At 56.8% G+C, this 230,686-nt stretch carries 189 protein-coding genes, 1 tRNA gene, 2 other RNA genes, 29 pseudogenes and 3 riboswitches (2 of these 224 running past the window's edge); of the genes and pseudogenes, 137 read left to right on the top strand and 84 right to left on the bottom strand.

Annotated features, from left to right (window positions below):
• The 3 genes and pseudogenes from N8E89_RS02020 to N8E89_RS29230 form a co-directional block, all read right to left on the bottom strand.
• Window positions 1-336 carry the start of a thiamine pyrophosphate-binding protein gene (locus N8E89_RS02020; protein WP_262261003.1) on the bottom strand. The gene continues 1,314 nt to the left of window position 1, outside the view, so only the first 336 of its 1,650 coding nucleotides appear in the window; the start codon lies at window positions 334-336; its stop codon lies beyond the left edge, outside the window.
• Window positions 320-1,500: pseudogene (locus tag N8E89_RS02015) on the bottom strand (CaiB/BaiF CoA transferase family protein). The gene N8E89_RS02020 and the pseudogene N8E89_RS02015 overlap by 17 nt, the downstream one beginning before the upstream one ends.
• A gap of 12 nt (window positions 1,501-1,512) precedes the next feature.
• Window positions 1,513-2,469: pseudogene (locus N8E89_RS29230) on the bottom strand (alpha/beta fold hydrolase).
• 1,276 nt (window positions 2,470-3,745) lie between these two features.
• On the opposite strand from N8E89_RS29230, the gene ettA reads away from it, so the two are divergent.
• The 3 genes from ettA to bluB all read left to right on the top strand — a co-directional run bounded on the left by ettA (window position 3,746) and on the right by bluB (window position 7,134).
• Window positions 3,746-5,395 carry an energy-dependent translational throttle protein EttA gene (gene ettA, locus N8E89_RS02005; RefSeq protein WP_262261002.1) on the top strand — a complete coding sequence of 550 codons (1,650 nt, stop codon included), beginning with the start codon at window positions 3,746-3,748 and terminating at the stop codon, window positions 5,393-5,395.
• Window positions 5,396-5,512: 117 nt separating this feature from the next.
• Window positions 5,513-6,121: an MOSC domain-containing protein gene (locus tag N8E89_RS02000; RefSeq protein ID WP_262261001.1), complete on the top strand. Its 609-nt coding sequence runs from the start codon at window positions 5,513-5,515 to the stop codon at window positions 6,119-6,121.
• Window positions 6,122-6,147: 26 nt separating this feature from the next.
• Window positions 6,148-6,335, top strand: a riboswitch (cobalamin riboswitch).
• Between the two features lie 46 nt (window positions 6,336-6,381).
• A complete protein-coding gene (bluB, locus tag N8E89_RS01995; protein ID WP_262261000.1) occupies window positions 6,382-7,134 on the top strand; it encodes a 5,6-dimethylbenzimidazole synthase in 753 nt (250 codons plus the stop codon).
• On the opposite strand, the gene N8E89_RS01990 is transcribed toward bluB, so the two are convergent.
• Window positions 7,067-7,384 carry a DUF2293 domain-containing protein gene (locus N8E89_RS01990; protein WP_106662702.1) on the bottom strand — a complete coding sequence of 106 codons (318 nt, stop codon included), beginning with the start codon at window positions 7,382-7,384 and terminating at the stop codon, window positions 7,067-7,069. The genes bluB and N8E89_RS01990 overlap by 68 nt on opposite strands.
• Before the next feature lie 128 nt (window positions 7,385-7,512).
• Between N8E89_RS01990 and N8E89_RS01985 the strand changes: the two are divergent.
• Window positions 7,513-8,521, top strand: a pseudogene (locus N8E89_RS01985) (ArsR/SmtB family transcription factor).
• Window positions 8,521-9,447, top strand: coding sequence for a methylenetetrahydrofolate reductase [NAD(P)H] (metF, locus tag N8E89_RS01980; RefSeq protein ID WP_262260999.1), 927 nt, complete (start codon window positions 8,521-8,523; stop codon window positions 9,445-9,447). Before N8E89_RS01985 ends, metF begins: the two are co-directional and overlap by 1 nt.
• 498 nt (window positions 9,448-9,945) lie before the next feature.
• On the opposite strand, the gene N8E89_RS01975 is transcribed toward metF, so the two are convergent.
• Entirely contained in the window at window positions 9,946-10,845 is a 900-nt protein-coding gene (locus tag N8E89_RS01975; protein ID WP_262261793.1) for a DMT family transporter, read from the bottom strand.
• A 184-nt stretch (window positions 10,846-11,029) separates the two neighbouring features.
• Between N8E89_RS01975 and N8E89_RS01970 the strand changes: the two genes are divergently transcribed.
• The 3 genes from N8E89_RS01970 to N8E89_RS01960 all read left to right on the top strand — a co-directional run bounded on the left by N8E89_RS01970 (window position 11,030) and on the right by N8E89_RS01960 (window position 15,322).
• A complete protein-coding gene (locus N8E89_RS01970) occupies window positions 11,030-12,259 on the top strand; it encodes an alanine racemase (RefSeq protein WP_106663289.1) in 1,230 nt (409 codons plus the stop codon).
• Between the two features lie 98 nt (window positions 12,260-12,357).
• Window positions 12,358-13,707 carry a glycerophosphodiester phosphodiesterase family protein gene (locus tag N8E89_RS01965; protein ID WP_262260998.1) on the top strand — a complete coding sequence of 450 codons (1,350 nt, stop codon included), beginning with the start codon at window positions 12,358-12,360 and terminating at the stop codon, window positions 13,705-13,707.
• A gap of 145 nt (window positions 13,708-13,852) precedes the next feature.
• On the top strand, window positions 13,853-15,322 hold the full coding sequence (locus N8E89_RS01960) for a glycerophosphodiester phosphodiesterase family protein (protein ID WP_262260997.1): 1,470 nt from the start codon (window positions 13,853-13,855) through the stop codon (window positions 15,320-15,322).
• A 62-nt stretch (window positions 15,323-15,384) separates the two neighbouring features.
• Here the strand turns inward: N8E89_RS01960 and N8E89_RS01955 are convergent, their stop codons facing one another.
• On the bottom strand, window positions 15,385-16,599 hold the full coding sequence (locus tag N8E89_RS01955) for a lytic murein transglycosylase (RefSeq protein ID WP_262260996.1): 1,215 nt from the start codon (window positions 16,597-16,599) through the stop codon (window positions 15,385-15,387).
• Between the two features lie 116 nt (window positions 16,600-16,715).
• Window positions 16,716-17,534 (bottom strand): glycoside hydrolase family 25 protein, encoded by an 819-nt coding sequence (locus tag N8E89_RS01950; protein ID WP_113172012.1) that lies wholly within the window; start codon window positions 17,532-17,534, stop codon window positions 16,716-16,718.
• Window positions 17,535-17,577: 43 nt separating this feature from the next.
• Between N8E89_RS01950 and N8E89_RS01945 the strand changes: the two genes are divergently transcribed.
• Window positions 17,578-18,219, top strand: a complete 642-nt coding sequence (locus N8E89_RS01945; protein WP_262260995.1) for a hypothetical protein — start codon at window positions 17,578-17,580, stop codon at window positions 18,217-18,219.
• A gap of 114 nt (window positions 18,220-18,333) precedes the next feature.
• On the top strand, window positions 18,334-19,356 hold the full coding sequence (locus N8E89_RS01940) for an alpha/beta hydrolase family protein (protein ID WP_262260994.1): 1,023 nt from the start codon (window positions 18,334-18,336) through the stop codon (window positions 19,354-19,356).
• A 9-nt stretch (window positions 19,357-19,365) separates the two neighbouring features.
• On the opposite strand, the gene N8E89_RS01935 is transcribed toward N8E89_RS01940, so the two are convergent.
• The 6 genes from N8E89_RS01935 to N8E89_RS01910 form a co-directional block, all read right to left on the bottom strand.
• Window positions 19,366-20,022 (bottom strand): class I SAM-dependent methyltransferase, encoded by a 657-nt coding sequence (locus N8E89_RS01935; protein ID WP_262260993.1) that lies wholly within the window; start codon window positions 20,020-20,022, stop codon window positions 19,366-19,368.
• A gap of 4 nt (window positions 20,023-20,026) precedes the next feature.
• Complete coding sequence (locus N8E89_RS01930; protein WP_262260992.1) at window positions 20,027-21,280, bottom strand: BtaA family protein; 1,254 nt, start codon at window positions 21,278-21,280, stop codon at window positions 20,027-20,029.
• Between the two features lie 69 nt (window positions 21,281-21,349).
• Window positions 21,350-22,393: an HlyD family secretion protein gene (locus tag N8E89_RS01925; RefSeq protein WP_106662712.1), complete on the bottom strand. Its 1,044-nt coding sequence runs from the start codon at window positions 22,391-22,393 to the stop codon at window positions 21,350-21,352.
• An 8-nt stretch (window positions 22,394-22,401) separates the two neighbouring features.
• Window positions 22,402-23,970, bottom strand: coding sequence for an MFS transporter (locus N8E89_RS01920; protein ID WP_262261792.1), 1,569 nt, complete (start codon window positions 23,968-23,970; stop codon window positions 22,402-22,404).
• A gap of 97 nt (window positions 23,971-24,067) precedes the next feature.
• The gene (locus tag N8E89_RS01915; RefSeq protein ID WP_113172017.1) at window positions 24,068-24,514 is read right to left on the bottom strand and encodes a MarR family winged helix-turn-helix transcriptional regulator; all 447 of its coding nucleotides are present in this window, start codon (window positions 24,512-24,514) and stop codon (window positions 24,068-24,070) included.
• A 102-nt stretch (window positions 24,515-24,616) separates the two neighbouring features.
• Complete coding sequence (locus N8E89_RS01910; RefSeq protein WP_262260991.1) at window positions 24,617-25,123, bottom strand: GNAT family N-acetyltransferase; 507 nt, start codon at window positions 25,121-25,123, stop codon at window positions 24,617-24,619.
• 337 nt (window positions 25,124-25,460) lie between these two features.
• Here N8E89_RS01910 and N8E89_RS01905 point away from each other — a divergent pair, with 337 nt between their 5' ends.
• The 22 genes and pseudogenes from N8E89_RS01905 (at window position 25,461) to lpxC (ending at window position 49,784) form a co-directional block, all read left to right on the top strand.
• Window positions 25,461-25,850, top strand: a complete 390-nt coding sequence (locus N8E89_RS01905) for a hypothetical protein (protein ID WP_162707043.1) — start codon at window positions 25,461-25,463, stop codon at window positions 25,848-25,850.
• A gap of 142 nt (window positions 25,851-25,992) precedes the next feature.
• Window positions 25,993-26,712, top strand: coding sequence for a J domain-containing protein (locus N8E89_RS01900; RefSeq protein ID WP_106662716.1), 720 nt, complete (start codon window positions 25,993-25,995; stop codon window positions 26,710-26,712).
• Complete coding sequence (locus N8E89_RS01895) at window positions 26,699-27,463, top strand: peptidoglycan recognition protein family protein (protein WP_262260990.1); 765 nt, start codon at window positions 26,699-26,701, stop codon at window positions 27,461-27,463. Before N8E89_RS01900 ends, N8E89_RS01895 begins: the two co-directional genes overlap by 14 nt.
• 213 nt (window positions 27,464-27,676) lie before the next feature.
• Window positions 27,677-28,516: a lytic transglycosylase domain-containing protein gene (locus tag N8E89_RS01890; protein WP_262260989.1), complete on the top strand. Its 840-nt coding sequence runs from the start codon at window positions 27,677-27,679 to the stop codon at window positions 28,514-28,516.
• 97 nt (window positions 28,517-28,613) lie between these two features.
• Window positions 28,614-29,047: RNase P RNA component class A (rnpB, locus tag N8E89_RS01885), an RNA gene on the top strand.
• Window positions 29,048-29,441: 394 nt separating this feature from the next.
• Window positions 29,442-29,906 (top strand): division/cell wall cluster transcriptional repressor MraZ, encoded by a 465-nt coding sequence (gene mraZ / locus N8E89_RS01880; protein WP_262260988.1) that lies wholly within the window; start codon window positions 29,442-29,444, stop codon window positions 29,904-29,906.
• Window positions 29,906-30,928 (top strand): 16S rRNA (cytosine(1402)-N(4))-methyltransferase RsmH, encoded by a 1,023-nt coding sequence (rsmH, locus tag N8E89_RS01875; protein ID WP_113172022.1) that lies wholly within the window; start codon window positions 29,906-29,908, stop codon window positions 30,926-30,928. Before mraZ ends, rsmH begins: the two co-directional genes overlap by 1 nt.
• 3 nt (window positions 30,929-30,931) lie before the next feature.
• Complete coding sequence (locus tag N8E89_RS01870; RefSeq protein ID WP_262260987.1) at window positions 30,932-31,390, top strand: cell division protein FtsL; 459 nt, start codon at window positions 30,932-30,934, stop codon at window positions 31,388-31,390.
• A gap of 77 nt (window positions 31,391-31,467) precedes the next feature.
• A pseudogene (locus N8E89_RS01865) lies at window positions 31,468-33,127 on the top strand (peptidoglycan D,D-transpeptidase FtsI family protein); the annotation flags it as partial.
• Between the two features lie 92 nt (window positions 33,128-33,219).
• Window positions 33,220-34,701 carry a UDP-N-acetylmuramoyl-L-alanyl-D-glutamate--2,6-diaminopimelate ligase gene (locus N8E89_RS01860; RefSeq protein ID WP_106663291.1) on the top strand — a complete coding sequence of 494 codons (1,482 nt, stop codon included), beginning with the start codon at window positions 33,220-33,222 and terminating at the stop codon, window positions 34,699-34,701.
• Entirely contained in the window at window positions 34,698-36,131 is a 1,434-nt protein-coding gene (locus N8E89_RS01855; RefSeq protein ID WP_106662723.1) for a UDP-N-acetylmuramoylalanyl-D-glutamyl-2,6-diaminopimelate--D-alanyl-D-alanine ligase, read from the top strand. The genes N8E89_RS01860 and N8E89_RS01855 overlap by 4 nt, the downstream gene beginning before the upstream one ends.
• A gap of 25 nt (window positions 36,132-36,156) precedes the next feature.
• Window positions 36,157-37,239, top strand: a complete 1,083-nt coding sequence (gene mraY / locus N8E89_RS01850; protein ID WP_106662724.1) for a phospho-N-acetylmuramoyl-pentapeptide-transferase — start codon at window positions 36,157-36,159, stop codon at window positions 37,237-37,239.
• Window positions 37,240-37,249: 10 nt separating this feature from the next.
• Window positions 37,250-38,653, top strand: a complete 1,404-nt coding sequence (gene murD, locus N8E89_RS01845) for a UDP-N-acetylmuramoyl-L-alanine--D-glutamate ligase (protein ID WP_262260985.1) — start codon at window positions 37,250-37,252, stop codon at window positions 38,651-38,653.
• A pseudogene (gene ftsW / locus N8E89_RS01840) lies at window positions 38,653-39,771 on the top strand (putative lipid II flippase FtsW); the annotation flags it as partial. The gene murD and the pseudogene ftsW, both read left to right, overlap by 1 nt.
• 46 nt (window positions 39,772-39,817) lie before the next feature.
• A complete protein-coding gene (murG, locus tag N8E89_RS01835) occupies window positions 39,818-40,945 on the top strand; it encodes an undecaprenyldiphospho-muramoylpentapeptide beta-N-acetylglucosaminyltransferase (RefSeq protein WP_262260984.1) in 1,128 nt (375 codons plus the stop codon).
• Window positions 40,942-42,342: a UDP-N-acetylmuramate--L-alanine ligase gene (gene murC, locus N8E89_RS01830; RefSeq protein WP_106662728.1), complete on the top strand. Its 1,401-nt coding sequence runs from the start codon at window positions 40,942-40,944 to the stop codon at window positions 42,340-42,342. Before murG ends, murC begins: the two co-directional genes overlap by 4 nt.
• Window positions 42,343-42,397: 55 nt before the next feature.
• Entirely contained in the window at window positions 42,398-43,372 is a 975-nt protein-coding gene (gene murB, locus N8E89_RS01825; RefSeq protein ID WP_262260983.1) for a UDP-N-acetylmuramate dehydrogenase, read from the top strand.
• Between the two features lie 254 nt (window positions 43,373-43,626).
• The gene (locus N8E89_RS01820; protein WP_106662729.1) at window positions 43,627-44,553 is read left to right on the top strand and encodes a D-alanine--D-alanine ligase; all 927 of its coding nucleotides are present in this window, start codon (window positions 43,627-43,629) and stop codon (window positions 44,551-44,553) included.
• Window positions 44,541-45,482, top strand: coding sequence for a cell division protein FtsQ/DivIB (locus N8E89_RS01815; protein ID WP_262260982.1), 942 nt, complete (start codon window positions 44,541-44,543; stop codon window positions 45,480-45,482). The genes N8E89_RS01820 and N8E89_RS01815 overlap by 13 nt, the downstream gene beginning before the upstream one ends.
• Window positions 45,479-46,802: pseudogene (ftsA, locus tag N8E89_RS01810) on the top strand (cell division protein FtsA). Before N8E89_RS01815 ends, ftsA begins: the two are co-directional and overlap by 4 nt.
• Window positions 46,803-46,868: 66 nt before the next feature.
• Complete coding sequence (ftsZ, locus tag N8E89_RS01805) at window positions 46,869-48,563, top strand: cell division protein FtsZ (RefSeq protein WP_262260981.1); 1,695 nt, start codon at window positions 46,869-46,871, stop codon at window positions 48,561-48,563.
• A 279-nt stretch (window positions 48,564-48,842) separates the two neighbouring features.
• Window positions 48,843-49,784, top strand: coding sequence for a UDP-3-O-acyl-N-acetylglucosamine deacetylase (lpxC, locus tag N8E89_RS01800; protein WP_113172027.1), 942 nt, complete (start codon window positions 48,843-48,845; stop codon window positions 49,782-49,784).
• 6 nt (window positions 49,785-49,790) lie between these two features.
• On the opposite strand, the gene N8E89_RS01795 is transcribed toward lpxC, so the two are convergent.
• Window positions 49,791-50,681: a LysR substrate-binding domain-containing protein gene (locus tag N8E89_RS01795; protein WP_262260980.1), complete on the bottom strand. Its 891-nt coding sequence runs from the start codon at window positions 50,679-50,681 to the stop codon at window positions 49,791-49,793.
• A 129-nt stretch (window positions 50,682-50,810) separates the two neighbouring features.
• On the opposite strand from N8E89_RS01795, the gene N8E89_RS01790 reads away from it, so the two are divergent.
• From N8E89_RS01790 to N8E89_RS01770, 5 genes are all read left to right on the top strand, one after another.
• A complete protein-coding gene (locus N8E89_RS01790; RefSeq protein ID WP_106662735.1) occupies window positions 50,811-51,200 on the top strand; it encodes a tautomerase family protein in 390 nt (129 codons plus the stop codon).
• A 28-nt stretch (window positions 51,201-51,228) separates the two neighbouring features.
• On the top strand, window positions 51,229-51,798 hold the full coding sequence (locus tag N8E89_RS01785) for a DUF4865 family protein (RefSeq protein WP_262261790.1): 570 nt from the start codon (window positions 51,229-51,231) through the stop codon (window positions 51,796-51,798).
• Window positions 51,799-52,018: 220 nt separating this feature from the next.
• Window positions 52,019-52,885 (top strand): outer membrane protein assembly factor BamD, encoded by an 867-nt coding sequence (locus tag N8E89_RS01780; RefSeq protein ID WP_106662737.1) that lies wholly within the window; start codon window positions 52,019-52,021, stop codon window positions 52,883-52,885.
• Between the two features lie 25 nt (window positions 52,886-52,910).
• A complete protein-coding gene (gene recN / locus N8E89_RS01775) occupies window positions 52,911-54,590 on the top strand; it encodes a DNA repair protein RecN (protein WP_262260978.1) in 1,680 nt (559 codons plus the stop codon).
• Between the two features lie 118 nt (window positions 54,591-54,708).
• Window positions 54,709-55,536, top strand: coding sequence for a phage minor head protein (locus N8E89_RS01770; protein WP_262260977.1), 828 nt, complete (start codon window positions 54,709-54,711; stop codon window positions 55,534-55,536).
• 4 nt (window positions 55,537-55,540) lie between these two features.
• Here N8E89_RS01770 and N8E89_RS01765 read toward each other — a convergent pair whose 3' ends face one another.
• The gene (locus N8E89_RS01765; RefSeq protein ID WP_262260975.1) at window positions 55,541-56,044 is read right to left on the bottom strand and encodes a hypothetical protein; all 504 of its coding nucleotides are present in this window, start codon (window positions 56,042-56,044) and stop codon (window positions 55,541-55,543) included.
• 83 nt (window positions 56,045-56,127) lie between these two features.
• On the opposite strand from N8E89_RS01765, the gene ligA reads away from it, so the two are divergent.
• Together ligA and N8E89_RS01755 are read left to right on the top strand one after the other, a co-directional pair.
• The gene (ligA, locus tag N8E89_RS01760; RefSeq protein WP_262260974.1) at window positions 56,128-58,272 is read left to right on the top strand and encodes an NAD-dependent DNA ligase LigA; all 2,145 of its coding nucleotides are present in this window, start codon (window positions 56,128-56,130) and stop codon (window positions 58,270-58,272) included.
• Window positions 58,269-58,973 carry a DUF2461 domain-containing protein gene (locus N8E89_RS01755; protein WP_262260973.1) on the top strand — a complete coding sequence of 235 codons (705 nt, stop codon included), beginning with the start codon at window positions 58,269-58,271 and terminating at the stop codon, window positions 58,971-58,973. Before ligA ends, N8E89_RS01755 begins: the two co-directional genes overlap by 4 nt.
• Window positions 58,974-58,979: 6 nt before the next feature.
• Here N8E89_RS01755 and N8E89_RS01750 read toward each other — a convergent pair whose 3' ends face one another.
• On the bottom strand, window positions 58,980-59,324 hold the full coding sequence (locus tag N8E89_RS01750; protein ID WP_262260971.1) for a cupin domain-containing protein: 345 nt from the start codon (window positions 59,322-59,324) through the stop codon (window positions 58,980-58,982).
• Window positions 59,325-59,476: 152 nt separating this feature from the next.
• Here N8E89_RS01750 and N8E89_RS01745 point away from each other — a divergent pair, with 152 nt between their 5' ends.
• Together N8E89_RS01745 and N8E89_RS01740 are read left to right on the top strand one after the other, a co-directional pair.
• Window positions 59,477-60,223 (top strand): AzlC family ABC transporter permease, encoded by a 747-nt coding sequence (locus N8E89_RS01745; RefSeq protein WP_262260970.1) that lies wholly within the window; start codon window positions 59,477-59,479, stop codon window positions 60,221-60,223.
• Window positions 60,223-60,516 carry a branched-chain amino acid transport AzlD family protein gene (locus N8E89_RS01740; RefSeq protein ID WP_106662745.1) on the top strand — a complete coding sequence of 98 codons (294 nt, stop codon included), beginning with the start codon at window positions 60,223-60,225 and terminating at the stop codon, window positions 60,514-60,516. Before N8E89_RS01745 ends, N8E89_RS01740 begins: the two co-directional genes overlap by 1 nt.
• Here the strand turns inward: N8E89_RS01740 and N8E89_RS01735 are convergent.
• The 3 genes and pseudogenes from N8E89_RS01735 to N8E89_RS01725 all read right to left on the bottom strand — a co-directional run bounded on the left by N8E89_RS01735 (window position 60,517) and on the right by N8E89_RS01725 (window position 64,270).
• Window positions 60,517-62,368: pseudogene (locus tag N8E89_RS01735) on the bottom strand (aminopeptidase P family protein).
• 391 nt (window positions 62,369-62,759) lie between these two features.
• Window positions 62,760-63,653, bottom strand: coding sequence for a 50S ribosomal protein L11 methyltransferase (locus N8E89_RS01730; protein WP_106662747.1), 894 nt, complete (start codon window positions 63,651-63,653; stop codon window positions 62,760-62,762).
• A 26-nt stretch (window positions 63,654-63,679) separates the two neighbouring features.
• Window positions 63,680-64,270, bottom strand: coding sequence for an SCO family protein (locus N8E89_RS01725; protein ID WP_106662748.1), 591 nt, complete (start codon window positions 64,268-64,270; stop codon window positions 63,680-63,682).
• Window positions 64,271-64,663: 393 nt separating this feature from the next.
• Here N8E89_RS01725 and N8E89_RS01720 point away from each other — a divergent pair, with 393 nt between their 5' ends.
• The 6 genes from N8E89_RS01720 to N8E89_RS01695 all read left to right on the top strand — a co-directional run bounded on the left by N8E89_RS01720 (window position 64,664) and on the right by N8E89_RS01695 (window position 69,053).
• Window positions 64,664-65,020, top strand: a complete 357-nt coding sequence (locus N8E89_RS01720; protein WP_262260969.1) for a hypothetical protein — start codon at window positions 64,664-64,666, stop codon at window positions 65,018-65,020.
• Between the two features lie 163 nt (window positions 65,021-65,183).
• A complete protein-coding gene (locus N8E89_RS01715) occupies window positions 65,184-65,816 on the top strand; it encodes an LbetaH domain-containing protein (RefSeq protein ID WP_262260968.1) in 633 nt (210 codons plus the stop codon).
• An 83-nt stretch (window positions 65,817-65,899) separates the two neighbouring features.
• A complete protein-coding gene (locus tag N8E89_RS01710; protein ID WP_106662752.1) occupies window positions 65,900-66,382 on the top strand; it encodes a CreA family protein in 483 nt (160 codons plus the stop codon).
• A gap of 108 nt (window positions 66,383-66,490) precedes the next feature.
• Entirely contained in the window at window positions 66,491-67,336 is an 846-nt protein-coding gene (locus N8E89_RS01705) for an N-acetylmuramoyl-L-alanine amidase (RefSeq protein ID WP_262260967.1), read from the top strand.
• Between the two features lie 92 nt (window positions 67,337-67,428).
• Window positions 67,429-68,292 (top strand): three-Cys-motif partner protein TcmP, encoded by an 864-nt coding sequence (tcmP, locus tag N8E89_RS01700; RefSeq protein WP_262260966.1) that lies wholly within the window; start codon window positions 67,429-67,431, stop codon window positions 68,290-68,292.
• A complete protein-coding gene (locus N8E89_RS01695) occupies window positions 68,292-69,053 on the top strand; it encodes a DUF5131 family protein (protein ID WP_262260965.1) in 762 nt (253 codons plus the stop codon). Before tcmP ends, N8E89_RS01695 begins: the two co-directional genes overlap by 1 nt.
• Before the next feature lie 5 nt (window positions 69,054-69,058).
• Here N8E89_RS01695 and N8E89_RS01690 read toward each other — a convergent pair.
• A pseudogene (locus N8E89_RS01690) lies at window positions 69,059-71,501 on the bottom strand (ATP-dependent helicase).
• Window positions 71,502-71,749: 248 nt separating this feature from the next.
• Between N8E89_RS01690 and N8E89_RS01685 the strand changes: the two are divergent.
• Window positions 71,750-74,091: pseudogene (locus N8E89_RS01685) on the top strand (glucose/quinate/shikimate family membrane-bound PQQ-dependent dehydrogenase).
• A 240-nt stretch (window positions 74,092-74,331) separates the two neighbouring features.
• Window positions 74,332-74,865, top strand: a complete 534-nt coding sequence (locus N8E89_RS01680; RefSeq protein WP_262260963.1) for a glyoxalase superfamily protein — start codon at window positions 74,332-74,334, stop codon at window positions 74,863-74,865.
• A 24-nt stretch (window positions 74,866-74,889) separates the two neighbouring features.
• Here N8E89_RS01680 and N8E89_RS01675 read toward each other — a convergent pair whose 3' ends face one another.
• Complete coding sequence (locus N8E89_RS01675; RefSeq protein ID WP_099998376.1) at window positions 74,890-75,360, bottom strand: Lrp/AsnC family transcriptional regulator; 471 nt, start codon at window positions 75,358-75,360, stop codon at window positions 74,890-74,892.
• A 145-nt stretch (window positions 75,361-75,505) separates the two neighbouring features.
• Between N8E89_RS01675 and N8E89_RS01670 the strand changes: the two genes are divergently transcribed.
• The 6 genes from N8E89_RS01670 (at window position 75,506) to N8E89_RS01645 (ending at window position 84,213) form a co-directional block, all read left to right on the top strand.
• Window positions 75,506-76,417, top strand: a complete 912-nt coding sequence (locus N8E89_RS01670; RefSeq protein ID WP_262260961.1) for a DMT family transporter — start codon at window positions 75,506-75,508, stop codon at window positions 76,415-76,417.
• 46 nt (window positions 76,418-76,463) lie between these two features.
• Window positions 76,464-77,354 (top strand): dienelactone hydrolase family protein, encoded by an 891-nt coding sequence (locus N8E89_RS01665; protein WP_410010328.1) that lies wholly within the window; start codon window positions 76,464-76,466, stop codon window positions 77,352-77,354.
• 98 nt (window positions 77,355-77,452) lie between these two features.
• Entirely contained in the window at window positions 77,453-78,406 is a 954-nt protein-coding gene (locus N8E89_RS01660; protein ID WP_262260960.1) for a hypothetical protein, read from the top strand.
• Between the two features lie 8 nt (window positions 78,407-78,414).
• On the top strand, window positions 78,415-78,783 hold the full coding sequence (locus N8E89_RS01655; RefSeq protein WP_106662759.1) for a DUF2185 domain-containing protein: 369 nt from the start codon (window positions 78,415-78,417) through the stop codon (window positions 78,781-78,783).
• A 122-nt stretch (window positions 78,784-78,905) separates the two neighbouring features.
• Entirely contained in the window at window positions 78,906-80,315 is a 1,410-nt protein-coding gene (locus N8E89_RS01650; RefSeq protein WP_106662760.1) for an FAD-binding oxidoreductase, read from the top strand.
• 172 nt (window positions 80,316-80,487) lie between these two features.
• Window positions 80,488-84,213, top strand: a complete 3,726-nt coding sequence (locus N8E89_RS01645) for an AsmA family protein (protein WP_262260959.1) — start codon at window positions 80,488-80,490, stop codon at window positions 84,211-84,213.
• Window positions 84,214-84,239: 26 nt separating this feature from the next.
• Here the strand turns inward: N8E89_RS01645 and N8E89_RS01640 are convergent, their stop codons facing one another.
• From N8E89_RS01640 to N8E89_RS01620, 5 genes are all read right to left on the bottom strand, one after another.
• The gene (locus N8E89_RS01640; RefSeq protein ID WP_106663294.1) at window positions 84,240-84,725 is read right to left on the bottom strand and encodes a VOC family protein; all 486 of its coding nucleotides are present in this window, start codon (window positions 84,723-84,725) and stop codon (window positions 84,240-84,242) included.
• Between the two features lie 205 nt (window positions 84,726-84,930).
• A complete protein-coding gene (locus tag N8E89_RS01635) occupies window positions 84,931-85,161 on the bottom strand; it encodes a ribbon-helix-helix domain-containing protein (protein ID WP_262260958.1) in 231 nt (76 codons plus the stop codon).
• Window positions 85,158-85,376 carry a DUF4169 family protein gene (locus N8E89_RS01630; RefSeq protein ID WP_262260957.1) on the bottom strand — a complete coding sequence of 73 codons (219 nt, stop codon included), beginning with the start codon at window positions 85,374-85,376 and terminating at the stop codon, window positions 85,158-85,160. Before N8E89_RS01630 ends, N8E89_RS01635 begins: the two co-directional genes overlap by 4 nt.
• Before the next feature lie 8 nt (window positions 85,377-85,384).
• Window positions 85,385-85,969: an SspB family protein gene (locus N8E89_RS01625; RefSeq protein WP_106662764.1), complete on the bottom strand. Its 585-nt coding sequence runs from the start codon at window positions 85,967-85,969 to the stop codon at window positions 85,385-85,387.
• 204 nt (window positions 85,970-86,173) lie between these two features.
• Window positions 86,174-86,875 carry a TetR/AcrR family transcriptional regulator gene (locus tag N8E89_RS01620; RefSeq protein ID WP_113172051.1) on the bottom strand — a complete coding sequence of 234 codons (702 nt, stop codon included), beginning with the start codon at window positions 86,873-86,875 and terminating at the stop codon, window positions 86,174-86,176.
• A 217-nt stretch (window positions 86,876-87,092) separates the two neighbouring features.
• Between N8E89_RS01620 and N8E89_RS01615 the strand changes: the two genes are divergently transcribed.
• On the top strand, window positions 87,093-88,301 hold the full coding sequence (locus tag N8E89_RS01615) for a multidrug effflux MFS transporter (RefSeq protein WP_262260956.1): 1,209 nt from the start codon (window positions 87,093-87,095) through the stop codon (window positions 88,299-88,301).
• A 15-nt stretch (window positions 88,302-88,316) separates the two neighbouring features.
• Here N8E89_RS01615 and N8E89_RS01610 read toward each other — a convergent pair whose 3' ends face one another.
• The 5 genes from N8E89_RS01610 to ssrA all read right to left on the bottom strand — a co-directional run bounded on the left by N8E89_RS01610 (window position 88,317) and on the right by ssrA (window position 90,753).
• Window positions 88,317-88,547, bottom strand: a complete 231-nt coding sequence (locus N8E89_RS01610) for a hypothetical protein (RefSeq protein WP_262260955.1) — start codon at window positions 88,545-88,547, stop codon at window positions 88,317-88,319.
• A 75-nt stretch (window positions 88,548-88,622) separates the two neighbouring features.
• Entirely contained in the window at window positions 88,623-89,393 is a 771-nt protein-coding gene (locus N8E89_RS01605) for a DUF899 domain-containing protein (RefSeq protein WP_262260954.1), read from the bottom strand.
• Between the two features lie 51 nt (window positions 89,394-89,444).
• Window positions 89,445-89,924: an SRPBCC family protein gene (locus N8E89_RS01600; RefSeq protein ID WP_106662769.1), complete on the bottom strand. Its 480-nt coding sequence runs from the start codon at window positions 89,922-89,924 to the stop codon at window positions 89,445-89,447.
• On the bottom strand, window positions 89,917-90,258 hold the full coding sequence (locus N8E89_RS01595; RefSeq protein WP_106662770.1) for an ArsR/SmtB family transcription factor: 342 nt from the start codon (window positions 90,256-90,258) through the stop codon (window positions 89,917-89,919). Before N8E89_RS01595 ends, N8E89_RS01600 begins: the two co-directional genes overlap by 8 nt.
• 136 nt (window positions 90,259-90,394) lie before the next feature.
• Window positions 90,395-90,753, bottom strand: a transfer-messenger RNA (tmRNA) gene (gene ssrA, locus N8E89_RS01590).
• 145 nt (window positions 90,754-90,898) lie between these two features.
• On the opposite strand from ssrA, the gene N8E89_RS01585 reads away from it, so the two are divergent.
• From N8E89_RS01585 to N8E89_RS01555, 7 genes and pseudogenes are all read left to right on the top strand, one after another.
• Window positions 90,899-91,210, top strand: coding sequence for a DUF2853 family protein (locus N8E89_RS01585; RefSeq protein ID WP_106662771.1), 312 nt, complete (start codon window positions 90,899-90,901; stop codon window positions 91,208-91,210).
• 142 nt (window positions 91,211-91,352) lie between these two features.
• On the top strand, window positions 91,353-92,147 hold the full coding sequence (locus tag N8E89_RS01580) for a thymidylate synthase (RefSeq protein WP_106662772.1): 795 nt from the start codon (window positions 91,353-91,355) through the stop codon (window positions 92,145-92,147).
• A gap of 54 nt (window positions 92,148-92,201) precedes the next feature.
• On the top strand, window positions 92,202-92,702 hold the full coding sequence (locus N8E89_RS01575; protein ID WP_106662773.1) for a dihydrofolate reductase: 501 nt from the start codon (window positions 92,202-92,204) through the stop codon (window positions 92,700-92,702).
• 191 nt (window positions 92,703-92,893) lie between these two features.
• A complete protein-coding gene (gene hflK, locus N8E89_RS01570) occupies window positions 92,894-93,994 on the top strand; it encodes an FtsH protease activity modulator HflK (RefSeq protein ID WP_106662774.1) in 1,101 nt (366 codons plus the stop codon).
• Window positions 93,991-94,929 (top strand): protease modulator HflC, encoded by a 939-nt coding sequence (hflC, locus tag N8E89_RS01565; RefSeq protein WP_106662775.1) that lies wholly within the window; start codon window positions 93,991-93,993, stop codon window positions 94,927-94,929. Before hflK ends, hflC begins: the two co-directional genes overlap by 4 nt.
• Before the next feature lie 15 nt (window positions 94,930-94,944).
• Window positions 94,945-95,130 (top strand): DUF2065 domain-containing protein, encoded by a 186-nt coding sequence (locus tag N8E89_RS01560; RefSeq protein WP_106662776.1) that lies wholly within the window; start codon window positions 94,945-94,947, stop codon window positions 95,128-95,130.
• 262 nt (window positions 95,131-95,392) lie between these two features.
• Window positions 95,393-96,791: pseudogene (locus N8E89_RS01555) on the top strand (DegQ family serine endoprotease); the annotation flags it as partial.
• A 203-nt stretch (window positions 96,792-96,994) separates the two neighbouring features.
• Here the strand turns inward: N8E89_RS01555 and serB are convergent.
• A pseudogene (gene serB / locus N8E89_RS01550) lies at window positions 96,995-97,883 on the bottom strand (phosphoserine phosphatase SerB).
• A gap of 18 nt (window positions 97,884-97,901) precedes the next feature.
• Between serB and miaA the strand changes: the two are divergent.
• Window positions 97,902-98,795, top strand: coding sequence for a tRNA (adenosine(37)-N6)-dimethylallyltransferase MiaA (gene miaA, locus N8E89_RS01545; RefSeq protein ID WP_410010327.1), 894 nt, complete (start codon window positions 97,902-97,904; stop codon window positions 98,793-98,795).
• 4 nt (window positions 98,796-98,799) lie between these two features.
• On the opposite strand, the gene N8E89_RS01540 is transcribed toward miaA, so the two are convergent.
• Window positions 98,800-100,686: an ATP-binding protein gene (locus N8E89_RS01540; protein WP_262260949.1), complete on the bottom strand. Its 1,887-nt coding sequence runs from the start codon at window positions 100,684-100,686 to the stop codon at window positions 98,800-98,802.
• A gap of 353 nt (window positions 100,687-101,039) precedes the next feature.
• On the opposite strand from N8E89_RS01540, the gene N8E89_RS01535 reads away from it, so the two are divergent.
• The 13 genes and pseudogenes from N8E89_RS01535 to ilvC all read left to right on the top strand — a co-directional run bounded on the left by N8E89_RS01535 (window position 101,040) and on the right by ilvC (window position 113,273).
• A complete protein-coding gene (locus tag N8E89_RS01535) occupies window positions 101,040-102,845 on the top strand; it encodes an acetolactate synthase 3 large subunit (RefSeq protein ID WP_113172058.1) in 1,806 nt (601 codons plus the stop codon).
• Between the two features lie 22 nt (window positions 102,846-102,867).
• Entirely contained in the window at window positions 102,868-103,440 is a 573-nt protein-coding gene (gene ilvN / locus N8E89_RS01530; RefSeq protein ID WP_262260948.1) for an acetolactate synthase small subunit, read from the top strand.
• A gap of 116 nt (window positions 103,441-103,556) precedes the next feature.
• Window positions 103,557-104,150, top strand: a complete 594-nt coding sequence (locus N8E89_RS01525) for a LysE family translocator (RefSeq protein ID WP_262260947.1) — start codon at window positions 103,557-103,559, stop codon at window positions 104,148-104,150.
• A gap of 37 nt (window positions 104,151-104,187) precedes the next feature.
• Window positions 104,188-104,806: pseudogene (gene nthA / locus N8E89_RS01520) on the top strand (nitrile hydratase subunit alpha).
• Window positions 104,803-105,462, top strand: a complete 660-nt coding sequence (gene nthB / locus N8E89_RS01515) for a nitrile hydratase subunit beta (protein WP_262260945.1) — start codon at window positions 104,803-104,805, stop codon at window positions 105,460-105,462. The pseudogene nthA and the gene nthB overlap by 4 nt, the downstream one beginning before the upstream one ends.
• Window positions 105,463-105,544: 82 nt before the next feature.
• Complete coding sequence (locus N8E89_RS01510) at window positions 105,545-105,811, top strand: nitrile hydratase accessory protein (protein ID WP_262261789.1); 267 nt, start codon at window positions 105,545-105,547, stop codon at window positions 105,809-105,811.
• 28 nt (window positions 105,812-105,839) lie between these two features.
• A complete protein-coding gene (locus N8E89_RS01505; RefSeq protein WP_262260944.1) occupies window positions 105,840-106,259 on the top strand; it encodes a hypothetical protein in 420 nt (139 codons plus the stop codon).
• A 61-nt stretch (window positions 106,260-106,320) separates the two neighbouring features.
• A complete protein-coding gene (locus tag N8E89_RS01500) occupies window positions 106,321-107,448 on the top strand; it encodes an ATP-dependent DNA helicase (protein WP_262260943.1) in 1,128 nt (375 codons plus the stop codon).
• Between the two features lie 99 nt (window positions 107,449-107,547).
• Window positions 107,548-108,384: an alpha/beta fold hydrolase gene (locus N8E89_RS01495; protein ID WP_262260941.1), complete on the top strand. Its 837-nt coding sequence runs from the start codon at window positions 107,548-107,550 to the stop codon at window positions 108,382-108,384.
• Window positions 108,385-108,533: 149 nt separating this feature from the next.
• On the top strand, window positions 108,534-109,274 hold the full coding sequence (locus N8E89_RS01490) for a pyridoxine 5'-phosphate synthase (protein ID WP_262260940.1): 741 nt from the start codon (window positions 108,534-108,536) through the stop codon (window positions 109,272-109,274).
• A gap of 205 nt (window positions 109,275-109,479) precedes the next feature.
• Window positions 109,480-111,343: pseudogene (locus N8E89_RS01485) on the top strand (potassium transporter Kup).
• 230 nt (window positions 111,344-111,573) lie between these two features.
• Complete coding sequence (locus N8E89_RS01480) at window positions 111,574-112,227, top strand: TetR/AcrR family transcriptional regulator (RefSeq protein WP_262260939.1); 654 nt, start codon at window positions 111,574-111,576, stop codon at window positions 112,225-112,227.
• Between the two features lie 26 nt (window positions 112,228-112,253).
• Entirely contained in the window at window positions 112,254-113,273 is a 1,020-nt protein-coding gene (gene ilvC, locus N8E89_RS01475) for a ketol-acid reductoisomerase (RefSeq protein WP_106662793.1), read from the top strand.
• 121 nt (window positions 113,274-113,394) lie between these two features.
• Here the strand turns inward: ilvC and N8E89_RS01470 are convergent, their stop codons facing one another.
• Both N8E89_RS01470 and N8E89_RS01465 read right to left on the bottom strand, forming a co-directional pair.
• Entirely contained in the window at window positions 113,395-113,523 is a 129-nt protein-coding gene (locus tag N8E89_RS01470) for a hypothetical protein (RefSeq protein ID WP_262260938.1), read from the bottom strand.
• A 50-nt stretch (window positions 113,524-113,573) separates the two neighbouring features.
• Window positions 113,574-114,734, bottom strand: a complete 1,161-nt coding sequence (locus N8E89_RS01465; protein ID WP_262260936.1) for a hypothetical protein — start codon at window positions 114,732-114,734, stop codon at window positions 113,574-113,576.
• A 116-nt stretch (window positions 114,735-114,850) separates the two neighbouring features.
• On the opposite strand from N8E89_RS01465, the gene N8E89_RS01460 reads away from it, so the two are divergent.
• Complete coding sequence (locus N8E89_RS01460; protein ID WP_262260934.1) at window positions 114,851-115,069, top strand: hypothetical protein; 219 nt, start codon at window positions 114,851-114,853, stop codon at window positions 115,067-115,069.
• Between the two features lie 633 nt (window positions 115,070-115,702).
• Here N8E89_RS01460 and N8E89_RS01455 read toward each other — a convergent pair.
• Both N8E89_RS01455 and N8E89_RS01450 read right to left on the bottom strand, forming a co-directional pair.
• Entirely contained in the window at window positions 115,703-116,821 is a 1,119-nt protein-coding gene (locus N8E89_RS01455) for an IS110 family RNA-guided transposase (protein WP_262260933.1), read from the bottom strand.
• Window positions 116,822-117,131: 310 nt separating this feature from the next.
• On the bottom strand, window positions 117,132-117,470 hold the full coding sequence (locus N8E89_RS01450; RefSeq protein WP_245448602.1) for a BA14K family protein: 339 nt from the start codon (window positions 117,468-117,470) through the stop codon (window positions 117,132-117,134).
• Window positions 117,471-117,613: 143 nt separating this feature from the next.
• Between N8E89_RS01450 and N8E89_RS01445 the strand changes: the two are divergent.
• The 12 genes and pseudogenes from N8E89_RS01445 (at window position 117,614) to N8E89_RS01395 (ending at window position 126,380) form a co-directional block, all read left to right on the top strand.
• Window positions 117,614-118,730, top strand: a pseudogene (locus N8E89_RS01445) (endonuclease/exonuclease/phosphatase family protein).
• 3 nt (window positions 118,731-118,733) lie between these two features.
• Window positions 118,734-119,447 (top strand): NUDIX hydrolase, encoded by a 714-nt coding sequence (locus N8E89_RS01440; protein WP_262260931.1) that lies wholly within the window; start codon window positions 118,734-118,736, stop codon window positions 119,445-119,447.
• 79 nt (window positions 119,448-119,526) lie between these two features.
• Window positions 119,527-120,447, top strand: a complete 921-nt coding sequence (locus N8E89_RS01435; protein WP_106662798.1) for a PhzF family protein — start codon at window positions 119,527-119,529, stop codon at window positions 120,445-120,447.
• A gap of 115 nt (window positions 120,448-120,562) precedes the next feature.
• Window positions 120,563-120,638: transfer RNA gene (locus tag N8E89_RS01430), tRNA-Lys, on the top strand.
• 88 nt (window positions 120,639-120,726) lie between these two features.
• Window positions 120,727-121,071 (top strand): RidA family protein, encoded by a 345-nt coding sequence (locus tag N8E89_RS01425; protein ID WP_113172065.1) that lies wholly within the window; start codon window positions 120,727-120,729, stop codon window positions 121,069-121,071.
• A 251-nt stretch (window positions 121,072-121,322) separates the two neighbouring features.
• Window positions 121,323-121,595 carry a 30S ribosomal protein S21 gene (gene rpsU / locus N8E89_RS01420; RefSeq protein ID WP_106662800.1) on the top strand — a complete coding sequence of 91 codons (273 nt, stop codon included), beginning with the start codon at window positions 121,323-121,325 and terminating at the stop codon, window positions 121,593-121,595.
• Between the two features lie 187 nt (window positions 121,596-121,782).
• On the top strand, window positions 121,783-122,013 hold the full coding sequence (locus tag N8E89_RS28940; protein WP_315975665.1) for an NADPH-dependent FMN reductase: 231 nt from the start codon (window positions 121,783-121,785) through the stop codon (window positions 122,011-122,013).
• Window positions 121,970-122,251: an NADPH-dependent FMN reductase gene (locus tag N8E89_RS28935; RefSeq protein ID WP_315975664.1), complete on the top strand. Its 282-nt coding sequence runs from the start codon at window positions 121,970-121,972 to the stop codon at window positions 122,249-122,251. The genes N8E89_RS28940 and N8E89_RS28935 overlap by 44 nt, the downstream gene beginning before the upstream one ends.
• Window positions 122,252-122,399: 148 nt before the next feature.
• Window positions 122,400-122,516, top strand: a riboswitch (TPP riboswitch).
• 104 nt (window positions 122,517-122,620) lie between these two features.
• Window positions 122,621-124,440, top strand: a pseudogene (gene thiC, locus N8E89_RS01410) (phosphomethylpyrimidine synthase ThiC).
• Between the two features lie 4 nt (window positions 124,441-124,444).
• Window positions 124,445-125,404, top strand: coding sequence for a glycine oxidase ThiO (thiO, locus tag N8E89_RS01405; protein ID WP_262260929.1), 960 nt, complete (start codon window positions 124,445-124,447; stop codon window positions 125,402-125,404).
• On the top strand, window positions 125,401-125,598 hold the full coding sequence (gene thiS / locus N8E89_RS01400) for a sulfur carrier protein ThiS (RefSeq protein WP_113172068.1): 198 nt from the start codon (window positions 125,401-125,403) through the stop codon (window positions 125,596-125,598). The genes thiO and thiS overlap by 4 nt, the downstream gene beginning before the upstream one ends.
• Window positions 125,599-125,602: 4 nt before the next feature.
• Window positions 125,603-126,380, top strand: a pseudogene (locus N8E89_RS01395) (thiazole synthase).
• A gap of 29 nt (window positions 126,381-126,409) precedes the next feature.
• On the opposite strand, the gene N8E89_RS01390 reads toward N8E89_RS01395, so the two are convergent.
• The gene (locus N8E89_RS01390; protein WP_106662805.1) at window positions 126,410-126,859 is read right to left on the bottom strand and encodes an RrF2 family transcriptional regulator; all 450 of its coding nucleotides are present in this window, start codon (window positions 126,857-126,859) and stop codon (window positions 126,410-126,412) included.
• A gap of 208 nt (window positions 126,860-127,067) precedes the next feature.
• On the opposite strand from N8E89_RS01390, the gene N8E89_RS01385 reads away from it, so the two are divergent.
• From N8E89_RS01385 to cysW, 4 genes are all read left to right on the top strand, one after another.
• The gene (locus tag N8E89_RS01385) at window positions 127,068-127,343 is read left to right on the top strand and encodes a hypothetical protein (RefSeq protein WP_146147747.1); all 276 of its coding nucleotides are present in this window, start codon (window positions 127,068-127,070) and stop codon (window positions 127,341-127,343) included.
• A gap of 288 nt (window positions 127,344-127,631) precedes the next feature.
• Complete coding sequence (locus N8E89_RS01380) at window positions 127,632-128,639, top strand: sulfate ABC transporter substrate-binding protein (RefSeq protein ID WP_262260927.1); 1,008 nt, start codon at window positions 127,632-127,634, stop codon at window positions 128,637-128,639.
• A 103-nt stretch (window positions 128,640-128,742) separates the two neighbouring features.
• A complete protein-coding gene (gene cysT / locus N8E89_RS01375) occupies window positions 128,743-129,585 on the top strand; it encodes a sulfate ABC transporter permease subunit CysT (RefSeq protein ID WP_262260926.1) in 843 nt (280 codons plus the stop codon).
• The gene (gene cysW / locus N8E89_RS01370; protein WP_262260924.1) at window positions 129,569-130,435 is read left to right on the top strand and encodes a sulfate ABC transporter permease subunit CysW; all 867 of its coding nucleotides are present in this window, start codon (window positions 129,569-129,571) and stop codon (window positions 130,433-130,435) included. The genes cysT and cysW overlap by 17 nt, the downstream gene beginning before the upstream one ends.
• A 26-nt stretch (window positions 130,436-130,461) precedes the next feature.
• On the opposite strand, the gene N8E89_RS01365 is transcribed toward cysW, so the two are convergent.
• From N8E89_RS01365 to N8E89_RS01345, 5 genes and pseudogenes are all read right to left on the bottom strand, one after another.
• Window positions 130,462-131,022: an alpha/beta hydrolase gene (locus N8E89_RS01365; protein WP_113172098.1), complete on the bottom strand. Its 561-nt coding sequence runs from the start codon at window positions 131,020-131,022 to the stop codon at window positions 130,462-130,464.
• Between the two features lie 164 nt (window positions 131,023-131,186).
• Window positions 131,187-132,137, bottom strand: a complete 951-nt coding sequence (locus N8E89_RS01360) for a lysylphosphatidylglycerol synthase domain-containing protein (protein WP_262260922.1) — start codon at window positions 132,135-132,137, stop codon at window positions 131,187-131,189.
• A gap of 39 nt (window positions 132,138-132,176) precedes the next feature.
• Window positions 132,177-133,942: pseudogene (gene ybaL, locus N8E89_RS01355) on the bottom strand (YbaL family putative K(+) efflux transporter).
• A 188-nt stretch (window positions 133,943-134,130) separates the two neighbouring features.
• Entirely contained in the window at window positions 134,131-136,665 is a 2,535-nt protein-coding gene (secD, locus tag N8E89_RS01350; RefSeq protein ID WP_106662812.1) for a protein translocase subunit SecD, read from the bottom strand.
• Between the two features lie 109 nt (window positions 136,666-136,774).
• The gene (locus tag N8E89_RS01345) at window positions 136,775-137,203 is read right to left on the bottom strand and encodes a hypothetical protein (protein WP_262260921.1); all 429 of its coding nucleotides are present in this window, start codon (window positions 137,201-137,203) and stop codon (window positions 136,775-136,777) included.
• A 188-nt stretch (window positions 137,204-137,391) separates the two neighbouring features.
• On the opposite strand from N8E89_RS01345, the pseudogene N8E89_RS01340 reads away from it, so the two are divergent.
• The 4 genes and pseudogenes from N8E89_RS01340 to N8E89_RS01325 all read left to right on the top strand — a co-directional run bounded on the left by N8E89_RS01340 (window position 137,392) and on the right by N8E89_RS01325 (window position 142,119).
• Window positions 137,392-138,106 (top strand): annotated as a pseudogene (locus N8E89_RS01340) (2OG-Fe(II) oxygenase).
• 188 nt (window positions 138,107-138,294) lie between these two features.
• Window positions 138,295-139,524: a urate hydroxylase PuuD gene (locus tag N8E89_RS01335; protein WP_262260919.1), complete on the top strand. Its 1,230-nt coding sequence runs from the start codon at window positions 138,295-138,297 to the stop codon at window positions 139,522-139,524.
• Window positions 139,521-140,837, top strand: coding sequence for a guanine deaminase (gene guaD, locus N8E89_RS01330; protein ID WP_262260918.1), 1,317 nt, complete (start codon window positions 139,521-139,523; stop codon window positions 140,835-140,837). Before N8E89_RS01335 ends, guaD begins: the two co-directional genes overlap by 4 nt.
• A gap of 70 nt (window positions 140,838-140,907) precedes the next feature.
• Window positions 140,908-142,119 (top strand): NAD(P)/FAD-dependent oxidoreductase, encoded by a 1,212-nt coding sequence (locus tag N8E89_RS01325; RefSeq protein ID WP_106662817.1) that lies wholly within the window; start codon window positions 140,908-140,910, stop codon window positions 142,117-142,119.
• 2 nt (window positions 142,120-142,121) lie between these two features.
• Here N8E89_RS01325 and N8E89_RS01320 read toward each other — a convergent pair whose 3' ends face one another.
• From N8E89_RS01320 to N8E89_RS01310, 3 genes are read right to left on the bottom strand one after another with little or no spacing between them, the layout of a single operon-like run.
• Window positions 142,122-142,709, bottom strand: a complete 588-nt coding sequence (locus N8E89_RS01320; RefSeq protein ID WP_106662818.1) for a sarcosine oxidase subunit gamma — start codon at window positions 142,707-142,709, stop codon at window positions 142,122-142,124.
• Entirely contained in the window at window positions 142,702-145,689 is a 2,988-nt protein-coding gene (locus tag N8E89_RS01315; protein ID WP_262260917.1) for a sarcosine oxidase subunit alpha family protein, read from the bottom strand. The genes N8E89_RS01320 and N8E89_RS01315 overlap by 8 nt, the downstream gene beginning before the upstream one ends.
• Window positions 145,686-145,973, bottom strand: a complete 288-nt coding sequence (locus N8E89_RS01310; RefSeq protein ID WP_106662820.1) for a sarcosine oxidase subunit delta — start codon at window positions 145,971-145,973, stop codon at window positions 145,686-145,688. Before N8E89_RS01310 ends, N8E89_RS01315 begins: the two co-directional genes overlap by 4 nt.
• A gap of 381 nt (window positions 145,974-146,354) precedes the next feature.
• Here N8E89_RS01310 and N8E89_RS01305 point away from each other — a divergent pair, with 381 nt between their 5' ends.
• From N8E89_RS01305 to N8E89_RS01275, 7 genes are all read left to right on the top strand, one after another.
• Entirely contained in the window at window positions 146,355-148,763 is a 2,409-nt protein-coding gene (locus N8E89_RS01305; protein ID WP_262260916.1) for a mechanosensitive ion channel family protein, read from the top strand.
• 121 nt (window positions 148,764-148,884) lie between these two features.
• Window positions 148,885-149,148, top strand: a complete 264-nt coding sequence (locus N8E89_RS01300; protein WP_106662821.1) for a hypothetical protein — start codon at window positions 148,885-148,887, stop codon at window positions 149,146-149,148.
• A gap of 217 nt (window positions 149,149-149,365) precedes the next feature.
• Window positions 149,366-150,805, top strand: a complete 1,440-nt coding sequence (locus N8E89_RS01295) for a UbiA family prenyltransferase (protein ID WP_262260915.1) — start codon at window positions 149,366-149,368, stop codon at window positions 150,803-150,805.
• Window positions 150,802-152,124 (top strand): FAD-binding oxidoreductase, encoded by a 1,323-nt coding sequence (locus N8E89_RS01290; protein ID WP_262260913.1) that lies wholly within the window; start codon window positions 150,802-150,804, stop codon window positions 152,122-152,124. Before N8E89_RS01295 ends, N8E89_RS01290 begins: the two co-directional genes overlap by 4 nt.
• A 96-nt stretch (window positions 152,125-152,220) precedes the next feature.
• Window positions 152,221-152,649, top strand: a complete 429-nt coding sequence (locus N8E89_RS01285; protein WP_113172080.1) for an EamA family transporter — start codon at window positions 152,221-152,223, stop codon at window positions 152,647-152,649.
• A gap of 14 nt (window positions 152,650-152,663) precedes the next feature.
• Window positions 152,664-153,674, top strand: coding sequence for an NAD-dependent epimerase/dehydratase family protein (locus N8E89_RS01280; protein ID WP_106662825.1), 1,011 nt, complete (start codon window positions 152,664-152,666; stop codon window positions 153,672-153,674).
• 12 nt (window positions 153,675-153,686) lie between these two features.
• Window positions 153,687-155,135 (top strand): aspartate aminotransferase family protein, encoded by a 1,449-nt coding sequence (locus N8E89_RS01275; RefSeq protein ID WP_262260912.1) that lies wholly within the window; start codon window positions 153,687-153,689, stop codon window positions 155,133-155,135.
• 17 nt (window positions 155,136-155,152) lie between these two features.
• Here the strand turns inward: N8E89_RS01275 and N8E89_RS01270 are convergent.
• Window positions 155,153-156,878 (bottom strand): annotated as a pseudogene (locus N8E89_RS01270) (hypothetical protein).
• 246 nt (window positions 156,879-157,124) lie between these two features.
• Between N8E89_RS01270 and N8E89_RS01265 the strand changes: the two are divergent.
• Window positions 157,125-159,642: pseudogene (locus N8E89_RS01265) on the top strand (FAD-dependent oxidoreductase).
• Window positions 159,643-159,778: 136 nt separating this feature from the next.
• Window positions 159,779-160,597 (top strand): DUF1194 domain-containing protein, encoded by an 819-nt coding sequence (locus tag N8E89_RS01260; RefSeq protein WP_262260910.1) that lies wholly within the window; start codon window positions 159,779-159,781, stop codon window positions 160,595-160,597.
• 19 nt (window positions 160,598-160,616) lie between these two features.
• Here N8E89_RS01260 and N8E89_RS01255 read toward each other — a convergent pair whose 3' ends face one another.
• Entirely contained in the window at window positions 160,617-161,615 is a 999-nt protein-coding gene (locus N8E89_RS01255) for a GlxA family transcriptional regulator (RefSeq protein WP_106662828.1), read from the bottom strand.
• Window positions 161,616-161,833: 218 nt separating this feature from the next.
• A complete protein-coding gene (locus tag N8E89_RS01250) occupies window positions 161,834-162,079 on the bottom strand; it encodes a hypothetical protein (protein ID WP_262260909.1) in 246 nt (81 codons plus the stop codon).
• 150 nt (window positions 162,080-162,229) lie between these two features.
• Between N8E89_RS01250 and N8E89_RS01245 the strand changes: the two genes are divergently transcribed.
• Entirely contained in the window at window positions 162,230-163,132 is a 903-nt protein-coding gene (locus N8E89_RS01245; RefSeq protein ID WP_106662830.1) for a LysR family transcriptional regulator, read from the top strand.
• A gap of 2 nt (window positions 163,133-163,134) precedes the next feature.
• Here the strand turns inward: N8E89_RS01245 and N8E89_RS01240 are convergent, their stop codons facing one another.
• The 9 genes and pseudogenes from N8E89_RS01240 to N8E89_RS01200 all read right to left on the bottom strand — a co-directional run bounded on the left by N8E89_RS01240 (window position 163,135) and on the right by N8E89_RS01200 (window position 171,331).
• Window positions 163,135-163,857 (bottom strand): copper homeostasis protein CutC, encoded by a 723-nt coding sequence (locus tag N8E89_RS01240; protein WP_262260908.1) that lies wholly within the window; start codon window positions 163,855-163,857, stop codon window positions 163,135-163,137.
• Window positions 163,854-164,769, bottom strand: a pseudogene (locus N8E89_RS01235) (ROK family protein). Before N8E89_RS01235 ends, N8E89_RS01240 begins: the two are co-directional and overlap by 4 nt.
• Before the next feature lie 66 nt (window positions 164,770-164,835).
• On the bottom strand, window positions 164,836-166,863 hold the full coding sequence (locus N8E89_RS01230) for an ASKHA domain-containing protein (protein ID WP_262261787.1): 2,028 nt from the start codon (window positions 166,861-166,863) through the stop codon (window positions 164,836-164,838).
• A gap of 142 nt (window positions 166,864-167,005) precedes the next feature.
• Window positions 167,006-167,968, bottom strand: a complete 963-nt coding sequence (locus N8E89_RS01225) for a methyltetrahydrofolate cobalamin methyltransferase (RefSeq protein WP_106662834.1) — start codon at window positions 167,966-167,968, stop codon at window positions 167,006-167,008.
• Window positions 167,969-167,999: 31 nt separating this feature from the next.
• On the bottom strand, window positions 168,000-168,872 hold the full coding sequence (locus N8E89_RS01220) for a methylenetetrahydrofolate reductase (RefSeq protein WP_262260907.1): 873 nt from the start codon (window positions 168,870-168,872) through the stop codon (window positions 168,000-168,002).
• 16 nt (window positions 168,873-168,888) lie between these two features.
• Window positions 168,889-169,191, bottom strand: a complete 303-nt coding sequence (locus tag N8E89_RS01215; RefSeq protein WP_106662836.1) for a virulence factor — start codon at window positions 169,189-169,191, stop codon at window positions 168,889-168,891.
• Window positions 169,192-169,309: 118 nt separating this feature from the next.
• Window positions 169,310-169,981, bottom strand: a complete 672-nt coding sequence (locus N8E89_RS01210; RefSeq protein WP_245448613.1) for an exopolysaccharide biosynthesis protein — start codon at window positions 169,979-169,981, stop codon at window positions 169,310-169,312.
• 69 nt (window positions 169,982-170,050) lie between these two features.
• A complete protein-coding gene (locus N8E89_RS01205) occupies window positions 170,051-170,629 on the bottom strand; it encodes a DUF4893 domain-containing protein (protein WP_106662838.1) in 579 nt (192 codons plus the stop codon).
• A 78-nt stretch (window positions 170,630-170,707) separates the two neighbouring features.
• Window positions 170,708-171,331 (bottom strand): DUF1638 domain-containing protein, encoded by a 624-nt coding sequence (locus N8E89_RS01200; RefSeq protein ID WP_106662839.1) that lies wholly within the window; start codon window positions 171,329-171,331, stop codon window positions 170,708-170,710.
• Window positions 171,332-171,400: 69 nt separating this feature from the next.
• Between N8E89_RS01200 and N8E89_RS01195 the strand changes: the two genes are divergently transcribed.
• On the top strand, window positions 171,401-171,556 hold the full coding sequence (locus N8E89_RS01195) for an entericidin domain-containing protein (protein ID WP_106662840.1): 156 nt from the start codon (window positions 171,401-171,403) through the stop codon (window positions 171,554-171,556).
• 87 nt (window positions 171,557-171,643) lie between these two features.
• On the opposite strand, the gene N8E89_RS01190 is transcribed toward N8E89_RS01195, so the two are convergent.
• Entirely contained in the window at window positions 171,644-172,342 is a 699-nt protein-coding gene (locus N8E89_RS01190; protein ID WP_106662841.1) for a cobalamin B12-binding domain-containing protein, read from the bottom strand.
• Window positions 172,343-172,584: 242 nt separating this feature from the next.
• Here N8E89_RS01190 and N8E89_RS01185 point away from each other — a divergent pair, with 242 nt between their 5' ends.
• The 3 genes from N8E89_RS01185 to N8E89_RS01175 all read left to right on the top strand — a co-directional run bounded on the left by N8E89_RS01185 (window position 172,585) and on the right by N8E89_RS01175 (window position 175,712).
• Window positions 172,585-174,171 carry a trimethylamine methyltransferase family protein gene (locus N8E89_RS01185; RefSeq protein WP_262260906.1) on the top strand — a complete coding sequence of 529 codons (1,587 nt, stop codon included), beginning with the start codon at window positions 172,585-172,587 and terminating at the stop codon, window positions 174,169-174,171.
• Between the two features lie 86 nt (window positions 174,172-174,257).
• Entirely contained in the window at window positions 174,258-174,944 is a 687-nt protein-coding gene (locus N8E89_RS01180; RefSeq protein WP_113172087.1) for a 4Fe-4S dicluster domain-containing protein, read from the top strand.
• Between the two features lie 147 nt (window positions 174,945-175,091).
• Window positions 175,092-175,712 carry a PadR family transcriptional regulator gene (locus N8E89_RS01175; RefSeq protein WP_262260904.1) on the top strand — a complete coding sequence of 207 codons (621 nt, stop codon included), beginning with the start codon at window positions 175,092-175,094 and terminating at the stop codon, window positions 175,710-175,712.
• Window positions 175,713-175,747: 35 nt separating this feature from the next.
• On the opposite strand, the gene bmt is transcribed toward N8E89_RS01175, so the two are convergent.
• Window positions 175,748-176,761 carry a betaine--homocysteine S-methyltransferase gene (gene bmt / locus N8E89_RS01170; protein ID WP_262260902.1) on the bottom strand — a complete coding sequence of 338 codons (1,014 nt, stop codon included), beginning with the start codon at window positions 176,759-176,761 and terminating at the stop codon, window positions 175,748-175,750.
• Window positions 176,762-176,850: 89 nt separating this feature from the next.
• Complete coding sequence (locus tag N8E89_RS01165) at window positions 176,851-177,687, bottom strand: helix-turn-helix domain-containing protein (RefSeq protein ID WP_106662845.1); 837 nt, start codon at window positions 177,685-177,687, stop codon at window positions 176,851-176,853.
• A gap of 106 nt (window positions 177,688-177,793) precedes the next feature.
• Here N8E89_RS01165 and N8E89_RS01160 point away from each other — a divergent pair, with 106 nt between their 5' ends.
• Together N8E89_RS01160 and N8E89_RS01155 are read left to right on the top strand one after the other, a co-directional pair.
• Entirely contained in the window at window positions 177,794-178,834 is a 1,041-nt protein-coding gene (locus N8E89_RS01160; protein ID WP_162707058.1) for a fatty acid desaturase, read from the top strand.
• Window positions 178,835-178,978: 144 nt separating this feature from the next.
• Window positions 178,979-179,747, top strand: a pseudogene (locus N8E89_RS01155) (phosphate/phosphite/phosphonate ABC transporter substrate-binding protein).
• On the opposite strand, the gene N8E89_RS01150 reads toward N8E89_RS01155, so the two are convergent.
• The 5 genes and pseudogenes from N8E89_RS01150 to N8E89_RS01130 form a co-directional block, all read right to left on the bottom strand.
• Entirely contained in the window at window positions 179,724-182,300 is a 2,577-nt protein-coding gene (locus N8E89_RS01150) for a GcvT family protein (protein WP_262260901.1), read from the bottom strand. The pseudogene N8E89_RS01155 and the gene N8E89_RS01150 overlap by 24 nt on opposite strands.
• Window positions 182,301-182,359: 59 nt before the next feature.
• Window positions 182,360-183,940: a trimethylamine methyltransferase family protein gene (locus N8E89_RS01145; protein WP_262260900.1), complete on the bottom strand. Its 1,581-nt coding sequence runs from the start codon at window positions 183,938-183,940 to the stop codon at window positions 182,360-182,362.
• A gap of 297 nt (window positions 183,941-184,237) precedes the next feature.
• Window positions 184,238-185,311 carry a quaternary amine ABC transporter ATP-binding protein gene (locus tag N8E89_RS01140; protein WP_106662850.1) on the bottom strand — a complete coding sequence of 358 codons (1,074 nt, stop codon included), beginning with the start codon at window positions 185,309-185,311 and terminating at the stop codon, window positions 184,238-184,240.
• A pseudogene (locus tag N8E89_RS01135) lies at window positions 185,304-186,192 on the bottom strand (ABC transporter permease). The gene N8E89_RS01140 and the pseudogene N8E89_RS01135 overlap by 8 nt, the downstream one beginning before the upstream one ends.
• Before the next feature lie 127 nt (window positions 186,193-186,319).
• Window positions 186,320-187,321 (bottom strand): ABC transporter substrate-binding protein, encoded by a 1,002-nt coding sequence (locus N8E89_RS01130; RefSeq protein ID WP_113173946.1) that lies wholly within the window; start codon window positions 187,319-187,321, stop codon window positions 186,320-186,322.
• 510 nt (window positions 187,322-187,831) lie between these two features.
• Between N8E89_RS01130 and N8E89_RS01125 the strand changes: the two genes are divergently transcribed.
• The gene (locus N8E89_RS01125) at window positions 187,832-187,969 is read left to right on the top strand and encodes a hypothetical protein (RefSeq protein ID WP_162707059.1); all 138 of its coding nucleotides are present in this window, start codon (window positions 187,832-187,834) and stop codon (window positions 187,967-187,969) included.
• A 328-nt stretch (window positions 187,970-188,297) separates the two neighbouring features.
• Here the strand turns inward: N8E89_RS01125 and mmsB are convergent, their stop codons facing one another.
• The gene (gene mmsB, locus N8E89_RS01120) at window positions 188,298-189,188 is read right to left on the bottom strand and encodes a 3-hydroxyisobutyrate dehydrogenase (RefSeq protein ID WP_262260899.1); all 891 of its coding nucleotides are present in this window, start codon (window positions 189,186-189,188) and stop codon (window positions 188,298-188,300) included.
• A 29-nt stretch (window positions 189,189-189,217) separates the two neighbouring features.
• On the bottom strand, window positions 189,218-190,384 hold the full coding sequence (locus N8E89_RS01115; RefSeq protein WP_262260898.1) for an isobutyryl-CoA dehydrogenase: 1,167 nt from the start codon (window positions 190,382-190,384) through the stop codon (window positions 189,218-189,220).
• 110 nt (window positions 190,385-190,494) lie between these two features.
• Here N8E89_RS01115 and N8E89_RS01110 point away from each other — a divergent pair.
• The 8 genes and pseudogenes from N8E89_RS01110 to N8E89_RS01075 all read left to right on the top strand — a co-directional run bounded on the left by N8E89_RS01110 (window position 190,495) and on the right by N8E89_RS01075 (window position 199,796).
• Window positions 190,495-191,957, top strand: a pseudogene (locus tag N8E89_RS01110) (cobyric acid synthase).
• Window positions 191,958-192,014: 57 nt separating this feature from the next.
• Window positions 192,015-192,250: riboswitch (cobalamin riboswitch) on the top strand.
• A gap of 49 nt (window positions 192,251-192,299) precedes the next feature.
• Entirely contained in the window at window positions 192,300-192,479 is a 180-nt protein-coding gene (locus N8E89_RS01105) for a CbtB domain-containing protein (RefSeq protein ID WP_099998476.1), read from the top strand.
• A 123-nt stretch (window positions 192,480-192,602) separates the two neighbouring features.
• Window positions 192,603-193,334: a CbtA family protein gene (locus N8E89_RS01100; protein ID WP_262260897.1), complete on the top strand. Its 732-nt coding sequence runs from the start codon at window positions 192,603-192,605 to the stop codon at window positions 193,332-193,334.
• 31 nt (window positions 193,335-193,365) lie between these two features.
• Window positions 193,366-193,884 (top strand): bifunctional adenosylcobinamide kinase/adenosylcobinamide-phosphate guanylyltransferase, encoded by a 519-nt coding sequence (gene cobU / locus N8E89_RS01095; RefSeq protein WP_262261990.1) that lies wholly within the window; start codon window positions 193,366-193,368, stop codon window positions 193,882-193,884.
• Window positions 193,885-193,903: 19 nt separating this feature from the next.
• Window positions 193,904-194,956, top strand: a complete 1,053-nt coding sequence (gene cobW, locus N8E89_RS01090; RefSeq protein ID WP_106663301.1) for a cobalamin biosynthesis protein CobW — start codon at window positions 193,904-193,906, stop codon at window positions 194,954-194,956.
• A 14-nt stretch (window positions 194,957-194,970) separates the two neighbouring features.
• The gene (gene cobN / locus N8E89_RS01085) at window positions 194,971-198,702 is read left to right on the top strand and encodes a cobaltochelatase subunit CobN (RefSeq protein ID WP_262260896.1); all 3,732 of its coding nucleotides are present in this window, start codon (window positions 194,971-194,973) and stop codon (window positions 198,700-198,702) included.
• A 27-nt stretch (window positions 198,703-198,729) separates the two neighbouring features.
• Window positions 198,730-199,368, top strand: coding sequence for a cob(I)yrinic acid a,c-diamide adenosyltransferase (gene cobO / locus N8E89_RS01080; RefSeq protein ID WP_106662859.1), 639 nt, complete (start codon window positions 198,730-198,732; stop codon window positions 199,366-199,368).
• Entirely contained in the window at window positions 199,368-199,796 is a 429-nt protein-coding gene (locus N8E89_RS01075; protein ID WP_106662860.1) for an EamA family transporter, read from the top strand. The genes cobO and N8E89_RS01075 overlap by 1 nt, the downstream gene beginning before the upstream one ends.
• On the opposite strand, the pseudogene N8E89_RS01070 reads toward N8E89_RS01075, so the two are convergent.
• Window positions 199,771-200,581: pseudogene (locus tag N8E89_RS01070) on the bottom strand (TSUP family transporter). The gene N8E89_RS01075 and the pseudogene N8E89_RS01070 sit on opposite strands and share 26 nt — an antisense overlap.
• Window positions 200,582-200,753: 172 nt before the next feature.
• Here N8E89_RS01070 and N8E89_RS01065 point away from each other — a divergent pair.
• From N8E89_RS01065 to cobM, 3 genes are read left to right on the top strand one after another with little or no spacing between them, the layout of a single operon-like run.
• Window positions 200,754-201,182 carry a tellurite resistance TerB family protein gene (locus N8E89_RS01065; RefSeq protein WP_262260893.1) on the top strand — a complete coding sequence of 143 codons (429 nt, stop codon included), beginning with the start codon at window positions 200,754-200,756 and terminating at the stop codon, window positions 201,180-201,182.
• Entirely contained in the window at window positions 201,182-201,583 is a 402-nt protein-coding gene (locus tag N8E89_RS01060) for a cobalamin biosynthesis protein (RefSeq protein WP_262260891.1), read from the top strand. Before N8E89_RS01065 ends, N8E89_RS01060 begins: the two co-directional genes overlap by 1 nt.
• Window positions 201,580-202,341: a precorrin-4 C(11)-methyltransferase gene (gene cobM, locus N8E89_RS01055; RefSeq protein WP_262260890.1), complete on the top strand. Its 762-nt coding sequence runs from the start codon at window positions 201,580-201,582 to the stop codon at window positions 202,339-202,341. The genes N8E89_RS01060 and cobM overlap by 4 nt, the downstream gene beginning before the upstream one ends.
• Here cobM and N8E89_RS01050 read toward each other — a convergent pair.
• Both N8E89_RS01050 and N8E89_RS01045 read right to left on the bottom strand, forming a co-directional pair.
• Window positions 202,321-203,079 (bottom strand): cobalt-precorrin-6A reductase, encoded by a 759-nt coding sequence (locus tag N8E89_RS01050; protein ID WP_106662865.1) that lies wholly within the window; start codon window positions 203,077-203,079, stop codon window positions 202,321-202,323. The genes cobM and N8E89_RS01050 overlap by 21 nt on opposite strands.
• A pseudogene (locus tag N8E89_RS01045) lies at window positions 203,072-204,188 on the bottom strand (cobalt-precorrin-5B (C(1))-methyltransferase). Before N8E89_RS01045 ends, N8E89_RS01050 begins: the two are co-directional and overlap by 8 nt.
• A gap of 105 nt (window positions 204,189-204,293) precedes the next feature.
• Between N8E89_RS01045 and cobA the strand changes: the two are divergent.
• From cobA to cbiB, 4 genes and pseudogenes are all read left to right on the top strand, one after another.
• Window positions 204,294-205,134: pseudogene (cobA, locus tag N8E89_RS01040) on the top strand (uroporphyrinogen-III C-methyltransferase).
• Entirely contained in the window at window positions 205,131-206,429 is a 1,299-nt protein-coding gene (locus N8E89_RS01035) for a cobyrinic acid a,c-diamide synthase CobB (protein ID WP_262260888.1), read from the top strand. Before cobA ends, N8E89_RS01035 begins: the two are co-directional and overlap by 4 nt.
• Window positions 206,429-207,439, top strand: a complete 1,011-nt coding sequence (gene cobD / locus N8E89_RS01030) for a threonine-phosphate decarboxylase CobD (protein ID WP_262261987.1) — start codon at window positions 206,429-206,431, stop codon at window positions 207,437-207,439. The genes N8E89_RS01035 and cobD overlap by 1 nt, the downstream gene beginning before the upstream one ends.
• Window positions 207,440-207,468: 29 nt before the next feature.
• On the top strand, window positions 207,469-208,449 hold the full coding sequence (gene cbiB / locus N8E89_RS01025; protein WP_106662869.1) for an adenosylcobinamide-phosphate synthase CbiB: 981 nt from the start codon (window positions 207,469-207,471) through the stop codon (window positions 208,447-208,449).
• On the opposite strand, the gene N8E89_RS01020 is transcribed toward cbiB, so the two are convergent.
• Genes N8E89_RS01020 through N8E89_RS01000 form a run of 5 tightly spaced genes read right to left on the bottom strand, consistent with a single transcriptional unit; the run spans window position 208,446 to window position 214,707 of the window.
• Window positions 208,446-210,068 carry an ABC transporter ATP-binding protein gene (locus N8E89_RS01020; RefSeq protein ID WP_262260887.1) on the bottom strand — a complete coding sequence of 541 codons (1,623 nt, stop codon included), beginning with the start codon at window positions 210,066-210,068 and terminating at the stop codon, window positions 208,446-208,448. The genes cbiB and N8E89_RS01020 overlap by 4 nt on opposite strands.
• Entirely contained in the window at window positions 210,068-210,922 is an 855-nt protein-coding gene (locus tag N8E89_RS01015) for an ABC transporter permease (protein WP_262260886.1), read from the bottom strand. The genes N8E89_RS01020 and N8E89_RS01015 overlap by 1 nt, the downstream gene beginning before the upstream one ends.
• Window positions 210,919-211,866 (bottom strand): ABC transporter permease, encoded by a 948-nt coding sequence (locus N8E89_RS01010; RefSeq protein WP_106662872.1) that lies wholly within the window; start codon window positions 211,864-211,866, stop codon window positions 210,919-210,921. Before N8E89_RS01010 ends, N8E89_RS01015 begins: the two co-directional genes overlap by 4 nt.
• A gap of 34 nt (window positions 211,867-211,900) precedes the next feature.
• The gene (locus N8E89_RS01005; RefSeq protein ID WP_262261985.1) at window positions 211,901-213,382 is read right to left on the bottom strand and encodes an ABC transporter substrate-binding protein; all 1,482 of its coding nucleotides are present in this window, start codon (window positions 213,380-213,382) and stop codon (window positions 211,901-211,903) included.
• Window positions 213,383-213,435: 53 nt separating this feature from the next.
• Complete coding sequence (locus N8E89_RS01000) at window positions 213,436-214,707, bottom strand: acetylornithine deacetylase/succinyl-diaminopimelate desuccinylase family protein (protein WP_262260885.1); 1,272 nt, start codon at window positions 214,705-214,707, stop codon at window positions 213,436-213,438.
• A 160-nt stretch (window positions 214,708-214,867) separates the two neighbouring features.
• Here N8E89_RS01000 and N8E89_RS00995 point away from each other — a divergent pair, with 160 nt between their 5' ends.
• From N8E89_RS00995 to N8E89_RS00985, 3 genes are read left to right on the top strand one after another with little or no spacing between them, the layout of a single operon-like run.
• Window positions 214,868-217,723: a molybdopterin oxidoreductase family protein gene (locus tag N8E89_RS00995; RefSeq protein ID WP_262260883.1), complete on the top strand. Its 2,856-nt coding sequence runs from the start codon at window positions 214,868-214,870 to the stop codon at window positions 217,721-217,723.
• The gene (locus tag N8E89_RS00990; RefSeq protein WP_262260882.1) at window positions 217,720-218,487 is read left to right on the top strand and encodes a 4Fe-4S dicluster domain-containing protein; all 768 of its coding nucleotides are present in this window, start codon (window positions 217,720-217,722) and stop codon (window positions 218,485-218,487) included. The genes N8E89_RS00995 and N8E89_RS00990 overlap by 4 nt, the downstream gene beginning before the upstream one ends.
• A gap of 3 nt (window positions 218,488-218,490) precedes the next feature.
• Window positions 218,491-219,396 (top strand): dimethyl sulfoxide reductase anchor subunit family protein, encoded by a 906-nt coding sequence (locus tag N8E89_RS00985; protein WP_262260881.1) that lies wholly within the window; start codon window positions 218,491-218,493, stop codon window positions 219,394-219,396.
• Between the two features lies 1 nt (window position 219,397).
• Here the strand turns inward: N8E89_RS00985 and N8E89_RS00980 are convergent, their stop codons facing one another.
• From N8E89_RS00980 to N8E89_RS00955, 6 genes are all read right to left on the bottom strand, one after another.
• Window positions 219,398-220,327 (bottom strand): lipid A biosynthesis lauroyl acyltransferase, encoded by a 930-nt coding sequence (locus N8E89_RS00980; protein WP_113173961.1) that lies wholly within the window; start codon window positions 220,325-220,327, stop codon window positions 219,398-219,400.
• A 6-nt stretch (window positions 220,328-220,333) separates the two neighbouring features.
• The gene (locus tag N8E89_RS00975) at window positions 220,334-221,359 is read right to left on the bottom strand and encodes a zinc-binding dehydrogenase (protein ID WP_262260880.1); all 1,026 of its coding nucleotides are present in this window, start codon (window positions 221,357-221,359) and stop codon (window positions 220,334-220,336) included.
• Window positions 221,360-221,390: 31 nt separating this feature from the next.
• Complete coding sequence (locus N8E89_RS00970; RefSeq protein WP_106662879.1) at window positions 221,391-222,668, bottom strand: beta-ketoacyl-ACP synthase; 1,278 nt, start codon at window positions 222,666-222,668, stop codon at window positions 221,391-221,393.
• An 11-nt stretch (window positions 222,669-222,679) separates the two neighbouring features.
• Window positions 222,680-223,864: a beta-ketoacyl-ACP synthase gene (locus N8E89_RS00965; protein WP_262260878.1), complete on the bottom strand. Its 1,185-nt coding sequence runs from the start codon at window positions 223,862-223,864 to the stop codon at window positions 222,680-222,682.
• Between the two features lie 75 nt (window positions 223,865-223,939).
• Complete coding sequence (locus N8E89_RS00960; RefSeq protein ID WP_106662881.1) at window positions 223,940-224,221, bottom strand: acyl carrier protein; 282 nt, start codon at window positions 224,219-224,221, stop codon at window positions 223,940-223,942.
• A 105-nt stretch (window positions 224,222-224,326) separates the two neighbouring features.
• Window positions 224,327-224,647, bottom strand: coding sequence for a histidine phosphatase family protein (locus tag N8E89_RS00955; RefSeq protein ID WP_262260877.1), 321 nt, complete (start codon window positions 224,645-224,647; stop codon window positions 224,327-224,329).
• A gap of 371 nt (window positions 224,648-225,018) precedes the next feature.
• On the opposite strand from N8E89_RS00955, the gene N8E89_RS00950 reads away from it, so the two are divergent.
• The 3 genes from N8E89_RS00950 (at window position 225,019) to N8E89_RS00940 (ending at window position 228,604) form a co-directional block, all read left to right on the top strand.
• On the top strand, window positions 225,019-225,975 hold the full coding sequence (locus tag N8E89_RS00950; RefSeq protein WP_106662883.1) for an AEC family transporter: 957 nt from the start codon (window positions 225,019-225,021) through the stop codon (window positions 225,973-225,975).
• Between the two features lie 203 nt (window positions 225,976-226,178).
• Window positions 226,179-227,579: an NAD-dependent succinate-semialdehyde dehydrogenase gene (locus tag N8E89_RS00945; RefSeq protein WP_410010326.1), complete on the top strand. Its 1,401-nt coding sequence runs from the start codon at window positions 226,179-226,181 to the stop codon at window positions 227,577-227,579.
• 5 nt (window positions 227,580-227,584) lie between these two features.
• A complete protein-coding gene (locus N8E89_RS00940) occupies window positions 227,585-228,604 on the top strand; it encodes an aldose epimerase family protein (RefSeq protein WP_106662885.1) in 1,020 nt (339 codons plus the stop codon).
• Here the strand turns inward: N8E89_RS00940 and N8E89_RS00935 are convergent.
• The gene (locus N8E89_RS00935; protein WP_106662886.1) at window positions 228,601-229,518 is read right to left on the bottom strand and encodes a sugar kinase; all 918 of its coding nucleotides are present in this window, start codon (window positions 229,516-229,518) and stop codon (window positions 228,601-228,603) included. The two genes, N8E89_RS00940 and N8E89_RS00935, sit on opposite strands and share 4 nt — an antisense overlap.
• A gap of 142 nt (window positions 229,519-229,660) precedes the next feature.
• Between N8E89_RS00935 and N8E89_RS00930 the strand changes: the two are divergent.
• Window positions 229,661-230,273: pseudogene (locus N8E89_RS00930) on the top strand (pyridoxamine 5'-phosphate oxidase family protein).
• 10 nt (window positions 230,274-230,283) lie between these two features.
• Here N8E89_RS00930 and phnF read toward each other — a convergent pair.
• Window positions 230,284-230,686: pseudogene (phnF, locus tag N8E89_RS00925) on the bottom strand (phosphonate metabolism transcriptional regulator PhnF) (it continues 336 nt past the right edge of the window).

Raw genomic sequence — 230,686 nt, 5'->3', positions numbered from 1 at the left:
CTCCTGAAATGCCTCGCGTTCACGCGCCTCGCGCTGCACTTGTCCAATGAACAGGATCAGCGGCGTAGAATCCTGTTTGGCGATGTGGATGCCGGGCGACGCATTGGTCGCGCCGGGACCGCGTGTAACGAAACAAATGCCCGGTTTGCCCGTCAGCTTGCCCCAGGCTTCTGCCATCATCGTGGCGCCACCCTCTGCGCGGCAGACCGTTACGCCGATGTTTGCATCATAGAGCGCGTCCAGTACGGCCAGATAGCTTTCCCCGGGGACGCAGAACAATCGTTCCGCGCCATTGGCCGCCAAGGCTTCAACGATCAGTTCACCGCCCGTTTTCATTGTCTGCATCCTTCAATTCGTTCAATATTTCGGCGCTGTGCTCGCCAAGGCGCGGCGACGGCCTGTCATAACTAAGGGGGTCTTCGACATGACGATCGGCGTGCGCACGGAAGGTATGGTATTGCCATGGGCGTCGTCGAGATCAAGCCGCAATTGACGGGAAGCGATTTGAGGATCGTCGAACATTTCGCCGATCTGGTTGATCGGGCCGGCCGGAACGGCATTTTTGGCGCACGCTTCCAGCAGCTGGGCGCGGGTGTGCTTTCTTGTTTCGACTCTGATCAGAGCGGTCAGTTCGGAACGGTTTTCCAGCCGTGCCCGATTGGTCAGGAAACGCGGATCGCTGGCAAGACTGTCGAGGCCGGCTATGGCGCAGAACCGCGCGAACTGGCCGTCATTGCCAACGGCAAGGATCATGTGGCCGTCGAATGTGGGCACGACCTCATAAGGTGAGATATTGGGATGCGCATTGCCCATGCGGTGCGGACTCTTGCCCGTGGCCAAATAGTTCATCGCCTGGTTGGCCATCACCGCGGACTGCACGTCGAACAGCGCCATGTCGATCATCTGGCCCTCACCGGTACTGGCCACGTGCGCCAGCGCCGCCTGAATGGCAATGACGGAGTAAAGCCCCGTGAAGACGTCGGCGACGGCAAGGCCAACCTTCTGCGGTTCACGGTCGGGTTCTCCGGTCACCGACATCAGTCCCGACATGCCTTGGATGATGAAGTCATAGCCTGCCTGCGCAGCGTAGGGACCGGTCTGCCCGAAGCCGGTGATGGAGCAATAGACGAGACGGGGATTGTCAGCGCTCAACGAGGCATAGTCGAGGCCGTATTTCTTCAGGCCCCCGACCTTGAAATTCTCCAAAACCACATCCGCCGTCCGGCAAAGCGCCTTGACGGTTTCCTGGCCCTCTGGTGACGTAAAGTCGATTATGATGGAACGCTTGCCGCGATTGCACGAGTGGAAATAGGCGGCCGAGAGGTTTTCACCCTCGCTGCTGGTAATGAAGGGAGGCCCCCAGCCGCGCGTTTCATCGCCGCCCGAGGGATTTTCCACCTTGATAACATCGGCACCGAGATCGGCGAGGATTTGTCCCGCCCACGGACCAGCAAGAACGCGGGCGAGTTCGATCACACGAATACCTTTAAGGGGGGGCATTGGACATTTTGGTCAGGCACTCTTTAGACTGATTGTTCGCTGCGCAAGCGTGTGAGCAGCCCATTCGGCGAAATCCTGCATGATCACTTCCCTGTTGATTTCATTGAGGCCTTCATGCCGCGTATCCTCGTAGATCGTGGTGGTGACATGAGTGAAGCCAAGCTTGCGCATCCTGGTTTCAAGGTCCCTGACCGCCTTGCCCTTCGCCGTTGCCGGATCTTCCGCACCACCAACGAGATTAAAGGGCAGGTCGCGCGGAACCTTCGCCAGTAACGAGATCGTCGGCACCGTTAAATATGAAGTCGAAAATATCGCGCCACATGCTCACGGTGGGGTTCCAGCCCGAAAGGGGATCGGCAAGATAAGCGTCCACTTCATCAGGGTCGCGTGACAGCCAGTCGGATGCAGTACGCGCATTCTTGATACCGCGTCCCCAGTCCTGAAACGTGAGTTTCGGAAGAATCATGCTTGGAACGTCTGAGCCGAGGAACATGCGTTCCGCGCGCAGGATCCCTGTGCTAAACGACCGAGAAAGCCTGCGGAGAAATTGGCGTTCCAGATGGCCGCTGCGTCCACCTTGTCCGGGTGCCCCAAAACGGAATTCAGCGCGATAAGCCCGCCCATCGAATGGCCGAACACGATAAGCGGCAGTCCAGGATGACGGCTGCGGGCAAGATTGTTGATCGTATCCACATCGTCCAGCACATGATTGATTCCATCAGCCGGAGCAAAGCGCCCGGCTGGAGCGCCCGCGGCCCTGGTCAATCCATGACCGCGATGATCATGGGCATAAACGTGGAAACCCTGTCCATTCAGGAACTGCGCAAAACGCTTGTAGCGCAGCGAATGCTCGCTGACGCCGTGATTGATGTGGACGATTGCGCGGGCTGGCCCAGCCGCTGGTGAAAAACGCAAAGCGAGCGCTGCGCCTGCGGCTGTCTTTACCAGTTCTACGTCGTCAAATGGCATCCGGTGCCTCCCGTTGCAATTGAAAGGGTGACGCACGATTAGTCAATGCGGAAAAAATTCGGGTTGAATCCGCCTAAATTGTTCTGGCTCTGCACAATAAATAATCATGTAGTCATCAATGCAATTTTATTTTGCAAAACCTCTTGCAAACGGCAAAAACATGCCGCAGAACTTCATTCCGAAAGAGTTTGGATGCTGGTCCTCCTACCCCAATTGCCACAACTGTGTACGCGTGACGCGAGCGTGTGATGCAGAGAATGTAGCAAGGGAACTGACCGCGCGTATCCAGACCTTGCCAGTTACATGGCCGTTCAAGGGAGAAGAGGACGCTCCCCCAATGCGGCACCAGAGGGGAAACCGGGTGACGGAAATATCCGCGCCCGGTTTCGCTCGTTTTGGGGCCAAGTGCCAGAAATCGCAAGAGAGGGATCGTTTCGCGATGATCTCGCCGTGGTTGAAAAGCACCTTCCTCTTCGTCATCCTCGGGCTTGACCCGAGGACCCACGGCCGAGAAGGACTGAGATATCACGGCACGCAACGCATTCCAGCAAAGTGAAATTCCCAATGGCCGTTTGCGTTGACGGTTTCGTTCCCTGAATCGCGTCGGGATGGTGGATAAATTCTCGCCCTTTGCCTTGGGTCCTCGGGTCAAGCCGGAGAGGGAGACACCCTGCGATTATTGGAGAAGAAGGTGCCTGTCGACCCTTGCACGATCTCACCGCACGCAAAATAATGCTGCTAACTTATCCAACACCTGCAAACCTCGTTTATCCTAACCCCGTCCTTTCCATGGGGAGCTGCTTCCGGAGCCGTTCGAAAGTGGGGGAGGACGGCGTGTCGATGTGCGGGCAACGGACCCGGGCAGCGGCCGACCTGTTCGTCTTCGGAGGTCAATCTGCCTGACACACAGATATTGCCTGCGTTGTTGATGCCGACGCCAATTGTGCGGACACTGCACCGACGGCGACGATGGGCCCGGACTCCAGGCGCTCATCCACTCGCCCCGCGGAACAGGCAGAAGCCGGCCGGCAGGGGGAAACGTCAGCGGGCGGTCTTCGGATCGCATTACTACTTCTACCAAGACGCGCTTCGGCGACCGCCCGTCTTCCCTAACCACTCAATGGCCAGACTCAGAGAATGAGGGCGTGGCGGGGGGAGCGCTCACCGTGCGGAATGTCCGAAATAACCAGCTATGCATTGCCACCCGCGCCCCTTTCGCCTACATACGGCGCAAATTTATGTCCCTAAAATCCCGAACATCGGAGTGACGCGCGTTATGGCACGCCAATTCATTTATCATATGGCCGGCCTGAACAAGGCATACGGAACCAAGAAGGTTCTTGAAAATATTCACCTTTCCTTCTACCCCGACGCCAAGATCGGTATCCTCGGACCGAACGGTGCCGGTAAGTCGACGATCCTCAAGATCATGGCTGGCATGGACAAGGAATATACCGGCGAAGCCTGGCTCGCCGATGGTGCGACCGTTGGTTACCTCGCGCAGGAGCCTGTTCTCGATCCGACCAAGGACGTGATGGGCAACGTCATGGATGGAGTTGCCGACAAGAAGGCAATCCTCGACCGCTACAATGAACTGATGATGAATTATTCCGACGAAACCGCCGATGAAGGCGCCAAGTTGCAGGATATCATCGACCACAAGAACCTGTGGGATCTGGAATCCCAGGTCGAAATGGCGATGGAAGCGCTGCGCTGTCCTCCAGGTGACAGCGAAGTGACCAATCTCTCCGGTGGTGAGCGCCGCCGTGTGGCGCTGTGCCGTCTGTTGCTGTCGCAGCCCGATCTTTTGCTTCTCGATGAGCCGACCAACCACCTTGATGCGGAAACCACAGCGTGGCTGGAAAAGCACCTGCGCGAATATCCGGGCTCTGTCCTCCTGATCACGCACGATCGATACTTCCTCGACAATGTGACGGGCTGGATTCTCGAGCTCGATCGCGGCCGCGGCATTCCATATGAAGGCAACTATTCAGCCTATCTCGGCGCCAAGGCCAAGCGCATGCTGCAGGAGGGCCGCGAGGATGACTCGCGTCAGAAGGCACTCGAGCGTGAGCGCGAGTGGATTTCCGCCAGCCCCAAGGCCCGCCAGGCAAAGTCGAAGGCGCGCATCAGGGCCTATGACGCGCTGGTCGATGCCGCTAACGATCAGCGTCCGGGCGATGCTCAGATACTCATTCCGGCGGGCGAGCGCCTTGGTCAGGTCGTGATCGAGGCAGAGAACCTTACCAAATCCTTTGGCGATCGCGTTCTTATCGAAAACCTCACCTTCAAACTGCCCCCCGGCGGCATTGTCGGCATTATCGGCCCTAACGGTGCCGGTAAGACTACCCTGTTCAAGATGATCACCGGTCAGGAAAAGCCTGATTCCGGCTCCATTCGCGTCGGTGACACGGTGCATCTCGGCTATGTCGACCAGAGCCGGGATCATCTGAAGGCTGACAAGAACGTCTGGGAAGAAATTTCCGGCGGCAATGAAATCATCAAGCTCGGCAAGCACGAAATGAATTCGCGTGCCTATGTCTCGGCGTTCAACTTCAAGGGCGGCGACCAGCAGCAGAAGGTCGGCAACCTCTCGGGCGGTCAGCGCAATCGCGTACATCTCGCCAAAATGTTGCAGGCCGGCGGCAATGTTCTGCTGCTCGACGAACCGACCAACGATCTCGACACCGAAACATTGGCGGCTCTTGAAGATGCCTTGGAAAAATATGCGGGCTGCGCCGTGATCATCAGCCACGATCGCATGTTCCTCGACCGTCTGGCGACGCACATCCTCGCATTCGAAGGCGACAGTCACGTCGAGTGGTTCGAAGGCAATTTCGAAGACTACGAGAATGACAAGATCCGCCGCCTCGGACCGGACAGCGTCAATCCAAAGCGTCCGACATACAAGCCTTTGACGCGCTGATCTTCCTGGGAGGGTGGAAACGCCCTCCCATCATCATTTTTGACGGATCCATCAGTCACATTTGCTGGTTTTCGCGGTCGATTTTTTTAAAGTACGGCGAGTTTCACGGAGCGCGCAATGACCGACCTGTTTGCAACAAAGACCGGGATTCTGCCCTCCCGCAAGATCGGTGGACGGGTTAGCGGCCTGTTCGAGGCGCTTGCAGGAGATTTCGTCACGACGCCGGCAAGCTCGCTCGAACTGACTTTTGACGGGATTGTAGGCGATTACCACGCCGGTGCCACCCGTAAGTCCGGCGGGCGTGAACCCTGGTATCCGCGCGGCACGGAGATGCGTAATGAACGCCAGCTTTCCATTCTCGCATCGGATGAGTTGAGGGAAGTCGCCAACGGCATGGGGTTGGCGGAACTCAGGCCGGAATGGATCGGTGGCAATATGGTTGTCGACGGTGTTCCATCGCTGTCGATGCTGCCACCACGCACCCTGCTGTTCTTCGAAGGCGGCGTGACCCTGAGGGTTGACGGTCAAAATGCGCCTTGCAAGGTGGCTGGGCGCTCCATCGGCGAGCATGCCGCTACGGCGGACCATACCACCACGGCGCTGGACTTTGTCCGTGTGTCGCGGCGTTTGCGAGGTATCGTGGCCTGGGTGGAGAAGCCCGGCACCGTTCGCGCTGGCGAAAAGGTCGATGTGCGTGTGCCCGAGCAATGGATTTATCAGCCCTGAGGCTTGCGCCAGAGATTTTTCTGTGGCGAATGGTTTGAAGGTCCGGTGCCTGCCGATTGAACAGATCGCGGGAGAATCGGGAAGCCGGTGAAAGTCCGGCACGTGCCCAACGCTGTAAAGGGGATGGGCCGCGCAAATGCCATGGATGTGTCCGGAAGGCGCGCGGTTCAGATGAACCTCAGTCAGAAGACCGGCCGGACCTTATAGCCCAAACCGCGCGGACGGCGGGAAGGGTTTTCAAGCGTTGTTGGGAGCAAACAATGCACGACATATCCTGTGGTCCAGTCACCGCGGCCGGCTTTTCCGATGAGGAGCGCGCCGCGGTCTACAAAGCCATCTATACCCGCCGCGATGTGCGCGACCAATTTCTGTCGCGGCCGATCCATGACGAAGTGCTGACGCGGCTCTTGGATGCCGCTCACCATGCGCCGTCGGTCGGCTTCATGCAGCCGTGGAACTTCATCGTCATTCGAGACGAAGCGCGAAAAGCGGAGGTGCACCGTGCCTTCACCCGCGCCAATGAGGAAGCGAAAGCGCTGTTCGCCGATGAACGGCAGGCGCTCTACGCGTCGTTGAAGCTCGAAGGCATCCTGAAAGCGCCGATCAATCTTTGCATCACCTGCGACCGGACGCGCGGTGGCAAGGTAGTGCTTGGCCGCACGCATAACCGGCAGATGGACATTTACAGCACCGTCTGCGCCGTACAGAACCTCTGGCTTGCGGCTCGTGCTGAAGGCATCGGTATCGGCTGGGTCAGTATCTATCACGATCGGGACCTGCGTAACATTCTAGGCATTCCAGACCATGTTGAGATCGTTGCCTATCTGTGTATGGGCTACGCCGATGAGCTTTATGATGCGCCGGAACTGGAAAAACGCGGGTGGCGGCTAAGGGTGCCGCTGGAAGACCTGATTTTCGACGAAGAATGGCAGGGGGAACCCACTATCAACTCGGATCTTCTTCGTCCGGATCCAGCAAGCGGGTCGCGCGCCACTCGGTCAGCTTCCGATTGATCGCATCAAGTACGAAGTAGCGGGCAGAATCCTTGTCATAGCCCTCGTCACGCAAGGCGTCATAATCCGTGTGCTGGTGGCGGACATGGGCCACCGCCGCTAGCCATACAGCGATTGGCGGTGGCAGCGTCCTCATATGCGGCGCGCCTGCCGCAGCGCGTATCGGCTCTGAATCCGAATAGGGAACAGCCGGGAGAAGCAGCGTCAGCGCCTTGTTGATGGCGCGCTGGCGATTTGTTCCTGTGCTCATGCGTCTTCCTTTGCGGCGATTCTCGCGGCTATTTCAGACGCGGCAAATTTTGTCGTCAATGGCAAAAACTAACTTGCCAAAACCTTATTTCTCACATAAACATATCTTTATGTCTTTTGAGGTGAATGATGGACAAGCGTGATCTCAATCTTGATCTGATGGTCGATACGCTGAAAGCAGCGGCGGAGCCAAGCCGGCTGCGGATCCTGGCGCTGTTGTCGCGGGGCGATCTGACCGTTTCGGACCTCACTTCCATTCTCGGCCAATCGCAGCCGCGCGTTTCGCGCCACCTCAAGCTGCTGTTTGAAGCAAGCCTGATCAATCGGTATCAGGAAGGTTCGTGGGCCTATTTCCGTCTGGCAGATTCCCTCATCGTCGGCGATATAGCCCGTTCGCTGCTGGATCGCCTTGATTACGCTGATCCTCTGCTGGAACGCGACCTTGAGCGCCTCTCCTCGGTGAAATTGCAGCTGTCGCGAGCGGGCCGCCGCTTACTTCAGCGCCAATGCGACAAGCTGGGATGTGATCCGCTCTTTGCATGTACCAGATGGCGCCGTGGAAGATGCTCTTTTGAAGATTGTCGGCCGCAAGCCATTCCAGGCCATGCTCGATGTCGGCACGGGCACAGGACGCCTGCTCGAGCTGTTCTCGCCGCTTTATGTGCGCGGCGTCGGTATCGACATCAATCGCGACATGCTGACCATTGCCCGCTCCAATCTGGACAAGGATGGCATTACCAATGCGCAAGTGCGCCATGGCGACGTTTATTCACTGCCGGTTGATCGTGAATCCTTCGATTTAGTGACCATTCACCAGGTCCTGCATTTCCTTGATAATCCGGCCGAAGCAATTCGCGAGGCGGCACGTGCACTGCGCGCAGGAGGGCGAATGTTGATTGTCGATTTCGCCCCGCACGAACTTGAGTTTCTGCGCGACAGCCATGCGCATGTGCGTCTGGGCTTCAGCGATACGCATATGCGTGACTGGCTTACTGAGGCCGGTCTGATGCTCGAGGAAAGTCTGGAACTTGAGCCGAAAGACAAAGACAAACTGACTGTCAAATTGTGGCTGGCACGCGACCCGCGCTTGCTGATTGCCGATCCCGCTTTAACCTCCCGCGTCACGGAGAGCGTATAATGAGTTTTTTCCGCCAGTCCCGCCGTCCCGATCTCGGAACCAATATCCGGGTTTCCTTTGAATTTTTTCCGCCCAAGACCGAGGTCATGGAAGAGCGGCTTTGGGAAACAGTGACGCGCCTTGCGCCACTCACCCCGGAATTCGTCTCGGTAACTTACGGCGCGGGTGGCTCAACGCGTGAACGCACTGCTCGCACGATCAAACGCATATTGACGGAAACCGACGTCAATGCCGCAGCACACCTCACTTGTGTCGATGCGACGAAGGAAGAAGTGGATACGGTCGTGCGCGAGTTTGCCGCCATGGGCGTGAAACGTTTTGTCGCGCTGCGCGGGGATCCCGCAAGCGGTGTCGGTGCCAATTACAAGCCAACGCCCGGTGGGTATGAAAATGGTGCCGATCTGGTCGCTGGTCTGAAGGCTTTCGCCGATTTTGACATCTCCGTTTCCGCCTATCCGGAAAAGCACCCTGAGAGCCCGGACTTTGCCACTGACATCGATATGTTGAAGCGAAAAGTAGATAATGGCGCCACGCGGGCGATTACGCAGTTCTTCTTCGAGAACGATCTCTATGAGCGGTACGTCGAGAAAGTACGTCGCGCCGGCATCTATATTCCCGTTCTCCCGGGAATCCTTCCGATCCACAATTTTACGCAAGTGACGAATTTCTGCTCGCGGGCGGGCACGCATATTCCAGGCTGGCTTACGGAACGATTTGACGGGCTGGAAAACGATCCGCAGACCCACCAGCTGGTTGCTTCGGCCGTTGCCGCCGAACAGGTGCTCGACCTGGTTGAGCGGGGCGTGCAGGATTTCCATTTCTACACGATGAACCGCGCCGATCTTGCTTTCGCGATCTGCCATCTGATCGGCATACGTCCAGGGAGCGGCGCGTTAGAGGGCGCCTTGGCTGGGGCCGCCGCTTGAGGTGAGGGATAGAACGGGAAGCGGCCCGGTTGCTATAACCGGGCCGTTCCATTTTGTTTCACTTTACTAACGGTCAGAGACCATCTCCGTCGCGCTCTTGTTTGACCTTAGGGTATCAGTCCTACGACCATTGCACCAATAAATGCGAACGCTGCACAGATCATAAGGACATTCATCGATCGAGTTAGTCCCATCGTTTGTCTCCTGCAGTTAACCGATTTAACATAGCGCAAATTTGCCACAGAAAAAGCCTAATTATTGCGAACTCGTGACAATGCGTGTAGAATTTTTTTGCCTAGGAACCATAAGTTTTTGAAATAAAACAGATTTATAGTAGCAAAAAAATTCTAAATTCACGATAAAATGTTCCAGAAACGGGTATATTTTTGCACTGCACAAGAATCTGCCATGGCTGCGGAATTTACCATATTTTGCCGCAATCCTGCCAGGATTAAGCCACGCATTTTGAGCTGTGCGATAAGAGGATTATTGAAAACTTTAGGCTTTTTGCTGTTTTTGCCAAGCAGTCTGAAGCCGTCCATCGATAATCAGCAGACCTAATGCGATCAGCGCCATGCCAAGGAAATCGTGAACCGCGAGACGCTCTCCGAGAAAAATTGTTCCAAGCAATATCGCGCTGACCGGGACGATCAATGTCACGAGCGACGCATTTGTGGCACCTGCCGTCCGCACAATAGAGAAATACAGAATGTAGGCGAAGGCGGTTGAGAGAAGGCCGAGGCCGAGAATGGCCAGCCAGACGCCGGTGTCTATTCTTGCCACATCGGGAACGCCATCATACGCAAGCACGACGGGGATCATGATTAGCGTTGAAGCGGTCATTTGCCCGGTCGATGTGATTGTTGGTGGCACCCCTTTGAAGCGCTTGGCGAGAATGCCAGCAAATGCATAGGAGAGGGTTGCACCGATTACAGCTATCTCCGCCCAAAGTGGTCCGCCCAAGCCGGTCAGAACGCCGGGTCCTATCATGACAACAAGTCCGAATATGCCCAGAAGAATCCCCGCCAGTTTGTTCACCGTGACCTTTTCGTCCACCGTCAAGACCGCAGCGACGACGACCGTCCAGATTGGTGTGGTGGCATTGAGGATGGATTCGACACCGGCGCCGAGCACCGTCTGGCCAATGAAGAGCAGCGAGAAGGGGATGACGTTCATGAGCAGTCCCAACCCGGCAAATTCAAGCGCATGCTGTTTGTAGTCCCAAAATCGGACGCCGCGGCTGAGCAGGTAGAGGTGCAGCGCCAATGCCGCTACCAATACGCGAAACAGAACGAGGGTCAGCGGCGGAACGACCTGGACCGCGACACGCGCAAAGAAGAAGGATCCACCCCAGATGGCGCCAAGCAAAAGCAATTGCAGCCAGGCAAAACCGGTCATGGCGAGGGGATTTGATGTCGTCGTTTCGGCCGTAGACACAATTACAATCCTTTAGGAAAAAATGCGGCTCAACAACCTACTTACCGTCTGAAAGATATAAAGCCACCCGATTCCTGCCGAAAGAAACCGACTTTCGTCTGTCATCCGTCCTTGATAAGAGTTTTCCATGACGCAGAACAAAACGATGCAACGATTCGCCTCGGCCCGTGAAGCAGCGCTCACCCTGCGGCCGGATCAGCCCGTTTATTGCTTTCGACCGCAAGTCCTGGTTGAGGACGCGCACCAGTTCAGACAAATGTTTCCGGGCGAGACGGCCTATGCGGTCAAGACCAACGGTGAACACCTCGTACTCGATACGCTGGCGCGCAATGGCATCAACATATTCGATGTTGCATCACCAGGGGAATTCGAAGCGGTGCGCAAGGTCGCTCCGAAAGCGCAGATGCTCTATATGCATCCGATCAAGGCGCAGTCCGATATACGCCTCGCTCTAGAAACCTATGGCATTCGCGTGATGGCCGTCGACCATGAGGACGAGATCGCCAAGGTGACACGCATCGTGCGGGCGCTGGACATCGATCCTGCCAGTGTTACCCTCTATGTACGGTTGCAAACCAAGGGGCATGCAGCCTACGAATTGTCCAAGAAGTTTGGTGCAGCTCCCGCTCACGCGGTCGAGCTTCTGCAGCGGGCGCATAAGATTGGCTACAACGTTGGCCTGTGTTTTCATGTGGGCAGCCAGATCGAGGACCCCGACACCTATGAGCGTGCGCTGAGTTCGGCAGACTGGGTGCGCAATCGTGCGGGTGTACCGCTGGCCGGCCTTGATGTCGGTGGTGGTTTTCCCGCCGAGTATGGGCATGACCCCAAGCGCAAGCATGTGGAAATGCCTTCGCTGGGTCAGCTGATGTCGCGGTTGCGCGGCGACATCAAGGAGTACGGCTTTGGCGATTTGCCGCTGGTGGCGGAGCCAGGACGCGTCATCGTCGCCAGAGCCTTCTCGCTTATCGTGCGCGTCCTGTTGCGCAAGGGCAGGCGGCTTTACATCAATGACGGTATCTGGGCATCGCTCTCGGATTCATGGACCGGCAAGATAACGCTGCCTGCACGCTTCATCCCCGATCCTGCCAAGAAGCACCGCAATGGCGATCCAAAGGCGATTGTGCCGTTCAAGGTTTGCGGGGCGACGTGCGACTCCGTCGATATCCTGTCGCGCCCGTTCTGGCTGCCGGAAACGGTCGACACGGGGGACTGGATCGAGATCGGTCATATCGGTGCCTATTCGCTATCGTTGCGCACCCGCTTCAACGGTTTCTATCCCGACACTTTTGTCGAGGTAGAGACACCATTCGACGCGGGCGATCGGCCCGAGGGTTTTGCCTCGCTCGAGACGATGGCCTACACAGAGCTTTAGAGCCTTTCATCAAAACGCGCCGTCGTGAATAGTGGCGAAATATATCTGTCACAAAAGGATTGTATCGACATCAATATTCTGAATTGAGAGATATATTGATGAGAATTGTTATTAATACTTTAGTCTTACTTATCTTTGCGGCAATGATTTCCGCATGTAACGGCAGTGATCCAGCCGCGCCAAAGAATGATGGATCCGACAGTACGTTTTCCGGCAAGAGCGAATTGCCGAACGTGACAGTCCTTCCACCAGCGGTTGCACCGTCAAACGAGACAGTCGTATTGCCACCGCAGACCACCACTGCACTGAAAGACCTCGGGCCGATCGTGTGGCCCTTGCCCTTGCCCGAAGCGCAGCCCACCGCCGCGCCACAGGCCGTACAGGTCGGTACCAGGCCTTACTATCTGGTCGATAGCATGAGCGATGGGCCATTGAAGACCAAGCTCAAATCCTGCGCTAACGGGCCTTTCAAACGGACGGATTTCGCCATCGCCCACCGCGGCGCGCCTTTGGAATTTCCCGTACACACAAAGGAAGGCTATGAGGCGGCCATCCGCATGGGTGCGGGCATCCTTGAGTGCGATGTGACCCTTACCAAGGACAAGCAGCTCGTTTGCCGTCATAGTCAATGTGATCTTGCTCAAACGACAGATGTCCTGTCCAACAAGGAGCTGGCGGCAAAATGCTCTGTGCCTTTCAAGCCTGCGGATGGCGCGAAAACGGCTTCTGTTTCCTGCTGCACATATGATTTTACCTTGGCTGAGTTCGAGACACTGAAGGGAAAACTGGCAGGGTCCAACCCCGATGCGACGAAACCAGGCGAATATCTGAAGAACGTAGCTGATTGGCGCACTGGTCTCTACACACGCGGCACCGTGATGAGCCACGCCCAATCGATTGCCTTGTTCGACGCGGCTGGTGTCAAGATGACCCCCGAGCTTAAGAAAATCACCCTGCCCCCAGGTTACACCCGCGACAATTTCAGGCAGCAGCTCGTCGACGAGTACAAGGCCGCCAAGATCGACCCGTCGAAGGTGAGCATACAATCCGACAATCTTGACGATGTGCTGTATCTGATCGCGCATGAACCGGAGTTCGGCAAGGGCGCGTCTTATCTCTGGTCACCATCGTCTACAGTTTCCGACGACAGGCTGGCAACCCTATACAGTCAAGGTATCAGGACCATATCGTCAGCCGTGGGAAATCTTTACGATACCGAGAAAACCACCAATAAGCTTATCCCATCAGCGGCAGCTACCAAGGCAAAGAAAGCCGGATTTGAGCTTGTCGGCTGGACGATGGAGCATGACGACGATGTCCCCGGTGAAAATGGTGATGATGTCTACGGTTTGATGGATGTGCTTGCCAACGACGTTGGCGTGAAGGGCGTGTTTTCAGATTGGGTGGGGACCACGAGCTATTATGCGAGCTGCATGGGTTTGAAGTAGGCCAGAAATGATTGTCGGCGGGGCGGTCGAGCCGAGGGGGTTTTTCCTCGTTCAAAATCAAAGCCCCTTGGAGCATTGCCGACGAAATATATCTGTCACAAAAGGATTGTATCGACATCAATATTCTGAATTGAGAGATATATTGATGAGAATTATTATTAATACTTTAGTTTTACTTATCTTTGCGGCAGTGATTTCCGCCTGCAACGGCAGTGATCCAGCCGCGCCAAAGAATAATGGATCCGACAGTACGTTTTCCGGCAAGAACGAATTGCCGAAGGTGACAGTCCTCCCACCAGCGGTTGCACCGTCAAACGAGACAGTCGTATTGCCGTCGTCAATCGTCGTTCAACTGCCCGATCTAAAGGGTGAGCAGTTGAAGGTGACAACCCTCCCTCAAGCGGTTTCGCCGTCAAACGAGACAGTCATAGCGCCTCCGGTGGCAGTTGATGGCCTAAAAGACCTCAGAAGTGATCTGGCGAAGCTGAACAAGACTCCACCAGCGGTTGCACCGTCAAACGAGACAGTCGTATTGCCGCCGCAGGCAACTACTGCACCAAAAGACCTTGGACCGATCGTGTGGCCTCTGCCATTGCCCGAAGCTCAGTCGGCCGCTACGCCTCAGGCCGTGCAGGTGGGCGTCAGGCCCTACTTTCTGGTCGATGACATGAGCGAGGGGGAGTTGAAGACCAAGCTCAAATCCTGTGCCGATGGTCCGTTCAAACGGACGGATTTTGCCATCGCCCATCGCGGCGCGCCTTTGCAGTTTCCCGAACATACCAAGGAGGGTTACCTGGCTGCAATCCGCATGGGTGCCGGCATTCTCGAATGCGATGTTACTTTCACCAAGGACAAACAACTCGTCTGCCGCCACGCGCAATGCGATCTTACTGATACAACGAATATTCAGGCCACAGCGCTCAAAGGCAAATGCACAGGCGGTAGATGCTGCACATCGGACATTACCCTTGCCGAATTCAAGACGCTTCGGGGAATGATGGAGGCACCTACAAAGGATTGGCGCACCGATCTTTATGCCAACCGGAGCGGCACCTTGATGTCCCATGCGGAGTCGATTGCGCTGTTCGATGCGGCGGGCGTCAAAATGACGCCGGAGCTGAAGAATATGGACAGGTCAATAGCAGGCTATAGTCTCGATGATTACAGACAGCAGGTTGTCGATGAGTACAAAGCGGCCAAGATCGATCCGTCCAGCGTGAGCATACAATCCTTCAATCTTCCTGACATACTCTATTGGATCAAGAATGAGCCGGAATTCGGCAAGGGCGCGTCTTATCTTATCAAGTTTCTTCCAGATCCGACCAGTCTTGCCGGCCTTTATGCACAAGGCGTCAGGACGATATCGTCCAGCCTGGATGGTCTTGCGCCATTAGTGGGTGAAAAATATGTCCCGACGGCAGCTGCTCTTGCCGCAAAGAAAGCCGGATTTGAGCTTGTCGGCTATACCATGGAGCGCGATGGAATGCCCGGCAATACGGGTGATATGACTTATGGAAGGATGGATGTGCTTGCCAAGGACGTTGGCGTGAAAGGCGTGTTTTCCGATTGGGTGGGGACGACAAGCTATTATGCCAGCTGCATGGGTTTGAAATAATATTCGTCAATAACTTCGCGGTGACGGAGGATCGTTGATCCTCCGTCATCACAAGACCGGGATCAAAGCTTGCCAAGGAGTTCCGGCGTTGGCCATGAATCGGCAGGCAGCCCAAGCCGAATCTGCTCCTCACGGACCGCATCACGCGTGAGAATGCCGAAAACGCCATCGATCTTGGGGCCCATATCGTGGCCGCGCGCCACAAGCTTGTTCTGCAATTCCTTCATCTGTTCCGGATTGAGACCAGGTTCAGGATTGGTCGGCTCCAGCGGACCGGCACCTGCCAGCCGCGTGGCGAAATAGGCTGCGGTGGTCGCGTAAATGATGGATTTGTTCCACTCGACGAAGATGTCGAAGTTCGCGTAAGACAGGAATGCCGGCCCCTTGCGGCCCATCGGCAGCAGCAGCGATGCATCGCCATCGTCGGGACCGAGCGGTCCCTTCATGCCGGTCACGCCCCATTCGGCCCATTTGGAGTGGGGCAGGCGATTGGTGCGGATGGCGTTTTCCCAAGGCAGTTCCTGTGTGAGCTTTACTTCCTCAAGCCATGGCTGGCCTTTGCGCCAGCCAAGATCGCGCATGACGCGTGCAGCGGTCATGATCGCGTCGGGGGCGCTGTGTTTCAGGTCGACCTTTTCATCGCCATCGCCATCGATACCGCGCTCCAGATAGTCCGAGGGCAGCATCTGCATCTGGCCGATCTCGCCGGCCCAGGCACCGGTCGTCTTGGCGTCCACGACACCGCTGTCGAAAAGCTTCAAGAGAGCAATCAACTGCGGCCGGAAGAGCTCGGGCCTGCGGCAATCGAAAGACAGGGTGAGGAGAGCATTGAGCGTGTCAAAATCGCCCTGGACAGCGCCGAAATCGGTTTCCAGCCCCCAGAATGCGGCGATAACTGGGCCGGGAATGCCATATTCGGCTTCGGCCCGGGCAAAGGTGTCGGCATATTTCTTGAGGTTTGCGGCGCCCTGCTTCAAGCGGTAGTCGGATACCATGCGCGATGAGAACGTCAGGAAGGTCTGGTTGAAAACGCCTTGGGCGCGGTCTCGCTCAAGCACCTTGTCGTCCATCGACGCTTTGAACAGTTCGCTAATGCCCTTGTCGGTGACCCCAGCGGCCTTTGCCTCATTGATCAGACCGTTGAACCATGGTTCAAGTTCCCCACCGCAAGCAGGCTTTGCGACTATCGGCTGCGGAGGTGCCACCTGATCAAGCGCATTGGCGGCGCTGGATATGACGAAAAGGCTGGCGGCAAGGGCAATCGATACTTTGTTCATCAGGGAATCTCGTTAATACGAGCGTACTTCAAGGTACGCGAAACTTTCCCTGCTAATGCACGAATATGCGAGGGAGGTGAAGTCAAAGAATTGAGAGAAAGGCAGGACGCCAACCTTTATCGCACTTTGTTGCGGACCAGCCACTGTTTCCAGGCGCTTTCGTTGCCCGCAAAAACATTGATATCCGCATCGCCGCGAATTCCGGGGACTGCCCCGGTTCCGGTATATTGCCAGAACGTCCAGGGATGGGGGCCATACCTCTCGTCGGGATGACCGGCGACGGAGCGCAGCCAGAACGGATAACCGTCAAGTTGCCGCAGATCATTGTCATCGAAGAAATCGATGGTGGTATAGATGATCGGGCGTTTGCCGTAGTGGCGCTCCAGAATATCCATGAAGGTGCGCATCTCACTGCGGACAATCGCGGCATTGGGCCTGAGCTTGCATGTAGGAGATGCCGCGTTCCACTCCATGTCGAGAACCGGCGGCAGCGCCCCCGGGTCGTTCGGCACGTGACTTATAAACCAGCGGGCCTGATCCTTTGCGCTCCGGCAGAAATAGTAAAAATGATATGCACCGCGCGGTATGCCAGCGGCCCGGGCAGCTGACCAGTTTTCGGCGAAGCGGTCATCAAAGCGGTCGCCGCCCTCCGTCGCCTTGATGAAGACGAAGGAAATTCGGTTTTGGCGAAGTGTCTGCCAATCGATCGTCGATTGATACTTGGAAACGTCGGTTCCATGGATCGGATAACGCCAGGGCGTCCTGCCATTCCATTCGTGCGGGTCACGGTCGCCAAAGCGCGGCGCGCTAACGTTGCCAGATGGCGCTGCTATCTGCTGGAGGGAAGAGGGCCGTTTCGCTTCCGAAAAGTCGTAATCAACTGTCGTGCAGCCGCAAAGTAGAAGAGTGAGCAAACCTGCTGCAAGACGTTTCATGAATTGTGGTCCGTATTTTTAGTCGTGGCGGGACATTGGGTGCATGCATACTGATGCGTCATTATGCTTAATAAATTGCGTGTGCCAGCTCATGGCTACAAACTTTTGTCCCAGATTTGTATCCATATGTATGTGCTACCAACATCGGTTATTCTTCACCAGCTTTACCAGACAGGGAGGAATGACGATGAAGACGATCATCCTAGCGGCGTTGTCCCTGGCAGGCTTGCCGTTCATGACGCCGTTGCATGCGCTCGACCTGAATGCGCCGATTGATCCTGCGCGCTGCCAGCACGCATTGGACCGCTTCGAACGAGCTCGGCATAACTTTGCTGCAGCGAAGTTCGCCCTGGACAGGGCGATTCAGCTGCTCGGTTCGGCGCGCTTTGCCAGCCGAGTCGGGATGAACATCGATCTGGCAAGCAGGCAAACCGATGTCGACGCCGCGCTTTCCCCATATATCGAATCGATTGGCCCGGCATATGGCGCCATTGAGCTTCTGAACGCCAATTGCAATGCCGATGCGGTCAAGCAGATGGTGCGAGTTCCGTCCAGTGCAAAATTCAAGGACAAAGTGGACGAGAATATCTCGAACCTCTTTGGTGCCGGCGCCGACAAACTCGCCGACGATCAAATGACCGACATCAAGCGATTGTTCGACTCCATGAAGGCGGAACGGAAATGAGTAGTCTCAACGTTTGCTGACCGACGGCTCCTTGGCTCGCTGCGATTTTTTGTTAGCTGCACGAATTCGTGACCCGTGTTAAGCGTGCGGATGTGATCGATCGGGGGAAACGGAATGATCCGAAGACTTGGCCTGCTGGTTCTGTTCGTTGGCTTGATCGGTCTGGCAAATGCTTTTCTCGCTTCCTGGGTGACAATCAATCGGGACGACCTCGGCATATCAGTCAGCCAATCGGGAAATTGCGTGCGGCCGGCAATTCCGAGCTTCTGGCGGAACTATCGCGGCTTTCCGGATTATGACAATGAGCTGATTGCCGATTATTTTGGCGTTTATGCAGCTTACGCGTCGAATGCTTACCGCCCCATTCCGCGCGAGCGATTCAATCTCAAGCCGGATTATTTCGGCTGGGTGCCGCAAGGCGAACCAATCGTAAAGCCAGGCGGTTTCTATGCCGAACTCTACTACCGGAAAAACTCCGATCGCCTGTCGGTGATGATGGTCTTCAGGGGGAAGGATAAATTCACGAGCATCACCGATCTCATGAGTGAAAGCACCTATTTCACACAAATGATCAATCCCTGGGATCAATACCGGACGGCGCGCAAGGAATTTGCAAAGGTGCGAAAGGAAACTCAGGCTAACGCGGGAGGGTTACCGATCGAATATATCATGGTCGGCCATGGACTGGGCGGCGGACTTGCCCGCCACATGGCAGCGTCGTTTCCATGCACGGCCGCAATCACCTTCAACTCGACCTTTGTGTCCAATAACCGGCGTCTCGCGGAACCCTATGACGGACAGGTGGTGGATCTCTTCGCCGACAACGATCTGACTTCAAGAATTGCGATCTTGCCCAATCCGCGCGCTTTTTTCCGCATTTCGCGCCAGCATCAGTGGTATCGCGTTCGCAATGCCGGTAATTTTGCCGGTCAACAAGGCATGCTCCGGGCGGCTGTTGCTATGGCCCGTATACCTGTCATGTGCCTGCTTCGCGCCGATTGCGAATTGAATAAGAGTGTCAGCGGCGACACGGCCGAGCCCAATCCGCAACGCATGCGATCGGCGGCGGACATGTCAACGCTCTATTGCCTCGCAGGTCCAAACTCTGAGGGTTCCAAGAACGATCTGTGTAAATAGTGGTTCCGGTCAAGCCTTGCGGCGAATGACAGAAATCCATGCGAACCCACGATAAAGACGATGAGCCTCAGTTTCGGTTTTAGTCTCGACCGCAATCGCATCGGCCACGTCGAACAGATCATTGCGCGGCGCCACGTGGTACCACGCCAGCCATTTGTAGAGCGCGGTTCTCGTGAAGCCCGGCAGGTCTTTCAAGTCGCCGAAATCGACTACGTGCAGGGCTCCGCCGGGCGTGAGATGGCTCACGGCTTCACGCATCACTGCTTGCCATTGCGGGATCATCGACACTGCATAGGAGATGAAAATCCGGTCGAACTGGCGTCGTCCGAAAAGTGCTGCGGGACTAAAGTCAGCGGCATCGGCATAGGCAAGGTTCGTCCGCTGACCAAGGCCCGCCGCGCCGATCTTCTTGCGCGCGGTGGCGAGCATTTCATTCGATATGTCAATGCCGTAAAGCGAAGTCTTGGGATAAGCCTCTCCGGCTAGAACAAGATTGCGGCCGGTGCCACAGCCGATCTCCAGAATGCTGCCTCTTTCCGGCGGATTGAGGCCCGCGATCATCGGATCGCGGCCGAGGAGATAATACTTGCGGGTGGCATCGTAGAAGTGCCGTTGATGCCGGTAGACCCGATCCATCAATGGTCCGTGTTCAATCTTGGCAAACATTAGATCAGTCCTTAAGCGAATACAGATGAAACCCGCCATAGATCGACGACCGGTCGCGCGCGTGCAGTGCCAGCGATTGTTCTTCGTCGTAGGACCAGCGATCCAGTACCGCATCGTCGATGCGGCCCGGAAGTATGGTTGGTTCGGCCGCGGTACGGAATATGACACGGGCGCCTGGGGCGGCGGTACGGCTGATTTCGCTCCAGAGTTCATTGAGCTGGGTATCGTTCATCCAGTCCTGCGCATCCAGAAGAACGTAGCGGTCGACCGATGCGTCGGGCTTGGCGGCAAGAAACTCCGTCAGGGAGGCATTAACGACGCTCATTCGCCCGGCGCGTGCACGCACGGTAGCAAAATTGCTGCGTGACAGGTAAGGGGGCAAGGGGCCAGTTTCGGCATTGTCGCTGTAGCCCCGGCCGAACGCTTGCCAGGCGAAATAGTTTTCCGAGAGCGGAAACCCGCAGGCAAGCTTCTCGAGCCGGCCGCGCAGAACTTGCGCCATGTTTCCATTTCCGGCGGTTGCCAAAGCATCATATTGCTGCGGCGGGATACCAAGGCCAAACAACGAGGATTTGCGCTTCGTTGCCCAACGGATCATTCGTTTGTCGAACAGCGGGGCAAGCGCGCGATCGAAATAGGCGCGCTGCTCTTCCATGGTCGATGCTTTTAGGATGTCGCGCGGATCGATGCCATAAAGTTTTGCCACGCGGTGCCCCATGCCTATAAAAACGCCGAGCAGGCCGTGACGATAAAGGTCGCGCGAGAAAATCGTGATGCGGCGCCGACCGGACAGCATGCGCTTTTCCCAATAGGCGCGGCTGCTCGCATCCAGATGTGGCTGGATGAAGCGCTCATACGCCGCAAGATTGGTGTTGTCGTCGGCCGTGCCATAGAAGCGATAGAAGGCATCGTAATTGGGCAGGTTGGCAATCGCCGCCAGTTTGAGCCGGTTGAAGGCGACATGGGCCGTATTGAGGTCGACGGCCTCGACGCTGGCCGGATCCGCAGTCAGATAAGACATGGCGTTGCAGCCGCCGGATGCTATGGTGACGACGCGGTGACCGGCCCGAATCTGCAGCGCTTCCATGTCCACTTCCGGGTCTTCCCAGATTTGGGGATAGACCAGTCCCTTGAAGACATGAGCGAAAAGCCGCTCGGACAACCCGGCCCGCGACAGAAGCCGGTTTTGACGAACCGCCCTGTTGAGCTTCTCGTTGCGCGGAAGAGGGGCACTTCTGGATTGTCTAGCAAGCGGCATCTAATCGAATCCCCTTCGTTGGAAATTCCTACCCGCCTAGCATTCTGATGTAACAAACCAGTGACGCTTTCACGACGCCCCGCCGAGTTCAGTTCTGACCACGACGGACATCCCAGGCGCCAGTGACTTTGCAAGTTGCTGATCCGGGTCCACTGCTATGCGTACTGAAATGCGTTGAGCTACCTTGGTGAAATTGCCGGTGGCGTTGTCCGGTTTCAGGACGCTGAATTCCGAACCTGCGGCAGGTGAAAAGCGTTCGACGTGACCCCGCAAGCTCTGGCGGTTCAACGCATCGACCGTGAAGGTCACCGGCTGACCGGGCGCGATGTTGCTGAGCTGGGTTTCCTTGAAATTGGCGATGACCCATACGTCCTGCGGTACGATGGCCATCAACTGCGTGCCAGCACTGACATACTGCCCAAGCTTCACACCAACTTCGCCAACAGTCCCATCGCGCGGCGCGACAATGCTGGTATTGGCCAGATCGATTTCCGCAAGCTTCACTGCAGCCTGCGCACCGGCAACGGCGGCTTCGAGCGACCCTCGGCTCACCTTTATCGTTTCCAGGTCCTGCCGGGATACTTCCAGTGCCGCCTTCGCCTGTGTGACTGAGGACTGCGCCTGTTGCAGCGTTGTCTCGCTTTGTTCTGCATCGCTTTTTGTCATCACACCCTGATGGGCGAGGGGCTCAATCCTGGACCAATTGGCCTGGGATCGTTTGAGGCCGGCGGCGGCGCTATCGAGCTGTGCCTGGCTCGAACCGATCCGTGCTTCCGCTACACGCTGCTGTTGCGTGGAATTGTCGAGCGCGGCCTGTGACGCCGCCAGCGTAGCCTTCGCCTGGTCGAGCTTCTGTGCAAAAATCCTGTCGTCAATCTTCGCCAGAAGCTGACCCGCCTTGACGTGGTTGTAGTCCTGAACCGGCACATCCACGATATAGCCGCTGAGTTGCGGGCTGATCAGAGTCACATAGCCTTTTACATAGGCGTTCTCGGTTGTCTCGATCTTGCTGTGAAAAGGCGGCAGCCTCCATGCGTAGAGTACCAGCACGAGGCCGGCAATACCGGCGAGGACTGCAACAAGGGTTGCGGAATGGCGAAGATATCTGGACATGATTTCAATCAACTTGCTTGGATAGCTGCAGGTATCGCGCGGGAGCGCAAATGCCCTCCGATGGCGACGTGCATGAGAAGGGCAATAAGTGCACAGAGAGAGATGGCGGCGATTAGCAGGAAGGCATCATTATAGGCGAGGATATTGGCCTCGCGTGTTGCCTGCGATGAGAGCAAGGCGACCCCTTCAGCATTGAGCAGCACTTTGTCACCGATCACTCGGCCATAGGTATCCGCCAGTTGTGCCGTACGCTGGGCGACAAGCGGGTCGGACATGATGATGTGCTCGGCGAGAATATTGGAGTGGTATTTTTCGCGGATCGTGATGAACGAGCCGAATGCCGCCTGGCCGAGAAGGCCACCCAGACTCTGCGTCGACAGGAACACGATAATGAAACTCAATAAATAGTTCGGACCGCGCTTCAAGGCTGACGTCAGGCCGACAGCCATCGCCGGCGGCAGGAACAGTGCAGTTGCCCCGGCAATGAACGCTTGGCTGATATACATGTTCGAAGGACGGGTGAGGTTGGTCGACTGACTGTCCATATATGAGCCGATGATCAGGAAAATCAAAGCAGTGGCGTGAATGGCGGGAACGCGTTCGGGTGACATGACAGCGGCGCAGCACAGACCCGCGACGATCATCGACAGCATAACGATGATATACAGCAGCGATATCTGGTCGTTCTGAAGTCCGAGATTCTGAAAGAAGTTGTTGGCAACGGAAGATTGCTCAGAAACGGCAAGCCGGAAGAGGAGAATGGTCCCGGCGAAATGCACGATCTCTTTGCTGGCAATCCATCGTATATCAAGGAGGGGTTTTTCGCGATTGAGCTCGATCACCACAGCTGTTGTCACGGTAACAATCGCAACGATCAGCAGAACGCCAAGCCAGGACGCTTCCCGCCACCAGTAGAGCCGGCCGGTCACCAGGACGATAGCTGTGCAGCCGAAACCAATGGCGATCAACAGGTAGCTTACAACGTCGAGTTTCTCGATCACCTTGACCCGCGGCATGGGTGTTAACGGCAGAACGTAGATGACACCAAAGGCAATCAGTGCGAGCGCCACTTCAAACATGTAAAGGCCCGGCCACTGGCCGATGTCGAGCAAAGCCGGCGAGAGCAATCGCGCCAGCGGGGAGGCAAGAGAGATATTGGTGAGGACGAGGCAGATGCCGATCGTCATCTTCCGCGCCGGGGTGAAGGCCTCCAGCATATATAGGAAGGCGAGGCTCGATAGCGGCGCTGCCGCCACGCCGGCGACGAAGCGTATCATGATGGCCGACTGCAGATCCGAGACAAACAAATGCAGGAGCGAGACCAATACGAATACGGCGATGCTCAGCTCGGCGAAATTGCGGAGGCCATATTGGTTGCGGATCTTTATCAGCGCGATCGAAAGGCTGACATTTGGCGCCATATAGGCGGCTAACAGCCACGTGGCTTCCGTGTTCGTGGCACCAAGATAGCCTTGAATTTGTGGGATGTTCGTCGCGATGAGGTTCATCCCGAGACCCTGCGTCATCGATAACAGCGTCGAGGCAGCAATATAGGCGGCCGACCGGAGCGGGTGCATAGGTGAGGGCGCTGCCGCAGGAGCAGTGACCTGCTCTGGCACCGGCGCCTTTCCAGTGGGATCGTGGCCGACAAATTCTGCCTCGGGGATCATTGATCTATCCCCGCTCGATCAAGTCGCCGAGTTTGATATTGACTGCGCGCAAGACATCAATGGTCTTCGCCAGGTCCTTGTCGTCAATGTTGCTTAGGAATTCTGCACGCAGCTCTTGAGCCAGGTGATTGACGTCCGTGGCGAGATCGGCACCGTGCTTCGTCATGACGATCTGCTTCACACGCCGGTCGCCTTCCAGTGCGCGACGTTCGATAAAGCCTTGCTTTTCGAGGCCATCGAGCAATCGTACCATGGTTGGCGTTTCGATCTCGAGTTCTTCCGCCAGTTCTTTCTGGTTGAGAACGCCCCGCCGGTCGAGCAGCATGAGCGTTCTTGCTCGCGCAAGGGTCAGGCCGAGCTTCTTGACGCGGGCATCGAACAGCGTGCGAAGTTTGCGGCTGGCTTTGCTCAATTCATCGACAAACTGAAAATGTGGAGTTTGATGGGGCATCTCGTAGCCATATAATTGATAGTATGCTAACTATTATCATGCGATATAACTTCAAACGGTGTGTCTTTCAAGATGCCGCCGATCATTTTTCGCTATCGATTGTCAGCGCAGAACGAGCCGCAACAACTCATCGTCGTAGGATTGGCCATCAACGCGCAATGAGTCTTTTTCGAAGCCGTAGACAGCAAAACCAAGGCCGAGATAGAGCGTTCGAGCCGACACGTTCGCGGCAGTAACTATTGCGTTCAGCGTGTCGACGTGAAGGCAGGCATAATCGATGACACCCTGTGTCAGCCGTTTTCCGAGGTCGTGGCCACGCCACTCAGGATCAACAAAAACGCCCCAGAGCGATCCTTTATGTCTTTCCTTGAGTGTAGTGTTAACCGCGAAACCAGCCACGCCAACGAGCTTGCCATCCACAAAAGCACCGAAGACGGCGTTCGGCCGAGCCTCCAGCCGCTGCCGGACCTCCTCTACGCTGCGATCCACTTCTTCCTCATAGCTTGAACCGAATGCTTCGGGGACCGTGCGCAGGCCGTACAGACGCAACGCCTGGAAGGATTCGGCGTCGCTGGCCCGCAGCATTCGGATAGGAATGGTGGTTTTCATCTGATCGAGCTCTGGTGATATGCGATCCCGACCGTTGGGAAACTCCCAATCATATCGGTAAAGGTGCCGCGATCGATCCAGAAATCCCATTTGCCGTTCATATCCGTTTCCATTCTAAGCGATCGGGTGATTCGCAAACTTTGGCGCATAATTTCCTGTCGAGATTAAGCAGGACGCAAGACGAGGGCAATCAACGGAAGAATTCACGCCAGGTTATCCGCGAAGTTGTTGATATCCACCTGAAAATTAACCCAAAACAAAAACAAAACCCATCTCCGCCCCATATTGGGTAATGTGGATATTGAGGGGCCACTTTAATATTATGGAGAGGAAAACCATGAAAAATAAATTCGCTGTTTCCCTGGCAGCAGTCTCGCTTCTGGCGCTCGCTGCCTGTGGCGAAAGTGAGCAGAAATCGGAACAGGCTCCAGCAACCACGGAACAACCAGCTCCAGCAGCAACCCCTGCGCCAGCTCCGGCTCCGGCTGAACCAGCAAAAACAGAAGCGCCCGCAGCCCCGGCTGCACCCATGAATGCGCAGGACACGCTGAACAAGCTGAAAGAGCAGGCCGCAACAATGACGGCTGAACAGAAGCAGGCGGCTGTCGCAACTGCGCGCAAAGCCGCGGAGGATGCTGCAAAGGCTGCAGGCCAGACCGAAGACCAGATTAAGACCGCTGCTGATGCGGCGGAAAAGGCCATCAAGGACGCACTGGGCGTCCAGTAATGCTTTGATGTTTCGAAGAAACGGCCAGCCATCCGGCTGGCCGTTTCCTTTGAACAACGGTGCGTCAACCGGTCCTTCCCGGCAGCTGCTTCCGCTCATTATCGCTCTCGCAATTGCGAAAGAATTTGAATAAAACGAATTCATGTCGATTTGGCGCCGCATCAGCGATTTCATCACCAGCACAGCGATCGATGCTTTTTCCAGCATCATCGAAGCGGTGCGTACCGCTTTCGAAGGAGATCCGGAAACGCGGCGTCGCGTTGCATTTTCGATCGCGATGATTGCGCTGTCGGCAAAGATGGCCAAGGCTGATGGCATCGTAACGCAAGCTGAGGTCAATGCCTTCCACGAGATTTTCCACGTGCCACCGCAATATCAGGATCAGGTGTCCCGTCTTTATAATCTCGCCAAGCAGGACGTGGCGGGCTACGAGGCCTACGCAACGCAACTGGCTTCGCTGTGCGGCACTGGAAAACCCAATTGCAAGATGCTGGAAGACATTCTCGACGGGCTGTTTCATATTGCCAAAGCGGATGGTGCCCTTCATGACCAGGAATTGATTTTCCTCGGCACTGTTGCGGAAATCTTTGCACTCGATGAGGATAAGTTTGATCGTATTCTGGCGCGGCACGTCAATCGCGGTCAAGCCGATCCTTTCCTCGTATTGGGGATTTCTCGAGACGCCAGCTTTGAAGAAGCGCGCAAGCAATATCGGGCGCTTGTTCGCGAGAATCATCCGGATATGCTGATTGCACGAGGTGTCCCGGAAGAATTCATCGCTATCGCCAATCAGCGTATCGCTGCAATCAACGCGGCCTGGGAAAAAGTCGAAAAAGACCTGAAGGCATATGAGAGCGTTTGAACCTGATCATTTGCGCGCCGATGTTCATTCCTCGCCGAATTCGGGACCACGCAAGGATGGCAAACGTGTGTCTTTCCTGGTCCTGCACTACACCGGCATGGAAACCGGTGAAGCGGCGGAAAGCTGGCTTACCAATCCGCAAAGTGAAGTCTCGGCACACTATATCGTTCATGAAGATGGCCGCATCGTTCAGATGGTACCTGAGAGCGAGCGAGCCTGGCATGCCGGCCAGAGCTCCTGGAAGGGTGAGACGGACATCAATTCAAGTTCGGTTGGCATTGAGATTGTCAATGGCGGACCACTGTTCGATTTTCCTGGGTTTGCTGAACCGCAAATCGATGCGCTGATCGACCTGTGCAAGGGCATTGTCTCACGCCATGGCATCCGGCCCGAAGCCGTCCTGGCGCATTCGGATATCGCGCCTGCGCGCAAGATCGATCCAGGTGAGAAATTTCCTTGGCGGATACTCTATGATGCGGGCGTTGGCCATTGGGTCAGCCCCTCGCCGATACGGGGCGGGCGTTTTTTCTCCTTGGGCGATCAGGGCCAGCCAGTTGAAGCTCTCCAGTCCATGTTGGCGCTCTATGGCTATTGTGTCCCTATTGATGGTGTGTTTGGAACTACGACCGAATTGGGCATTTTGGCGTTCCAGCGCCACTTTCGTCCCGCAAAGGTCGATGGAGTCGCGGACATGTCAACTATCGAAACCCTGCATAGACTACTTTCTGCATTACCAGCGCTGACTGTGTAAGTTGTTGAGCCAGAAGGCCTTTTTCAGTCCTATTTGTGCGTCGCAGCATATATATTTCAATGGGTTACACAAAGTTATTTGGCCGATCAATATTCGGCTGCATTGGATCGTCACATCCTTGGCCAGTGTTCTGGCTCTGCTCCTTTGATTTTTGGGCGACGGAACGATCCCGGCGCGTACGCTCGTGCGGCCCAAGCATCTAGACGGAAAACGATGACAAAAAAATTTGGTATGATTTTCGCCCTTCTTGGGGCGATGGCCTTCTATGGCTCGAATTCAGCGCTCAGCAGCCCAGCGGAGACTACAAACCTCGCCGATTTCATCAAGGCGAAACGAGTCGAGGAAGCCAAAGAAAAGGTCAGCGGCAAATCCACGAAGGCTGTCCCATCAAAGGACAAGGGCAAACTGAGCGCTGCCAAGGCGCCCGTTGCTAAGAAAAGTGCAGCAAAGGCAACTGTTGTTAAGAAAAGTGCAGCAAGCGCAACTGTTGTTAAGAAAAGTGCAGCAAGAGCAGCTGCAGTCAAAAAAAGCGCTGGCACGCCGGAGCAGGTTACCAAGAAACCTGCTGCCTACAAGCGCCCTGCCGTACATGCCAGGGCTCGCATGAAGACGGTCGTGCGCAACGAAACGATCGACTCCGTGACGACCGGGAGCATCGCCACTACCCCCTCGACGGGTTCGACGAAATATTCGACGATCATCAATTCCTATGCGGCTTCGTACGGCGTGCCGGTGGCTTTGGCGAATGCGGTCATCCGCGTCGAAAGCAATTATCAACCCAATACGACGGGAAGTGCCGGGGAAATCGGTTTGATGCAGATCAAGTTCGAGACGGCCCGTGGTCTCGGCTATACCGGTTCGCGCCAGGCGCTTTACGATCCCGATACGAATATCCGCTGGGGTATGAAGTATCTCGCCGGTGCCCACAAGCTCGGCAACGGCACGACTTGCGGCACGATCCTTCGCTACAATGCCGGCCACGGTGCAACTCGCATGAATCCTGTCTCGGCCAATTACTGCGCCAAGGTGAAAGTGCAGATGGCTTCCATGTAAGCTTTTGCATGATCCTGGTTCGCATCAAGAAGCCGGTGGATCGCTCCACCGGCTTTTTCATTTGCGTTTTTCTTCCAGAACGCATTTATACGGATCGCCAGCTGGCCGGGCAGCCGCGCATGTCATAAGCCGAAAGGCGGCATGTGAGGAAAGTCCGGGCTCCAGGGAAACACGGTGCCGGATAACGTCCGGCGGGGGCGACCCCAGGGAAAGTGCCACAGAAAGGAAACCGCCCCGTCTTTCGTTGCGCCGGATCCGGATTGGATCAGACGCAAGGAATGACGGGGTAAGGGTGAAAGGGTGGGGTAAGAGCCCACCGCGCAACTGGTAACAGGGGCGGCATGGCAAACCCCACCGGGAGCAAAACCGAATAGGGACGGCGTGCCGGACGAAAGTCCGGCGATCAGTTTCCGGGTCAGTCGTCCGGGTAGGTTGCAGGAGGCGGGTGGTAACATCCGTCCAAGATGAATGGCTGCCGCGCCGGACGAAAGTCCGGCCATACAGAACCCGGCTTACAGGCCAGCTGGCATTTCAGTTTCTATCGCGGGAAGCGCGGGATTGTCGCTTCCTGAACGCGCGGTACCTCGCATGCCTTGCGTTCCTGCGAGAGTCCTAACCCTTCATTAAGCTTAATGAGCGATAAATTCAGAATCGCCGGAAGTGTGCCGGAATCACGGTTGATTCCCATCACGTGTCCTCTAGTCCCATTGACGCCCATAGTGCCCCATGATATCGATCGATCTCATCAGTAGCGTTCAGTCGACACGGTGTTTCCCGACAGATTTGGCATGCCGAGCATGGCATCCGGCCCACCTTGCCGGTGCCTGGACGACTGTTGATGGGGCTTACGCATCGAAGCGATCGATGGGTGTAGCAGGGGTTGAAATGATCGAGGCCCTCAGGGCGGAAACGGCGGAGTTGCGTTTTGAACCGGTTCCTCGGACATGTGACGAACAGGATCGATGCGAAGGGGCGGGTCTCCGTGCCGGCGCAGTTTCGTTCGATCATCCAGAAGGCCGGGCACATCGAACTCTATGCGCTGCGATCTCTGCATCTTCCTGCGCTCGATGTGGGTGGACCGGAACTGCTGATGCGGTTCGACCAGCGTCTGGGGCAGGAGGATCCCTTTGCGGAAACGGCGGACGATATGTCGTTCTATCTGCACGCGGACGGCGGTTTCCTGAAGCTGGATGGGGATGGGCGGATCACAGTTACGGACTTCATTCGCGAACATACGGGCATATCGGCAGATGTGACCTTTGCGGGCGCGAACACCCATTTTCAGATGTGGCATCCAGACAGGTTCGAAGCGCATCGGACAAGGGTGCGGGAGCGGCTGGCGGAAAAGCGCCGCCAGGAAAACCTGCGCATTCCCGTGGGGACCAGCTGATGCCCGGTTCCCGCAGCAATGCCACGGAGGCAGGCGAAGATGGCCGTCACGTCCCGGTTTTGCTTGACGAAGTGATTGCGGCGCTGCAGCCGGCAAAAAATCAGCTGATCATCGATGGCACGTTTGGAGCAGGTGGCTACACCAAACGCATTCTTGAAACCGGCGCTTCCGTTACCGCGGTCGATCGTGATCCGTCGGCCATCGAGGCTGGCCGCGCCATGGAAAAGGAATATGCTGGCCGTTTAACGCTCGTTCAAGGCACATTCTCCACACTCGATCAGGTGGCTATTCTCGGTGCTCCGGACGGAATCGTCCTCGACATTGGCGTTTCGTCGATGCAGATCGATGAGGCGGAGCGTGGGTTTTCCTTCCAGAAAGACGGACCGCTCGACATGCGAATGTCAAGTTCGGGTCCCAGTGCCGCTGATGTCGTCAATCGTTTGAAAACCGGTGACCTTGCCCGTATCTTCAACTTTCTCGGCGAGGAGCGCCATGCGGGCCGTATTGCCCGCATGATTGACAAGCGCCGTTCGACTGAACCCTTCACACGCACTCGAGACCTGGCCAATGCGATCGAGGCGCTCGTCGGCAGAAATCCAAAAGTGCCGATCCACCCGGCAACACGTGTGTTCCAGGCTCTGCGCATATTCGTCAATGACGAATTGGGTGAATTGGTGCGCGCACTTCACGCCGCCGAGCGTGTCCTGAAACCTGGCGGTCGCCTTGTCGTCGTAACATTCCATTCGTTGGAAGACCGCATCGTCAAACGCTTCTTTTCCGACCGCTCGGGCGCCGGCGGCGGTTCGCGTCATCTGCCCCAACTGGAACAGCGTCTCGCCAGTTTCACACCGGTCGGCAAAGGTATTGTTACACCGTCTGTGGACGAAGCCGCACGCAACCCGAGGGCGCGTTCGGCCAAGCTGCGCGCCGGCATCCGCACAGAAAACCCGCCACTTGCCGAGGATCATTCGATCTATGGCTTGCCGAACCTGCCCACATTCCATGAAACAGCGAGGAGCTGATCCGTGCTGCGTACCTTCGACATCATTTTGATTGGACTGATGATCGCGGCGGCGTCCGTGACGTACAAGATCAAACACGACGCTGAAAAACAGATGGCGCAAGTGAACAAGCTGGAACGGATGATTACGGATGAGAAGGATACGATTGACCTGCTCAAGGCCGATTGGAGTCTGTTGACGCAGCCAAATCGGCTGCAGAAGCTGGTGGAATCTTTCCAGGGGCAACTCGATCTGCAGCAAGTCGAAGCGCAACAGATCGTCAATATCAATGAGCTGCCCCAACCTAAGCCTGTTTCTGAAGGCTTCGATGATGTTGCCAATATCATCACGGAAGCAAATGCAGGGAAGACCGCAAAACCCGACACGACTATGACCGGCAGCATCGCCAGACCAAAGGCAGCTCCGAAGCCCGTCAAACGAATTGTTCAGAATGCAACGCCAAAGCCAGTGGGGCTCTATTAATGGCTGTGATGTGGATCAAACGGAAGAAGGCTGAGCTGGCGGCGGGTATTGCGCCCGCGTTCGAACTGGATTCCAAGAAAAAGAAGTCGGGTAACCGCGCACGTAATCGCATTGTCATGGCCATAGCCTGCTTCATGGGTATTTACGGGATTATCGGCGGCCGGCTCGTCTATTACGGCATGCAGGAAGACACCACGGGCTATAATGGCCCGACCGGAGCGGTACTTGCGGCACGTCCAGATATCCTGGACCGCAATGGGGAAGTGCTGGCAACCGATATCAAGACCGCTTCGCTTTATGCGGAGCCTCGCAAGATCATCGATCCAGACGAAGCGATCGAACTGCTTTCCACAGTGTTACCCGATCTCAATTTCGAACAAACGTATAGCCGCCTGAAGAGCGGCTCAGGCTTTGCATGGCTTAAGCGCGGACTGACGCCCCAGCAGAAAAGTCAAATCATGGCCCTTGGAATTCCGGGCATTGGCTTTCGAACGGAGAAATCCCGCTTCTATCCCGGTGGACCCACCGCATCGCACATCCTTGGCCTCGTCAATATCGACAACCAGGGAATTGCTGGCATGGAAAAATACATCGACGAACAAGGGTTGTCGGACCTGCGCGATGTCGGTCTTGCCGATAGCCGCTCTCTTGAGCCGGTGCGATTGTCAATCGACTTGCGTGTCCAGCACGTCGTGCGCGATGTGGTCGTAACCGCGATGCAACGTTATCGCGCTATTGCGGCAGGGGCGGTTGTGCTCAATGTTCGAACGGGTGAAGTGCTTGCCATGGCATCGGCACCCGATTTCGATCCGAACAATCCGTTCAATGCCCTGGATAAAGATCGCCTCAACCGCATGTCTGCGGGCACCTTTGAGATGGGCTCGACCATCAAGAGCTTTACGACCGCGATGGCGCTCGATTCCGGCAAGGTCAGTCTGAGCAGCACGTTCGACGCCAGCCGCCCGATCACCATCGGGCACCAGACGATCCGCGATTTTCACGGCAAGCACCGCGTATTGAGCTTGCCGGAGGTGTTTATCTACTCCTCCAATATCGGTTCGGCGAAGGAAGCTGATGTTGTCGGTATTGAGGGCCACCGCGAATTCCTGCATCGCCTGGGGCTTCTGGATCGAATGACCACGGAACTGCCGGAAGTCGCACGTCCGATGGAGCCAAAAGTGTGGAAGAAGGTTCACTCCATCACCATCGCCTTCGGTCACGGAATGGCGACGACGCCGCTGCAAACCGCCGTTGGTGCTGCTGCACTGATGAATGGCGGCAAACTCATAGAGCCGACCTTCCTGCCACGCACGATCGAAGAGGCCGACAAGGTGGCAAAGCAGGTGGTAAGTGAAAAGACCAGCGAGGACATGCGTTATCTTTATCGCCTGAACGCTGAGAAAGGCTCCGGTGGTTCTGGCAATAGGGCAACAGTTCCTGGCTATCGCGTCGGTGGCAAGACAGGTACCGCGGAAAAGGTCATCAATGGCCGTTATTCAAGCGATGTCCGGTTCAACGCCTTCGTTGCGGCCTTTCCTATCGACAACCCTGAATATGTTGTCTTGACCATCATCGACGAACCGAAGGCCGAGGAAGGTAAGGTTGGTGCCACGGCTGGCTTCAATGCAGCTCCGATGGTAGCCGATATTATCCGTCGTTCCGCCTCTTTTTCTCGGCGTGAAACCAGACTTCGGGGAAGAACAAGAATCTGCTCCAATGATGGTTACGTTTGAGTAGTGCCGCAGATTCGACTCAAAACGGTGCGCATTGCGAGCAGACTCGATGAGTTGATGAAGAATAACGTTTGAAAAATGGGTTCCAGTCCGGCCATGAAACTGAAAGATCTGAATGGCATTCCTGCCTTGGCTATCTCCGAACTCGGAGAGAAGACGATCAATGGCTTGACGTCAGACTCCAGGCAGGTGGAGCGCGGTTTTTTGTTCGCAGCACTCAAGGGCTCCAAGGCTGACGGCGTCGCTTATGCGACCGATGCCGTCGCACGAGGCGCGACCGTTATTATTACCTCCAAGGGGGCGAAACTCGGCAAGATCCCGGTTCCAATCATTTACGTCGATGATCCTCGCCGCACATTGGCATTGGTCGCCGCGAGCTTCTACAAGCTCCAGCCGGATGTCATGGTGGCCATCACCGGCACCAGTGGCAAGACATCGGTTGCTTCGTTTACACGCCAGATCTGGGCGCAGGCCGGTTTCGCTTCGGCGAGCATTGGTACCACCGGCGTCGTTTCGCCCAAGCGTGAGGATTACGGTTCACTGACCACGCCGGACCCGGTCGAGCTGCATAAATTGCTTGGCGAGCTCGTTGATGAAGGCGTGACTCATGCTGCTATGGAAGCCTCGTCCCATGGTCTCGACCAGCGCCGCCTCGACGGCGTCAGATTGTCTGCCGGTGCCTTCACCAATCTCGGCCGCGATCACATGGATTACCATGCAACCGTCGAAGAATATCACGCCGCCAAGCTGCGGCTCTTTACTGAATTGCTGCCGAAGGGCGCACCGGCGGTCATTTTCGCGGATGATCCATTCTCCAAGCCCACGATTGCTGCTGCCACCGAGGCCGGTTGCACGGTTCTGACTGTTGGCCGCAAGGGAGATTTCATTACACTGAAACGCGTTGAACACGAGCGGTTCCGCCAGCATGTGGAAGTGCATATTGCCGGTGAAATCTACGAAATTACCCTGCCACTGGCCGGTGATTTTCAGGTAGCGAACGGGCTCGTCGCCGCTGGCCTCGCCATTGCGACGGGCGTTCCGGCCGCTGCCGCGATGCGGGGTCTGGAGCGTTTGAAGGGTGCGCCCGGTCGGCTTGACCTTGTCGGCGCGACAGAGGACGGCGCACCCGCCTATGTCGACTACGCCCACAAACCCGATGCCCTGGAAAATGTCCTCGCCTCGGTTCGGCCATTCACAACGGGTCGGGTTATCGTGGTTTTCGGTTGCGGTGGTGATCGTGACAAGGGCAAACGCCCGATGATGGGCGAAATCGCTACCCGACTTGCTGACGTCGTCATAGTGACCGACGACAATCCCCGTTCAGAAGTTGCTGCGACGATTCGGTCCGAGATTCTCGCCGCGGCGCCAGGTGCCCGCGAGATCCCGGACCGGCGGGAGGCGATCCGCGAAGCTGTCGCGATGATGAAATCGGGTGATACGCTGATCGTCGCTGGTAAAGGTCATGAAGAAGGCCAGACCGTGGGCGACGTGGTATTGCCGTTCTCCGACCACGTCGAGGTCGGACAAGCGCTCAAGGACCGGCTCGCGCGCCAGGGCACTCGGGAGACCGGTGCATGAGCCTGCTTTGGACTTCTGATGCGATGATCGAAGCCATGAACGGCCGGCCCGTCGGCAAACTGCCGGATGGAATTACCGGCATTTCGATCGACACGCGCACCTTGCGCAAGGGGGAGGCGTTCTTTGCCATCAAGGGCGATGCGCTGGACGGCCACGATTATGCGACAGCAGCTGTTGCAGCTGGCGCAGCGCTTCTTGTTGTGGCGGAAGCAAAATTGCCCGCGCTCGGTAAGTTGAAAGCACCGATGATTGTCGTTGATGACGTGCTGGCGGCGATGACACGGCTGGGCCTCGCATCGCGACAACGTTCACACGCCCAAATCATCGCAGTTACCGGCTCAGTCGGCAAGACAACGACCAAGGAAGCGTTGCGGCACGTACTTGCCGAAGCGGGTAAGGTTCATGCATCGGTTGCGTCGTTCAACAATCATTGGGGTGTGCCGCTGACCCTTGCCCGCATGCCTGCGGACACCGACTACGGTGTGTTTGAAATCGGCATGAACCACGTCGATGAAATTCGCCCTCTGGTCAAGATGGTCAGGCCGCATGTTGCGCTGGTTACCCTGATTGCGCCGGCGCATCTCGGCCACTTCAAGAATCTCCAGGAAATAGCTGCCGCCAAGGCAGAAATTTTCGAAGGGTTGCTGCCAGGCGGGTATGCCCTGCTCAACCGTGACGACAAGCATTTCAAATTGCTCGAAAAGCTGGCACGAGAGGCCGGCGTCGAGCACATCAAGACCTTTGGCGAAAATGCGCGAGCGGATTACCGTTTGATCAAGCTCAAGCTGCACGGTGAATGCTCCTGCATGACAGCGCGTCTCGCCGGCGAAGAAGTCGTTGCCAAGATCGGTGCACCAGGCAGGCATATCGTTCAGAATGTTCTCGCAGTCCTCGGCGCCGCGCATCTGACGGGTGCGGACATGGCCAAGGTGACTTTGGCGCTTGCCTCATTGCGGCCGGAAAGTGGCCGCGGTGCCCGCCATATTCTCGAAGTAGCCAACGGTACAATCACGCTGATTGATGAGAGTTATAATGCCAACCCGGCATCGATGCGCGCTGCGATAGAACTCCTGGCTGCAGCCACACCTTCCGGTAAGGGGCGCAGGATCGCGGTTCTCGGCGACATGCTGGAACTCGGAAAGCAGGCTCCGAAGCTGCATGCAGACCTGTCGTCAGTGATTGTCGCCAATCATATCAACATGGTTTTTCTCGGCGGACCGGAGATGGCAGCGCTCAAAGCGGCCATGCCGGTTGAATTTCACGCCGAATACAGGCAGAGCGTAGACGAATTGCAACCGCAATTGCTGAACACGATCAGGGCCGGTGACGTGATTATGATCAAGTCATCCAAGGGGACTGGGTTCTCTCAGATCGTGAAAACGCTCTTGCAAAAATACAACACCGTGGAACCTCTCGGCCCTGCCGAGTAATCCTGCGGTTATGGGGAAATAGCTGATGCTTTACTATCTCGCCGGTCTGGCGGAACATATCCAGTTTCTAAACGTGTTCCGCTACATCACGTTCCGGACCGGCGGTGCGCTGATCACATCTGCGTTGATTGTCTTCCTTTTTGGTCCGCGCATCATAGACTCGCTGCGCATTCGCCAAGGCCGCGGCCAGCCCATCCGGGCTGACGGCCCCCAGACCCACTTCAAGAAAGCCGGTACACCGACGATGGGCGGCCTGATGATCATGACGGGAATCCTGCTCTCGTCTCTGCTCTGGGCAAATTGGTCGAATGTCTATGTCTGGATCGTACTGCTGGTGGCCCTGTTCTTTGGTGCCATCGGTTTTTATGATGACTATCTGAAAGTGAGCAAGCAGACGTTCAAGGGCTTTTCTGCCCGAGCGCGCCTTGGTATTGAATTTCTGGTCGCTGCCATAGCGGGCATTGCCATTATGTGGGCAGGGCAGGAACCCTTTTCCTCGTCACTGACTTTCCCGTTCGCCAAGCAACTCATTCTCAATCTGGGCATATTTTTCATTCCGTTTGCCGCCTTCGTCATGGTTGGCGCCGGCAATGCTGTGAATTTCACCGATGGCCTGGATGGCCTGGCGACGGTTCCAGTCATGATTGCGGCGGCTTCGTTTGGTGTCATTGCCTACCTTTCGGGTAATGCGATCTTCGCCGATTACCTGCAGATCCACTTTACACCGGGCACGGGTGAACTCGCTGTCGTGCTCGGTTCGGTTATCGGTGCCGGACTGGGCTTTCTCTGGTTCAATGCACCGCCTGCGGCCATTTTCATGGGCGATACGGGATCACTCGCGCTCGGCGGGCTCATAGGCGCTGTAGCTGTTGCCACGAAACACGAAATCGTCCTCGCCATCATCGGCGGCGTCTTCGTCATGGAAGCCATGTCTGTCATTATCCAGGTGGCATCGTTCAAGATGACCGGCAAACGCGTGTTCCTCATGGCGCCGATCCATCATCATTTCGAAAAGAAGGGCTGGACGGAGAGCCAGGTCGTGATCCGCTTCTGGATCATCGCCGTGATCCTCGCACTGATCGGCCTTTCTACACTCAAGCTCAGATAAGGCTTCTTGCATGATTGCTGCCCGCTCCATGAAGGACATGACCGTCGCGCTCTTTGGCCTCGGCGGTTCGGGCATTGCAACGGCGCAAGCTATTCTTGCGGGTGGCGCCACGATCATCGCCTGGGACGACAATCCCGATAGCGTTGCGCGGGCGCAACGCGCGGGGATCGAGACTGGTGATTTACGGCGAGCAGACTGGAAACGGTTTTCTTCTTTCGTACTGTCGCCGGGCGTGCCCCTGACGCATCCGCGACCACACTGGACGGTGGATCTCGCGAGAGCCGCCGGAGTGGAGATCGTCGGCGATGTTGAGCTGTTCGTGCGCGAGCGCAATCTTGCATGCAAGAACGCCCCCTTCATCGCAATCACCGGCACCAACGGTAAATCGACGACGACGGCACTGATCGCGCACATGATCAACGCTTCCGGTCGCGACATGCAGCTTGGCGGCAACATCGGAACCGCCGTAATGACCCTGCAGCCGCCGGCTGACGAACGCTACTATGTCGTCGAGTGTTCTTCCTACCAGATTGACCTGGCGCCTTCGCTCAACCCCACGGCGGGCATCCTCTTGAACCTGACGCCCGATCACCTCGACCGGCATGGAACGATGCAACACTACGCCGAAATCAAGGAACGCCTTGTTGCTGGCAGTGATACGGCGATTGTCGGTGTCGATGACAGCTATTGCGCTGCGATTGCCGATCGGCTGGAACGCACCGGCAAAGCCGTAATTCGCATTTCCAAGCGCATGCCCATCCGTGATGGATATTTCGCGGAAGACGCAAATCTCATTCATGCCAAGGACGGTGAGCGAAATGTCGTCGCGTCACTCGCAGGCATCGGCTCTTTGCGAGGCGAACACAACGCGCAGAATGCGTTGGCTGCATTCGCCGCCTGCCGCGCCGTTGGTCTTTCAGTGGAGGAGATCAACACCGGATTGAAGACCTTTCCCGGTCTCGCCCATCGCATGGAACAGGTCGCACGGCTCGGAAGGACGCTTTTCGTCAATGATTCCAAGGCAACAAATGCGGAAGCCGCGGCACCTGCACTGTCCTCGTTCCCTCGCATTTACTGGATTGCCGGAGGGCTGCCCAAAGAGGGCGGCATCGCTTCGCTATCCGGGTTTTTCTCGCGCATCGCCAAAGCTTACCTGATTGGGGAAGCCGCGCCGCAATTTGCAGCAACGCTCGGCGAGGCCGCCCCTTACGAGATATCCGGCACGATAGAAGCTGCAGTGGAACACGCTGCACGCGACGCGGCCAAGGATGGTTCTACGGAACCCGTGGTCCTGCTGTCGCCTGCCTGTGCCAGTTTCGATCAGTTCCAGAATTTCGAGAAACGCGGCGAGGCATTCCGCTCTGCCGTCCTTGCGCTTGAAGGCGCAGCACCAATCATGGGAGCTAGAAGCTAATGGTTAGTCGTGTTGACCGTGGTCCCGTAGCCGACTGGTGGTGGACAATCGATCGTTTTCTCCTGGCAGCCTGTCTTGCCCTGATGGGCCTTGGAATTCTGCTGTCCTTCGCGGCTAGCCCCGCCGTTGCCGAGCGCATCGGGCTCGACAGTTTTCATTTTGTCAAACGGCAGGCGTTGTTCATGGTGCCTGCGGTCATCGTCATGTTTGCTGTATCTTTCATGGCGCCTCGGACTATTCGCCGTTTCGCCATGATCATGCTCGGTATATCGCTCGTAGCGATGGTCGGTGCCTTGTTCTTCGGTATCGAAGTCAAGGGCGCGCGGCGCTGGGTTTCGCTTGCGGGTGTTTCGATTCAGCCGTCGGAATTCATGAAGCCGGCCTTCGTCATTGTGTGCGCCTGGCTGTTTGCGGAGAATGAGCGGCGCAAGGATATTCCGGGAAACTTCTTCTCGATGGTGCTGTTCTGTGTGGTTGCAGCGCTGCTCGTCGCCCAGCCCGATCTCGGCCAGACCATACTGACGGCGGTCACCTGGGGCGCAATGTTCTTTATGGCTGGGGTGCCGTGGCTTTGGATCATCGGGCTCGGCATTCTGGCGGTGGGCGGCTTCTTTGGTGCCTATACGGTGTTTCCGCACGTGGCGGGCCGTATCGACCGGTTTCTTACGGGCGAGGGCGACACATTCCAGGTGGACACCGGGCGTGAAGCGATTATCCGCGGCGGCTGGTTGGGCCAGGGACCGGGAGAGGGCACGATCAAGCGAATTATTCCTGATAGTCACACCGACTTCATCTTTTCGGTAACGGCGGAAGAATACGGCATTGCGCTTTGCCTGCTAATTGTCCTGATATTCGCTTTTATCGTTATTCGCGGCTTGTCGATCGCGCTGAAGGAACGTGACGATTTCACCCGGCTTTCAGTCTCGGGGCTGGTGATCCTTTTCGGGTTCCAGTCCATCATCAATATGTCGGTCAATCTGCATTTGATGCCTGCCAAGGGTATGACTCTTCCGTTCATTTCCTACGGCGGTTCGTCGCTCATTGCGGTTGCAATCTCAACCGGGCTCCTGCTCGCGCTGACGCGGCGCCGGCCCGAAGCGCGCCGTTCGGCGACGCTGGCCGATCTCGAAGACGCGTTCCATGGTAGGCGCAGTCTGAGTGGCCATGTCGAAAGGTGTCATATTTCTGGCCGCCGGCGGTACTGGCGGTCACCTTTTTCCGGCCGAGGCGCTGGCACACGAATTGATGGCGCGCGATTGGGAAATCCACCTCGCCACCGACGATCGCGCCCAGCGCTTCACGGGTGCATTTCCTGCCCGTCAGATACATATAGTCCGATCCGCCACGATCGCCGGACGCAATCCATTTTCCTTGGCGAAAACCTTCTGGACGCTTTGGCAGGGAAATCTCGATTCTCGCAAACTCTTCCGACAGACGAAACCAAAACTCGTCGCTGGATTTGGCGGCTACCCCACGCTGCCGCCGCTCTACGCCGCGAGCGGCATGAAAATTCCAACGCTTGTCCATGAGCAGAATGCCGTTATGGGCCGTGCCAACAAGGCTTTAGCGACCCGTGTCAACGCGATCGCCGGCGGATTTTTGCCGAACATTGGCGGACCCTTTACGGACAAGACCATCGTCACTGGCAATCCGGTTCGCCCAGCAGTTCTCGCTGAAGTCGGCAAGCCCTACCACCCGTCGCAACCACATCAACCCTTCTATTTCCTCGTGTTTGGCGGCAGTCAGGGCGCGCAATATTTTTCATCCGCCATTCCCGCTGCGATCAAGCTGCTTGCCCAGGAAGATCAGGATCGGCTCATCTTGACGCAGCAGGCACGTGCCGAGGACGAGGCCCAAGTGCGTTCCGCCTACCAATCGCTCGGGATCAAGGCAGAGGTCGCGCCGTTCTTCAAGGATATGCCACGGCGTATCGCCGACGCACATTTCATTTTTTCGCGATCCGGAGCGTCGACCGTTTCAGAGATCGCCGCCATCGGGCGGCCCGCCATCCTCGTGCCGTTTCCGCATGCGCTCGACCATGACCAGGCAGCGAATGCTGCGGCATTGCAAGCGGCTGGCGGTGCAGATGTTATCAAACAGCCCGAGCTTTCGCCCGAACGTATAGCAAAGATCTTGACGAGCGCGATGAATGAGCCCTCCCGGCTGGCATTTGTTGCGGAAAAAGCCCGCAGCACTGGCAAGCCTGACGCTGCAAGGTTGCTTGCGGACCTCGCAGAGGCTATTGCGTCCGGTCAAACCATCACGGAATTCAAAAAAGGAGTGCGTCCATGAAGATGCCGCTCAACATTGGCCTTGTTCATTTTATCGGTATCGGCGGTATTGGCATGAGCGGCATTGCCGAAGTCCTGCACAACCTCGGCTACAAGGTACAGGGCTCCGACCAGGCAGACAGCGCCAATGTGCAGCGACTGCGGGAAAAGGGCATTGAGATATTTGTTGGCCACAAGGCCGAAAACGTCGGTGATGCCGAAGTCGTTGTTGTTTCGACCGCCATCAAGAAGTCCAATCCGGAACTGATTGCCGCGCGGGAAAAGTTACTGCCGGTCGTCCGCCGTGCGGAAATGCTGGCCGAACTGATGCGCTTCCGCAAAGCTGTCGCCATTGGCGGGACGCATGGGAAGACGACAACGACATCGATGGTCGCCACATTGCTCGACGCCGGCAATCTCGATCCTACTGTGATCAATGGCGGGATCATTAACGCTTATGGCACCAACGCACGCATGGGTGAGGGCGACTGGATGGTCGTGGAAGCGGATGAGAGCGACGGTACGTTTCTCAAGCTCCCTGCCGATGTGGCGGTGATTACCAATATCGATCCGGAGCATCTCGATCACTACGGCACATTCGACCGTGTTCGCGAAGCATTCCGGCAATTCGTTGAGAACGTTCCGTTCTATGGCTTTGGCGTCATGTGCCTGGACCATCCCGAGGTGCAGTCGCTGGTATCGCGCATAGAGGATCGCCGGGTTATCACCTACGGCGAGAACCCCCAGGCGGATGTGCGCTTCATCAATCTTGTGGTCGATGGCGCGAGTTCCCGCTTTGATGTGCAGATTGCAAAACGCAAGACTGGCGAAATAACCGAGATCACTGGCCTTCGCCTGCCGATGCCCGGCCGCCATAATGTCTCCAATGCCACAGCGGCAATTGCGGTTGCACTTGAGCTCGGCATTTCCGCTGAAGACATCAAGAAGGGGCTATCCTCCTTCGGTGGGGTCAAGCGACGGTTCACACACACCGGAACGTGGAACGGCGTCGAGATTTTCGACGATTACGGCCACCATCCTGTTGAGATCAAGGCTGTGTTGAAGGCGGCGCGCGATTCCGCCAAGGGCCGCGTCATCGCCATCGTCCAGCCGCATCGTTTCACGCGCCTTGCCAGCCTGTTCGACGAATTTGCTGCCTGCTTCAACGATGCCGACACGGTTATTATCGCTCCGGTTTATACGGCGGGCGAGGATCCGATTGAGGGTGTCACGTCGGAGGCTCTGGTTTCACGCATCCGGACTGCCGCGCACCGCGATGCCCGCTATATTGGCGGGCCGCAAGAGGTTGCGCCTCTGGTCGCTGAAATCGCCAAGCCGGAAGATTTCGTGATTTTTCTGGGCGCAGGCAGCATTACCGGGTGGGCCTACGCCTTGCCAAAGGAACTCGCGGCGCTCTAGATTTGGCGGTTGCCCCGACAATTGCCGACGGGGGCGAAACTGCTGGAAGGATAATATGTCTTCACTGATTGATGGCGAAGCCCTGCTGAAAAAGCTGGGGAACCGATTTTCGGGGTTGCGAGGGCGTTTGACGCCCAATATGGGAATGGAAAAAGTTACGTGGTTTCGTGCGGGTGGCCCTGCCGAGGTCATGTTTCAGCCGGCTGATGAGGAAGATCTGTCAGCCTTCCTGAAGGCTGTTCCAGACGAATATCCGATTCTCCCGGTCGGCATCGGTTCCAACCTTCTGGTGCGCGACGGCGGCATTCCAGGGTTTGTCGTGCGCTTGTCCGCCAAGGGATTTGGCGAGGTAGAGCGCGTCGGGGATTCGCAGCTTCGGGCAGGTGCCGCGACGCCCGACAAGCGCGTAGCAGCGGTGGCGCTGGAGGCAGGCATAGCCGGCTTTCATTTCTATCATGGTATCCCCGGTGGCATCGGTGGCGCTTTGCGCATGAACGCCGGCGCCAATGGTGTCGAAACCCGGGAGCGGGTGGTCGAAGTGCGAGCCCTCGATCGCAAGGGAAAGCTGCATGTGCTCTCCAATGCCGATATGGGCTATGCCTATCGCCATTCTGGGGCCGCGCATGACCTGATCTTCACCTCGGCGCTGTTCGAAGGAACGCACGGTGACAAACGCGACATCCAGGCGGCGATGGACGCGGTGCAGCAGCATCGCGAGACTGTGCAGCCCATTCGCGAGAAAACCGGCGGTTCAACCTTCAAGAACCCGGAAGGCTCATCTGCATGGAAGGAAATCGACAAGGCTGGCGGGCGAGGCCTGATGATCGGCGGCGCTCAAATGTCGCCCATGCATTGTAACTTCATGATCAACACGGGCACTGCCTCCGGATACGACCTTGAAACGCTGGGCGAGACCATTAGGTCCCGCGTGCTGGAAAAATCCGGCATCAGGCTGCATTGGGAAATAAAGCGCCTCGGGTTGTTCCGAGCCAATCATGAAGTGCACGAGTTCATGGGGCAGTTGCTCTAGCACGTCGAAAGCTGTGATCCTGCGCGACGCCGCTTTCGAGCCGGAAGTACATTTTTTTACACGAAATTTCATTGTTGAATCATTGGGGACTTGTCAGCGAGATCAACTCTCTGATTCTTTAGGGGTAAGCGTTAACTGATTTGAGTCGGCTGGTTTTCACCAGTCTCGGGTGTCTGCGGTCCCTGGCCGCCGGATGTGCGCCGACTCATGCCTTTTTTCGCTTCTGATGGGGAAGTGTTCGAGGGGTTGCCTTGATGGCGAAAAAGCATGTTGCGGTGCTAATGGGTGGCTTTTCATCGGAGCGTCCGGTGAGTTTGTCCTCCGGCAATTCTTGCGCCGATGCTTTGGAGGCGGAGGGTTACCCGGTCACCCGGGTTGACGTCACCCGCGACATTGCCAGTGTGCTTCGTGAGTTGAAGCCCGATGTGGCGTTCAATGCGTTGCATGGTCCGTTCGGCGAGGACGGGACCATCCAGGGCATCCTCGAATATCTTGAAATTCCCTATACCCATTCCGGCGTTCTCGCCTCCGCTCTGGCCATGAACAAGGAGCAGGCGAAGATCGTTGCCAAGGCGGCCGGCATTCCGGTGGCCGAGGCGAAAGTCATGAACCGGATGAGCTTTTCTTCGAAGCATCCGATGAAGCCGCCCTATGTCGTCAAGCCGGTGAATGAGGGGTCCAGTTTCGGCGTCGTGATCGTCAAGGAGGATCAGTCGCATCCGCCGCAGGTCATCACCTCGGGTGATTGGAAATATGGTGATATCGTCATGGTCGAGCGCTACATTCACGGGCGCGAATTGACCTGCGCAGTGATGGGGGATGTCGCCATCGGCGTGTGCGAAATCATCCCCGTGGGCCATCAGTTCTACGATTATGATTCAAAATATGTTGCAGGTGGATCAAATCATGTGGTTCCCGCTAAAATTTCACTAAAAATTTACCAAAAAATACAAACACTGTCACTCAAGGCGCATCAGGCAATTGGATGTAAAGGGATTACCCGGTCGGACTTCCGTTACGATGACCGTTTTTCCGAGGATGGCGAGCTTATCTGGCTGGAAGTTAACACTCAGCCGGGCATGACTCCCACCTCTCTCGTGCCTGATATCGCCAAAGCTGCGGGGCATACCTTCGGTGAATTGTTGAGTTGGATGGTGGAGGACGCATCGTGTTTGCGTTGAAGGGCAAAAATGCGCACCCGCGGGGTGTCAAGCCGGTGTCTTCGGGCAGCGCGGCTGTTTTGCGCCGTTTCCGCATCGTCCTGCCGAAATTCCTGCGTAAACCGGTGCGCGTGTTTTCGCGTATGGTCGAGGGTGAAGTTTCGATCCCCAACCATGTGGGCACAATCGGTGCCGTTGCCTTTCTGGCTTTAACCGGTGCGTATGGCGCAATTCTGGGTGGTCACGCGCCGGAAGTGGTTAAGGTCACGACCTCAACTTTCGGTTTCGCCATTGAAGACGTGAAGGTCGTCGGTAACAAGGAAACCTCTGAGATCGATGTGCTGGGTGCGCTCGGTCTTGATGGTGAAACCTCTTTGGTTGGTTTGAGTGCTGCCGATGCGCAGAAGGCTGTCGCAGGGCTGCCCTGGGTCGAAACCGTTGATGTGTTCAAGGTCTATCCGAACACGATCCAGATTTCGATTCATGAGCGGACAGCCGTCGCCGTTTGGCAAAATGGCAGCGAACTTTCGGTAATCGACGCAGATGGTCGCGTCATCGTTCCGTTCTCTGGCGGTCGCAGTGCTGCGTTGCCGCTGATCATCGGTGCAGGGGCTGACAAGCAGGCGAAACTGCTTTTGGCGCAAATGGCAGCCTTTCCGCAAATAGCAGGTGAGGTGAAGGCGTATGCGCGGGTCGGTGACCGGCGCTGGGACCTCCTTCTGAAAAATGGCGTGACCCTGATGCTGCCGGAATACCGGATCGACGAGGCGCTTGCTGACATTGCCGGCATGGACCGCAAGGCGGGGCTTCTGTCGCGCGATATCGCATCGGTCGATATGCGTCTGACAGATCGCGTGGTCGTCAAGCTGACACCAGATGCGATGGTACAGCGCGTTGAGTATTTGAAGGCGCGGGATAAAGCGCCAAAGCGTTCGGAGAAGCGTATATGAGTATTCTGAACGGAAAGGGCACGTCGAATGGAGCGCCATCCGCAAAACGGACGCGCTCCTTGACAGTTCTTGACATTGGTTCGAGCAAGGTATGCTGCATCATTGCGCGGCTGCGTCCGCGCGAGGAAAGTGCGCACCTGCCGGGCCGCACCCATCGCATCGAGGTGCTTGGTATCGGGCATCAGAAGTCGCGTGGCATCAAGTCCGGCGTGATCGTCAATCTGGACGCTGCCGAGCAGGCGATCCGCCTGGCAGTCGATGCGGCCGAGCGGATGGCTGGGCTGACCGTCGACTCGATGATCGTCAATATTTCCGCGGGTCGCCTCAAGAGCGAGAGCTTCTCGGCCAGCATCAATCTTGGCGGGCATGAGGTCGATCAGGCGGATATTCGCCGTGTGCTTGCAGCCGGAGCCAAGCAGGCACTGGCAACGGAGCGCCATCTCGTTCATTCGCTGCCCATCGCCTATGGTCTCGACGGCGAGCGCGGCATTCGCGATCCGCTGAGCATGATCGGCGATACGCTCGGCGTTGAAATGCATGTGCTGACAGCCGATGCCGCGCCGCTGCGCAACCTCGAGCTTTGCGTCAACCGTTGCCACCTGTCGGTCGAAGCGATGATTGCCACACCCTATGCCAGCGGTCTGTCTGCGCTTGTCGACGACGAGGCCGAGATGGGCGCTGCCTGCATCGACATGGGTGGCGGTACGACGACGATTTCGGTTTTCTCCGAAGGAAAGTTCATTCATGCGGATGCGATCGCCATTGGCGGCAATCACGTGACGATGGATGTTGCGCGCGGCCTCTCTGCCCACATGGACGATGCGGAGCGGCTCAAGGTCATGCATGGCTCGGCACTGCCCAGCGCTGCCGATGATCGCGACCTGATCAGTGTCTCACCTCTTGGCAATGACGGGCGTGATGTCCCCAACCAATATCCGCGTGCCGTCCTGACGCGCATTATTCGTGCTCGCGTCGAGGAGACGCTGGAACTGGCGCGCGATCGGCTCAATCAGTCCGGCTATGGCCAGATTGTTGGCAAGCGGGTCGTCCTGACAGGCGGAGCCAGTCAGTTGGCAGGGCTGCCCGAAGTGGCCCGCCGCATCCTGGCGCGCAATGTGCAGAATCGGCCGTCCCCTTGGTGTTACGGGGCTTCCCGAAGCAGCCAAGGGACCGGCTTTCTCTGCAGCGGTTGGTCTTCTGATCTATCCGCAAGTCGCAGGAATTGAGGAGCGTTCTGTAAAGGCCGGTTCATCATCGCTGATGACAGGTACGGGTGGGCGTTTTCAGCGTATCGGCCAGTGGCTGAGAGAGAGTTTTTGATCAATCGGGGAAACCCAAAAAAATACCGCAGCGGCGAGGCGGTAAAGACGAAAAGGAACGGAACACATGAGCATCAATCTGCAAAAGCCGGATATTACCGAGCTTAAGCCCCGGATCACCGTTTTCGGTGTTGGCGGTGGCGGTGGCAATGCGGTCAATAACATGATCAATGCCGGTTTGCGCGGTGTTGAATTTGTTGTGGCCAATACCGACGCGCAAGCGCTGTCGCAATCCAAGGCTGAACGTCTGATTCAGCTCGGTGCCGCAGTGACGGAGGGCCTCGGTGCAGGTTCGCAGCCGGAAGTTGGCCGCGCAGCTGCTGAGGAATGCATCGACGAGATCAACGATCACCTGTCGGGCACGCACATGTGCTTCGTCACCGCTGGCATGGGCGGCGGCACCGGCACTGGCGCCGCTCCTGTTGTCGCCCGCGCGGCGCGCGAAAAGGGCATCCTCACCGTTGGCGTCGTGACCAAGCCTTTCCATTTCGAGGGTCAGCGCCGCATGCGCACCGCCGATATGGGAATTACCGATCTGCAGAAGAACGTCGATACTCTTATCGTCATTCCGAACCAGAACCTCTTCCGCATTGCCAATGACAAGACGACCTTTGCCGATGCATTCGCAATGGCCGATCAGGTCCTCTACTCGGGTGTTGCCTGCATCACCGACTTGATGGTGAAGGAAGGTCTGATCAATCTCGATTTCGCTGACGTTCGTTCGGTCATGCGCGAGATGGGCAAGGCGATGATGGGCACCGGCGAAGCGTCCGGTGATGGCCGCGCAATGGCTGCCGCCGAGGCCGCGATTGCCAATCCTCTGCTCGATGAAACCTCCATGCGTGGCGCCAAGGGCCTGCTGATCTCGATCACTGGCGGCCGCGACATGACGCTGTTTGAAGTTGACGAGGCTGCGACGCGTATTCGTGAAGAAGTAGACCAGGATGCCAATATCATCCTCGGCGCAACCTTCGACGAAAGCCTCGAAGGCATCATCCGCGTTTCCGTCGTTGCAACTGGCATTGACAAGCAGATTGGGGAGTCGGCGCCTGCGCCGATCGAATTTCGCCAGCCTCTGAAGCCAATTGCCAAACCTGCTCCGCAGGTCGCGGCAAGGGTTGAGACAGTTGCCCGTCCGGTTGTCCAACAGCCGGCCGCTCGCGTGGCAGATCCGGTAGCGGACGCTATTCGCGCTGCCGAGCAGGACATGCCGCAGCGTGCGCCGCAGCCTGCTGAACAGGAATTCCGTCCACAGAGCCGCATTTTCCAGGCTCCGGCACCGGAAGTCTTCGACGCGCCCGTTGGCGCCGCTCCGCAACAGCCTGTTCAGCCAGCACCTCAGCCGCAAATGCAGGCAGCACCTGCACCGCAGCCGGCTGCCCCGCGCATGCCGAACGTGGCTGATTTCCCACCGGTCGTGCAGGCGGAGCTCAATGCCCGCGACATGGGAACGCGTGACAACGGTCGTGATCAGGCTGCCTATGAAAGCCACGAGGATCGTGGCCCTATGGGACTACTGAAGCGTCTCACCGCTGGCCTGACCCGCCGCGAAGATGAGACGGCCCGGCTGGAACCGGCGCAGCCGCGGGAACCCGCCATGCGTCCGGCCGAACCGCGCCGCCCGCTTTCACAGGATGCGTCAATCTATGCGCCGCGTCGCGGACAGCTTGACGAACAGGGCCGGGTCCAGCCGCAGACACGCCAGCCTTCCGAGGATGATCAGCTCGAAATCCCGGCGTTCCTTCGCCGGCAGGCAAACTGATCCGGTCACGGAATATTAACGAACATGAATTCCGCCATTGTATCAGTGGCGGAATTTTTCTTTCAAACTATTGAAATGACATGGGAACGACTTAGCTGGTGGTATAGCGCTTTCGTTACAAACGTCTCGAAAGCGTGATTTTGCATCATGCAGTGCCGACTGTATCTTGCGCTGCAACATGAGCGCGATGTTGATTCTGACGCATACGTCGTTGCGAGGTTAAGTATCAGATGCCGGATAAAGCTGTCTGGCTCGCGGTTCACGGGCACGAGGTTTCAATTGCACGATTTCCAGACAACGATTGCAGAGCGTATCTCGCTTTCCGGCGCAGGCGTGCACAGTGGTGCGCCAGTGACGATATCGTTTGTGCCCGCCGACCCGGATACCGGTATTGTTTTCCACAGGCTCGATGGAACTGGCGATAGCCACGAAATTCGAGCGCTCGTGTCCGAAGTCGGTACGACAGATCTGTCAACGACGCTTGCCAGCCGGGCGGGTATTAGCATCAGCACTGTCGAGCATGTCATGGCGGCGATTGCCGGTTCGGGTATCGACAACATGATTATCGAGATCGATGGTCCGGAAGTGCCTATCCTTGATGGGACATCGTCCGCGTTTTTGGATGCCTTCGAACAAGCCGGTTTTGTGCACCAGGCGGCGAAGCGCCGGTTTATCCGAGTGCTCAAGACGTCGCGTATCGAGGCGGGAGCTTCATGGGCGGAATTTTGTCCCTATGAAGGCACGCGCTATGAGGTGGAGATTGATTTCGAGACGCCGGTCATTGGCCGGCAGAAATTCGCCAGCGATATGAACGCGGCAATCTTCCGTAAGGAAATTTCGCGGGCGCGTACCTTCGGCTTCATGCGTGACGTGGAAAAACTCTGGGCCGCCGGCTTGGCGCTCGGCTCATCGCTCGACAATTCGCTGGTCATCGGCGACGACAATTCCGTCATCAATCCTGGCGGCCTGCGCTACGAGGATGAGTTCGTGCGCCACAAGACTCTTGATGCCATTGGCGACCTGGCGCTAGCCGGAGCTCCATTCATTGGCTGTTTCCGCTCCTATCGTGGCGGCCACCGTCTCAACGCTGCCGCCCTGCGTGCACTTCTTTCAGATCATACCGCATTCGAGATTGTGGAAATGGCGGGCAAACGCGGACAGTCGCGAGGCGCGTCGCTCGTTGCTGTAAACGCTCCTGTCTTTGCGCCTTGGGCCATCTGACAACGGTCAGAAGCCTGGTATCTCCTTGTGCACCGCCTGCAGCATGATTGCTGCCAGGCGCGCCGTCGCGGGTTCGGATTGCGCTTCCGCGCGATGAAGGACCAATCCGAGAGACGGCAGGGCGGGTAATCCACCATCCGCTGGAACCAGAGGTTGTACGCTAGCAGGAAGTCCAATCGGGGTACGGATCGTGACTCCCAGCCCTGCTGCGGTTGCCGCCCACAAGCCCGCCAGACTTGGGCTGGTAAATGCCAGCCGCCATGGAATTCCCGCGCGGTCGAGCGCGTTCGTTGCCGCGGCTCGCAGGAGGCACGGCGCTTCCAATGCGGCCAGCGGCAGCGGTTCGTCTGCCGACGCCATCCAATCCTTTGGCTCCCTGGCCGGGCCAACCCAGCACATCGGTACATCCATGACGCGTTGGCAGTGGGGGGTAACCGCTCCAGCGCTCCAGGCGAGAGCCAGATCGAGACGCCCGGATGTAACGCGATCGATCAGTTCCGCATTGCGAGCCACGCGCGCCTCAATCCTCACCTTTGGATGAGCACGCGCAAATTGCCCAAGCACTTCCGGAAGAATGGTCTCGCCAAAATCCTCCTGCAGGCCGAGCCTTACCCAGCCCTCAAGCCCGGTTCCGTGGATCGCCGTGGCAGCTTCATCGTTGAGATCGAGTAGACGGCGTGCGTAGGCAAGCATGGTTTCCCCTGCATCGGTGAGTGCCAAGCCGCGTCCTGCTTTTATAAAAATCGGAGTTTCCGCCTGCTGTTCCAGTTTCTTTAATTGTGCGCTTACCGCCGAGGTGGAGCGCCCTAGCCTGTCAGCTGCCTTGGCAAAGCTGCCAAGCTCCATGCCGGTGGCAAAGGTTCTCAACACATCGAGATCGAAAGTGATCCGTCGCATTTTAATTATCCTGTTTTTCAGGATCATAAGTCCTGTATTTTCTGATTTTCAGGATGAATATGCCCGTCTATGAATCCAGCGTCAAGTTTATCGAGTTGCTACTCAGGCTGTATAGAAAGGATCAATTCCATGCCTTTTACCCGAATCTCGCTTCTTGAGGGTAAATCACCCGAATACCTGAAAGCGCTCTCAGACAGCCTTCATCAGGCTATGGTGGAGACTTTCAACGTACCCGCGGATGACCGTTTCCAGGCCATCCATCAGCATCGCCCCGGAGAACTGATCTTCGATCGCAATTATTTCGGCGGACCGCGCTCGGATGAATTTGTTGTTTTCTCCATTACCACGGGCAAACCGCGCGACACGGCGACAAAAAAGGCGTTCTACAAGCGGTTGGTCGCGTTGCTGGAAGATGCGCCCGGTATCAGGCCGGAGGATGTCATGATCATTATCAGCACATCGAGCCGGGATGAGTGGTCCTTCAGTAATGGCGAAGCACAGATGCTGGACGCCGTATGACCTGATTGCATGGAAAGGAATCGTGGCCATGATTGCCATGCAGTACAGTTTTTCTTTGCCGGCCGACTACGACATGTCGGTCATCGACCGGCGTATCGTGGAAAAAGGGCATCTGCTCGACAATTTTCCCAACCTGAAATTGAAGGCCTATCTGACGGCGCGCCGGGACGATGAAACCCGAAGCCAGGAGAATCTCTATGCGCCGTTTTACCTCTGGAACCACGAGGAGGGTCTGAATGATTTTCTTTGCGGGGAAGGTTTTGTCGGGCTCACGCGGTCGTTCGGCTGGCCGCAGGTCAAGACCTGGTTCGTCTGGCAGGCGCACATGTCACCGGCGATCCGCGAGGCAACGTTTGCTACGCGCGAAATCCTGGTAACGCCAGGTCATGTTTCGCTCGCTGAATTGCGCAAGCGTGAAAGCGAGGAAGCCTTCCATGACGTCGAGAAAGGTGGTGCACTTGCCGCTATTTCTGCATTCGAACCCACAAACTGGACGCGGATTCGCATTCAACTATGGGGCGAGCCGCGGTATATAGTTCCGCAAGATGGCATCCAGGCGTATAAAATCGGGCATCTTTCGCTGCCAAAATCGGATTAACGGGGGTCTTTGCCACTCATTTTCCGGTCCGCCACAAAATTGGACGATTACATGGCAATAAGATTGCTGATTCTCGTCGCTTGTGGTTTATGAACGCCCAACCGACGGTAAGATTGACTATGCCTAGAGCATGAGCCGCAAACGTGATATCGGGTTTGCGATCAATGCTCTTAAATTATTATGTGGGGCCGGAGACAGCATGGCGAATTGCAGAATGTCGATGAAAACAGGGTTTGGCAACAAGGCCCGGATGGCCCTTCTGCTCGTTCCAATTGCCAGCGCTATAGCCATTTCCGGTTGCGCCTCGAAAGACGACGATCTGGATCTGAATGCCTATGTCGACACGATCGAACCTGCTGACGTTCTCTACAACCAGGCGCTTGCCAACCTGAATTCCGGTCGTCTCGACGAGGCTGCCAAGAAGTTCGACGCTGTTGACCGGCAGCATCCCTATTCGGAATTTGCCCGCAAGTCACTGGTGATGGGCGCATTTGCCAACTATCGTGCCGGCAAGTATGACGATGCGCTTGCCATGACCAAGCGTTACGTTGCCCTCTATCCGACGCAGCCGGAAGCTGCCTACGCTTATTACATCACTGGCCTTTGCTACTACCGCCAGATTCCGGATGTCACGCGTGAACAGAGCATGACACGACGCTCTATTGCCGCCTTCAGTGAAGTGGTCGAACGCTATCCCGATTCCGAATATGTTGAAGATTCCAAGGCGAAGATCCGTTTCGGCCGCGACCAGCTCGCCGGCAAGGAAATGCAGGTCGGCCGTTATTATCTTGAGCGCAAGGACTATGTCGCAGCGATCAAACGCTTCCGCGGCGTTGTCGAACAGTATTCGAACACGCGTCATGTCGAAGAGGCCTTGGCCCGGCTCACGGAAGCCTATTACGCCATGGGCATCACCAATGAGGCACAGGCTGCGGCGGCAGTTCTTGGTCAGAACTATCCGGACAGCGAATGGTACAAGGATAGCTACAAACTTCTGCAGAGCGGTGGCCTGGAGCCGCGTGAAAGCACGGGTTCATGGCTGTCCAAGGCCGCATCTGCTATCACTGGTGGCAAAGACGGCGTCTAGTTTAAACACCCTAACCTGAGCGATCATGCTTTCGCATCTGTCGATCCGCGATATTGTTCTGATTGAACGGCTCGACATCGAGTTTCGCGAAGGCTTGTCGGTACTGACCGGCGAGACCGGTGCCGGTAAATCCATCCTGCTTGACGCGTTGTCGCTTGCCCTCGGAGCACGCGGCGGCGCCTCCCTCGTGCGCCATGGCGCGGAGCAGGGGCAGGTTACGGCAGTCTTTGATGTGGTGGGCAGCCACCCGGCCCGCACGCTGTTGCGTGAAAACGATATCGACGACGACGGCGATATCATCCTGCGCCGGGTGCAAACCGCCGATGGCCGCAGCCGTGTCTTCATCAACGATCAGGCGGCTAGCGTCACGCTGCTCAAGGAGCTTGGCCGCAGGCTCGTCGAAATCCACGGCCAGCATGATGACCGCGCACTGATAGACATCGATATCCACCGCACACTGCTGGACGCTTTCGGCGCTTTGGAAACCAAGGCTGCACTGGTCCGGGCACTGCACAAGACGTGGCGCGATACGGAGCACGCGCTGGTTCGCCACCGCGCCAAGGTGGAAGCGGCAACACGCGAAGCCGATTACCTGCGCGCCTCGGTCGAGGAGCTTGCCAAGCTCGATCCCGAACCGCAGGAAGAAGAGACGCTGGCAATCAAGCGCACGGACATGATGCGCTCCGAAAAGATCGCAGGCGATGTCAACGATGCCAACGAGGTCCTGTCCGGCAATGCGTCGCCCGTGCCCTCGCTCGCCAGCCTGGTTCGGAGGCTTGAGCGCAAGGTGCCGGAAGCGCCGCAATTGCTGGAGCCGGTCGTCAAGGCGATCGACGAAGCCCTGAACGCACTGGCCGAGGCGCAAAATGGTATCGGACAGGCCATTCGCGCCATCGACTTCGACCCGCGTGTGCTCGAACAGACGGAAGAACGGCTGTTCGCACTTCGCGCTGCGGCACGCAAATATTCGGTACCGGTGGATGACCTCGCTGCCCTACGCGACAGGATGGATGCCGACCTTGCCGATATCGACGCCGGTGCAGAACGCCTTGCTGCATTGGAAAAGGAAGCCGTGGCGGCGCGCGAGGCCTATGATCAGGCAGCCCTGGCACTTTCGGTGGACCGCCGCGAAACCGCCGGCCATCTGAAACAGGCCGTCATGGCCGAGCTTCCCGCGCTGAAACTCGAACGGGCTGAATTCATTGTCGAGATGGCAACCGATCCGCAGAACCGCACATCCGATGGTATCGATACGGTCGAGTACTGGGTGCGGACCAATCCCGGCACCCGCGCTGGACCGATGATGAAAGTCGCGTCCGGCGGCGAGCTTTCACGTTTCCTGCTGGCGCTGAAAGTGGCGCTTGCCGATCGCGGCTCGGCGCCGACGCTGGTGTTCGACGAAATCGATACGGGGGTAGGCGGCGCCGTTGCCGATGCCATTGGCCAGCGGCTCCGGCGCCTCGCCGGACAGGTCCAGGTGCTGTCGGTAACCCATGCGCCGCAGGTTGCCGCACGGGCGCAGACGCATTTCCTCATTGCGAAGGCTGCCGCCGGGAATGACCGTGTGGCGACGTCGATCCGCGCTATGGAAACGGGCGACCGGCAGGAGGAAATCGCCCGCATGCTCGCCGGTGCCAGTGTCACTGACGAAGCGCGCGCCGCGGCTGTGCGCCTTTTACGCGAAAACGCTGCCGCCGTTTCCTGAGCGACCGGGTCCCGTGAACGCGCGGTATTGACGGTATTCCCGGCGTCTCTATCAGCTAACTTATCCACGCTCTCTTTCACCGCCGTATCCTTGTCTCAACGCAACGGGACGAGACACGATGAACGTTCTCAATTCACTGGAATACCGCAAGGCCTTTGGTAACTATCTGCGCCGGGGAACTCCCATACACCCGTCGCTCAAGGCGGAAGATCTCGGTCATCCAACGACGCATTATATCTGGCGCACACGCGGCGACCCACAGGTCCGCCCTTCTCACATTGAAAATAACGGCAAGGTATTTGCCTGGGATAATCCGCCGGAAACCGGCCATCCGGGAGAAGACTATAATTGCCGCTGCACAGCCGAACCCTATGAACGAGGGGACAGCGAATATGCCTATCAGACTGTTATCTGCGACATCAAGGACAATCCTAAACAGTGGAATACGTGGAACTTTATCGATCATTTCAGAAATGGTGGTGGTAGGCCCGTTACACTGTCTGAGACAGGCAATTTGGCGGGCCCGATTTTCCAATATTTTTATCCCGCTTTGGTGATCGATCGCATTAACGCGCAGATCATCGACGCTGCCAGGAGGGTGAAATCTGGTCCGGTCTCCTACGATTTCGACGGATCGTATCAATTTATCAACTATGTTATTGCGTTCGGGGGCGGTGTCGTCGGCGGGCAATTTACAGGATCGGTCAAAACCGAAAACGGCATGATGTATATAGAAGGTGAAATCGTCTACCAATACTCGGACACATTTACGGATACTGCAGACTTGCGGGAAATCGCGACTGGTTCCTCTGCCTTGACACCGGATTCGTGGCAATGGACAGAATTCGGAGGAACAGCGTACTCGATTACAGCTACATGGACCACACGTTTCACAAGCGAAGCGAAAATCAATGCGGAAGATAGCATGTACCGATGGCCGGAATGAGTGTCTATTTCCCATAAACGACGCGATGCGTCAAAAGTATGTAGTCCCCAAACGCATAGAAAAAAAACATAAGCGATAGAACGAGCAATGCGGCAACAAGTGGAGAAGTTAAGAGGATAAACATATTGCTTATCAAGTTCTTCCTGCAAAATATCGGCCTTTTGGGATGAAGCCAGATGCGCCGGATAATTTCGAAGGCCGCAGCATATCCGACACTTGTTGTCCAGAAAAAATAAAAATACAGGTCGCGGACTTCCACCGCACGGTACTTTTGCGTGGTGCAATCGAAACGCATGGCTTCAAGTTCACCGGAGGGGATGCGGGCGAGGCATTCGGCATAGACTTCGGTTGCAACCCGTTCATCGAATGCGGCCACCAGTTTGCCAAGCAAGACGGCCAGGGCAACAGCGCCGACCAATCGCGCCATCGTGAGCCAGTCATTTTCCTGTGGTCTTGCGCTAAGTACCAAGGCTGGAGGTACAACAAAAAGCCAGAACCAAAAATTCATGAGGGCGCTTGAGCCACTTTCTCTTTCACAACGGGCTCGCTAACGTTACACACATGACGAAGCACAACAATTAGACGATAGTTATGGCAGACATTCCCGTAGAACACTTGAGCGAGGCGGAAGCCGCCGAGGAACTTGGCCGCCTCGCAGCCGAGATTGCCCAGCACGACTACCGCTACAATACCGAAGATGCACCGATCATCTCAGACGCGGCATATGACGCGCTGCGGCGGCGGAACCTCGCCATCGAGCAGCGTTTCCCGCATTTGAGGCGCGAGGATTCGCCCTCGAACAAGGTGGGCGCCAGCGTCTCGGAAAAGTTCGGCAAGGTCACTCACGTCGTGCCGATGCTCTCACTGGACAATGCATTCCACGATAGTGACGTCGAGGACTTCGTCGGCCGTATCCGCCGATTTCTCAAACTTGCTTCGGATGCGAAAATCAGAATCACGGCGGAACCCAAGATCGATGGCCTGTCGCTCTCACTGCGCTATGAACTGGGGCGGCTGGTAACGGCCGCGACGCGCGGCGATGGCACGACCGGCGAGAACGTCACGCTTAACGCCCGCACGGTGGCGAGCATCCCCAATGTGCTGGGTGACAATCCGCCCGATGTGCTCGAGGTACGCGGCGAGGTCTATATGAGCCATGCGGATTTTGCCGCGCTCAATGAGCGGCAGGCCAAAGACGGCAAACAAATATTCGCCAATCCGCGCAACGCGGCGGCGGGCTCGCTGCGCCAGCTCGATGCAACGATCACCGCCTCGCGGCCGCTGCAATTCTTCGCCTACGCCTGGGGTGAGGTCAGCGAGATGCCTGCCAAGACGCAGATGGGCATGGTCAAAGCATTCCGATCCTATGGCTTCCGCGTCAATCCGCTGATGCAGCGTTTCGAAACAGTGGAAGCTCTGGTGAAGCATTATCACCAGATTGAAGAACAGCGTGCCTTGCTCGGCTACGACATCGATGGTGTGGTCTATAAGGTCGATGATCTGGCACTGCAGCAGCGGCTCGGTTTTGTCTCGCGCAGTCCGCGCTGGGCGATTGCGCACAAGTTCCCGGCCGAACAGGCGATGACGATCCTCAGGGGCATCGATATTCAGGTTGGCCGCACCGGCGCGCTGACACCGGTGGCGCGGCTTGAGCCGGTCACGGTCGGGGGCGTCGTCGTCACCAACGTGACGCTGCACAATGAGGACTACATCAAGGGCATCGGCCAAAATGGCCAGCCGATCCGCGAGGGCCGGGACCTCCGCGTTGGCGATACGGTCGTGGTGCAGCGCGCCGGCGATGTCATTCCGCAGATCGTCGACATCGTTGCGGACAAGCCGCGCGGGCCGTCGGCCTATGTCTTCCCGGACACGTGCCCGGCCTGCGGTTCGCACGCGGTGCGCGAGGAAGGCGAGGCGGTGCGCCGCTGCACCGGCGGGCTGATCTGCCCGGCGCAGGCGGTGGAGCGCATCCGCCATTTTGTTTCGCGCAATGCCTTCGACATCGAGGGCCTTGGCGAGAAACAGGTCGAATTCTTCTTCAAGTCCGATGATCCGGCGCTGCATATAGGCACGCCCGCCGATATATTCACGTTGAAGAAACGCCAAGCCGACTCCCTCACCAAGCTTGAAAACATTGACGGTTTCGGTGCGACTTCGGTGAAGAAGCTTTATGACGCGATCGACGACCGGCGCGAAATCACGCTCAGCCGCTTCATTTATGCTCTCGGCATCCGCCACGTTGGCGAGGTCAATGCCAAGCGGCTGGCAAAGGCCTATCGCTCCTATGAAGCACTTGCCAATGCTGCCATGGCGGCGGTGCCGCCCAAGGACAGGGCCGACAAGGGCAATGATGCATGGCGCGAGCTGAACGAGGTTGAAGGCATCGGCAGCATTGTCGCCGAAGCATTGGTCGACTTCTATGCGGAAGAACACAATCGCGAGGCACTTGCAGCGCTTCTGGCCGAGGTGACGCCTCTCGATGAGGAAGTGAAAACGGTGGGTAACTCGCCGGTTGCCGGCAAGACCATTGTCTTCACCGGTTCGCTTGAACGCATGTCGCGCGACGAGGCCAAGGCCATGGCCGAGCGTTACGGCGCCAAGACGGCTGGTTCCGTTTCCAAGAAAACCGACCTTGTCGTGGCCGGTCCTGGCGCTGGATCAAAGCTGACGCAGGCGCAAAATCTTGGCATCGAAGTCATCGATGAGGATGCCTGGTTCACACTGGTGGGCGCATGAGCGAGATTGTCTTTAAAGGCTTTGGTGACAAGGCGCTGCCGTTTCTGAAGGCACTGGATTTCCATCAGAACCGCGAATGGTTTCTGGAAAACAAGGATTTGTTCGAAGCGCATCTTTATGAACCGCTCGGCGATCTGGTTGAGGATCTGCTGGTGCGTTTCGAGAAGGCAGGCCTGCCTTTCCGGGGCGACAGGAAGAAATCGCAATTCCGCATTAAACGCGATACGCGCTTTTCCAAGGATAAGAGCCCCTATAACCGGCATCTGTCCGCGCTGTTGTCGCCCGACGGCAATAAATGGGCGGAGAGCGGCTGCTTCTATGTCTGTATCGGCCTTGAGGATTATCGTGGGTGCTATGCCGCCATCGCCTGGTGGCAACCGAAGCCGGAACTTCTGCTGGCCATGCGCAAGGCTATCGTCGAGAAGCCGGAAAAGTACCGTGCAATGGTCAAGGCGCTTGCCAAGAACGGGCTCGAACTGAACGACACCAATCGCTTGAAGCGAACGCCGCGCGGGTTTGAAACTGTCACTGATCCAGATCTCATTGAAGCGCTGCGCAACCGGAACTTCGTCGTCCGCTTCCCGATTGACCCCTCCGGCATCACCTCGCCAGGGCTTGCCGACGATCTTCTCGACTTTGCCGTGCGGGCAAAGCCGTTAATTGACTGGGGCAGGGCGATTGAAGGGACGCTGGTCGTCTGAGCGCAGCTACTCGAGCCACTCCGTCACGAAAACATCGTTGGCGTGAATATCGATCGTCTCGAGCGTGCCGGGGCCCAGATTCTCGAATTTATGCGGTGTATCGGCGGGTGAGACGACGATCTGACCCTCATGGGCGTCGATGATTTCGCCACCGACCGTAAAGCGGGCATGGCCTTTACGGATGATGAATGTCTCGGTGTAGGGATGTTTGTGCAAGCGCGGACCGGCGCCGATGCATTCCTGGCAATTAAAGATGATCGATACATTGGTGCCATAGGGCTTGCCGGTGACTTCTCCCCGCCAAAGTTCCGGATGATGCGCCCAGACGTCGCGATCGATGACATGCGCCATGGTTTTTCTCCTTTGAACGCTCTCGAGCCGAACCTACCTACAGGGCAATGCGGTGACAAGAAGGGGCGGCAGTCCCTTATTGCAGCAACATTGATGGTATCGATCAACAAATCTCACGTGACAGCCTGACCATCCTGGCCTAGAGCAGACCCATGGACGAGCAAATATATCAACGGGACACCGCCACGGCCGAACCCACGAGTTCCCGGTCGCAATTCTGGGAGGGCTTCGCCAAGGGCTTGCCCATCATGATCGCCTCGGCCCCGTTCGGCCTGTTGTTTGGCGCACTTGCTGTCGATAACGGCTTTAGCGTGTCCGAAGCGGTGCTGATGAGCGCCGCGATCTACGGCGGTGCCAGCCAGATGGTTGGTATCGAGCTCTTCGGCCACAACATACCTGCTTGGCTGATCGTCTTTTCGATTTTCGCGGTCAATTTCCGCCACGTCCTCTATTCGGCCGCCGTGGGCCGGCGCATCGGCCATTTCAAGGCGCTGCAGAGCGCGCTCAGCTATTTCCTGTTGACCGACCCGCAATATGCGGAAACTGAGAAGCGAGCGGAATCCGGGAAACCGGTGACATTTGTCTGGTATCTCGGCGTGGCCACACCGATCTATGTGATGTGGGTATTCGAAGCGTGGATCGGCGGTCTGTTCGGCAACCTCATTTCCGATCCGCATGCACTCGGTATCGACATGCTGTTGCCGATCTATTTCCTCGGACTGGTCATGGGCTTTCGCAAGCGCGACAACTGGGCTCCGATTGTCATTGCCAGCGCCATAGCCTCGATCATTGCATACAAGACGGTCGGTTCGCCATGGCATGTCAGTATCGGTGCCTTGGCCGGTATTCTGGTGGCCGTGATCGTTGCCAAGCCGGAAAAAGCACAAGGGAAACGCTGATGTCTTCGATATTCTGGATCATTGTCGCCGGCGCAATCCTGACATTCCTGACGCGTATTGGCGGTCACCTGGTATTGTCACGCTTTGAGCGCATTCATCCGCGTGTCGAAGTGGCGTTGAATGCGGTGCCGGCTGCCGTCCTGACGACGCTGGTCGCGCCCGCGGCTGCTACTGCCGATTGGCGCGGTCTGGTGGCGCTGGCCTTTGCCGGGCTGATTTCACTGCGCTTCAATGCCCTGACAATGTTTCTTGCCGGCGCAGCAATGATTATCCTGCTGCGCCAGCTCTCCTGATCAACCTTTCAGTTCGTGGCCGAACGGCTCGGTCGCCGCGATAAGCCATTCGCGTGCCGGGCCGGTCGTGTGCGGGAGCAGAGCCTCGCGAACGCGCGCATGATAGGCATCAAGCCAGATCAGTTCTTCCCGCACCAGCAGGCTGGTGTCGATCAAACGCTTGTCGATGGGGCAGAGTGTGATCGTCTCAAAGCCCATCATCGGAATGTCTCCGCCTTCCGGCACTTCCGGTTCGGTGACGATCAGCAGGTTCTCCGTGCGGATACCATAGCCACCAGGACCGGGTTTGTAGTAGCCGGGCTCGTTGGAAAGGATCATGCCCGGCAGCAGTTCCTGCACGCCCCGCTTCGAGATGCTTTGCGGCCCTTCGTGCACCGAGAGAAAAGAGCCGACGCCGTGGCCAGTTCCATGCCCGTAATCATAACCCTGCTTCCACAGCGCAATGCGGGCGAGAGCGTCAATATCCATGCCACGCGTGCCCTTGGGGAAACGTGCGGTCGTGATGGCGATCATACCTTTCAGCACCAGTGTGAACTTGCGCTTCATATCGTCGGTCGGCTTACCCACCGGCAGCGTGCGGGTGATGTCGGTCGTGCCGTCGCGGTACTGGCCGCCGCTGTCGATCAGGTAGAGTTCGCCGTCTTCCAACGTACGGTTCGACGCGGTACTGACCCGGTAGTGCGCGAAGGCGCCATTTGGCCCCGCACCGGAGATGCTGTCGAAGGAAAGGTTTTCGAGCGGCATCTGGAAACCCTCTGCTACCGTACGGCGCGTTTCTTCCAGTTTCGTCGCGGCGATGATCTCGTCGATGGTCCCGGGCGCTTGTTCATCGATCCACGATAGGAAAGACACCATGGCGACGCCATCGCGCTCGTGTGATTTGCGCGCGCCTTGAAGCTCGGCGGCGTTTTTGACGGCGCGTGGCAAGCGGGCCGGATCAAGGCCGTCGGCGACCTTTCCGCCAGCCTGTTCAATGATCAGTCGAAGCTTCTCGGCTGCCAGCGCTGGATCGAGCATCACCGTCTTGCCTTCGGCGGCGAAAGCCGAGATGTCACTCTCCAGAGCTGAGGGCGGACGCAATGTCGACAGTTGCGTGAGATAAGCCTCCGATCTCGATCGGCAGTTTGCGCTTGTCTATAAAGAGTAGCGGCTCTCCCGATGCGGGAAGGAGCGCGAAAGCCAACGGCAGAGGTGTGTTGCTGACGTCATTGCCGCGAATATTGAACGCCCAGGCAATTGACGAAGGATCCGTCAGGATCGTCGCATCGGCTTTTGCCTTGGCAACTGTCTCGGCCAGTTCGTGCAACTTCTCGCTGGCAAGCTTGCCCGCATATTTTTCCGGCTGGATGGTGACGGCTTCGAGCGGCGGGGCTGGCTGATCGTCCCATATCATGTCAACCAGATTGTCTTTGACTGCAACGAGACTGCCACCGTTCTTTTCGAGTGCCTCCCGCAGGGCCTTGGTTTCGCTGATCGTGTGCAGCCAGGGATCAAAGCCGATGGTGAATTTCTTTTCGGCATTGCGCAGCCATACCGGTGGCGGAGTATCGACCAGACTTTCAATCGTGAAGATTTCTGGATCCGTCTGTTCGGCGGCCTGCAACGTATAGCGACCGTCAACGAACAGATAGGCTTTGCTTTTCAGGATCAAGGCAACGCCGGCCGAGCCGGTAAACCCGGTCAACCAGGCCAGACGGCGGGCGCGGGCGGGTACATATTCGCCCTGGTGCTCATCGGCGCGCGGGACGAGAAAACCGTCAAGGCCAAGGGTCTCGAGTTCGGCACGCAGCCTGGCGACGCGCGGCGCGGCGGTGGCTGGATTGCTTGCGACCTCAAACGACTGAAACATGATGATTGGAACCTCTGCTTTGTTAGAGGTCGAAACCTATCTCCCTGCCTTCACGCGTGCAATGGAGGAGTGGACTTAGCAACGGGATTCTGCCGTTAAAGCCTCAGTCAAGCACAGTTGCATTGCACAATTATATCCTCGCAGTGCACAATATACATGGCTGCCATGCGCACACGGCGCTGGTTCGGAGCCACCCAAATCAACTACCCTTTGCAATGGGAGGATCGGTTGCCACCATATGATCATGGAGATGAGAGATGGCATACAAGATCCGTGGATTTTTCAAGACAGCGCTCGAAAATCTGATCGCCTGTCGTACAGCCCAGATGCAAAGGTATGTGGTGCGGTCAATCGACGGGACACGCGAAAGAACAAGACACCGCAACTATTACGTCTAAGCCGCTTTGCGTGCCGCGTTGGCCTTGAGGTGCAAGGTCACCCAGCCCTCCCGGCGCAGTGTTTTTTGATGGAATAATCCCTGCACGCGGTAAGCGGCGAGGACTTTGTCGCGCTGTGTTTCCAGAATGCCTGAAAGGATGAGCGAACCGCCCCAGGCGAGGTGTCTGCGCATCTCGGGTGCCAGCTGCATGAGCGGCCGTGCCAGAATATTGGCAACGATCAGATCGAACGGCGCGGCGAAGCGCATTGCCGGATGGTGAAACCCTGTCGCGGTTTCAGTCCGCACCCGTGCGGCAACGCCGTTCTTCACGACGTTTTCCTGCGCCACCGCAACGGCGACCGGATCGATGTCCGTCGCCAGGACGGGGATGGGGGCGAGCTTGGCAATGCCGATGGCGAGCACTGCACTGCCGGTGCCGAGATCGAGCGCATTGCGCGGATGTTCTCGCCGGATGACCTCGCCGATCATGTCGAGGCAGCCGGATGTAGTTCCGTGATGACCGGTGCCGAAAGCTTGTCCTGCATCGATCTCGATGCCGAGGTCATTGACTCGCCGCTTGTCACGGTCATGCGAGCCGTGCACGAAGAACCGCCCGGCGCGCACAGGCGTCAGCCCTTCCAGCGAATGCGCGACCCAATCGATATCTGGTACCTCTTCGCGCTTGAGTTCCAGGCCAAAGGCATCGCTGCCGAGAACATCCCTGATACGAGGCTCGATCTCGTCCGGCTCGAATGTATAAACGGAAACCTCGAATATCTCGCGATCCTCATCGACTTCGCAGGTCGAGATCGGCAAGCCATCCTCCTCGAATGCGCGTTCAAGCATGGAGAAGACGCGGTCGGCTTCGATCTTGCCGGCAGTGAGGAAAAGTCGGGTCTGGGTGGTCATCAGGAAACAGGCTTTCGGATATTCGGTCAGCTCTTGGCAAGACGTTTCAATTTCTCGACAGCCGTATCAGGATTTTCGCCATAGGCAATGGTGCCGAAAAAACCGCCCTTGCTGTCCAGAAGAAAGATCGAGGCGGTATGGTCCATGCTGTAGTCATTGCCTTCCCCGGGAACCTTGCGCGCGTAAACACTGTAACCCTTCAGCATCGCCGCCATCTTGTCTGGCTCGCCGGTGACGCCAACGATCCGGGTGGATACATTGCTGACATAGGCCTTCAGCGTCTCAGCGTTATCGCGCTCAGGGTCCACTGTGACGAAATAGGCGTTAATGTCCTTTCCTTCCGGTCCGAGCTTCTTGAGCCAGCCGTCGAGCTCGAACAGGGTGGTCGGGCAAACGTCCGGGCAATGGGTAAAGCCGAAAAATATGGCTGAAGGCTTCTGACGGAAAGCAGCTTCCGTGATGGGCTCACCATTCATCGTTGTAAGCTGGAACGCCGTGCCGAACGGTCCTTGATTGCCGCTGGCCGACTGGCGCGAGGTCTGGAACGTGATCCATCCGGCCGCGGCAGCAAGAAGCGTGATCGCTACGATCAAAAGTGGCAACAGGCGTTTGTTCATGGATAATGACTCTGGAACTGCGACGCGATTACATGCACCACGCCAGTCCCGCATTGATGAGGGAAAGGAAAATGGAATCGCCCTGATTGAACCATGCGGCGAAAATCAGCCCGGATGCTGCTGCGGCGCCGAGTGCGAGCACTGCATAAAGCACAATTCTCGGTGCGCTGATGGAGGATGACGTTCTCATGGTGCGAATATAGGATTTCGGCGCCATTTATGCAAAGCAAAGATGGAGACCGATACTCCATACAACAACCCCTGTCCTGACCTGGAGATTTGGAGCTGGCTGCAGATCCGGCTCCCGCATATTTCCTGAAAGCACAAGCGCGGATAAACATTTTAAATCTGGCATGATATACTTGTTCCGACTTCAATCGGGGGGAAGCGGAAATGAGAAACATTACCTTGGCGGCTGTTATCGCCACGATTGCACTTGGCGGCTGTGTATTACCCAAAGTATCCGGAACGCCGTTGGTTGCGCCGGACACGATCTACGAGGCACCACCTGTTCGACTAACTGAAAAAGGTGCGTTCTTGCGGAAAGACAACAGGTCGGCCTATTGCCGTTCCGAGGCCGCCGGACTGTATGGGACGCGTTCGCAATACGTCAAAACCATGCCTCTGGTCGTTGGGACTGATGGCTCGATGACGATCGACGGAAGCGTTGATAAAGGCAGCGAGGGGACCAAGAAGTTCCAGTGCCGGTACAATTCCAAGGGCGCATTAATTGGTGCCAAAGCGCTGTAGATTGTGGTGCCCATCCGATGGCGTTTCTAATCGTCCGCGCCGGCAGGCGTGACGTGTCGCATGATCGATATCATTTTAATTGGACCTTGTTTTCATTAGGGCAAATTGCCATTCCATTAGTTTCTATGCAAAGGAATTGCCCAAACATCATTTGAGAAAATTCATGGCCGGCACAGACGATCCACGCTTCCAGAACGACCAGCCGCGCATTCATCCAAGCGCGCAGCTAAAGGGTGTAAAGCTCGGCAAATATACCGAGGTCGGCGAGCGAGTCGTTTTGCGTGATGTGACGGCTGGTGATTTTACCTACTTCGAGCGCCATAGCGAGGGCATCTATGCCGATATCGGGCGCTTCTGTTCGATTGCAGCGAATGTCCGCATCAATGCGCTCGAACATCCGATGGAACGGCTGACGACGCATAAAATCAGTTACCGGCCAAATGAATTCTTCCGCTATCAGGGAATTGACGGCGCATTCCGTGCCCGCCGTCAGGCCAAGCGAGTAGCCATCGGCCATGACGTGTGGATAGGCCACGGCGCGGTGATCATGCCCGCTGTTAAGATAGGCCACGGTGCGGTCATTGGCGCGAATGCTGTGGTCGCCAAGGACGTGGCGTCCTATACGATTGTTGCGGGCAACCCCGCGCGGCTGATCCGCCCTCGTTTTCAGGAAGAAATTGCCAACCGCTTGCTGCAGCTTGCGTGGTGGGATTGGCCCTCAGGGACAATCTTCGAAGCCATTCCCGATATACAATCGCTCAGCATTGAGGATTTTCTGGCCAAATGGGAACGTTAGTTGCCACTGCCATTCCGCTTGCAATCTTCCAGCCCAGTATCCAACTGTGTCTGGAACCTGTTCGCAACTTCAGGAGATTTTCGATGAGACGCACACTCGCTGCACTGGCCATTCTCGGCGCCGCAATCCTGCCTGCCCAGGCTGAAGAAGTCGGCAAGGTCGGCGTCGATTGGTTCGGCAATGACATTGTCATCGATGCGGTCAGTGATCCGAAAGTCCAGGGGGTTACCTGTCATCTTGCCTCATTTTCGCGGGGCATGATCGACCGGCTGCAGAAGGGGAACTGGTTCGAGGACCCTTCCAACGCCTCGATCTCCTGTCAGCAAACCGGCCCGATCACTATTGACGATATCAAGCTGGGCGAGGGGGGCGAGCGCGTGTTTTCCGAACGCACCAGTCTCATCTGGAAGAAACTCATTATCACGCGGATCTATGACAGCGCGAATAACTCGCTCATTTATCTGGCCCACGCCAGTCAGGTCCAGGATGGTTCCGCCAAGACATCGATCTCGACAATCCCGCTCTTCGCAGGGAACGTGACCTGGACAAAGGGCAAACCGGAATAATTTCGACGGACACGATGCCGCCGGTTTATCCGGCGGTATTTCATACTATTTGCCAATATCATTTCGATTTTTCATGATGCAGAATAATCAAGCTTTTTCAAAGGTTTGATGATGAATTTTCGCATAAAGAATCATAGGCTCGGCGCCGCTTCCACGTCCAATGTGAGTTTTGTCCGCTCGCCCAATACCGGCGGCGAGCTGAAACCCAAATTCCTGATCATTCACTACACGGCAAGCGGACCTGACGCCGATATTGCCAGATACTTCTCGCAGAAATCCACCCTTGTCTCGGCCCACCTTGTCATCCGCCGTGATGGGTCCATCACCCAGTGCGTCCCATTCAACCTGGTTGCCTGGCACGCAGGTAAGAGCCAGTGGATCGGCAAGGATGGCGCGTATTCGGGCCTGAACAGCAATGCCATCGGCATCGAGATCGAAAATTGGGGACCGCTCGCCAAGAGTTCGGCGGGCTGGGTGTCATGGACCGGCGCCCCGGTGGATGGTTTGAAGGTCATCGAAGCCCGCCATAAATTCGGCGTGCCCGATTGCGGATGGGAAGTGTTTGCGGCAGCTCAGATCGAGACCGCGATCGCCGCCGCACGGGCCATCTGCGGCGAATATCCGATCGAGGACATCATGGGCCACGACGATATTGCGCCTGGCCGAAAATCCGATCCCGGTCCTGCCTGGGACATGGCGGCGTTCAAGGCAAAGGTCAGGGGCGAGGCAGAAAATGGCGGCGCCGTCATGGTAGTTCGCTCCAGCAGCGGGCTGAATATCCGTGCAGGCGCTGGAGCTTCCTACCCCACGGTCAAGCCAGCAGCCTTGCCTGACGGGACGAGAGTGCTGGTGCACGAAGCCAGTGGAAAATGGCGTTATGTCTCGGTGTTGACGCGGGCGGGCCAGCCGGATTTTTCCGGCTGGGTGCATGGCGATTGGTTGTTCGAGGGGTAGGCAGAACGATAGTATAATTAATTCGAAATGAATTCATAATATCATTCTGGTGAATTTCTTGAATTTTGATCTTCATTTGGAGTTAGAATATTATGGCTCAGAAATCATTTGGTGGGGCAGGTACAGTAAGAAAGCTTCAGACCGTAGCCGATTATGCGAGTTTTTATACAAAAGTTTTGTCCGGTCGATTTAATCTACACTATCTTGATGCTTTTGCTGGTACGGGAGAAATACCGTATAGTTCTGAATTGCCACTGATTCCTGAGACTGAGGATCTCGACAAAGTAATTCGAGGATCAGCTCGGAGAGCGCTACAGATCGATAAGCCGTTTGATCGTTACGTCTTCGCTGATCTTAAGCACAAAAACACTGTTTCGTTGCTTGAGCTGCCTAACGAATTTCCTTTGCTTCGGGATCGTATCATTGTGCAACAGGGAGATGCTAACGACATAACCTTAGAATTTTGCCGCTCTTTGAAACACAACGACAGAGCCTTGGTTTTTCTCGATCCTTTCGGTAATCAGGTTAATTGGATGACGTTGGAGGCCATTGCAGCCACCAAGAAGGTTGATCTTTGGTATCTATTTCCCGCGGGCCTAGGGGTGGCCCGTCAAATCACAAATTCTGGTGAAGTGCTTGCGTTTTCCGAGGCCTCTCTCGATCGGTTATTTGGTGGCGGTGAGTGGCGTGAAGAATGCATTACGCTTGAAACAAAGCCCGACCTTTTTACAGGTGACTTGCAGGTGGCCCAGAAGATCGCAACGGCTGAAGGAATAACTCGCTACATGATACAGAAAATGGGGGATATTTTTGGAGGAGGGGTATCTCAGAGTTGGTTGCCCCTTGGAAAAAATGGAGTCCACAAATTCTCATTACTATTCGCGTGTTCCAACCCAGGCGACAATGCTAAGAAACTAGCGCAACGAGTGGCCCAAGAAATTATGACGAGGAAATAATGGCCGGCTTATCAGACATCGAATGGACCGATGCAACTTGGAACCCAGTTTCAGGCTGCACAATCATTTCGCCTGGCTGCACAAATTGTTACGCAATGCGAATGGCAGCTCGGCTAGAATCCATGGGTCACGGGCACTATCGGGGTACGACGCGAAAAAGCGGAAAACGCTCCATCTGGACAGGCAAAGTCATATTAAATGAACGTATGCTTGCCGCCCCACGATCATGGAGCAAGCCGCGCATGATTTTCGTTAACTCCATGTCGGATCTCTTTCAAGAGGGAGTCCCTGCCGATTTCATCGTACGTGTGTGGGATGTGATGGCCGAGGCACACTGGCATATCTTCCAAATACTTACCAAACGACCTGACAATATGGCGCGTATTCTTCAAGAGCGGCAGTTGCCCATTCTTGAAAATGTCTGGTTAGGCACGTCCGTAGAGAATGGAAAGTACCTTAATCGGATCGATAGGTTGCGCGAAGCACCGGCAGCCGTTCGTTTCATTTCCTTTGAGCCCCTAATAGGAAGTGTTAAGGGCGCAGATTTGTCAGAAATAGATTGGGCAATTGTTGGCGGAGAGTCAGGACCAGGGGCTAGGCCAATGGATATTGGTTGGGTCGACGAGATTAAATTATCTTGTGACAACTCCGACACCGCATTTTTCTTTAAACAGTGGGGCGGCGTTAACAAGAAAAAAGCAGGGCGAATTTATCAGGGGCAAACTTGGGACGAGATGCCGGTAATGCTGCGAGCAGTATAATTCGCTCAAATCCCCTTGACGAAACTGTCCAGCACCCGCTTTTGCCCGGCCTTGTCGAAATCGATCGTCAGTTTGTTGCCTTCGATTGACGAGACGTTGCCATTGCCGAACTTGATGTGGAACACGCGATCGCCGACATCGAAATTCGAAGGCGTCTCGCTGACGGATTTCGCCACCAGTTCGCCATCGATGGTGCGGCCCTTGACAGAGCCGCGACCGGCGCCATGGCCGGAATCCGTCTCGCCATAGCCGATGCGCTCGACCCGCGCGCCGGAACGTGAGCCCCAATTGTTGCGTGTCGCGTCGGAGCGGTTCGCTTGCGCCCTTTGCCAGCCCGGCGTTGAATAGGTGTTCTCGAACGGATCGGCACGATCGAAACGCGATTGGCCGTAGCCACCCCCGCCACCATAACCGCCGTAGGAATTGCCGGTCGCTACCACTTCCACATGCGCTTCCGGCAATTCTTCCAGGAAGCGGGAAGGAATCGTCGATTGCCATAAGCCATGGATACGCCGGTTGGAAACGAACCAGATGTGCAGGTTTTTCTTGGCGCGCGTCAGGCCGACATAAGCGAGGCGGCGTTCTTCTTCGAGGCCGGAACGGCCGCCTTCGTCGAGCGCACGCTGGTGCGGGAAGAGCCCTTCCTCCCAGCCGGGCAGGAACACCGTCTCGAATTCGAGGCCCTTTGCCGAGTGCAGCGTCATGATGTTGACGGCATCGAGATTTTCGTTCTGCTCGGCGTCCATAACCAGCGCGACATGTTCGAGGAAAGAGCGCAATGACTCATATTCCTCCATGGAACGGATCAACTCTTTCAGGTTTTCCAGCCGGCCCGGCGCTTCGGCTGAGCGATCCGCCTGCCACATCGCCGTATATCCGGATTCGTCGAGGATTTTCTCGGCGAGCTCCGTATGCGGTGTGGAATCGATCGATGATTGCCAGCGTTTGACGTTCTCCACCACCTCGCGCATGGCCGAGCGTGGCTTGGGCTTCAACTCTTCCGTCTCGATGAGGTCTATTGCCGCGTCGAGCATGCTGATATCGCGTGCCCGCGCATAATCATGCACCTGGCGGATCGCTGCCTCGCCGAGGCCGCGCTTCGGCGTGTTGATGATCCGTTCCAGCGCCAGATCGTCCGAGCCTTGCGCGACAACGCGGAAATAGGCGAGCGCATCGCGGATTTCGAGGCGCTCATAGAACCGCGGACCACCAAATACCCGATAGTTCAGGCCGAGCATTGCAAAGCGGTCTTCGAATTCACGCATCTGGAACGAGGCGCGCACCATTATCGCCATATCATTGAGATTATGGCCCTTGCGCTGTGCCTGCTCGATTTCCTCGCCGACGGCGCGCGCTTCCTCTTCGGAATCCCAGGCGGCGTGCACATTGACCTTGGCGTCTTCCGGGGTCGCGGCATCGGTGAACAGCGTTTTGCCGAGGCGGCCTTCATTGTGCGAGATGAGGAAGGAGGCGGTGCCGAGAATATGCGCTGTCGAGCGATAATTGCGCTTCGAGGCAGATCACGACCGCGCCGGGAAAATCCTTCTCGAAGCGCAGGATGTTGTCCACTTCCGCGCCGCGCCAGCCATAGATCGACTGGTCGTCATCACCAACGCAGCAAACATTCTTCGAGCCCTGCGCGATCAGGCGCAGCCACATGTATTGGGCGGTATTGGTGTCCTGATACTCGTCAACCAGGATATAGCGGAACTTGGCGTGATACTCCTTCAGCACATCCGGATAGGCGCGGAACATGCGGATTGGATGGCAGAGAAGATCACCAAAATCGCAGGCATTGAGCGTCTTCAGCCGGTTCTGGTAGGCGGTGTAGAGCTCGCGCCCCTTGCCATTGGCGAAGGAACGCGCATCGCCCTCAGCGATCTCCGACGGGCCGAGTCCCTTGTTTTTCCAGCCGTCTATCATCAGCGCGAACTGCTTCGCCGGCCAGCGCTTGTCGTCCAAACCTTCGGCCTGGATGATCTGCTTGATCAGGCGGATGACGTCATCCGTATCGAGGATGGTGAAATCGGACTTGAGACCGACCAGTTCCGCATGACGGCGCAAGAGCTTGACGCCGATGGAGTGGAACGTCCCGAGCCAGGGCATGCCTTCCACGGCGCCGCCAACCAGAACGCCAATGCGCTCCTTCATTTCGCGGGCCGCTTTATTGGTGAAGGTCACAGCCAGGATCTGGCTCGGATAGGCCCTGCCGAGCGACAGGATATGGGCGATGCGGGAGGTCAGGACGCGGGTCTTGCCAGTACCGGCACCTGCAAGAACCAGAACCGGGCCTTCCGTCGTTTCAACTGCAAGGCGTTGCTCGGGATTGAGGCCATTAAGATAGGGCGGTGCACCACGCGATTGCATGGCACGCGCGGCGATACCCGAAGGCTGCCGAGGCAGATCAGGTTCGTCGAAAAATGGAATATCGTCAGGCAATCCGGACATTTGACCCCAATGTAGTGATTCGGCACCGAAAAACCAGATAAATGCGATACAAAAAGAGAACGGCCAATCTTGGGCGGGCGCCTTTCCCCCGAAACCTGGAGTTGAAATATTCAAGCGCCGATATTGCGTCGTCCTGTTTTAAGGCTTACCCATTTTGATCAGAGAAGATTGTGGCAACCGCCGGCGCGTTCGCAGCCGCATGCCAGCGCATTCGATCCTGATTGAGCTTGGAAAAGGACTCCTACCCCATGGCAATCACTCTGACGGCTCTCATATTTTTCCTTGTCGGTGCGGCGCTTGGTGTTGGTGGTGTCTGGTTGGCCGTACTTGGCGGCAGTTGGTACTACATCTTCGCCGCACTCGCTTTCCTGATTACCGCCGCTCTTCTCTTTCGGAAGCGGCCTTCTTCCTTGCTCGTCTATGCGCTCCTGGTAATTGGCACGCTTGGCTGGGCAATCTGGGAAATTGGCTTCGACTGGTGGCAGCTCGCGCCACGTGGCGGCGTCATCATGCTGCTCGGGCTCTGGCTGCTCACACCATGGATACGAGGTAGGCTTAACGACGAAGAAGTGCTCTCGCGTTCAGCGTGGGGCCCGGCAATTCCGCTGGCGATCACGGTTCTCGCGGCCCTCGGCATTGCCGGCTATTCGATGACGCAGGATCCGCAGCAGATCGCCGGAGAACTCAGCAAGGAAGTTATTATCCCGACGCCCGATCTTGGCGGTAACATGCCGGAAGGCGACTGGCATCAGTATGGCCGGACGCCCTATGGCCAGCGCTATTCGCCGCTGAAACAGATCACGCCGGAAAATGTGGGAACGCTGCAGCTTGCCTGGCAGTACCAGACCGGCGACGTGAAGCTGCCAGAAGATATCGGGGAAACCACTTATCAGGTGACCCCGCTGAAGGTGGGTGACACGCTCTATCTTTGCACGCCGCACAATTGGGCGATCGCGCTTCGATGCGGCAACCGGCAAGGAAAAGTGGAAGTACGATCCGAATGTCGGCCTCAATCCGGATCGCCAGCATCAGACCTGCCGCGGCGTCTCCTACTACGCCGACCCAACATTGACTGCAGGGCAACCATGCGCGGAGCGGGTCTACCTGCCGACTTCTGACGCGCGCCTGATCGCGCTCGACGCAGCCAACGGTCAGATTTGTCCATCCTTTGCCGACAAGGGCACGCTTCATCTCGAAAAAGGCATGCCCTATAACCCGGCGGGCTATTATTATTCGACATCGCCGCCCGTTATTGCCGCGGGCAAGATCATTGTCGGCGGCGCGGTCAATGACAACTACTCAATCCATGAACAGTCGGGTGTCATCCGCGCCTTCGATATCAACACCGGTGCGCTGGTGTGGAACTGGGATTCGGGCAACCCCGATGTAACGACGCCGCTGCCGGAAGGGCAGACTTACACGCATAATTCACCCAACAGCTGGTCTGTCTCCAGTGCCGACGAAAAGCTTGGCCTGCTCTACGTGCCGCTTGGCAACCAGACACCGGACCAGCTCGGGGCAGGGCGCAGCGCCAATGTCGAAAAATTCTCGTCGTCGATCGTCGCGCTTGATCTGAACTCCGGCCAGGTGCGCTGGGTTCGCCAGACCGTCCATCACGACCTTTGGGACATGGATGTGCCTGCACAACCGACCCTTGTGGATATCAACACTGCCACCGGCGCGGTTCCAGCACTCGTCGGACCAACCAAGCAAGGCGATATCTATGTCCTCAACCGGCTTACCGGCGAGCCGATCCTTCCAATCGAGGAAGTGCCGGCGCCGGCGGGCGCTATCGAAGGTGATTTCACCTCACCGACCCAGCCGGTTTCGGGTCTGACCTTCATGCCAAAGCCGTTGACCGGCAAGGACATGTGGGGCGTTTCTATGTTCGATCAGCTGGCTTGCCGCATCGAGTTCCTCAAGTTGCGTTATGAGGGACGCTACACGCCGCCGTCCCTCCAGGGATCGTTGATCTTTCCGGGTAATTTTGGCGTATTCAATTGGGGCAGCTGTCGCAGTGGACCCGGCGCGTCAGATCATGTTCGGTATGCCGACCTATCTGGCGTTCACGTCAAGGCTTGTTCCTCGAGCTGACGTTCCCCCGCCTGGCGCTGGCACAAAGGGCAGCGAACAGGGCCTCAATCGCAATGAGGGGGCACCCTATGCAGTCATCTTGGCACCGTTCGTATCGCCGCTTGGCCTGCCCTGCCAGGCGCCGCCATGGGGCTATGTGGCGGGCGCTGACCTGCGCACCGGCAAGATTACATGGATGCATCGAAACGGCACCGTCCGCGATTCCTCGCCCTTGCCCTTACCATTCAAAGTTGGCGTTCCCGGCATTGGCGGTCCGATCATCACCGCCGGTGGTGTGGCATTTCTGGGTGCTGCGGTAGACGATTATCTTCGCGCGTATGACGTGACCAGCGGTAAGCAGCTGTGGGAAACACGGCTCCCTGCTGGCGGTCAATCGACGCCGATGTCTTTCGCCTTGGCTGATGGCAAGCAATATGTGGTCATCGTCGCCGGTGGTCACGGGTCAGTCGGGACGAAACCCGGCGACTACGTCATCGCCTATACCTTGCCGAAATAGGAATGGAAGAAAATCATTTTCCCGGTCTCGCCCCCCGGGAGGTTTTCTTGAGTGCTTTTCTCCAGTTGACGATCGCTTGAACTGCGAATATCCATGGCAGCGGCAGATACAGCCGGCCGCTCGCGGGCCTTTGGCCGAGGTGAATGTATCGATTGAAGCTTCGTTTCATCCTTTGAATGATGAACGGGTCGGCAATGCGGGCACTGACCTTCCTCGTTCATCAGACGCGAAGGATTGACCATGCGCACATTCAATGACGCCAAGGCGATTGCCAAATCGCTGCGCCAGGCGCTCAAGCAAAAGAACATCGAAATCTCCCACAGCGAGGGTCTGGAACTCGTTGCTGCCGGTTTCGGTTTCGACGATTGGAACGTGCTTTCAGCGAAAATCGAAACCGTAGAGCATGCAAGGCAAGGAGCAGTTTCATTTGGACCGGCCAACCCGATCCTGCGAATTTTCGACGTTGCGAAGGCGAAGGAATTCTATCTCGATTATCTCGGTTTCACGCTCGACTGGGAACATCGTTTCGGCGATAATTTCCCGCTTTATTGCCAGGTATCCCGCTCTGGCCTGACGCTGCATCTCAGCGAGCATTCCGGCGATGCCAGCCCGGGCGCTCGGGTTTTCGTGCATATCCAGGGCATCGACGCGCTACACAAAGAACTCCACGCCAAAGACTATCGCTTCATGAAACCGGGGATCGAGGTGCAGCCTTGGGGTCGAGAGGTGATGGTCATTGATCCGTTCAGCAATCGCATCTCATTCTGCGAGTAATGATGGAGCGCCGGGTCAATCCGCTTAACGTTGCGGCAATTTCAGCGGAGCCCCCGTTTTCACGGCCCGGATAGCAAAATTGGAGCGTATATCCGCGACTCCGGGTAGCATGAGAAGCTTTTCTGTCAGAAACCGCTCATAGGCGCTGAGATCCTCGACGACCACCTCCGCAAGGAAATCCGCTGTCCCCGAGATCATGAAACAAGCCGTTATTTCCGGAAGGGCAAGCAGCGCCGTGTGCTGCGCCTCGGCATTCTCGCGGCTGTGCTGTCCAACTTTGATTTCCACGAACACGGTCAGACCGAGGCCAACCTCCTTGCGGTCGATATCCACCCTATAGCCACGAATGACTCCGGATTTTTCCAGATTTCGGATACGGCGCAGACAGGGTGAGGGAGACAGGTTGACCCGCTCGGCAATCTCCACATTGGTTGCCCTTGCATCCTCTTGGAGCGCTTCGAGGATGCCGATATCGAACTTATCGAGATTTGGCATAAATCACCTATTTAAAGATATAATCTTCTCGGAAATTGCTGAAAAGATATCTGGAGTGGCATTAACTTGCAAGGACATGCTCATGCCATCGGAGATATGATTGTCTCAACCGAAATCATTCGGGCAGATTTGAGAGGAAACTCCGATGGTTGCTCTTGCTCAGGACTACAAGAAGTCAAATTCGCTCGGTGCAGGATATGCCGGCGCGCTGGTTACCGTCTTCATCTGGGCCACATGGATCATAGCCACCCGTCACAGCAGCGGCACGCATCTCGGCACAATCGATCTCGGGCTTATTCGCTATGGCGTTCCAGCGCTGGTGCTGGCTCCGGTCTGGCTCAGGACCGGCCTGTTCCCACGGGATGTTCCGCTCGCCTTGCTGGCAATCATGGTCTGTGGTGCCGGTGCGGTGTTTTTCCAGTTCACGACCTTCGCCATTCATTCGACGCCCGCCTCGGCCGTCGGCGTACTCCTCGGTGGCTCCATGCCGCTTGCCGCCACGCTGATCGGTGTCTCGGTATTTGGCGAGCGCCCCGATCTTGCCCGCTGCCTTGGTCTTGCAGCGATCGTCGCGGGTCTTGCCATTCTGCTGGTGCTGGCGCTGGGCAATCATGCGATCTCCTGGATCAGCTTCGTCTTCCTGCCGTTCGGTGCACTGCTTTGGGCTGGCTATACCCATGCCTTCAAGCGTTCCGGTCTGACTGCACTGCAGGGCGGCGCGCTCATTGCCATCTGGTCATTCCTCATCCATGTTGGCCTTGCACTCACCTTTGGTACGACGATCTTCGAGGTTTCGCTGCCCGAGATCGGCTTGCAATTCCTCAGCCAGGGCATTCTTTCCGGATTGGCTGCCATGTTGGCCTATGGCATCGCCGTCCGTTCACTTGGTGGCAGCCAGGCCGCAGCATTCAGTGCGCTTACTCCGGTACTTGCTGCCTTTGGCGGCGCCTTCTTCCTTGACGAGCCGGTCGGCGTCTGGGAAATTGCAGCAGCAGTGATCACCGGACTTGGCGTTGCCCTTTCCACCGGTATCCTTTCCCATCGCCTCAAAGGGTGATGCGAACGGTCCAGCGCCTCGTCAATCCACGGGATCAAAGGAGGCAATGATGAACGAGCAGAAAATTACTCCGAGAATCACTCAGGCAATGGTCGAAGCCTATGATGAATATACCCATCTGACACTTGACCGCCGCTCATTCATGGACAAGTTGACCAAATTGGCGGGCTCTGGTGCTGCCGCTGCAATGATCGCACCGATGCTCGCGGCAAATTCGGCACAGGCCGCGATTGTTGCAGCGGACGACAAGAGGCTTCGCACCAAGGATGTCGTCTACCCGGGAGCGACGGGTGAGATCAAAGGCTACAGGGCAAGTCCCGCTGAAGCATCCGGCAGGCTTCCAGCGGTTATCGTCATTCATGAAAATCGCGGTTTGAACGACCATATTCGCGATGTTGCGCGGCGCATGGCCCTTGAAGGCTTTGTCGCCCTTGCGCCCGATCTGCTGTCTGTGGCCGGCGGTACCCCGTCCGATGAGGAAAAGGCGCGTGAAATGATCGGCGCACTTGACTCAAAAACGGCGATTGCCGAGGGGGTGGCAACGATAGAATACCTCCGGAACGACAAGGCAACCAATGGCAAGGTTGGGGTCGTAGGCTTTTGCTGGGGCGGTGGCCTCGTTAATGATCTGGCAGTCAACGCGCCTGATCTTGGTGCAGGGGTCGCCTATTACGGGCGCCAGGCCAAGGCTGAAGACGTGGCGAAGATCAAGGCGCCATTGTTGTTGCAATATGCCGGATTGGATACGCGCATAAATGCAGGCATCGACGCCTACAAGAAGGCGCTGGAGGAGAATGGGAAAACGTTCGAGATCCATGTCTATGAGGGCGCGAACCACGCTTTCAATAACGATACGTCGGAGGCCCGCTACGACAAGAAGGCCGCGGACCTTGCCTGGAGCCGGACAGTAGAGTTTTTCAAGAAGAACCTGAGCTAAGGCCCGCGTCGCAAAAACGAAATACAAAACCAATCGCTTGCCGGATCGTGCTGCGGCTACTACCTCTTGTGCTTCAGAATGCGACAAGGAAAGCACCAATGCGATTTGTCACCCTCTACCTGAGTGTTTTGCTGTTCATGCTCGTTGGCATCCAGTCGGGTTCTGCTCAAGAAAAAGTCTTCCCCGGCGGGTCAGGGGTGGGCCTTGTGCCTCCTTCCGGATTGGTTCTTTCCACCAGTTTCAGCGGATTTGAGGATGCCGCCAAGGGTACCTCCATCGTCGTGACGGAATTGCCCGTCGAGGCCTATGCGCCGATCGCGGCGAAATTCAACCCTGAAGGATTGCGCGAAACCGGTATCGAGGCTGCCGGACCTCCCCAAGACTGGCCCGTCGAAGGTGCTGTCGTGTCTAAGCTTATTCGCGGCAGTCAGACAGCCGCGGGCATCAAGTACCGCAAATGGATCGTTCTGGTCGGTGCAAAAGCCACCACTGCTATGGTGACGGTACAAATTCCGGATGGCGTGGCGGGGGGCTTGTCGGACGCAGATGTGGAGAACGCTTTGCGCACTATCGCGGTCCGTACGCCGCCCAGTCTGGAGGAGCAGATCGCGGCGCTGCCGTTCAAGCTCGCAGATACGGCCGGCTTCCGGCCCGTTCGTGTAATTGCGGGCGCAACGTATCTCCTGACCGAGGGACCGAATGATGTTGCGGCCAATTCATCCCAGCCCATGGTCATCATCGCCTCAAACCTCAACACTGCCCCGGAACCCGCGGCGCGGATGGATTTTGCCAAGCAGGCCTTCGCTTCGTTGACGGGGATCAAGGACGTGCGATCCGATAATGAGACGAGCTCGCAGGCCGATGGGGCGGAATGGGTGGAGATTGATGGCAGTGCGAAGGATTCTGCAAGCGATGATCCGCTCTACGTCGCACAGATTGCGCGTTTCGAAACCAGCCGGTATGTCCGGGCGATCCTGATTGTGCGGCACAGCGAGAAGGACAAATTTTCGGACCGTTTCCGAAAACTAGCCAAATCCATGACGATCAATTAAAATTGGCTATGGAGAAAAGCTACCGACTCACCGAGAGCGAGATACGGCCACTGATCCGCAACTATGGTGGCTGCATTGCAACGGATACGATCACGATCGATGGTTATCCGGTACGCTTCATGTACCGTGAGGATCCTGACAACGAGTTTGACAGTGGCTGGCGCTTTCTTTCCGGCTTCGAAAGCGACGATTATATGGAAGATCCGGAAAACAGCGGCATATTTGAAGTCAACACCATAGCCAACTACGATCCCAGCATCATTCCGCTTCTCGATTCTCCCGTCGGCAGCGTTTTTGAAAAGACCGGCGAACAGGAACGCTTCGTTGCCGTCACTGATTGGCAGCCCGGCGAGGACGATGACGAAGACGAAGATTGAGCCTGCGCTTTCTTCGCCTTGAGCCTGTCAAACTTCACACAGAGTTACAACTGGACAAGTCGCGTGCATTCTCCGAAAATGCATTCGTAAAAGACGATCTTGAGTAGAAGGTGGATACGGGAATGGCATTGGCAGACGCAGGAGCATTGCTGCGCAACGAGAATGGAATCGCGACCGTTGTTTCCATTCTTAAAAAACGCTTCGGTGATAACGCGCAGACCGGCAAATCTATCCGCGAGCAGCATGCTCATACAACCAGTTATGTGCCGAACCAGGCGCCGGATCTGGTCGTCTTCGCTGAATCGGCAGAAGACGTTCAGGAAGTTGTGCGGCTTTGCGGTGAATGGCAGGTGCCGGTTATTCCATTCGGAACGGGTACGTCCCTGGAAGGACAGGTGAATGCACCTGCAGGTGGTGTGTCCATTGACCTTTCACGCATGAACCGCATTCTCAAGGTCTATAGCGAAGATCTGAATGTTGTCATCGAACCAGGTGTTACCCGCAAGGAGCTCAACGAATATCTGCGTGATACCGGGCTGTTTTTCCCCATCGATCCAGGCGCCAATGCGAGCTTGGGTGGAATGGCGGCCACGCGCGCTTCAGGCACGAATGCCGTGCGCTATGGCACGATGCGTGAAAACGTGCTGGCGTTGAAATCCGTCATGCCGGATGGCCGCCTGATCACCACCTCGAAGCGGGTGAAGAAAACCTCCGCCGGTTATGACCTGACGCGCCTGCTGATCGGTTCAGAAGGGACGCTCGGCATCATTACGGAATTGACGCTGAAACTCTATGGCATACCGCAGGCGATTTCTGGCGGTATCTGCGCGTTCCCTGATCTTGAGAGCGCCTGCAATGCGGTGATCGAAACGATCCAGATGGGTATTCCCGTCGCGCGTATCGAACTGGTCAATCAGCTGGAAATGCAGGCGATGATCGCCTATTCGAAACTTGATTACGAACCGGCACCCTATCTCTTCCTGGAGTTCCACGGCAGCGAGACCAGCGTTGCGGAACAGGCGGAGCTTTTTGGCGAAATCGCAGCCGCCAATGGCGGTGGCGAATTCAAGTGGACGGCCAATGCCGAAGAGCGGGAAAAGCTCTGGTCGGCGCGGCACAATTCCTATTTTGCCTGCATGACGCTGGCACCTGGAAAGCAGTCGCTATCAACGGATGTATGCGTGCCGATTTCGCGGCTTGCCGAATGCATCGTCGCAACCGAGAAGGACATCGAGAAGAGCGGCCTCATCGCGCCCATCGTGGGCCATGCCGGTGACGGGAATTTTCACGTGCTGGTGCTGTTCGATGAGAAGGACGCAAACGAAATCGAGAAGGTGGAGGCTTTTGTTGAGCGCCTCAATCTCCGGGCGATCGCGATGGACGGAACCTGCACCGGCGAACATGGCATAGGCCAGGGCAAGATAAAGTTTCTGCGGGCCGAGCTCGGCGGTGCTGTTGATGTGATGGAAGCGATCAAACGTGCCATTGATCCGGGAAATATCATGAATCCCGGCAAGATCTTACGGCTATAGGTTCGCAGAATGATTCCAGGCGCTAAACCATTGTCTAAGCGTTGCAAATCAATGAGAAAGACTATCATGTCATTTCGCCGCCCAAAACCGGTCGTTGTGGTACCCGGCGCGAATTGATTGGAGCAAGATACTGGCACGCCTGTTTGTTTTCATCGGTGGATTACTGGTACTGGTGCTGACGGCGGCGCTGGTTGTGCCGTATTTTGTCGATTGGGCAGGCTATCGATCCTCTTTCGAGCGCGAAGCCTCGGCTCTGCTCGGCCGTCCCGTCACAGTCGCTGGCAGTGCCAGTGCGCGGCTCCTCCCATTCCCATCGGTGACATTTTCCGATGTGAAGGTTGGCGATCCTGGTTCCGAACCGGTAATGACGATCGAAAAGTTTTCGATGGATGCGGAACTTGCGCCGTTCATACGTGGTGAGATCCTGATCTTCGACATGCGGCTCGAAAAGCCGAGGGCGACAGTCCGGATCGACAGAGATGGTGTCGTCGATTGGGCCATCCGCCCGCGTACGCCGTTTCATTCGGCGCAAGTCAGACTTGAGAACATGCTGATCACCGATGGTGCTGTGATCATCCGCGACGCATCAACATCGACCACGCGTAACATCTCGAACCTTGATGCCAAACTCTCGGCGACGGACCTTTCCGGGCCGTGGAGCTTTGATGGCACGCTGTTCTTCAATGGCCAGAAAACGGCACTGTCGGCCTCGACCGGCGCACTGAAGCCGGATGGCACGCTGAATTTGCGTGCGCGCATTATCCCGGATGGCGTTCCGGCCGCGTTCGAGACCGACGGCCAGTTGACCTTGAGCGAGGGGGCCCTGAAATACGCTGGCGGGATTGCCATCCGTTCGGCAGACGAGGTTGCGGCCGCTGGCGGTACCATGGTTACCGCAAAATCCGAGAAGCCGCTGCTTTCAAGTGTACGCATGACAGGACGCTTCGAAGCCGACCATGCAAAGATCACCATTCCCGAATTTCGTATGGAGCAGGGTACCGCCGACGACCCCTATATCGTCAACGGCAATGCGCTGTTCGATTACGGCAGCAATCCACATTTTGTAATCAAGGCGGACGGGCAGCAAGTCACTTTCGACAGTCAGAGTGAGCCTGCCAAGGGGGTGACCCCCAAGCCGGTGACCGCGGCCGAGCGGATGGGTGTGTTTCGCCGCCTCATGGATCAGTTGCCGATACCGACCGTTCCGGGCACGATTGATCTGAAGCTGCCTGCAATTGTCGCCGGCGATACGACGATCCGTTCCGTGACGATTGATGCTGCACCTTCCGGCAATGGCTGGGCCATAAACCAGCTTAAGGCGGAGCTGCCCGGCCGTACCCAATTTGAAGCCAAGGGCATATTGCAAGTTGGCGAGAGTTTCGGTTTCGACGGCAAGCTGCTTGTGGCATCGCGGCAACCATCAGGTCTGGCTGCATGGCTGACCGATTCGGTCGACGAAGCAATCCGGCGCTTACCCGGCGCAGGCTTCTCAGGTGATGTAAGCCTGCATGATGACCTGCAGAAGGTCGACAATCTCGAAGTGGCCTTGGGCGGTGCCTCACTGAAGGGTTCCTTGGTGCGGAGCGCCAAGGGTGAATCCCTGCCGCTGACACAGTTGGTGCTGGAGGGTGGGGCGCTCGATGCCGATGCGCTGGAAGCTTTCATGGCGGTCCTTGGCAACAATGAGAAGCCTTCAGTGGACGGTGCATCGCAACTGCGCGGGCAGGATCTCGACGTGCATTTGAAGGCGGGGCCCGTTACGCATGACGGGCTCGTGGCCGAAACGCTGGATACTGCCTTCCGCTTGCGCGGTGGTGTTTTCGATATCGACCGGCTGACGATCGGCAATGTGGCGGGTGCGACCATCACTGCGACCGGCAAACTCGAGCCTTTCAAGACAGAACCCGCCGGCTCGATCGATTCGACTGTTCTCTCGGATAATCTTGGACCCTTTGTTGCGGCCATCGCCGAACGATTTCCTGATTTTCCCTTCATCAAGGCATTGAGTGAACGTGCTGCAAGATATCCAGGGCTCTTTGAAGAAACCCAGCTCAGCATCCTTGCCAACACACTGCACGGCAAGAGCGGGGCCGAGGAGTTTTCATTGAGTGCTGCCGGAAAAACCGGCGGAATGGATGTGACGCTTTCTGGAACAACAACAGAAAATTCTGAAAAGCGGCGCACGCTCGAATTAACTTTGGATGCACGCAGCGGTCAGGCCGAAACGCTCATGGCACTGATAGGATTGCCGGCCTTACCGCTCGGTTTGGCAGGCGAACTGGAAGCCGATCTCGCGATGAAAGGCAACGAGCAAGACGGTCTTCAGACACAGTTGTCGCTGAAGTCGTCAAACGGACAGGCACTTCTCGACGGCAGTTTCCGCAATGCCGCAGGCGAGCTCAGCGGCGAGGGCCGGGCATCCATCAAGGCGACGGATATTGAAGCTTATATCGCCACCGCCGGCTATTCCTTGCCCGGATTTGGCAATGGCATGCCGACCGATGTGGCAAGCAGTTTCCAGCTCGCCAAGGGCAAGCTAACTCTGCCGGACCTGAGCGGCCAGGTAAGCAATACGAAAATCAGCGGACGGCTCGGGCTCGATCTTGTGGACAGTATACCTGGAGTTCAAGGGGATCTGTCGCTTGCACGGCTCGATCTGCCGGCGGTGACGCAATTCATGCTCGGAACTGATGCTATCGATGGCGACGGCAGAGGCGTCTGGCCGAAATCGACATTTGCGGGCGCACCGCTGTTTCCAATCAATTTCAATCTGAAGATCAAGGCAGACGAAGCGGATGCCGGCATTCTCGGGCCTATCGGGAAACTCGAGGCAAATGCAGCACTAAAAGATGGGTCGCTCCGCTTTGACGACGCGAAGGGTGAACTCCTTGGCGGCCGTTTCGACGGTATGTTCGAGTTGCGAAACACCAGCGGCACAGGTCTTGCAACGGGACAATTCACGCTGGACCAGACGGATCTGGATGCGCTTTACAAGCCTGTCGAAGACGACGGGCCGCTAAAGGGGAAGACAAGAATCTCCGCGTCGGTCAATGCAACTGGCACGTCCGTAGCCGAGATGATGCAGTCTGTCGCCGGTTCGGGTGTCGTTTCAGTCAATGATCTCGTAATCGATGCCTTCAACCCGGCGGCACTGAAACCTATCCTGGCGGACGCCGACGCGGCGGATGGACCGGTTACTTCGGCCTCGATCAATGCCACGATCGGTAAATACTTCAACACCGGTGAGTTCAAGGCAGGGGATGCGGAAGTTGCCTTCACCATTGCTGGTGGCATGGCGCGGACATCGACATTCCAGTTGCAAAACGAAGGTGCCACCCTCGCTGCCGACCTGCGGCTGAATTTCCCGGATCTGAGTATCGCGTCGCAAGGCCGGTTTGCCTTCGATCCAGGCACAGCCATCGTTGCAGGCGCGGATCCTGTCGTCGAGTTTACTCTGTACGGCCCATGGGCCAATCCAAAATTGACGTTAAACCGCCAGCCGTTGGAACAATTCCTTACCCAACGAGCGCTCGAACGCGAGCAGCAACGCGTCGAGACGTTGCAGGCAGCTCTTGTCGAAAAGCAGCGCCTGCGCCGTGAAGTGCAACTCTATCAGGCGCGTGCGGACGAACGCGCTCGTCTTGCCGAGGAGGCCCGGCTCAAGGCCGAGCGGGAAGCACGCGAAGCCGCGGAACGAGCGGCCGCGGAGAAGCGGGCAGCAGAAGAGCGAGCCGCAGAAGAAGCGGCGCAAAAGGCGCTCCAATCTCTACCTGCGCCACCATCCGATAGAGGGGAGACTTCCGCCCCACCCCAAGGCGCCGGTGCGCTCGACAAACAGTCAGTCGATGAATTCCTGAAAACGCTCGAGCCCAAATCCCTGGAGCCGAAGATTCAGTAACGCTGGTAGTGACTGCATCGACATCGCTATTGCTGGTTGTACGCGTCCTTGAGCTTCTGGATATCGATTTTATACATCTGCATCATTGCGGCCATGACGCGGTCAGCTTTTTTCTGATCCTTGTCGCGCAGCATTTCGGGAAGAATGGAAGGAACGATTTGCCATGACAGGCCAAATTTGTCCTTTACCCAACTGCAGGGGCGAATTTCCCCGCCACCGGCCGTCAGCTTTTCGGTCAGGCTATCCACTTCTTCCTGGGTACTGCAATCGATGGAGAGCGATATTGCCTCGGTAAATTTGAACTGCGGCCCGCCATTCAGGGCGATATATTCCTGGCCTGCAAGCTGGAAAGTGGCGACGAGCAGCGAGCCTTCCCTGGTTCCCCCCTCTTTGCCCCAGTTGGTCTTATTGAGAATTTTGCTGTCCTTGAAGATGGACATGTAAAAATCCATTGCTTCTTCGGCGTTTCCATCGAACCAAAGGCATGGGGTGATCTTTTGCTTGGCTGGCATCGGGTTTCCCTTTTTCATCGTGATTTGCACTAGGGTCAGGACCCTGATTAACAGTCCTGACCTACACTAAGACGAATGAGGCGTTGTTGATCCGACACGGTGCGGTGAAATATTTCAAGTGCTTTCGAACCCATTGAATCCCGGATCACGCGATGCCGCATCAGCAGGCGGGGGGATGCATGAATTAATGAGTCAAAACCAACGTTTACTGGTGACTGCTGCAGTTCTTTCTCACCCAATCGAGCGCGTAGATCCGCAGTGCGGAAGATAGATTGGAATCGCGATCGCGACTCTCGTCAATCTCGGCGATGAGGCTTGCCAACGTGACCTCGCGCCCCGCGGCTATCGACAAGATGATGTCGTAAAAGGCATTTTCGAGTGAGAAACTCGTGCGATGTCCACGAATGCTGACAGAGCGTTTGCGGACGAGGCTCACTTGCCGTCCGGGTCCGATACTTCGGCCTCCGGAACGGCGCGCTTCTCTAGCCGGTGATCGTCAAGAAATCGCGTTATCTTGCAGTTTGCTTCGCGCTCATATTGCTTCTCGACCTTCGTGCGACCGTACAGAATCCGATTTTCGGCCGCAGCCTTGTCCTTGGCTTCTTTGGCCTTGCGCTTTTTTACCAGCCGAAGGTTGACGATCTCAGCCACAGCAACAGCTATTTTTTCTTGCGGAATGAATCCAGCGACACGACAGAAGCGGATGATTTTTCACCGTTTTCATCAGACCCGGCTTCCGTCTTCTCGCCACCCGCTTTTGCTGGTTTCTTGGCCGTCTTTACCGGCGGTTTGGGCTTGGCGGTTGTCGCAGCCACTTTGGGCTTCTCCACTGGCTGGGGCGGAGCAATGCTGGTGATACCCTGGTCGTTATCGCCAACGGTTTCTTCGACCTCGACGTCGAACTCCAGCTCGAAGTTCACCGAGGGGTCATAAAAGCCGCGAATAGCGGAGAAAGGAACAACCAGACGTTCAGGCACATCACCAAAGGAGAGTCCGACTTCGAACAGTACATCGGTAACCTGAAGATCCCAGAACTGGTGCTGAAGGACGATGGTCATCTGTTCGGGATATTTCTCATGCAGACGCGTCGAAATGCGCACGCCCGGGGCACCCGTGAGAAAAGTGACAAAGAAATGATGGTTGCCGGGCAATCCTGCCTTGGCAACTTCGCCTAGCACTTTACGGATAACGCCACGTAGCGCTTCCTGGGCAAGTATATCGTAGCGGATCATATCTTGTGGCATTCATTCTTATCCCATGGATTCACCCCTCTCTGTCAAGCGGAGATGGCGACCGTATTTCGACCATTATGGCGCATGGCTAACGGAATTGCGACCGCTTGTCAGCCGCACAAATAAATTTAACCCATCATGCCAAAATTGGCGGATGCAAAACACGCCATGGAACTTCGTTTGCTGCAAATTTCATGATAGTGGAACAGGGCATGTTTAGCCAACGACAGCAATCATTGGAGACGCGGAGGGATTCTCGCGCGGGGGTTTCGCATAGGCGCGCAGAAAGGTACTTACGGCGTTGCGCGCCGCACTTTCGAGTTGTTCGCTCGAAGGCGTTTCGCCAAACAGCGTGAGCATTTGCAGGTCTGCGTTGACCAGCGCGAGGAACTGGCGAGCCGCTAGATCGAAGTCGTCAATCTGCAGGGCGCCCTTGTGGCATAGCCGCGAGAACAGTGCGCCCAATGCCGTGCTGATCTTGCCCGGCCCGCGCTGACGCCATGCTTCAAAAAGATGCGGATAGCGCTCGCCCTCCGATTGCACCAGCTTGCGCAGGAACTTTCCATCCTGATTGCATAAGCAATTCTTGGTGAGGCGAATGGCGAATGCGGTCAGGTCGTCTTCGAGATTGTCGGACTTGTCCGGAAAAGTGGCCAATATGGAAAAGAGCATGGCATTGGCACGATCCATGACGTCCTCGACCACGGCAGTGAAGAGTGTTTCCTTTTCACGATAATGATTGTATATGGTCTGACGCGACACGCAGGCCTCCACGGCAATTTCATCGATACTCGCTCCGGAAAATCCCTCACGGCAAAATACGTGCGCTGCTGCGTCGAGTATGGAGATACGTTTTGAGCATTGACCACGCTGGGTGTGGCCGGTTGTCTTAAGCGGGTGATCGTCGCGACTTTTCATGAAGTGAAGATAATGCGTGTTGACGTTTTAGACAATGGTGTCTAAATTTACAGGTGTGTCCAAAATATTTGACACCCGTTGTAAGCCTCTGAGAGCACCGTCCTCCCAAGCCCGTGCCCTCCCACTGAAGACCCGAACCAATTCGAACTCTCCTGAGAGCGATGCGGTCGCTGAAGCAACCCGGTTTCGCGCCGCAGTTATCTGAAAGACAATCATCATGACGAGCTCCTTCTTTCGTACGGCACTCATCCTTGGTCTCTTGACCGCCATCGGCCCCTTTGCAATTGACATGTACCTGCCGGCCATGCCCTCCATTGGCAAAGAACTCGGCGCGGATAATAGCGCGGTGCAGATGAGTCTTCTGGCTTTCTTCATCTCGTTCGCCATCTTTCAGCTTTTCTATGGTCCCCTATCCGACATGTGGGGCCGCAAGGCACCGCTTTATATTGGTATAGGCCTGTTCGCAGTGGCCAGTATCGGCTGCGCGCTCGCAAGCGATGTCGAGACTTTGATCGCTTTCCGCTTTCTCCAGGGTATCGGCGGTGCCGCGGGCATGGTTATTCCGCGTGCTATTGTTCGCGACATGCATACCGGCGTGCAGGCGGCGCGGTTGATGTCGCTTCTGATGCTCGTTTTCAGCATCTCGCCAATTCTTGCACCGCTGACGGGTAGTGCCGTCATTGAATTCTATGGTTGGCGGGGTGTATTCTGGGCGGTGATGATCGCTGCGTTTATCGGATTGATCCTGCTCTCTACCCAGCTGAAGGAAACCCGGCCGAAAGCGGCACGCGCCGAAAGCGGCCTTGGAAGCGCCATGGCAGCCTATCGCCTGCTGCTGGGTGATCGCAACTTTCTGACGCTCACCTTCATTGGTGGCCTCGGTATTTCCAGCTTCCTGGTTTATCTGGCGAACTCACCCTTCGTGTTGATCGATCATTATGGGCTGACACCGACCCAGTACAGCATGGCTTTCTCAATCAATGCGGTCTCATTCTTCGCCGTATCGCAGTTTACCGGCTGGCTCGGCGATCGGTTCGGGCTGGTTCGGGTGATGCGCTTGGCTGTAACGGCTTTCTCGTTGACGATGGCGGCAATGGTCGTTGTCATGAGCTTGGGCTTCAATCAGCTGCCGGTGCTGGCTATCTTCCTCTTCGTTGGCTACGGTTTCCTGGGGCTGGTCATTCCGACGTCATCCGTGCTCGCCCTTGAGGACCATGGCGAGATTGCCGGTACCGCTTCCGCATTGATGGGTACGCTGCATTTCGTGACCTCGGCCTTAGCCATGGTTATCGCCGGCCTGTTCTTCGACGGAACCGCTTTGCCAATGGCCGCCGGCATCGCCCTGTGTGCGGTCGGTGCGTTCTTCCTCACACAGGCAACAATCGGCCGCCGCCGCGTGGTCGAGGCGGAAGCGGCCGCCGAATAGCGTTCTGATCCTCCATCAGATATGAAAAGAAGAGCCCGGGACATCGTCCCGGGTTTTTTGTTTTTGCCGGTTACCGCCGCAGATCGGCTGCGCCAGTATCTCGGCGAGTACACCTCTTTCGTTTGCCTGGGCGCGGGCGACGTAGTGTGAGAAATGCTGCGCTGCCAGTGCCCAACCCGCGATCAACGCGATAGCAGTTGTGGCAAAGGTCACTGCCAACCGGGCGCGCGGCCACCAGCCAAGCATGGCTCCGAACCTGGTTCTCCATGCTGTGACCAAGGCGATAAGCAAGGCTCCGAGTGCGCAGCACATCGTGCCGGCTCACTCGTGCAGGGAACAAGCGCAATCGGGCCCGTGGTACCGGCCATTGTTACCAACCATGCCACCCTTGCCATACATGTTCTTCGGCCGTGCCCAATCAACCAGATTGTAGTGTGGCCCGGTCTCGTTGCGTCCCTTCGGCATGACGTCGAGATAGCCGTAAATACCGAGAAACTGCTCGCCGCCGCGGCTGAAAGCTGAATAGGTGTGGAAGATCTGACCGTCATCGTCCTTGTAGAAGACGCTCTCGCCCGAGAGGTCTTCCAGCCCGGGATCGGTCTGCCTGTAATTGTAGTAAGCGTTCTTTTCCGCAACTTCCCTGGGGGCAAAGGACACGTTGAAGTCGTAGTTGAAATCGCTGTGAAACGATGAAACCCATGGGAAGTGCCAGCCCATGGCCTTGCGCAAAGTCTCGATCTCGGAGATCGGTGCGCGCGCCACGGCCACGTAGGAGACATCGTGGTTCTCGAGATGCGCCATGAGGCCTTCGATGTGATCGACTTCCAGCGAGCAGCCGACGCATTGCTGTCCCTGGCCGGGTCCTTTCATGAAATGCTTGAGGAAAAGCTGGCTGCGCCCGCCGAAAAGGTCGGCGAGTGTCACTTTCCCCGAGCGGCTGTCGAAGACATATTCCTTGTCAATCTTCACCCAGGGCAATGCCCGGCGCTGCGCGCTCATTTCCTCCTGCGCCCTGGTGAAGGCTTTCTCCTTGGCGAGAAGCGCCACACGCGCTTTCAGCCATTCGTCCCGGGATGCGATCTCATGTTGCATTGCTTCCTCCTGTTGCTGATTGCCTCAATGGGAATGCTGCAGATATCTCGGCTACTCTTGTGAAAGCAGCTCCTCGAGGCGATCGAAGGCGCTGTTCCAGCCATGCTCATGGCCACGGCAATTTTCGGGTGTATCGAAGACGCTTTGACGGAATGTCATCATTGTCTTCTCATCTTGCGGTTCGAAGGTAATGTTGACGAGCGTCTCCAGTCCGGGTCTGCCGTCCTCCTGATCCCAGGCGAAGGTGAATACAAGTCGTTTACCCGGCACGATGTCCCGGTAGACACCGCCGTGCCAGAGCTTTTCGCCGCTCGCGGCGGAGTCGAGGCAGGCGCGCCATTTACCGCCGATCCGCAGGTCTGCTTCGACATAAGTTGCCGGATAGTCACGCGGCCCCATCCACTGCAGCATGCGCTTCGGATCGGCGAATGCATCGAAGACGAGGGCAGGCGGGGCATTGAATACGCGCTTGATGGTCAGGACGCGGCCAGCCGTTTCATTTGTCACGTGAGCTGTAGTTGTGTCAGACATCTTCCTCTCCATTTTTCTGAACATCCTGCAGATATTCCTCCAGTCGATCGAAGCTGCCTTCCCAGAAGCGCCGGTAATGCTCCAGCCAGTCCGTTGCCTCCTTGAGCGGTGCCGCATCAAGGCTGCACGGGCGCCACTGGGCTTCGCGGCCGCGGATGACGAGGCCGGCCCGTTCCAGCACCTTGAGGTGTTTCGTGACCGCGGGGCCGGACATCGCGAAAGGCTCAGCCAGTTCAGTCACCGAAGTGGTGCCGAGCGCCAGACGCGCCAGGATTGCCCTGCGCGTCGGGTCAGCAAGCGCCGAGAAGATATGGTCAAGTCGATCGGGTGTCATTTGTTTATTAAACCATAAGGTTATTTAACTATATGGTTTGATACGCGATGTGATCGGTCACGTCAAGCCGTGATTTTGAATCGGACGAAGCCCGGTTCAAAACCGCTGACATTGTGCTGAAATGAGGAGAGGGAGTAGTGGAGGTTTCTGTTGCCAGGTACCTCCGAACCCCGCCTAGAAGTGCGAACCCCTAGGACTTAATTTGAAGCGATCACACCGCAATTAAGCAGCGAGACGTGCTTCCGCATAGTTGTCGTTTGCAACTACTGAGTTAGCCCGATAACGGTGGTACAATGCCGGGCAAAAGTTCGATCTTTACACCCTTGTCGATCCTATTTCGCCCCCGCCACAAGGCAGCGAAATCAGCTGCATTGTGGTGGAGGCGCCGGGTACCGCCCCCGGGTCCAATGGGCTTATTGCATCGTCCGTTTATCGCCATAGCTGGCCAAAGCCAGCAGGGCTTATATAGGGCCTGTTTTATTGAATTGAAAGAGTGGATTGACTTGGAAACGATGCTGGGGAATGTTTCAAGGCGTCTAAACAGTCATCGCCTCATGCATCTGCCAGTTTGTGCGGTGTCTTCATTCTCAGGGGAGGTTGCAATGCCGGGCATTGAACCTAGCAATCAGGGGATTTTTCCATGAGTGATTATCTAAAGGATGTACGTCACTACGATGCGGCTGCTGATGAGGCGACAGTTGCAAAAATCGTCAAACATCTCGGAATTGCCCTGCGCAATAGGGATTCATCACTGGTTTCCTGCACAGATCCGGAAGAATTGAAGCGGGTTCGCACCAATTGGGTCGAAAAGAAGCTCGGAATTACCGACGCTGCCAAAGCCGATGCTGTGATTGAATCGGTCTGCACAGCCATGAAGGCGGACAACAGCAAGAGCCGTGTGACCTTTTACTACCTGACCGCAAAGGGGCTCGGCGCGCTCGGCAGTCTCTGATCAAATCCTGCCCGTCAAACGAGATCATCCCTGGCGGTACGCCGGGGATTTTTTCATTTGATGCGCGGGTTTCACCGGCGCAGCGCTGTGGATCACAGACAAGTTTTAGTGCTTCGTTGGCCGAATCTGCTAAAGATAGCACATGCGTACTTATCTCGATCTCCTTCAACACGTTCTCGATACGGGCATTGACCGCGGTGACCGGACCGGCACCGGTACGCGCTCTGTTTTCGGCTATCAGATGCGTTTCGATCTCGCGGCAGGCTTTCCTGTGCTGACGACGAAAAAGCTGCATCTGAAATCCATCATCCATGAGCTGCTATGGTTCCTGCAGGGTGATACGAATATCGCCTATCTGAAGGAAAATGGGGTTACGATATGGGATGAATGGGCTGACGAGAATGGCGATCTCGGACCGGTCTACGGCTATCAGTGGCGGTCCTGGCCAGCCCCTGACGGCCGGCATATCGACCAGATTGCCGGGCTTTTGAGCGCTATACGCAAAAACCCCAATTCAAGACGTTTGATCGTTTCGGCGTGGAATCCCGCGCTTGTCGACGAGATGGCGCTGCCGCCCTGCCACTGCCTGTTCCAGTTCTATGTCGCCGATGGCAAACTGTCGTGCCAGCTTTATCAGCGTTCAGCCGATATCTTCCTCGGCGTCCCATTCAATATCGCCTCTTACGCATTGCTGACAATGATGGTGGCGCAGGTCACGGGGTTGCAACCTGGCGAATTCGTTCATACCCTTGGCGATGCGCACCTCTATGCCAATCATTTCGAGCAGGCGAGGCTGCAGCTGAGCAGAACGCCAGGACCGCTGCCACAGATGCTCATCAATCCGGAAGTCACCGATCTCTTCGCCTTCAAATATGACGATTTCCGTCTTGTCGATTATGTCGCCGAATCCAGCATCAAGGCACCGATCGCGGTCTGAAGCCGCCGTTCTGACCTTGAAGACGAATGTTCATTTGAAACGGATGTTGCCTGCATGATCAGTTTTGTTGTTGCAATAGCCGAGAATGGCGTGATCGGGCGGGAAAATGGCCTGCCTTGGCGGTTGTCGTCCGATCTCAAGCGCTTCAAGGCCACCACGATGGGCAAGCCGATCATCATGGGCCGGAAGACCTGGGATTCGCTCGGGCGCCCGCTACCTGGCCGGACCAACATTGTCATCACGCGCGATCCTGCATTTGCCGTCGATGGAGTTATCGCGGCGCGTTCGGTCGATGAGGCACTGATGATCGCCGGAAGCCATGCCAGTGCGGACAAGGTCAATGAGATATGCATCATTGGTGGTGGAGATATCTTTCGCCAGACATTGAACCGGGTCGACCGGCTCTATGTAACTTGGGTACTTGCCGAGGTAGAAGGCGACGTCCATTTCCCTCCGATCGATCCGAAAATCTGGGTAGAAATCTCCAGTGAAGATTTCTCCGCCGGCGAAAAAGACAATTACGCAACACGCTTTGTCGTTTATGAGCGCCGCTGATACGCTGAGGCAATCGCATGCGGTATGAAAATTTCGTGATAAACAGTCATAATCGTTCGACTTTTTACCAAATCCGCTTGAAAAGCGACCGCGTGCGTTGAAAGCGCGCCCCGCCATCCCTATAAACGGGATGTTGCGTTAGCGGGAGGACGCCACGGGGTGGTACTTTCCGTTCAAATTAAGAGGTAGGAATGCCCTGGAGTAATCAGAACGGCGGCGGCGGCCCATGGGGTGGCGGCGGTAACAATAGTGGCGGCGGTGGCCCTTGGGGTCAAAAGCCGCAAGGGGGCGGGGGTGGAAACCCACCGGACCTCGAAGACATACTTCGCCGCGGTCAGGATCGTTTGCGTCAAGCTCTTCCGGGTGGTTCCGGCGGCAGCCCCGCGATCTGGGGGCTGATTGCTCTTGCGCTGGTCGCCTTCTGGCTTTTCCAGTCGATTTATACGGTCCAGCCGGACGAACGAGCCGTCGAATTGCGCTTCGGCAAGCCCAAGCCGGATATTGCCGAGCCGGGACTGCATTTTCACTTCTGGCCAATTGAATCCTATGAGAAGGTCGAGATCGTCGAGAAGCAGAAGAACATTGGCGGCCAGGGCGCTCGCGGCGCCAAGGAAGGCTTGATGCTTTCCGGAGACCAGAACATCGTCGATGTGCAGTTCTCTGTGCTTTACCGCGTGGCCGATCCCGTCTCCTATCTCTTCCACGTCGAAAATCCGGAAAATCTGGTCCAGCAGGTGTCGGAGAGCGCCATGCGCGAGATCGTCGGACGCAGCCCGGCCCAGGATATTTTCCGTGACAACCGTGCTGGCATTGCCAACGACGTTCGCGGGATTATCCAGAAGACACTCGATGAATATGGCGCTGGCGTTGCGATCAATGCCGTGTCGATCGAGGATGCGGCGCCACCGCGTGAAGTGGCCGATGCGTTTGACGAAGTCCAGCGTGCCGAGCAGGACGAGGATCGTTTCGTCGAGGAATCCAACCAGTATTCCAACCAGAAGCTCGGTCAGGCGCGCGGTGAAGGCGCGCAGATCCGGGAAGACGCTGCTGCCTACAAGAATCGTATCGTTCAGGAAGCTGCCGGTGAGGCGCAGCGCTTTACTTCCGTCTATGACGAATATGTCAAAGCCCCGGAAGTCACGCGGAAGCGTCTTTTCCTCGAAACAATGGAGCGTGTGCTGAAGGACTCAAACAAGGTGATTGTTGATCAGAGCGGACAGGGCGTCGTGCCTTATCTGCCACTGCAGGAACTGACCAGGCAACGCCCCGCGGCCGAGGGAGCAAAGCAATGAACCAGAACCGTTTTCCTCTTCTCGCGGGTCTGATCGCATTCATTGCCCTGTTGGCTTATTCGTCAATCTTTGTCGTCCGGGCCGGCCAGCAGGCCATCGTCCTGCGTTTCGGTGAGATCGTCGAGGTCAAATCCGATCCTGGTATCTATTTCAAACTGCCGTTCGGCTTTCTGGAAGCAGACAACGTACAGATGATCGAAGATCGTCTGCTAAGCTTCGAGCTGGACAATATCCGTGTTCAGGTTTCGGGCGGTAAGTTCTACGAAGTGGATGCGTTCCTCGTCTACCGGATCACCGACCCGCGCAAGTTCCGGCAAACTGTTTCCGGTGACGTGACGCTGGCTGAAGCGCGTCTGCGGACACGTCTCGATGCGTCGTTGCGCGGCGTTTACGGTTTGCGTGGCTTTGAGGCCGCTCTCTCTGACGAGCGCACCGGCATGATGCAGGAAGTGCGCGAGCAACTGCGTCCGGATTCTGAAACGCTCGGGCTCCAGATTACTGACGTGCGTATTCGCCGGACCGATCTGACGCAGGAAGTCTCGCAGCAGACCTTCGACCGCATGAAAGCCGAACGTCTGGCGGAAGCCGAACGTCTGCGTGCGCGTGGCCGCGAAGCAGCGCAGCGGATCAAGGCTATTGCCGACCGCCAAGTGGTCGAAATCATCGCAGAAGCCCGCAAGGAATCGGAAATTGCCCGAGGTCAGGGCGAAGGCGAGCGCAGCCGTATCTTTGCTGAAGTCTTCTCCAAAGATCCGGACTTCTTCGCGTTCTACCGGTCTATGACAGCTTATGGCACGGCTTTGGATAATACGGGAACAACGATGGTGCTTTCACCCAATTCCGAGTTTTTCCGTTATTTCCAGGACTCCCAGGGTACGTTGCCTCCGGTAAGCGGTGCAACGCCTCCGGTCGCTCCAAAACCTGCCCCACAATAGGGGCAGGTGTAGACGATGGTCGATTTTCTGGATGCGGTAGGGCTGTTCCTCGTCTTCGAGGGGCTGCTCTACGGCTGTTTTCCGTTGATTGCAAAACGCGTCGCGCGTGATGTCAGCGAACAGCCTGACGGGTTCCTGCGCATTGCCGGCGTCGCTTCGATTGCGATCGGCGTGGCGGTCGTGTGGCTGGCTCGCGGATAACGACAAAAGGACCGTCGCAATCAAACCTTTGTGTCGGCGGTCATATTTTTGTCTACTCTCGCCGTTCTGTTGTATTCTATTGTCCTGACCTTACCGATGAAGGCCTGAACGCATGTTTTTAAACACTGGTCGCCCTGTTTTACGTCCTGCTACCGCGGTGCTGGCGCTGCTTGCGATGACGGCAACAAGCATCACACCGGCCTTCGTGCCCATAGCGTCGGCACAGACGCAAGCGCCTGCAGTGCCCAACAGCATGCAGCCCAGGGCGCAGGGCCCGGCTTCCGTGGCTGATCTCGCCGACGGGCTGATCGACGCTGTCGTCAACATCTCCACGTCCCAGACCGTCAAGGGACAAGACGGGGAATCGGGCCCGGTGCCCATGCCGAAAGTTCCCGAAGGTTCACCGTTCCAGGAATTTTTCGATGAGTATTTCGGAAAGCAGGAACCGGGGAGGAACAACCCGTCACACCAGGTCCAGTCCCTTGGTTCTGGCTTCGTGGTAGATGCCGAGCAGGGTATAGTCGTCACAAATAATCACGTGATCGCCGACGCGGATGAGATCGAGGTCAATTTCAACGATGGTTCGAAATTGAAGGCGGAACTCATCGGCAAAGATACTAAAACCGATCTCGCGGTGCTCAAGGTCGATCCGAAGAAGCACAAGCTGGTCGCCGTCAAGTTTGGAGATCTCGTCCAAAACCCGCATCGGTGACTGGGTCATGGCGATCGGCAATCCATTCGGACTTGGCGGCACTGTGACCGTGGGCATCGTCTCGGCGCGCAACCGGGATATCAATTCGGGTCCCTACGACAATTTCATCCAGACCGACGCTGCAATCAATCGCGGCAATTCGGGCGGACCGCTCTTCGACATGTATGGACAGGTCATTGGCATCAACACGGCCATCATCTCGCCGACGGGCGGATCGATCGGAATCGGGTTCGCCATCCCGGCGGAACTGGCCTCCGGAGTGATCGCGCAGTTGCGCCAATTTGGCGAAACACGCCGCGGCTGGCTTGGCGTGCGCATTCAGCCTGTCACGGATGACATCGCCGAAAGCCTCGGCATGACATCGAGCAGGGGGGCACTGGTTGCGGGGATAATCGACGGCGGCCCTGTCGCCAATGGCTCGATTCTTGCGGGCGACGTCATTACGCGCTTTGACGGCAAGGACGTCAACAACGTCAAGGATCTGCCACGTGTTGTCGCCGAGAGCCCGGTCGGCAAGGAAGTCGATGTCGTCGTGATTCGCAAGGGCAAGGAGCAGACCGTAAAGGTTACGCTCGGCCGGCTTGAAGATAGTGACCAGCAGGCCAAGAAGGACGATCAGACCGGGCAAGGCGAGGATGGCGCGGTCCAGGGCGTCGACGTGCTCGGGATGACGCTGGGTGCACTTGATGATGATGGCCGCAAAACCTTTGGCATCTCGAAGGAAGTTCAAGGTGTCCTGGTTACCGAGGTCCAGAAAGATTCGGTTGCAGCCAACAAACGCATCGAAGCCGGCGACGTGATCGTCGACATCGCGCAGGAGACCGTTTCGACGCCGGAAGATGTGGCCGCGCGGATCGAAAAATTGCGTGATGAGGGCCGCAAGAATGCCTTGCTTATGCTCGCGTCCAAAACCGGCGAGTTGCGGTTCGTGACACTCCAGATGGATTGATGGAGACGATAATCGTCAACGGGCGGTACCTGCAGGGTATGGCCCGTGCAATATTGATTCATGACAGGCGGGATCGCCAAACGATTTGCGCAGAACTGTCGATTCTTGCCCCGGCCCCACCGAATCTCGCTCAAGATATGGTAGTTCTGGCTCAGTTTTTTCAACTATGGCGTGAATAACTGGTGTAGCGACGCGAAACAGAGTCAGACAACGAAATCGGTCTTCCGGTAGCCCTGAATGTAAAGGAGCGCCGTGAGGTCGCCGTGATCGATCCGCATCCTGGCTTGTGCTGCAACTGAAGGTTTTGCATGCAGTGCCACGCCGGCACCGGCCAGTTGCAACATGCCAAGGTCGTTTGCTCCATCGCCGACGGCAATTGCTTCTTGGGGAGAGAGGTTGAAGCGGTCGCAGATCGAGCGCAGCGCCGCGACCTTGGCCTCGCGGCCAAGTATGGGCTCCTTGACCAGACCGGTCAGGGTTTCTCCATTATCTATCAACGTGTTAGCGCTATTCTCGTGAAAGCCGATCATGTCGGCGATGCGCTGCGTGAACGCTGTGAACCCACCAGAAACGAGCGCGGTATATGCTCCATGTTTCTTCATCGTGCGCACCAGTTCCGGTCCGCCGGGCATCAATGTGATACGGCTGGCAATGACCTTGTCGATGACCGCGAAGGGAAGGCCCTTCAGAAGCGCCACGCGTTCGCGCAGCGCGGGTTCAAAGGCGACTTCGCCATTCATCGCTCGCGCCGTGATCGCCGCGACCTTGTCTCGAAATCCAGCTTCGTCAGCCAGTTCATCAATGCATTCCTGCTGAATCATGGTCGAGATCCATATCCGCGATCAGGATTTTTTTACGTCTACTATCTTGATTTTGCACAATAATATCAATGGGTGCGCCATCGAGTGCGTCGTCCAGTTCAGCATGGACGCGGGCAGCATCCGTGCCATCCTTGAGGGCAATGTCGCAGGCAATTCCATCCGCCAGCCAATAAAGACCTGTTGCATTGATGGCCGCCGAGGCTTTAATCCCAAGCGAAGGTGTCAGGCTTGATGTGACGGGATTGGCGATGAGCGTGGCCATCAAGGGCATTGGATAATTTCCGATTGGATGGTTGATGTGACAACAAGACAGACAATCCTGATAGCCGGACCGACGGCCAGCGGCAAGTCGGCACTTGCGCTTCGTCTGTCCGGTGAAACCGGTGGTGTGATTATCAACACCGATTCCATGCAGGTCTACGATGTGTTGAGCCTCTTGACAGCGCGCCCAGGACCCGACGATCTGAACGCGGCACCGCACTATCTTTACGGCCACGTGGCACCTTCGGTTGCCTATTCGACGGGCAGGTGGTTCGCCGATGTCGAGAGTGTGCTCGGCATGCCAGAACTATCTGATAGGCCAGTAATTTTTGTCGGCGGAACAGGGTTGTATTTTCGGGCGCTGCTCGGCGGACTATCAGTAATGCCTGATATTCCGGCCGATATCCGCGTGCACTGGCGCCAGCAGGAGGCGGTTCATGGCGCCGAGAAACTGCACGCTATCCTCACCGAAAAAGACCCTGTTGCTGCCTCGACCTTGCGACCGACTGACAGCCAGAGGGTCGTTCGGGCACTCGAAGTGTTCGACGCGTCGGGCCGTTCAATCATCGAATGGCAAAGGGAGAGCGGCAGGCCGCTGATCGACGGTGAAGCAGCGCGGAAGATTGTCATCGAACCTGATCGGAAATGGCTCGGTGAGCGTATCGCACGGCGGTTCAAAATGATGATGGGGGCCGGTGCAATCGAGGAAGTCAAGACCTTGTTATCATTAGGTCTTCCCAATGCACTTCCTGCCATGCGAGCGATCGGTGTAAGCGACATAGCGGAGATGCTGGCGGGACGATTGAGCGTGGAAGAAGCAGCTGAGCTAGCAACAATTGCCACGCGACAATACGCAAAGCGGCAGATGACGTGGTTTCGCAACCAGCTTACCGGCGACTGGGAGAGATTGTCTTATCCCTGAGACATTAACTCTTATCGCTGCGAAAGCTACGAATGAGATCGCTGGCGCGGAATCGCTCGGTGCTCTCCTGTTGCGGCTTCGGCACTTCTTCTTCCTTTCGAGTTCCGGTATCGAAATTACGCCAATGCGACCTTGCCGGCTCTTGAGACGGGAGGGCAGATGTCCGCTGGCTCGCTACCGGTGTGCTGACGATGTTTTCGAAACTATCGATAATATCGTCATTGTTGATACTCTCCGCAGCATTGAGTTGGCGCATCCGCATTAATATTGTGTCGAGAGATATATGGGTATCGCCAAGACGAACCGATTCCTGCGTCTTCGTTATGTGCGCTGCAGGAAGCTGTTCGGGAGCGATCGTCTCGAACATCATTCGCATAGGTGTTGGGACCGCTTCACCAAAGGCGATGGCTTCGCGGTTGGCTATCGAGGACAGAAAGCCGATTGTGCTTTGCGATGCTCCGGTAATCGCGCCGCGAATTATCTCCTGGTCCCGCTCATTGCCAAGTCGCATGGCAAAAACCGTGCTGCATTGGGAGAGAATCGTTGGGTCGAGTTCGCCGGGACGCTGCGTAATAACCGCGAGATAGACACCGTATTTCCGGCCCTCCTTGGCGATACGCGCGATAGCTTGGCGTGTTGGCCAGAAGCCGGCAGTGGCGTCGGCAGGAATGTAGCGATGAGCTTCCTCACAAACAACGAGCGTCTGCACGCGCCCATCGCTTGATACGGCAAGATCGAAAGCCATACGGCAAAGCACGGAGGCAACCGAATTCACCACCTCCGAGGGTAGTCCCGCCAATTGGAAGACACAAATGGGGCGATCATTCTTCGGAACGCGAAAGATATGACCGATGGTCTGGCGCATCGTGTCGAGTGTCGTCGGTGCTGAAAACATAAAGCGATAACGCGGATCAGCAACCAGCGCTTGCAATCGCTGCTTGAGAGCCTTCATGGTCGGGCGGTCCGGTTTGCCATCCAACTGGCCAATGCGCTCCTCAATCAACTTGATCAGATCGGCAATTCGGTAGGGCGCCGGTGTATCAGCGGTCATCGACGAGTAGTCACGGTCTTTTTTCAGAAGTGATGAGGTCGCCGCTGCTTCGGCACTGGCAAAACGTTCTTTGGCGATCGGAATCATGTCACGCAGGGCATCGACTTCCGCGGGTACTGTTGGCCTTCCACGAAAAACCGCCTCGGCAAATTCATCCAATCTGAACAACCAGTAAGGCAGATCGAACGTCGTGTAGTCGATTGAAATTGAATGTTCGGGAAAGGCGCTGGCAAATTCATTGTGCGGGTCGAGGATCAGCACCCGCAAATCCGGGCGCTGTCTGATAATCTTGCGCAAGAGCAAGGATACGGCGCTGGATTTGCCGACACCTGTGCTGCCCAGGACTGCAAAGTGCCGAGAAATAAGACTGTCGATTGAAATAAGAGCAGGGATATCGGCATTCTGTGACAGATGGCCAACCGAGACGGTGTTCTTGAGCGTCGTCGTGTAGATCGCCGCCAGGTCCGCTGCGCGGATGCGGTGAGCAATCGCGCCCATATGCGGGTAAGTCGCGATACCCGACGAAAATCGCAACGTGCCGTCGGTTTGCGTGTCAACCTGGCCGACAAGCTCAACATGGATATGAATGCTTTGATCGATACCCTGTTCCCATTGCGCACCCGGAAGATCAACTTTGTAAACGAGGCCAACGACGCGACTTTCGGCGACTTGAATGGAGATAAGCTGGCCGACTGCCCAATAATCTTCCGAAGCAGATACCGATGGCCCGGTTTTCGCATGGATGATGGCCTTTTCGCCATTGCACTCGATGACATGCCCATCGGTCCGATTGCGGACGAAGGGTCTGGCTTGTCCAGCAGGCAATGCTTCAGTGTTCATGTTGGTGACTGTTCTCGAACCGGTATTGCACGTTGAGGCATCCTAAGGTTGAGGCGTTGAGATTATCTTAGCAACGCAGCGGTAATTGTCTTTATCGTTCTGGCGAACAAAGCTTTTGAATTGATCGCATTTAGCCGTTGACGGATAGAATTTGCTAAATTATCGTCCGCGACCATGAAAACAGTTCTTATCGTCGTGGGATCGCGCATGGGCAGGGTGTTGTAAGCACCCGGCGAAAGCTCCCATGCGCGAAACACAGGCTCCTTCGGGGGCCTTTTTTATTTCCAACATCTCAGCTAAACGAAAACACCCTCTGAAGGGCCGAGTGCCGCAGAATTTACGGGAAGAGATCGATGACCGCAGAAAAACAGGATAGTGACAGCCATACATCGCAACGCCGCGAGATGACCGGTGCCGAAATGGTCGTGCAGGCCCTCATTGATCAGGGCGTAACGGATATTTTCGGTTACCCGGGCGGTGCTGTCCTTCCGATTTATGATGAACTGTTCCAGCAGGACAAGATCAATCACATTCTGGTTCGCCACGAACAGGGCGCTGGTCATGCCGCCGAAGGTTATGCCCGTTCCACAGGCAAGGTTGGCGTTATGCTGGTTACGTCGGGGCCCGGTGCCACCAATGCGGTGACGCCGCTTCAGGATGCGTTGATGGATTCCATCCCGCTGGTTTGCATCAGTGGTCAGGTTCCGACCAGCCTGATTGGCTCGGATGCTTTCCAGGAATGCGATACCGTCGGCATCACGCGCCCTTGTACCAAGCACAATTGGCTGGTTAAGGACGTCAATGATTTGGCGCGTGTTCTGCACGAGGCTTTCCACGTTGCGAAGACCGGACGCCCGGGTCCGGTTCTGGTTGATGTTCCGAAAGATGTTCAGTTTGCAACTGGCATGTACACGCCGCCAGAAACCGCACCGCGTACGAGCTACAATCCCAAAGTGCAGGGCGACATCGAAGCAATCAAGCAAGCTGTTGCGCTGCTCGTATCGGCAAAACGTCCCGTTATCTATTCCGGTGGCGGTGTCATCAATTCCGGCAATGAAGCCAGCAAGCTTTTGCGGGAACTGGTTGAACTCACAAATTTCCCAATCACTTCGACATTGATGGGGCTGGGTGCTTACCCGGCGTCGGGCAAGAACTGGCTCGGCATGCTTGGCATGCACGGGACCTATGAGGCCAATATGACAATGCATGACTGCGATGTCATGCTGAACATCGGCGCTCGCTTTGATGACCGCATCACTGGCCGCATCAGCGGTTTTTCTCCGAATTCGAAGAAAATTCATGTCGATATCGATCCTTCCTCTATAAACAAGGCGGTGCGGGTCGACGTTCCGGTCATTGGCGATGTTGCGAATGTACTTGAAGACATGGTGCGCCTGCTGCGCGCGTCGTCTATACAACCCGACAAAAAAGCGCTCGGCGAATGGTGGTCGCAGATTGACCGGTGGCGGTCGCGCAAGTCCCTGTCCTATACGCGCAACAAGGACGTGATCATGCCGCAATATGCGCTGGAACGTCTCTATGCGCTGACCAAAGATCGCGATACCTACATCACGACCGAAGTCGGTCAGCATCAGATGTGGGCGGCCCAGTTCTACGGTTTTGAAAAACCCAACCGCTGGATGACATCAGGTGGTCTCGGCACCATGGGTTACGGACTGCCTGCGGCGTTGGGCGTGCAGATTGCCCACCCGAATTCGCTCGTCATCGACATTGCCGGCGATGCGTCAGTTCAGATGACGATGCAGGAGATGAGCGCTGCGGTCCAATATGAGGCTCCGATCAAGATTTTCATCCTGAACAACCAGTATATGGGCATGGTTCGTCAATGGCAGCAATTACTGCACGGCAACCGTCTGTCGCATTCCTATACGGAAGCCTTGCCGGACTTCGTCAAGCTGGCCGAAGCCTATGGTGGGCATGGTATTCGCTGCGAGAAGCCCGGCGATCTCGATGACGCCATTCAGGAAATGATCGATGTCAAGAAGCCGGTCCTGTTCGATTGCCGTGTGGCCAATTTGGCAAACTGCTTCCCGATGATCCCTTCCGGCAAGGCACACAATGAAATGCTTTTGCCCGATGAGGCGACCGATGAGGCAGTAGCCAATGCCATCGACGCCAAGGGCAGGCAGCTCGTTTAAGTAACCGGAGAGGACTAACAACATGAACGCTCAAAACCCGGCCTCCGGCTCGGCATATTTTATCGCAAAGGAAACGGAGCTACCGGTCACCACGGTTCTTTCGGTCCTTGTCGACAACGAACCGGGCGTACTGGCCCGGGTCATCGGCCTGTTTTCCGGGCGAGGCTACAACATTGAAAGCCTTACTGTTTCTGAAACCGAACATGAACAACATCTGTCACGCATCACCATAGTAACGCGTGGCACGCCGCATGTCCTCGATCAGATCCGCCATCAGCTGGAGCGCATTGTGCCCGTTCACCGGGTGGTCGATCTCTCCGTTCGGGCAGATGAACTGGGCCATGAAAAACCAATCCAGCGCGAACTTGCCTTGGTGAAGGTGGCGGGTCTTGGCGAGCACCGCAACGAGGCTCTGCGCCTTGCCGATGCCTTTCATGCCAAGGTGACAGACGCAACGACGGAGCATTTCATCTTTGAGATTACCGGCAAGGGATCGAAGATTGATCAGTTCATCGCCATCATGAAGCCACTCGGTCTTGTCGAGATCTGCCGGACGGGCGTTGCTGCGATGAATCGTGGCCCGCTCGGCATGTAGTCGAGCCTTCAACTGAATCTTGTCAGGGATCCGATTGTATCCCTGACAAGATTGTCATTGAGCCAAATCGCGTTCGATTCTAGCTTGCACCCGCTTCATAGGATTGGATTTGAAGGATGACGCTTGAGATTTTTTTGACGCTGCTCGTTTTCGCCTTTGTAACCTCCATCACCCCGGGACCGAACAATTTCATGCTCTTGGCATCGGGTGTCAATTTCGGTTTCAAACGCACTATCCCCCATATGTTCGGGATTGGCAGTGGCTTCTTCACATTGCTACTCGGCGTCGGTCTGGGGCTGGGCGCATTGATCGAAACGTTTCCGCTCGTCTATACCATCCTCAAGTTTGCGGGCGGCGCGTACCTCATTTACCTCGCCTACCAGATTGCCATGTCCCGTTCGCTCAATGCCGTTGATGGCAAGGCACGGCCCATGACGTTTATGGAAGCCGCAGCATTCCAATGGATCAACCCGAAAGCCTGGGTCATGGCCATTACTGCGATGGCCACTTACACTTCGCCCGAAGCCTATCTTGCCACTGTTTTGATCGTCGGTGTTGCCTTTGCCCTCGTCAACATACCGTCGGTGTCAAGCTGGGCCGCCTTTGGTCAAATGATGCGTGGCTGGCTCGCTGATCCGGTTCGCCTCAAATGGTTCAACATCGCCATGGCGATTCTGCTTGTCGTCAGCTTATGGCCAATGCTGAAGTAAGCTTGCACCAGCGATAAGAGGCGAATAAGATTTTCCCATGCCAAACGATCACGATCATCATCACGACAATGAACTCGATCCTATGGCCGCGCGAGTGCGGGCGCTGGAGACCATTCTAACTGAAAAGGGTCTTGTCGATCCATTGGCCATCGATGCCATCGTTGAAACCTATGAGACGAAGGTAGGGCCACGAAATGGAGCCAGGGTCGTGGCAAAAGCCTGGTCTGATCCCGAATATGCTGATTGGTTACAACGCGATGCAACGTCCGCTATCGCTTCGCTGAGCATCACCGGGCGGCAGGGTGAGCACATGCAGGCAGTGTTTAACACAGCCGACACGCACAATCTTGTCGTTTGCACACTCTGCTCCTGTTATCCGTGGTCGGTGCTCGGCCTGCCTCCTGTCTGGTATAAATCACCGCCATACCGGTCAAGAGCCGTCATTGATCCGCGGGGAGTGCTGGCTGAGTTCGGCGTTGTCCTTCCGGAAACGACCAAAATTCGTGTGTGGGATTCTGACCGCTGAGTTGCGCTATCTTGTGATACCACTCCGGCCGGAAGGTACGGACGGTTTGGATGAAGCACAGCTTGCGGAATTCGTGACGCGCGACTCGATGATTGGCACCGGACTGGCCAGCGCACCGGAGGCCGCATGAACGGCCCGCAGGATCTTGGCGGGCAGATGGGCTTCGGCCCCATTGTGCCGGAATTGGACGAGCCGCTGTTCCATGCGAACTGGGAAAAACGCGCACTTGGGCTGACAATTGCTGCCGGTGCCATGGGGCACTGGAATATTGATGAGAGCCGCCACGCGCGCGAATGTCTTCATCCGGCGGATTATTACTCCTCCACCTACTACGAAATCTGGATCAAGGCGCTGGAGGTGCTGCTCAAGCGGCACGGATTTGTCTCGCCGCAAGAGCTGGCGACAGGTCAGTCCCTGGGCAAAGGTACAGAGCTCAAGCGCATTCTGAAAGCTGACAACGTGGCCGCAGCACTCGCAAAAGGTGGTCCCTGTGATCGACCTGTTGCACAAGAGCCCCGCTTCGAGGCAGGGGATCGCGTGCGGACGCATAATTTCAACCCGGAGACGCACACGCGATTGCCGCGTTATGCGCGTGGCAAGTTCGGGCGGATTGACGCTGTCCGCGATGGGTTTGTTTTCCCCGATAGCAATGCCCATGGCAAAGGCGAAAACCCGCAATATGTCTATACGGTTGTCTTTACCGGGCCTGAGATATGGGGTGATGCAGCAGATCCTACTTTGACGATTAGCATCGATGCCTGGGAGAGCTACCTTGAGCCTGCGTGAGCTGGTTACGCATTCGCGGGGAATAAAGCCAAACGGCGACACACCCGTCTTTGCCGAACCTTGGCAAGCGGAAGCCTTCGCGATGGTAATCGCGCTGCATCAAAAGGGGTTGTTCACTTGGAACGAATGGGCGAACGCCCTCTCGGGACAGTTGAAGCGTCCCGGTGCACTGGATGATGCCAGCGACTACTATCAATGCTGGCTGCTGGCGTTGGAGTCTCTCATTACGTTGAAGAATATCGCGGGCAAAGATGATATTGACAAACTGACTGCCGCCTGGCAGCGCGCCGCCCATGCGACACCGCACGGGCAACCCATCAAACTCGAAAATGATCCGGACCGGCATTAAGATGCAAATATCGTCGAGAATTCGCCGGATGGCGTTGTGCGTCGTGATTTTCTGGCCGGCGCTCGTTGCGAGCCATGCCATAGCACAAGATACTTCCTGGCCGGCAACGACGGAAGAGGATCTGCGCAAGATCATTACCGGGGCCACGCTCACGGGAGAGGTTAAAGCTGAACCGCCGTTCAATTTCACCGAATTCCTCGGCCCTGACGGAAAGTCTCGGGGTAAGATGATCGAATGTTGCAAGCTGGATCAAGTCCTGACGAATGGGATGTCTTACTCGGGCGACTGGACGCTGGAGAAGGACAGTCTTTGCCTGACCTATGAGGGCGAAGAGCAGAAGATTTGCTGGAGGCTGCAGGTCAAGGGTGATCGTTTTCGTATGGTTGACCACCAATTCGGCCGAGTAGGCGAGGGCCAGATACGTCCCGGGAACCCGGATAACTTATAGTATTAGAACCGGCACGCCCATTTTCCTTGCCCTTTGACAGCGAATCCTGTCACTCAGGACCATGCAATTATCACCGCAACAGGATGAAGCGCTTCGAGCCGTTTCAAAATGGCTGAAAGACGGACGCAGTCCGATCTTCCGGCTTTTTGGTTATGCCGGTACCGGCAAGACGACACTTGCCCGCTATTTCGCCGAGCATATCGAGGGAGATGTCCAGTTCGCGGCCTTCACTGGCAAGGCCGCCCAAGTGCTTCGGTCCAAGGGCGCCGCGACTGCTCGTACACTGCACTCTCTCATCTACCGGCCGCGCGGTGAAGAGGCTGTCGAGAATGAAACCACGGGCAAGACCAGCATAGCCCCGACATTTTCTCTGAACCGCCAAAGCCCAGTGTCCAAAGCCAAGCTCATCGTCGTTGATGAATGCTCCATGGTGGATGAACAACTGGGGCGCGACCTCATGAGTTTCGGTACGCCCATACTCGTATTGGGTGACCCTGGTCAGTTGCCGCCAATTTCGGGCGGCGGCTTCTTTACGGAGCATGACCCTGATTTCCTCTTGAGCGAAATTCATCGGCAGGCGCGCGACAACCCCATTATCCGCCTCGCGCTCGACGTCCGGGAGGGACGCGAATTCAATTACGGCGATTTCGGTGCGGCAAAAGTGATCGCCAAAACTGACGTGACACAGGATCTTGTGCTTGGTGCCGACCAGGTGCTGGTCGGCACCAACCGGACACGCCGGCGCTACAATCAGCGTCTGCGTGAACTGAAAGGTTATTCGGCGTCATTTCCTCAGGCTGGTGACAAACTGGTCTGCTTGCGCAACGACCCGGCCAAGGGCTTGCTCAACGGTTCATTGTGGAAAGTCATGACCTCGTCACGGGAAACGGTAAAACCCGGTATCAACCTTCTGGTCGCTCCAGAGGATGAAGAGCCAGGCAGAGGCGTTGCCAAGATCAAGCTCCTGAAAGCGCAGTTCGATGATCCCGACGCGGAAATTCCGTGGCAAACCAAGAAGCGCTTCGACGATTTCGATTATGGCTATGCACTGACAACGCATAAGGCGCAGGGTTCGCAATGGGATGAGGTCGTGCTCTTCGACGAAAGCTATGCATTCCGCGATACGCGCGAACGGTGGCTCTATACGGCCATAACACGGGCCGCGGAACGTTTGACGGTTGTGCGTTAAGCTGGCTTTCAAGAAAATTTAATGTTCCGTCAAAAGTCTTTGCTCGTGTCAGCTCGCCTTATGGGTTTCAATCGGCAAGCCGAGGAGTGACGCTTTGAGATGATTGGCAACGCGAACAAGATTGTCTGGGACCTGCCCCATGTATTCCGTTTCAGGGGCCAATCCGTTCGCTTCGGGACGTTTGGTAGCGGACAGGCGCTGGTGTTTGTGCATGGAACACCATTCTCGTCTGCGGTGTGGCGTAGGATCGCTCCACACTTTGCCTCGAACCGCAGTGTTTATCTCTTTGACCTGCTCGGTTACGGCCAGTCCGAGATGCGAGATGGACAAGACGTTTCGCTTGGCGTCCAGAATGATCTGTTCGCTGCGCTGCTCATGCATTGGCAAATCGAAGCCCCGGACGTGGTTGCCCATGATATTGGCGGTGCGACCGCTCTTCGTACCCATCTTCTCAACGGAGCGGATTTCACTTCGCTGACACTGATTGATCCGGTCGCGATTGCGCCTTGGGGTTCGCCCTTCGTCCAGCATGTGCGCAGGTTTGAAGAAGCCTTTGGCAGCCTTCCTGCATACATTCATGAAGCCATTCTTGCTGCCTATGTCGGCGGTGCCACCTTTCAACCATTGTCACGGGAAAGCCTTGAGCCTTATTGCGCCCCTTGGCAAAGCGAAATAGGGAAAGCTGCGTTCTATCGGCAAATTGCACAGATGGATCAATGCTTTACCGACGAAATTGCAGACAGGATCCCAGCCATTCGTTGCCCAGTCTCGCTTCTCTGGGGGCAGGAGGATCAATGGATACCGATTGAGCGCGGACGTAAGCTTGCGTCACTGGTTCCGCATGCAAGGTTTCACACGGTTCCAAGAGCGGGCCACCTTGTTCAAGATGATGCCCCCGAGGCGATCGTTGCAGAGCTGAAGAATTTTTTGAGCTGAATGCCTGGACTGTTCGCTGGTTCACAAAATGATGGTTCAGAACCGGTTTCTTGGGAGTATCGATATTTCGATTTGGCGAAATAACGATGTTTAATGTCGCGCATCTCCTGTAAAAGACAGGGCAGTAATCCCCCTGCCGGACATTAATCATGACAGCCACACTCTCCGTTAATCTTAATGCAGTTGCGATGCTGCGAAATCGGCGTGATCTGCCCTGGCCGAATGTTATTAGCCTCGGACGCGTCGCTCTGGCGGCGGGAGCGTCCGGACTGACCGTCCATCCGCGTCCGGATGAGAGGCATATCCGGTTTTCAGATTTGCCCGCGATCCGCGCTTTGATCGATGATGAGTTTCCCCAAGCTGAGTTCAATATCGAAGGCTATCCAACAGCGCAATTCCTCGACCTCATTGCAGGGAATGAACCAGAGCAGGTGACGTTGGTTCCCGATGATCCAGCACAGTCCACATCGGATCATGGCTGGAACATGAGGCAGGACGGTGAATTTTTGCACCCTATCATTGCGGACCTGAAACATCGGGGCATTAGGGTTTCATTGTTCGTTGATCCGGATCCGGAGGCTCCGGCGGTGGCCAAGGCGCTGGGCGCTGATCGTGTCGAGCTTTATACCGGGCCCTATGGCGGTGCTTACGACGATCCGCGCCGCGAAACCGAGGAACTGGCAAAGCTTGGCGCCACTGGTGTCGCGGCGGCCGAAGCTGGGATTGCGGTTAATGCCGGGCACGATCTGACTGTCGCCAATCTTCCGGCACTGGTCAAAAGAGTGCCAAATCTTGTCGAAGTTTCGATTGGTCATGGCCTCACGGCGGAGGCTTTGATGCACGGAATGTCTGGGGCTGTAGAAAGATTTCTCAATGCGCTTAAGGCCTAGCCCCTTGATTTGGGCGCAGGATTTGATTTGTCATGCGTTTTTGCATACCGTGAGCAAAGAGCTATGAGAAAATGGCGATTGATATTGCGTTGCAACACGACTAACTCGTCCGCCCACGCTGTCAGAGCGAGGAAAAATCTATATGAGTGACGAGCAATTGGCTGACGAGGGCTATTATAAAGATCCCGTCGCCCATGAACCGGAAATGCATCATAAAGAAGCCTTTCCGGTGCTTGTGCTAGGTGCACTTGGCGTCGTCTATGGCGATATTGGCACGAGTCCGATTTATGCATTCCGCGAAGCCCTTCACGCTGCGCTCGCTCGACGGCTCGTTGAGCCGCACCGACGTGCTTGGCGTCGTTTCGATGATCTTCTGGGCGCTGACAGTCATCGTGACAATCAAATACGTTCTATTTGTTCTGCGTGCCGACAATGACGGCGAAGGTGGGATCCTTTCCCTGATGGCGTTGGCACGCGCGAGTTTCAAGACTCGCCCGCAACTTATTCTGGCTCTGGGGATTGTCGGTGCATCGCTATTCTACGGTGATGCGGTAATTACTCCCGCGATCTCAGTGCTTTCGGCTGTCGAGGGCCTGGAAATAGTGACTCCAGCCCTTGAACCATTCATCGTTCCGATTACCTTGGTCATTCTACTGACTTTGTTCTCGGTGCAGCGGTTTGGTACAGCCCGAGTTGCAACGATCTTCGGGCCGATTACCTTGCTTTGGTTTCTGGCCATCGGTTTCTTTGGTCTCTGGCATCTCGCGGATGATCTCAGCGTTTTTGCAGCGGTCAACCCGGTGTATGCATTCGAGTATATCATCGACAATCCCGCCACTGCTTTCCCTACGATCGGGACGGTGTTTCTGGCTGTCACGGGGGCAGAGGCGCTCTATGCCGATTTAGGCCATTTCGGGCGCAAACCCATCGCTACCGCATGGATGTGGATCGTTTTTCCTTGCCTCTTGCTCAATTATTTCGGGCAGGGCGCATTCATTCTGGCCCATGGCGAAGCCGCCAAGAATCCGTTTTTTGAAATGTTTCCGCACTGGGCGCTTTTGCCAATGGTCTTGCTTGCCACCATGGCGACGGTTATTGCCAGCCAGGCTGTCATCTCTGGTGCCTATTCGCTATCGCGACAAGCGGTCCAGCTCAATCTTCTGCCTCGCCTTAACATTGAACATACATCGGAAAAGCAGTCGGGACAGGTCTATCTGCCCCGGGTGAACGTGCTTCTCGGTCTTGTCGTCATACTGCTGGTGCTGGGCTTCGAACGCTCATCCAACCTTGCGTCGGCTTATGGTATTGCTGTTACCGGCAACATGCTTGTCACCACGACGCTACTTTTCATCGTCATGAGCCGGATCTGGAAGTGGCGCCTGTGGGTTGCGGTATCGTTGACGCTTTGCTTCCTGATCATCGATTTGACGTTCGTTTCCGCAAATCTGATCAAGGTAGTCGACGGTGGCTGGGCATCCCTGGTGGTGGCATTCCTGATCGTCCTGGTAATGGCTACCTGGGTTCGTGGTAGCCGTCAGCTCTTCGAGAAAACACGCAAGGGCGAAGTCCCGCTTGATTTGATCTCCAAGAAAATGGCTGAAAATCCGCCGACTCTTGTGCCCGGCACTGCCGTGTTCCTGACTGGCGATCCCAAAAGCACACCAACCGCGCTCATGCACAGTCTCAAGCATTACAAGGTCTTGCATCAGAGCAATGTGATATTGACCGTGGTTACCGCTCCAACGCCGCTAGTGAAAAAGAGCGACCGTGTGCGGATCGAGCCAATCAACGACCTGTTTATGCGGGTCACGCTAACGTTCGGCTATATGGAGCGTCCCAACATCCCCCGGACATTGGCAATTTGCCGCAAGCAAGGCTGGAAGTTCGACATCATGACGACTTCCTTCTTCCTGTCGCGCCGGTCGTTGAAGGCATCTGCGCGGTCCGAAATGCCTCGCTGGCAGGACCGCCTGTTCATTGCCCTGGCACGGACAGCGAGTGATGCCACGGAATATTTCCAGATACCCACAGGCCGTGTGGTCGAGATCGGGACGCAGGTCAACATCTAGGCAAGCGGGAACGCAACTCAACACATCAAAAATTTAACTCGCGGTTGAGAATCTTGAGCCAGATCTCGGGCTTTCCTGGTCCATATTCGGGTAAAGACGGGCGGATTTGCCGCGAGACGCGTATAAGAATTGGCGGACGCCTCAAAAGTTTTTCATTGCGCTTGTCAAAACACCTCCAGCATACTAAAACGCTGCCGTAACGTACGGTACGGTACGCAAGGAGATGAGGCGTGCAGTCAACAGTGGAAGTCAGCGAGACCGCATTGACGGAACGTCAGAAAGACGTTCTCGATGCAGCGCTGACTCTGCTGGTCGAGGCGGGGGATACCCTGACCATGACGAGCGTCGCACGCCGCGCGAGCTGCTCCAAGGAAAGCCTGTACAAGTGGTTCGGCGATCGCGACGGGCTGCTGACGGCGACCGTACAGTGGCAGGCCTCAAAGGTGAGGGGCGTGCCAGTTGATCCGGAGGCGTTCGGCTTGACTTCCCTGACCACAGGTCTCGAGCGCTTTGCGTCTGACTGGCTGCGCGTCCTGTCCGGTACGATATCAGTTGCGCTCAACCGGGTTGCCGTTGGCCATGCCGGCAGCGACAAGCACGATCTCGGGGCCATTGTTCTCGAGAATGGGCCATTCGCCATGGCACGCCGCCTGAGGCCGCTGCTCCGGCTTGGGCGTGACACGGGCCTGCTGCATTTTCAGGATACGGATGAAGCATTCCGCACCTTCTTCGGACTGGTCGTCCGCGACGTACAAATCCGGTTGCTTCTCGGCGACCGGTTCGAATTGACTGAGGCGGCGATCGACCGGGATGCCCGGCGGGCGACACAACAGTTTCTGGCTCTTTACGGGGCTGACACGAAAGCGGCCGGGGACGGCCACTAAATCCTAACACGGGAAGGAATAGAACAATGCGCGTATATTATGACCGCGATGCGGACATCAACCTGATCAAGTCGAAGAAGGTCGCCATCATCGGCTACGGTTCACAGGGCCGCGCCCATGCGCTCAACCTCAAGGATTCCGGTGCCAAGGACGTGCGCATCGCGCTTCGTCAAGGCTCCGCGACTGCCAAGAAGGCAGAAACCGACGGCTTCCAGGTCGTCAGCGTTGCCGAGGCCGCAAAGTGGGCCGACCTGATGATGATGGCAACGCCGGACGAACTCCAGGCCGACATCTACAAGGATCACATTGCCGACAATATCCGCGACGGCGCCGCAATCGCTTTCGCCCATGGCCTCAACGTGCATTTCGGCCTGATCGAGCCGAAGAAGTCCGTTGACGTCGTCATGATCGCGCCGAAGGGCCCGGGCCATACGGTTCGCGGCGAATACCAGAAGGGCGGCGGTGTTCCTTGCCTCATTGCCATTCATCAGGACGCTTCAGGCAATGCCCATGACCTCGCGCTGTCCTATGCCTGCGGCGTTGGTGGCGGCCGTTCGGGCGTCATCGAAACCAACTTCAGAGAAGAGTGCGAAACCGATCTCTTCGGCGAGCAGGTTGTTCTGTGCGGCGGTCTGGTCGAACTGATCCGCGCCGGTTTCGAAACCCTGGTCGAAGCTGGCTATGCGCCAGAGATGGCCTATTTCGAATGCCTGCACGAAGTGAAGTTGATCGTTGATCTGATCTACGAAGGCGGTATCGCCAACATGAACTACTCGATCTCCAACACGGCCGAGTGGGGCGAATATGTCACCGGGCCACGTATCATCACCGCCGAGACCAAGGCCGAGATGAAGCGTGTCCTGAACGACATCCAGACTGGCAAATTCACCTCCGACTGGATGCAGGAATACAAGGCCGGGGCATCGCGCTTCAAGGCTATCCGCCGCAACAACGACAAGCACCAGATCGAAGAAGTCGGTGAAAAGCTGCGCGGCATGATGCCGTGGATCGGCAGCAACAAGCTGGTCGACAAGGCAAAGAATTAAGCTTCGCTTTATGGGAACAACAAAGGCCGGTGGAACACTCCACCGGCCTTTTGTCTGGTTCAGAAACTGTCCGTCAAGTCTGCCCGCGTTGCCGCGAGCTCGCAACCATGCACGCGCCGGATCATTCCATAAACTGGATGGTCTCGACCAGCGTCGTATTTACTCCCGGATTGCTGGCGACGAGCGCAGCGCCTGGCTTATCTGAATTGTCGATGTCCAATGACCAGATGCGCACATTAACATCATTCATCTTGTCCTTGATCTCCGGGATGCCAGCCAGGGGCGAGGCTATCGGGAGTTTCAGTTTTTGGTCAAAGACAGAGACCACGCCATTTTTTGTATCGATTTCCTTCTTGGCATCGAAAGTGGCACCAGAGTTGTGAAAGTAGGCGAGCCCGTGGGTTGATGGTTCAATTTCCAGATTGTGCTGAAGAGTGGGCTACTCTCACTGGTACTCACAATACCGTCATTGTGGATCGCATATTGTACATGTTTGGTATTCAGGTAAGTCGCGGTGTTCAACCTCATCCCGGCAGCAATAACGAAATCCAGTTTGAACGTCTCATCTTCGAGTTGGGCCATGCGAAAGGTGTCCTTTTGCACGCTGGCCATAGCGTAATCCAGGCAAATATCAATGCCGAAGGGCAGGCCATCGATGATGTCGTTGTGAAATTTTTTTGCCGGTGCATTGCCTTCCGGTGATTTGGGAAAAGGCTGGTCGTGTGCATCGAAGGATTGTCCGACTGTCGAGGTTACGAACTTGATATAGATCGTCAGGTCGCCCTTATCGCTCAGGAGGCATTCCTCTACGCTGTCAGTCAAATGCGTATTGACCGGATTTTTAGGCAGTGCGGCAACCGAATATGTACAGTTGCGTCCGTCAATGAAGTCGATTGATGACACGACCCGTTTGGGCCAGATCATATAGGCGGGGCGGGGATAATCCGGATCGTCCAATGGCAGATTGTGCGTGCAGGTAAGATAATTGAACGCCTCATACACGACCTTGATCTTGCTCGCTCCGCTGCCGGTCGGCTTGATGTTGGGGTTTGGTTTCAGTGCTGCGACCGTGCCCGGCAACAGGACGATGTGACCGTACAGGCTCGCCGGAAACTTGGATATCAGTGTTCTTACATTTGCCTTGACCGTATCCAGAAACAAATCCGCTGAATTGTTCAATTCGTCTTCGGTCAGGAAATCCCCCCAGGGAACGTTCCAGTAAAATTCCGGAGCGGTGAAAAAGCTGACCTCGAACTCCTTGGGCGGATGTTTCTCAAAAGCTTTCACCATGGCCCGGTAGAAAAGCGCAAACCTGTTATCCAGCGAGCGCTTCAGATAGGTCCCCATATCTTCCTTCGCACCACGCGCGGAAACCTGCGAGAACGAATTATATTCAAGATTGTAGATACCGACCTTTTTCGGCCATGATGGCGCGGGTGGGCGCCAGGTCTTCCCTTCCATTGACCCCGGGTTTGCTAGCCCGGACGGCGCCATGCCAATTGGCCCGGGCGTAAAGTCCGTTTGTTGGAAAGCTGCGTCCATTCCTCCCAGCGCGGCGTCGTTTTCCCCCTGGCGGCGTGGCTGTTGACCCGGTCGGCACGGCTGTTGACCCGGGCAGCGGGTCAGATGTCTTGTATGGCGGCAGCGGTATCGACAGCCCTTGTGTCGCGGGCACGTCCGACGGTGGCGGCGGCGGAATGTCGAATGTCGTTGAAGTGGTTACCGCTTCCTGGGTCCCGTTGCCGCCCTCGTTGCATCCACCCAACATTGTCAGGAGCGGTACGGCAGGCAAATAGGCACAGCCCATCAGAAGCGCGCGCCGCAGCTGCGAGACCTGATTGGCTTTCGAAGAAGACTGCTTCTTATGGTTGATTCCAAAATTTATTTTCACTTCATACCCCACAAAAATTGCTGAAAATATCTTTATATCCCGCTGCGAATACGGGCTTTTCAATCAATAAAGCGGCTAAATATCGAACCGCTGCATTCGTAAAGCAGGTTTCGTGCCAAATACTTCACCAAGACGGAAAAGTGCGCGCGTGGGACGATTTGCAGCCCTGGAGCGATACATTGGACAGGCGGGACGCATCAATTATTCTCGCCCGAGGCTCTCTTATGTTCGTTTGCAAGCTCTTTAGTCACGACTCTTTCCTTTCCGGCTTTGACGACGAAAGCACATGCGCGAAGCTGTTGAACAAAGGAGGAGGCAGGGCGTTTAGACGACGGCTGGCATACTCTTATGCGCGGGTTGGGTACCGCATTTCCGTGTGTTCGTCTGGGGCTGCCTCTGTCTAATCTCGGACTTGGAATTTATCCGCCACATAGAGCCTGCGAGGGTTCCCCACCGGAGCCCTGCCTCCATCTTTGTCCAACAGCAGATGATTTTAAATTTTGGGTTAAGCGTCTCTCTTCAAGCTGACCATCGGCATTTAGCCTTTAGCTGTGGGAGCGACCTCCTGTCCAATCGCCCACAGGAATGCTGCCATTTCTCGGGCAATGGCGGTGACAGCGACGACCTTCGGCTTGCCTGCCGCCATCAGTTTTCGATAGCGCGCGCAAAGCCGCACCTGGGCTTTCCAGGCAATCTCGCGAACCGTTCTTGGCAGGTCATCCAGCCGCGCCTGGATCTTCGGGCTCACGCGAGCCGGGAAGCGATATGTCCAGGCCGCTTCAACGAGTACCCTTCGAGCCCTTGTGTTGCCGGCCTTGGTGATCCCAGCGCGCTTGACCCTTTCGCCCGTTGAGCGTTCCGACGGCACAAGACCCAGATAGGCCATCAACTGACGGGGATTATCGAAACGCCTGACATCGCCGATCTCGACCACAAAGGTGACCGCAGTCATGAACGCGACGCCGCGCATCGCTTGATAGGCTGCCACAACCGGTGCCATCGACCAGGATGCTGCGGTCTCCACCACCAGCTTGGTCAGCCGATCCAGACGCACGCCGGCATCCTCGATGGCCTGGCAATATTCTGCCAACAGAATTTGGTGGGCGGGATGATCGAAGGCCTGGCATGCCAGCCATCTTGTATGGGCGCGCGTCCAAGGCGTGCGGCCAGTATAGATCCGGCCGTGGCGCAGGAGAAAAGATTGGAGTTGTTGGCGTGCCTGCTTCAGCGCATCGTTGGCAGCCTCGCGAGCCCGCACCAGGTCGCGGATCGCCTCATGGCCTTCGTCCGGAACCCAGACAGAGGTCAGTTCGCCCGCCCGGTGCAGGCGCGCCAGACTTACGGCATCCCGGCGGTTTGTCTTCACCCGGTCGCCCGCACGCTTGGGCACCAGGGACGGCGCCACGACCACACAATCGTGCCCCAATTCAACAATCTGCCGGTAAAGACCGTAACCGGTCGGGCCGGCCTCGTAGCAAAAGTGAAGCTTGGCCCCGCGTCGGGAAAGCTTGTCGACCATCGACGCCACCGACGCCGGCTCCGAAGAGATGTCGCCGAAAAACCGCACCTCGCCGTTGCGCACCCCGTCCGCAACCGCAACTGAAATCTTCAGCTTCGACGTATCCAAGCCGATGAAAATTACGCTATTCTCTTTCATGGTTCGCCCTCGCTAAGCGTGGAGCTCGGCTCCGGCCTATCCAGAGCAACCCCCGAATTCAGCTTACTGCGGGGGCGGGCCACCTTCACCCCGAGAACATACGGTCTAATCGCCGAGTTGATTGAAACTGTGCATCGGCTCTCCGGCGGGCTGCCTAATATTTGGAGAGGTGTAGGCTCATATCGAAGCAGTCTGCCGGAGGGAATGTGTGGGCAATGTCGAGGGTTTGGCGGGGCCGATAGCGGCGTCCCTGAGCGGTCATCCTCGCGGATTGCCCCAAGTGGACTTCGCAACGTGTTTTTGGAGGATCCTACAAATCGCAGCGGCGGCGCGGGCCAACGAACGGCTGGTAGGTGTTGTCGAAAGCCCGATAGGATTGGTATTGGGCCCGGCAGCGCTCCGTTTGCGTCGGTCCGGATGGGCCAACCGGGCGGCGCACGCGGAAGTCAACGCAACGGGATGATCCGGTGCAATCGCGTGACGCCGGATTGATCGGAGAACCGTTGCGAAGAATAAGCGGCTTGATCGGTACCACGTCGAGACCGCGCGGTGCCGGCCGATAAGTCTCGACTCCCTGAGCGGAAGCGCTGACAAGTTGCGTTGCCAACAGGAGGCCGAGCGCCGCGGGCAGGATTTTCAAAGCTGTCATTATCGTTCCGCCATGATCCGTCATTCATCTCATATAGGCGCATCTTGCGATGATCGCTACTGGTGGCAATCCGTCAATAAGGATAGGTTCAATCTGGAGGAACGCAGTTGCTCCACAGATTGTTTCAAACGCTCGAGTCTTGCATGGTTGTCCGCATCGCTACGTTCAATGTCGAAAATCTCATGAACCGTTTCGACTTCTCGGGTTTCAAAAACAATCTCAACAAGGACCGGACATTGCAACTCTTCCAGATTCAGGATGAGGAACAATACCGGCAGTTGGAGCAGGCACGGACCATCGCCCATGCCGACGATACCCGCCAACTGACTGCACTGGCCATTGCCGAGACCCACGCGGACATTCTCTGCCTGCAGGAGGTGGACAATATCGGCGCGCTGAATGCATTCGAATTCGGCTATCTTTTCAAGATGGTGGGAGAGGGCTACCGGCACAAGTACATGATCGAGGGCAATGACAGCCGCGGCATCGACGTGGCGGTGCTGATGCGGGAGACCACCCGCTATGGGGAACCGATCGAATTCGTCAAAATGACCAGTCACGCCCATAACACCTATAATGATCTGGGCATCCATGGCCCGGAGCTGGCGCTGCTCGGCATCGAACCGCATGAGCGCATCTTCAAGCGCGATTGTCTCGAGATCGATTTGTTCATCGGTGGCATGCCCCTGACGCTATTTGTCAGCCACTTCAAATCAATGGGTTCGCCGCGCAACGGGCTGGACGGGCGTGCATCGACCATGCCGGTGCGGATTGCGGAAGCGCAGGCGGTGCGCCGGATCATTGAAGACAAATATGCGTCAAGTGGCGGTTCGGCAGACAAGCGCTGGGTGATTTGCGGCGATTTCAATGACTATCGCGAAAGGATCATCATCGGCGGCGATCTCGCTTGCCGGATATACGTTCGAGCCCGTCAGCGAACCTTCAAGCAGCGTTGACATCCTGCTGGAAGGCGGTTTTTGCGAAAATCTGGTGGAACGCCGCCCCGTCATGGATCGATGGACGCTCTACCATACGCGTGGGCCGCAAGAGCGCCACCTGTGTCAGCTTGACTATATCCTGGCGTCGCCGGCCCTGGCACGCAGCAATACCAGTGCGGTCCCCGATATTATCCGGCGCGGTCAACCATACCGGACCATATTTCCACCGAATCAGGAGGTAGAACGGTTTCCCCGCGTCGGCTGGGACCGACCGAAAGCCAGCGACCATTGCCCGGTCGCAGTCTCTCTCAACATGGTTTGATTTATGATAGGTATTCCCGAAAAGACTGTCATCCCGATCAAGAGCGCAATTGTGCGCATAGACAGTGCACCGCTGCGCTATGAGTTGCAGCACAACGCGGCAATCGCCTCCAACTGGCAAAGGGCCACAACCGCCAATCCTGCCCTGTTCAATGGCTCGTTCTTCATGGCCGAGGAGGCACATCTGTCAGTCGAAGCATTCGAGGCGAGGTATCATCGCACTCGCTTTGCCACGATGATGCATTGGAAGGCAAATACATCGAATGACAAGCCCTGGCACATCTATGGCGTCGGGGTCATTGTTTCCAACGACAACAAATTGATCGCGGGCCGGATGGCTCCTTCGACTTCAGCAGCTGGCCGGATCTATTTCCCTGCCGGTTCCTTTGATGACGATGATGTGGTGGGTGAATACATCGATATCGAAGGCAACATGCACCGGGAAGTCGAGGAAGAAACCGGCATCGTCCTCCCGGAAGCCGGGAAGCGCGACGGAAACATTCATCTGGTCACCGCCAACCGGAATATAGCGCTGTTCCTGCGTCATTATTTTGATCTCAGCGCAGATGATTTGCTCGAACGTATCCGGGCACATATCTCGTCCCAGGTTGATCCCGAACTCGACGATATTACGGCTATTTCAGCTGCGGGTGAAATGGGTGAAGCGACGCCGCTGACGTTTCGAACCTTTGCCGATTGGCATTTCGGGCATCGCTGAATGTTACCGTCACAAGGTTTGACTTGAACAGCCCACGCCTTGGTCTATTTTCTCCGGACAATGCCCGGGAGAAATTCAAATGAGCGGTCGCAATTATGAGGTTTTTGACGTTTTCACCGACAAGGTGCTGACCGGAAATCCGTTAGCCATCGTGCATGACGCGGAAGGTCTGGATGACCTCACCATGCAGCGCATCGCGAGAGAGTTCAACCTTTCAGAGACTGTCTTTATCCTGCCCGCGAAAAACCCGGCCCATACCGCATGGGCCCGCATTTTCACACCCGACTACGAAATGCCGTTTGCGGGGCATCCGACAGTTGGAACTGCTGTGGCGCTGGCTCAGCGCCGTTTTGGCGATGGCAAGGAGGGGCAGCAGGATGCATTGATCATTCTGGAAGAACAGGTTGGACCTGTACGCTGCGGGGTGAAGCTGAGTGCAGGCGGTGCGTTTGCCGAGTTCGACCTTCCACGCTTGCCCCAAGCGATACCCTATAAATATGACAAGATCGCCATCGCCAATGCGATGCGGCTCGAGCCGCGGGAGATTGGTTTCGAGAACCATGTTCCGAGCATATGGGACGCTGGCGTGCCATTTCTGCTGGTGCCGATCCATGGCCTCGAAGCGGCGGGACGCATCAGAATCAACCAGACCGCCATGAAGGATGTCGCGCCCACGATTGGCCATCGCCAGCTGCCGGTCTATGCCTATTGCCGCGAGACGATCCTGCATGGCAGCCATTTTCATTCGCGCATGTTTGTCAGTGATGACGGCACCTATGAAGATCCGGCGACAGGGTCAGCGACCGCTGCCTTCGCAGGAGCCATCCATGCCTTTGATGAGCCGCTCGATGGTGTGTTGCGGCTGTCGATAGAGCAGGGGCACGAAATGGGGCGGCCGTCTCACCTGCGTCTTGAACTCGACATCGTCGACCAGAAGCTGACAGGCGGGCGTATCGGCGGCTCCGCGATCAAGATTGCGGAGGGGCAGCTTTTTGTGTGAGGTCCGACTTTGCGCTGTTACTGTCCGCCGCCGTCATAAAGTTTTCAAGAAGGGCTGGACAGGCAGAATTTGCGCCGTTATAGAGCCCTCACCTTCGGTCGTCAAAGCGGCTGACGGGCACATAGCTCAGTTGGTAGAGCAGCTGACTCTTAATCAGCGGGTCGTAGGTTCGATCCCTACTGTGCCCACCATTCTTTCGAAAAAAGGGCCGCACGGCCCTTTTTTCATGCATGCAAGGCAGGCGCCTGCCTGCTCGCAAATCGCTAGAGGAGAGTTTCCATGAGCATTCGTCGCATTGAAGTTGGTCCGCGCATGAGCCAGGCCGTTATCCATGGCAACACTGTCTATCTCGCCGGTCAGGTTGGCGGGCCAGGCAAGAGCGTCACCGAGCAGACCAAGGACGTTCTGGCGGCAGTCGATCGCCTCCTCAAGGAAGCGGGTACCGACAAGTCCAAGCTGCTGCAGGCCATTATCTGGCTCGATGACATGAAAGACTTCGGCGAGATGAATGCAGTTTGGGATTCGTGGGTCGATCCGGCCAATACACCGGCACGCGCAACCGGCGAAGCCAAGCTCGCGACTCCGGAATACAAGGTCGAGATCATCATCACCGCAGCCATTTGATCTCGTCCGCGGGGCCCAAATCGGGCTGCCGCGTCCCGGAATACAAAAGGTACCCGCCGGGCTGATCGGAATAACTGGCGGGAAATAAAGGAAAGCCCGAGTAAATTGCTCGGGCGCACTGGATTTTTGGCGCGGAAATGCATAAAGTCCGCGCTTCTCCGGATTGCCGTAGTGGCAATTCTTCAAACGCTTGTCTGATTGCGGTCAATTGTGGTTCTGCAAGACGAGGCAAGCATGGGTAAGGAAAACGATTGCAAGTTCTCGTCCGTGACAACAATGTTGAACAGGCCCTGAGGGTCCTGAAGAAGAAGATGCAACGGGAGGGTCTCTTCCGTGAAATGAAGGCGCGTCAGGCATTCGAAAAGCCGTCCGAGCGCCGTGTCCGCGAAAAGGCAGAAGCCGTGAGCCGTGCCCGCAAGGCTGCACGCAAACAGGCACAGCGCGAGGGCCTGTTGCCCGGTCCGAAGAAAAAGGAACGCGTCGCCCGTCCGGCTGCCAACAATGGCAGCGATTTCAACAGATAATCCTTGACCGGCCCGACCGGTCATTTGCTGAGACGACAGAACCCGCACAGCCTTTGCTGTAGCGGGTTTCGTTTTTCATGAAGGCTTTTGACAGAATTATCCGGTTTCCAAAAAGTGCCTTCTTGTGAAGCGAGACGTGGCATTCCTATTCATAGGCGACATGATTCAACCGTCCTATGGAGTTACAATGGCGCTCAGGCTCAACATCATCATCGCCAGCACACGGCCCGGCCGTGGCGGGCCGGCAGTTGCAAAATGGTTCAATGAATTTGCCAGGCAAGATGGCCGGTTTGAACCTGTTCTGATCGATCTTGCCGAAATCAATCTGCCGATCTTTGACGAACCCAATCACCCCCGCCTGAAAAAATACGAACATGCCCACACCCGCAAATGGAGCGAGATCATCGATCTCGGGTGATGCCTATGTTTTCGTTACCCCGGAATATGATTACTTCACGCCGCCGTCTCTGACCAATGCGATGATCTATCTCTGGCAGGAGTGGAACTACAAGCCCGCGGGTTTTGTCAGCTATGGCGGCGTCTCGGGAGGCTTGCGCTCGGTCGAGATCAGTCAAGGGACTGATGGCCGGATTGCGCATGGTTCCCATCCCGGAAGGCGTTCCGGTGTCTTCGTATCAGCAGTACATCAACGATGAAGGCGTATTCCAGCCGAGTGAAATCATCGTGACAAGCACAACGACCATGCTCGGCGAGCTAACCAAATGGGCTGGCGCGTTGAAACAGCTTCGCGCATAGCAAGACATTCACCCGCTTGACAACGAAGTCGCGAGCGGGTCAGTTAGGGTTATTCACCAGGGGAGTCCCGACAAGGGGCTGAGATACTGCTGGCTTTTGCAGCGCAGTGACCCGTTGAACCTGATCCAGTTCATACTGGCGTAGGGACGGTGCAAAAGTCTTCGCGTTTGGTGCTTCGGCTCGACTTGTATTTCGGACTCGCGAACTCCTTTCATCCTTCCGGCACAGAACTGGGTTTCCACGCAAATAAACTGCAAAGGAACCTGATGATGACCGCTATAGCAAAAATCACCGAGGCCCCGAAGGTTTCGACCGGGCCGCTGCCTGCCTCCACCAAAATCTATAAACCGGGTCGCATTCACACCGGGATCTCGCGTGCCCATGCGCGAGATCGCTGTTCATCCAACTGCCGGTGAACCCAACCTCACGGTTTACGATCTCGTCGGGCCGATACACAGATCCATCCGTTGAGATTGACATCGCCAAGGGTCTGCCGCGTATCCGCGAGCCGTGGCTCGCCGCCCAAGGTGACACCCATTCCTATGAGGGCCGGCACATCATTCCCGCCGACAATGGTTTTGCCACCGGCGAGCGCCTGACGCCGGAATTTCCGATCCGCAATCAGCCGCAGAAGGCAGCGGGCAGCAAGGCCGTTACCCAGCTCGCCTATGCACGAGCCGGCATTATCACGCCGGAAATGGAATATGTCGCGATCCGTGAAAATCTTGGCCGTGAGGCGGCGAGAACGGCCGCTGTGCGCGACGGCGAGTCATTTGGCGCTTCCGTGCCGGACTATGTGACCCCGGAATTCGTTCGCGAGGAAATAGCCCGCGGCAGGGCCATCATTCCGGCCAATATCAACCATCCAGAACTTGAGCCGATGATCATCGGCCGCAACTTCCTGGTCAAAATTAACGCCAATATCGGCAATTCCGCCGTCACGTCCTCCATGGCGGAGGAAGTGGAGAAGATGGTCTGGGCGATCCGCTGGGGTGCGGATACGGTGATGGATCTCTCCACCGGGCGCAACATCCACAATATTCGCGAATGGATCATCAGGAATTCTCCGGTGCCGATCGGGACCGTGCCGCTGTATCAGGCGCTGGAGAAGGTTGGCGGCATCGCCGAGGACCTCACCTGGGAGATCTACCGCGATACGCTGATCGAGCAAGCAGAGCAGGGGGTGGACTATTTCACCATCCATGCCGGCGTGCGCCTGCATTACATCCCCCTGACGGTGAACCGCGTGACAGGCATCGTATCGCGCGGCGGTTCGATCATGGCCAAGTGGTGCCTCCATCACCACCGCGAGAGCTTCCTTTACGAGCATTTCGAGGAGATCTGCGATATCTGCCGTGCCTATGATGTGAGCTTTTCTCTGGGTGACGGCCTTCGCCCGGGTTCGATCGCCGATGCCAATGATGCGGCGCAATTTGCCGAACTTGAAACGCTCGGCGAACTCACGCAGATCGCCTGGGCCAAGGACTGCCAGGTGATGATCGAGGGGCCGGGTCACGTCCCGATGCACAAGATCAAGGAAAACATGGACAAGCAGCTTGCCGTTTGCGGCGAGGCGCCATTCTATACGCTTGGACCGCTCACCACAGATATCGCCCCGGGCTACGACCACATCACGTCGGGTATTGGTGCCGCGATGATCGGCTGGTTCGGCACGGCGATGTTGTGCTATGTGACGCCGAAAGAGCATCTTGGCCTGCCCAACCGCGACGACGTAAAAGTCGGCGTGATCACTTACAAGATCGCCGCCCACGCGGCGGATCTCGCCAAGGGGCATCCGGCGGCGAAGCTGCGTGATGACGCCCTGTCGCGGGCGCGCTTCGAGTTCCGTTGGGAAGACCAGTTCAACCTTTCGCTCGATCCCGAAACGGCACGGCTCTATCACGATGAAACCTTGCCCAAGGAAGCGCACAAGGTGGCGCATTTCTGTTCAATGTGCGGACCGAAGTTCTGCTCCATGCGCATTTCCCACGACATCCGCGCCGAAGCGCAGAAGGAGGGCATGGCAGCCATGGCGGAGAAATTCCGCGAGGGCGGCGATCTCTACATGCCGCTCAACAGCGAGGCCTGACATCGTGGACGTTCTGGTCAGAGGCGCCGGCGTCGCGGGGCTCGCCGCTGCCCACGAACTCGCGTCGCGCGGGGCGCATGTAACGGTCTTGGATCCTCTCACCAGCGGGCGAGCCTCCTGGTATGCAGGGGGCATGCTTGCCCCCTATTGCGAGCGGGAAAGCGCCGACCAGGTGGTTGTGGATCTCGGTTTGCGAGCAGCGGACTGGTGGGACGCCGCGCTGCCCGGCTCCGTCATTCGCAACGGTACGCTGGTCCTTGCCCCGGCGCGCGACGTCAGGGAAGTTGACCGGTTCGGGTCGCGGACATCCGGCTATGAAGTGGTCAAGGAAGAGGCCATTGCAGCGCTTGAGCCTGATCTGGCCGGGCGCTTTCGCAGAGGTTTGTTCTTTGAAGGGGAAGCACATCTCGACCCGAGACACGTACTGATAAGTCTGGCCGCAAGGCTTGCCACCGCGGGCGTTTCGTTTGAAACGGATCTATCGCATTCTGCTGCGGGCAGCTTTGATTGGATCATTGATTGCACCGGGTACCCTGCGGCCGATGAGGACATACGCGGTGTGCGCGGGGAAATGCTGATCTTGCGCACACCTGATATCTCGCTATCGCGTCCGGTCCGGCTCGTTCACCCGCGCTTCCCGGCCTATGTCGTGCCGCGTGAGGACAACACCTTCATGGTGGGCGCGACGATGATTGAAAGCGACTCGCATGGACCGATCACGGCGCGTTCGATGATGGAATTGCTCAACGCGGTCTATAGTCTGCATCCGGCGTTTGGGGAGGCCGAAGTCATCGAGACGGGGGCTGGGGTACGCCCGGCCTACCCGGACAATCTGCCGCGTGTGGCACGCGAAGGACACACGATCAGCATCAATGGACTTTATCGGCACGGATTTCTGCTTGCACCGGCGATGGCTATGCGGGCCGCTGACATGATTTTTCAAACCAGGAGCGAAAGCCCATGAAACTTGTCGTCAATGGTGAACCGCAGGACGTTGCCGCGCAATCTCTTGACGCTTTGCTCAGGGAGCTGGAGTTCGAGGGCGAGTGGCTGGCGACAGCAGTGAACGGCGAATTGGTACGGTCACCCGATCGTTGGGCTTGCCGCTTGAATGACGGCGATCGGGTTGAAGTTCTCACTCCGCGGCAGGGGGGCTAACCCCATGCTGAGACTCTACAAGACCGAACTTTCCTCCCGGCTTTTGTTGGGGACGGCGCAATATCCTTCGCCTGCCATCCTGGCGGATCTCGATCAAAGCTTCCGGCACGGAAATCATCACCGTATCGCTCCGCCGTGAAATGGCCGGTCGTAAATCCGGTGACAGGTTCTGGTCACTTGTCCGGTCACTGGGAACGCACATTCTGCCGAATACGGCTGGATGCCATACGGTCAAGGAGGCTGTCCTCACAGCGCAGATGGCGCGGGATGTGTTTACGACCGACTGGATCAAGCTCGAGGTTATCGGCAATCATGATACGCTGCAGCCTGACGTATTTGCGCTGGTCGAGGCTGCCCGTGTCTTGTCCGATGACGGGTTCAAGGTCTTTCCCTATACGACAGATGATCTTGTAGTCGCCGAGCGCCTGCTGGACGTTGGATGCGAAGTGTTGATGCCATGGTGCGCGCCAATAGGTTCGGCGCTCGGTCCGCTCAATTTGTATGCATTACGGTCATTGCGGGGACATTTTCCTGAAGTTCCAATGATCATCGATGCCGGTCTGGGACGTCCTTCGCATGCGGCGACGGTTATGGAGCTTGGGTTTGACGCGGTCCTGCTCAACACTGCGGTGGCAAAGGCGGCTGATCCGGTAGCGATGGCGGGCGCATTCGCATTAGCAACGCAGGCAGGGCGGGCTGCTTATCACGCCGGCATGCTGGAGCCGCGCGATGTGGCTGTGCCGTCAACGCCGGTGATTGGCAAGGCGGTGTTTGCGCAATAGCTGGGTCTGCAAGCTCAAGGCCCGAGGCCCTAGCTGTCGAGCATCTCGGCAATCTTACCGTCCTCGCCATAGACGAGACAATCGGCGATGGTCGTCCTGTCGAGAACGCCGCGCGTGACATTGGCAACCTCGTTGAAAACATGACGGATTTCGCATGTCTCCTCGCTCTGGCAATCCTCGCAGCGGCGATAGGCGATCTTGCTCAGGCAAGGCAGAGGTGCGATCGGGCCATCAATGAGGCGGAGCACTTCGCCGAAGGTGATGTCTTCGGCTGGCTTGAGCAGCAGATAGCCGCCCATCTTGCCACGACGGCTCATGACAATGCCCTGATGCTTCAGATCAAGCAGAATCTGTTCAAGAAACTTCTTTGGAATGTTCTGTTCTTCCGCGATATCCGAGATGAAGAGAGCCTTCTCGGCATCTGCCCTGGCCAGAACGACGAGCGCCCGCAGAGCATATTTGGCTTTTTGCGATATCATTTTTCTTGCCTGACTACCGTTGTGGTGCAGTCATAGTCCCTCGCACCGCATTTTCTAGTGTAAAAATGTTAAAAAAATGAGTTTTTCTGCGGCCGATAAATGTCTCAAAAATAATGTGTAAGACCCTGAAAAATAATAATTCATTAAGATTTCAACGAAGATCGCTTCAAAATCCATACACGATTAACCCGGTAGAGATTGTTGACAAATGATTTCAAGCAGTCATCATCGGCTATCGGTTGACCGCAAAAGGCAACTGCACTCTGCAACCGAATTGTTTATGGAGGTCGCAATGTACAGTGAAGTATCAGGCATTTTTAATCGGGCGGAACGCTTGTGGCGGGGCGTTTTTGCTGCTGAAACTCTTGATCGGAATGCAGGCGATCTGAAGCAACGCGACAGCGAGGAAGCTTCGGCCAAGAAGCACCGCAACTGGACCGAGGAAGATTTCCTCTGGTGCTGGCAGCATCGCGGTTTTTGGTGAGTCTTTTCCAATATTCAGGCAAGAATTCCCTCCGGCAGAACGATTCTAAATAGACAAAACTTGCTCTAGAGCAGGCAGCGCCGCGGATTGCAGGCTGCTTGCTCTGTTTTGTTTCATTCGCAGTATTTGATTTCAGTTCAGTCCAGGACATTGGAACATAAATTCTTCCGCAGCGCTGGTTTTACCGGCATCCTCGCAAAAATTGTCCGCGTTTCAATCAGGTCGCGCGGATCGGGTGGCGAATGCAATGCGGCGGTGCAAGTGCGCCGGCGAGCTTGGGAGAATTCAATGAAAAGACTGTTCGTATATGCCGCGGTGGCGCTGAGCCTGAGCCTCACTCCGGTCAAGGCCGCCGACGAGCCGAGCGAAATCCTCAATGTTTCCTACGATATTTCTCGTGAGCTTTATGAGCAGATCGACAAGGCCTTCACCGCCGCTTACAAACAAGAAGCTGGCAAGGATATAACCGTCAACCAGTCGCATGCCGGTTCTTCGAAGCAAGCGCGCTCCATCCTTGAGGGGCTCGAAGCCGATGTCGTTACCTTCAATCAGGTGACCGATGTTCAGGTTCTGCACGACAAGGGTGACTTCATTCCTGCCGATTGGCAGTCGCGTCTCCCGAACAATTCATCGCCCTATTATTCACTGCCTGCCTTTCTCGTCCGGGCAGGGAATCCAAAACAAATCAAGAACTGGGATGATCTGGTTCGTGACGACGTCAAGGTAATCTTCCCCAACCCCAAGACATCTGGCAATGCGCGCTATACTTATCTTGCGGCCTATGCCTACGCGCTCGAGGCGAACAACAAGGACGAAGCCAAGGCACAGGAATTCGTGAAGAAGCTGTTCGCCAATGTGCCGGTATTCGATACGGGCGGCCGTGCGGCCACGACCACATTTGCAGAACGCGGCATCGGCGATGTGCTGATCACGTTCGAGGCGGAAGTATTGGGGACGCGCAAGCAGCTTGGCGAAGACAAATACGAAGCGGTCGTCCCGCCGGTAAGTCTCCTGGCCGAATTTCCGGTAACCGTCGTTGATAAGGTTGTCGACAAACGGGGATCGCGTGCCATTGCTGAAAGCTATCTGAAGTTCCTCTATTCGCCGGAAGGGCAGGACATTCTCGCGCAGAATTTCAACCGGGTGAACGACGAAACGGTGAAGGAAAAATACGCCGCGCAATTTCCCGAGACGCGCCTGATCACGGTCGATGACGCCTTTGGCGGATGGAACAAGCTAACGAAGGACCATTTCTCCGAAGGGGGTATCCTCGACAAGGTTTTCACCAAGCGGTGATTTTCTTTGGCTAAAATCCAGTTCACGGCGCGGTTTGTTGACCGCGCCGCTTCATTTTCAACCTTCGCTTGCGTTAACTACAACTTCCTCTAGAAAACTGCTCATGTCGTTGCTTTCAAAATCGAGTACGCGTGGAATATTGCCGGGTTTTGGTCTCACTATGGGTGTGACCCTGCTATACTTTGCCGTCATCGTTGCCCTGCCGCTTCTGGCCATGCTGTATAAATCAGTCAATTTGGGCTGGGCGGATTTCTGGACCATCATTTCGTCGGAGCGAGCGCTCGCGACCTATCGCATTACGGTTGGCGCGGCAGCATTGGCGACAGTTTTCAACGCCGTGTTTGGCGTGCTTCTGGCCTGGGTGCTGGTACGCTACGAATTTCCCGGCCGGCGCCTTCTCGATGCAGTGATCGACCTGCCGTTTGCGCTGCCGACAGCCGTGGCCGGTCTCGCACTCGTCACTGTCTTTTCTACAAATGGCTGGTTCGGCCAATATCTTGAGCCACTTGGCATCAAGGTCGCCTATGCGCCGCTCGGCATTGCGCTGGCCATGATGTTCACCAGTATTCCTTTTGTCATCCGGACGGTGCAGCCGGTGCTGGAAGACGTCGCGACCGATGCCGAGGAGGCCGCGCGGTCTTTAGGCGCTACCAATTGGCAGATATTCGCGCGGGTTATCTGGCCGGCCATTTTCCCTGCATTCATAGCGGGTTGCAGCCTTTCCTTCGCACGCAGCCTGGGTGAGTTCGGCGCCATTGTCTTCATATCAGGCAATTTGCCATTCGAGACGGAAGTCATGTCGCTGCTCGTGTTCATCCGGCTGGATGAGTATGACTATCCGGCGGCGGCCGCCCTGGCGACCGTCATGCTTTTCACGGCCTTCGTCATGCTTTTCGTCACCAATTCCATTCAGGCCTGGCAGCTTCGATATGCAGAACACAGCTGATCTCGTTGTACCGGCCATTGCGGTCCAACCGTCGCGGCGGCATGGCGCCAGGCCTTCACGGCCGTCGCACTGGCTGCTGATCATTTCGGCGATCCTGCTGTCGGTCCTGTTCATCGGCGTGCCCATGCTGGTGATTTTTACCTATGCCTTCCGCGAGGGGATCGCCGTCTATTTCTCGCAGATCGCGCAACCCGCGACCCTCCATGCAGTGTGGCTAACGGTTTTGACCGCGATCGTCGTTGTGCCGATCAATATGGTGTTAGGCATTTGCGTGGCCTGGCTCGTCACGCGCTTCCGTTTTCCCGGGCGGCGGCTGCTGATTACATTCGTCGAGATTCCGTTCTCTGTCTCACCCATCGTTGCAGGCGTGACCTATCTGTTTCTCTATGGCAGTCAGGGTCTGCTCGGACCGCTACTCGACAGCTATGACATCAAGATCATGTTCACCGTGCCGGCCATCATTCTCGTCAGCCTGTTCGTGACAAGCCCATTCGTAGCGCACGAACTTATTCCCCTGATGCAGGCGCAGGGCAGCGAGGACGAAGAGGCGGCGATCACCCTCGGGGCGACGGGTCTGCAGACATTTTTCTACATAACACTGCCCAATATTCGCTGGGCGTTGCTCTACGGAGCGGTGCTTTGCAACGCCCGTGTGATGGGGGAGTTTGGTGCTGTTTCGGTCGTTTCCGGCGCTATTCGGGGCCAGACGAACACGTTGCCGTTGCAGATCGAACTGTTGTTCAATGATTACAACGTCACCGGCGCCTTTGCTGCTTCGTCTACGCTGGCACTGATCGCGGTGGTGACGCTGGTACTGAAATATCTGCTTGAGCGGAACCAGACCAGTTAGGCCCTTGATTCTGGCCGCATGGCGCTTCAGGCGGCGCGCTGTGTGCGAAACCTCTCCTGAGGCCGCCGCATGGAATCGGCGAGAATGTATGCCTCGGGCCATGATCCGAAACCGCTCTCGATGTTGATATGCCCGGCATATTGCATATCGACAAAGCCAGCGCCCCAGATATCGGCAAGTGCCCGCGCTTTGTTGAAGGATATATAAGGATCGTCCCGGCTAGCGACGACGATCGAGGGGAAACCAAGATTGTGACGCGGCAGCGGTGCAAAGCTGCGAAACTTCGAATCGTGTACGGCCATGCGTTCGGCATCAGCCGGCGCAACCAACAAAGCACCCGCTACATGGGCCGCCGATGGGCGGCTGGCCAGGTGTGAGACGAGAACGCACCCGAGGCTATGAGCCACCAGAATCGCGCCGGGCGTCTCCGCAAGTGCTGCCTCCAGCACATGCAGCCATTGTGACAGCACCGGGTTCTCCCAGTCATCCTGCTCAACGAGACGTGCGGTCTCATCCTCAGCCAGCCATTGACGTTGCCAATGCCCCTTTTCGGAACCGCGATATCCTGGAATGATCAATGTCGTCATCGGTGCTACCTTCAAACAAATTTTCTTAAGGGGAAAATCTGACGTGGCTTCAGAATAGGCCGGCGACACATATCCTTGAAGGAACAGCACACTAAACTCTGCGAAATCTTGAAAATATTCCTGCATAAATATCGATGATCGTAAAATGGCCCCGACGTTCACGGTCAGGCTTCACCATCCTTCTTGTACCAGCGCAGCAGCAGTTGCGAGCGCTCGAAAAAGAGCACCACAAGCAGCGAGAGCGCAAAGGGGATCAGAAGATAGAACAACCGGAAAATGATGAGCGCTGCCAGCACATCTGCCTGATCCATGTCAGGCAAACCAGTGAGGAAGACCAGCTCCAATACGCCGAGGCCACCTGGCGCATGAGAGATCAACGCGGCAGAAAATGAAACCAGAAATATGCCGAGAATGATGAGGAAGCCGGGATTCCCAGCAGCTGGGAGAGTGAAATAAATGATGGCGGCGGCACCGATGAGCTCCAAAGGCCCGACGACGAGTTGTTGAGCCACAACCGATAGACGCGGATACTCGAGTGTAAAGCGGCGAATACGCAACGGCTTGAAATGCAGCCAGCTGCCAAAAACATACAACGATACGACTGCCAGCGAGCCAAAACCAAGGACGTAGCTCAAGGAGAGCGGCAGATCGGTGTTGAAACGCTGCAAAAGTTCCGGTTCGACCAGCAGCACAACGGCGCTGAGCGTCAATACTCCCAGCAAGAAGGTAAACGAACAGAATGCAATCAGCAGTGCAATTTCGGGTCCGCTCATACCTTGTGAGGAATAGGCACGGTAGCGGACGACCGCGCCGGACAGTACCGACGCGCCGATATTGTGCGAGAGCGCATAGGTTGTGAATGAGCAAAGGGCAATGAACACCCAGGAAATCTTGCGGCGAAGATGCAAAAGCGCAATGCGGTCGTAGCCGGCAAGTGCTGCATAGGCGACGAGGGATGAAAGGCCCGCCAGAATCCAGCGATGCACGGGAATGGCGTAGAGGCTGTGGATCACGTCGTCGAGCGAGATGCTCCGCAGTTCCCGGTAAAGGAGCCATACGGAAATGCCGACGGCAGCCAGTCCGATGACCGGCCATACATAATCCTTCAACTTCATGCTTTTTCCTGCCGAGCTGTCATTATAGGCTTCTTTTTATCATTGTCCGGTCAATGGCCCCTCCGGCTTCGGCTCGTCAAGGTTGAGAATATGGGCAACGATGCCGCGTGCGATCTCGCGTTCGCCCATAATGACTGCATCGGCACCAAGGTCCTGTAAATGTTGTACTTCGGCATCCGAATGGGCACGAGCCAGAATGTTGATGACCGGATTTGCAGCACGTGCCTTGACGACGACTTGCCCCGCCTCGAATGCGTTCGGAATGGCAAGTATCAACTGGCGCGCGCCGGCCAGGTTGGCAGCCGCCAGAATATCTCCATTGGCAGCATTGCCGACGATCGTTTCGATGTCGTCGTCACGCAGCTTAGCCACCGTTTTGTCTGCGTCTTCAATAACCAGAAAAGGCTTGCCGGCTTCCTTCAAGGCATCGCCAACGAGACTGCCCACACGGCCATAGCCAATCAGAACTGCATGATCGGTAAGCGTGGTGGGGCGGATTTCTTCAACGTCGGACTCCTTCACGGGGGTCGCCTCAGGATCAGCAACAGGCTCAGCTGTGGCGGGGAGGCGCTTCTCGAGCTTCGGTTTCAGATAGCTGACCCCGGCAAACACGAGTGGGTTGAGGAGAATGGAGAGGATAGCTCCGCCAAGGATCAGATCACGGCCTTCTTCTGGCAGCATGCCCAGCCCCACGCCAAGCTCGGCAAGAATGAAGGAAAATTCGCCAATTTGCGCGAGACTGGCAGAAATAATGAGGGCTGTTCCCATCGGATAGCCGAAGGCAAGGACTATGAAAAATGCCGCCAGCGACTTGCCAATGACAATGATCGCAAGGGTCGCGAGAAGCGGCAGCGGGTCGTTGACGATCGTCATCGGGTCGAACAGCATGCCGACAGATACGAAGAACAGCACCGCGAAAGCGCTCGCGCAAAGGCAGGGATTCTTCTGCTGCCCGGTGGCTGAGTTCGGATCTCGCTCATGATCATGCCGGCGAAAAAGGCACCGAGCGCCAAGGATACTCCAAAGAGCTTCGATGCGCCGAAGGCAACGCCAAGCGCAATTGCGAGAACCGCGAGACGAAAGAGTTCGCGTGAGCCGGTATGCGCGATCGCGTGCAAGGTCCATGGAATGACCCGGCGGCCGACGATGAGCATGACCGCAACAAATGCTGCAACCTTGCCGAACGTCAGTGTGATGACGCCGCCTATGCCGAGATTAAAATAGGATGCGATCGGGTCGCTTGCGGCGTGGATTGCCCCGTCCGCTGTGCCGCCGCCATTGATGGCGCCGGCGATGGCGGGCAGCAATACCAATGCAAGGACCATCGCAAGATCTTCGACGATCAGCCAGCCAACCGCGATGCGGCCGCGTTCAGTCTCGATGAGACGGCGTTCCTGCATGGCGCGCAGGAGAACGACCGTACTTGCTACCGACAGAGCCAGACCAAAAACCAACCCGGCTTGCATGTTCCAGCCAAGGATCCAGGCGAGACCTGCACCAAGCAGGGTTGCCGCCACGATTTGCACGATGGCCCCGGGGATAGCGATCGCGCGGACCGACAGAAGGTCTTTCAGGGAGAAATGCAGCCCGACGCCAAACATGAGCAGGATGACGCCGATTTCCGCGAGTTCGGCCGCCAGGTCCTGATCGGCAACAAATCCGGGAGTGTGGGAGCCGGCCAAGACGCCGGCGACAAGATAACCGACAAGGGGTGGAATACGCAGGCGGTTGGCAATCGCACCGAAAATGAAGGCCAGTACAAGACCTATGACGATTGTCGCAATCAGCGGCGTTTCATGAGGCATATGTCGGCGTCTCCCCCTTGTGAGCTATTGAAAGAATGAAAAATCACGGTCCTGCAGCAGGGACCCGTCCAGCAGTATTGCGTACCGGGGAGGGCTTGCAAACCGATTTCGTCGATATGCGGTGCAGGAAGGTGATTTTTTCCCTGCACCGCAAATAGTTAGCGTCGATCGCTAACAGGGATTTCCGGTCAGCCCTGAGCTACCGGTTTTTCACTGGAACCAATGCGGTGAGCGTGGTTCTTTTCCCACCAGGTTCCCAGCAGCAGCAAGATAGGCGCTGCAATGAAGAGCGAGGAACTCGTTGCAATGACAACGCCGAAGAGCATCGGCAGAGCAAAGTTTTCCACTGCCTTGCCGCCCCAGATCGCCATTGGAAGCATGGCAAGGAAGACGGTCAGTGAGGTGTAGATACAGCGCGCCAACGTCTGATTGATACTCAGATCGATGATCTGACGCAGGGGCATTTTCTTGTGGATGCGCAAATTCTCACGCATGCGATCGTAAACCACAACCTTGTCATTGACGGAGTAGCCAATGATTGTCAGCAGGGCCGCAATCGCCGTCAGATTGAAGTCGAGTCCCATCAGCGCGAAGAAGCCAACCGTTTTGGTGGTGTCGAGGATCAATGTAGCGATCGCACCAAGCGCGAAATGCCATTCGAATCGCCACCAGATGTAAAGCAGCATGGCCAAGCTGGCGAGAACGACCGCGAGGATACCCGACCGAGCCAGTTCTTGACTGACCTTTGGTCCGACGACCTCCGAACTTTCAATCTTCACACCCGGATCAAGCTGCTCAACCGCCGCCTTGACTTTGGTGACAGCTTCAGTCTGCGCGATCTCGCCACCCTCTTGCCGCTGCACGCGGATAAGAACCCTGTTGTCACCACCAGCTTGTTGCAGGGCGACTTCTCCGAGACCAAGACCCTCCAGTGTTGAACGCATGGAGGCGAGATCAGCAGGCTTTGAGGTTGTGACGTCGACCTGGATACCACCCTTGAAATCGATGCCATAGTTCAGGCCAGGGTGGATGAACAGAACGATCGATGCGATCGACAGGAAGATGGAAACGCCGATACCGAAGAAGCGCGCGTTCATGAACGATATGTTCGTGTTTTCCGGAACGAGCTTGAACAGGTGTTCGATACGGATTGTCTTCATTTTCCGGCGGCGGACAATGGCGGTCATCATGACGCGGACGACGGTGACAGCAGTGAACATCGAAACGAGCGCGCCGATGATCATGGTGATGGCAAAGCCGCGGATCGGTCCGGTACCGAAAAGGAATAGCAGGAGCGTCGCGATAAGGTGTGTGGCCTGCGAGTCTATGATCGTCGAATAGGCCAGCTTAAAGCCGCGATCGACCGCAGCCATGGCGCCGATGCCCTTGCGCGCTTCTTCGCGAATACGTTCATTGATTAGAATGTTCGCGTCCACGGCAAAGCCAATACCCAAAATGATAGCCGCTATGCCGGGCAGTGTCAGTGTCGCGCCAAGCAGGCTCAATATGCCGAACGTCAGCACGACATTCAGTGCGAGAGCAAGATTGGCGATCAGACCCCAGCCGCTATAAAGGACGAAGATAAAGCCGACGACGAGTGCAAAGCCGATCAGACCTGTCAGCAGGCCCATCTTGATGACGTCGCCGCCAAGGTCGGGACCTACCGTGCGTTCTTCAATCACGGTAAGGGGCGCGGGTAGCGCACCAGCGCGCAGAAGCGCCGCAGTCGTGACCGTGTCCTGGACTGTAAAATTGCCGGTGATCTGGCCAGAGCCGCCAGTGATCGGTACCTGGATTACAGGCGCCGTCAGAACCTTGCCGTCGAGAACGATGGCGAAAGGCCGGCCGACATTCTGGCTGGTAATGTCCGCAAATTGACGCGCGCCGACATTGTCAAAGCGGAAGGTTATGATCGGCTGGTTGGTCTGCTGATCGAATGCTGCACGAGCATCGGTCAGGCGCTCACCGCTAATGGCCACCCGGTCTTCGACCGGATAGGTTATGGCGGGATCCTTCACATCCGGCAGGGTCGTGACGCCTGGTTGCGGCGTTTCACCCGCATTGCGGTCTGCGACCATGTGGAAAGTCATCTTGGCGGTGCTACCAAGCAAAGCGCGGAGCTGGCTTGGATCTTGCAGGCCCGGAAGCTGGACAACGATGCGATCCGAGCCCACGCGCTGGATGGAGGGTTCCGCTACGCCGACCTGGTCGACACGGCGACGGACGATTTCAAGGCTCTGCTGCAGTGCATTGTCGAGCTTGTCCTTCATCCCCGCTTCGGTCAGCGTCAGGCGGATCTGATTGTCGTTGGTAGTAATGTCAATGTCACTGACAGGTGCCGCAAAACCAACCTGCGCAACCTGGGTGGTCAACTCACGCAAGGCAGTGACCGCAGCGTCGCGTTGGGCAGCATCGGCGAGGGTAACGACAACGCCGTCGCCAGCAACGCGAATGGATTGCGGCTGGATTTTGGCTGTACGCAAATGGCCGCGTGCGTCATCCAGCATGGACCTGATGCGGTCTTTCTTGAGGGCCGCCGCATCGACTTCGAGAACCAGATAGGACCCGCCCCGAAGGTCAAGACCCAATGCTACCTGTTTCTTGGGGAACCAGCTGGGCATGGCATCGAGCTGCGCCTTGGTAAACATGTTGGGGAGCGCGAGGACGATGCCTGCAAGAATGATAATAATATAGGTCCATAGAACCCATCTCGAAGTACGCATATCTGTGTTCCGTTGTGAGGTGCGGGCATGCTGCCGAGAACTGGATTACGAGTCTGCTTGGCGGCAGGCGGAGTTTGTTTTCGTCGTATCCTAAGCGGAAACGGTGATGTCAGGCCGCGGCCAAAGGAGGCGCGCGGGCGCTGAAAACTGAATTGTGGCCCAGTGTAAAACTTGAACTGACCTGAACGGAAAGTACATTCTTCCGGTTTGCGATAACCAGTCTTGAACCCGTGGGCAGCAATGTGTCCTGGGGACCGCTATCGGATTGCAGGCCACTCTTGATCTTCAAATGTAGCGCTTCCAGCGCCACGACGCGCATTGGCCGCTGCACCGGAGTCGATTGATCGCCGGCCTCGTGGGCGAGGCGCGTTTCGTTCTTGTTCGGTGTGCCGAATTCGCTGCTCGCGATACCGGCGTCGAGGCCTGTCAAGTAGACAGTCCCCAAGGCGGCCCCGATTGTCGAAACGAGCCAGAAAATAGAAATCAGGAGCGGCGCAGCGCTGCGCTTTCCTGTTTTGCTATTTCCATGAGTGCCCATTCTCTTATCCAATATTCAATTATCGCGGTGCTGAGCACCTCGCTGCGACTCTATTTATGAAGTCTGGCAGGCTGAGTCACCTAAAATCGTCGTGTTATGGCCAGCATGGCCCGAAAATATGTCGTTTTGCAGGAAACGGGTGGAACGAAACAGCCAGGATGGCACTCTTGTTCAACAACGGAGAAGTCATGATGGCAGATACAATCAGAAATGCAGCAGCAATCCCGTGGCGCACGATCGAGACGGAGCTGGACAATTTCGGCTGCGCCATTTTGAAGAATGTGCTGTCCAGGGCGGATTGCGAAAAGCTTGCGACGGGTTATCCCGACGACAGTCAGTTTCGCAAACGCATCGTCATGGCGCGGCATGGATTTGGGCGCGGCGAATACAAATACTTCAACTATCCGCTTCCCGGCCTTGTGAGCGATCTGCGCCAATCGCTTTATCCGCCGCTGGCCGGCATCGCCAACCGCTGGAATGAGTTGATGGGCATTGATGTCCGTTATCCGGACCAGCATGAAGCTTTTATCGAGCGATGCCACGAAGCAGGGCAGGACCGGCCAACGCCGTTGCTGCTGGAATATGGCGAAGGCGATTACAACTGCCTGCACCAGGATATATACGGCGTCCACGTCTTTCCGCTCCAGGTCGCGTTTCTGCTGTCCAGACCCCAGGAGGATTTCACGGGTGGCGAGTTTGTCCTGACAGAGCAGCGACCGCGCATGCAGTCACGTGCCGAGATCGTGCCGTTACAGCAGGGCGAGCGCAGTGATCTTTCCGGTAAGCCAGCGTCCGGTTAAAGGAACGCGTGGCCACTACCGGGTGAATATGCGCCACGGTGTCAGCCGCCTGCGCAGTGGCAAGCGCCATACGCTCGGCATTATCTTCCACGATTCGAAGTAGGGTCTGTTGGCCGCCTGCAAATGGCACGTTTCGGCGCCTCCGGTGCTCATGTACGACGATGTACACTGCGCTCCGGTGCTCGAAAGCACCATTTTCGGCACACGCTGACCTGAATCTCAACGGCCCTCGTTGCATCGACCCGCGAAGAACCGCATTGTGACGCGGTAAACCGCGTGCATGGGGCCTCGATGGATTATCTGATTTTCTGGGACTGGCTGAATTTTGCGGCGCGCTGGCTGCATGTGATCACGGCAATCGCCTGGATCGGATCATCTTTCTATTTCATTGCGCTCGACCTCGGATTGCGCCGCCATGCGGACCTTCCGCAAGGTGTGAATGGCGAGGAATGGCAGGTCCATGGTGGCGGCTTCTACCACATTCAAAAATATATGGTCGCGCCGGCGCATATGCCTGAACATCTCATCTGGTTCAAATGGGAGTCCTACTTCACATGGTTGTCCGGTTTCGTACTCCTGTGCATCGTCTACTATGCGGGTGCTGATCTCTATCTGATCGACCGCAATGTTCTGGATGTTTCGACGCCGGTCGCGATTCTGATCTCGCTCGCATCGATTTCAATCGGATGGCTGATCTACGACCTCTTGTGCAAATCGCCGCTTGCCGCAAACGATACTGCGCTGATGATCATTCTTTACGCCGTGATCGTCTTCATGGCTTGGGGTTACACGCACCTTTTCACTGGGCGAGCCGCGTTCCTGCATCTTGGCGCATTCACCGCGACGATCATGTCGGGGAACGTATTCCTGCTGATCATTCCAAACCAGAAGAAGGTTGTTGCCGACCTCATTGCCGGAAAGGTACCGGATCCCAAGCTTGGGAAGCAGGCCAAACAGCGTTCGACACACAACAACTACCTGACCCTTCCGGTTATCTTCCTGATGCTGTCGAACCACTATCCGCTCGCTACTTCCACGCAATTCAACTGGGTCATCGCAGCGCTGATATTCATCATCGGCGTACTCATCCGCCATTACTTCAACTCGCGGCATGCGGGGACGGGCAATCCGCACTGGACCTGGCTGGCCAGCACCATTCTGTTCATTATCATTATCTGGCTTTCGACTGTTCCCCAGGCCTTGACGGGCGAGCGAAAAGCTTCGCGCGCCGCTGAACCCTTCCTGGACGCAGCGAATTTCGAGCAGGTGCGGGATACGGTTATGGGACGTTGCTCCATGTGCCATGCGGCGGACCCTTCGTGGGAAGGGATCATGATGCCGCCAAAAGGTATTCGCCTCGATACGGACGAATTGATTGCGACCCATGCGAGCGAGATCTACATTCAGGCGGGCGCCAGTCATGCCATGCCCCCTGGTAATCTCACACAAATGACTGACGGCGAGCGTGCGCAGATTGTCTCGTGGTATCGTGGGGCAGTAGCGGGAAAATCAATGCAATGACGGAACTATTATTGCGTGGCCGTATCCTGACCTTTCATGACGAACCGCTGGCCGGCGAGACAAGCCCGGAAGCGTTCATTTATCTCGAAGATGGCGCCTTGCTCGTACGCGATGGAAAGGTCGTCGCACTCGATGACTATGCGCGGCTGCGGGGAGGGGAAGGCCGCAATGTCGAGGTCATCGACCATCACCCGCATCTGATCATGCCGGGCTTCATTGACACCCATATCCATTATCCGCAGATGCAGGTCGTCGGTTCCTATGCCGGCGCGCTGATGGAGTGGCTCAATAAGTATACGTTTGTCGAGGAGCAGAAGTTTTCAAATCAGGGACATCCGGAGCGTATCGCCTCGGCTCTGTTCGATGAACTGATCCGGCATGGCACTACAACAGCCGCGGCTTACTGTTCGGTACACAAGGCATCGGTCCAGGCGTTCTTTACCGAGGCGCACCGGCGTAACATGCGCATGATTGCCGGCAAGGTCATGATGGACCGCAACGCCCCGCCGGGCCTGCTCGATACGGCGCAATCCGGCTACGACGACAGCAAGGCACTGATCGACGAATGGCATGGCAAAGGCCGCCAGCTCTATGCGATCACGCCGCGCTTTGCGCCGACATCGACACCGGAACAACTTGAGATGAGCGGTACTCTGGTTCGCGAACATCCGGAACTGCATGTGCAGACGCATCTATGCGAAAACAATGCGGAAATCGCCTTTGTTGCGGAGCTGTTTCCGTGGAGCCGGGACTATACGCACGTCTATGAACATTACGGACTGCTCGGGCCGAAGACGCTGCTGGGGCACTGCATTCATTTGACGGACGCGGAAATCGGGGCAATCGCAAACAGTGCTTCAGTGGCAGTGTTCTGTCCGACCTCCAATCTGTTCATCGGCAGCGGACTGTTTGATCTTGCACGGCTGCGCGCGTCGGATCCACAGGTTCGGACGGCAATTGCAACGGACATCGGCGGTGGCACTTCCTATTCCATGCTGCGCACGCTGGATGAGGGTTACAAAATCCTCAATATTCAAGGCCAGAGATATCATCCCCTGCGCTCGTTCTATCAGGTGACACTTGGCAACGCACGGGCACTGTCATTGGAGGGCAATATCGGCTCGTTCGTCCCTGGCGCCGAGGCTGACTGTGTCGTGCTAAATGCGCGTGCAACGCCTGCCATGCGCATTCGTATGGAGACCGTGGAAACGCTTGTGGAAGAGCTCTTCCTGATGCAGACAATGGGCGATGACAGGACGATCGCCGAGGTTTACGTGGCGGGCAGGGCGGCCAAAAGCACTTTGACAAGCTGAGGATGTAAGGAACCAAAGGACAGGCTTGGCCGTTCGACAATGTCAACTGCCTCCGACTTCGGGACCTTTCATGATAACACAGCATCGGGACTTAAGGAGCGGCCGACCTGTTTGGCTCGGTCGACCGGCCTCCCGTGTCAAGATTGACCTGCTCTCTGATGATATCGAAACCGATATCGCAATTGTTGGCGCCGGGATAAGCGGCGCGCTGATGGCTGAAAGCTTGAGCGAGGCCGGATTCAGGGTTTCGATCTTCGATCGCCGCGAGCCAGTCACAGGATCGACACCGGCCAGCACCGCCCTCCTGCAGTTCGAAATCGACACACCTTTACATCAGCTTGCACGACAAATTGGTCTCAAGGATGCTGAGCGAGCGTGGCGCCGCTCGAAGCTTGCTGTGGATGCACTGCGCGAGCGGACGCGTGAGCTGAAGATCGCCTGCGAGATGAGAAACAGGAATTCGCTTTACCTTGCCGGCGACCTTCTCGACGAGAAAGGCTTGCAGAAAGAATTTCTGGCGCGCCGCCGGGCGGGCTTCGAAACGAAGTTTCTAGATCAAGACGAACTGAAGACCAGATTCCGCATCGATCGCGAGGCGGCTCTGATGAGCTTCGGCAATATCGAGGCAAACCCGCGTAAACTGGCCCTTGGATATCTGCGCGCGGCGATAGAACGCGACGCGAAAATTTATTCGCCTGTCGATGTCATATCGATCGAGCCAAGGTCTCGCGACGTGCTCGCCACGACCCGGGAAGGGCGGAAAATCCGCTGCAAGTATCTCGTGTCTGCAACGGGGTATGAAATTCCCAAGCAGGTGCCGCAAGAAGGACACGAGATCATCTCCACGTGGGCTCTTGCAACACCACCGCAGAAAGAATGGCTTTGGCCGGAAGGCTGTCTGATCTGGGAAGCGTCCGATCCATATCTCTATATGCGCACTACAGGCGACGGGCGCATTATTGCTGGCGGTGAAGATGAGGAATTCGAGGACGAAGGCGAGCGCGACGCGAAACTCCCCGCAAAGACCAGGGCCATTCTGGAAAAGCTTAAAAAGCTGTTTCCCAAAGTGACTGCGGAAGCGGACTACGCGTGGACAGGTAGTTTCGGTTCCGGTTCCACCGGTCTGCCGACGATAGGATCGATCCCCGGCATGGACCGCTGCTATGCTGTGCTTGGTTATGGCGGAAATGGCATTACATTTTCGATGGTCGCGGCACAGCTCATCCGTGGCCTGATCAACGGAACAGGCGATCCGGACGAGGACTTGTTTGCTTTCAAATAGGTCTATTCGACGCGGTAGCCTACCTCGGCGGCCGCGTGACCCAAGGTCTGCCAGAACGAGCGAGCGAAGGTGCGGAATACATAGATATCGAATGTTTCGTCGTCGATCCGCTGGATGTTGGCGTGAATATCGTGGTGCAGCGTTGCGCGCCCATATGCGATGGGAAATGCATGTTCGGAAAAGTCGATCGCAAAGAGCTTCGACAAAACCCACTCCGAACCTGGTCCGCCGATGCGGATGACGGTGCGGCCATGGGTGAGATCGATCATCGTTCCCAAATCAGATGAAATGGCGGACCGTAGCCGCAATTCAAGATCGGGCGTTGCTCCAACCACAAAATATCGGCCGGGAGCAAATCCGAAGACCGACTTTTCGCCCGCGACGCGGCCAAGACCAGGTTTATTCTGAAGTACAAGACCGGTGGCGCTGCCTATTGCCGTGAGCACTGCAGGTATCGTATCGATCCACGCAGTGACCTGAACGATCGACAGGTTCTTGCGCTCTCGCAAGGTCACGCCAACGCCTGCAGCGGCATTGCCGTGATCGCCGGGGACGAAGAATGCTCCGAGCGGGGATTGTCGTTCAGCCATGCATCCGGCTCCCTTCTGGATCGAACATGTGGTGGCTGACGATCTCCACCGCGCAATGTTTGTCCCGGAGCAAATCCGTGGCGAAGGCGCGGTTGCCGATCATGGATGTTCCGTGTTTGACCAGCGCCAATGCAATATATTTGCCGAGGGCAGGCGAATAGCAAGCTGCCGTGACATGGCCGAAGCTATCGGCTGGTTCGCGGGGAACTGGATCGGTTACGATGTGACTGCCGCCAGTAATCGATTGATTATCCATCGAAATCAAACCGACAAGGGTAAGCCGGTTTTCGTCCTTGAGCCCCTCGCGGTTAATCATGGCGGAACCGATATAGGGCTTCTTTTTTGACAGCATCCAATCGAGATGCAGATCATGGGCGGTCGTTCTGCCGTCGATTTCAGCACCCGTTACGTGGCCTTTCTCGATGCGCAACGTGCCAAGTGCCTCAAGTCCGTATGGCATTATGTCAAAAGGCTTGCCGGCGGCGAGCAACGCTTCCCACACCCGGGTACCAAATCCGGCACCGCAATAGACTTCGTAGGCAAGTTCGCCAGAAAAGGAGAGGCGGCAAATCATGATGGGAATGCCCTCGATTTTTCCATGGACGATGCCCATGAAGGGCAAGGTCATGTTGTCGACCTTGGTGCCCGTTACACAAGCCTCTAGCACGGCGCGCGCATTCGGACCGGAAACGGCCGATCCGGCCCAGACATCCGTGACTGAAGTCAGATGGACCCGCAAATCCGGCCATATGCAATCGAGGTAGTATTCCAGATGCTGCATGACCGTTCCGGCGTTGGCCGTGGTCGTGGTCATCAGAAACTGTGTCTCGCCAAGGCGCCAAGTCGTGCCGTCGTCAAAGGCGATGCCATCCTCCCGCAGCATCAGTCCATAGCGAGCCTTTCCGACGGGCAGGGTAGAAAACATGTTGGTATAGACCCGGTCGAGAAGTTCGGCAGCATCCGGGCCCTGGATATCGATCTTGCCAAGCGTGGAAACGTCGACAATGCCAACGCTCTGCCGAACGGCCCGCGCTTCGCGGATATAGGCCTGCTCGACAGTTTCTCCATGACTGCCGTAGATCATCGGGCGATGCCAAAGCCCCGCCTCATAAGTTTTTGCGCCATTTGCCAGATGCCAGTCGTGCATGGGTGTCAATCGGTGCGGACGCAGATCGCCGTAACGCTCGCCCGCAAGGACGCCGAGGGAGACCGGGGTGAAAGGAGGACGAAATCGCGTCGTGCCCGCCTCTGGGATCGATATACCACGAACGTCCGCCATGATGGCGAGGCCGGGAACATTCGAGGTCTTGCCCTGATCAGTAGCCATGCCGAGCGTGGTGTAACGTTTCAGATGCTCCACTGAATGGAAACCCTCGCGATAGGCGAGGCGGATATCGTCAGCGGTGACATCATGCTGAAAATCGACAAACGCTTTTTGCGATTTGACGGAAGGTTCGATCTCGAAGACCGGGGCGGGTGAGGCATCCAGCATCGGCGCTTCGACCTGAGGAAGGACAAGCCGGCTTTTGGCGGAACCCTTGGTCGCAGCATCGGACAGCACGCTGATCGTGTCCATATATCCGGCAGCCGAGCCTGTGGTTACCCAGTTCTGGTTTGGCTCCGGCGGCAGAAAGGCTTGCAAATCCTCATCCCATTCGGGTTTGCCGCCTGCCTGGCTCGCCAAATGGATGGCAGGAGACCAGCCACCCGAGACACCAAGGCAGTCAGTCCTGATCTCGCGGGGGGCGCCCGAAACCCGGCCAGTCCCGGCGTTGAAATGCTGAACCGTGATTGAGCTGAGTGCCTTGCCCGCATGCGTACCCGTGACGGCATGCCCAAGGAGCAGTTCGGCCCCGGCGACGCTGGCGATATCACGGCACGCACCAGACACATCGGCGCGCACGTCTACGATCGCCGCAATTTTGACGCCAGCAAGCGACAGCGCGCGCGCAGCATCGTAAGCGCTATCGTTATTGGTAAAGAGCGTGACATTGTTGCCAGCGGCAACGCCGTATTCGGTTGCATAGCGACGCACCGCATCGGCAAGCATTACACCCGGACAATCATTGCCGGGGAAGACGATCGGGCGCTCGAACGCGCCGGTTGCCAGAATGGTCTTGCCGGCGCGAATGATCCAATGGCGCTGACGCGGTTGGCCTTTCGTCCGGTTCGGCTTGAAATCGGATACACGTTCGACGGCGGTGAGGACGTTGCCGTCATAATAGCCCCAGACTGAGGTACGCGTCAGAAACCTGACGTTCGGCAGGTCCGCAAGGCCCGCAGCCTTTTCACGTGCCCAAACGGCAGGGTTGCGCCCATCGATCAATTCGCCGGATGCGAGCAGGGACCCTCCGGCGATGGGCCTTTCTTCCGCGATGATGACCCTTGCCCCTGTTGTGGCAGCCGCTTCAGCCGCGATCAGACCCGCAGGACCGCTGCCGACGACAAGAACGTCGCAGAAAGCATTCATTCGTTCATAACGATCCGGATCAGGCGCGGTGCCAGCCTTACCCAGACCGGCCGCTCTGCGAATGAATTTTTCGCAGAACATCCAGAATGCGGTGTTCTTAAAGGGACCGATCGCCGGCCCCATGAAGGTCTTGTAGTAGAACCCCGCCGAGAAAAGCGGCCCCGCGAGCTGGTTTGCTGCCATGAAGTCATGTTCCAGCGACGGAAAGCGATTTTGGCTCAGCGCTACCAGACCGTCGTAAATCTCCAGTTCTGTTGCGCGCATATTGGGCTCGCGCACATCGCCTGACATCACGGTAACGAGTGCATTCGGTTCATCGCTACCCGCGGCGAACACACCTCGAGGCCGATGATATTTGAATGAACGTCCGAAAAGAGTAATGCCATTGGCCAGCAGTGCCGACGCAAGCGTATCTCCCTGATGGCCGCCGTAAGCCTTGCCATCGAATGAAAACCTGACCGATTTGGAACGATCGATGCGTCCGCCCCTGGATAGCCGCGAGCCCGTCATGCCCGCCCACCGTCGTTGATAGAGGCGGCTACGTCCCGTGCCAAAGCAACCGACGAAATCGCATGGGAAGACATGTCGCGCGTGACGACGAGATGCTGACGGCAGCCGCCCCCGTGCAGCCAGAACTCGCGGTGGGAGCCGCCCGTGTTGGTCCGGTCATAGACGTAAGCGTTCCAGGCAGCCTGGTCGGTCGATGCCGGTTCGGGCCGTTTTCGTGTTGCATCGCCCTGATAGATGAATTCTATGACGTCGCGTGGTCCGCAATAGGGGCATTTGATGATCATGGTCTCATTATCTCAAGGCGAATCGGTTCACTGGCTATACGGTATATTCGACGTTCTGTTTTCTGGAGAGCCAGTGAACAGATTGTGCTGGAATTGGTCAAGACAGGTGCAGATCGACGGCGGGCAGTCTGTTCTTTCAAAAGCTGTCCATCCCCATGAATCATGATAACCCTTCTACCATGCTATTGTCAGAACACTGGCGCGATCACCAGGAAAGCGGCGATCAGTATCATTGGGCCGACTTGTACCGGCACCGAAAGTAAAAAGTGCCTTGATTGTGCCGACATGAACGGGCAAGTCGAGAGATGAAAACTATTCGTACATGGATTTGAACCTGTGATTTCTCCTTTCCTCCGGCAGATATTGCTTACGATTGCAGCCGTGTTGATTCTGGCTGCCCCCGTTCGCATGGCGGCCGCGCAAACTCCGGCACCCGGGCAAGTGCAGGCTCCGGTATCGGGTATTGTCGCTGAACAGCGCCCCGCGATCGATGCCTTGAAAAAGCAGATCGCCGATTATGAACAGAAGAAGGACCAGGCCGATACCGACGCAGCGTTGGCTGATCTGCGCCTCAATCTGGAAGGCACTGCAAAGAAACTGCTGGAGATCGGCGTCTCGTTCAGGCCGCGTATCACCGAAATCAATTCGCGCCTCGAGCAACTGGGACCTCCACCGGCGCAGGGACAGCCGCCCGAAGCGCAGGTCGTAACCGATGAGCGGATGCGGCTGACAACTGAAAAAGCCGAAATCAATGCCGTCCTTGGCGAGACGGAAGATCAGTTGATCGAAGTCAACAAGATGATCGATTCCATTGTCGATGCGCGGCGCGAACTTTTTGCCGACACGCTTTCACAGCGAGTGGACATCAACTACTCGCTCGGAACTGAAATCATCACCGCCTATGGTCAAGAACTGCAGTCGATGAATCAGCTGATTTCGTCGTGGTGGCGTTTCGTTGTGTCGTTCAAATGGCAATCAATGCTGGCAGCAACTTTCTTCGCGGTCATTGCCGCGCTTGTCCTGCTGATCGGCGGGCAACGGACGCTGGGCCACCTCTATCTGCGAGACGCGAAGATTGAATCGCCGTCCTATTTGAGCCGTTTGGCGGTGGCCTTCTGGTCGACGCTTATGCGGTCGCTGACCGTCGTTGTCTTTCTCGCGACAACCTATCTGTTTCTCGGCTATTTTAACGTGTTGCGTCCGGATATCGCTTCCCTGTTCTACATGCTCTTTTGCGTGATCGGCATAGTCTATTTCGTTCACGCGCTGGCCCAGGCGGTAATCTGTCCCGGAGCGCCCAACTGGCGCCTGGTGCGCGTCGCGCCAAGGCCCGGACGTATCCTGATGGTTTTGATTACGGCCACGGCAACCATGACCGGGCTGGATTACATCGCGGATACGATCAACCAGATTGCCGCGTCGCCATTGTCGTTGACCGTGGCCAAGAGCCTCGTCGCTACTGTCCTGGTCGGGCTGCTCATTATCGCGATGGCTTTCCTGAAACCGCTGGAAGATGAGGAGACAGGAAAGACCAAGCCGTGGCCAAGGGCGATGCGGATATTCCTCTTCACCATTGGGTTTGTTCCCATCATTGCAGCGCTGTTCGGTTACATTGGCTTTGCGCGTTTTGTATCTCAGCAAATCGTCATCAATGGCGCCGTCGTTGTCACGATGTATCTGGGTTTTCTCACTGCCCGGGCCGTATCTGATGAGAATGCACTTGCAGGGACCAAACTCGGACGGGCCGTGCAGACGCGCTTCGGCATGGATGAAACAACGCTGGACCAACTCGGGCTGGTGGCCAGCATTGTCATCAATGTATTTGTCGTTCTCTTTGGTATTCCGATCATACTGCTTCTCTGGGGATTCCAGTGGAGCGAGATGTCGGCATGGTTCCTGACGATCGCTACAGGCTTTCAGATCGGCTCCGTCAATATTTCGCTGGTCGCCATCGCGATCGGTATTTTGCTGTTCGCCCTGTTCTATTTCTTTACCCGTTGGTTCCAGGGATGGCTCGACAACAGAGTCATGGCCCGGGGCAAGCTTGATTCAGGCGTGCGCAATTCTATTCGCACAGCCGTTGGATATCTGGGTTTAGGCATCGCCGGCGTCATAGGTGTTTCGGCTGCGGGGATTAATCTTTCCAGTCTGGCGCTCGTTGCCGGTGGTCTTTCGCTCGGTATCGGCTTTGGCATGCAAGCGATTGTATCGAACTTTGTTTCCGGTCTTATCTTGCTTGCGGAGCGTCCTTTCAAGGTAGGGGACTGGATAGAGACAGGTGGCGTCGGCGGTATCGTCAAGAAAATCAGTGTCCGCGCCACCGAAGTGGAAACATTTCAGCGGCAGTCCCTTATCATTCCGAATTCGTCATTCATCAATGGCAGCGTCGGGAACTGGACTCATCGCAACAAGCTGGGACGTGTCGACATTCCGATCGGCGTGTCGCACAAAGTGGACCCACGCCGTGTTCACGCGATCCTGATGGATATCGCCCGAGGTCACCCGCTCGTATTGAAGAATCCAGAACCTTTTGTGGCTTTTAAATCCATAGTCAATGCAGCAATGGAATTCGAAATACGCGTCCATCTCGCAGATCTTTCCAACTCCGGTACCGTTCAAAATGAAATCCGCTTCACCCTGATTGACCGCTTTGCCGAAGAAGGGATCGAAATGCCCCATCCGCAACAGGACGTGAATCTTCAAATTGACGATGCAGAGGCAGTTATCGAACTGCTGACCAACCGGGTGAAGTCCGAACTGGCCGCGGAAACGAAGAAGTTGAGATCCTGATATAGACTGAGGGAAAACAACGAGGCGTTCAGTTGCTGTTCAGTTTGATGCCGCTATAACTGTTATTGAAAAGGGCGGTTGGGCTCTTGTTAACAGGGGCGGTGGAGACACCGGGTAAGAAATGAACAAGTTTGCTGTTGCTGTTCTTCTGAGCGTCATCTTTGCTGGACCGGCATTTGCTGCCAGCGTCAAGAACGATGAAGCGAGTGCCCAGACCCTTGTTGTCACCGAGGGTTCGAGCAAGACTGAATTGCAGGTTGGCGCCGGTGAAACGGTTGAGTTCTGCAATAGCGGTTGCTTTGTTACATTTCCCAATGGGGACCGCGAAGCGTTGACGGGCGGTGAAACTGTTGAAATCAAGGGCGGGAAAGTCTCGATCAAATAATCTACCTGTTTGCCCCGGCGAAAAGTTCACGGGCCGGCTGAATTCATTTCAGCCGGTTTTTAATTATTCATTCACTGTCGATACTCTTTTCCAAACTATTAATCGCGGCACGCATTGAGGTTCACCCTTCATTTTTACTTTCCCGGTAAGTCATCCGCTGATAGGCAATTAATATTGCTGGCGTCGAGTGGGAAAATGACTTCAGGGACGTGTTGTGGTGGATGCTCAGTCAGAAAATAAGGCAATCGATCTCGTAGTAGATCTTGATGGCACACTGATTGCCACTGATCTTCTATGGGAAAGTACCTTCCAGCTGCTCAAACAGAATATGCTGTATCTTTTCCTTTTGCCGATATGGGCTCTGACAGGAAAAGGATATCTCAAGCATCAGATATCGCTTCGTGTGGCAATCGATCCGACCGTGCTTCCATATAGGGGAGATTTCATTGCCTACCTGCGCGAGGAACACAGAAAGGGGCGCCGCCTGGTGCTCGCGACGGGAGCGGCCCGCAGGTTTGCCGAAAGCATAGCTGCGCATCTTGGTTTTTTTGATGCAGTCTATGCAACCGATGGAACCCGCAATCTGACATCCGCCCACAAGACCAAATTTCTACTTGAAACCTTTGGCAACGTTAAGTTCGCCTATGCGGGAAACAGCAAGGCAGACGTCCCCGTGTTCAACGCGGCGAGCGAAGCTGTCGTTGTTGCGCCGGACCGAGCCGCGGCAAAGTGGCAGCGTGCGCATTCGGCCCGGCTGTTCGAGGCGCCGAAAACCAATTGGAAGACTTTTTTCAAGATGCTGCGTGCGCATCAATGGATGAAGAATACCCTGATCTTCGTTCCGGTCATACTCGATCATGAGATCATGAACTGGAGCATTTTGCGCGATGCAGTCGTTGCATTCCTTGCATTTTCTGCAGCTGCGTCGGCAATCTATATCGTCAACGATCTGTTTGACCTCCCGCTGGATCGCCAGCATGCCCGCAAGAGAAACCGGGCGTTTGCCAGCGGAGCATTTTCCATTGCCTTTGGTCTGAAAGTGTCCGTCTGGCTGCTCATCCTGGCCGGACTGCTTGCTGCTCAACTGCATTGGATATTTGCTGCGGTGCTGGGGGCATATCTCATTACCACCACGGCCTATTCATTGTCATTGAAGCGAATGTTGCTCATCGACGTTTTGACGCTCGCGGGCCTTTATACACTGCGCATCCTGGCTGGAGCCGCCGCCACCCAGATTGAAGGATCATTCTGGCTATTGGCCTTCTCCTCGTTCTTCTTTCTATCGCTGGCTCTCGTCAAGCGTTACGTCGAACTGCAAAATACGGCTCTGGTTGAAAAGAGCCGCATCGCAGGCAGAGGATACCGCCAAGCCGATCGGGAAGTGGTCGCCCAATGTGGCGTCGCATCAGCTTTTGCCGCTGCGACAGTTCTCGCGCTCTATGTCAACAGCGATGCGGTGGTCAGTCTTTATTCCTACCCATGGATGATCTGGCCACTGTGTCCTATCGTGCTCTATCTGAATATCCGCATCTGGATCCTGGCACATCGGAACGAGATGCATGACGATCCCGTCGTCTTCATCATTTCCGACTGGCGCAGCCAAATGGTGATCGCTATTGGCGCCGCATTGCTGCTCTATGGCGGCATGCGTTCGTGATCAGTACTTACGACAGTTTCGGGCTGATCGACCGGCGCTCGCGTGCCTCGATTTCGCTTGACGCCGCGCGACAGGTCTTCGAGCATGGAAATCCACAGCCGGGCAGCTTCTTGCCATTCGGCAATGGCAAGTCTTATGGCGACAGCTGCCATAATGATCATGGTACGCTGGTTGACATGCGGCGCAGCGATGGACTCGTTTCGTTCGATCCGCAGACCGGTCTGCTGGTGGCGGAAGCCGGTATCCTGCTTTCAGAAATCCTCACGATAGCCGCGCCGCTTGGGTACTTCCTGCCGGTAACGCCCGGTACGCGTTTCGTTACGCTCGGTGGTGCCATTGCCAATGACGTTCATGGCAAGAACCACCATCGCCGTGGCACATTCGGCCATCATGTCGAGCGGTTCGATTTATTGAAATCCGATGGTTCGGTCGTGCCGTGCTCCGCAGCGATGAATTCCGGATTATTTGCCGCGACCATCGGCGGCCTTGGCCTTACCGGTATTATCCTGTCCGCCAGTATCCGGTTGATGAAAGTCACGTCGCTGGATGTGATGGAACGGATACAAGCCTTCGCCTCACTTGATGAGTATTTCGATCTCGCGCCCCAGGCCGACATTGATAATGAATATGCTGTCGCCTGGGTAGATCAGCTTCAGGCAGGAGCCAGCGCAGGACGCGGTGTCCTGATTACGGGAAACCACGCGGATAACGGAAATTTCAAGGTCGGGACAAAGGCATCGAGGCTTGGTGTGCCGTTCGATCTTCCTGTCTCGGCGTTGAACCGTCCGAGCCTGAGGCTTTTCAATGGCGCCTACTATCACTTGAAGGGCCGAAAACACGAGCCGCATCTTTGCGACTATCAGACGTTTTTTTACCCGCTTGATCAGATTTCCAATTGGAACAGACTTTATGGACGCAGGGGCCTCTACCAGCATCAGAGCGTGATCCCTGAAGCACAGGCTCGACTCGTCATACCGCAAATGCTTGCTGCAACACGCGAGGCTGGGCAAAATTCGTTCCTGACCGTGCTCAAACGCTTCGGCGCGATCACCTCACCGGGTTTCATGTCGTTTCCGCGGCCCGGCTATACTTTGACCGTGGACTTCCCCAACCGCGGCACCCGCACCCTGGCATTGCTGCAACGTCTCGATCAGATGACGGTCCAAGCCGGAGGGCGGGTGAACCCCTACAAGGATCAGCGGATGGGTGCTGCAGTTTTCAAGGCTGGCTTCCCGGCATGGAGAAGGCTGGAAAAGGAGCGTGATCCGGCATTCATTTCCAATTTCTGGGCGCGAACTGCGTTATCGCAGGAGAATTAGGCGAATGCGTCAGGTGCTTCAAATTTTAGCAATGTGCTTGGTGTCTTTTCAACGCTGGGTTGTTATTGGGTCAATGAGCTAAAGGACCGATCTGACATGACAAAGTATATTCCATTCATCCTGTTTACGGTCATGACCAATGCGGCGGCGCAAGTCATGCTCAAGTACGGCATGATCACACTGGGACCGGTCAGTTTCAGTATGGACACCATCATCCAGCGGATATTCCAGATTATTTTCAATCCGTGGGTTTTTGCTGGATTGGTCATGTTCGTGATCTCCATGGCGTCGCACCTATACGTGCTCTCCAAGGTCGATCTCTCCTTCGCCTATCCTTTCCTGAGCCTAGCTTATGTTGCAGTCGCTCTGTTTGCATGGCTGGTCTTCAAGGAAGAACTGGGGGCGTACAAAATTGCGGGTATTGCCTTCATCATGGTTGGAACAGTCCTGATCGCTCAAAGTGGCCGCCATGCAACGGCAGGGCCGAGTGAACAGACACCGCCAGCAACCACAACATCGTCATGAGTGAGTCCTAATCGATGAGACATATTATATTTGGTGGCGATGGTTTTGTGGGGCGGCATCTAGCGCCAAAACTCGTCGCGGATGGTGAAGAGGTTATCGTCGCCGATATCGTGAAAAGCGATCTGGCTCACTATGGCGACGTGAATTTCGTCAGATGCGATGTCACGGAGCCAGCGTCCATCGCTGCTGTCGGCATCACGGCCGATGACGTGGTATACAACCTGTCAGCCAAGATGCTCTCGCCTCTGCAAGTGCGGTCGAAGCGGCATGATTTCTTCTTTCCAGTCAACTACTTCGGTACCGAAAACATCATCAAGGCAATGGATGGGGCCGGTGCCAGGAAGCTGGTCCATTACACGACCGACATGATCTACGGCCACACCTTTGTCTGGCCACAAACCGAAGAACACCCTGCTGCACCGCTTGGTGAGTACGGTTTGTCGAAACTCAAGACCGAGGAATTGGCGGCAGAGTGGCGCGAACGCGGGATGAATATTTCACTGTTCCGTCCCCGGTTGATCATAGGACCCGGTCGCCTCGGAATTCTCGAAAAGCTCTTCAAGCTCATTGATTTCAACCTGCCGGTGCCAATGATCGGCTCGGGCAAGAATCCCTATCAGTTTATTTCCGTCTTCGACTGTGCCGAGGCCGCGCGTGCCGCCTGGAAAGCCGGTGTGCCGAATGAGGCATACAACCTGGGTTCGCTCAACCCTCCGCCTGTCCGTAAACTGCTCGGCGATCTGGTGAAGTTTGCTGGATCAAAATCGATCCTGCTGCCGACGCCGGCATGGGCGGTGAAGCGGACACTGGACTTCTTCGATTGGGCGAACATGCCGATCATGGATCCGGAGCAATACCTGATTGCGGACGAGATGTGCGTGCTGGATGTGTCGAAAGCGGAACGTCAGCTTGGCTGGAGACCGCAATATCGCGACGAAGACATGCTGATCGCGGCATACAAGGAATATCGCAACAAGAAAGACGGCAATACCGTACAGCAACCATCGTCCATAGCGGCGGAATAACGGGGAATGGCGATGAACAAGGTGACAACGGCGGCGATGCAGCACCAGACGGTGCAGGGACTGATCAGCAAGCCGGATCTGCTTACGGTCGAAGATGCAAAGGTGATGTCGCTGCCGCGCATGACCGAGATTTTCACCAAGCATCTCAATCCGGGCCAGCTGCATTTCATGAAGCTGCTTGGTTTTCACAAGGTGAAGATCGAGCGCGCCGATGGCATGTATTATTATGACCAGAACGGCCGCGCCATCCTTGATTTCTTCGGCGGTTTTGGTTCGCTCGCTTTTGGCCACAATCATCCGCGGATCGTTGAAGCACGCAAGAAATTCCAGGATGAGAAGCGTCAGGAGATCGCCATCGCCTTCATGTCGCAATATGCGAGCGCCCTTGCGTACAATCTGGCAGCCTGTTCACCGGGCGATCTCGACATGGTGTTCCTGGGCTCTTCCGGCTCGGAAGCGATGGAAGCGGCGATCAAGGTTGCGGAGCGCGCCGCGGGACCGAAGAAGCCGAAGATCGTGTATGCGGAGAATTCCTTTCACGGCAAAACCAAGGGTGTGTTGTCGATCACCGACGGCCAGCTCTATCGCGGCGATTTCAAGCTCGTCGACAATACCGTTCGTGTTCCATTCGGCGATATTGACGCTATTGAAAATGCCTTCCGCTCCGATCCTGAAATCGGTGTGATCGTGCTGGAAACCATCCAGGGCGGCGGCGGCATTATCCAGGCGCCGAACGAATTTTGGCAGAAGTTGCGGGCGCTGTGCGATCAGTACGGCGTGTTGTGGGTAGCTGACGAGGTCCAATGCGGTTTTGGCCGGTCTGGCAGATTCTATGCCTTCGAACATGCCGGCGTTGTCCCCGATGTGACCGCTTTGGCTAAATCGCTTGGTGGCGGCAAGGCTGCTGTCGGTGCGATGATCGCCCGGCGTGAGGTTTATATGAAGGCCTATGGCACGCCGAAGACGGCGATGATCCATGCCATGGCCACTTTCGGCGGTATTGGCGAAGCCTGTGCAACGTCGATAGAAGCGATCAATATCCTTTACGACGATCATCTGATCGACAACGCCGCTACGACAGGTGACTACCTGTTGCAAAGGCTGGAAGAGCTTAAAGCCAAGTATCCGGCCATGATCAAGGATGTACGCGGCAAAGGTCTGATGGTTGGCCTGGAATTCCATGACTTTTCCAAGACCGTGCCGGTCGTGCTGCGTCCGGTTCTGGCTGTGCTCGACGACAAGCTGAAAGGCTCGCTGCCTGGCTTTATCGGCAGCCATCTCCTGCGCGACCATGGTGTGCTAGTCGCCTTCACCGAGTATAATCGCAATGTGGTGCGCCTTGAACCACCGCTCATTTGCGGACGGGACCATGTCGACGACTTCATCAAGGCGCTGGACGAGGTGCTTTCGCGTGGGATCGTGCGCATTGTCAAGGACTTCGTCAAGGCGCAGGTGAAGTAGGCCGGGACACTTGCGTTTTATTGTCCGGCAAGCTTGATGTCTGACCGGATTAGCAGATCCCAACAATCGTCGAGCTTGACCACCTTCCGGTCGGAAAGCGCTTTCTCGTAGATGCGCTGCAGAGAAAGACGCGCGCTTGTCGTCGGGCAGGAGGGGCGCAAAACGCCATCGGTAGCGCGAAAAGATGCTTCCTCTTCAGCTGTCAGACTACCGACCGTGCGAAAAGGATCAGCACCGATCTGGATGTTCCTTGGTGCATCCCGATCCAGAATCCAGGGAAACGGGTTGACGAAGTCCAGCGTCATCAGTGTGTTCAGCCGGACGCCGTTATCGCTTTCGAACTGCTTGATGGCTTTCACTACACGGTCTGCCGAGATGACCCAGTACATTTGATAGTCGAGTTCGGAATAAAGCTGCCAGCTCGGCAATTGATCCTGTTGCGCAAGTTGGCGGTAGGCGCCCGGGTTCTGCGCATAGTGTAATTCCAGCAGCTCGGCACGATCCATTAGGTCCCTGCGGGTTGAAACGAGGGCCATGGTTTTGACGTCGGTCACCGGCGCGGCCACATAGGTTGGCGCGACGGCAATAAAGCGCAGCGTACCGTGCAGAACTTTGGTGACCGTCGGGATCGCCGTGAAGGCGACGAGACAATAGATTATCAACCGGTGCTTTTCGGTCAGCACGGAAGTCTTGAGCAACATTGCCAGCAGCACGGGCCAAAGGAAGATGAACTCCTGACTGCCGGTATTCTGGGTTTCGAGGAAAATGCCCGCGACGAGTACAACGCCGATCCAAAGCCAATCCCGATCGAAACCCGATGCGAAGCCCTTTGATGTTTCGCTCTGACGTGAGCTGTTCAGGTTTTTCAGAAGAGTGCCTCGATCCAACCAGAACAGGAGCAGGATGAGGGCCCCGGCAGCCAGGATAACGTCGAGCTTGATTGAGAACACCGTCAAAAAGCGGGAAAGAAGAAGGCCTTCATTCATGCCGATCAGCGCCGCGATGCTTTTGAGATAGGCCGATATCATCCCGTGGTTCAGTTCGAGTCCCAAAAGCACCAGGGCAAAAAAGCAGGCCGCAAGCAAGACATGGCGCCACATGAACCGGCCCGCGAGGATTGCGAAAAAGGCCGATAAGCCCGCCCGCGAGAAAACCGGTAATCTTGGTCAGGAAAAGCGCCAGCATTGCCAGCGCGGCGATAACGGCAAGCTTGCGACCGCTTGGCAGAAAGACGAGGGCGCTTGTCAGCACGTAGAGCAGCACCGAGGTGTGCCGATTATAAATGCCAAAACCGTTCACGCCGGGGTAGGAGTGAAAGCTCTGGGTGTTGATCGGACAGAGGGCAAAGATAAGAAAAGGCACGAGGATCGCAAATGCAATCTTGCGGCTCCGCCTGTCGATGTCGGCAATGATCACCGCCATCAACGGGGCTGCAGAGATCAGTCCTGACCACTGTGCGAGAAGGGTGGGCTGACCGCCCGGAAACAGCCTCTGCAGCCAATAGAACTGATAGTATTCCAGTGCGCCAACCGGGGCGAGGAAATCCACTGCGGGGATTTGCCCAAGCTTTATGCGCTGGGCCGCATCAAGATAGATGTAAGTGTCCCAATACATCGGGCCGATTGGCAGGATCAGCGGCAGCGATAACAGCACGCATATCGTGACCAGAACGAGAGCGAGCAAAGCCAGCGGCGAACAAATCAGGGCGTAAGGTCTGGTGATGCCGCTGGAAGGAACTGACATGCTTCTTCGTTTCGATTTCTACGACGTATGAAGACTATCTTTAAGGCCTCAATCCTCCACATTGCGTTAAACTGCCGCTGGAATTTGCTGCGGCTTTCCAGCAAAACACTGTCGTTTTGCCGCGCGTCGCGGCGTGTTTTGGCCATGTCGCAAACAGGCCTTAGCGATAGACACGAGGAACGGCATAGTGCACAAAATCGGCAAGGGCCGTTCCGACCATCGATCGATACCAGAGGATAGAGTGAAATGAAGACTGAGGCGCGTGTTGTCGTTATCGGCGGTGGTGTGGTGGGTGTCTCGACACTCTATCATTTAGCCAAGAAGGGCTGGAGCGATGTTGTTCTGATCGAGCGCAAGGAACTGACATCCGGATCGACCTGGCATGCAGCCGGCCTTTTGCCATTGTTCAACATGAGCTATTCGGTCGGCCAGATACACAAGTATTCGGTCAAATTCTATCAGGAGCTGCAACAGGAAACTGGCATGAATGTCGGCTTCACCAATTGCAGCAATATCCGCCTCGCCCGTACCAAGGACCGCTGGGACGAATATATGTATTATGCCGGTGTTGCGGAGACCATCGGCGTGCCGGTCAAGTTGTTGACACCGGAACAGGTCAAGGAAATCTGGCCGCTGGCGGAAATGGACGGCATTCTCGGGGCAATCCAGCATCCCGAGGATGGCTACATCCAGCCTGCGGACTTGACGCAGGCCCTGGCAAAGGGTGCGCGCGACCGCGGCGCAACGATCTATCGCTACACGGCCGTCCTTGGCATCGAGCAGTTGCCTTCGGGCCAGTGGCTGGTGAAGACCGACAAGGGCGACATCACTGCCGAACACGTCGTGTCGGCAACGGGTAACTTTGCCCGCAAGACCGGCAGGATGGTTGGTCTGGATGTACCCGTCATTCCGGTTGAGCACCAGTATATCGTGACTGAACCGCATCCGGCTATTCTTGAGCGCAAGGCCAAGGGTCTACCGGAAATGGGCGTCCTGCGCGAAAGCGACTCGTCATGGTATATGCGTGAGGAGAACGGTGGCTTGCTGCTCGGACCTTACGAAAAGGGCGCGCCGGTCTGCTATGTCGACGGACCCTCGGATGAGAGCGAGTACGAACTTTTCCAGGAAGATCTCGATCGCCTTGAAATTCATATCGAAACTGCGATAGCTCGTGTTCCGGCATTCGGCGAAGTCGGTATCAAGAAAGTCTACAATGGCGCCATCGCGTACACGCCTGACGGTTCGCCGATCATCGGACCTGCTCCGCGCCTGAAGAATTTCTGGCTGAACGAAGGTCATTCCTTTGGCGTCACCGCAGCCGGCGGTGCCGGCTGGCAGCTGGCGGAATGGATCGTCGAGGGCGAACCGTCCATCGACATGATGGGCGTCGACCCACGCCGGTTCGGCCCCTACGCGACCGAAGGTTATCTGAAGGAAAAGAATGAGGAAGCTTACGCCGAGGTTTTCTCCGTGCATTATCCCGACGAGGAACGCGGCGCGGCGCGCCCGTTGAAGCGTTCCCCATCCTATGATCGTCAGAAGGCACTCGGCGCCGTCTTTGGCACGGTCTATGGCTGGGAACGGGCCAACTGGTTTGCACCTCAGGGCTATGGCCTCGATGTCGCCAAGCTCGACAAGCCAGACGTGATCATGAACCACAATCATCCCAAGCCCGATGCCGATGGCAAGGTCAAGGAACTGTGGTCATTCCGCCGGTCCAACTATTTCGAACATGTTGGCCATGAGATAAAAAACGTGACGAACAACGTCGGTCTTCTCGACATGTCGGCCTTTGCCAAAATGGAAGTTTCCGGTCCGGGTGCTCGCGGCTGGCTGGATTCTGATCCTCGCGAATCGCATCCCGAAGAAACAGGGTCGCATCGCCCTGTGCCACCTTCTGACGCCGCTGGGTGGCGTCCGTTCGGAGTTCACTGTCTACGAATGGGCTCCGGGCAAATTCTACCTCGTGTCTGCGGGTGCCTACGAGAACCACGACCACGACTATCTGCACAAGTTTTTGCCAGCGGATGGTTCGGTAACACTGCGTCCGATCACACAGATGTATGGCGTTCTGGTCCTGGCAGGACCCAAGAGCCGTCAGGTCCTCGAGAAGCTTACCCGCGCGGATCTTTCCAACGAGGCATTCCCTTGGCTCTCTGGCAAGGAAATCAGCGTGGGCACAGCAACTGCACATGCGCTGCGTGTCAACTTCGTTGGCGAGTTGGGCTGGGAGCTGCATCATCCGATCGAACAGCAGAATACCCTCTATGACCTGCTGCTCGAGGCCGGCGCAGAATTCGGCATCAAGCCATTCGGCATCCGCGCGATGACAGCGATGGCCGTTGAAAAATCCTATCGTCTGATCCCTCGCGAATTGTCGATTGAATACAATGCGTTCGAAAGCGGTCTTGATCGTTTCGTTCATCCGAACAAGGGCGAGTTCATCGGCCGGGATGCGGTGGTCAAGGCGCGCGAAGAGGGCTTGAAGTGGAATTTCGTGACCTTGGAGGTGCATGTTCCTGGCGTCTCCGATGTCGATGCGCGCGGAAGTGAGCCGATCTACTTCAAGGGAGAACTGATTGGCCGCGCTACCCATGGCGGCTATGGCTGGCGCCTTGGCAAGAGCCTCGCCCTGGCCATGGTAAAGCCCGACTATTCCGCACTCGGTACTGAACTTGAGATTAAAATCCTCGGCAAGACACACAAGGCAACCGTTATTCCTGAGTCGCCGTTCGATACCGAAAACGAGCGCTTGAAAGCTTAAAGCGCCGCGCTCATTCAAACTTGATGAAAATGGCGCGCCGAAAGGGGCGCCATTTTCTTTGAGCGGGCTCGTTCAACTGAATGTGAACGAGTCCAAAGTCGCTTTGCGTTCTCACGTTTTGCGGTACACTTCAGTCATGTCATCGCGAAAGAGAGCTCTGTGCAGTTTTCTGTCACTGGCGGCTTTGTTGGCCAGTTTTTCTGCGCGTGCCCAAACAGCCGAGACCGATGTTGATGTTGAACTGGTACTCGCGGTAGACGCATCGCGGTCCATGGAACCTTTCGAACAGAAAATTCAGCGCGATGGTTATATTGCCGCCTTCCGCCGCAAGGAGGTAATCGATGCCATTCGCGAGGGCGTTCATGGACGCGTCGCGATCACCTATGTGGAGTGGGCAGGGTCGACAGTACAACGGACGATTGTCCCTTGGACATTGATTGATAGCACTGAGTCTGCCGAACGGCTCGCGGCCGCGCTTGGTCAGCCTATCCCGTCGACACAGAGCAGGACTTCAATTTCCGGTGCGATCGATTACAGCAGCACGCTGTTCGACAATAACGGTTTCAAAGGGATGCGAAAGGTCATCGATATATCAGGTGATGGCGCCAATAATAATGGCCGGCCGGTCGCGGAGGCACGAGAGGAGGCAGTGGCCAAAGGGATCACTGTCAATGGCTTGCCCCTAATGACGCGTGGTGATTTCTATTCCGACTGGGCGGTTGCTGATCTTGATATCTATTATAGTAACTGCGTCATCGGCGGGCCTGGTGCATTCATGATCCCGGTCAATTCGTGGGACCAATTTCCCGAGGCCGTTCGCCGTAAGCTCGTGCTGGAACTTGCCGGGAAGGAGACGCTTCCCACAATCCTTATTGCCCAAAACAGACCAGAATATGATTGCCTGTCCGGCGAGCGCATATGGCAACGGCGCATGCAGGACTGGGAATCGCGATAGAGACTTCTGTTTCTTCGCTCTAGGCGGCCATCAATTGCTTGCGGTCAGCGCGTTCCTGCTGTGGCGAGCGGCCGTAAAGTTCGCGATAGCACTTCGAAAAATGCGATGCTGAAACAAACCCGCACGCCACTGCCACTTCGACGATCGGCATGGATGACTGAATCAGCAGGTGCCGCGCGCGATCAAGTCGAATCTCGAGATAGTAGCGGGCAGGGGAGCGCCCCATTTCCTGGCGGAACAGCCGCTCGATTTGACGGCGTGACAGCCCGACGTGATCGGCGATCTCGATCAACGAAAGCGGTTCGGAGAGACGTGCCTCCATCAACTCGATGATAGTCAGCACCTTGGAGTTCTGTACCCCAAGCCGGGCCCGCAGCGGCAAACGCTGCCGGTCGTGGGGGCTGCGGACACGGTCGGTCAGAGCTTGTTCGCAAACGCGGTTGACGATGTTGTCGCCAAAGTCGTCCCCGATAAGTTTTAACATCATGTCCAGCGCTGCCGTGCCACCGGCACAGGTGTAAATATTGCCATCCACCTCGAAGAGGTCGGCATAGACATCAGCCTTTGGAAAAGATTCAGCGAAGCCCGGCAAATTCTCCCAGTGAATGGCGCAGCGCTTGCCCGAAAGCAGGCCAGCTGCGGCGAGAATATGGGCGCCGGTGCACAGACCGCCGACGGCAACGCCGCGGTTGAATTCTTCACGGAGCCAGGCAAAGACCGACTTGTTCTGGAATTTTTCGACATGCACACCGGAACAAACGAAAACCATGGAGGGACGCTCTTCACCGGTCAGATACCGGCGCTCGTCCTCGAGTGATGAAGTGGTGGCGCATTCAACGCCATTGGATGCCGTGACCGGTTTCGCGTCCACGGACGCAAGTCGCCAGCGATAGGCTTCGTAACCGAGCATGCGATTTGCAATGCGCAGCGGTTCAATCGCCGTCGCAAAGGCGATCATCGAAAAGCTCGGTACCAGGAAAAAAACGAAAGATCGTTTCGTGAGGCCAACTTGATCCATGATGATTCTATGTTCCCGTATCTGGCTTTCGAGCCATGTCGCAGCTGAAGTAGCAACTTCAATTCCTGGACGGGGTCTCTAGAGCTTTTTTACAGATAGAACCATAGAATTATTCTAAATGGAAGGGATCTAACCTGTGTCGCAAAAGCGCAGGTATCACATATGATAAAGGGAGCAGACAGGCTGTTATCTGCTCCCTTTGTTTGTCTGTTTCATGGCTAGCGCCGGAACTTCAACTTGTTGAATTCGCTGACCTGCCGTTCGTATAGATCTGGCCAGCCGATGTCGCATCGAATGTCGTCCGGCAATCCATCAAGCGCCATTTCGGTTGCCCGCAACCGGCGCTCGCGAATGAAGACCTCGTGGGCGCGCGTAATGGCCCGGGTAAGACGATTCTGCTTGATCAACAACAGAGGTAGTTGCGCGTTCTGCAAGACTACGTGTGTGGCTGTGATAGAGTTCATCGCAAGTGGTCATTTTCATACTCCTCTTGATTATCGGCATTTTCCGATGCCGTCCGCTTCCTGATCTTGACTATCGTCTCGAGTTGATGTTCAATCAAACGAAATCATAGAACAGTATGTTTCAGAAAAATTGATGGAGGATACGACGTCATGTCAGCACCCATGCATCATCCCATCCCGATCCTGGATCTCGATGTATTGCGTACGTTCGCAATGATTGCCGAGACCGGGAGTTTCTCGAGCGCCGCCAACGCGGTATTTCGCACGCCGTCGGCGGTTTCCATGCAGATCAAGAAGCTTGAAGAAACATTGGGCCACGTGCTGCTCGAGCGTGATGCGCGCTCCGTGAAATTGACGCCGAGCGGCGAGATTCTTCTGGGCTATGCCCGGCGCATGCTGGCGCTCAACCGCGAGACGGTGGCCAAATTCATAGCGCCGACAGTCTCGGGCATTGTGAGGCTCGGTGCTCCAGATGATATCGGCGAGCGCGTATTGCCGTTCGTACTCAAGCGGTTCTCGGAATCACATCCCGACGTAACGGTCGATGTGGTGATCGATCAGAGCAATAGCCTGCGCAAACGACTGGACGAGCAACGACTTGATGTCACGCTCGTCAATGTGAACGAGACGCTGGCCAAGGTCGATGAGATCGAAATTCTGATGACCGAGGACATTATCTGGGCAGGCGCCAAATGTGGCACGGCCCATGAGCGCAATCCCCTGCCACTTTCCATGTGGGAAGAGGGATGCATCTGGCGTGCCGATGCGATCAACGCGCTGGAAAGTGCCGGCAGGGAATATCGCGTTGCCTATATGAGTGCCCATACAATGGGACAGCGCGCCGCTATCATAGCCGACCTTGCCGTTGCGCCGTTTTCGAAGTTCCTGCTGGACGACCACATGGTTCAGCTTGGCCCTGAGCATGGTCTGCCGCCGCTAGGCGAATCCAAACTCGGTATGCTTGTCGCCAAGAATGCGGGCGCGCACGTCAAAGCGGTTGCCCAGCATTTGCGGGTTTATTTTGAAGGTTATGAGAGGACGGGGAAACTGTAAGTTTACCTGCTCCGGCAATATGCCTTCAACGCCCTGACGGCATCCACGCTCGTCTGCTTGCGCGAGGCGGTTTCGAAACCAAGCCGCCTTGCCGCTTCGCTGACCGGGGCTGTCAGGACTGCGCAAGATGAGTGTATCTCGTCAAACGGCACGCGATCCATCAAGAGGTATGCATTGCCGATATTGATCCCGGAGCCGGGCATGATCTTGATCCTGCCCATGGCGAGCTCATACGTCGCTTCCAGATCGCTGATGCCGGCAAGGGCGTCCAATGACCGGCCCGACGTCAATATGCGTTCAAATCCGAGTTCGACGGCCACGGTGACGGCTTCGTCGAGGTCCGGGACGAGGTCGAATGCACGGTGCAGTGTGACGCCGAGCCCCTGGCACTGGCGCATCAGCCGCTCCAGGGTTGAATAGTCGAGCTCACCGTTGGCGAGATTTGCGCCAAACACCACACCGGCCAATCCCACAGAGCGAACGGCATCAATCTCGCGCAGCATTGCATCGATATCAGCCTCGGCGAAAACAAAATTGCCTGGCCGGGGCCGAATCATTGCATAGATCGGGATCGGCGAGACCGCAGCCTGCCCAATCAGGCCAGGGGTGGGTGTCAGCCCGCCAAGTTCGAGCGCTGAACAAAGTTCCACACGGTCCGCACCGCCATTGATGGCCGCCGCCAGCCCTTCGGAGCTGTCGACACAGACTTCCAGCAAGACGCTCATTTCGTGACTTCCATCAATCCGAGCACGCCGGCGCCGATCAGGCCGGGCTCGATCTTGAGCTCGCCGGGGATGACCAATGGTTTGTCGGTCCTGCGCAAGATGCGTGCGCGAACGGCCTCATCCAAGCGTTGGATAAGAGGGACTGAATTGGCAAGCCCGCCGCCAACAGGCACGATGGATGCGCCGATAACATTGATTGTCATCGCGAGCGGACCGCTGACTATGTCGATGTAGCAATCGATTGTTTGCTCTGCCGCAGGGTGGCCAGCATTCCATGCGGCAATAATCTCGGTGCTTGGCAAATTCACGCCGTGCAGGTGGGCGTGCAGCCTCTCCATGCCACGTGCAGCACCAACCGCATCGACACAGCCGACCTGTCCGCAGCCACAGGCATAGCGCGGAATGGCCACTGGCGGATTGCCGGCGAGCGCCGCTGAAACGGGTCCGTGACCCCATTCGCCGGCGAAACCGCCGGCGCCTTCGTGAATCTTGCCGTTGATGACAATACCACCGCCTACACCTGTACCGAGAATAATGCCGAAGACGATGCGATGACCGCGTCCCGCACCAACCACGGCTTCAGAAAGCGCAAAGCAGTCGGCATCATTGGCGACGAGAACAGGTCTTTGCAGCTTTTCGCTGAGATCGGCGACAAGCGTTCTGCCATGAATGCACGGAATATTGGCGCACGTAATCTTGCCGGTATCGGAATCGACGACGCCGGCAATCGAGATGGAGATTGGGCTTGCCGGATCAACGCCGCCATCCGCAGCGATCTTTTTCAATGGCCGCCGCAAATGCGTCGAAGTCATGCAGCGGCGTCGTTACTTTCGGCAGCGGCCTTATATCTTCGGGCGAATAGGCAATCGCGCCCTTGATGGCAGAACCGCCAATGTCAAAGCAGGCTATCATGGCAAGCTAATTCCGGAATCAAATGATCGTGGATGCTTGATAGCGGAAATTGACTGCTGGACAAAGCTATTCGCGGTTGCGCCGTGCTGCACGATCCTCTCGCGAGCGGCGTCGCGGCGTTGCATCGCCAGCAATACCATCCTCGCTGACATTCTTGCGTGGCGGCAGGGTCACAGCCAAGGATAGCTTCGGGAATGGATCGATCTTGTTCGGCATGGCCATGGCATAAACGAAATGTTGCTGGAATTTTGGTTCCAGCGCCGTCTCGATCTTCTCGATGCGGGTAACTGTGTCTTCAATCTCGCGGCGATAGTTGCGATTAAGCAGGGCCATACGCGCGCCCGTACCGGCGGCGTTGCCCACGGCCAGGACCTTATCCAGATCGCAATCCGGGATCAGACCCAGGACCATGGCGTATTTGGGGTCGATGAAGGAACCAAACGCACCTGCAAACCGGATCTGGTCGACATGATCGATACCGAGCTTGTCCATCAAAAGCTTCACACCGGCATAAAGTGCCGCCTTGGCAAGCTGGATTGCGCGAACGTCGTTCTGCGTGATGATGATTGTCGGCGAACCTTCATGCAGAAGGTACGAAAAGGTCCGTCCGGTGGCTCTGACACGGGGGGATTTTGCAGCCAGGACGCCGTCGACAACGCCATCTTCGGAGATGATTCCGGAAAGGTACATCTCGGCAATGACTTCAATGATGGCCGATCCACAAATACCCGTGATACCGCTGGCCTGCACGGCTTCGGCAAAGCCTGGCTCGCCGGACCATTGTTCCGTGCCAATGACGCGGAAGCGCGGCTCCAGCGTCACGGGGTCAATGCGCACGCGTTCAATTGCGCCAGGCGCGGCGCGCTGGCCGCCGGAGATCTCCGCGCCTTCGAAGGCGGGACCAGTCGGAGATGAGGCAGCGACAGTGCGGTGCCTGTTGCCCAGGACGATTTCGGCGTTGGTCCCGACATCCACGAGCAGCATCATTTCGTCCTGGCGATGCGGGCCTTCGGCCAACGTCGCAGCGGCGGCATCGGCGCCGACGTGCCCCGCAATACAGGGCAGCATATAGACCCGTGTTCCGGCGTTCATTGCCAAGCCGATGTCCGTCGCCTTCAGATGAACCGCGCCAGAAACAGCAAGCGCAAAAGGCGCCCCGCCGAGCTCTGTCGGATCAATGCCAAGGAACAAGTGATGCATAATCGGATTGCCGACGAAGACGGCATCAAGAATGTCTTCGCGCGCAACGCCGCCCTCGGCGCAAACCTTGTCGATCAGTCCATTTATGGCCTCGCGCACAGCCTGCGTCATGCATTCCCGGCCGTCCGGGTTCATCATGACGTAGGAGACGCGGCTCATCAGATCTTCGCCGAAGCGGATTTGCGGATTGGACGTGCCAGCGGATGCGATGGTGCGGACTGAGAGCAGCGACGACAGATGCATGGCGATGGTCGTCGAGCCGATATCGCAGGCGATGCCATAGGCTTCGTTCTTCAGGCCGGGCCATAGGCCAATCATGGTCGGCCGCGATGTCTCCTCGTCCTGGTATATGGCGGCTGTAACGCCCCACTCACCCTTGCGCAAAATCTTCTGGACGTTCGGCAGGATGTGGGCATCGACTTCAAGATTGCGGACGCCCCATTCCTTTTCGAGGGCAGCTTTCAGGCGATCGAGATCACCGAGCGGCTTGTGCATATCGGGCTCTTCCACCTCGACGTAGCACATATGAACCGCGGGGTTGCGCTCGATGATGCGCGTATCGGCGTCCTTGCGCACTACCTGCGCGTTGACCTGAACATCGTGAGGAACGTCAACGACCAAATCGCCGAGAATTGTCGCCGAGCATGACAGACGCCGGCCTTCCTTCAGGTCGCGCTTTTCCGCATAGCGCTGTTCCTTCGGCCCGAACTCTGAAATGTGTTCATTGGAGGAAGTAATGCCGTGTTTGGCAAACTGCCCTTCCTGCACTTCGACCTGGCAGCGTCCACAAATACCGCGACCACCGCAGACACTTTCGACATACACCCCGAGGGTGCGCGCAGCGTCCAGTACAGGAGTGCCTACAGGAAAGCGTCCACGCTTACCCGACGGCATGAAGAGAACAAGCGCTTCCTTTGCCGATGCCTCTGGTGCTTTGACGGGTGCGTTCACAATCGATGCTCCAAACTTTCAAGGCGAGGGGCAGTTTAACCGCCCGCCGCCTTTGTATGCTGGTCAGTTTGCGTAACGCAAACCGTCAGCCTGCGGCGCCGCGCCGCGCCTCGCGACCGCCACGACGGCGACCGCCACCGGCGGAATCGGCCGGCACGGATACAGAAGGCGCTGCTCCTGCCGCTGCTGGCTGGTGATCGCGATATTTCTTGATCCAATAGGTGCAATTGGCGTCCGTTCCGTTGAGAACGTTGGCGGCATGAACGGCTTCCATTTCCTGCGGACGGCAGGGGTTCATGATCGCCGACGTCATGCCGGCGCCGATTACCATCGGAATGAAGCCGGCATTGATGCCATGGCGATGCGGCAGGCCGAAGGATATGTTGGAAAGACCGCAGGTCGTGTTAACCTTCAGCTCCTCGCGCAAGCGGCGCAGCAGCGCGAAGACCTGGCGGCCAGCGTCGCCAAGCGCGCCAATAGGCATAACCAGCGGATCGACCACGATATCATGCGCTGGAATGCCGAAATCGGCGGCACGCTGCACGATTTTCTTGGCCACGGCGAAACGAACGTCGGGGTCCATAGAAATGCCGGTCTCGTCGTTGGAGATCGCAACGACGGGCACATTGTATTTCTTGATCAGCGGCAGGATGGCTTCCAGCTTCTCCTCTTCGCCGGTCACGGAGTTGACGAGGGGACGGCCCTTGGCAACCTTCAGTGCAGCTTCGATGGCAGCGGTAACCGAACTGTCGATAGACAGCGGCACATCGACCAGGTTCTGGACGATTTCCAAGGTCTGAACCAATAGACCCGGCTCTGTTGCATTTGGATCAACCGCCGTAACACCCGCATTGACATCCAGCATGGTTGCGCCGGCAGCCACCTGCTCCAGCGCATCCTTGATGACGGTGTCGAAATTGCCGGATATCATTTCCGCCGCGAGTTTTTTGCGGCCTGTCGGATTGATCCTCTCGCCGATCACGCAGAAGGGCTGATCAAATCCAATGATGATTTCTTTGGTCGCCGAGGCAACGATCGTGCGGGTCATAAGTGCCTTTCCTGGCCGTGCTGGCCGTTCCTCAGCTGGCTGCTGCGTTTGCGGATGTGTGGGAAGCGTTGTGTACTTTCCACGAGCCACGATCGACGAGCCATTCGGACGATTTTTTCAGGCCGCCGAAGGGGAAGATGTGGATCTGTTTGATCGCGGAAGCCGGATTTGCAATGGCATGCTGCTCGATCGGGCCAACAACACCCTCGGGTGAGTGGCTCGTGGCGAGCGCCGTCAGGGAGAGGGCATTCTTCTTCAGGAAGCTGATGGAATTGCCAACACCGCACATGGCGGCATATTTGATCAAAGTGGTGATCTTGGCAGGACCGGCAACGCCAAGGTGCACAGGCAGATCAACGCCGTGTTCGCGCAGTGATCCTGAATATCGGATGAAGCGATCGGCGTCGAAGCCGAACTGGGTAACAACGCGCAGCTTGGCGCCAGTGCGCTCGCCGAAATTCTTCTTCAGGCGCAATGCCTCGATTGCGACAGCTTCAGAGAACTCAGGGCTGCCTTCAGGATGACCGGCCACACCCATCTCGGTGATGCCGTATTTGTCGAAGAAGCCTGTCTCCAGCACTTCCATCGTCGATGAGAATTCCCCGGCCTGACGCTCAAGGCCGCCGCCGATAACGAGAACGTCGGTAACGCCAGCCTCCTGAGCGGCGCGGCGGATACGGGTTTCGAGGGCTGCCTTGGTCGACAGCCGCCGTGACGCAAAGTGCGGCACCGGCTTGTAACCAAGATCATGAATGCGCTTGGCCGCAGACGTCAGCGTATCCACGCTGTCGGTGCCCATGTCGGTAATATAGACGCGGGTACCCGCTGGAAACAGACCAGGCAGGTCCTGCGATTCAATGGCCTGGCGTGCTGCCACTTCGATGGATGCTGCGATCTTTGTCATTGGCTTCGCTCTCAATTCATGAATTGTCATGTCCACCTGCCTTTACAAGCGCCACAAGGCGTTCCCGATCATATTCGTTTTCAATTCGCGCCAAGGCTGCATCAGCCTCAGTATCCAGATCATCACTTACAGGCACTGGAGTGCCGCGACGCCATTCCGCCAGATAGGCGTCCGAATCTTTGGCGCCAATCCGCATGGCACACATGTCGATGGCTTCGGTAAAACGAAGGGGAAGCTCGCGCTTTGCTGCCTGACGGCCCTTCTTGACGGTCACTTGAGCAGGAATGTCCCGCCAATAAACGACAATGAGATCAGCCATGCAATCAATCCTCCGATGAGGACCCTTTTGCCGGAATATCAGGGGTTAAGCTTGCTATCTCACGACGCGCGCGCACTCAAATGCGACGTGCTTCATTAGTGTTTTTGCGACAGGCGATTCAGAAAGGCCAAAAGCTTGCGGCGTAAGCAACCACACTCGCGGCAATGAAGGCAAAGCCGAAGACAATACTGATAGAGACGACGCCGAGAATGAGTCCTGCGAGCATCAGTCTGCCGTCCCGCTCGCAGAGCGCAATGCCTATGATTGCGGTAGCCAAGGCAGGAAGCCAATTGGAAAGGGGCATAGGAAGCACGACGGACATGCCAAGAATAGTGGTGAACACACCCAACCAGCGATCACCTTGTTTGCGTCCGAATGGCCAGTTGCGCGGCCGGATGAACCGCTCCAGCCATTGCAACCAGGGAACGACCTTGTCCGATATTTGCCGAAAGCGCTCGGGAGAGATCGTTTTGTCGCGCATAAAGGCAGGAAGCCAGACTGACTCGCGGCCCATAACCATCTGCACGGAAACAAGAACGAGGGGAATTCCCGTGACGACACCGGTCCCTGGTGGCAGTGGCAAGAGATTCAAAATGGCAAAAAATGTGAGGAGTGCCGCAAAACTTCGATCGGTAAAGGCGTCTTCAAGCTCGGTGAACGATACCGGCACGACGGCGGTAAGCGACAGATCCTCGAAGACCTGCGAAAGAGAGCGCGGGTCATTGTCCGCTGTCGAATGTATGGTCGCCTCATCGGGCTTTATTTCATGATCTGCGTCGATAGCGGCCATCGTCTCGTCTTTGTTCGTATTTTGACGCATATGGAGCGATAATGGTGACATTGCAATGACGAAAGCAATTCAGCGCTTCAATTCAAGAATATCCATGAGCGATTCGAGGGCAGGGGCGGGAAACTCGATCCGGAATTCATTGCTGCCGGTACGATAGGCATAACCCACCTGGTCATTGTCCGGTCCCGCGCTATACGCCTTCGGCTTCTGGCCGGCAATATAACCGACTCCGAGATAGGTGAGGCGGTTATCGCTGTCGGTGTAAAAACGTCCCTTCGTCCGCTGTGAACCGCTTGTCTTTTCCAGCACCCAGCCTGACCCATCGTCGATGACACGGCAATCGAACCAGTCATAGACGGTCAACGGTGGTTCGTTGCCAAGTTTTGTCGTCCGGCATTTCCAGTCGCCGGTCATATTGAAGTCTTCACTGAAAGTGAGGTTGGCTTTGGCAAGCGTGGCGTTCAACACCTGCACATCCGCTGCAGCGCCGCCCTTTCGCGCCTCATCGAGCGCCTTGTTCCTGGTTTCCTCGTATTTGTCGAGCCGGGCCTGATCGGACTTGGTAATCAGCCGAGTGATCGCCCCGTCGGCGTGAGCATAATTTGCACAAGAAAGGCACAAAATGGTTGCGATAGCGGCGCGAAACATCGTGGGATTACTCCTGTTTTGGTCCGGTTTTGTGCAAATGAACAAAGAAACGGTTCATTTGATGGCGCCCGACGCGAGCTAATGACCTGTCACAGATATCAGGGCGGGCACCAGATCGCCATAACCGGTGAGGCGGCGCTCATAGGTCAGACCAAGAAAAGCGGCAGCCTCTTCGGCTTTGGCAGTCAACTCAGCATCATCTGTTTGCGCCAGATAGATCATTTTCGTGTAGTTGCCGAAGTACATATCACGTAATTCGGGATGACGATCCAACCCAAGGGGCTTCACCAGAAATGCGTCGAAATGGCGGGCGAGAAAATCCGTCATGAAAAACGAGGTCATGTCGTCGTCCCACTGCGTGGCGAACGTTTCATTCCCGACATAGAATGAAAAGCAATGCGGTCCGGCGATGCGTTCGACGCCATGTTTTTCACAGACGCGATCGAGCATTCCGCCTGTGCCGCAATCGGCATAACCGACAAAAATGCGTTTGATACCCTCAGCTTTTGCCTTGATAATCGCGCGATCCACGGATGGTGCAATCTTGTCGGGGTAGTGATGATAGATCGCAGGCAGGCATTTCAGGTCTATATGATCGAGGCCAAATTGTTCGCGTATCGCCAAGATTTCACGGGCGATCATCCCGCAGGCAATAACCCTCACGGTCTCTGCGGATCTCGTTGACTTTCGGCTTACATTCATGGAACTGATTTTGCTCCATCGCGTTATGCGAGCGTTGGATTTATTTTACCAAAACGGGAGATATCGTCCATGAGACTATCACACATCGCTCCGATTGCCGCCATTCTTGCCGTTGTCGCTCTTGCAGGCTGCGCAAATACCATTCGCGGCATGGGTGCGGACGCGGCCAATACGGTCAACGCGACCCAGAGCGCTGGTCAAAGGGTGGCAAGATCTGCCAATTAACTAACGATGTCGAGCCCGCGAGGTGTTTCTCATTGGCTCCAGCCAGCATTTCAAGAGCGGCCGCATTTGCGGCCGCTTTTGTAATGTTCAGGCACCCGAGAGTTGGTTGTGCTTGCGCTTCATGAACGCCTTGGCCGTCTCCACCGCTACCGCCGCATCGCGGCAGTAAGCGTCGGCGCCGACAGCCTTGCCGAACTCTTCATTCAGCGGCGCACCACCAACCAGCACGACATAGTCGTCACGAATGCCCTTTTCCTTCATCGTGTCGATCACGACTTTCATATAGGGCATCGTTGTCGTGAGTAGTGCCGACATGCCCAGAATGTCAGGCTGATGCTCTTCGATGGCGGCGAGATAGTTTTCGACGGGGTTGTTGATGCCAAGGTCGATCACGTCAAAGCCGGCACCTTCCATCATCATCCCGACGAGGTTTTTGCCAATGTCGTGAATATCGCCTTTGACCGTTCCAATTACGAGCTTGCCCTGTTTGGGGGCGCCGGTGGCGGCGAGAAGGGGACGCAGAATAAACATGCCGGCTTTCATCGCATTGGCTGAAAGCAGAACTTCCGGCACGAAAAGAATGCCGTCGCGGAAATCCTCGCCGACGATGCGCATTCCCTCGACCAGAGCTTCGGTAAGGACCTTGTAGGGTGCCCAGCCGCGCTCAAGAAGAATTTGAGTGCCTTCCTCGATTTCTTCCTTCAATCCGTCATACAGATCATCGTGCATTTGCTCGACGAGTTCATCGTCCGAAAGCTCCGAAAGAATGATTTCATCATCGGCCATGGGTATGCGTCCTTTCAAGCGTTATGCACAGGTCAGTATCATAACTGGCGTTCTATTAACATATCGGGCAAGTTGCTGAAAACGCATCGCTTAAATGCGACCTAGTAAATGACGAAAACGACTGGGTGTTTGTCTTCGATGCGCCATTGCGTGCCGCACACGGAAACGCCATTACAAGCGTCGGCGTTAGGATTTGGTCTGGTTAAGAAGCAGTCCGCGCTTCGAGCGCTTGGAGAAAGATAATGATTGAGGAAACGCCAATCGATGCACCCGCTGAAGCGGAGACAAGCAGTGGACGGCGCGGCCGCGGCGCTGGTGCAGGTGCTGCCGCGCGTCGAGCAGCCCGTTCCGGTGGTGGTCCCGGTAAGTCGCTCACCTATATCACGCGCAAGATCTGCACCTATGAAGTGCTGGACGAAGAGGGCCTGGCGCTGATCGAGGCGAATGCGGATACCATTCTCGAAGAGATTGGCATCGAATTTCGCGATGATGCCGAAGCTCTTGCTTTGTGGAAGGAAGCTGGTGCTGACGTTAAAGGCGAACGCGTGCATTTCCCCAAGGGGCTTCCACGGTCCCTGCTAAAGACAGCCCCTTCAATTTATACGCAACATGCCCGCAATCCCGAGCGCGCTGTGCAAATCGGCGGCAATGCTACCGTTTTTGCGCCGGTGTACGGCCCGCCCTTTGTGCGTGACCTTGATGGCAATCGCCGCTATGCAACGATTGAAGACTTCAACAATTTCGTCAAACTTGCCTATATGGCGCCATCCATACATCACTCCGGTGGTACCGTATGCGAACCGGTCGATGTACCGGTCAACAAGCGCCACCTTGATATGGTCTATGCTCATATCAAATATTCTGACAAGCCCTTCATGGGGTCTGTAACGGCACCGGAGCGTGCGGAAGATACTATTTCAATGTGCAAGCTGGTATTTGGCGAAGATTATCTCGATCAAAACACCGTTTTGACCAGTCTTATCAATGCAAATTCGCCGATGGTATTCGATGAAACCATGGTCGGTGCGTTGAAGGTCTATGCACGCAACAACCAGGCATGCATCGTCACGCCGTTCATTCTCGCAGGTGCGATGAGTCCAGTGACGGTGGCAGGTACGCTGACGCAGGTTCTGGCGGAAGTTCTCGCGGGTGCATCGTTCACACAGCTGATACGACCAGGCGCACCGGTTATCTTCGGCACGTTCGCTTCATCGATCTCAATGCAATCGGGCGCGCCGACCTTCGGTACACCGGAACCGTCGCTGGTTTCCTATGGCGCGGCGCAATTGGCGCGCCGTCTCGGATTGCCTTTCCGTACGGGCGGTTCGCTGTGCGCTTCGAAAGTATCCGATGCGCAGGCTGCTTACGAGAGTGCCAATACGCTCAATTCCACGCTGCTTGCCGGCACGAACTTCGTTCTGCATTCGGCGGGTTGGCTCGAAGGCGGTCTGGTCTCGTCCTATGAGAAGTTCATGATGGATATCGACCAGCTCGGCATGGCGCAGAAGATCGCCGAAGGCGTGGACCTTTCCGAGAATGGTCAGGCAATGGACGCCATTCGGCAGGTTGGGCCAGGAAGCCACTATCTTGGTTGCGACCACACCCAGGCGAATTTCCAGACGGCTTTCTATCGCTCGAATATCGCAGACAACAATTCCTACGAGCAGTGGCTGGCCGAGGGCGAGAAGCGTGCGGACCAGCGTGCCAACGAACTCGCGCGCCGCTGGCTTGAGACTTACGAAGCGCCTTATCTCGATCCGGCAATCGACGAATCCCTGAAAGAGTTCATTGCCAAGAAGAAGGCTTCGATGCCCGACGCCTTCACTTGAAAGAAGCCCGAGGACGGCCGGGCTAAAGTGGCCAATTTGATCCACAAGGAAGTCTGGGCCTCTGCTGTAAAGGGCTCAGATGCCGGATGACCGTTACTCATCCGATCCTCGATCAAATCGCCGCCGCGCTGGAGCCATATGGTTTGGTCCAGCGCGGCGGTATTGTTTTTGATGAAGTTAACGTTCCTTCGCCCTTGATCCGGGGATCGCATTTTCGAAGTGTCGTCCTGGTGGGGCACTTCGGCTCATCGATTTGGCCGCATTTCGTACGATGGCGAGAAGATCATCCGGGCGCGCAAGATCCGCTCGATACCTGGTCCAGGGAAGTGTTGACTGCGGTGGCCGCAAGATTTGGCGCAACGGCGGTGTTTCCGTCCGACCAGCCCTATCTGCCGTTTCAGCAATGGGCGATGTGCGCCGAAGGACTGAATACTTCTCCGCTCGGAATATTGATTCATCCGCAATATGGGTTATGGCACGCATTTCGTGGGGCACTTCTGTTTGATCATGTGCTCGACTTGTCCAGCGGTGGTCCGCAACGTCATCCCTGTGACGATTGCCGGGACAGGCCGTGCCTTTCAGCCTGCCCAGTGAATGCTTTCTCCATTGACGGATATGATGTCGTTCGTTGCCGTGGCCATCTTGCTTCCGGAGAAGGGGACACGTGCCTGACCGGCGGTTGCCTGGCGCGCCGCGCCTGTCCTGTCGGACACGAGCATGCCTACTCTGCACAACAGATGCGGTTTCATATGCATGCATTCGCGAAAGCCTGAGGCCGGGCAGATCTGCGCGCAATAAAACTTATGCTATTTCAAATGGTTAGCCGAGTTTCCCAACAAAAGATATATCGTTGGCTTGATAAAAGATATATCTTTGTATAGATATTACTTATGAAAGATATAACTAGGAGACATCATTCCATGTATGGTCATTGCAGAAAACACCACGGCCACGGCGGCGATCATTGGTCGCGCGTTGAAACAATGTCAGGTTCGCACGAGGGCGGGGGCCGCTTTGGCGGACGCGGACGCGGCGGTCCATTCGGGCGGCATAGAGACGGTCCGTTTGGCGGGCGTGGTCCCCGTATGTTCGATCCAGGTGCATTGCGCCTTGTCGTCCTCGGTTTGATCGCGGAAGAGCCACGTCACGGCTACGACGTCATCAAGGCGCTGGAGGCAAGGTTCCAGGGCGCCTACAGCCCGAGTGCAGGTGCGATCTACCCGATGCTGCAGATGATGGAGGAGGCCGATCTTGTCACTTCCACCACAACTGGCAACAAGCGGCTCTATACGATTACGGATCAGGGGCTTGCCTATCTCGAAGAGAATCGCGCGGAGCTCGACAAGATCAACGCCCAACTCGACAATGCTTCTGGCGAGATACGTGGTGCCGCTTTGGGCGAGGAAATGCATGCGTTGAGCTTCGCGCTTCGCTCGAAGCTTCGCGGTGGTTCGCTGACTGCCGAAAAAGGCGGATCAGCTGCGCGAAATCCTGAAAAGGGTCCGCCGCGAGATCGAGGACCTTTGACGGCCCCAGAATAAAATAGAACCAGCGGATGAACCGCTGGTTCCTATGTCTAGCCGCGGCGCCCGCGACGCTCGCGCTTTGGTGTGTCGTCCGCGTGGGCGGCGAGCTTGTTGCGCATCGGTCCAATAGTTTCGACGATCGTCTCAACAGTAGGGCGTGGCCCATGAACATGGCTGTCGAGCGCCTTGCGCATCGCTGCCAGATGCTCAAATGACGTACCGCAGCAGCCGCCGATGATCCTAGCGCCGCCATCAATGGCAAGGCGAGCGTAATTAGCCATCAAATCGGGTGTTCCGGAATAGAAAATCTCGGATCCACGAAATTCGGGAATGCCGCAATTCCCCTTGATGACAATAGTCGCAGACGGATCGGCCTCGCTCATGTCAAGCAGGGACGCGAGAATGTCTGAAGCGCCGACGCCGCAATTAGCACCAACGGCAACCGGCTTTTCGCCGAGACCATCGACAACGCCATGAATTTCTTTCGGTGGCAGGCCCATCATCGTCTTGCCTGCCGTATCGAACGAACCCGTATAGACGTAGGGGAGACCGACCTTGACCGCAGCTTCGGCAGCGGCGCGGATTTCGCCGGGCGCCGACATGGTTTCAATCCAGGCGACATCGACGCCGCCGGCCTTCAGGCCTTCCAGTTGCTCAGTGAAGGCTGCGACTGCATCTGCCTCGGTCAAGGCACCAAGCGGCACAAGCAATTCGCCCGTTGGACCGACCGATCCAGCAACGATGACCTTGCGATCCGCTTTGTCGGCGACACCACGGGCAAGTTCCGCCGCTTTCTTGTTGAGTTCAAACACTCGATCCTGCGCATGATGCAGCTTCAGACGATGCTTCGTGCCGCCAAAGGAATTGGTCAGGATGATATCTGCACCGGCATCCACAAAACCCTGATGCAACGCGGTGATCTTTTCCGGCTGGGCATCGTTCCAGAGTTCTGGCGCTTCGCCTGCTTCGAGGCCAGTCGCAAACAGGTTCGTACCGGTTGCGCCATCAGCCAGCAAAACGCCTTTTTCGGCGATGAGTTCAGCGAGTGGATTTGCAATGGTCATGACGGATATTCCTTTAGGATCGAATAGATAACGATATAAGGAAGTCTTTATATGTGGTCAATCGTCATTTGCGACAAGGTTTGCGCAAATTAGACCACCTTCAAGGAGGGAATGTACGCCGCCACTTCGTGCGCATTGATCTTGGCGACACGGATCAGGCCGTCAAAATGCCGCTGCAAGGTAAGTACCGCCTCGGTCGTGTTTAAAACCAGATACATTTCGCCGACAAAGATAGCCGCGCGATAGGGTCCGAAAACCGTGTAGGGGACCGAATAGCGCTCCCTCCCGTCGAATAGGTAGAGGCGGAAGGAGGGGTAAAGCTCATCCAACAGCACCGCCATATGTTCGAGCTGCTGGAGGCGGACGCTGCGGGGAAGGTCGCTCCATATGCCGCAGCCGGCAGCGAAATCCTGCAGTCTCTGGAACGGCATACAGACCTCCATATCCGTACCTGGTTGCCGGTTATAGTCCAGGCGAAACGCGGTTTCGCTTATCTGTGTCGCCGGGTCGCGGTGAACCATTGAGGTTTCATAGGCGATAACCGCCCGGGTGCGCAGGAGGTCGGGGAAGCGAGCAGGCACATAGCGTATCTTGCTGCCTGTGGCTTCCGCATGCCAGCGAACCAGCAGCGTCTGTTCGAAACCGTCCACGCCCTCTTCGATTTCGAGACTTGGTCGCAGTTCACCAATGATGCCTTCATCCTGGCTGAGACCCAACAGCCAATCAAGGGACACCCCATAGCGCTCCGCGATGTTGAGCAGCGTTTCGACGCGGGGGAGTCGCGTGGACTGTCCGGACAGAAGTTGTGAAAGCGCCGACCGATCGATTCCGACCGATGCGGCAAATGACGACTGGTTGTCACCGCTGCGTAAGAGAAGGCTTTTCACACGCTCCTGGAACAGGCGAGAAAGATCGCGTTTATCCATTTCTTCTCCGCATTGTTTACTAAGTACAACATATGCTTCATTTGGTGCGCATAATCAACACTTTCTCACAATAATCGCATTGCTGACAACTCCTGACAATGAGACCATGAAAAACATGGAATCAGAAAGACATACGGAAACAACTGCATACCAGCCCCGGCGAAAGCGCCTTGGCATTGAATGGCCAACCATCGGTCTCATGATCGTCTGCTACGGGCTTTGGTTAACCGCCGGCTATTACATTTATCCCGTCATGCCGATCCTGGCTTTGGCCCTGATGGCGGTTTCAGTGGCATTCCATTCGTCCTTGCAACATGAAGTATTGCACGGCCATCCGACACGTAACGGCATGATCAATGAAATTCTTGTCTCGCTGCCGATAGGCCTTGTCTTTCCCTATCGGCGTTACAAGCACTTGCATCTGAAACACCATGCGGACGAACGGCTGACAGATCCCTATGACGACCCTGAGAGCTATTATCGGGCTTTGGGTGATTGGGAGAAGCTGCCTTCGTTCGTCAGGGCATTGCTCGGCTGGAACAATTCCCTTGTGGGCCGGATCGTTATTGGACCGGCGCTGATGGTCGTCGGCTTTGTTGTCAACGAGACAAGATTGGTTGTTGGGGGCGATGACAAGACCCGCACCGCCTGGGTGCTGCATGGACTGGGTCTTGTTCCGATGCTGGCGACGGTGTGGTTCGTATTCGGCATCCCGCTCTGGCTCTATGCGCTGACGGCTGTTTATTGGGGGTTGTCGATCATCTCGATCCGCAGCTATTGTGAGCATCAATGGTCGGAACGTCCGGACGGGCGGACCGTCATTGTCGAAAAATCGCCTTTGGCGCTTATATTCCTCAACAACAATCTGCATTTCGTCCATCACAAGCGTCCAACGGCGCCGTGGTATGATCTGCCACAACTTTACCGCGAGCAGCGCGAGGAGTGGCAGCGCATGAATGGCGGCTATGTCTTCCGCAACTATTTCGAGATCTTGCGGGCTTACGCTTTCCGCAAGAAGCAGGAAGTGGTTCACCCCGTTCTGCGGCGCGAACCGGCACCTGGACGCGCTTTCCGTCCGCGCCGCCACGGCATTAGTTTGCAGGGCGGCTCTACACTTCCCATTCCCGCCGAGCCGCCTAAAGAGTAGGACACTCAGGTCGAGGCGGCCTGCAAATGGCGTTTTTCTACGCTTCCGATGCTCACGTACTCAATGTACGCTGCGCTCCGGTTCTCGAAAACCACCATTTTCGGCTCGCCCTCATCTGAGTCCACTAGACCTTAAGTGTAGAACATGACCTTTGTTGCGGCTCTGCCGATGTACGATCTGCCCGAACGGCGCGCCGAAGTGGACGCGCAGTGGATAAGCATGCGCGCTATCCTTCGCTCAAACGGATATGACGCACCTGAATATCTGATACGGCGCAATGCCGATCTTCCGGCGGTCCCCGGCGGTATCAAGGATGCTGCGGGCAATGTCATCGCGCCTGACCCGGCGACAGCTTCCCCCCGACGAGCTCGATCTGCCGACGCTGTGGCGCCATCCGGATTTGCTGATAACGCAAAGCTGTTGGGGCCCGATGGAACTGGGTCTCGACCGGCATGTCCATCTCGCCGGGCAGGACGACTATTCAGGCATAGAGGGCGGCGATGGTGAACTTTACTCCAGCGCGCTGGTCATGCGGCGAGGCGAGGGAGAGCCGGTCGCGGCCCCGGCGGACGGGAGAGCGAGACTCCCGATCGATCTCATGCGGCACAAGCGGCTGGCCTTCAACAGCCGCGACTCGATGTCCGGCTACCTTGCGCTTCATCGTGATTTGAAAGCGCAGGACAAAACGTTTGGCCTGTTCGGCGGTCTTGTCGAGACCGGCGGGCACCGCGCCTCGATTGAGACCGTTGCCACGGGCCGCGCCGATATCGCCGCCATTGATTGCAAATCATGGGAGCTGGCGCAGCGGTATGACGAGGCAGCCAGTGCGTTGATCGTCGTCGGCTGGACGGGCAGGCGCAAGGGCCTGCCCTTTATCTCTTCTCGAAAGCTACCCGCGCATCTTTTCGCCTGACGGATCAAACGGCGGCTCGATAGTAATGCGGGCGGCACGGCGAATTCCGAGGATCTCCACCTCGAACATCCCCTGATCTTCATGGGTTGCAAGCTCTGCGGGCACGTAGCCCTGTGCCATGGAATGGCCGACGAAGTGAGCGTAGCCGCCGGACGTGACCCACCCGACAACGCGCCACTCACCTTGAATGGCACCCTTGTCGCCCGCGTTGGCGACGACCTCTCCGGTCGCGTCAAAGCGCGGCGCGCCGACGCCATGACCGGCCTGCACGACGCCGTAATCCTTTGAAGTTTTTGCCCAGATCGGCTCATCGCCCATCACATCGGCAGCGCCATCGCCATGCGGCACGTCAATCAGGAAAGAAACACGGCGCAGTCTTGTACTGGTTCCTGCGTCGAATTCCGCCTTTTCCTTGGCGGCTGCTTCGCGGCCGATAAAATCATTCTTGGATAGTTTGATGAAACGGTCCATCGAGCCTTCGTATGGCCCGTAGATCGGTCGCAGTTCACGGAACCAAGTCGGAAAGTTCTTCTCAAGCCGCATGGCGAGCAGGGCGCGCATGCCGAAATCGACGATGTTGTATTCGGCTCCAGCTTCCTTGATCCTCTTGTAGACGAGGCGCTGGTAAGCTGGCTCCATCCAGATTTCATAACCCAGGTCGCCCGTATAGGAGATGCGGTTGACCTTGCATGGAGCGCCGCCAACGGCCATCTCGCGGAAATCCATGAAGCGGAATGCGGCGTTAGACACATCTTCATCGACGAGTTTGGCAAGGAGGTCGCGGGCTTTCGGACCGGCAATTGCAAGGCCCACCAGCGTCTGGTCGAAGCGGTGAATGCGGACTGAGCCATCCTTCGGTTGATGCTTCTGAAACCAGCGCATGTGATAGCGCTGGGCGGCGGACGACCCCCAGATCAGAAAGCGATCATCAGCGGCCTTGGCAATGGTGAAGTCGCCGATCAGTTTCCCCTTTTCATTGAGCATTGGGGTAAGGACGAGGCGTCCCGTCTTCGGCATTGTATTGGTCATCAGGTGCGAGAGGTAGGCTTCAGCACCGCTGCCCGTCACTTCATATTTGGCGAAGTTGGCGATTTCCGTAATGCCGACACTTGTCCGTGTGGCGCGGACCTCATTGCCGACATGCTCGAAGTCGTTGGAACGATGGTAGGATACGATGTCGCGCGCGTCAGTGCCCTCGGGTGCGAACCAAAGCGGCGTTTCGAGGCCCCAGGAATCGCCCATCACCGCATTCTGGCCGAGCATCGTATCGTAGAGGGGCGTGGTCTGTTGCGGACGCCCTGCCGGCAGTTCCTCGTTGGGGAAGCGGATGGAGAAACGCCGCGAATAGTTCTCACGCACCTTGGCGTTGGTGTAGCGCAGGGTCGCCCATTCGCCGAAGCGGGCAACATCCATGCCCCAGACGTCGAAGCCCGGTTCGCCATGCACCATCCAGTTGGAGAGAGCGAGGCCTACGCCGCCGCCCTGGCTGAACCCGGCCATGACGGCGCAGGCAGTCCAATAATTGGTGAGGCCCGGAACCGGACCTACCAGCGGGTTGCCGTCGGGTGCGAAGGTGAACGGACCGTTGATGATCTGCTTGATCCCGGCCTTTTCGATGCCGGGAAAATGCTTGAAGCCGACTTCGAGGGAAGGCGCGATACGATCGATGTCCGGCGGCAAAAGCTCATGGCCGAAATCCCACGGCGTATTGACCGGAGACCATGGCTTGGCAGCTTTTTCATAGGTGCCGAGGAGGATGCCATTGCGTTCCTGGCGCGTGTAGATCTCACCCTTGAAGTCCATGACGCCGATAAGTTCACGCCCTGTCGATTTGTTGAACTCCATGACTTCCGGCACGTCCTCTGTCAGGAGATACATGTGTTCCATGGCGAGAACCGGCAGTTCCAAACCGACCATGCGGCCGACTTCGCGCGCCCACAGCCCGCCGCAATTGACAACGTGCTCGGCCTTCACGGTGCCTTGCTCCGTGACGACGTTCCAGGTGCCATCGGTTTCCTGCGTCAGTTCGACGACACGATTGCGCAGGGAAATTTCGGCACCAAGCTTTCGAGCGGCCTTGGCATAGGCGTGGGTTGTGCCCGACGGATCAAGGTGGCCCTCGACCGGATCCCACATGGCACCGACGAAATTGGTCTCGTCCATGAGGGGGAACATGGCCTTCGCCTCGGATGGCGTTATCAGTTCGGTGTCCATGCCGAGATAGCGGCCGCGAGCATGGGCAAGCCGAAGAAAATCCATACGCTCCGGTGAATCCGCCATCATGACCCCACCGGTCAGATGCAGACCACAGGACTGGCCCGAAAGCTCCTCGATCTCCTTGTAGAGGCTGACCGTATAGGCCTGCAGCTTGGCAACATTCGGATCGCCATTAAGCGTATGGAAACCGCCGGCCGCATGCCAGGAAGAGCCGGATGTCAGTTCCGATCGCTCGATCAGCATCACGTCGGTCCAGCCGGCGCGTGCAAGGTGATAGAGGACCGAGCATCCGACAACGCCACCGCCAATGACCACTGCTTTAACGTGCGATTTCATAGTCTTATGCCTCATATATGGGAATGTGATTCAATTCGTTGAGAATGCGATTCAACTGGTCAGAAATCAGTTGGCGCGCCACCTTCAGCCTTGCGCTTCGCGACAAAGGCATTGATTTCCTCCTCGATCCCGGGGTCGATTTCCGGTTTCTGGTAGGTCGCCAGACGCTCTTTCCAGACCCGGTTGGCGCGCTCGATAGCCGTGGGCGAACCGGCCTCCTGCCAGGTTTCATAATTGCGCCAGTCTGAAATAATCGGCGCGTAGAAGGCAGTCTTGTAACGTGATTGCGTATGGGCCGTGCCGAAGAAATGGCCGCCCGGACCTACATCGCGCATCGCATCGATGCCGAGTGCGTCTTCAGACAGATCAAGCGGCGTCAGGAACTCCGCCACCATTTGCAACAGGTCGAAATCCAGGATCATCTTTTCATAGGAGCAGCAGAGTCCGCCTTCGAGCCAACCGGCGGAATGCAGCATGAAATTGGCGCCCCCCTGGATCGCGCCCCAGAGCGAGAACACCGATTCATAGGCAGCCTGGGCATCGACGGTGTTCGCGGCGCAGACATTCGAGGTGCGGTAGGGGATGCCGTACCGGCGGGCGAGCTGGCCGCCGACCATCTGGGCTTTCATGTATTCAGGCGTACCGAAGGCCGGGGCTCCGGATTTCATATCGACATTGGACGTGAAGCCGCCATAGCCGACGGGCGCACCCTTCTTGACCATCTGGGTGAAGGAGATACCAGCGAGAGCCTCTGCATTCTGCTGGACCAGCGCACCAGCGATCGTTACCGGGGCCATGGCGCCGGCGAGCGTGAAAGGCGTCACAATGACGACCTGGCCGTTGCCCGACATCTGTATGATGCCTTCCATCATCGGAATGTCGAGCTTCAGCGGAGAATTGGTATTGATGATCGTGTAGCAGGATGCCTCGCTCTGCAGCTGTTCATGGCTGACGCCACGGGCGAGGCGGGCAATCTCAATGCCGTCCTGATTGCGTTCTTTACCGAGCGAATAGATATGGAACGGTTTGTCGGTCAACGTTGCCAGATCGCGGATACATTCCAGATGACGAACCGATGGGTGAATGTCGATTGGCTCGACGGGATAGCCACCGGTCGCATTTATGATGTTGTGCATCTGCGCCAGTTTCAGGAAATTGCGGAAATCCGCCTGGTTGCCCGAACGTCTGCCATTGTCGGTATCCGAACAATTGGGCGCCGATCCCATCTGCGCAAGAATCAAATTGTTACCGCCAAAGCGGACATTGTGTGCCGGATTGCGGGCATGCAGCGTGAATTCGGATGGTGCATGGCTGACATATTCGAGGATCATGTCCTTGTCGAAATGTACGCGCATCGTGCCAGGGGTGACATCGGCACCAGCCCTTTTCATGATTTCACGCGCACCGTCATGCAGAACGTCGACGCCGATTTCCTGCAACACTCTCAGCGAACCGTTGTGAATTGATTCCAGTTCATCGTCGGAAACGATTTTTGTCGGCGCGAATGGAATTTTCAGCTGGCGGAATGGTGGCTGGTCGAAGGCTCCGCTTTCCACGCTGCGGGGCCGGGACCGACCACCACGCCGGCCATGATCCCGCGATGATGTGTTCGTGTCGATCTCAACTGCAGGTTCATTCATTGCTCATGCCCTTTGCTTACACCCATGGCGGGCGATCTTGCCACTATCGCCAGAGGCGCAATCAGCGTGCGCGGCGTGAGCGACGCCGAGCGCAAGGGAAGCGACATGCTATAGTGGCGCCTATCTTTCTTGTGGGGGAGAAAGCGATTTCAGCATCTTGAGCCCTTCGCTCAAGTGCTGAAAATCGCAGGTGAGGGGATTGCAGTCAGTAGCTTGGATCTTCCAAGAATTCAGCAACGAGGCAAATTCAAGAAAATCCTATCCCTCCCTCAATGGGAGAGATCAAAGGCCCTTGGCTTACTCCGCCGCGGCCCGGGAGGTCAGGTGGCTGATCGGTGTCACCATGGCCTGGATCAGGCTGTTCATGCTGATCACGCCGGTCGGCTTGCCACTATCGTCGACAACCGTCGCATATTGCTGGTTGGCGTCGGTCATGGTTTTGGCAGCTTCTTCCAGGATGGTCCCGCTCTTGACCGTAACGCCTCCCGTTGCAGCCGGAGCACCCGAATGAGTCGCGATGGTATCGACCATGATGACGCGGCCGCGGTTGACTTCCTTGACAAAGCTCGAGATGTACTCGTCCGCGGGCTTCAGAACTATGTCCTGGCCAGTCCCTTGCTGGACGACTTCGCCATCGCGCAGGATTGCGATGCGGTCTCCAAGCCGCAGTGCTTCGTCGAGATCGTGGGTGATGAAAACGACGGTCTTCTTGATTTCCTTCTGCAGATCGAGAAGCACTGATTGCATATCCATGCGGATCAGCGGGTCGAGCGCGGAAAACGCTTCGTCCATCAGCAGGATAGGAGCGTCATTCGTCAGCGCGCGGGCGAGGCCGACACGCTGCTGCATACCACCGGAAAGCTGATTTGGATAATGGTCCTCAAAGCCTTTCAACCCGACTCTTGCGATCCAGCGGCGCGCCTGTTCTTCCTGTTTTTCCCGGGAAAGCCCTTGGATTTCCAGACCGTAAACGGTGTTGTCAAGCACCGTGCGATGGGGAAGCAGGGCGAACTTCTGGAAAACCATCGCTGTCTTGTGCCGGCGGAACTGGCGCAGATCGTTCTGGTTCATCTTGCAGACGTCGGCGTTGTCAATGATGACCTCGCCCGCCGTCGGGTCGATCAAACGATTGATGTGGCGGATCAGCGTGGATTTTCCCGAACCGGAAAGGCCCATGACCACCTGAATGCAACCAGCCGGCATGTCGATATTGATATCGCGTAGGCCAAGGACATGACCGTGTTTTTCATTCAGTTCCGTCTTGGACATACCCTTCTTGACGGCTTCGACATAGGCGTCCGGTCTTTGACCAAAAATCTTGTATAGATTCTTGATCTTGATACCGGCGCCTTGAACGTTGCGATCAGCCATGGACCACCTCCTGGTGCTTCTGAAGACGCTTGCCATAGGCCTGACTAACGCGATCGAAAATGATGGCAATGCCAACGATGGCAAGGCCGTTGAAAAGTCCGAGAGAGAAGAACTGGCCATTGACGGAACGCAGCACCGGCTGGCCAAGACCCTGAACGCCGATCATCGAGGCGATGACCACCATGGCAAGAGCCATCATGATGGTCTGGTTGATGCCAGCCATGATCGTGGGAAGGGCGAGAGGTATCTGCACATTCTTCAAACGCTGCCAGCTGGACGACCCGAAAGCATCTGCTGCTTCCAGCACGTCCTTGTCGACAAGCCTGATGCCCAGATTTGTCAGGCGGATCATCGGCGGAATGGCATAGATGACCACAGCGATCAGCCCCGGCACCTTGCCGATACCCAAAAGCATCACGACGGGGATCAGGTAGACGAAACTCGGCATGGTTTGCATCACGTCGAGAATGGGATTGACAAGACGCTGGAAACTATCCGAACGCGCCATGACGATGCCTATGGGAATGCCGACGACAATGGAGACGACCGTTCCGACGAAAATCATGGCGATGGTCTTCATCGCATCGCTCCACATGTCGAAATAGCCAATGAGGAGCAGGGTGATGACGGTTCCTGCAACGATCTTCCAGTTGCGGCTGGCGATCCAGGCGATGCCACCGATCAGGAGGATCATGATGGGCCAGGGCGTCGCCGTCATAAAGCGCTCGGCCTGGATAAGAAAATACTGCAGCGGCTCGAAAAAGGATCTCGATGACATCGCCATATTGACGGGTGAAAGCCTTGAAGCCCTCATCCAATGTCTTTTTCAGATTGCGCAGCGTGTCGTCATTCATATTTGGGAATGAGTAGAACCAATCCATGTCAGTACCCTTCTATAGCCATCCCCAGCGCTACGCCCTTGAATGACTGAAGCGGTTGAAAGCGATGGCGTTCAACCTATCGAGAGTGGAGTACGGCGAAGCCCTGTTTCGCCGTACTTGACTGTCGTTATTGTATGGCCGCTTTAACTTTTTCTGCGGCTTCCGGAGAAACCCACTTTGTCCAAACGGCCTCATTGTTCTTGAGGTAGTATTTAGCGCCATCTTCGCCTGTCGCCTGATTGTCGACCATCCAGGCAAGCAGCTTGTTGAATTCGTCAGTCGAAAGCTGCCGCTTTTTCAGATAGTCGAACGCTGGACCCGAAGAGTCGGCGAACTTCTTTGTAACAACCGTATAAATATCAGAGATTGCCCAACCATTGGGTTTTGGATCCGGGCAGTCGGCAACGACAGTGCATCGTTTCCATTCCGCTTCGTCAAACGGTACGCCGTTCTCGAGCTTGACCATGGGATACTTGCCGAGAATGGCCGTGGGACCCCAATAATAGCCCAGCCAGGGATCCTTGCGCTCATACGCCTTTGCAATCGAACCATCGAGGCCGGCAGCAGATCCCGTGTCGACGAGTGTGAAGCCATTTTTCTCGCCTTCATAGGCTTTGAAAAAATTGGTCGTCGTAATCTGGCAGGCCCAACCCGATGGACAGTTAAAGACCGCGCCCTTCTTCGGATCTTCCGGCGAGGGAAACAGCTCCGGATGTTTCATGGCATCGGCGATCGTCTTGATTTCAGGATGCTCATCAGCGAAATATTTGGGAATCCACCAGCTTTCCGTACCGCCTTCGGTGATCGCAGGCGCGGCATAGACCAGCTTTTCTTCCTTGACCGCCTTTTCCAGCTGGTCGCGAACGGTGTTAAGCCAGCCCTCCGGCGCGATGTCCGGCTGACCTTTCTCAATCATCGATGTAAACGTCGGGACTGTATCACCCGCAACGAGTTCGGCATCGCAACCATAGCCTTCGCTAAGGATGATCTTGTCGAGATTGGCAAGGGCTTCTGCCGACTGCCAGTTCATGTTGGCGATTGTAACTGTACCGCATTCAGCCGCTGATGCCGATCCGGCATAACCGAACAGACCAGCGGCCAATATAGTTGAAGCGAGCAGCTTCTTCATGTTCTTTATCTCCCACTCATTTGACAGTTCACCCGAAAACGAATTCTAACTTGGTACTGCCTTACCCAGTCGTTCGCCTATGTGCCATTTGGCATCTTTATCCCGGCAGAATGCAATGGTTTCATTGAATAAATGCGGTATATCGCGACAACGCCTATCGATATAACGACGCCGGGAATATGAATGCGATGTCAGACGGTACATTGTCATCGACGCATCGTAACAAACGAACAAACGAAAGATCAACGTTTTAGGCAATTTTTCCTGTCGTACATGGTGGCAGCGGCGCTGAATATGGCTTTTCCATTAGCGTCACGCCAAGGCGAGCATACTTTTTTAGCCAAACTGCCCAAGGTGTTAAGGCAGACAAGTGGCTTTGGCATACCTGCCATGCAAATTTGCATGCGTGATTACTGTAAATGCGACACGCTGTGGCGAAATTTCCTGATCAAACATTAGGCAAAGAGCGCATTTGAGTGGCAACAACAGTTTACTCATCGAGGTGCAGAAATGCTCTATATTTTTAACCGCAACAACCGCGTACACATTTCGTGGAATGCCACCGAAAAGCGTAACGCGCCTTCCGGCAACGCGAAGAGCGGCATTGGCTCTGCGCTGTCCTTCATCTGGACCCGTTCGGCCGGCTGATTTACGGCTAAGGCCGTTCAACTCGAGAACCGCTGCCTTCAAAAAAGGTAGCGGTTTTTCTATGCAGGCTGATCTATAGCGTCCATATCAAAAAACCGCCCTGTCCGTGATGGAACAGTGCGGTTTTTTGCCAAATTACGCATGGCTTTCCGCCGAACGATACCCTGGCAGAAATAACGACTCCGGTACGCAGTACCTGATCCGGAGCAGGGAGCAGGGTCTTGGTCTGCTCACCTGTAAAGTTTTAACCGGACATCGTTACCGCGAGGTTATCGAGAACTTAATCAAATCTAAATTCTGGAACTTTCCGGGCGTTTCTTTGTGATAATCAGCCTTGGCGCTTTGCATCACGCAAATAATTGATGATGCCTGAAAAATCAGAACCTTCATTACCCGCCGCACCAAACTGCGCATAAATCTCCTCGGCATGCGCACCAAGCGGTGTCGCTGCGCCAACACTGTTGGCGGCTTCCTGCGAAAGTTTCAGATCTTTTAACATCAGCGCCGCGGCAAAACCGGGCTTGTAGCCATTGTTGGCAGGGGAGGCCGGTACAGGTCCAGGTACCGGGCAATAGGTGGTCAGCGACCAGCATTGACCGGAGGAGGTGGAGGCAACATCGAAGAGGGCCTGATGCGAAAGGCCAAGCTTTTCCGCGAGTGCGAAAGCCTCGCTGACCCCGATCATCGAAATGCCGAGGATCATGTTGTTGCAGATTTTCGCTGCCTGACCGTTGCCCGCTTCGCCGCAGTGGACAATTCTGGCTCCCATCTGCTTCAGGACGGGTTCGGCCTTGACGAATGCCTCTGTGCTGCCGCCGACCATGAAGGTCAAGGTACCGGCCGCGGCGCCGCCAATGCCGCCGGATACGGGGGCATCTACCGACAGCAAGCCATTCTTTTGCGCGATATCATGAGCCTTGCGCGCCGAATCGACGTCAATTGTCGAGGAATCGATGAAAAGCGCGCCATTTTTAGCGCTCTTGACAACGGATTCATAAACCGACAGCACGTGTTTTCCCGCCGGTAGCATGGTAATGACGACCTCGGCGTCGGCGACAGCAGCCTCGGCGTTGGCGGCGATTGTTACGCCGTTGCCTTTGGCCGTATCCAGGTTTTCTGGCAACAGGTCAAAGCCAAGAACCGTGTGTCCGGCTTTCACAAGATTGGCGGCCATTGGATTGCCCATATGTCCAAGACCGATAAAAGCGACTGTTGTCATCGCAACGTTTCTCCCTGATATAATTTTGTTTAACGGCCCGTCATATGCCGGGCGATGATGACCCGCATTATTTCGTTGGTGCCTTCCAGAATCTGGTGAACACGCAGATCGCGGACGATTTTTTCGATGCCATAGTCGTGCAGGTAGCCATAGCCTCCATGGATTTGCAGTGCGTCATTGGCGACGTTGAACCCGGTATCGGTGACAAATCGCTTGGCCATTGCCGACCATTTCGAGGCGTCATGTGTCTTGTGGTCGAGCTTCGACGCGGCGGTATAGAGCAGCATCCGCGCGGCGGAAAGCTCGGTCTCCATGTCGGCGAGCTTGAACTGCAAGGCCTGGAACTGGTTGATCGCCTTGCCGAATGCCTTGCGCTCAGCCGCATAAGTAATCGCCTTGTCGAGTGCGGACTGCGCGCCACCGAGCGAACAGGCGGCGATATTCAAGCGTCCGCCATCGAGCCCGCCCATTGCGATGCGGAAACCGTCGCCTTCCTCGCCAAGCCGGTTTGCTACCGGAACGCGACAATTGTCGAAGATGACCTGCCTGGTCGATTGCATGTTCCAGCCCATCTTGTATTCGTTGGCGCCAAATGACAGGCCGGGTGCGTCCTTTGGAACAACCAATGCGGAGATTCCCTTCGGTCCATCCTCGCCGGTCCGTACCATAGTGACGTAAACGTCCGAATCGCCCGCGCCGGAAATAAACTGCTTGGCGCCGTTCAGCACATAATGATCGCCGTCACGCACGGCGCGTGTCTTGAGTGCGGCAGCGTCGGAACCTGAATTTGGCTCGGTCAGGCAGTAACTCGCCAGCCATTCCATGGATGTCAATCGCGGCACGAAGCGCTGACGCTGCTCTTCATTGCCGAAAAGATCGATCATCCATGTTCCCATATTGTGAATCGATATGAACGCCGAGAATGCCGGGCATGCGGCTGATAGCGCCTCGAAGATCAGCACTGCATCCAGTCGTTTCAGCCCGGAGCCACCCACATCCTCGCGCACATAAATGCCACCCATGCCGAGCGGCCCGGTTTCCCGAATGACATCTGCCGGAAAATGCTTGTCACGATCCCAGGCGAGTGCATTGGGCGCTACGCGGTCTGCTGCAAAAGCCCGTGCCATGTCCTGGATAGCCAATTGATCCTCGTTGAGTTCAAACTGGCCCGACGCGGATTCCACGCTGCTATCCATGGCTAACCTCCCTTTATTCTTAGTTGTTCCCCACTCTATCCCATGCTCCAAGCCGTGCAACGTCTTCGGTGGGGCTAGGAAGAGAAAGACATATCCGCTACTCAAAGCGCATGACACGCGCAATCATGTTGCAAGGAACCGGCTCTGACGTTGGTAAATCCGTCCTGGTGGCCGGGCTTTGCCGCCTTGCCCGCAATCGCGGGCTGAAAGTACGTCCCTTCAAACCGCAGAATATGTCGAACAATGCTGCTGTCAGCGACGACGGCGGCGAGATCGGCCGGGCGCAGTGGCTGCAGGCACTTGCCTGTGGCGTGCCATCCTCGGTGCACATGAATCCGGTGCTGCTGAAACCGCAATCGGAAACCGGCAGTCAGATCATCGTTCAGGGCAAGGTCTGGGGACAGGCCAAGGGCAGGGATTATCAGAAATTCAACGGCGCAGCTGCTCGATGCGGTGATGGCGTCGTGGAATGTTGTTTGCGATGGCGCCGATCTGGTAATCGTGGAGGGGGCGGGCTCACCTGCGGAAATCAACCTGCGTGCCGGTGATATTGCCAATATGGGCTTTGCCACCCGCGCCAATGTTCCGGTCGTCCTGGTTGGCGATATCGACCGGGGTGGCGTGATCGCGTCGATCGTTGGCACGCACGCGATCCTTCAGCCTGAAGATCGCGATATGATCATCGGCTACATCATCAACAAGTTTCGCGGCGACGTTTCCCTTTTCGACGAGGGGCTGAAATCGATAACCCAATTCACCGGCTGGCCGTCATTCGGCGTTGTCCCGTGGTTAAGGGATGCCTCCCATTTGCCTGCGGAAGACTCTGTCGTCCTGGAGCGGCTGGTCAAGGGTGAGGGGCGGGCGCTGAAGATCGCAGTCCCCGTTCTCGATCGCATTGCCAATTTTGACGATCTGGATCCGCTGATGGCGGAACCGCAGGTGGACGTCGTGATGGTCCGCAGCGGCGAAAGGTTGCCAGCGGACGCAGGACTGGTAATCATACCGGGTTCAAAGTCGACGATTGGCGATCTGTTGCGCTTCCGGGAAAATGGCTGGGATCGCGATCTCGACATGCACAGGCGGCGCGGCGGCCACATCATCGGCATTTGCGGTGGCTATCAGATGCTCGGCTGGACCGTTCGCGATCCCGATGGAATCGAAGGCGGTGTCACGGAAGCCGAAGGGCTGGGCCATCTTGATATCGACACGGTGATGGAACCGGAAAAGACTGTGCGCAACGTCGAGGCGCATTCATTGCAATTCGATCTTCCCTTGCAGGGCTATGAAATCCATCTCGGTAGAACGACGGGCCCGGACTGCGAGCGTCCGACAGCGCGCATCAATGGCACTGCAGACGGTGCTGCGTCCGTGGACGGCAAAGTCTTTGGTACTTATCTGCATGGGATATTCGGGGCGGATGACTTCAGAGCGGCATTGTTACGATCCATGGGAATTGCGGCCGAGTCATTTGACTATCGCGCCAGAGTGGATGCGGCCCTCGATCTCGATAGCCGGCCAACTGGCTGAAGTTCTCGATATTGACGCATTGTTGAAGGCAAAATCGCAGCGATGACGCGGCAGGCGGCGTTGGTGTCGCAGATCTGTTTGACATTTCTGGCGCTTGATGAATAACGTTCAACCCATGATTGGTTCCCGCATCGGCCAAAGGCCAAGGGATCAAAAGGGAATGTGACGGCCGTACCCATCAGGGCGGCCTAACCGCAGCCGACCCCGCGACTGTAGAGCGGCGAGGGTCAATGTCAGTGCCAGAAGCGAAAGCCGACGGCAGCCACTGGGAAACCGGGAAGGCGGCATTGATCTTGCGACCCGCGAGCCAGGAGACCTGCCAGTCATAGGGCAATAGTGCCGAAAACCGAAGGGGATTGTCCCTTCAAGGCCCTACACGGAGGTTGTTATGGCTGCTGCACGTACTTCGACTACGATTTCGCTCCCCCTCGCTACGCGTCTGACAACGGCGGTATTTTCGCTGATGCTCGGCGTGTTCATAATTTATGGCGTCGGCCTGTCCCATTCCGAAACGCTGCATGACACAGCGCATGACACCCGCCATTCATACGGATTCCCTTGCCACTAAGGCTGATAACGGCTGGATAGACTGATTCAGCCGCCAGCGCTTACGCATTGAAAAATACGGTTTGTTTGCCCGGGACGTTTTTGCGTACCCGGCATCTTGCTTTAGGGATTGGGAGCAGATCTCATGTTGGTAAAATATCTTCTGGCTACGATCGTAGCTGGTTTGTTGGCTGGTATCCTTTTGACGCCGGCCATGTATGTGCGGGTTGTTCCGCTCATTCTTCACGCCGAGGAATATGAAAATGCCGGCGGACACGAACATAGCCATGACACTGCTGCGGCGACCACGGCGGAAAGCGCACCAGCTGCCGTCGCTCCGCATGCGCACGAAGAAGAGGAGGCGGGACCTGAGCTTCCATTTGGACGACTCGGCAATACGCTACTGATCAACCTGGTTGCCGGTGCAGGCTTTGCACTCATCACAGGTGCTGCAGCGCTTATTCTCGGCAGGAAGATTACACTGCAGAACGGGGTTTACTGGGGTCTCGCAGGTTTCTTCATCTTCAATTTCGCACCCGCATTCAGCCTTGCGCCGGAATTGCCGGCAATGCCTGCCCCCGATCTCGCCGCGCGGCAGGCCTGGTGGCTTGTCACCGTCTTTCTCACAGCAGGCGGCGTCTATCTCCTCGTCCTTCGCGAGGAGGTTTGGGCCAAGGTCCTGGGTGTTGCGCTGATCGTTGCGCCGCATGTCTATGGTGCACCGGAAGCAGAAGATCTTTCGTCACCCGTGCCACCTACGCTCGCGTCGGAATTTGCTGTATCAACGCTGGCGACCAACCTGTTTTTCTGGGTTGTGCTTGGAACGGCGCTGGGCTGGGCCATTCAGCACTATGCGGCATCGGAGCTGGATGCCTGATGATAATTCCACCCCCAAAAGGCCCCCGGCAATGTTAGGACATGGGGTCACCTTTATCCTTGGCGGTGCGCGTTCCGGTAAATCTTCTTTTGCCGAGGGTTTGATTGAAGCATCCGGTTTGGAAGCTGTCTATCTGGCCACCGGCAAAGCGTGGGACGATGAAATGTCTGCGCGGATAGGGCTGCACAAAGCGCGGCGCGGCTCCGCCTGGACGACGATTGAAGTGCCACTCGATCTGGTCGGCCTTTTGCAAAGCGAATCCGCTGGCAACAGAGCGGTCCTTGTCGATTGTCTCACACTTTGGCTCACCAATCTGATGATGGCGGAGCGCGATATAGAGGCGGAGACGGCGGAGCTTGTGGCCGTGCTGCCACGACTCAAGGGGCCCCTGGTGTTCGTATCGAATGAGGTGGGTCTGGGAATCGTTCCGGAAAACCGCATGGCGCGCGAGTTTCGCGATCATGCGGGGCGCCTCCATCAAGCCGTGGCCGGGGCCGCGGCAACTGTCTATTTCGTGGCAGCAGGACTGCCGCTCAAAATGAAGGGATAAGAACATGCAGGGTCAAAAGATGCTTGATCAAAAGATTCCGGCAACGGTCATCACCGGCTTCCTCGGCTCGGGCAAGACGACGATGATCCGCAACCTGCTCGAGAATGCCAATGGCAAGCGCATCGCACTGATCATCAATGAATTTGGCGATCTGGGCGTCGATGGCGGTCTGCTCAAAGGCTGCGGTATCGAGGCATGCCGCGATGAGGATGTGATCGAGCTCAACAATGGCTGCATCTGCTGCACTGTGGCCGATGACTTCATCCCGACGATGACCAAATTGCTTGACCGTCCCGACCGTCCGGATCACATCGTGATCGAGACCTCCGGCCTCGCATTGCCGCAGCCGCTGGTTGCGGCCTTCAACTGGCCGGAAATCAAGACGCAGGTGACCGTCGATGGTGTCGTCACGGTCATCGACGCTGCCGCCGTTTCGGAAGGCCGCTTTGCCGACGACCACGATAAAGTCGACGCGCAGCGTGTCCAGGATGAATCGCTCGACCACGACAGCCCGCTTGAGGAACTGTTCGAGGACCAAATACGGGCCGCCGATCTCATCATTTTGAACAAAACCGACCTCATCAGCGGCGCTCAGCTCGACGCGGTCAAAAACGATGTACAGAGCCGGTCAATACGCGCGCTCAACATGGTTCCGGCGAGTTTCGGTAAACTCAGCAATCAGTTGCTGCTCGGACTTGGCGTGGGCACCGAGGACGATATCGCCAACCGCAAATCGCATCATGAGATGGAACACGAAGCGGGCGAAGAACATGACCACGACGAATTCGAAAGCTTCGTCGTCGGGCTTGGTCCGGTGGCCGAGCCGAAATCATTTGTCGAGAAGCTGAAGAGCGTGATTGCCGACCATGATGTTCTGCGGCTCAAGGGCTTCGTCAACGTACCTGGCAAGCCGATGCGCCTTGTCGTGCAAGCGGTGGGTTCGCGGATTGAACACTACTTCGACCGCAGCTGGCATCCGGGTGAAGAGCGCCAGACGCGACTGGTTGTTATCGGTCTGCACGATATCGACACGGCGGCCATCTCAAGTGCAATGAATGCCGCAGCGGCCTGATTAGAGGAAACTGAATGCATCTCCTGCTTGCCCAGAAAGGTACCATAGCCGAAGGCACCGAGGCGGTTGATCTCGGCCAGACGCCGGGGGATGTGCTGTTTCTCTCCGCCGCAGATACGGAGTTGGCGAGTCTCGCATCTGCCCGGCGGCAGGCCGGTGGTGGGGTGGCTCTGCGCCTCGCCAATATGATGTCGCTGGCGCATCCGATGTCCGTCGATGCTTATGTCGAGCGGACCGCGCGCCACGCCAAGCTCATTGTCGTGCGGATTATCGGCGGCGAGAGCTATTGGCCCTATGGGCTGGAAGCTCTGCATGCCTGCGCCGTCAATCACAAGGTCATGCTTGCCGTTCTGCCCGGCGACGACAAGCCGGATCCGGGACTCGACCGGTTCTCGACGATTGCCCGGCAGGATCGGGATGCGCTGTGGCACTATCTGCTTGAAGGTGGAGCGCAAAACGCCCAGCGCTTCCTCGACTATTGCGCTGCGCTGATCGACGGCAAGGACAAGCCGCAGGAAGCAGCGCCACTGCTTAAAGCCGGACTGTGGTGGCCGGGGAGTAGCGCTCCCTCGCTTGATGAAATGCGGAGGCACTGGCGGGAAGATTCCCCGGTTGCCGCGATTTGCTTCTACCGCGCGTTGGTGCAGAGCGGACAGACGCAACCGGTAGAGGCATTGATCGAGGCGCTGAAGGCAAAGGGCATGAATCCGATGCCGCTATTTGTCTCGAGCCTGAAAGACCCAGTCTCGGTGGCGACGCTGGAGGCCATTTTCGGAGAGGCCCCGCCGGCAGTCGTCCTCAACGCAACTGGGTTCGCGGTATCCGCGCCCGGCGCTGCGCGCAAACCCACCGTGCTCGAGCATGATGGCGCGGTGGTGCTGCAGGTGATCTTTTCCGGATCGAGCGCCGAGCAATGGCGCAATTCCGGCCAGGGACTCTCGGCTCGCGATCTGGCCATGAATGTGGCACTGCCGGAGGTGGACGGACGCGTACTTTCTCGCGCGGTGTCGTTCAAATCGGCACGGCAATACGATGAGGCGGTCGAAGCCAATATCGTCACGCATGAACCGCTGGCCGATCGCGTTGAATTCGTTGCCGCGCTGGCGGCGAACTGGGCGAGGCTGCGGGCAGCAAAACCCGAGGCGCGGCGTGTTGCACTCATAATGGCCAATTATCCCAACCGCGATGGGCGGCTTGGCAATGGAGTGGGCCTCGATACCCCGGCAGGCACGTGGCACATGCTGAATTCGATGCGCGATCAGGGCTATCGCATTGCCGGTATTCCCGCCAATGGCGACGCGCTGATCAACCATATGATGGCGGGGCCGACCAACGCAGCGAGCGATGGCAGGGAAATCCGCGAAACCATTTCCCTTAAACAATACAAGAGCTTCTTCGGGAAGCTTCCACAATCGATTCAGCAGGCGATTGTTGCACGTTGGGGCGAACCCGCCACTGATCCATACTTCATGGCGCAGGGAGAGATGTTTGCGCTGCCGCTCGCGCGCTTCGGCGAAACGCTGCTCGGTATTCAACCGGCACGCGGCTACAATATCGATCCGAAGGAGACATACCATTCGCCGGACCTCGTACCGCCGCATGGTTATCTCGCCTTCTATGCCTATCTGCGAGAGGTCTATGGAGCGCACGCCATCGTGCATGTCGGCAAGCATGGCAATCTCGAATGGCTTCCGGGCAAATCTCTCGCACTGTCGGAAACCTGCTATCCGGAAGCCGTGCTTGGCCCGATACCTCATATCTATCCGTTCATCGTCAACGACCCGGGCGAGGGAACCCAGGCAAAGCGCCGCTCGGCTGCTGTCATTATCGACCATCTTACACCGCCGCTGACGCGCGCCGAGAGTTATGGACCGCTGAAGGACCTCGAAGCGCTGGTGGATGAATATTACGAAGCCTCGGGTGTCGATCCACGCCGCTTGGTGCGGTTGAAAGTCCAGATCCTTGATCTGGTACGCGACATCGGGCTCGACAGCGATGCGGGTATTCATGACCATGATCCCGACGATCTCGCCTTGCAAAAGCTGGACGCCTATCTTTGTGATCTGAAGGAAATGCAGATCCGTGACGGCCTGCATATCTTCGGACGCTCACCGGAAGGGCGTCTGATGACTGACCTTGTTGTTGCCTTGGCACGTGTTCCGCGTGGTTCCGGCCATGGTGCAGATCAGAGTCTGCAGCGGGCGATCGCAAATGACCTCGGCTTCAATGACTTCGATCCGCTTGACTGCGAGATGGCCGCGCCATGGAACGGGGCTCGGCCCGATATCCTGCAGGCGGTTTCGGATGATCCATGGCGTATCGCGGGCGATACGGTGGAGCGTGTCGAACTTCTGGCAGCGAGGCTGGTGTCGGCGGAAGTCGAATGCCCTTCAACGTGGACGGCGACTGCCGAAGTGATTGAGGGCATCCGCACCAATCTGCATCCTGCTGTGATTGCCTGCGGCGACGCGGAGATGAAAGCCCTGTTGATGGCGCTGGACGGCCGGTTCATCGCCCCCGGTCCTTCAGGAGCGCCAACGCGTGGCCGCCCCGACGTGCTGCCGACCGGGCGTAATTTCTTTTCGGTCGATACGCGGGCCGTGCCAACGCCCGCGGCATGGGAACTCGGGCAGAAGTCCGCCGAGCTTTTGATCCGCCGTTACACGCAGGATCATGGCGAATGGCCGACTTCGTTTGGACTGACTGCCTGGGGCACGTCCAATATGCGCACCGGTGGTGATGATATTGCCCAGGCGCTGGCTCTGATCGGCGTCAAGCCGATATGGGACATGGCCTCACGCCGGGTCACCGGCTACGAAATTATCCCGATTGCCGTGCTCGGTCGTCCGCGCGTTGACGTCACCCTGCGCATTTCCGGCTTCTTCCGCGATGCCTTTCCCGAGCAGATCGCCTTGTTCGATACGGCAGTGCGGGCGGTCGGTGCTCTCGATGAGGATACTCAGGACAATCCGGTCGCAGCCAGAATGCGCAGCGAGCAGGCGCGGTTTGTCGCGGAAGGTATGGAAGACAAGCTGGCCAGGCAGCGCGCCGGTTTCCGCGTCTTTGGCTCCAAACCGGGGGCCTATGGCGCTGGATTGCAGGCGCTCATGGACGAAAATGCCTGGGCAAAGCGGGACGATCTGGCTGAAGCATGGCTCGTATGGGGTGGCTATGCCTATGGCGCGGGCGAAGAAGGCAAGGCGGAGCGTGGGCTACTGGAAGAACGGCTGCGCACGTTGAACGCAGTCGTGCAAAATCAGGACAATCGCGAACACGATCTTCTTGATTCCGATGACTACTACCAGTTCGAAGGCGGCATGTCGGCAGCGGTGGAACTGGTATCCGGCGAGCGGCCCACGATCTACCACAATGACCATTCGCGTCCCGAAAAGCCGGTTATCCGCACGCTTGAGGAGGAGATTGCTCGCACGGTGCGCGGGCGTGTGACCAACCCAAAGTGGATCGCAGGTGTCATGCGCCATGGATATAAGGGCGCCTTTGAGATGGCAGCGACGGTCGATTACCTCTTTGCCTTCGCGGCAACGACGGGAGCCGTCGGTAATCACCATTTTGAAGCCGTGTATCAGGCATTCCTGGTGGATGAGGATGTGCGGGCTTTCCTGCGGGAGAAAAACCCGCACGCTTTGCGCGATATGGCGGAGAAGCTCGAAGGGGCGGTGACACGCGGTTTCTGGACCCCCCGCTCCAACTCGGCACGGTATGAACTCAGCAAGCTCGCTGCCTGATAATTTGATTCTGGAAGGAAACGCCAAATGGCTGAAAAATCACAAAAATTGCAGAATCTGACCGAAGCGGAAATAAACGAGCGCCACGCCGACAAGATGCGCAAGAAGAAGGCGGTGCGTGACAAGATTCTGGCGACCAAGACTGATGAAAAAGGTCTCGTGATCGTCAATACCGGCAAAGGCAAGGGCAAATCCACAGCCGGCTTTGGCGTCGTCTTCCGCGCGCTCGGCCATGGGATGAAGATCGGCGTCGTGCAGTTTGTGAAGGGCTCATGGGATACGGGTGAACGCTGGGTTCTGGAAAAATTTCCGGAACAGGTGACTATCTCAGCAATGGGCGAGGGGTTTACCTGGGAGACGCAGGATCGCGCACGCGACATCGCCATGGCGCGCAATGCCTGGGAGCAGGCGAAGGCAATGATCCTCGACGACGAAACGGAACTGGTGCTCTGCGACGAATTGAATATCGCCTTGCGCTATGACTATCTGCCCGTAGAAGAAATCATCGAGGTTTTGAAGCAGAAGCCGCACATGAAACATGTGATCATCACGGGACGAAACGCCAAAGACGAACTTATCGAGTTTGCCGACCTCGTCACTGAGATGGAAATGATCAAGCATCCGTTCCGTTCCGGCATCAAGGCCCAGAAGGGAATTGAGTTCTGATGGCCGACAGCTGGCAATTCTGGGCGGTCGTTTCTGCGATGTTTGCAGCCCTGACCGCCATATTTGCCAAGGTTGGTATCGAGAACATCAACTCCGATTTTGCAACGCTGATCCGGACCTTTGTTATTATCGGAGCGCTATGCGTGTTCCTGACAGTCAGCGGCCAATGGCAGGGCTTGTCGGCAATTTCCACCAAGACGTGGACATTTCTTATTCTGTCAGGGCTGGCGACAGGGGCTTCCTGGCTTGCATATTTTCGTGCGCTCAAAATCGGTGATGCGGCGCGGGTGGCCCCTATCGACAAGCTTTCCATCGTCATGGTGGCGATCTTTGGCGTCGCTTTTCTCGGAGAGAAGCTTTCCGGACTCAACTGGCTCGGCGTTTTGTTGATCGCCGGAGGCGTTATCCTACTGAGCCTGCGGTTCTGAAGAGCGCAGCGAGCCATGTTCCCCAGGGATTGTCGGCATAGAGAAGTTTGGTGGCCAGCGCCAAGCAGACGACGATCAATAACGGCTTTATGATTGCTGCGCCGGATTTCATTGCCAGACTGGCACCAACGCGGGCTCCGGCGAACTGAGCGATGCCCATCAGCAAACCGATCTTCCAGTTGATCACGCCAAGAAATGCAAACGTAAGAAAGCCGCCAAGATTGGATGCGAAATTCAGAAGCTTGGTATGGGCCGTAGCCTTGAGCAGGCCGTAACCGGCAAGCGAGACAAAACTCAGCATGAAAAAAAGAGCCGGTTCCCGGACCAAACAGCCCATCATAGAAGCCTATGAGCGGCACGATGGTAAGTCCGAACAGGAATGGCGTGACACGGCGCGCACGATCCACGTCGTCCATATTGGGTTTGACCGCAAAATAGATGGCAATCGCGATCAGCAGGACCGGCAGGAAGGCACGTAGCACATCCCCAGGCAAGAAGCCTGCCAACAGAGCTCCGCCAATGGCTCCAAGCGCGGACATGAGCGCAGACGGTAGTTGGCTCTTGAGGTCGACATGTCCCTTTTGCGCATAGGCGATTGTGGCCGAGGCCGAGCCAAACAGCGACTGCAGCTTGTTCGTCCCAAGGGATTCGACGGGCGAAAGACCAGCCAAAAGCAAGGCCGGCACTGTTACGAGGCCTCCGCCTCCAGCAATCGAGTCGATGAAGCCTGCGACGAACGCAGCGAAAATCAGGAGTGGTGGTACGTTTTCGAGGAAGGCGGACATGGGGAGGGTCTCTGTGCAACGCGGCGGACCATAGCCAGATTTTTGCGTTTGGCGAGCAGTTTTGGCGTACGGATGCCTCGCAGTATGCGAGATCGCCGCCAGGTGTGCTGTTTCGGCACTTGAATTTGCGGGTCCGCGCTGCAATCAATCTTAAAGGACAGTTGGGGGTACAATGAGCGAAAGCATTTTTGATCGGATTACCGCTTATCTCGGAGCAAAAAGTGCGGTGCAAAAGGTCGCCGATGATCCGGTGTTGACGGCCGAGCTCTTGCTTTTGCTGCATGTGGCATTGGCGGACGGCAAGACGGACAAGACCGAATATGCTGCTATTCTGGGTATCGCGGAGAGTGATTTCGGTATTCCGCGCGACGAATTTGCTGAGGTGGCAGAATATCTCAAGGACTTCGGTTACGAGACGACGAGCAAGCAAGCTGCGCTGGCCTTTGCCGATGTGCCGTTTGATCGCAAGGTGTCGCTGCTGCGTCACCTTCTGGTGATTGCAAATGCAGACAATGATCTTGATCCCCAAGAGGCCAATCTGATTCGCACCACCGCGGATCTCCTGGGCGTGACACCCGAAGAATTGCACAAGAGGCACTGATGCCCCGGCCAATTTACGCGCTTGGTATTGGCTGCGAGCGCGGATGCGATCCGCAAGAGGTTTTATCCCTGATCGAACGTATTCTGAAAGTCGCCGGCGTCAAGGCCAGCGATGTGATTGGAATATATTCAATCGATCAACGCCGGAGCGAACCGGCCCTTTTGCAAGCCGCGGAATACTTCGGCTTGCCGTTGACATTCTTCAGTGCTGAAAGCCTGGAGGAACAGACGCCCCGACTGCTCAATCCATCGGAACGGGTTTTTGCTCTGGTCGGCTGCCATGGTGTGGCGGAAGCGGCTGCGCTTGCGGCCGCAGGTTCGGATGGCGTACTGGTGGTCGGAAAGACCAAATCCGCTCACGCCACCGGCGCATTGGCAGAGATAGGCGAGTTGAGACAATGAAAGTTCACTTTATCGGCGCAGGTCCCGGTGCACCGGATCTTATCACCGTGCGCGGCCTGAAACTTATCCAGTCCTGTCCAGTCTGCCTCTATGCCGGGTCGCTGGTCCCACCGGAAATGGTGGCGGAGGTACCTGATGGCGCGAGGGTGATCGACACCTCATCGCTCACGCTGGACGAGATCATCAGTGAGATCGAGCGGGCGCACGCCGAAGGCAAGGAAGTGGCGCGGGTACATTCGGGTGATCCGTCGATCTATGGGGCGGTCGCTGAACAAATGCGACGCCTCGATGCGCTCGGCATCGCCTATGACGTGACGCCGGGCGTTCCGGCATTCGCAGCCGCTGCTGCTGCCTTGAAGAAGGAACTGACGGTCCCGGAAGTGTGCCAGACAATCATCTTGACGCGCACATCAATGAAATCGTCGGCCATGCCGGAGGGAGAAGATCTGGCCACACTCGGGAAATCCGGCGCGACGCTGGTCATTCACCTGTCGATCCGCAATCTGACGCGCATAGAAACCGAGCTCACGCCGCTCTATGGTGCAGATTGCCCTGTGATTGTTGCCTATCGCGTTGGATGGCCTGACGAACAGTTCATCCATGGGACGCTTGGCGATATTGCGGACAAGGTAAAGGCATCGGGCCTCAGCCGGTCTGCCATGATCTTTGTCGGGCGCGGTTTGTCGGCCGACGCGTTTCGGGACTCAGCGCTGTACCACAAGGATCACAGCCACACGTTACGTTCGCGCCCGGAGTGAACCCAAAATCTCGTCGACGAACTGACTTACACTTTCGATATCTATCAGTGTGTGTGTGCCGGGGCGGTGCGGCCGGTCGATCATGATGACAGGCAGGCCGAGATCACGAGCGGCTTTGATCTTCGTATAGGAGGCAGAGCCACCGGAGTTGCGGCAGACGATAAGTGTTAGACGCTTCTTCGTCAGGAAAGCTGTCTCATCTTCCACTTTGCCGGGCCTTGAGAGCTCCAACTCGAAATCGACGAGATCGAGCGGTGTTTCTGGCGGGTCGATCATGCGGACCACGAAATGCACATCACCGCGACGGGAGAAGGAGGCAATGTGCTGGCGTCCTAGGGCGAGCAGTACGCGAGCCCTTGTAGGGATGGCAGCGACTGCCTCCTCAAGCGATGCAACGCTTGTCCATCGGTCACCGGGCTTTGGGTGCCATGCCGGCCGTTCCAAGCGGACGAACGGAACTTGGGTCGAAGCCACTGCCACGAGTGCATTGTCAGAGATTTGCGTTGCGAAGGGATGGGTGGCATCGATGAGCAGCGATACATTCTCGCGCGCAATGTAGCCCGTGAGCCCTCTTGCGCCGCCAAACCCGCCGGTGCGAACTTCACCCTCGAGTTTTGCTGGATCGCGTGTGCGCCCTGCGAGCGATGAAATTACGCGGCGGCCTTGCGCTACGAGCAGAGTGGCGAGTTTCGAAGCCTCCGCGGTGCCGCCAAGAATGAGGATCGGACGATCAGACACGGGAGAGCACTGTGCCTTTGCGATCGGTGACGATCACTTCCACCTCGACCGGCGCTCCCTTGAGAGTGGCAAGTGCTGTTTGCCTGGCCTTCGCAGCGATCGGCTTGGCGAGATCGATCCCGAGACTTTGAGTCAATTCAAGCACTTCCTGCGCAGTGTTGGCATTCAGAATCCGCTCTCTCATATTTGGGTCGAGACCAAGCTTTTCCGCTTCATCGGCCAGAAACGTCATACTCACCTGGCTGCGTCCCGAATGAAGATCGAGCGCACCTTGCGCCAGTTTCGTCAGTTTGGCAAAGCCTCCAGCGATAGTCAGCCGGTCAATGGGATGTACGCGCAAATATTTCAGGAGCCCGCCGGCAAAATCACCCATATCGAGCAGCGCGATTTCCGGAAGGTTGTAGATGGCTTGCGCTGCATCTTCGGAAGTGGAGCCAGTCGCGGCAAGGACATGCGTCAATCCCGACGCGCGCGACACGTCTATGCCGCGATGGATCGAATGGATCCAGGCAGCGCAGGAAAAAGGATGAACGATGCCGGTTGTGCCCAGGATCGAAATGCCGCCGACAATGCCGAGGCGAGGGTTCCAGGTTTTCTTGGCGATTTCCTCGCCCTCGGGCACGGAGATCGTGATGATGATATCGGCGGGCAAGTCATACTGCGCACAAATCTCTTCACAGATTTTGGTCATCATTTGACGCGGTACGGGGTTGATGGCTGCTTCGCCTGGTGCGATCGGCAGGCCCGGCAAGGTGACAGTACCGACGCCTTCGCCTGCGACAAACTGGATGCCGCTTCCGGGCGGTGCGGGGAATACGGTCGAGATTATGGTTGCGCCATGTGTGACATCGGGATCATCACCGGCATCTTTGACGATGCCTGCCATGGCGTAACCGTCGCCGATCGATCTCGATCGCCAGCTGGAAATGCGGGACCTCACCCTTGGGCAGGATAATGGCCACCGGATCGGGAAATTCACCAGTGATCAAACCAATAAGCGCAGCTTTCGTCGCTGCGGTTGCGCACGCACCCGTCGTCCAGCCCCTGCGCAAAGGCCGGTCGATCGTTTCGTCTGGTTTACGCAATCCGGCATCCGGTTCATCACTCATACGGATCTTATAGACCAGCTTCTCCGCCCGTTGCATGATTTTTCCGATAAGTTCATGCTTGCGGTCAGAAAAAATTGTGCTATGCGCAAAAGGGACCAGTGAGCGATGGGCGCAATGAAATCAAAACTGCCAAAGTTTGAAGCGGGACATGTTTGGCTTGTCGGGGCAGGGCCGGGGGATCCTGGTCTTCTGACGTTGCATGCGGTCAATGCGCTCGAACAGGCTGATGTGGTGGTCTACGACGCGCTGGTCAATGAAGATTGCCTGTCGTTCGCCCGTCCTGACTCAACCTTGGAATATGCCGGCAAGCGCGGCGGCAAACCGTCGCCTCAGCAGCGGGACATTTCGCTGCGGCTGGTTGAGCTGGCGCATTCGGGCAAACGCGTCCTGCGGCTGAAGGGCGGCGATCCTTTCGTGTTCGGGCGCGGAGGCGAGGAAGCGCTTACCCTGGTTGAACATGGCGTACCGTTCCGGATTGTCCCCGGCATCACTGCTGGGATCGGTGGACTTGCCTATGCGGGCATTCCGGTGACGCACCGTGAAACCAACCAGAGCGTCACCTTCTTGACCGGGCACGATGCAACCGGTCTGGTGCCTGATCTCGATGGACTGGAGTAGTATCGCCAAGGGCTCTTCGGTGATCGTGATGTACATGGCCATGAAACACATTGGCCTGATTGCCTCGCGGTTGATCGGCGCCGGACGTTCGAAGGATGAACCGATTGCGTTTGTCTGTAACGCGACAACCGGTGAACAAAAGGTGCTGGAGACGACTTTGGAGAAAGCCGAGGCGGAAGTGAGCCAGTCCGGTCTTCGGCCGCCTGCCATTGTCGTCGTCGGCGAAGTTGTGCGCTTGCGCGCCGCTCTCGACTGGCTCGGTGCGGTGGAGGGCCGCGTGCTCAAGCAGGATCCTCTCGGCACCCGCCGGGAAAAGGATGCAGGATGAAAGGCGTCATCGTCGCCGCGCCAGCTTCCGGCAGCGGCAAGACTACAGTAACACTGGGGCTGCTGAGGGCACTGCACGATCTTGGAGTCGCTATCGCCCCGGCGAAAGCCGGTCCCGACTATATCGATCCCGCCTACCACACGCTCGCAAGCGGCGTTCCTTGCGTCAATCTCGATCCATGGGCTATGCGGCCAGATCTGATCAGCGCCCTTGCATCCCGCCATATCGAAGGCGGCAAGATGCTTGTCGTCGAGGGTATGATGGGGCTGTTCGACGGGGCAATGGACGGAAGCGGGTCGGCGGCGGACCTGGCGACACGCCTTGCTCTACCGGTCATTCTCGTTCTGGACTGTGCCCGGCAATCGCACTCAGTTGCTGCGCTCGTCAGCGGATTTCGTGATTTTCGCCGCAATGTAATGATAGCAGGGCTGATCCTCAACCGCATCGGCAGCGCCCGTCATGATGCCATGCTAAGGTCGGCGCTCGAGCCCGTGGGCATACCGGTCCTGGGCTCAGTGCCGCGCGACGAGAAACTGCAACTGCCAGAACGGCACCTCGGCCTTGTTCAGGCAGGCGAACACGTGGGCCTCGACAATTTCATTGCTTACGCCGCTTCCGTCATCGTCGAACGGATCGATCTTGATCGCATTCAGCAAATCGCTGGCCGCTATGGTCCCACGGCGTCCATGGCAAATATCGCGCGAATTCCGCCGCTAGGACAGCGCATTGCGGTTGCCCGCGACAATGCCTTTGCCTTCTCTTATTTGCACCTGCTGGATGGCTGGCGCAGGCGGGGCGCGGAGATCAGCTTCTTTTCGCCCCTTGCCAATGAAGCGCCTTCCGAGACCTGCGACGCAATTTATCTCCCCGGCGGCTACCCTGAACTGTACGCGGGACAGCTCGCGCAGGCTGCAAATTTTGCATCTGGGATGAGGCAGGCAGCAACCAAAGGCGTTTCCATCTATGGCGAATGCGGCGGGTATATGGTTCTGGGCGAAAGCATCGAGGATGGTGCGGGCGAAAAGCATCAAATGCTGGGGCTGTTGCCGGTCGAAACAAGCTTTGCAAAGCGCCGACTGCATCTCGGCTATCGGCGGCTCGCACCACTCGCCGCTTCACCATTCCAAGTTCCGCTGACAGCGCACGAGTTTCACTATGCCAGCATAATTCGCGAGGGCGATGCCTTGCGGCTCTTCCAGGTCAAGGATGCGCTCGGGGAGGATTTGGATGAGGCGGGTCTGCGCGTCGGATCGGTCTGTGGCTCCTACATGCACGTAATTGATTTGGCGGGATGATGCAGGTTGAACATGGAGGGGCGCTCGACCGCGCCATGGAGCGTTTCGGCGGCGGGATCGACGACTGGTTTGATCTTTCGACAGGTATCAATCCGGAAGTTTTCCCTTTGCCGCCGATCGGGCCCGAGATATGGAATCGGTTGCCCGACGAGAAGCTGCTGGCATCGGCACTGCGTGCAGCAAGCAGCTACTATGGCATGCGAAGCGATGCCGGAATTTCAGCGGCGCCGGGAACGCAGGCGCTGATCCAGATAATGCCCGAACTGATGATCAAGGGTGAGATTGCCATTGTTGGCCCCACCTATCAGGAACATGAGCAGTCATTCCGGCAAGCGGGCTGGACTGTTGCGAATTGCCGGAGCGTTGATGACATTCCCCAGTCTGCAAAGGCTGCGGTCATCGTCAATCCGAACAATCCAGATGGGCGCGTGATTGCGGTGGATCTTCTGCTAGATTTGGCGAGACGACTGGATGGCAGGGGCGGCTTTCTCATCGTCGATGAAGCCTTTGCCGATCCGCATCCTGAGGTGAGCATCGCCGCGCATGCGGGAATGAATGGGCTGATTGTCCTCAAATCCTTCGGCAAGGTCTTTGGTCTTGGAGGGCTGCGTCTTGGCTTTGCGCTTTCGACGAGCGCTGTTGCGCAGGCTCTCAAATCGCGCTTGGGCCCTTGGCCGGTATCCGGTCCCGCGCTGGCGATTGCAACGCATGCGTTTTCAGAGAAGCAACTGCTTGCAGACTATATGGCGCGGCTGAGCGTACGCCGTACACTGCTTGCGAACGTTCTCGCTGAGGCAGGCGTTGTCGAGATTGGTGGAACGATGCTGTTTTCACTGGTAGAGTTCAGGCAGGCGCATCTGCTTCACGAAGAACTTTGCAAGCAGCATGTTCTCACGCGAAAATTCGGTTATGCGCCACAATGGCTACGTTTTGGTCTGCCATTGGATGAAAACGCGGCTGACATCTTGCATCAGCGCCTGGGGAAGGCTCTGAGCACAGCTTCAAGCTGATATTCTGATTCAGAGGGATCGAATCATTCATGGTAATCAATTTCTTGATTCTGTTTCTTGCCTTGCTTGCTGATCGTTATTTCGGCGATCCGGACTGGTTGTGGGAAAGAATTCCACATCCGGTCGTCCTCTTCGGCAAGGCTATCAGCTTCGTGGACCAAAGGTTCAACAAGCCGACCAATTCAGACTATGAAAGGCGACGCGACGGCTTTCTTGCGATGCTGGGCTTGCTTGTGCTGGCAGCCGCGGTCGGCTGGCTGGTGCATGTGGCGCTGCGAACCATCTCTCCTCTTGGTGAGTTGATCGAAGCTCTTATCGTTGCGGTGTTCCTCGCGCAGCGAAGCCTTGCTGATCACGTCTCCCGTGTTGCCAATGCGCTGCGCGACGAGGGAATTATAGGGGCCCGGCGGGCTGTCTCGATGATTGTTGGACGAGACCCGGAAGTGCTCGATGACGCAGGCGTCAGCCGTGCTGCCATCGAAAGCCTCGCGGAGAATACGTCCGATGGGATCATCGCGCCGGCATTCTGGTATGCCTTGCTGGGGCTTCCGGGACTCCTTGCCTACAAGCTGCTGAACACCTCGGACTCAATGATTGGTCACCTGAACGATCGCCATCGCGATTTTGGACGCTTTGCCGCCAAGCTCGATGACGTGGCCAATTGGGTTCCTGCGCGACTGACGGGGCTGCTGATTTCCGGCGCGGCCTGGATCGTGCACGGATATGATGCTGCGCTTCGATCGTTCAATGTGATGATGCGCGATGCGCGTCTGCACCGCTCGCCCAATGCAGGTTGGCCGGAGGCCGCGATGGCTGGCGCTATCGAGGTAGCGCTGGCGGGCCCGCGCGTTTACGGCGGCGTTACCGCCAATGAGCCGATGCTGAATGGCGCGGGCCGGCGCGATGTCGGAGCCGAAAATATCGAGGATGCACTCAACATCTTCAGCGTCGCGACTGCGACCTTCACTGTCGCCATCCTCGTCCTTTTCCTCGTGGGGCTGCTGCTCTAACCCTGTTCGCCAATACGTCGCGCCAGGGCGTTGTGCAGATCGGGTGAGGCCTGAACAAGCGCTCGCCCGGCGTCGGATTGCGGATTGCGCAAGACTTCGCCGGTATTCCCGCGCTCGACGATCTTGCCGTTGGACATGATCATGACCGTATCCGTGATGGCGCGAGCCACCGCGAGATCATGGGTGATGAACAGATAGGCGATGCCGAGCCGGCCATTGAGATCGGCGAAAAGGTCAAGGATCTGCGCGCGGATCGACACATCGAGCGCCGACACTGGCTCATCGGCAACGATCAGCTTCGGTTCTGTGATGATGGCGCGGGCGATGGCGAGGCGTTGACGCTGGCCACCGGAAAATTCATGCGGATATTTGTCCCGGTCCTTTCGCGGTATGCCAACCCGCTCCAGTGCCGCATCGATACGATCGCGTTTTTCGGAAGATGAGAGCGGGCGATCCAGCAGGTAGAGGGGTTCTGCCACGAGGCGGTCTGCCTTGTGTCTCGGATTGAACGACCCATATGGATCCTGAAATACCACCTGCATGTTTTGGCGGACAGGACGTAGCGCATCTTCTTTCAGGTGGTCGATGCGTTGATTTCCAAATTTTATCTCACCGGCAGTGGGCCGATCGAGCGCAAGAATCATGCGTGCCAAGGTGGATTTGCCACAACCGGAGCGGCCAACCAGTGCCATGGATTGACCCGGCTGGAGATCGAAGCTGACATCGTCAACTGCTTTCGTGTCTTCGCTCCGGGCAAATAAGCCGCTGCGACTTCCACGGTAGCTGCGCTCAAGATTGCGGGCCGAAAGCAGAGAACCCTGGCTTCGAACATGCTGGTGGCTCGTCCGATCCGGAACATGCATCGAGGCCTGCGCCAGCTGGCGTGTGTAGGGATGGGTCTGCTCCGTCAGGATCTGCGTGGTCTCACCATTATCCATCACCTCGCCATGGCGGAGAATGGTTATCGAATGGGCCGTGTCGGCCACTACCGCCAGATCGTGACTGATGAGCAGCAGCCCCATTTTTTGTTCGTCGACGAGACTTTGCAATAGCTCCAGGATTTGGGCTTGCAGGACGACATCCAGCGCGGTGGTCGGTTCGTCGGCGATCAACAGTTTCGGTTTCAGTGCACAGGCGATGGCAATGACGACGCGCTGGCGTTGGCCACCGGAGAGTTCATGCGGATAGCGGCGAAGCGGAAACTTTGAAGTCGGCAGGCCAACCCTGTCGAGAATGGCGCGTGTCTGCTCTTCTGCAACGGCGCGGCTCGCTCGTGTGTGTAGCCGGATCCCTTCTGCGACCTGTTCACCGATGGTTTTCACCGGATTGAGCGCCGTCATCGGTTCCTGAAACACCATGCCGATGTCGTCGCCACGCAACTGGCACATATCGGCTTCGCTTGCCGCCAAAATGTCCTTGCCGTTGAAGCGAATTTGTCCTTCTGCCTTGGCACCGCTTGGCAGCAGTTTCATAATGCTGAGCGCAGTCATGGATTTGCCTGAGCCGGATTCGCCCACCAATGCGCGGATTTCACCCGGATCAATGGCGAGATCGACGCGCTTCAAAGCCTGAAAGGCCCCAATCTTCAATGACAGGTTCTTGATTTCGAGCAAAGCCATCAACGTTCCCGCCACAGCTTCGGGTCAAGGACATCGCGCAGGCCATCGCCAAGCAAATTGAGACCAAGAACGGTGGTGACGATGGCGAGACCGGGAAACAGGGCCATGTGCGGGGCGATGCTGATCATCGTCTGCGCCTCGAATAGCATGCGGCCCCAGCTGGGCATCGGCGGCTGGGATCCAAGGCCAACATAGGAGAGACCCGCTTCGGCAAGGATACCGAGCGAGAACTGGATGGTTGCCTGCACGACGAGGAGGTTCGCCATGTTGGGCAGAATATGCTCGAACGTGATGCGCGCCGCCCCTTTGCCCGACGCACGGGCAGCCAGAATATATTCACGCGGCCAGAGCGACAGCGCCGCGCCGCGGGCGACACGGGCGAAGACCGGAATATTGAATATGCCAATCGCGATGATGGCGTTGACAGCGCCCGGTCCGAAGACAGCCGTGATCATGACCGCCGAAAGGAGCGCGGGGAAAGCAAAGATCAGATCGTTGAAGCGCATGAGCACCTCGTCAAGGACACCGGCGCGCGCTGCAGCCCAAAGGCCGAGCGGAATGCCGACGCCTGCGCCGATCACCACGGAGACGAAGGCGACGGCGATGGAATTGCGGCTGCCAACCATGATCATCGAGAGAATATCCCTGCCAAAGTGGTCGGTGCCGAGCCAGTGGGCCGCGGATGGCGGTTTCAGCTTGCCCACGATGTCGAACGTGCCGACCGCATAGGGTGTCCAGACAAAGGACAGTGCCGCAATCAACGCAAGCAGACCCGTAATGATCAATCCGATGGCAAATGACCTGTTGGAGAGAGCCTTGGCGATATTCTCACGCCATATGGTGGAGGTATTCATGCGCGGCTCCGAAGGCGCGGGTCGACGACGGCATAAGACAGATCAACCAGAAGATTGACCAGGATCACGGTGGCCACAAGCACCATGACCACGCCTTCGACAACAATCAGGTCGCGCTGGGTGATCGCCTGGAACACAAGACGGCCGAGGCCAGGCAGGTAGAAGACGTTCTCGATGATGATCGTCCCGGCGAGCAGGAAGGCAAATTGCAAGCCGAGAATGGTCAGAACCGGGATGAGGGCATTGCGCAGCGCATGACGGTAAAGCACCTTGCGGCGGCTTAGTCCCTTGGCGCGGGCCGTGCGGATGTAGTCTTCGCCGAGCACGTCCAGTAGGGCTGAACGGGTGATGCGTGCCAGGATGGCGGCCTGCGGCAAGGCAAGAGCGATCGACGGCAGGATCAGGGACTTGAGGCCAGGCCATAGACCGGCATGCCAGCCGGGAAAGCCGCCTGCCGGAACAAGCCGAAGCGTCACTGCGAAAACATAGACAAGGAGGAGGGCGAACCAGAAATTGGGAATGGCGACACCCACCTGGGCAACGCCCATGGTCGCGGTATCGGAAAGCGAACCGCGTCGCGCTGCGGAAAACAGGCCGACCGGGATGGCAATCAGGGTGGACAGAGCCAAGGAGATCAGGGCAAGCGGCAACGAAACCGCGACGCGTTCGGTGATCAGATCGATGACCGGGACTGAGTAGGTATAAGACCTACCCAGGTCGCCTGAAAGGAGGCCACCTAGCCAGCTGAGATAACGGGTGATCAATGGTTGATTGAGCCCCATCTGCTCTTGAAGGGTACGGACGGCATCTTCGGTCGCATTCATGCCGAGCATCAGGCGGGCCGGATCGCCTGGCACGACTTCAAGCACCGCAAACACAACGACAGATGCTGCCAGCAGCGTAAGGAATCCGATCAGAACGCGCTTTGACGCGTAGCTCAGCATGAATCAGCCTCGATTTTGGCGACGCTGGCGAACATCACTCCGCCCACTTCACCGCGGTCAGATCGTTGGCTTGAATCGGACCGTTTTCCCACAGCCCCTCGATCTTTGCGTCCCATACGCCGGTTTTGGGTAGCTGGAACAGGAAGGCCGCGGGAACATCGGTTGCCAGAACCTTCTGGGCCTGCTGGTAGAGTTCCGTACGCTTTTCTGCGTCGGAAGTTGCTTCGATCTGCTTGATCAAATCCCTGAACGCCGGATTGTCATAGTTGAAGTAGTAATCATCGCGGGCGAAAATGTTGAGATCGTTGGGCTCGGTGTGGGAGACGATCGTCATGTCGTAATCCTTGCCCTTGAAAACCTGTTCGAGCCACTGGGCCCACTCCAACGGTATGATCTCGGCTTCGATGCCGATTTCGCGGAGCTCAGCCGCAATGATCTCGCCGCCGCGTCTTGCATAGGTGGGTGGCGGCAATTTCAGCGTCGTCTTAAAGCCATCAGCGTGGCCGGCCTCGGCAAGTAGCTTCTTTGACAGCTCGGGATCATAGGCGGTTTCCGATGTCAGATCGAGATAGGCTGGGTGATGCGGCGGAAAGAATGAGCCGATAGGCGTTCCGAGGCCGAACATCGCGCCGTCGATCAGCGCCTTGCGATCGATGGCGTGGGCAATGGCTTGACGCACCTTCAGATTGTCGAAGGGTGGCTTCTTGTTGTTCATGCCGAGGACCGTTTCGCCTTCGGTGGTACCTATAACCACCTTGAAGCGAGGGTCGGCCTGAAACTGCGCGATAGTTTCATAGCTCGGGAAAACCGGAAAGGCCTGCACATCGCCGGCCATGAGTGCCGCTGTGGCCGCTGCCGGATCCGGAATGACACGGAATGTGGCCTTTTCCAATGCTGCCGGCGTACCCCAGTATTCGGGGTTCTTCGAGATGACGATCTGTGAGCCCTTGGCCCAGGAATCGAACTTGAACGGGCCGGTTCCGATCGGCTTTTCCTTGTTGGTCCCGGCGCTTTCCGGCGCGACGATCACCGCATCACCCCAGCCCATATTATAGAGAAAATCGCCGTTCGGCTGTTTCAGCGTGACCTTGACGGTCAATGGATCCACAACCTCCACCGTGTCGATGGCGGCAAACAGACCCTTTTGCGCATTTGTGGATTTGTCGGCGTGAGCGCGATCGAGCGAAAACTTGACGTCCTCGGCATCGAATGCCGTGCCGTCGTGGAATTTTACGTCCTTGTGCAGCTTGAAGGTGTAGATCTTGCCGTCGCCGGACATCGTCCAGCTCTCGGCGAGGGCAGGGAGAACGTCGCCTTTCGCTCCGATCCGCGTCAGGCCCTCGAAAATATTGGCGTAGACGACCTCATCAATCGCAGCAGCCGCACCTGCTGTCGGATCGAGGTGCGGCGGTTCCAGCACGATGCCAAGCACCAGATCGGTTTTTGCCGCAAAGGAAGCGGTGGACGAGAGTAGCGCGATAGCAACACCTGCGAGGACTGACTTCCAGAATTTCATCATTCAACGTCTCCCGAACACTTTGCCGCAACTGGAATGGACATTTATCTCGTCTAGATCGACCCGGTTAATAACACCTTCAAACCGAGTGCCATGACTTTTGCCGACTCGATCATGTCTTCGATACCGACATATTCATCGGGCCGATGCGCGAGGTCGAGGATGCCGGGCCCATAGGCGATGCAGTCATGCAGCAATCCAATGCGCGCGATATGCTTCTGATCGTAGGTGCCGGGAGAAATTACATAGTCGGGCTCTTTGTTGAAGACGGCGCGAATGCCTTCGGCAACGGCTGTCACGACCGGCGCGTCGCGCTCGGTCATCAACGGTTGCACCTCCATGATGTCGCGAATGTTGTAGTGAAATTTCGGCCGCTCCCATTGCAGCCGGTCGAGGATTGAAGTCACCTCGCGCTTTACCTCGGCAATGTCCTCTTCGAGCAAGAAGCGGCGATCGATGGTCAACAGGCAGGAGTCCGGCACATTGGGAGAAGGCAATCCGGAATAATCATCGGTCTGGCCGCCATGGATCGAATTGATGTTCATCGTCGACCGGCGCGCGCCCTCCGGCACCACGGGCATACGCGTCTGTTTCTGTTCGAGCGCCGGAAATAGTTCCTTTTCGAAGGCTTCAAGTACTGCGCCCATGTGGCGGACCGCGCAATCGCCAAGAAATGGCATTGAGCCGTGCGCGATCTCACCCTTGGTCTCGATCTCTGCCCACCAGACACCGCGATGGCCAAGACAGATGCGATCTTTGTTGAGCGGTTCAGGAATGATGACGTGATCGACGCGCGGCTTGGAGAAGAAACCTTTACTGGCAAGATAGGCGACGCCGCCGAAACCGCCTGATTCCTCGTCCACAGTGCCGGAAATCTCGATAGCACCGGAAAAATCGGGATAGACTTCGAGAAAAGCTTCCGCAGCGATGATCGAGGCCGCAAGTCCGCCCTTCATGTCGCAGGCGCCGCGCCCATAGACCTTGCCGTCCTTGACGACACCTTCAAACGGGTCGACCGTCCAACCTTCGCCGGTATCAACGACATCGATGTGCGAATTGAAATGCACGGTCTGGCCGTGGGTGCGGCCGTCAAAACGGGCAACGACATTGGTGCGGGGATAGCGGTCAGTGTCGCCGGGTGTGCCTTCCCCGCGAATCAACTGGGTTTCGAAGCCGATCTTTTGCAACCGCTGCGCGAGATACTCAGCGCAAGGTGTGTAGGCCTCGCCAGGCGGGTTGATCGTGGGAAAGCGGATGAGTTCACGCGTCAGCGTGATCAGGTCATCACGTCGTTTCTCGATGGCGCGGGAGAGCTTGTCGTCCATGCTCATATCAAATCAGGACCGCTCCCGATTTGGCAAGAGGCAACTTGTTGCCAGTAGCAAATGCCGTTTTCCTGATGAGATGTCGTTTGTGTGTTTGGCGGTTTGGAATTGTTCTTATAAAACAAGCCACGAAGCATGTGACGAGCGGGGCCCATCAAAAATGAACGCAGAACCACACCTTGCCCTGTCGGAGCCGGTTGGTGATGAAATCCGCAAGACCACTTGCTACATGTGCGCCTGCCGTTGCGGCATCGATGTGCACATCAAGGACGGCAAGGTCCGTTACATCGAAGGCAACCGGGACCATCCTATCAACAAGGGTGTTCTGTGTGCCAAGGGATCCGCGGGGATCATGCAGCATTATTCGCCGGCGCGCTTGCGTGCACCGCTGCTGCGAACCGGGCCGCGCGGCTCCGGCGAGTTCAAGGAAATCAGCTGGGAAGAAGCCCTGACGCTGGCTGTCGATTGGCTGCAACCTGTGCGCGAGACCGCGCCGCAGAAGCTGGCATTTTTTACCGGCCGGGACCAAAGCCAGGCACTGACCAGTTTCTGGGCGCAGAATTTCGGAACGCCCAACTATGCTGCGCATGGAGGTTTCTGCTCCGTCAATATGGCGGCGGCGGGGATCTACACGATTGGCGGGGCATTCTGGGAGTTCGGTGCTCCCGATTGGGATAAGACGAAGCTCTTCGTGCTGTTCGGCGTCGCGGAAGACCACGATTCCAATCCGATCAAGATTGGCATCTCCAAACTGAAGAAGCGCGGTGCGCGATTTGTCTCGGTCAATCCGGTTCGCACTGGCTATTCCGCGGTCGCCGACAACTGGATTGGAATCAGGCCGGGCACGGACGGGTTGCTGATCCTCAGCGTCATTCACGAGCTCTTCAGGACTGGCAAGATCGATCTCGATTATCTGCAGCGCTACACCAATGCGCCGTGGCTGGTGATCGATGACGAAGCCAAGGAGGATCATGGCCTCTTTCTGCGCGACGACCTCGGCAAGGCGCTGGTGCGCGACCGCAAAACGGGTGCGCTGGTGCGATTTGACGAGCCAGGTCACGTGGCCGATCTCAATGCAGATTTCGTCACCTCGGACGGCCGGAACGTGCGCAGTGTGCTGCGGCTGATGGCAGAAAAATATCTCGATCCGAAATATGCGCCGGAAGCGATTGCCGCTGAAACCGGAATTGCGACGGCAACGATCCGGGGATTGGCTTCAGAAATTGCTCGCGTGGCGTTCGAAGAAGAGATTGTGGTGGAACAGCCCTGGACCGACATGAAGGGCGAGCAACACGAGGTCATGATCGGCCGGCCGGTGAGCTTTCACGCCATGCGCGGCATCTCCGCCCATTCCAATGGTTTCCAGTCGGCGCGAGCCCTGCATGTGCTGCAGACAATCATCGGCTCCATCGATTGCCCTGGCGGTTATCGTTACAAGCCGCCCTATCCGAAGCCTGCCACCGCGCATCCGCGGCCGCATGGCAGGGCCGAACATGTAAAGCCCGGCCAACCGCTCGCAGGTCCGCACCTGGGTTATCCACTCGGACCTGAAGACCTGCTGGTGGACAGCGACGGCAAACCGCAGCGCATCGACAAGGCGTTTTCCTGGGAAGCGCCATTATCAGCACATGGCATGATGCACATGGTCATCGCCAATGCCACTGCAGGCGATCCCTATCCGGTGGACGTGCTGTTTCTCTATATGGCGAACATGGCGTGGAATTCGTCGATGAACACGCGCGGCACTATCAAGATGCTTGAAGCGCGCGACGAGACGACGGGCGAATATAAAATCCCGAAAATCATCTACTCGGACGCCTATTCATCGGAGATGGTCGCCTATGCCGATCTGATCCTGCCCGACACGACCTATCTGGAGCGGCACGACTGCATTTCGCTGCTTGACCGGCCGATCTCCGAACCGGAGGCTGCATGCGATGCGATCCGCTGGCCGGTCTTGGAGCCGGACCGCGATGTGCGTGGCTTCCAATCCGTGCTGATCGATCTTGGCGCGCGGTTGAAGCTTCCCGGCTTTGTCGATGGCGAGGGCAATGCCCTTTACAAGGACTATGCCGACTATATCGTCAATCACCAGCGTAAACCGGGAATCGGCCCGCTGTCCGGCTGGCGTGGCGCGGATGCGCTGGGCGAGGGCCGTGGTGCACCCAACGCGGACCAGCTGAAGAACTATATCGACCATGGCGCCTTCTGGATGAAGCCCATTCCCGAAGAGGCGCTATATTTCAAGCATCACAACGCAGCATACCAGCAGTTTGCCATCGATATGGGCTTCTTCGATGCGCCGCAGCCGGTCACTATCCAGCTCTACGTTGAGACACTGCAGAAATTCCGGTTGTCGGCGCTTGGTGTCCGGAAACCCGTTGCGCCCGAGCAATACAGACAGCGCTTGCTCGACTGTTTCGATCCGCTGCCTGACTGGTACCGGCCCTTCGAGGAGCAAGGTGTCGATACCGCTGAATTTCCGTTTCATGCGATCACGCAGCGGCCCATGGCGATGTATCACTCCTGGGGCTCGCAGAACGCCTGGTTGCGGCAAATCCATACCAGAAACCCTCTCTATGTCCCCAGCAATATCTGCGATGAGCTGGGCTTGAAGGATGGCGATTGGGCCTGGGTCACATCCCATCATGGACGCATCAAGTGCGAGATTGCACGTACTGACGCCGTGAATGGGAAAACCATGTGGACCTGGAATGCGATCGGCAAGCGCAAGGGTGCCTGGGCGCTTGATCCGAATTCACCCGAAGCAACGAAGGGCTTCCTGCTGAACCATCTCATTCACGAACTCCTGCCCCCCAAAGGCGATGGCATGCGCTGGTCCAATTCCGATCCGATCACCGGGCAGGCGGCCTGGTACGATTTGCGCGTGCGCATCGAAAAAGCCGAATCAGGAGCAGAGATCAGCGAGCCGCATTTCGGTACGATCAAGCGGCCCGGCAGCCAGAGGCAGCCGGTGGACGAGTTGCGCTATGGGGAGGAGTGGACAAGCAAATGACCAGCCTGCCGCAAAACCGCACCGCCAAAAGGCTCGGGCTGGTCATCGACCTTGATGTCTGCGTCGGTTGCCATGCCTGTGTGATCAGCTGCAAGGAATGGAATACCGGTGGCTATGGCAATGCGCTATCGGACCAAGATCCTTACGGAGGAGACGTTTCGGGGACGTTTCTCAACCGCATCCACAGTTTCGAGGTGGTCCCGGAGGGCGGGCAAATTATTGGCGAAGCTGGCGATGCGCGTGTGGTGCATTTTCCGAAGTCCTGCCTGCACTGCGAAGACGCGCCATGTGTGACGGTGTGCCCAACCGGCGCTTCCTACAAACGCGCCGAGGACGGTATCGTGCTGGTTGACGAGGACAAGTGCATCGGTTGCGGGCTTTGTGCCTGGGCCTGCGCCTATGGCGCGCGGGAGATGGATTTGGCCGCCGGCGTGATGAAAAAATGCACGCTGTGTGTCGATCGCATCTATAACGAGACCTTGAAGCAGGAAGACCGCGTGCCATCCTGTGTCAGGACCTGTCCGGTCAATGCGCGGCATTTTGGCGATCTTGGCGATCCGACGTCCGATGTATCGATCATGGTGGCTGAAAGAGGCGGGTTTGACCTGATGCCGGAGCAAGAAACGCGGCCGACAAACAAGTATCTGCCACCCCGCCCACGGACTTGCCTGAGCGACAGCGCGCCGATCATCCCGCTTGCCGAAAACACCGAAGGCGCGCGCGGGTTTTTCGCCTGGCTCGACAAGACGCTCGACCGGATTTAGTTCATGCATCCAGCCTTTTCGATCATCCTGTTCACTACCTTGTCAGGTCTGGGTTATGGGCTTGCCGTTGTGCTTGGACTTGGTTTTCTTGATCCGTCACTGTTGTCGACCAAGCTCGCTTATCTCGCATCGCTTGCGCTGATCGGCATCGGGCTCCTGTCCTCGCTTCTGCATCTCGGCAATCCGCAGCGTGCATGGCGGGCGCTGAGCCAATGGCGCTCCAGCTGGTTGTCGCGGGAGGGCGTGATGGCCATCGCGACGTTCGTTCCGCTGACTTTGAATGCGGCGCTGGTGATATTCACTGACAGGTACGATGCAATTCTGGGTCTGATTGGCGTTCTCGGCGCGCTCGTTACCGTCTATTGCACATCGATGATCTATGCATCGCTCCGGACCGTTGGATCATGGCATACGAGACTGACGCCACTGTGCTTTATCCTGATTTCACTGGCGGGCGGGCTTCTGCTTGCCGGTGCCTTCGCGGGTGGAAACGCGTTGATGGTTGAGTTGCTGGCGCTGGTAGTGATTTTACTGGCATTGACTGCCAAGATGGTCTGGCGCAACCGGGCCACAACGCTTGTCCCGATCTCGACGCCTGAAAGTGCAACGGGCCTCGGGTTCATCGGCAAGGTGCGGTTGTTCGAGCGACCGCATGCGCTCGACAATTATCTCACACGGGAAATGGGCTTCCGCGTCGCACGCAAGCATGCCGCCAAGCTATGGGTGGTCGCATTCTTTTTTGGCGCGATCCTGCCAATTCTGACACTGCTCATTGCCATGGCGGCAGGCAGCGGAGCAACCGCGCAACTTGGCCTTATTGCCGGCGTCGTTGCGCATTTTCTTGGCGTTTTCGTCGAGCGTTGGCTGTTCTTCGCTGAAGCCAAGCACGCCGTGATGAACTACTACTAGGTCAGTTCCAGCGCTTGTGGAACCACATCCATTGGCCGGGATATTCGCGGACCCAGGTCTCGACCTTGTCGTTCAATACCTGCACGGTTGCGGCGAGGTCGATTGCGCCTTTTTCATCGCGAGGCAGTTCCATCTTCTCTTCCAATTCAAGCCGGAACCGGCCACCCGGCAATCGCACACAGCGCGCGGGGTAGACATCGCACTCATATTGTCGCGCGAGCTTCGCCAGCAGCGGATTGGTCTTGCATGGCCGATTGAAAAAGGTCGAGGGAATGCCTCGACGAAATTTCTGATCAACCAGCATGCCGACATTGCCATTGATGTTGAGCACGCTGGCGAGCGACCACGCTGCACCGGCTTTCGATGGCACCAGATGTCCCATATTGGTGCGCCGGGCACCCAGGATTCTTTTGGCGACGTATGGATTGTTCGGCGGGCGGAAGAGGGCGGTGACATTCAAGTCGAACGTTGCAGCGCAAATGGGCAGCAGTTCGAAATTGCCGGTATGACCAGTGAAGAAAATGTGCGGGCGGTCCTTCTCCTCAAGTAGACGTTCAAAGATTTCGCGGCCATGCACCTCGATAAGCCCCGTTTTGTCGCTATGCGGATCGTAATCGAATATCGCGTCGAGAAAGACGTATTCGGCGGTGAGGCGAGCCATGTTGCCCCACATGTCCCGTGCGATCTCCTGCAACTCTGCTTCGGATTTCTCGGGATAAGCCTTGCGCAGATTGCCCATCGCCACGCGGTGGCGGCCCATCAGAGGACCGATCTTGCGGGCAGCCGCATCCATGAAATCCATGGCAGCTTTCGCTGGCAGGCGCCGCAGGAGCCACAGAATGCCAAAGATGACATGCGCCGACAGCCAGTAGTTGAATGACTTCAACTTCTGGCTCCAACGGTACAGAGCTAGTTTTGTATCAAGTTTCATGAAGGGTCAGTTGACGCGCAGGATGATCTTGCCGAAGACATCCCGGCCTTCCATCCGCTTCAACGCCGTATCGATGTCGTCGAAGCCGACTTCCGTATCAATGACAGGATGGACCAGACCGCGCGCCATTTTCTGCATGGCGTCAGCCATGTTTTCCATGCGGCAACCGAACGAACCGAGCAGTTTCAACTGCTGCTGGAACAGCATCATCAGATTCATGCTGGTGGAAACGCCCGATGTCGAACCGCAGGTCACAAGACGTCCGCCGCGCCGCAATGACAGCATGGAGCCGGCCCAGGTGTCGGCGCCGACATGCTCAAAGACGACGTCCACGCCCTTTTTCTTGGTCAGCTTGCGGACGACACCCTCGAAGCGGTCTTCGCGGTAATTGATGACGTGATCGGCGCCGAGCGCCTTGGCTTTTTCGATCTTGTTGTCGGAGCCGACGGTGGTGATGACGGTGCAACCTATCTTCTTGGCAAGCTGGATGGCTGCTGAACCGATACCCGAGCCGCCGGCGTGAACGAGAATGGTTTCGCCTGGCTCGAGTTTGGCATTGTCGAACAGCATGTGCTCGACCGTACCGAATGTGACCGGAGCAACCGCCGCGCCGATCTCATCGACGCCGGGAGGTGCGGGAACAAGCAGCCGGGCATTGAGGTTTACTTTTTCCTGAGCAAAGCCATCGAGATGAAAACCGTGCACGCCAGAGACATGCTCGCAAAGGTTGTCGCGACCTTCACGGCAGGGTCGGCAGAGGCCGCAGGTCTGGGCGCCATAGATGGAAACCAGCTGACCCGGGAGCAGGCTGACGCCCTGGCCGATCGCATCGATGACGCCAGAGGCTTCCGCGCCGATCGTCAATGGCATCTTGCGCTTGGCGAATGCCATGCCGCGCCAACCCCAGACATCGATGTGATTGAGCGCGACGGCCTTGATGTTGACCGTGACTTCACCCGGACCGGGTGGGGGCGGAGGGGCAATGTCGACGATCTCGAGCTTGCGGTCTTCAATCAGCTGTAGTGCACGCATATCAATTTCCGTTTCCTATTCAGGCCACGGATTAGTTCGGTTCTGCCGTCATGACAAGACACGTATTTTGTCCACCGAAGCCGAACGAGCTGGAAAGGACCGAAGAGACACTTGCTTCACGCTTCACATTCGGCACGACGTCCATGACAATTGCCGGGTCCGGATTATCATAGTTGATCGTCGGAGGGATCGTACCCGTCTGAATGGTCAGCACCGAGAACACGGCTTCGATAGCGCCGGCTGCGGTCAGCGTATGGCCGATCATGGACTTGTTCGACGACACAGGAAGCGACGAGATGCGCTCGCCGAAAACGGTCGATAGCGCTAGATATTCCATCTTGTCGTTTTCCGGCGTCGAGGTGCCGTGAGCGTTGATATAATCGATCGCATCTTCCTTGATTCCGGCATCGTCCAGCGCGGCACGAACCGCGCCGATGGCCGGTGAGCCGTCGGGCTTCGAGCGGGTTCTGTGGAAGTCATCGGCCTTCTCGCCGCAACCGCGCATGATGCCGAGAATATTCGCCCCGCGCGCGATGGCCGATTCCAGGGATTCCAGCACCAGCGCGCCGGAGCCTTCGGCCATGACGAAACCGTCGCGATCCTTGGAGAATGGCTTGGCTGCCTTGTGAGCGGGCTCGTTTTGTGTGGAAAGCGCCGAGAGCAGGGAGAATCGGATCAGAGCTTCGGCCGAAACAGAACCATCCGTGCCGATCGACAGCACACGATCACTCTCGCCGCGCCGGATTGCCTCGACGCCAAGCTGAATGGCAGTCGCTCCCGATGCACAGGCCGTAGAAAGTGTGACGGGCAGGCCACGTGTGCCGAAGGTGTCGGCCAGGCATTCGGCTATGTAGCCAAATTCAACGGTGTTGAACATATCGACCTGCGGGCCACGGCGGCATGCTGCAAGGAGCAGGTCGTAACCCGGTTCGCCTTCGGACTTAACCAGCGCATCGAGGGCAAAGCGGTTGCGCCATTCAAGTTCGACCGGCGGCGCTGCCAGGAACAGCGGTCCGCCAAAATCATCGACGGGGAAACCGGCCTGGGCGATTGCTTCTTCGGCTGCGAGCGAGGCCAGTTTCTGCGACAACGCCGATGCGCCCTTGCTGCTTTCCTCAAGGAAATCAACAGTGCCGGCGATTTGCGTACGCAGATTATCCAGCTCAAACCGCGTAATCGTATGAATGCCGGAAGTTCCGGACGTCAGTGCAGCCCAGTTCTCTTCCTTGCCTTGTCCGAGCGATGAAACGACGCCAAGACCGGTGATGGCGACGAGGGGGCGGCCAAGATGATCAGTATATTTGGACATGGGAATATCCTTCAAGCTTTGACCAGGCGGGCAACGCCTTCGCCACGGGTTCCGCCAATGGAGGTCGCCAGCGCTGTGTCGATGCTGGCCGGTCCTGTTTTTTCGTTCTCAGCATCGATTGGCGGGAAGGCGGAGCCCTTGAAAAGGCTCAGGGCTGCAAGCCCCACGACAAGTGAGAACTGCGCCTCGCGCAGATGGCCAAGTTTGCCCGCAACGCCGCGCACTACGGAACTCGAGAAGGTATCGAGCGCGGACTTTTCCGCCGCTGTTATGCCCTTCGCGCCGGATGCGCCTGAGATGATCAGATCGGCGGCTTTGTCGGCACTGGCCGCACCGACGAGTTTTGCGACAGTTTCAGTCAAGTCGTCCCGGCCACGGCGGATTTGTGTGCTGTACACACCCTCGATTGCAGCGTACGCGCGTGCGCCACGCTTCTTCGCGTGATCCGCACTCTCCAGTACGAGAAACGCACCGCCAGAGCCGGTCACAATGCCACCGCCGGCAGTGGCTTCCCGTTGCCAGAGAGGCGCCCAGCCATCCGTTTTCAGCATGCCATTCAACTCGTAACCGAGCAGCATATCGGGATGTTCTGAATTGTAAGCTCCACCGACAAGTGCATGTGTGCTTTGGCCCGAGCGAATGCGCGCAACCGCGGTATCGATCGCCGAAATACCTGCACCTTCTTCGCCCATGAAGGTACGTGAAGAACCGGTCACCTTGTGAACGATGGAGATGTTGCCAGCGAGCAAATTCGAAAGCTGTGCCAGGAACAGCGTTGGACGCAATTCCGTTGACAGTTTTTCATTCAGCATGGTGCCGAGATCATTACGAACCCGCGCCTCGGCCAGAATCTGCTTGTCGACGGTGACATCGCGTTCACCTCCGCCTGCTGCCACCACCATATCCATCGTCGAGCAGAGCGCTTCGTCGTCCTTGATACCAGCGTCCTGGAGCGCGAGACCGGCGGTATAGGTGCCGATGCGCTGCCAGGTCTCCATCTGCCGCTGGTCGCCGCGCTTTGGAATCTGGTTGTTCCAGTCAACCTCACCCAGCGGGTGGACGGTATAGGGCCTGAACGTCTCACTGTCGGTGCGAGGCTCGGCTTGGCCGTTGAACGCTTCCCAATGGGCATCGGCGCCTTCGCCGAGCGATGAAATCAGTCCGATGCCAGTGATAACGACGGTGTTGTTCTGCATTGTCTCGCAACACCGTTGTAACGGTGCACCCGGTTAGGTGGATAGAAGGAGCCTTTCCGAAATCGTGATCGGCAATCAGGCGTTTTTTGCGGCGACGAGTTCGTCGATTTTGGCGCAAAGGTTCTTCAACACGAAGTACTCTTCGGTTGGGACCTTGCCGTCATTGACTTCCTGAGTCCACTGTTCGAGCGGGATCTTGATACCGAAGGCCTTGTCGATCGCAAAAACGATGTCGAGAAAATCAAGGCTATCGATGCCGAGATCGTCAATCGTATGGCTTTCCGGCGTGATGGACTCGCGGTCGATTTCACTGGTTTCGGCAATGATATCGGCGACCTTGTCGAATGTTTCGGACAATTGATTTTCCTTTGCTTACCGTGCCTTTTGCGAGGCACTGATGTCTGATGAGCCGGTATCTAGCGTTTTTCACGGCTTAGGGAAAGACCAAAGCTTGCATGCTGATTAGTCGAATATGATTCTTCCGGCGATATGAATTGTTTCACCTTCTTCGGCTGGACCGACCACGACAGCCTCAGTCGGGCGGGGGGTAATCCCCGTCAGCGACATTATATTGGCACGATCCGTCATCATTACCAGATTGCCGGAACTCTTGAACTTGATGATCACCGCGCGGATCTCGTCAATCTGGGATTGCTTCGCCGCGTCGTCATTAGCTATTGGATCAAGGGGTTTGAAGACCTCGGCAGGGACCGAACCAAAGGAAAGGCGGGCGGTTTCTCGTGCATTGCACGTCGAACTGGTGAGGATCTTGTCGATTCGCACGCCTCGCGCGGCGAGATCGTGCCCCAAGTTTCTGGGCGAGTTGGCGTCCGCGATCCGACAGCGTTTGGGTTGCTGAACAATCGACCGAGTTATCCACCGTGGGGCTCAATGTTCCGGATGCGTCGGCACCCTGAATGAGGATCGTGTATCCACCCCGCGCCACGCGCGCCCAAGCGGCATCCGTCGCAACCGCATGCGGAATCGCTCCGAAGGCGCTCAGCGCGAACGTTGCTGCAACGAGTATAAAGGTCTGTAGCCGCTTCAACATTAGTCTCCTTATCAGCCGAAATGGTGATTTGGTGAAGAAAAAATAAAGTGAAGGCTTTGGAACAGCTTGCGTGACAGTTCCTGCAGGCCTATTCCGGACGGCGATGGGTCTGATTCAAACAATCATCGTCGTCTTCGGTGTGATTGCCATCGCTTATGCTGCGGCGCATTTCAAGCTGTTGGATGAGCGGGTTGGCGATGGCCTGTCTGACTTTGTCTTCATGATCGCCGCGCCCTTGCTGCTTTTCAGGACCATGGTGACCGCCGATTTTCATGGAGCGGCGCCGTGGCAATTGTGGATTGCCTATTTCACCGGTGTGATTGTCGCATGGGCAGCGTCAGATCTGGCAATCAAACTTTTTTTTGGACGCGATAATCGCGCGGGCGTCGTCGCCGGTGTCTCAGGTGCGTTTTCCAATCTCGTCTTTCTCGGCATGCCTCTCATGCTTGGTGTTTTCGGCCAGGAAGGGTTTGCCATCCTGTCGCTGATTGTCGCCATCCACATGCCCATTATGATGGCCGCTTCCATCACCCTGCATGAAATCGCGATGCGCCGGGACGGCGTTTTCGAAGGTGAGGGGAACTTTGCTTCGGTTGTGCTGTCGTTCTTCAAAAGCCTGCTGCGTAATCCCTTCGTACTTGGCATCCTCGCGGGCTGGACCTGGCGTCTCACCGGATTGCCGATGCCAATCATAGCCGATTCACTTATCCAGACATTGGCAAGCGTTGCTGGACCTGTTGCGTTGTTCGCCATGGGGATGGGGCTGAGGAAATTTGGCATTTCCGGCCATGTTACCGCTTCGCTGGTCATGTCAGCGATCAAGCTCGTTGTCATGCCCGCCGTCGTCCTGGCCGCAGCATGGTTCATCGGCCTGCCGCCCTTTACCGCAAAAATTGCGGTGGCTTCGGCGGCGTTGCCAGCGGGTGTCAACTCTTATCTGATCGCGACGCGCTTCGGCACGGGGCAGGCGTTGGCTTCCAATTCCATGGTCATGGCAACGGCCCTGTCGGCAATCACGATGGCTTTCTGGATTTCGGTCGTTACGCATATATTTGGCTAGCCGAAGCCTGTTGCAGCTTTTGCCAAAAAGGAGCAGGGTAACGCCATCGCCTTGACCAAGGCGCACATTGCCGCGCGCAGTGCAGGGTTATCCTTCACGGAACTCACCGAACAACAATAACCCTTCGAACACAGGGAGAAACATGATGTTGCAGAAATCCAGCCAGTTCATGAAGCAGGCGAGATCTCATCAATGGTGAGTGGGTGGCCGCCGATTCGGGCAAGACGATCGATGTCATCAACCCTGCGACCGGTTTGAAAATCGGTACTGTACCCAATTCGGGCAAGGCGGAGACACAACGTGCAATCAGTGCCGCTGCTGAAGCGTTCAAGACGTGGCGCAAGACATCGGTGCTTGAGCGTTCGAAACTGATGCGCAAGCTGCACGATGCCATTCTCGACAATCAGGAAGCGCTCGCCGAACTCCTTACATTGGAACAGGGCAAGTCGCTGGCGGAGTCGAGGGGTGAGGTCGGCATGTCAGCTGCCTATATTCTCTGGTATGCGGAAGAGGCGCGCCGGACCTATGGCGATGTCGTCCCATCGCCCTGGGCGGATCGCCGCATCCTCGTTACCAAGGAGCCGGTTGGTGTTATCGGTGCCATTACGCCATGGAATTTCCCGTCATCCATGCTGGCCCGCAAGATTGGTCCGGCGCTTGCGGCCGGCTGCACAGCGGTGGTCAAACCCGCAACCCAAACGCCCTATTCAGGTTTGGTCTGGGGCGCGCTCTGCGAAGAAGTCGGTATCCCGAAAGGCGTCGTCAATATTCTGACCGGCTCCGCTTCCGAAATCGGTGGCGAGATCACCAGCAATCCGCTGGTGCGCAAGATTACCTTCACGGGGTCAACCGAGATCGGCAAAATCCTGATCAAGCAGGCAGCCGATACGGTGAAGAAAGTATCCATGGAGCTTGGCGGCAATGCGCCGTTCATCGTATTCGATGATGCAGATGTGGATCGTGCGGTCGATGGTGCGGTCATGGCAAAATTCCGCAACTCCGGTCAGACGTGCGTTTGCACCAACAGGTTTCTTGTCCAGTCCGGGATCTACGACACATTCGTGGAAAAGTTTGCGGCTGCAACGCAAAAGCTGAAGGTCGGTGATGGCCTGGAAGCAGGAACCCAGCAGGGCCCCCTGATCGACGAAAAGGCCGTCGAGAAGGTCGAGGAGTTCATTGCCGATGCACAACAAAAGGGCGGCAAGGTGATCACGGGTGGCAAGCGTCACGCGCTGGGCGGCAGTTTCTTTGAGCCGACCGTGATCGGTGATGCGAAGCCGGACATGCTGTTCACCAAGGAAGAAATCTTTGGCCCGGTCGCTCCTGTCTACAAGTTCGGGACAGAACAGGAAGCGATCGATCTGGCCAACGACACCCAGTTCGGCCTTGCCAGCTATTTCTACACCCAGGATCTCGGCCGGGTATTCCGGGTTTCCGAGGGCCTGAAATATGGCATGGTCGGCGTCAACGAAGGCATGATCACAACTGTGGAAGCGCCCTTCGGCGGCGTGAAGGAATCCGGCCTCGGCAAGGAAGGCGGGCACCAGGGCATCGAAGATTACCTCGATACCAAATATGTTTGCGTTGGCGGTCTGGGGCTCTAAAATAAATGAACACAGAAATCTTCGGCCACACGTCTGATGGCGAGGCAGTCCACCGCATTACGATTTCCGGCGGCGGGCTGACCGCCAAAGTCCTTACCTGGGGCGCCGTTATTCAGGACCTGCGGCTCAAAGGTCACGAGCACCCACTGGTTCTCGGCTATCGGGAATTTGCCGATTATCCGGTCCATTCGCCCTATCTGGGGGCGACGGTCGGCCGCTCCATCAACCGTATTCGCAATGGTGAACTGACGATCGATGGCAAGACCTATGCGCTTGAGCGAAATTTTCGCGATCTGCACAATATCCATGGCGGCAGCGAGGGCGCGGGCAATCGTAACTGGGAGGTTGTAGCAGTTGGTCCGGATTATGTGACGCTAACTATCCAGTTGGGTGACGGCGAGATGGGCTTTCCAGGCAATCTGAGCATCACCTGTACTTACATGCTGGAATCGAAGGGAATGCTGGCCATTCGCATGGATGCCGTTACGGACAAGCCGACGATCTGCAACCTAGCTCATCACAGCTACTTCAATCTCGACGATGGCGGTGCAACCGGCGCGCTTGACCATCAGGTCCGGATCGACGCGCAGGCCTACCTTCCGGTCGATGCCGACCTCATTCCGGATGGACGGGTTTTGCCGGTCGCCGGAACAACTCATGATTTTCGGGAGTACCGGACGATCCGCCGTGAGGAAAACGGCCAGCAGATTGTCTATGACAACAATTTCTGCCTTGCCAGTCAGCGCCAGCCGCTGCGTCTCGTTGCCTCCGCCAAGGGTCCCCAATCAGGTATCGAGTTGAATGTGCTGACTACGGAACCCGGTGTCCAATTCTATGCCGGGAATACGCTTGGTGGACGCCCGCCAATCGGTTTGACCGGCAATACTTATGGGAATTATGCCGGTTTTTGCTTTGAAGCGCAGATATGGCCCGATTCCACGCATTTTCCCTATTTCCCTCAGGCAATCTTGCGGCCTGACGAAACCTACAGCCAGATGACAAAATACAGCTTCAAGAAGGCCTAGGCCTCGAACGCCTTGCGTGCCGCGTCCATGGGGGCGAGCGCTCCATGGAACTCCACGATGCGCGCAGCAACTCTGTGCGCGTGGGCCGCTGCTGTCACGGGATCCAGATTGGCGAGGCGGGCGGCGATGTAGCCGCCATTGAAACTATCTCCCGCGCCCGTTGTATCCACTGCCTTGGCGCGCGAGGCCGGAACCTCCTGGCGTATGTCGCCGGCAACGACCAATGCCGGTTCGGTGCCGTCTTTTACGACAATCTCGCGCACGCCGTAGGAAGCGATACGATTGGCGGTGTCTGCCGGGGTCGCATCGCCAAAGAGCGCATTCTCATCCGGGAACGTCGGCAGGGCAATGTCGGCAACGTGAAAGGCATTGCTCAAGACCTGCTTGGCTGTCTCGGTGTTTTCCCACAGGCGTGGACGATAATTGGCATCAAAGACGATACGCGAGCCCTGGCGGCGTGCGTTGCTAACCGCATTCAGGACGTTCTGACGGCTTTTCGGGCTCAAAATGCCCATGGTAATACCGGAAAAATAAATGATCTCGCGGCCATCGAGACTTTTCGCCAATGCTTCCGGATCATCGGCAAGGTGACGGGCGGCGGCATCGTTGCGCCAATAGGTGAAGGAACGCTCCACCCCCGTCAGTGTGATGGCATAAAGACCGGGGCGCGCGCCCGGGATAATCGGGCTGTTGGCCGTGTTGATGCCATTGTCGCGCAGGAATGTACGCTGTTTCACCGAAAAGGGATCGTCGCCAAAGGCGGTCACGTAATCGACTGCGAATTGCGGCGCGGTGAGGGCGCGGACATACCAGGTGGTGTTCAGTGTATCGCCGGCAAAACCCATGCGCCACTGCTCGCCATTGGCGCCGGACAATTCGATCATGCACTCGCCAATCGCCGCAAATCCGCTCATGAAATCCTCCACAACTCCGGTCGGCTGCGACTGATATACGAGTGTGCCGCCGCTGTCATTTCCTAAAACCAAGGGCTGTCATATTCAATTCGTCATGCCATGTTAGTCGGCGAATGCGTTTTCAAGGTGAACGGAGGTGGTGATGTCGCGGATCACGACGATTGAACAGCTCGAAGCCATATATAGCGGCATTGCCGACGCATCGACCGCCAAGGTGACGGATCGAATCACTGCGGAATACCGGCTGTTGATCGAGGGCTCGCCTTTCGTGGCTCTGGCAACCGGCGGTCCTGAAGGGCTCGACTGTTCACCGCGCGGCGACCTTGCCGGCTTCGTGCGGATACACAACGAACAGACGCTTATGCTGCCGGATCGCCGCGGCAACAATCGAATTGATCTCGCTGCGCAATATCATCCGCGATCCGCGCATTGCCCTGCTCTTCCTCATTCCCGGACTCACCACGACATTCCGGGTGAATGGCAGGGCATTTATCGATACCGACCAAGCACTGCTCGAAAGCTTCATCATTGATGGCAAGGCGCCGCGTTCGGTTATCGTCGTTGACGTTGAGGAAGCCTATTTCCAGTGCGCGCGTGCGCTCATCCGCTCCGACTTGTGGAATCCGGCGAAGCACCGCTCGCCCAAGGAATTTCCAACGCCCGGGCAGATTTTGGCTGCACTCAGCGAAGATCGTGTGGGTGGCGAGACCTATGATCGCGAATGGCCCGAGCGCGCCGCGAAAACCATGTGGTGAATTGGCCGGTTCATCTATTGTCGATGGCAATTTCCATCCGGTCGGCGGCAAAGCGGGTCTTGGCATATTCGACGGGATAACCTTCCATGTCGACGTTGATGGCGGTGGCGACAAGAACGATCGCGCCGGGCGAGAGCCGCAGATGCCGCAGATCCTCCGCATCCGCGTGGCGGGCGGCAATGATCGTCGACTTGCGCAAATAATCGTCTATTCCTGCAGCTTTAAGTGCAAATGTTATCGATCCGGATGAACGGTAATCTTCGACGATATTCGGAACGCGCGCTGCATCAAACCATGCCGTGGCGCAGGACACCGGACTGCCATCTGCCGTATGCATCGTGTCTATTCTGATGACCTGTCCCGCTCCCATATTCAACGCTTCAGCGACTTCAGGTGTCGCGTCTTCTACACGG

This window comes from Phyllobacterium sp. A18/5-2 (assembly GCF_025452215.1).
In the GTDB taxonomy this organism is placed as follows: domain Bacteria; phylum Pseudomonadota; class Alphaproteobacteria; order Rhizobiales; family Rhizobiaceae; genus Phyllobacterium; species Phyllobacterium sophorae.
Note: the sequence above shows the minus strand (reverse complement) of the source record. Positions and strands in the feature narration are given on the sequence as shown.

Bases quoted from the DNA above. Each gene is read 5' to 3' on its own strand.
- ettA (WP_262261002.1), top strand. From the start codon at position 3,746: ATGGCACGCCAATTCATTTATCATATGGCCGGCCTGAACAAGGCATAC.
- N8E89_RS02000 (WP_262261001.1), top strand. From the start codon at position 5,513: ATGACCGACCTGTTTGCAACAAAGACCGGGATTCTGCCCTCCCGCAAG.
- bluB (WP_262261000.1), top strand. From the start codon at position 6,382: ATGCACGACATATCCTGTGGTCCAGTCACCGCGGCCGGCTTTTCCGAT.
- N8E89_RS01990 (WP_106662702.1), bottom strand. From the start codon at position 7,384: ATGAGCACAGGAACAAATCGCCAGCGCGCCATCAACAAGGCGCTGACG.
- metF (WP_262260999.1), top strand. From the start codon at position 8,521: ATGAGTTTTTTCCGCCAGTCCCGCCGTCCCGATCTCGGAACCAATATC.
- N8E89_RS01975 (WP_262261793.1), bottom strand. From the start codon at position 10,845: ATGACCGGTTTTGCCTGGCTGCAATTGCTTTTGCTTGGCGCCATCTGG.
- N8E89_RS01970 (WP_106663289.1), top strand. From the start codon at position 11,030: ATGCAACGATTCGCCTCGGCCCGTGAAGCAGCGCTCACCCTGCGGCCG.
- N8E89_RS01965 (WP_262260998.1), top strand. From the start codon at position 12,358: ATGAGAATTGTTATTAATACTTTAGTCTTACTTATCTTTGCGGCAATG.
- N8E89_RS01960 (WP_262260997.1), top strand. From the start codon at position 13,853: ATGAGAATTATTATTAATACTTTAGTTTTACTTATCTTTGCGGCAGTG.
- N8E89_RS01955 (WP_262260996.1), bottom strand. From the start codon at position 16,599: ATGAACAAAGTATCGATTGCCCTTGCCGCCAGCCTTTTCGTCATATCC.
- N8E89_RS01950 (WP_113172012.1), bottom strand. From the start codon at position 17,534: ATGAAACGTCTTGCAGCAGGTTTGCTCACTCTTCTACTTTGCGGCTGC.
- N8E89_RS01945 (WP_262260995.1), top strand. From the start codon at position 17,578: ATGCATACTGATGCGTCATTATGCTTAATAAATTGCGTGTGCCAGCTC.
- N8E89_RS01940 (WP_262260994.1), top strand. From the start codon at position 18,334: ATGATCCGAAGACTTGGCCTGCTGGTTCTGTTCGTTGGCTTGATCGGT.
- N8E89_RS01935 (WP_262260993.1), bottom strand. From the start codon at position 20,022: ATGTTTGCCAAGATTGAACACGGACCATTGATGGATCGGGTCTACCGG.
- N8E89_RS01930 (WP_262260992.1), bottom strand. From the start codon at position 21,280: ATGCCGCTTGCTAGACAATCCAGAAGTGCCCCTCTTCCGCGCAACGAG.
- N8E89_RS01925 (WP_106662712.1), bottom strand. From the start codon at position 22,393: ATGTCCAGATATCTTCGCCATTCCGCAACCCTTGTTGCAGTCCTCGCC.
- N8E89_RS01920 (WP_262261792.1), bottom strand. From the start codon at position 23,970: ATGCACCCGCTCCGGTCGGCCGCCTATATTGCTGCCTCGACGCTGTTA.
- N8E89_RS01915 (WP_113172017.1), bottom strand. From the start codon at position 24,514: ATGCCCCATCAAACTCCACATTTTCAGTTTGTCGATGAATTGAGCAAA.
- N8E89_RS01910 (WP_262260991.1), bottom strand. From the start codon at position 25,123: ATGAAAACCACCATTCCTATCCGAATGCTGCGGGCCAGCGACGCCGAA.
- N8E89_RS01905 (WP_162707043.1), top strand. From the start codon at position 25,461: ATGAAAAATAAATTCGCTGTTTCCCTGGCAGCAGTCTCGCTTCTGGCG.
- N8E89_RS01900 (WP_106662716.1), top strand. From the start codon at position 25,993: ATGTCGATTTGGCGCCGCATCAGCGATTTCATCACCAGCACAGCGATC.
- N8E89_RS01895 (WP_262260990.1), top strand. From the start codon at position 26,699: ATGAGAGCGTTTGAACCTGATCATTTGCGCGCCGATGTTCATTCCTCG.
- N8E89_RS01890 (WP_262260989.1), top strand. From the start codon at position 27,677: ATGACAAAAAAATTTGGTATGATTTTCGCCCTTCTTGGGGCGATGGCC.
- rsmH (WP_113172022.1), top strand. From the start codon at position 29,906: ATGCCCGGTTCCCGCAGCAATGCCACGGAGGCAGGCGAAGATGGCCGT.
- N8E89_RS01860 (WP_106663291.1), top strand. From the start codon at position 33,220: ATGAAACTGAAAGATCTGAATGGCATTCCTGCCTTGGCTATCTCCGAA.
- N8E89_RS01855 (WP_106662723.1), top strand. From the start codon at position 34,698: ATGAGCCTGCTTTGGACTTCTGATGCGATGATCGAAGCCATGAACGGC.
- mraY (WP_106662724.1), top strand. From the start codon at position 36,157: ATGCTTTACTATCTCGCCGGTCTGGCGGAACATATCCAGTTTCTAAAC.
- murD (WP_262260985.1), top strand. From the start codon at position 37,250: ATGATTGCTGCCCGCTCCATGAAGGACATGACCGTCGCGCTCTTTGGC.
- murG (WP_262260984.1), top strand. From the start codon at position 39,818: ATGTCGAAAGGTGTCATATTTCTGGCCGCCGGCGGTACTGGCGGTCAC.
- murC (WP_106662728.1), top strand. From the start codon at position 40,942: ATGAAGATGCCGCTCAACATTGGCCTTGTTCATTTTATCGGTATCGGC.
- murB (WP_262260983.1), top strand. From the start codon at position 42,398: ATGTCTTCACTGATTGATGGCGAAGCCCTGCTGAAAAAGCTGGGGAAC.
- N8E89_RS01820 (WP_106662729.1), top strand. From the start codon at position 43,627: ATGGCGAAAAAGCATGTTGCGGTGCTAATGGGTGGCTTTTCATCGGAG.
- ftsZ (WP_262260981.1), top strand. From the start codon at position 46,869: ATGAGCATCAATCTGCAAAAGCCGGATATTACCGAGCTTAAGCCCCGG.
- N8E89_RS01795 (WP_262260980.1), bottom strand. From the start codon at position 50,681: ATGCGACGGATCACTTTCGATCTCGATGTGTTGAGAACCTTTGCCACC.
- N8E89_RS01790 (WP_106662735.1), top strand. From the start codon at position 50,811: ATGCCTTTTACCCGAATCTCGCTTCTTGAGGGTAAATCACCCGAATAC.
- N8E89_RS01785 (WP_262261790.1), top strand. From the start codon at position 51,229: ATGATTGCCATGCAGTACAGTTTTTCTTTGCCGGCCGACTACGACATG.
- N8E89_RS01780 (WP_106662737.1), top strand. From the start codon at position 52,019: ATGAAAACAGGGTTTGGCAACAAGGCCCGGATGGCCCTTCTGCTCGTT.
- recN (WP_262260978.1), top strand. From the start codon at position 52,911: ATGCTTTCGCATCTGTCGATCCGCGATATTGTTCTGATTGAACGGCTC.
- N8E89_RS01770 (WP_262260977.1), top strand. From the start codon at position 54,709: ATGAACGTTCTCAATTCACTGGAATACCGCAAGGCCTTTGGTAACTAT.
- N8E89_RS01765 (WP_262260975.1), bottom strand. From the start codon at position 56,044: ATGAATTTTTGGTTCTGGCTTTTTGTTGTACCTCCAGCCTTGGTACTT.
- ligA (WP_262260974.1), top strand. From the start codon at position 56,128: ATGGCAGACATTCCCGTAGAACACTTGAGCGAGGCGGAAGCCGCCGAG.
- N8E89_RS01755 (WP_262260973.1), top strand. From the start codon at position 58,269: ATGAGCGAGATTGTCTTTAAAGGCTTTGGTGACAAGGCGCTGCCGTTT.
- N8E89_RS01750 (WP_262260971.1), bottom strand. From the start codon at position 59,324: ATGGCGCATGTCATCGATCGCGACGTCTGGGCGCATCATCCGGAACTT.
- N8E89_RS01745 (WP_262260970.1), top strand. From the start codon at position 59,477: ATGGACGAGCAAATATATCAACGGGACACCGCCACGGCCGAACCCACG.
- N8E89_RS01740 (WP_106662745.1), top strand. From the start codon at position 60,223: ATGTCTTCGATATTCTGGATCATTGTCGCCGGCGCAATCCTGACATTC.
- N8E89_RS01730 (WP_106662747.1), bottom strand. From the start codon at position 63,653: ATGACCACCCAGACCCGACTTTTCCTCACTGCCGGCAAGATCGAAGCC.
- N8E89_RS01725 (WP_106662748.1), bottom strand. From the start codon at position 64,270: ATGAACAAACGCCTGTTGCCACTTTTGATCGTAGCGATCACGCTTCTT.
- N8E89_RS01720 (WP_262260969.1), top strand. From the start codon at position 64,664: ATGAGAAACATTACCTTGGCGGCTGTTATCGCCACGATTGCACTTGGC.
- N8E89_RS01715 (WP_262260968.1), top strand. From the start codon at position 65,184: ATGGCCGGCACAGACGATCCACGCTTCCAGAACGACCAGCCGCGCATT.
- N8E89_RS01710 (WP_106662752.1), top strand. From the start codon at position 65,900: ATGAGACGCACACTCGCTGCACTGGCCATTCTCGGCGCCGCAATCCTG.
- N8E89_RS01705 (WP_262260967.1), top strand. From the start codon at position 66,491: ATGATGAATTTTCGCATAAAGAATCATAGGCTCGGCGCCGCTTCCACG.
- tcmP (WP_262260966.1), top strand. From the start codon at position 67,429: ATGGCTCAGAAATCATTTGGTGGGGCAGGTACAGTAAGAAAGCTTCAG.
- N8E89_RS01695 (WP_262260965.1), top strand. From the start codon at position 68,292: ATGGCCGGCTTATCAGACATCGAATGGACCGATGCAACTTGGAACCCA.
- N8E89_RS01680 (WP_262260963.1), top strand. From the start codon at position 74,332: ATGCGCACATTCAATGACGCCAAGGCGATTGCCAAATCGCTGCGCCAG.
- N8E89_RS01675 (WP_099998376.1), bottom strand. From the start codon at position 75,360: ATGCCAAATCTCGATAAGTTCGATATCGGCATCCTCGAAGCGCTCCAA.
- N8E89_RS01670 (WP_262260961.1), top strand. From the start codon at position 75,506: ATGGTTGCTCTTGCTCAGGACTACAAGAAGTCAAATTCGCTCGGTGCA.
- N8E89_RS01665 (WP_410010328.1), top strand. From the start codon at position 76,464: ATGATGAACGAGCAGAAAATTACTCCGAGAATCACTCAGGCAATGGTC.
- N8E89_RS01660 (WP_262260960.1), top strand. From the start codon at position 77,453: ATGCGATTTGTCACCCTCTACCTGAGTGTTTTGCTGTTCATGCTCGTT.
- N8E89_RS01655 (WP_106662759.1), top strand. From the start codon at position 78,415: ATGGAGAAAAGCTACCGACTCACCGAGAGCGAGATACGGCCACTGATC.
- N8E89_RS01650 (WP_106662760.1), top strand. From the start codon at position 78,906: ATGGCATTGGCAGACGCAGGAGCATTGCTGCGCAACGAGAATGGAATC.
- N8E89_RS01640 (WP_106663294.1), bottom strand. From the start codon at position 84,725: ATGCCAGCCAAGCAAAAGATCACCCCATGCCTTTGGTTCGATGGAAAC.
- N8E89_RS01625 (WP_106662764.1), bottom strand. From the start codon at position 85,969: ATGCCACAAGATATGATCCGCTACGATATACTTGCCCAGGAAGCGCTA.
- N8E89_RS01620 (WP_113172051.1), bottom strand. From the start codon at position 86,875: ATGAAAAGTCGCGACGATCACCCGCTTAAGACAACCGGCCACACCCAG.
- N8E89_RS01615 (WP_262260956.1), top strand. From the start codon at position 87,093: ATGACGAGCTCCTTCTTTCGTACGGCACTCATCCTTGGTCTCTTGACC.
- N8E89_RS01610 (WP_262260955.1), bottom strand. From the start codon at position 88,547: ATGCTTGGCTGGTGGCCGCGCGCCCGGTTGGCAGTGACCTTTGCCACA.
- N8E89_RS01605 (WP_262260954.1), bottom strand. From the start codon at position 89,393: ATGCAACATGAGATCGCATCCCGGGACGAATGGCTGAAAGCGCGTGTG.
- N8E89_RS01600 (WP_106662769.1), bottom strand. From the start codon at position 89,924: ATGTCTGACACAACTACAGCTCACGTGACAAATGAAACGGCTGGCCGC.
- N8E89_RS01595 (WP_106662770.1), bottom strand. From the start codon at position 90,258: ATGACACCCGATCGACTTGACCATATCTTCTCGGCGCTTGCTGACCCG.
- N8E89_RS01585 (WP_106662771.1), top strand. From the start codon at position 90,899: ATGAGTGATTATCTAAAGGATGTACGTCACTACGATGCGGCTGCTGAT.
- N8E89_RS01580 (WP_106662772.1), top strand. From the start codon at position 91,353: ATGCGTACTTATCTCGATCTCCTTCAACACGTTCTCGATACGGGCATT.
- N8E89_RS01575 (WP_106662773.1), top strand. From the start codon at position 92,202: ATGATCAGTTTTGTTGTTGCAATAGCCGAGAATGGCGTGATCGGGCGG.
- hflK (WP_106662774.1), top strand. From the start codon at position 92,894: ATGCCCTGGAGTAATCAGAACGGCGGCGGCGGCCCATGGGGTGGCGGC.
- hflC (WP_106662775.1), top strand. From the start codon at position 93,991: ATGAACCAGAACCGTTTTCCTCTTCTCGCGGGTCTGATCGCATTCATT.
- N8E89_RS01560 (WP_106662776.1), top strand. From the start codon at position 94,945: ATGGTCGATTTTCTGGATGCGGTAGGGCTGTTCCTCGTCTTCGAGGGG.
- miaA (WP_410010327.1), top strand. From the start codon at position 97,902: ATGGTTGATGTGACAACAAGACAGACAATCCTGATAGCCGGACCGACG.
- N8E89_RS01540 (WP_262260949.1), bottom strand. From the start codon at position 100,686: ATGAACACTGAAGCATTGCCTGCTGGACAAGCCAGACCCTTCGTCCGC.
- N8E89_RS01535 (WP_113172058.1), top strand. From the start codon at position 101,040: ATGACCGCAGAAAAACAGGATAGTGACAGCCATACATCGCAACGCCGC.
- ilvN (WP_262260948.1), top strand. From the start codon at position 102,868: ATGAACGCTCAAAACCCGGCCTCCGGCTCGGCATATTTTATCGCAAAG.
- N8E89_RS01525 (WP_262260947.1), top strand. From the start codon at position 103,557: ATGACGCTTGAGATTTTTTTGACGCTGCTCGTTTTCGCCTTTGTAACC.
- nthB (WP_262260945.1), top strand. From the start codon at position 104,803: ATGAACGGCCCGCAGGATCTTGGCGGGCAGATGGGCTTCGGCCCCATT.
- N8E89_RS01510 (WP_262261789.1), top strand. From the start codon at position 105,545: ATGGTAATCGCGCTGCATCAAAAGGGGTTGTTCACTTGGAACGAATGG.
- N8E89_RS01505 (WP_262260944.1), top strand. From the start codon at position 105,840: ATGGCGTTGTGCGTCGTGATTTTCTGGCCGGCGCTCGTTGCGAGCCAT.
- N8E89_RS01500 (WP_262260943.1), top strand. From the start codon at position 106,321: ATGCAATTATCACCGCAACAGGATGAAGCGCTTCGAGCCGTTTCAAAA.
- N8E89_RS01495 (WP_262260941.1), top strand. From the start codon at position 107,548: ATGATTGGCAACGCGAACAAGATTGTCTGGGACCTGCCCCATGTATTC.
- N8E89_RS01490 (WP_262260940.1), top strand. From the start codon at position 108,534: ATGACAGCCACACTCTCCGTTAATCTTAATGCAGTTGCGATGCTGCGA.
- ilvC (WP_106662793.1), top strand. From the start codon at position 112,254: ATGCGCGTATATTATGACCGCGATGCGGACATCAACCTGATCAAGTCG.
- N8E89_RS01470 (WP_262260938.1), bottom strand. From the start codon at position 113,523: ATGAATGATGTTAATGTGCGCATCTGGTCATTGGACATCGACAATTCA.
- N8E89_RS01465 (WP_262260936.1), bottom strand. From the start codon at position 114,734: ATGGAAGGGAAGACCTGGCGCCCACCCGCGCCATCATGGCCGAAAAAG.
- N8E89_RS01455 (WP_262260933.1), bottom strand. From the start codon at position 116,821: ATGAAAGAGAATAGCGTAATTTTCATCGGCTTGGATACGTCGAAGCTG.
- N8E89_RS01450 (WP_245448602.1), bottom strand. From the start codon at position 117,470: ATGACAGCTTTGAAAATCCTGCCCGCGGCGCTCGGCCTCCTGTTGGCA.
- N8E89_RS01440 (WP_262260931.1), top strand. From the start codon at position 118,734: ATGATAGGTATTCCCGAAAAGACTGTCATCCCGATCAAGAGCGCAATT.
- N8E89_RS01435 (WP_106662798.1), top strand. From the start codon at position 119,527: ATGAGCGGTCGCAATTATGAGGTTTTTGACGTTTTCACCGACAAGGTG.
- N8E89_RS01425 (WP_113172065.1), top strand. From the start codon at position 120,727: ATGAGCATTCGTCGCATTGAAGTTGGTCCGCGCATGAGCCAGGCCGTT.
- N8E89_RS28940 (WP_315975665.1), top strand. From the start codon at position 121,783: ATGGCGCTCAGGCTCAACATCATCATCGCCAGCACACGGCCCGGCCGT.
- N8E89_RS28935 (WP_315975664.1), top strand. From the start codon at position 121,970: ATGCCCACACCCGCAAATGGAGCGAGATCATCGATCTCGGGTGATGCC.
- thiS (WP_113172068.1), top strand. From the start codon at position 125,401: ATGAAACTTGTCGTCAATGGTGAACCGCAGGACGTTGCCGCGCAATCT.
- N8E89_RS01390 (WP_106662805.1), bottom strand. From the start codon at position 126,859: ATGATATCGCAAAAAGCCAAATATGCTCTGCGGGCGCTCGTCGTTCTG.
- N8E89_RS01385 (WP_146147747.1), top strand. From the start codon at position 127,068: ATGATTTCAAGCAGTCATCATCGGCTATCGGTTGACCGCAAAAGGCAA.
- N8E89_RS01380 (WP_262260927.1), top strand. From the start codon at position 127,632: ATGAAAAGACTGTTCGTATATGCCGCGGTGGCGCTGAGCCTGAGCCTC.
- cysT (WP_262260926.1), top strand. From the start codon at position 128,743: ATGTCGTTGCTTTCAAAATCGAGTACGCGTGGAATATTGCCGGGTTTT.
- cysW (WP_262260924.1), top strand. From the start codon at position 129,569: ATGCAGAACACAGCTGATCTCGTTGTACCGGCCATTGCGGTCCAACCG.
- N8E89_RS01365 (WP_113172098.1), bottom strand. From the start codon at position 131,022: ATGACGACATTGATCATTCCAGGATATCGCGGTTCCGAAAAGGGGCAT.
- N8E89_RS01360 (WP_262260922.1), bottom strand. From the start codon at position 132,137: ATGAAGTTGAAGGATTATGTATGGCCGGTCATCGGACTGGCTGCCGTC.
- secD (WP_106662812.1), bottom strand. From the start codon at position 136,665: ATGCGTACTTCGAGATGGGTTCTATGGACCTATATTATTATCATTCTT.
- N8E89_RS01345 (WP_262260921.1), bottom strand. From the start codon at position 137,203: ATGGGCACTCATGGAAATAGCAAAACAGGAAAGCGCAGCGCTGCGCCG.
- N8E89_RS01335 (WP_262260919.1), top strand. From the start codon at position 138,295: ATGGATTATCTGATTTTCTGGGACTGGCTGAATTTTGCGGCGCGCTGG.
- guaD (WP_262260918.1), top strand. From the start codon at position 139,521: ATGACGGAACTATTATTGCGTGGCCGTATCCTGACCTTTCATGACGAA.
- N8E89_RS01325 (WP_106662817.1), top strand. From the start codon at position 140,908: ATGATAACACAGCATCGGGACTTAAGGAGCGGCCGACCTGTTTGGCTC.
- N8E89_RS01320 (WP_106662818.1), bottom strand. From the start codon at position 142,709: ATGGCTGAACGACAATCCCCGCTCGGAGCATTCTTCGTCCCCGGCGAT.
- N8E89_RS01315 (WP_262260917.1), bottom strand. From the start codon at position 145,689: ATGACGGGCTCGCGGCTATCCAGGGGCGGACGCATCGATCGTTCCAAA.
- N8E89_RS01310 (WP_106662820.1), bottom strand. From the start codon at position 145,973: ATGATCATCAAATGCCCCTATTGCGGACCACGCGACGTCATAGAATTC.
- N8E89_RS01300 (WP_106662821.1), top strand. From the start codon at position 148,885: ATGAACAAGTTTGCTGTTGCTGTTCTTCTGAGCGTCATCTTTGCTGGA.
- N8E89_RS01285 (WP_113172080.1), top strand. From the start codon at position 152,221: ATGACAAAGTATATTCCATTCATCCTGTTTACGGTCATGACCAATGCG.
- N8E89_RS01280 (WP_106662825.1), top strand. From the start codon at position 152,664: ATGAGACATATTATATTTGGTGGCGATGGTTTTGTGGGGCGGCATCTA.
- N8E89_RS01275 (WP_262260912.1), top strand. From the start codon at position 153,687: ATGAACAAGGTGACAACGGCGGCGATGCAGCACCAGACGGTGCAGGGA.
- N8E89_RS01260 (WP_262260910.1), top strand. From the start codon at position 159,779: ATGTCATCGCGAAAGAGAGCTCTGTGCAGTTTTCTGTCACTGGCGGCT.
- N8E89_RS01255 (WP_106662828.1), bottom strand. From the start codon at position 161,615: ATGGATCAAGTTGGCCTCACGAAACGATCTTTCGTTTTTTTCCTGGTA.
- N8E89_RS01250 (WP_262260909.1), bottom strand. From the start codon at position 162,079: ATGAACTCTATCACAGCCACACACGTAGTCTTGCAGAACGCGCAACTA.
- N8E89_RS01245 (WP_106662830.1), top strand. From the start codon at position 162,230: ATGTCAGCACCCATGCATCATCCCATCCCGATCCTGGATCTCGATGTA.
- N8E89_RS01240 (WP_262260908.1), bottom strand. From the start codon at position 163,857: ATGAGCGTCTTGCTGGAAGTCTGTGTCGACAGCTCCGAAGGGCTGGCG.
- N8E89_RS01230 (WP_262261787.1), bottom strand. From the start codon at position 166,863: ATGCCGTCGGGTAAGCGTGGACGCTTTCCTGTAGGCACTCCTGTACTG.
- N8E89_RS01225 (WP_106662834.1), bottom strand. From the start codon at position 167,968: ATGACCCGCACGATCGTTGCCTCGGCGACCAAAGAAATCATCATTGGA.
- N8E89_RS01220 (WP_262260907.1), bottom strand. From the start codon at position 168,872: ATGACAAAGATCGCAGCATCCATCGAAGTGGCAGCACGCCAGGCCATT.
- N8E89_RS01215 (WP_106662836.1), bottom strand. From the start codon at position 169,191: ATGGCTGATCTCATTGTCGTTTATTGGCGGGACATTCCTGCTCAAGTG.
- N8E89_RS01210 (WP_245448613.1), bottom strand. From the start codon at position 169,981: ATGGCCGCTATCGACGCAGATCATGAAATAAAGCCCGATGAGGCGACC.
- N8E89_RS01205 (WP_106662838.1), bottom strand. From the start codon at position 170,629: ATGTTTCGCGCCGCTATCGCAACCATTTTGTGCCTTTCTTGTGCAAAT.
- N8E89_RS01200 (WP_106662839.1), bottom strand. From the start codon at position 171,331: ATGAATGTAAGCCGAAAGTCAACGAGATCCGCAGAGACCGTGAGGGTT.
- N8E89_RS01195 (WP_106662840.1), top strand. From the start codon at position 171,401: ATGAGACTATCACACATCGCTCCGATTGCCGCCATTCTTGCCGTTGTC.
- N8E89_RS01190 (WP_106662841.1), bottom strand. From the start codon at position 172,342: ATGGCCGATGATGAAATCATTCTTTCGGAGCTTTCGGACGATGAACTC.
- N8E89_RS01185 (WP_262260906.1), top strand. From the start codon at position 172,585: ATGATTGAGGAAACGCCAATCGATGCACCCGCTGAAGCGGAGACAAGC.
- N8E89_RS01180 (WP_113172087.1), top strand. From the start codon at position 174,258: ATGACCGTTACTCATCCGATCCTCGATCAAATCGCCGCCGCGCTGGAG.
- N8E89_RS01175 (WP_262260904.1), top strand. From the start codon at position 175,092: ATGTATGGTCATTGCAGAAAACACCACGGCCACGGCGGCGATCATTGG.
- bmt (WP_262260902.1), bottom strand. From the start codon at position 176,761: ATGACCATTGCAAATCCACTCGCTGAACTCATCGCCGAAAAAGGCGTT.
- N8E89_RS01165 (WP_106662845.1), bottom strand. From the start codon at position 177,687: ATGGATAAACGCGATCTTTCTCGCCTGTTCCAGGAGCGTGTGAAAAGC.
- N8E89_RS01160 (WP_162707058.1), top strand. From the start codon at position 177,794: ATGAAAAACATGGAATCAGAAAGACATACGGAAACAACTGCATACCAG.
- N8E89_RS01150 (WP_262260901.1), bottom strand. From the start codon at position 182,300: ATGAAATCGCACGTTAAAGCAGTGGTCATTGGCGGTGGCGTTGTCGGA.
- N8E89_RS01145 (WP_262260900.1), bottom strand. From the start codon at position 183,940: ATGAATGAACCTGCAGTTGAGATCGACACGAACACATCATCGCGGGAT.
- N8E89_RS01140 (WP_106662850.1), bottom strand. From the start codon at position 185,311: ATGGCTGATCGCAACGTTCAAGGCGCCGGTATCAAGATCAAGAATCTA.
- N8E89_RS01130 (WP_113173946.1), bottom strand. From the start codon at position 187,321: ATGAAGAAGCTGCTCGCTTCAACTATATTGGCCGCTGGTCTGTTCGGT.
- N8E89_RS01125 (WP_162707059.1), top strand. From the start codon at position 187,832: ATGCTCTATATTTTTAACCGCAACAACCGCGTACACATTTCGTGGAAT.
- mmsB (WP_262260899.1), bottom strand. From the start codon at position 189,188: ATGACAACAGTCGCTTTTATCGGTCTTGGACATATGGGCAATCCAATG.
- N8E89_RS01115 (WP_262260898.1), bottom strand. From the start codon at position 190,384: ATGGATAGCAGCGTGGAATCCGCGTCGGGCCAGTTTGAACTCAACGAG.
- N8E89_RS01105 (WP_099998476.1), top strand. From the start codon at position 192,300: ATGGCTGCTGCACGTACTTCGACTACGATTTCGCTCCCCCTCGCTACG.
- N8E89_RS01100 (WP_262260897.1), top strand. From the start codon at position 192,603: ATGTTGGTAAAATATCTTCTGGCTACGATCGTAGCTGGTTTGTTGGCT.
- cobU (WP_262261990.1), top strand. From the start codon at position 193,366: ATGTTAGGACATGGGGTCACCTTTATCCTTGGCGGTGCGCGTTCCGGT.
- cobW (WP_106663301.1), top strand. From the start codon at position 193,904: ATGCTTGATCAAAAGATTCCGGCAACGGTCATCACCGGCTTCCTCGGC.
- cobN (WP_262260896.1), top strand. From the start codon at position 194,971: ATGCATCTCCTGCTTGCCCAGAAAGGTACCATAGCCGAAGGCACCGAG.
- cobO (WP_106662859.1), top strand. From the start codon at position 198,730: ATGGCTGAAAAATCACAAAAATTGCAGAATCTGACCGAAGCGGAAATA.
- N8E89_RS01075 (WP_106662860.1), top strand. From the start codon at position 199,368: ATGGCCGACAGCTGGCAATTCTGGGCGGTCGTTTCTGCGATGTTTGCA.
- N8E89_RS01065 (WP_262260893.1), top strand. From the start codon at position 200,754: ATGAGCGAAAGCATTTTTGATCGGATTACCGCTTATCTCGGAGCAAAA.
- N8E89_RS01060 (WP_262260891.1), top strand. From the start codon at position 201,182: ATGCCCCGGCCAATTTACGCGCTTGGTATTGGCTGCGAGCGCGGATGC.
- cobM (WP_262260890.1), top strand. From the start codon at position 201,580: ATGAAAGTTCACTTTATCGGCGCAGGTCCCGGTGCACCGGATCTTATC.
- N8E89_RS01035 (WP_262260888.1), top strand. From the start codon at position 205,131: ATGAAAGGCGTCATCGTCGCCGCGCCAGCTTCCGGCAGCGGCAAGACT.
- cobD (WP_262261987.1), top strand. From the start codon at position 206,429: ATGCAGGTTGAACATGGAGGGGCGCTCGACCGCGCCATGGAGCGTTTC.
- cbiB (WP_106662869.1), top strand. From the start codon at position 207,469: ATGGTAATCAATTTCTTGATTCTGTTTCTTGCCTTGCTTGCTGATCGT.
- N8E89_RS01020 (WP_262260887.1), bottom strand. From the start codon at position 210,068: ATGGCTTTGCTCGAAATCAAGAACCTGTCATTGAAGATTGGGGCCTTT.
- N8E89_RS01015 (WP_262260886.1), bottom strand. From the start codon at position 210,922: ATGAATACCTCCACCATATGGCGTGAGAATATCGCCAAGGCTCTCTCC.
- N8E89_RS01010 (WP_106662872.1), bottom strand. From the start codon at position 211,866: ATGCTGAGCTACGCGTCAAAGCGCGTTCTGATCGGATTCCTTACGCTG.
- N8E89_RS01005 (WP_262261985.1), bottom strand. From the start codon at position 213,382: ATGAAATTCTGGAAGTCAGTCCTCGCAGGTGTTGCTATCGCGCTACTC.
- N8E89_RS01000 (WP_262260885.1), bottom strand. From the start codon at position 214,707: ATGGACGACAAGCTCTCCCGCGCCATCGAGAAACGACGTGATGACCTG.
- N8E89_RS00995 (WP_262260883.1), top strand. From the start codon at position 214,868: ATGAACGCAGAACCACACCTTGCCCTGTCGGAGCCGGTTGGTGATGAA.
- N8E89_RS00990 (WP_262260882.1), top strand. From the start codon at position 217,720: ATGACCAGCCTGCCGCAAAACCGCACCGCCAAAAGGCTCGGGCTGGTC.
- N8E89_RS00985 (WP_262260881.1), top strand. From the start codon at position 218,491: ATGCATCCAGCCTTTTCGATCATCCTGTTCACTACCTTGTCAGGTCTG.
- N8E89_RS00980 (WP_113173961.1), bottom strand. From the start codon at position 220,327: ATGAAACTTGATACAAAACTAGCTCTGTACCGTTGGAGCCAGAAGTTG.
- N8E89_RS00975 (WP_262260880.1), bottom strand. From the start codon at position 221,359: ATGCGTGCACTACAGCTGATTGAAGACCGCAAGCTCGAGATCGTCGAC.
- N8E89_RS00970 (WP_106662879.1), bottom strand. From the start codon at position 222,668: ATGTCCAAATATACTGATCATCTTGGCCGCCCCCTCGTCGCCATCACC.
- N8E89_RS00965 (WP_262260878.1), bottom strand. From the start codon at position 223,864: ATGCAGAACAACACCGTCGTTATCACTGGCATCGGACTGATTTCATCG.
- N8E89_RS00950 (WP_106662883.1), top strand. From the start codon at position 225,019: ATGGGTCTGATTCAAACAATCATCGTCGTCTTCGGTGTGATTGCCATC.
- N8E89_RS00940 (WP_106662885.1), top strand. From the start codon at position 227,585: ATGAACACAGAAATCTTCGGCCACACGTCTGATGGCGAGGCAGTCCAC.
- N8E89_RS00935 (WP_106662886.1), bottom strand. From the start codon at position 229,518: ATGAGCGGATTTGCGGCGATTGGCGAGTGCATGATCGAATTGTCCGGC.